Source organism: Burkholderia vietnamiensis LMG 10929 (assembly GCF_000959445.1).
GTDB classification, from domain to species: domain Bacteria; phylum Pseudomonadota; class Gammaproteobacteria; order Burkholderiales; family Burkholderiaceae; genus Burkholderia; species Burkholderia vietnamiensis.
In genome coordinates, this window is the sequence record NZ_CP009630.1 from 400,066 (window position 1) to 628,672 (window position 228,607).

At 68.0% G+C, this 228,607-nt stretch carries 198 protein-coding genes, 1 tRNA gene and 3 pseudogenes (2 of these 202 running past the window's edge); 118 read left to right on the forward strand and 84 right to left on the reverse strand.

Translation table 11 applies throughout. The features are described 5' to 3' along the window. Together AK36_RS02145 and AK36_RS02150 are read left to right on the forward strand one after the other, a co-directional pair. Positions 1-280, forward strand: the 3' portion of a protein-coding gene (locus AK36_RS02145; protein ID WP_006484776.1) for an ABC transporter ATP-binding protein. The gene continues 422 nt to the left of window position 1, outside the view; only the last 280 of its 702 coding nucleotides appear in the window; its start codon lies beyond the left edge, outside the window; its stop codon occupies positions 278-280. A 91-nt stretch (positions 281-371) separates the two neighbouring features. After that, the gene (locus AK36_RS02150) at positions 372-722 is read left to right on the forward strand and encodes a VOC family protein (RefSeq protein ID WP_045577745.1); all 351 of its coding nucleotides are present in this window, start codon (positions 372-374) and stop codon (positions 720-722) included. Between the two features lie 26 nt (positions 723-748). Here the strand turns inward: AK36_RS02150 and AK36_RS02155 are convergent, their stop codons facing one another. The 3 genes from AK36_RS02155 to AK36_RS02165 all read right to left on the reverse strand — a co-directional run bounded on the left by AK36_RS02155 (position 749) and on the right by AK36_RS02165 (position 3,451). Beyond that, a complete protein-coding gene (locus AK36_RS02155) occupies positions 749-1,156 on the reverse strand; it encodes a DUF2000 domain-containing protein (RefSeq protein ID WP_011880720.1) in 408 nt (135 codons plus the stop codon). Positions 1,157-1,200: 44 nt separating this feature from the next. Beyond that, entirely contained in the window at positions 1,201-2,064 is an 864-nt protein-coding gene (locus tag AK36_RS02160) for an AraC family transcriptional regulator (RefSeq protein WP_011880719.1), read from the reverse strand. An 85-nt stretch (positions 2,065-2,149) separates the two neighbouring features. Continuing rightward, positions 2,150-3,451 (reverse strand): aspartate aminotransferase family protein, encoded by a 1,302-nt coding sequence (locus AK36_RS02165; protein WP_045577746.1) that lies wholly within the window; start codon positions 3,449-3,451, stop codon positions 2,150-2,152. A 76-nt stretch (positions 3,452-3,527) separates the two neighbouring features. On the opposite strand from AK36_RS02165, the gene AK36_RS02170 reads away from it, so the two are divergent. Beyond that, a complete protein-coding gene (locus AK36_RS02170) occupies positions 3,528-4,412 on the forward strand; it encodes a LysR family transcriptional regulator (RefSeq protein WP_174479777.1) in 885 nt (294 codons plus the stop codon). A gap of 529 nt (positions 4,413-4,941) precedes the next feature. Beyond that, complete coding sequence (locus tag AK36_RS02175; RefSeq protein ID WP_014723934.1) at positions 4,942-6,231, forward strand: right-handed parallel beta-helix repeat-containing protein; 1,290 nt, start codon at positions 4,942-4,944, stop codon at positions 6,229-6,231. A 260-nt stretch (positions 6,232-6,491) separates the two neighbouring features. Here AK36_RS02175 and AK36_RS02180 read toward each other — a convergent pair whose 3' ends face one another. Beyond that, positions 6,492-7,133: a response regulator gene (locus AK36_RS02180; protein WP_045577748.1), complete on the reverse strand. Its 642-nt coding sequence runs from the start codon at positions 7,131-7,133 to the stop codon at positions 6,492-6,494. Here AK36_RS02180 and AK36_RS30540 point away from each other — a divergent pair. Further along, positions 7,107-7,712, forward strand: a complete 606-nt coding sequence (locus AK36_RS30540; RefSeq protein ID WP_080938589.1) for a flagellar transcriptional regulator FlhD — start codon at positions 7,107-7,109, stop codon at positions 7,710-7,712. The two genes, AK36_RS02180 and AK36_RS30540, sit on opposite strands and share 27 nt — an antisense overlap. 40 nt (positions 7,713-7,752) lie before the next feature. Here the strand turns inward: AK36_RS30540 and AK36_RS02190 are convergent, their stop codons facing one another. Both AK36_RS02190 and AK36_RS02195 read right to left on the reverse strand, forming a co-directional pair. Further along, positions 7,753-9,564 carry an ATP-binding response regulator gene (locus tag AK36_RS02190; protein WP_045577750.1) on the reverse strand — a complete coding sequence of 604 codons (1,812 nt, stop codon included), beginning with the start codon at positions 9,562-9,564 and terminating at the stop codon, positions 7,753-7,755. Between the two features lie 386 nt (positions 9,565-9,950). Next, positions 9,951-10,035 (reverse strand) — tRNA-Leu (locus tag AK36_RS02195). 147 nt (positions 10,036-10,182) lie between these two features. On the opposite strand from AK36_RS02195, the gene AK36_RS02200 reads away from it, so the two are divergent. Next, on the forward strand, positions 10,183-11,508 hold the full coding sequence (locus AK36_RS02200; protein ID WP_045577751.1) for a leucine-rich repeat-containing protein kinase family protein: 1,326 nt from the start codon (positions 10,183-10,185) through the stop codon (positions 11,506-11,508). Positions 11,509-11,546: 38 nt separating this feature from the next. Here the strand turns inward: AK36_RS02200 and AK36_RS02205 are convergent, their stop codons facing one another. The 7 genes from AK36_RS02205 to AK36_RS02230 all read right to left on the reverse strand — a co-directional run bounded on the left by AK36_RS02205 (position 11,547) and on the right by AK36_RS02230 (position 16,323). Next, complete coding sequence (locus tag AK36_RS02205) at positions 11,547-12,176, reverse strand: LysE family translocator (protein WP_045577752.1); 630 nt, start codon at positions 12,174-12,176, stop codon at positions 11,547-11,549. Between the two features lie 86 nt (positions 12,177-12,262). Then, the gene (locus tag AK36_RS33865; RefSeq protein WP_011880711.1) at positions 12,263-12,439 is read right to left on the reverse strand and encodes a hypothetical protein; all 177 of its coding nucleotides are present in this window, start codon (positions 12,437-12,439) and stop codon (positions 12,263-12,265) included. Between the two features lie 30 nt (positions 12,440-12,469). Next, positions 12,470-12,916, reverse strand: a complete 447-nt coding sequence (locus AK36_RS02210) for a copper chaperone PCu(A)C (protein ID WP_045578392.1) — start codon at positions 12,914-12,916, stop codon at positions 12,470-12,472. A gap of 52 nt (positions 12,917-12,968) precedes the next feature. Further along, positions 12,969-13,334, reverse strand: a complete 366-nt coding sequence (gene copC, locus AK36_RS02215; RefSeq protein WP_045578393.1) for a copper homeostasis periplasmic binding protein CopC — start codon at positions 13,332-13,334, stop codon at positions 12,969-12,971. 217 nt (positions 13,335-13,551) lie between these two features. After that, entirely contained in the window at positions 13,552-13,929 is a 378-nt protein-coding gene (locus tag AK36_RS02220; protein ID WP_014723926.1) for a DUF2946 domain-containing protein, read from the reverse strand. 94 nt (positions 13,930-14,023) lie between these two features. Continuing rightward, complete coding sequence (locus AK36_RS02225) at positions 14,024-14,326, reverse strand: 2Fe-2S iron-sulfur cluster-binding protein (RefSeq protein ID WP_034195467.1); 303 nt, start codon at positions 14,324-14,326, stop codon at positions 14,024-14,026. Between the two features lie 98 nt (positions 14,327-14,424). Then, positions 14,425-16,323, reverse strand: a complete 1,899-nt coding sequence (locus AK36_RS02230) for a sigma-54-dependent Fis family transcriptional regulator (RefSeq protein ID WP_045577753.1) — start codon at positions 16,321-16,323, stop codon at positions 14,425-14,427. 308 nt (positions 16,324-16,631) lie between these two features. On the opposite strand from AK36_RS02230, the gene AK36_RS02235 reads away from it, so the two are divergent. Further along, positions 16,632-16,823 (forward strand): DUF2964 family protein, encoded by a 192-nt coding sequence (locus AK36_RS02235; RefSeq protein WP_011880705.1) that lies wholly within the window; start codon positions 16,632-16,634, stop codon positions 16,821-16,823. Positions 16,824-17,065: 242 nt separating this feature from the next. Next, on the forward strand, positions 17,066-17,353 hold the full coding sequence (locus AK36_RS02240; protein ID WP_011880704.1) for a DUF1488 family protein: 288 nt from the start codon (positions 17,066-17,068) through the stop codon (positions 17,351-17,353). Between the two features lie 135 nt (positions 17,354-17,488). Here the strand turns inward: AK36_RS02240 and AK36_RS02245 are convergent, their stop codons facing one another. From AK36_RS02245 to AK36_RS02255, 3 genes are read right to left on the reverse strand one after another with little or no spacing between them, the layout of a single operon-like run. Beyond that, positions 17,489-18,352: an MBL fold metallo-hydrolase gene (locus AK36_RS02245; RefSeq protein ID WP_014723921.1), complete on the reverse strand. Its 864-nt coding sequence runs from the start codon at positions 18,350-18,352 to the stop codon at positions 17,489-17,491. Positions 18,353-18,354: 2 nt separating this feature from the next. Then, positions 18,355-18,681: a hypothetical protein gene (locus AK36_RS02250; RefSeq protein ID WP_045577754.1), complete on the reverse strand. Its 327-nt coding sequence runs from the start codon at positions 18,679-18,681 to the stop codon at positions 18,355-18,357. A gap of 12 nt (positions 18,682-18,693) precedes the next feature. After that, entirely contained in the window at positions 18,694-19,233 is a 540-nt protein-coding gene (locus AK36_RS02255) for a hypothetical protein (RefSeq protein WP_045577755.1), read from the reverse strand. A gap of 191 nt (positions 19,234-19,424) precedes the next feature. Between AK36_RS02255 and AK36_RS02260 the strand changes: the two genes are divergently transcribed. Next, on the forward strand, positions 19,425-20,276 hold the full coding sequence (locus AK36_RS02260) for a LysR substrate-binding domain-containing protein (protein ID WP_014723919.1): 852 nt from the start codon (positions 19,425-19,427) through the stop codon (positions 20,274-20,276). Between the two features lie 91 nt (positions 20,277-20,367). Here AK36_RS02260 and AK36_RS02265 read toward each other — a convergent pair whose 3' ends face one another. Beyond that, positions 20,368-21,669, reverse strand: a complete 1,302-nt coding sequence (locus AK36_RS02265; RefSeq protein WP_011880699.1) for an NCS2 family permease — start codon at positions 21,667-21,669, stop codon at positions 20,368-20,370. 690 nt (positions 21,670-22,359) lie between these two features. On the opposite strand from AK36_RS02265, the gene AK36_RS02270 reads away from it, so the two are divergent. Then, on the forward strand, positions 22,360-22,638 hold the full coding sequence (locus tag AK36_RS02270; RefSeq protein WP_011880698.1) for a hypothetical protein: 279 nt from the start codon (positions 22,360-22,362) through the stop codon (positions 22,636-22,638). A 163-nt stretch (positions 22,639-22,801) separates the two neighbouring features. Here the strand turns inward: AK36_RS02270 and AK36_RS02275 are convergent, their stop codons facing one another. Both AK36_RS02275 and AK36_RS02280 read right to left on the reverse strand, forming a co-directional pair. Continuing rightward, positions 22,802-23,176: a DUF2917 domain-containing protein gene (locus AK36_RS02275; RefSeq protein WP_045578394.1), complete on the reverse strand. Its 375-nt coding sequence runs from the start codon at positions 23,174-23,176 to the stop codon at positions 22,802-22,804. Between the two features lie 250 nt (positions 23,177-23,426). Beyond that, on the reverse strand, positions 23,427-23,714 hold the full coding sequence (locus AK36_RS02280) for a hypothetical protein (protein WP_011880696.1): 288 nt from the start codon (positions 23,712-23,714) through the stop codon (positions 23,427-23,429). Positions 23,715-24,216: 502 nt separating this feature from the next. Here AK36_RS02280 and AK36_RS02285 point away from each other — a divergent pair. After that, positions 24,217-25,494, forward strand: coding sequence for an HAD family hydrolase (locus AK36_RS02285; RefSeq protein WP_045577756.1), 1,278 nt, complete (start codon positions 24,217-24,219; stop codon positions 25,492-25,494). 60 nt (positions 25,495-25,554) lie between these two features. Here AK36_RS02285 and AK36_RS02290 read toward each other — a convergent pair whose 3' ends face one another. From AK36_RS02290 to AK36_RS02300, 3 genes are all read right to left on the reverse strand, one after another. After that, positions 25,555-26,328: a slipin family protein gene (locus AK36_RS02290; RefSeq protein ID WP_011880694.1), complete on the reverse strand. Its 774-nt coding sequence runs from the start codon at positions 26,326-26,328 to the stop codon at positions 25,555-25,557. After that, positions 26,325-27,878: an NfeD family protein gene (locus AK36_RS02295; protein ID WP_045577757.1), complete on the reverse strand. Its 1,554-nt coding sequence runs from the start codon at positions 27,876-27,878 to the stop codon at positions 26,325-26,327. Before AK36_RS02295 ends, AK36_RS02290 begins: the two co-directional genes overlap by 4 nt. Before the next feature lie 111 nt (positions 27,879-27,989). Beyond that, a complete protein-coding gene (locus AK36_RS02300) occupies positions 27,990-29,024 on the reverse strand; it encodes an AraC family transcriptional regulator (RefSeq protein WP_045577758.1) in 1,035 nt (344 codons plus the stop codon). A 137-nt stretch (positions 29,025-29,161) separates the two neighbouring features. Between AK36_RS02300 and AK36_RS02305 the strand changes: the two genes are divergently transcribed. The 7 genes from AK36_RS02305 (at position 29,162) to AK36_RS02335 (ending at position 37,802) form a co-directional block, all read left to right on the forward strand. Further along, complete coding sequence (locus AK36_RS02305) at positions 29,162-30,295, forward strand: acyl-CoA dehydrogenase family protein (RefSeq protein WP_011880691.1); 1,134 nt, start codon at positions 29,162-29,164, stop codon at positions 30,293-30,295. Positions 30,296-30,516: 221 nt separating this feature from the next. After that, the gene (locus AK36_RS02310) at positions 30,517-32,229 is read left to right on the forward strand and encodes an AMP-binding protein (protein ID WP_045577759.1); all 1,713 of its coding nucleotides are present in this window, start codon (positions 30,517-30,519) and stop codon (positions 32,227-32,229) included. Positions 32,230-32,371: 142 nt separating this feature from the next. Beyond that, positions 32,372-33,901, forward strand: coding sequence for a CoA-acylating methylmalonate-semialdehyde dehydrogenase (locus AK36_RS02315; RefSeq protein ID WP_045577760.1), 1,530 nt, complete (start codon positions 32,372-32,374; stop codon positions 33,899-33,901). Between the two features lie 18 nt (positions 33,902-33,919). Continuing rightward, the gene (mmsB, locus tag AK36_RS02320; protein WP_045577761.1) at positions 33,920-34,819 is read left to right on the forward strand and encodes a 3-hydroxyisobutyrate dehydrogenase; all 900 of its coding nucleotides are present in this window, start codon (positions 33,920-33,922) and stop codon (positions 34,817-34,819) included. Further along, a complete protein-coding gene (locus tag AK36_RS02325; protein ID WP_011880687.1) occupies positions 34,819-35,610 on the forward strand; it encodes an enoyl-CoA hydratase in 792 nt (263 codons plus the stop codon). The genes mmsB and AK36_RS02325 overlap by 1 nt, the downstream gene beginning before the upstream one ends. Further along, on the forward strand, positions 35,607-36,746 hold the full coding sequence (locus tag AK36_RS02330) for an enoyl-CoA hydratase/isomerase family protein (protein WP_014723906.1): 1,140 nt from the start codon (positions 35,607-35,609) through the stop codon (positions 36,744-36,746). The genes AK36_RS02325 and AK36_RS02330 overlap by 4 nt, the downstream gene beginning before the upstream one ends. 324 nt (positions 36,747-37,070) lie before the next feature. Next, a complete protein-coding gene (locus tag AK36_RS02335) occupies positions 37,071-37,802 on the forward strand; it encodes a ribonuclease T2 (RefSeq protein ID WP_011880685.1) in 732 nt (243 codons plus the stop codon). A 58-nt stretch (positions 37,803-37,860) separates the two neighbouring features. Here the strand turns inward: AK36_RS02335 and AK36_RS02340 are convergent, their stop codons facing one another. After that, complete coding sequence (locus AK36_RS02340) at positions 37,861-38,496, reverse strand: cysteine hydrolase family protein (RefSeq protein ID WP_045577762.1); 636 nt, start codon at positions 38,494-38,496, stop codon at positions 37,861-37,863. A 357-nt stretch (positions 38,497-38,853) separates the two neighbouring features. Between AK36_RS02340 and AK36_RS02345 the strand changes: the two genes are divergently transcribed. Further along, entirely contained in the window at positions 38,854-39,237 is a 384-nt protein-coding gene (locus AK36_RS02345; protein ID WP_045577763.1) for a hypothetical protein, read from the forward strand. Between the two features lie 231 nt (positions 39,238-39,468). On the opposite strand, the gene AK36_RS02350 is transcribed toward AK36_RS02345, so the two are convergent. The 5 genes from AK36_RS02350 to AK36_RS02370 form a co-directional block, all read right to left on the reverse strand. Beyond that, positions 39,469-40,293, reverse strand: coding sequence for an alpha/beta fold hydrolase (locus AK36_RS02350; protein ID WP_045577764.1), 825 nt, complete (start codon positions 40,291-40,293; stop codon positions 39,469-39,471). 226 nt (positions 40,294-40,519) lie between these two features. Then, positions 40,520-41,881, reverse strand: coding sequence for a D-serine ammonia-lyase (locus tag AK36_RS02355; protein WP_034195454.1), 1,362 nt, complete (start codon positions 41,879-41,881; stop codon positions 40,520-40,522). An 8-nt stretch (positions 41,882-41,889) separates the two neighbouring features. Further along, positions 41,890-43,419 (reverse strand): amidase, encoded by a 1,530-nt coding sequence (locus AK36_RS02360; protein WP_045577765.1) that lies wholly within the window; start codon positions 43,417-43,419, stop codon positions 41,890-41,892. A gap of 88 nt (positions 43,420-43,507) precedes the next feature. After that, a complete protein-coding gene (locus AK36_RS02365) occupies positions 43,508-44,434 on the reverse strand; it encodes a LysR family transcriptional regulator (protein ID WP_224056444.1) in 927 nt (308 codons plus the stop codon). A gap of 61 nt (positions 44,435-44,495) precedes the next feature. Continuing rightward, positions 44,496-45,731, reverse strand: a complete 1,236-nt coding sequence (locus AK36_RS02370; RefSeq protein ID WP_045577767.1) for an MFS transporter — start codon at positions 45,729-45,731, stop codon at positions 44,496-44,498. Positions 45,732-46,167: 436 nt separating this feature from the next. Between AK36_RS02370 and AK36_RS02375 the strand changes: the two genes are divergently transcribed. From AK36_RS02375 to AK36_RS32475, 3 genes are all read left to right on the forward strand, one after another. After that, positions 46,168-48,060, forward strand: coding sequence for an SAM-dependent methyltransferase (locus tag AK36_RS02375; protein WP_045577768.1), 1,893 nt, complete (start codon positions 46,168-46,170; stop codon positions 48,058-48,060). A gap of 150 nt (positions 48,061-48,210) precedes the next feature. Continuing rightward, positions 48,211-48,831, forward strand: a complete 621-nt coding sequence (locus AK36_RS02380) for a LysE family translocator (protein WP_045577769.1) — start codon at positions 48,211-48,213, stop codon at positions 48,829-48,831. Between the two features lie 624 nt (positions 48,832-49,455). Further along, the gene (locus AK36_RS32475; protein WP_126220594.1) at positions 49,456-49,659 is read left to right on the forward strand and encodes a hypothetical protein; all 204 of its coding nucleotides are present in this window, start codon (positions 49,456-49,458) and stop codon (positions 49,657-49,659) included. 422 nt (positions 49,660-50,081) lie between these two features. On the opposite strand, the gene AK36_RS02385 is transcribed toward AK36_RS32475, so the two are convergent. Further along, a complete protein-coding gene (locus tag AK36_RS02385; RefSeq protein WP_011880674.1) occupies positions 50,082-50,996 on the reverse strand; it encodes a glutaminase in 915 nt (304 codons plus the stop codon). A gap of 220 nt (positions 50,997-51,216) precedes the next feature. Here AK36_RS02385 and AK36_RS02390 point away from each other — a divergent pair, with 220 nt between their 5' ends. Then, positions 51,217-51,927: a response regulator gene (locus tag AK36_RS02390; protein WP_011880673.1), complete on the forward strand. Its 711-nt coding sequence runs from the start codon at positions 51,217-51,219 to the stop codon at positions 51,925-51,927. Positions 51,928-51,994: 67 nt separating this feature from the next. Continuing rightward, a complete protein-coding gene (locus AK36_RS02395) occupies positions 51,995-53,125 on the forward strand; it encodes an ATP-binding protein (RefSeq protein WP_045577770.1) in 1,131 nt (376 codons plus the stop codon). Between the two features lie 12 nt (positions 53,126-53,137). Here AK36_RS02395 and AK36_RS02400 read toward each other — a convergent pair whose 3' ends face one another. Continuing rightward, complete coding sequence (locus AK36_RS02400) at positions 53,138-55,591, reverse strand: patatin-like phospholipase family protein (RefSeq protein ID WP_045577771.1); 2,454 nt, start codon at positions 55,589-55,591, stop codon at positions 53,138-53,140. A gap of 271 nt (positions 55,592-55,862) precedes the next feature. Between AK36_RS02400 and mreB the strand changes: the two genes are divergently transcribed. The 3 genes from mreB (at position 55,863) to AK36_RS02415 (ending at position 59,623) form a co-directional block, all read left to right on the forward strand. After that, complete coding sequence (gene mreB / locus AK36_RS02405) at positions 55,863-56,897, forward strand: rod shape-determining protein (protein ID WP_034195446.1); 1,035 nt, start codon at positions 55,863-55,865, stop codon at positions 56,895-56,897. Between the two features lie 147 nt (positions 56,898-57,044). After that, a complete protein-coding gene (locus AK36_RS02410) occupies positions 57,045-59,270 on the forward strand; it encodes an amylo-alpha-1,6-glucosidase (RefSeq protein ID WP_045577772.1) in 2,226 nt (741 codons plus the stop codon). A 98-nt stretch (positions 59,271-59,368) separates the two neighbouring features. After that, positions 59,369-59,623, forward strand: coding sequence for a hypothetical protein (locus AK36_RS02415; protein ID WP_011880668.1), 255 nt, complete (start codon positions 59,369-59,371; stop codon positions 59,621-59,623). Positions 59,624-60,130: 507 nt separating this feature from the next. On the opposite strand, the gene penR is transcribed toward AK36_RS02415, so the two are convergent. Beyond that, positions 60,131-61,021, reverse strand: a complete 891-nt coding sequence (gene penR, locus AK36_RS02420) for a beta-lactamase transcriptional regulator PenR (RefSeq protein WP_011882714.1) — start codon at positions 61,019-61,021, stop codon at positions 60,131-60,133. 116 nt (positions 61,022-61,137) lie between these two features. On the opposite strand from penR, the gene blaPEN-bcc reads away from it, so the two are divergent. Further along, complete coding sequence (gene blaPEN-bcc / locus AK36_RS02425; protein WP_045577773.1) at positions 61,138-62,031, forward strand: PEN family class A beta-lactamase, Bcc-type; 894 nt, start codon at positions 61,138-61,140, stop codon at positions 62,029-62,031. Between the two features lie 473 nt (positions 62,032-62,504). Here blaPEN-bcc and AK36_RS02430 read toward each other — a convergent pair whose 3' ends face one another. From AK36_RS02430 to AK36_RS02440, 3 genes are all read right to left on the reverse strand, one after another. Then, positions 62,505-62,705: a DUF805 domain-containing protein gene (locus tag AK36_RS02430; protein WP_011882712.1), complete on the reverse strand. Its 201-nt coding sequence runs from the start codon at positions 62,703-62,705 to the stop codon at positions 62,505-62,507. A 914-nt stretch (positions 62,706-63,619) separates the two neighbouring features. Beyond that, positions 63,620-64,996, reverse strand: coding sequence for an ATP-binding protein (locus AK36_RS02435; RefSeq protein WP_014725488.1), 1,377 nt, complete (start codon positions 64,994-64,996; stop codon positions 63,620-63,622). Then, entirely contained in the window at positions 64,993-65,655 is a 663-nt protein-coding gene (locus tag AK36_RS02440; RefSeq protein WP_014725487.1) for a response regulator, read from the reverse strand. Before AK36_RS02440 ends, AK36_RS02435 begins: the two co-directional genes overlap by 4 nt. Before the next feature lie 210 nt (positions 65,656-65,865). On the opposite strand from AK36_RS02440, the gene AK36_RS02445 reads away from it, so the two are divergent. The 5 genes from AK36_RS02445 (at position 65,866) to AK36_RS02465 (ending at position 70,303) form a co-directional block, all read left to right on the forward strand. Further along, positions 65,866-66,219, forward strand: a complete 354-nt coding sequence (locus tag AK36_RS02445; RefSeq protein WP_014725486.1) for a YgiW/YdeI family stress tolerance OB fold protein — start codon at positions 65,866-65,868, stop codon at positions 66,217-66,219. Between the two features lie 55 nt (positions 66,220-66,274). After that, positions 66,275-67,135, forward strand: a complete 861-nt coding sequence (locus AK36_RS02450; protein ID WP_014725485.1) for a MurR/RpiR family transcriptional regulator — start codon at positions 66,275-66,277, stop codon at positions 67,133-67,135. 222 nt (positions 67,136-67,357) lie between these two features. Next, positions 67,358-68,218 carry an isocitrate lyase/PEP mutase family protein gene (locus AK36_RS02455; protein ID WP_011882707.1) on the forward strand — a complete coding sequence of 287 codons (861 nt, stop codon included), beginning with the start codon at positions 67,358-67,360 and terminating at the stop codon, positions 68,216-68,218. Positions 68,219-68,554: 336 nt separating this feature from the next. Next, the gene (locus AK36_RS02460) at positions 68,555-68,821 is read left to right on the forward strand and encodes a YodC family protein (protein WP_014725483.1); all 267 of its coding nucleotides are present in this window, start codon (positions 68,555-68,557) and stop codon (positions 68,819-68,821) included. 357 nt (positions 68,822-69,178) lie between these two features. Beyond that, on the forward strand, positions 69,179-70,303 hold the full coding sequence (locus AK36_RS02465) for a cytochrome P450 (protein WP_045577774.1): 1,125 nt from the start codon (positions 69,179-69,181) through the stop codon (positions 70,301-70,303). Positions 70,304-70,312: 9 nt separating this feature from the next. Here the strand turns inward: AK36_RS02465 and AK36_RS02470 are convergent, their stop codons facing one another. Next, positions 70,313-70,639: a superinfection immunity protein gene (locus AK36_RS02470; RefSeq protein ID WP_011882704.1), complete on the reverse strand. Its 327-nt coding sequence runs from the start codon at positions 70,637-70,639 to the stop codon at positions 70,313-70,315. A 101-nt stretch (positions 70,640-70,740) separates the two neighbouring features. After that, positions 70,741-71,160, reverse strand: a complete 420-nt coding sequence (locus AK36_RS02475) for a rhodanese-like domain-containing protein (RefSeq protein WP_041494226.1) — start codon at positions 71,158-71,160, stop codon at positions 70,741-70,743. Between the two features lie 111 nt (positions 71,161-71,271). On the opposite strand from AK36_RS02475, the gene ftrA reads away from it, so the two are divergent. Together ftrA and AK36_RS02485 are read left to right on the forward strand one after the other, a co-directional pair. Continuing rightward, complete coding sequence (gene ftrA / locus AK36_RS02480; RefSeq protein WP_045577775.1) at positions 71,272-72,246, forward strand: transcriptional regulator FtrA; 975 nt, start codon at positions 71,272-71,274, stop codon at positions 72,244-72,246. Between the two features lie 161 nt (positions 72,247-72,407). Then, on the forward strand, positions 72,408-73,142 hold the full coding sequence (locus tag AK36_RS02485; protein ID WP_045577776.1) for a hypothetical protein: 735 nt from the start codon (positions 72,408-72,410) through the stop codon (positions 73,140-73,142). Positions 73,143-73,217: 75 nt separating this feature from the next. Here the strand turns inward: AK36_RS02485 and AK36_RS02490 are convergent, their stop codons facing one another. Together AK36_RS02490 and adiC are read right to left on the reverse strand one after the other, a co-directional pair. Then, entirely contained in the window at positions 73,218-75,557 is a 2,340-nt protein-coding gene (locus AK36_RS02490) for an Orn/Lys/Arg family decarboxylase (RefSeq protein WP_014725479.1), read from the reverse strand. A 3-nt stretch (positions 75,558-75,560) separates the two neighbouring features. After that, positions 75,561-77,087, reverse strand: a complete 1,527-nt coding sequence (adiC, locus tag AK36_RS02495; RefSeq protein WP_034195435.1) for an arginine/agmatine antiporter — start codon at positions 77,085-77,087, stop codon at positions 75,561-75,563. Here adiC and AK36_RS33795 point away from each other — a divergent pair. The 5 genes from AK36_RS33795 to AK36_RS02515 all read left to right on the forward strand — a co-directional run bounded on the left by AK36_RS33795 (position 76,981) and on the right by AK36_RS02515 (position 81,727). Then, positions 76,981-77,229 (forward strand): hypothetical protein, encoded by a 249-nt coding sequence (locus AK36_RS33795; protein WP_162471376.1) that lies wholly within the window; start codon positions 76,981-76,983, stop codon positions 77,227-77,229. The two genes, adiC and AK36_RS33795, sit on opposite strands and share 107 nt — an antisense overlap. 357 nt (positions 77,230-77,586) lie before the next feature. After that, positions 77,587-79,041, forward strand: a complete 1,455-nt coding sequence (locus AK36_RS02500; RefSeq protein WP_045577777.1) for a M20 family metallopeptidase — start codon at positions 77,587-77,589, stop codon at positions 79,039-79,041. Positions 79,042-79,096: 55 nt separating this feature from the next. Next, the gene (locus AK36_RS02505; RefSeq protein ID WP_045577778.1) at positions 79,097-80,206 is read left to right on the forward strand and encodes a malate/lactate/ureidoglycolate dehydrogenase; all 1,110 of its coding nucleotides are present in this window, start codon (positions 79,097-79,099) and stop codon (positions 80,204-80,206) included. Between the two features lie 79 nt (positions 80,207-80,285). Further along, entirely contained in the window at positions 80,286-80,765 is a 480-nt protein-coding gene (locus tag AK36_RS02510) for a TfoX/Sxy family protein (RefSeq protein WP_224383326.1), read from the forward strand. 383 nt (positions 80,766-81,148) lie between these two features. Beyond that, positions 81,149-81,727, forward strand: coding sequence for an NnrU family protein (locus tag AK36_RS02515; protein WP_045577779.1), 579 nt, complete (start codon positions 81,149-81,151; stop codon positions 81,725-81,727). Between the two features lie 206 nt (positions 81,728-81,933). Here AK36_RS02515 and AK36_RS02520 read toward each other — a convergent pair whose 3' ends face one another. From AK36_RS02520 to AK36_RS02530, 3 genes are all read right to left on the reverse strand, one after another. Further along, positions 81,934-82,671: a sulfite exporter TauE/SafE family protein gene (locus AK36_RS02520; RefSeq protein ID WP_011882694.1), complete on the reverse strand. Its 738-nt coding sequence runs from the start codon at positions 82,669-82,671 to the stop codon at positions 81,934-81,936. A 249-nt stretch (positions 82,672-82,920) separates the two neighbouring features. Beyond that, positions 82,921-83,496 (reverse strand): DUF488 domain-containing protein, encoded by a 576-nt coding sequence (locus tag AK36_RS02525; RefSeq protein ID WP_045577780.1) that lies wholly within the window; start codon positions 83,494-83,496, stop codon positions 82,921-82,923. After that, positions 83,493-83,720: a hypervirulence associated TUDOR domain-containing protein gene (locus AK36_RS02530; protein ID WP_045577781.1), complete on the reverse strand. Its 228-nt coding sequence runs from the start codon at positions 83,718-83,720 to the stop codon at positions 83,493-83,495. Before AK36_RS02530 ends, AK36_RS02525 begins: the two co-directional genes overlap by 4 nt. A gap of 239 nt (positions 83,721-83,959) precedes the next feature. Here AK36_RS02530 and AK36_RS32485 point away from each other — a divergent pair, with 239 nt between their 5' ends. Next, positions 83,960-84,139 (forward strand): hypothetical protein, encoded by a 180-nt coding sequence (locus AK36_RS32485; protein WP_144410610.1) that lies wholly within the window; start codon positions 83,960-83,962, stop codon positions 84,137-84,139. Between the two features lie 481 nt (positions 84,140-84,620). Here AK36_RS32485 and AK36_RS02535 read toward each other — a convergent pair whose 3' ends face one another. Next, positions 84,621-85,430 carry an alpha/beta fold hydrolase gene (locus AK36_RS02535; protein WP_045577782.1) on the reverse strand — a complete coding sequence of 270 codons (810 nt, stop codon included), beginning with the start codon at positions 85,428-85,430 and terminating at the stop codon, positions 84,621-84,623. Between the two features lie 106 nt (positions 85,431-85,536). On the opposite strand from AK36_RS02535, the gene AK36_RS02540 reads away from it, so the two are divergent. The 12 genes and pseudogenes from AK36_RS02540 to AK36_RS02590 all read left to right on the forward strand — a co-directional run bounded on the left by AK36_RS02540 (position 85,537) and on the right by AK36_RS02590 (position 99,938). Then, entirely contained in the window at positions 85,537-86,088 is a 552-nt protein-coding gene (locus tag AK36_RS02540; protein WP_014725454.1) for a MarR family winged helix-turn-helix transcriptional regulator, read from the forward strand. 78 nt (positions 86,089-86,166) lie between these two features. Next, positions 86,167-87,123 (forward strand): LysR family transcriptional regulator, encoded by a 957-nt coding sequence (locus AK36_RS02545; RefSeq protein ID WP_011882673.1) that lies wholly within the window; start codon positions 86,167-86,169, stop codon positions 87,121-87,123. Between the two features lie 272 nt (positions 87,124-87,395). Then, positions 87,396-88,256: a TauD/TfdA family dioxygenase gene (locus tag AK36_RS02550; RefSeq protein ID WP_224383327.1), complete on the forward strand. Its 861-nt coding sequence runs from the start codon at positions 87,396-87,398 to the stop codon at positions 88,254-88,256. Next, a complete protein-coding gene (locus AK36_RS02555) occupies positions 88,253-89,728 on the forward strand; it encodes an AMP-binding protein (RefSeq protein WP_045577783.1) in 1,476 nt (491 codons plus the stop codon). The genes AK36_RS02550 and AK36_RS02555 overlap by 4 nt, the downstream gene beginning before the upstream one ends. Before the next feature lie 14 nt (positions 89,729-89,742). Beyond that, positions 89,743-90,369, forward strand: a complete 627-nt coding sequence (locus AK36_RS02560; protein WP_034194523.1) for a thermostable hemolysin — start codon at positions 89,743-89,745, stop codon at positions 90,367-90,369. A 57-nt stretch (positions 90,370-90,426) separates the two neighbouring features. Continuing rightward, complete coding sequence (locus AK36_RS02565; RefSeq protein ID WP_034194524.1) at positions 90,427-91,617, forward strand: multidrug effflux MFS transporter; 1,191 nt, start codon at positions 90,427-90,429, stop codon at positions 91,615-91,617. Next, on the forward strand, positions 91,614-92,048 hold the full coding sequence (locus tag AK36_RS02570) for a hypothetical protein (protein WP_045577784.1): 435 nt from the start codon (positions 91,614-91,616) through the stop codon (positions 92,046-92,048). The genes AK36_RS02565 and AK36_RS02570 overlap by 4 nt, the downstream gene beginning before the upstream one ends. Positions 92,049-92,206: 158 nt before the next feature. Continuing rightward, a complete protein-coding gene (locus tag AK36_RS02575) occupies positions 92,207-93,310 on the forward strand; it encodes an efflux RND transporter periplasmic adaptor subunit (RefSeq protein ID WP_080938591.1) in 1,104 nt (367 codons plus the stop codon). Beyond that, on the forward strand, positions 93,307-96,393 hold the full coding sequence (locus tag AK36_RS02580; protein ID WP_045577786.1) for an efflux RND transporter permease subunit: 3,087 nt from the start codon (positions 93,307-93,309) through the stop codon (positions 96,391-96,393). Before AK36_RS02575 ends, AK36_RS02580 begins: the two co-directional genes overlap by 4 nt. A 47-nt stretch (positions 96,394-96,440) precedes the next feature. Beyond that, the gene (locus AK36_RS02585) at positions 96,441-97,913 is read left to right on the forward strand and encodes an efflux transporter outer membrane subunit (RefSeq protein ID WP_045578395.1); all 1,473 of its coding nucleotides are present in this window, start codon (positions 96,441-96,443) and stop codon (positions 97,911-97,913) included. Between the two features lie 242 nt (positions 97,914-98,155). Next, positions 98,156-98,266: pseudogene (locus AK36_RS33650) on the forward strand (antitoxin Xre/MbcA/ParS toxin-binding domain-containing protein); the annotation flags it as partial. A gap of 511 nt (positions 98,267-98,777) precedes the next feature. Beyond that, positions 98,778-99,938 carry a GGDEF domain-containing protein gene (locus AK36_RS02590; RefSeq protein WP_045577787.1) on the forward strand — a complete coding sequence of 387 codons (1,161 nt, stop codon included), beginning with the start codon at positions 98,778-98,780 and terminating at the stop codon, positions 99,936-99,938. A 25-nt stretch (positions 99,939-99,963) separates the two neighbouring features. Here the strand turns inward: AK36_RS02590 and AK36_RS02595 are convergent, their stop codons facing one another. Beyond that, the gene (locus AK36_RS02595; RefSeq protein ID WP_224383328.1) at positions 99,964-100,842 is read right to left on the reverse strand and encodes a LysR family transcriptional regulator; all 879 of its coding nucleotides are present in this window, start codon (positions 100,840-100,842) and stop codon (positions 99,964-99,966) included. 198 nt (positions 100,843-101,040) lie between these two features. On the opposite strand from AK36_RS02595, the gene AK36_RS02600 reads away from it, so the two are divergent. The 6 genes from AK36_RS02600 (at position 101,041) to AK36_RS02620 (ending at position 108,073) form a co-directional block, all read left to right on the forward strand. Further along, entirely contained in the window at positions 101,041-102,213 is a 1,173-nt protein-coding gene (locus AK36_RS02600; RefSeq protein WP_045577788.1) for a CaiB/BaiF CoA transferase family protein, read from the forward strand. Further along, complete coding sequence (locus tag AK36_RS02605) at positions 102,210-103,049, forward strand: HTD2 family dehydratase (protein ID WP_045577789.1); 840 nt, start codon at positions 102,210-102,212, stop codon at positions 103,047-103,049. The genes AK36_RS02600 and AK36_RS02605 overlap by 4 nt, the downstream gene beginning before the upstream one ends. Before the next feature lie 48 nt (positions 103,050-103,097). Continuing rightward, a complete protein-coding gene (locus tag AK36_RS02610) occupies positions 103,098-104,447 on the forward strand; it encodes an MFS transporter (protein WP_045577790.1) in 1,350 nt (449 codons plus the stop codon). Between the two features lie 87 nt (positions 104,448-104,534). Next, positions 104,535-105,352 (forward strand): IS5-like element IS402 family transposase gene (locus AK36_RS30550; RefSeq protein WP_085954470.1). Its coding sequence is split into 2 segments (ribosomal slippage): positions 104,535-104,883 and positions 104,883-105,352, totalling 819 coding nucleotides; the frame shifts between segments, so codons are not numbered across the junction. Between the two features lie 101 nt (positions 105,353-105,453). Further along, positions 105,454-106,314: an HpcH/HpaI aldolase/citrate lyase family protein gene (locus AK36_RS02615; protein WP_045577791.1), complete on the forward strand. Its 861-nt coding sequence runs from the start codon at positions 105,454-105,456 to the stop codon at positions 106,312-106,314. 331 nt (positions 106,315-106,645) lie between these two features. Beyond that, positions 106,646-108,073: an MFS transporter gene (locus tag AK36_RS02620; RefSeq protein ID WP_034194530.1), complete on the forward strand. Its 1,428-nt coding sequence runs from the start codon at positions 106,646-106,648 to the stop codon at positions 108,071-108,073. Positions 108,074-108,187: 114 nt separating this feature from the next. Here the strand turns inward: AK36_RS02620 and AK36_RS02625 are convergent, their stop codons facing one another. Next, positions 108,188-109,588 carry an LLM class flavin-dependent oxidoreductase gene (locus tag AK36_RS02625; protein ID WP_045577792.1) on the reverse strand — a complete coding sequence of 467 codons (1,401 nt, stop codon included), beginning with the start codon at positions 109,586-109,588 and terminating at the stop codon, positions 108,188-108,190. Next, on the reverse strand, positions 109,585-110,844 hold the full coding sequence (locus AK36_RS02630; protein WP_045577793.1) for an acyl-CoA dehydrogenase family protein: 1,260 nt from the start codon (positions 110,842-110,844) through the stop codon (positions 109,585-109,587). The genes AK36_RS02625 and AK36_RS02630 overlap by 4 nt, the downstream gene beginning before the upstream one ends. A 287-nt stretch (positions 110,845-111,131) precedes the next feature. Here AK36_RS02630 and AK36_RS02635 point away from each other — a divergent pair. After that, positions 111,132-112,370 (forward strand): annotated as a pseudogene (locus tag AK36_RS02635) (SfnB family sulfur acquisition oxidoreductase). Between the two features lie 279 nt (positions 112,371-112,649). On the opposite strand, the gene AK36_RS02640 reads toward AK36_RS02635, so the two are convergent. Next, entirely contained in the window at positions 112,650-113,462 is an 813-nt protein-coding gene (locus AK36_RS02640; protein WP_034194532.1) for a DNA-binding transcriptional regulator, read from the reverse strand. A gap of 164 nt (positions 113,463-113,626) precedes the next feature. On the opposite strand from AK36_RS02640, the gene AK36_RS02645 reads away from it, so the two are divergent. Genes AK36_RS02645 through AK36_RS02675 form a run of 7 tightly spaced genes read left to right on the forward strand, consistent with a single transcriptional unit; the run spans position 113,627 to position 121,418 of the window. Next, positions 113,627-115,474 (forward strand): bifunctional 3-(3-hydroxy-phenyl)propionate/3-hydroxycinnamic acid hydroxylase, encoded by a 1,848-nt coding sequence (locus tag AK36_RS02645; RefSeq protein ID WP_045577794.1) that lies wholly within the window; start codon positions 113,627-113,629, stop codon positions 115,472-115,474. Between the two features lies 1 nt (position 115,475). Further along, on the forward strand, positions 115,476-116,429 hold the full coding sequence (locus tag AK36_RS02650) for a 3-carboxyethylcatechol 2,3-dioxygenase (RefSeq protein ID WP_014725436.1): 954 nt from the start codon (positions 115,476-115,478) through the stop codon (positions 116,427-116,429). A gap of 4 nt (positions 116,430-116,433) precedes the next feature. Continuing rightward, positions 116,434-117,222 carry a 2-keto-4-pentenoate hydratase gene (gene mhpD / locus AK36_RS02655; protein ID WP_014725435.1) on the forward strand — a complete coding sequence of 263 codons (789 nt, stop codon included), beginning with the start codon at positions 116,434-116,436 and terminating at the stop codon, positions 117,220-117,222. Between the two features lie 17 nt (positions 117,223-117,239). After that, positions 117,240-118,187 (forward strand): acetaldehyde dehydrogenase (acetylating), encoded by a 948-nt coding sequence (locus AK36_RS02660; protein WP_045577795.1) that lies wholly within the window; start codon positions 117,240-117,242, stop codon positions 118,185-118,187. Between the two features lie 15 nt (positions 118,188-118,202). Continuing rightward, complete coding sequence (gene dmpG, locus AK36_RS02665) at positions 118,203-119,225, forward strand: 4-hydroxy-2-oxovalerate aldolase (protein WP_319000444.1); 1,023 nt, start codon at positions 118,203-118,205, stop codon at positions 119,223-119,225. A 58-nt stretch (positions 119,226-119,283) separates the two neighbouring features. Next, positions 119,284-120,537 (forward strand): 3-(3-hydroxy-phenyl)propionate transporter MhpT, encoded by a 1,254-nt coding sequence (gene mhpT, locus AK36_RS02670; protein WP_011882648.1) that lies wholly within the window; start codon positions 119,284-119,286, stop codon positions 120,535-120,537. Between the two features lie 14 nt (positions 120,538-120,551). Then, complete coding sequence (locus AK36_RS02675) at positions 120,552-121,418, forward strand: alpha/beta fold hydrolase (protein WP_011882647.1); 867 nt, start codon at positions 120,552-120,554, stop codon at positions 121,416-121,418. A 352-nt stretch (positions 121,419-121,770) separates the two neighbouring features. Here the strand turns inward: AK36_RS02675 and AK36_RS02680 are convergent, their stop codons facing one another. After that, positions 121,771-122,757, reverse strand: coding sequence for a response regulator (locus AK36_RS02680; RefSeq protein WP_045577796.1), 987 nt, complete (start codon positions 122,755-122,757; stop codon positions 121,771-121,773). Between the two features lie 224 nt (positions 122,758-122,981). Between AK36_RS02680 and AK36_RS02685 the strand changes: the two genes are divergently transcribed. After that, on the forward strand, positions 122,982-123,479 hold the full coding sequence (locus tag AK36_RS02685) for an acyl-CoA thioesterase (RefSeq protein ID WP_011882645.1): 498 nt from the start codon (positions 122,982-122,984) through the stop codon (positions 123,477-123,479). Between the two features lie 58 nt (positions 123,480-123,537). Here AK36_RS02685 and AK36_RS02690 read toward each other — a convergent pair whose 3' ends face one another. Continuing rightward, positions 123,538-124,941, reverse strand: coding sequence for a sensor histidine kinase (locus tag AK36_RS02690; RefSeq protein ID WP_045577797.1), 1,404 nt, complete (start codon positions 124,939-124,941; stop codon positions 123,538-123,540). Between the two features lie 1,330 nt (positions 124,942-126,271). Between AK36_RS02690 and AK36_RS02695 the strand changes: the two genes are divergently transcribed. The 3 genes from AK36_RS02695 to AK36_RS02705 all read left to right on the forward strand — a co-directional run bounded on the left by AK36_RS02695 (position 126,272) and on the right by AK36_RS02705 (position 129,623). Next, positions 126,272-127,561, forward strand: a complete 1,290-nt coding sequence (locus AK36_RS02695; RefSeq protein ID WP_045577798.1) for an NAD(P)/FAD-dependent oxidoreductase — start codon at positions 126,272-126,274, stop codon at positions 127,559-127,561. 16 nt (positions 127,562-127,577) lie between these two features. Continuing rightward, positions 127,578-128,135 carry a helix-turn-helix domain-containing protein gene (locus AK36_RS02700; protein ID WP_034194540.1) on the forward strand — a complete coding sequence of 186 codons (558 nt, stop codon included), beginning with the start codon at positions 127,578-127,580 and terminating at the stop codon, positions 128,133-128,135. A 141-nt stretch (positions 128,136-128,276) separates the two neighbouring features. Next, positions 128,277-129,623, forward strand: coding sequence for a glutamine synthetase family protein (locus AK36_RS02705; RefSeq protein ID WP_011882641.1), 1,347 nt, complete (start codon positions 128,277-128,279; stop codon positions 129,621-129,623). Between the two features lie 65 nt (positions 129,624-129,688). On the opposite strand, the gene AK36_RS02710 is transcribed toward AK36_RS02705, so the two are convergent. Both AK36_RS02710 and AK36_RS02715 read right to left on the reverse strand, forming a co-directional pair. Beyond that, positions 129,689-130,078 carry a lysozyme inhibitor LprI family protein gene (locus tag AK36_RS02710; RefSeq protein WP_014725429.1) on the reverse strand — a complete coding sequence of 130 codons (390 nt, stop codon included), beginning with the start codon at positions 130,076-130,078 and terminating at the stop codon, positions 129,689-129,691. A gap of 49 nt (positions 130,079-130,127) precedes the next feature. Next, positions 130,128-130,889 carry an N-acetylmuramoyl-L-alanine amidase family protein gene (locus AK36_RS02715; RefSeq protein ID WP_043292301.1) on the reverse strand — a complete coding sequence of 254 codons (762 nt, stop codon included), beginning with the start codon at positions 130,887-130,889 and terminating at the stop codon, positions 130,128-130,130. A 330-nt stretch (positions 130,890-131,219) separates the two neighbouring features. Here AK36_RS02715 and AK36_RS02720 point away from each other — a divergent pair, with 330 nt between their 5' ends. Both AK36_RS02720 and AK36_RS02725 read left to right on the forward strand, forming a co-directional pair. Beyond that, complete coding sequence (locus tag AK36_RS02720; protein WP_011882638.1) at positions 131,220-132,260, forward strand: bifunctional nicotinamide-nucleotide adenylyltransferase/Nudix hydroxylase; 1,041 nt, start codon at positions 131,220-131,222, stop codon at positions 132,258-132,260. 74 nt (positions 132,261-132,334) lie between these two features. Continuing rightward, the gene (locus AK36_RS02725; protein WP_045577799.1) at positions 132,335-133,768 is read left to right on the forward strand and encodes a nicotinate phosphoribosyltransferase; all 1,434 of its coding nucleotides are present in this window, start codon (positions 132,335-132,337) and stop codon (positions 133,766-133,768) included. Between the two features lie 55 nt (positions 133,769-133,823). Here AK36_RS02725 and AK36_RS02730 read toward each other — a convergent pair whose 3' ends face one another. Next, on the reverse strand, positions 133,824-135,290 hold the full coding sequence (locus AK36_RS02730) for an aminotransferase-like domain-containing protein (RefSeq protein WP_045577800.1): 1,467 nt from the start codon (positions 135,288-135,290) through the stop codon (positions 133,824-133,826). Positions 135,291-135,415: 125 nt separating this feature from the next. Here AK36_RS02730 and AK36_RS02735 point away from each other — a divergent pair, with 125 nt between their 5' ends. Next, positions 135,416-136,303 carry a DMT family transporter gene (locus AK36_RS02735; RefSeq protein WP_034194546.1) on the forward strand — a complete coding sequence of 296 codons (888 nt, stop codon included), beginning with the start codon at positions 135,416-135,418 and terminating at the stop codon, positions 136,301-136,303. Positions 136,304-136,464: 161 nt separating this feature from the next. On the opposite strand, the gene lysA is transcribed toward AK36_RS02735, so the two are convergent. Next, positions 136,465-137,703 (reverse strand): diaminopimelate decarboxylase, encoded by a 1,239-nt coding sequence (gene lysA / locus AK36_RS02740; RefSeq protein WP_045577801.1) that lies wholly within the window; start codon positions 137,701-137,703, stop codon positions 136,465-136,467. Between the two features lie 111 nt (positions 137,704-137,814). Here lysA and AK36_RS02745 point away from each other — a divergent pair, with 111 nt between their 5' ends. Both AK36_RS02745 and AK36_RS02750 read left to right on the forward strand, forming a co-directional pair. Then, positions 137,815-138,729 (forward strand): LysR family transcriptional regulator, encoded by a 915-nt coding sequence (locus AK36_RS02745; protein WP_045577802.1) that lies wholly within the window; start codon positions 137,815-137,817, stop codon positions 138,727-138,729. A 68-nt stretch (positions 138,730-138,797) separates the two neighbouring features. Beyond that, positions 138,798-139,382 carry a GNAT family N-acetyltransferase gene (locus AK36_RS02750; protein WP_045577803.1) on the forward strand — a complete coding sequence of 195 codons (585 nt, stop codon included), beginning with the start codon at positions 138,798-138,800 and terminating at the stop codon, positions 139,380-139,382. Positions 139,383-139,498: 116 nt separating this feature from the next. Here AK36_RS02750 and AK36_RS02755 read toward each other — a convergent pair whose 3' ends face one another. Together AK36_RS02755 and AK36_RS02760 are read right to left on the reverse strand one after the other, a co-directional pair. Beyond that, entirely contained in the window at positions 139,499-140,071 is a 573-nt protein-coding gene (locus AK36_RS02755) for a DUF4142 domain-containing protein (protein WP_045577804.1), read from the reverse strand. Positions 140,072-140,443: 372 nt separating this feature from the next. Next, complete coding sequence (locus AK36_RS02760) at positions 140,444-141,067, reverse strand: HAD hydrolase-like protein (protein WP_034194550.1); 624 nt, start codon at positions 141,065-141,067, stop codon at positions 140,444-140,446. Positions 141,068-141,259: 192 nt separating this feature from the next. Between AK36_RS02760 and AK36_RS02765 the strand changes: the two genes are divergently transcribed. Together AK36_RS02765 and AK36_RS02770 are read left to right on the forward strand one after the other, a co-directional pair. Further along, entirely contained in the window at positions 141,260-141,703 is a 444-nt protein-coding gene (locus AK36_RS02765; protein WP_011882629.1) for a GNAT family N-acetyltransferase, read from the forward strand. A gap of 75 nt (positions 141,704-141,778) precedes the next feature. Next, a complete protein-coding gene (locus AK36_RS02770) occupies positions 141,779-141,997 on the forward strand; it encodes a DUF1653 domain-containing protein (RefSeq protein ID WP_009687837.1) in 219 nt (72 codons plus the stop codon). 32 nt (positions 141,998-142,029) lie between these two features. On the opposite strand, the gene atpC is transcribed toward AK36_RS02770, so the two are convergent. Both atpC and atpG read right to left on the reverse strand, forming a co-directional pair. Further along, positions 142,030-142,485: an ATP synthase F1 subunit epsilon gene (gene atpC, locus AK36_RS02775; protein ID WP_045577805.1), complete on the reverse strand. Its 456-nt coding sequence runs from the start codon at positions 142,483-142,485 to the stop codon at positions 142,030-142,032. A 19-nt stretch (positions 142,486-142,504) separates the two neighbouring features. After that, on the reverse strand, positions 142,505-143,374 hold the full coding sequence (gene atpG / locus AK36_RS02780) for an ATP synthase F1 subunit gamma (RefSeq protein ID WP_034194551.1): 870 nt from the start codon (positions 143,372-143,374) through the stop codon (positions 142,505-142,507). A 67-nt stretch (positions 143,375-143,441) separates the two neighbouring features. On the opposite strand from atpG, the gene AK36_RS02785 reads away from it, so the two are divergent. The 3 genes from AK36_RS02785 to AK36_RS02795 are packed head-to-tail and all read left to right on the forward strand — an operon-like array spanning position 143,442 to position 146,916. Further along, positions 143,442-144,578, forward strand: coding sequence for a phosphate acetyltransferase (locus AK36_RS02785; protein WP_080938641.1), 1,137 nt, complete (start codon positions 143,442-143,444; stop codon positions 144,576-144,578). An 11-nt stretch (positions 144,579-144,589) separates the two neighbouring features. Next, complete coding sequence (locus tag AK36_RS02790; protein ID WP_045578396.1) at positions 144,590-145,810, forward strand: acetate/propionate family kinase; 1,221 nt, start codon at positions 144,590-144,592, stop codon at positions 145,808-145,810. Further along, complete coding sequence (locus AK36_RS02795; protein ID WP_045577807.1) at positions 145,807-146,916, forward strand: alpha/beta fold hydrolase; 1,110 nt, start codon at positions 145,807-145,809, stop codon at positions 146,914-146,916. The genes AK36_RS02790 and AK36_RS02795 overlap by 4 nt, the downstream gene beginning before the upstream one ends. Positions 146,917-146,956: 40 nt before the next feature. Here AK36_RS02795 and AK36_RS02800 read toward each other — a convergent pair whose 3' ends face one another. Together AK36_RS02800 and AK36_RS02805 are read right to left on the reverse strand one after the other, a co-directional pair. Then, positions 146,957-148,168, reverse strand: a complete 1,212-nt coding sequence (locus AK36_RS02800; protein ID WP_011882623.1) for a winged helix-turn-helix domain-containing protein — start codon at positions 148,166-148,168, stop codon at positions 146,957-146,959. A gap of 334 nt (positions 148,169-148,502) precedes the next feature. Beyond that, complete coding sequence (locus AK36_RS02805; protein WP_014725415.1) at positions 148,503-149,891, reverse strand: MFS transporter; 1,389 nt, start codon at positions 149,889-149,891, stop codon at positions 148,503-148,505. 308 nt (positions 149,892-150,199) lie between these two features. On the opposite strand from AK36_RS02805, the gene treA reads away from it, so the two are divergent. Next, positions 150,200-151,915, forward strand: a complete 1,716-nt coding sequence (gene treA, locus AK36_RS02810) for an alpha,alpha-trehalase TreA (RefSeq protein WP_045577808.1) — start codon at positions 150,200-150,202, stop codon at positions 151,913-151,915. A gap of 771 nt (positions 151,916-152,686) precedes the next feature. On the opposite strand, the gene AK36_RS02815 is transcribed toward treA, so the two are convergent. From AK36_RS02815 to AK36_RS02830, 4 genes are all read right to left on the reverse strand, one after another. Continuing rightward, on the reverse strand, positions 152,687-152,953 hold the full coding sequence (locus tag AK36_RS02815) for a hypothetical protein (protein WP_144410611.1): 267 nt from the start codon (positions 152,951-152,953) through the stop codon (positions 152,687-152,689). A gap of 94 nt (positions 152,954-153,047) precedes the next feature. Continuing rightward, positions 153,048-153,380 carry a barstar family protein gene (locus tag AK36_RS02820; RefSeq protein WP_045577810.1) on the reverse strand — a complete coding sequence of 111 codons (333 nt, stop codon included), beginning with the start codon at positions 153,378-153,380 and terminating at the stop codon, positions 153,048-153,050. A gap of 305 nt (positions 153,381-153,685) precedes the next feature. After that, positions 153,686-155,167 carry a carbohydrate porin gene (locus AK36_RS02825; protein WP_045577811.1) on the reverse strand — a complete coding sequence of 494 codons (1,482 nt, stop codon included), beginning with the start codon at positions 155,165-155,167 and terminating at the stop codon, positions 153,686-153,688. Between the two features lie 90 nt (positions 155,168-155,257). After that, the gene (locus tag AK36_RS02830; protein ID WP_014725412.1) at positions 155,258-155,488 is read right to left on the reverse strand and encodes a hypothetical protein; all 231 of its coding nucleotides are present in this window, start codon (positions 155,486-155,488) and stop codon (positions 155,258-155,260) included. A gap of 1,115 nt (positions 155,489-156,603) precedes the next feature. On the opposite strand from AK36_RS02830, the gene AK36_RS33875 reads away from it, so the two are divergent. Next, positions 156,604-156,741 (forward strand): hypothetical protein, encoded by a 138-nt coding sequence (locus AK36_RS33875; RefSeq protein WP_014725409.1) that lies wholly within the window; start codon positions 156,604-156,606, stop codon positions 156,739-156,741. 103 nt (positions 156,742-156,844) lie between these two features. Next, on the forward strand, positions 156,845-158,491 hold the full coding sequence (locus AK36_RS02835; protein ID WP_011882616.1) for an Nramp family divalent metal transporter: 1,647 nt from the start codon (positions 156,845-156,847) through the stop codon (positions 158,489-158,491). Between the two features lie 107 nt (positions 158,492-158,598). Here AK36_RS02835 and AK36_RS02840 read toward each other — a convergent pair whose 3' ends face one another. Continuing rightward, positions 158,599-159,507 carry a helix-turn-helix transcriptional regulator gene (locus AK36_RS02840; RefSeq protein ID WP_045578397.1) on the reverse strand — a complete coding sequence of 303 codons (909 nt, stop codon included), beginning with the start codon at positions 159,505-159,507 and terminating at the stop codon, positions 158,599-158,601. A gap of 279 nt (positions 159,508-159,786) precedes the next feature. On the opposite strand from AK36_RS02840, the gene AK36_RS02845 reads away from it, so the two are divergent. The 15 genes from AK36_RS02845 to asnB all read left to right on the forward strand — a co-directional run bounded on the left by AK36_RS02845 (position 159,787) and on the right by asnB (position 176,297). Continuing rightward, positions 159,787-160,620: a helix-turn-helix transcriptional regulator gene (locus tag AK36_RS02845; protein WP_011882614.1), complete on the forward strand. Its 834-nt coding sequence runs from the start codon at positions 159,787-159,789 to the stop codon at positions 160,618-160,620. 261 nt (positions 160,621-160,881) lie between these two features. Continuing rightward, on the forward strand, positions 160,882-163,083 hold the full coding sequence (gene sctV, locus AK36_RS02850; protein WP_045578398.1) for a type III secretion system export apparatus subunit SctV: 2,202 nt from the start codon (positions 160,882-160,884) through the stop codon (positions 163,081-163,083). Then, positions 163,080-163,358, forward strand: coding sequence for a type III secretion system export apparatus subunit SctS (gene sctS, locus AK36_RS02855; RefSeq protein ID WP_034194311.1), 279 nt, complete (start codon positions 163,080-163,082; stop codon positions 163,356-163,358). Before sctV ends, sctS begins: the two co-directional genes overlap by 4 nt. Continuing rightward, the gene (gene sctC, locus AK36_RS02860; protein WP_045577812.1) at positions 163,358-165,406 is read left to right on the forward strand and encodes a type III secretion system outer membrane ring subunit SctC; all 2,049 of its coding nucleotides are present in this window, start codon (positions 163,358-163,360) and stop codon (positions 165,404-165,406) included. Before sctS ends, sctC begins: the two co-directional genes overlap by 1 nt. After that, positions 165,387-166,811 carry a type III secretion system inner membrane ring subunit SctD gene (gene sctD, locus AK36_RS02865; RefSeq protein WP_045578399.1) on the forward strand — a complete coding sequence of 475 codons (1,425 nt, stop codon included), beginning with the start codon at positions 165,387-165,389 and terminating at the stop codon, positions 166,809-166,811. Before sctC ends, sctD begins: the two co-directional genes overlap by 20 nt. A 139-nt stretch (positions 166,812-166,950) precedes the next feature. Next, the gene (locus AK36_RS02870; protein ID WP_011882609.1) at positions 166,951-167,160 is read left to right on the forward strand and encodes a hypothetical protein; all 210 of its coding nucleotides are present in this window, start codon (positions 166,951-166,953) and stop codon (positions 167,158-167,160) included. A gap of 124 nt (positions 167,161-167,284) precedes the next feature. Then, a complete protein-coding gene (locus tag AK36_RS02875) occupies positions 167,285-167,770 on the forward strand; it encodes a hypothetical protein (protein ID WP_011882608.1) in 486 nt (161 codons plus the stop codon). 52 nt (positions 167,771-167,822) lie between these two features. After that, positions 167,823-168,716, forward strand: a complete 894-nt coding sequence (gene sctJ, locus AK36_RS02880; RefSeq protein ID WP_014725404.1) for a type III secretion system inner membrane ring lipoprotein SctJ — start codon at positions 167,823-167,825, stop codon at positions 168,714-168,716. After that, complete coding sequence (locus tag AK36_RS02885) at positions 168,713-169,453, forward strand: SctK family type III secretion system sorting platform protein (RefSeq protein WP_011882606.1); 741 nt, start codon at positions 168,713-168,715, stop codon at positions 169,451-169,453. Before sctJ ends, AK36_RS02885 begins: the two co-directional genes overlap by 4 nt. Further along, positions 169,435-170,052: a type III secretion system stator protein SctL gene (gene sctL / locus AK36_RS02890; RefSeq protein ID WP_034194308.1), complete on the forward strand. Its 618-nt coding sequence runs from the start codon at positions 169,435-169,437 to the stop codon at positions 170,050-170,052. Before AK36_RS02885 ends, sctL begins: the two co-directional genes overlap by 19 nt. Beyond that, positions 170,049-171,440: a FliI/YscN family ATPase gene (locus AK36_RS02895; RefSeq protein ID WP_045577813.1), complete on the forward strand. Its 1,392-nt coding sequence runs from the start codon at positions 170,049-170,051 to the stop codon at positions 171,438-171,440. Before sctL ends, AK36_RS02895 begins: the two co-directional genes overlap by 4 nt. Next, positions 171,433-172,206, forward strand: coding sequence for a hypothetical protein (locus AK36_RS02900; protein ID WP_014725400.1), 774 nt, complete (start codon positions 171,433-171,435; stop codon positions 172,204-172,206). Before AK36_RS02895 ends, AK36_RS02900 begins: the two co-directional genes overlap by 8 nt. Then, complete coding sequence (sctT, locus tag AK36_RS02905) at positions 172,200-173,009, forward strand: type III secretion system export apparatus subunit SctT (RefSeq protein WP_045577814.1); 810 nt, start codon at positions 172,200-172,202, stop codon at positions 173,007-173,009. The genes AK36_RS02900 and sctT overlap by 7 nt, the downstream gene beginning before the upstream one ends. Positions 173,010-173,034: 25 nt before the next feature. Continuing rightward, complete coding sequence (locus AK36_RS02910; protein WP_011882601.1) at positions 173,035-174,063, forward strand: EscU/YscU/HrcU family type III secretion system export apparatus switch protein; 1,029 nt, start codon at positions 173,035-173,037, stop codon at positions 174,061-174,063. Positions 174,064-174,329: 266 nt separating this feature from the next. Then, positions 174,330-176,297, forward strand: a complete 1,968-nt coding sequence (gene asnB, locus AK36_RS02915; RefSeq protein ID WP_034194304.1) for an asparagine synthase (glutamine-hydrolyzing) — start codon at positions 174,330-174,332, stop codon at positions 176,295-176,297. 96 nt (positions 176,298-176,393) lie between these two features. Here asnB and AK36_RS02920 read toward each other — a convergent pair whose 3' ends face one another. The 7 genes from AK36_RS02920 to AK36_RS02950 all read right to left on the reverse strand — a co-directional run bounded on the left by AK36_RS02920 (position 176,394) and on the right by AK36_RS02950 (position 196,655). Further along, positions 176,394-189,875: an LWXIA domain-containing protein gene (locus tag AK36_RS02920; protein ID WP_045577815.1), complete on the reverse strand. Its 13,482-nt coding sequence runs from the start codon at positions 189,873-189,875 to the stop codon at positions 176,394-176,396. A 249-nt stretch (positions 189,876-190,124) separates the two neighbouring features. Continuing rightward, positions 190,125-190,916: a lytic transglycosylase domain-containing protein gene (locus tag AK36_RS02925; protein ID WP_045577816.1), complete on the reverse strand. Its 792-nt coding sequence runs from the start codon at positions 190,914-190,916 to the stop codon at positions 190,125-190,127. Further along, positions 190,913-191,587 carry a type III secretion system export apparatus subunit SctR gene (sctR, locus tag AK36_RS02930; protein ID WP_011882597.1) on the reverse strand — a complete coding sequence of 225 codons (675 nt, stop codon included), beginning with the start codon at positions 191,585-191,587 and terminating at the stop codon, positions 190,913-190,915. Before sctR ends, AK36_RS02925 begins: the two co-directional genes overlap by 4 nt. A gap of 3 nt (positions 191,588-191,590) precedes the next feature. Further along, entirely contained in the window at positions 191,591-192,769 is a 1,179-nt protein-coding gene (gene sctQ / locus AK36_RS02935; RefSeq protein ID WP_045577817.1) for a type III secretion system cytoplasmic ring protein SctQ, read from the reverse strand. Positions 192,770-193,227: 458 nt separating this feature from the next. Further along, complete coding sequence (locus tag AK36_RS02940; RefSeq protein WP_045577818.1) at positions 193,228-193,626, reverse strand: winged helix-turn-helix domain-containing protein; 399 nt, start codon at positions 193,624-193,626, stop codon at positions 193,228-193,230. Between the two features lie 354 nt (positions 193,627-193,980). Further along, positions 193,981-196,191: a xanthine dehydrogenase family protein molybdopterin-binding subunit gene (locus tag AK36_RS02945; RefSeq protein WP_014725393.1), complete on the reverse strand. Its 2,211-nt coding sequence runs from the start codon at positions 196,189-196,191 to the stop codon at positions 193,981-193,983. A gap of 2 nt (positions 196,192-196,193) precedes the next feature. Then, positions 196,194-196,655 (reverse strand): (2Fe-2S)-binding protein, encoded by a 462-nt coding sequence (locus AK36_RS02950; RefSeq protein WP_011882593.1) that lies wholly within the window; start codon positions 196,653-196,655, stop codon positions 196,194-196,196. 179 nt (positions 196,656-196,834) lie between these two features. Between AK36_RS02950 and AK36_RS02955 the strand changes: the two genes are divergently transcribed. Next, the gene (locus tag AK36_RS02955; protein ID WP_034194301.1) at positions 196,835-197,761 is read left to right on the forward strand and encodes an AraC family transcriptional regulator; all 927 of its coding nucleotides are present in this window, start codon (positions 196,835-196,837) and stop codon (positions 197,759-197,761) included. Positions 197,762-198,022: 261 nt separating this feature from the next. Here the strand turns inward: AK36_RS02955 and AK36_RS32495 are convergent, their stop codons facing one another. Further along, a complete protein-coding gene (locus tag AK36_RS32495) occupies positions 198,023-198,274 on the reverse strand; it encodes a hypothetical protein (protein ID WP_144410612.1) in 252 nt (83 codons plus the stop codon). Positions 198,275-199,076: 802 nt separating this feature from the next. Continuing rightward, positions 199,077-199,277, reverse strand: coding sequence for a hypothetical protein (locus tag AK36_RS32500; protein WP_131754227.1), 201 nt, complete (start codon positions 199,275-199,277; stop codon positions 199,077-199,079). A gap of 428 nt (positions 199,278-199,705) precedes the next feature. Between AK36_RS32500 and AK36_RS02960 the strand changes: the two genes are divergently transcribed. The 6 genes from AK36_RS02960 to AK36_RS02985 all read left to right on the forward strand — a co-directional run bounded on the left by AK36_RS02960 (position 199,706) and on the right by AK36_RS02985 (position 205,194). After that, entirely contained in the window at positions 199,706-200,032 is a 327-nt protein-coding gene (locus tag AK36_RS02960; protein WP_011882588.1) for a hypothetical protein, read from the forward strand. 111 nt (positions 200,033-200,143) lie between these two features. Further along, positions 200,144-200,734 (forward strand): hypothetical protein, encoded by a 591-nt coding sequence (locus AK36_RS02965; protein ID WP_011882587.1) that lies wholly within the window; start codon positions 200,144-200,146, stop codon positions 200,732-200,734. A gap of 74 nt (positions 200,735-200,808) precedes the next feature. Beyond that, on the forward strand, positions 200,809-201,090 hold the full coding sequence (locus AK36_RS02970; RefSeq protein ID WP_011882586.1) for a hypothetical protein: 282 nt from the start codon (positions 200,809-200,811) through the stop codon (positions 201,088-201,090). 44 nt (positions 201,091-201,134) lie between these two features. Beyond that, entirely contained in the window at positions 201,135-202,937 is a 1,803-nt protein-coding gene (locus AK36_RS02975) for a hypothetical protein (protein ID WP_045577819.1), read from the forward strand. Positions 202,938-203,088: 151 nt separating this feature from the next. Beyond that, positions 203,089-203,673, forward strand: coding sequence for a hypothetical protein (locus tag AK36_RS02980; RefSeq protein WP_011882584.1), 585 nt, complete (start codon positions 203,089-203,091; stop codon positions 203,671-203,673). A gap of 144 nt (positions 203,674-203,817) precedes the next feature. Further along, on the forward strand, positions 203,818-205,194 hold the full coding sequence (locus AK36_RS02985) for a sigma-54 dependent transcriptional regulator (protein ID WP_224383361.1): 1,377 nt from the start codon (positions 203,818-203,820) through the stop codon (positions 205,192-205,194). 102 nt (positions 205,195-205,296) lie between these two features. On the opposite strand, the gene AK36_RS02990 is transcribed toward AK36_RS02985, so the two are convergent. Then, positions 205,297-205,788 (reverse strand): hypothetical protein, encoded by a 492-nt coding sequence (locus AK36_RS02990; protein ID WP_011882582.1) that lies wholly within the window; start codon positions 205,786-205,788, stop codon positions 205,297-205,299. 356 nt (positions 205,789-206,144) lie between these two features. Between AK36_RS02990 and AK36_RS02995 the strand changes: the two genes are divergently transcribed. After that, entirely contained in the window at positions 206,145-206,846 is a 702-nt protein-coding gene (locus AK36_RS02995; RefSeq protein ID WP_034194297.1) for a LuxR C-terminal-related transcriptional regulator, read from the forward strand. 404 nt (positions 206,847-207,250) lie between these two features. Here the strand turns inward: AK36_RS02995 and AK36_RS03000 are convergent, their stop codons facing one another. After that, a complete protein-coding gene (locus AK36_RS03000; protein WP_011882580.1) occupies positions 207,251-208,804 on the reverse strand; it encodes a methyl-accepting chemotaxis protein in 1,554 nt (517 codons plus the stop codon). A 258-nt stretch (positions 208,805-209,062) separates the two neighbouring features. On the opposite strand from AK36_RS03000, the gene panE reads away from it, so the two are divergent. Further along, positions 209,063-210,001, forward strand: coding sequence for a 2-dehydropantoate 2-reductase (gene panE / locus AK36_RS03005; RefSeq protein WP_045577820.1), 939 nt, complete (start codon positions 209,063-209,065; stop codon positions 209,999-210,001). Between the two features lie 46 nt (positions 210,002-210,047). On the opposite strand, the gene AK36_RS33880 is transcribed toward panE, so the two are convergent. The 3 genes from AK36_RS33880 to AK36_RS03015 all read right to left on the reverse strand — a co-directional run bounded on the left by AK36_RS33880 (position 210,048) and on the right by AK36_RS03015 (position 212,619). Next, the gene (locus AK36_RS33880; protein ID WP_165487640.1) at positions 210,048-210,191 is read right to left on the reverse strand and encodes a hypothetical protein; all 144 of its coding nucleotides are present in this window, start codon (positions 210,189-210,191) and stop codon (positions 210,048-210,050) included. Between the two features lie 168 nt (positions 210,192-210,359). Next, positions 210,360-210,944 carry a nucleotidyltransferase family protein gene (locus tag AK36_RS03010; RefSeq protein WP_045577821.1) on the reverse strand — a complete coding sequence of 195 codons (585 nt, stop codon included), beginning with the start codon at positions 210,942-210,944 and terminating at the stop codon, positions 210,360-210,362. Between the two features lie 379 nt (positions 210,945-211,323). Then, a complete protein-coding gene (locus tag AK36_RS03015; protein WP_034194295.1) occupies positions 211,324-212,619 on the reverse strand; it encodes an aspartate carbamoyltransferase in 1,296 nt (431 codons plus the stop codon). Positions 212,620-212,832: 213 nt separating this feature from the next. On the opposite strand from AK36_RS03015, the gene AK36_RS03020 reads away from it, so the two are divergent. Continuing rightward, a complete protein-coding gene (locus AK36_RS03020; RefSeq protein ID WP_009688930.1) occupies positions 212,833-212,967 on the forward strand; it encodes an entericidin A/B family lipoprotein in 135 nt (44 codons plus the stop codon). A gap of 110 nt (positions 212,968-213,077) precedes the next feature. Here the strand turns inward: AK36_RS03020 and AK36_RS03025 are convergent, their stop codons facing one another. The 3 genes from AK36_RS03025 to AK36_RS03035 all read right to left on the reverse strand — a co-directional run bounded on the left by AK36_RS03025 (position 213,078) and on the right by AK36_RS03035 (position 215,896). Beyond that, entirely contained in the window at positions 213,078-213,626 is a 549-nt protein-coding gene (locus AK36_RS03025) for a hypothetical protein (protein WP_045577822.1), read from the reverse strand. Positions 213,627-213,773: 147 nt separating this feature from the next. Then, positions 213,774-214,715, reverse strand: a complete 942-nt coding sequence (locus AK36_RS03030) for a DMT family transporter (RefSeq protein ID WP_045578400.1) — start codon at positions 214,713-214,715, stop codon at positions 213,774-213,776. A 386-nt stretch (positions 214,716-215,101) separates the two neighbouring features. Beyond that, positions 215,102-215,896 carry an AraC family transcriptional regulator gene (locus AK36_RS03035; RefSeq protein ID WP_045577823.1) on the reverse strand — a complete coding sequence of 265 codons (795 nt, stop codon included), beginning with the start codon at positions 215,894-215,896 and terminating at the stop codon, positions 215,102-215,104. 132 nt (positions 215,897-216,028) lie between these two features. On the opposite strand from AK36_RS03035, the pseudogene AK36_RS03040 reads away from it, so the two are divergent. After that, positions 216,029-216,438, forward strand: a pseudogene (locus AK36_RS03040) (MoaF N-terminal domain-containing protein); the annotation flags it as partial. A gap of 76 nt (positions 216,439-216,514) precedes the next feature. On the opposite strand, the gene AK36_RS03045 reads toward AK36_RS03040, so the two are convergent. Further along, positions 216,515-217,192, reverse strand: a complete 678-nt coding sequence (locus AK36_RS03045; protein ID WP_045577824.1) for a dihydrodipicolinate reductase C-terminal domain-containing protein — start codon at positions 217,190-217,192, stop codon at positions 216,515-216,517. Between the two features lie 330 nt (positions 217,193-217,522). Between AK36_RS03045 and AK36_RS03050 the strand changes: the two genes are divergently transcribed. Both AK36_RS03050 and AK36_RS03055 read left to right on the forward strand, forming a co-directional pair. Further along, on the forward strand, positions 217,523-218,236 hold the full coding sequence (locus AK36_RS03050) for an SDR family NAD(P)-dependent oxidoreductase (RefSeq protein ID WP_045577825.1): 714 nt from the start codon (positions 217,523-217,525) through the stop codon (positions 218,234-218,236). A 180-nt stretch (positions 218,237-218,416) separates the two neighbouring features. Then, complete coding sequence (locus AK36_RS03055; RefSeq protein ID WP_043292283.1) at positions 218,417-218,614, forward strand: oxidoreductase-like domain-containing protein; 198 nt, start codon at positions 218,417-218,419, stop codon at positions 218,612-218,614. A 73-nt stretch (positions 218,615-218,687) separates the two neighbouring features. Here the strand turns inward: AK36_RS03055 and AK36_RS03060 are convergent, their stop codons facing one another. After that, complete coding sequence (locus AK36_RS03060) at positions 218,688-220,154, reverse strand: MFS transporter (RefSeq protein WP_045577826.1); 1,467 nt, start codon at positions 220,152-220,154, stop codon at positions 218,688-218,690. A 158-nt stretch (positions 220,155-220,312) separates the two neighbouring features. Between AK36_RS03060 and AK36_RS03065 the strand changes: the two genes are divergently transcribed. Further along, entirely contained in the window at positions 220,313-221,185 is an 873-nt protein-coding gene (locus tag AK36_RS03065; RefSeq protein WP_011882568.1) for a LysR family transcriptional regulator, read from the forward strand. Positions 221,186-221,435: 250 nt separating this feature from the next. Here the strand turns inward: AK36_RS03065 and AK36_RS03070 are convergent, their stop codons facing one another. Further along, complete coding sequence (locus AK36_RS03070) at positions 221,436-222,335, reverse strand: LysR family transcriptional regulator (RefSeq protein ID WP_045577827.1); 900 nt, start codon at positions 222,333-222,335, stop codon at positions 221,436-221,438. A 98-nt stretch (positions 222,336-222,433) separates the two neighbouring features. Between AK36_RS03070 and AK36_RS03075 the strand changes: the two genes are divergently transcribed. The 5 genes from AK36_RS03075 (at position 222,434) to AK36_RS03100 (ending at position 228,553) form a co-directional block, all read left to right on the forward strand. Further along, positions 222,434-223,414, forward strand: coding sequence for an NAD-dependent epimerase/dehydratase family protein (locus tag AK36_RS03075; RefSeq protein WP_045577828.1), 981 nt, complete (start codon positions 222,434-222,436; stop codon positions 223,412-223,414). Between the two features lie 778 nt (positions 223,415-224,192). Continuing rightward, entirely contained in the window at positions 224,193-225,071 is an 879-nt protein-coding gene (gene ypfJ / locus AK36_RS03080; protein ID WP_034194287.1) for a KPN_02809 family neutral zinc metallopeptidase, read from the forward strand. A 481-nt stretch (positions 225,072-225,552) separates the two neighbouring features. Continuing rightward, a complete protein-coding gene (locus AK36_RS03090; protein ID WP_045577830.1) occupies positions 225,553-226,791 on the forward strand; it encodes an ABC transporter substrate-binding protein in 1,239 nt (412 codons plus the stop codon). Beyond that, positions 226,788-227,696, forward strand: coding sequence for a carbohydrate ABC transporter permease (locus AK36_RS03095; protein WP_080938594.1), 909 nt, complete (start codon positions 226,788-226,790; stop codon positions 227,694-227,696). The genes AK36_RS03090 and AK36_RS03095 overlap by 4 nt, the downstream gene beginning before the upstream one ends. Next, positions 227,666-228,553 (forward strand): carbohydrate ABC transporter permease, encoded by an 888-nt coding sequence (locus AK36_RS03100; protein ID WP_045577831.1) that lies wholly within the window; start codon positions 227,666-227,668, stop codon positions 228,551-228,553. Before AK36_RS03095 ends, AK36_RS03100 begins: the two co-directional genes overlap by 31 nt. 9 nt (positions 228,554-228,562) lie before the next feature. Here AK36_RS03100 and AK36_RS03105 read toward each other — a convergent pair whose 3' ends face one another. Next, on the reverse strand, positions 228,563-228,607 hold the end of the coding sequence (locus AK36_RS03105) for a LacI family DNA-binding transcriptional regulator (protein WP_014725361.1). Its footprint extends 978 nt past the window's final position; the window shows 45 of its 1,023 coding nt (coding positions 979-1,023); its start codon lies beyond the right edge, outside the window; the stop codon is at positions 228,563-228,565.

A 228,607-nucleotide genomic window follows, 5' to 3' on the forward strand; every position in this document is an offset into this window, starting at 1 on the left:
GCTCGCGATCGGCCGCGCGCTGATGAGCAAGCCGCGCCTGCTGCTGCTCGACGAGCCGACGCTCGGCCTCGCGCCGCTCGTGATCGCGCAGATCTTCGACATCATCCGGACGATCCGCGACGAAGGCGTCACGGTGTTCCTGGTCGAGCAGAACGCCAACAAGGCGCTCGGCGTGGCCGATCGCGGCTACGTGCTGGAGACGGGGCGCGTCGTGCTGGCCGACACCGGCGCGAACCTGCTCGCGAACGACCGGATCAAGCAGGCGTATCTCGGCGGCTGAGTGCACCGCGCGCCGCCGGCCTGCAACGGGCCGGCGGCTTGCGACGCTCGGTGCCGCTGCCGCGCGTTCGCATGTACGGAGGAGGCAACCGATGAAGGTCAAACGCATCGTCGCGAACGTCGACACGCAGTCGGTCGACGACGCCAAGCGCTTCTATCAGCAGATCTTCGGTCTGGACCTGCTGATGGATCTCGGCTGGATCGCCACCTACGGCAGCGCCGAGCGGATGCGCGTGCAGATCAGCTTCACATCGCAGGGCGGGTCCGGCACGCCGACGCCCGATCTGTCGATCGAAGTCGACGACCTCGACGAGGCGCTCGCGCGCATTCAGGCGGCCGGCATTGCGGTCGAATACGGGCCGGCCGACGAGCCGTGGGGTGTGCGGCGCTTCTTCGTGCGCGATCCGTTCGGCAAGCTCGTGAACGTGCTCGTGCATCGCTGACCGGCTCGCGCGCCGCACGGACACCTTCATGCGTGCAGCGAGAGCCCCTTCACGGCCTTGTCGACGGCCTTCTTCGGCCCGTGCAGCGCGAGACCGACCAGATCCAGATTGGCGGCATCCTCGGCGCGAAACGCGTCGCGGTTGGCCGCGTCGTGCCCGGTCGAGAACATCGCGCGCACGTACGGCACGATCCTCAGCTCGCGCGACAGCGCCTGCCGATGCGCGGCTTGCAGCCCGTTCAGATCGGCCGCGAACACCAGCATCGGCTGGCCGAGCATGCGGCCGTAGCGATTGCCGGCCGCATCCTCGTATGGCTCGCCGAGCGCATCGGGTGCACCGGCCGCGACACCCGTCGCGAGAAACGCGACCACGTTGAGTTTCTGCCACGCCGCGAGATCGTCGCGCACGATCAATGCCACCTTCGTATCGAACATGAGTGCTCCTGGTTGAAGCGCTCATGATCGGACGCCGCGCGCGTTCAGTCTGGAACGTTTGTGCAGATCCGCCGATACGCGGCCGGCGTCATCCGGTACGCGCGGCGGAACCAGCGGCCGAGGTGGCTCTGGTCGGCGAAACCGACGTCCGCGGCGGCCTGCGCGGGCGTGCGGCCGGCCGCGAGCAGCCGCCGCGCGGCGCGCAGCCGCAGGCGCACCAGATACGCGTGCGGCGACGTGCCGTAGGCCCGCTGGAACAGCCGCGTGAGCCGGAAGCGATCGACGCCAGCGAGTTCGGCGAGTTCGTCGAGCCCCGGGTTGCCGTCCATTCGCATGTGCAGCAGCTCGCGCACGCGCGCGATCGCGGGCGGCACGTCGCGGCCGCCGACGCCGGTCGGCGACGACGCGCGCAGCTGGCCGCCGAGCCGCGTGAGCAGACGGTCGAGCGTCTGGTCGCGCGCGAGCTTGCCTTCGTTGCCGTGCAGCGCGACGAAGGCGTCGCGGATCGCCTCGACGAGCGCGCGATCGTCGACCAGCGTATGGCCGAACGCGGCTTCGACGCCGCTCAGGCCTGGAAGATCGATGCGGCGCGCCGCACGCTCGACCCATGCCTGCGGCAGGTACAGCATCGAATACGTGAAGCCGCCGGCTTCCGGCGCATGGCCGTCGTGCGTCGCACCGGGCTCGATCAGGATCGCGCGGCCCGGCACGCTGGTATGCAGCGACCGATGACACTGGAACCGCTGCACGCCCTGTTCGGTGAAGCCGATCAGCATGTCGTCGTGATCGTGCGGGTCGTATGCGTGGCCGCTGAAATGCGCGCGCAGGCTTTCGATCCCCGTTTCAGGATCGCGGCGCGCGACGAGCCAGTGCTCGTGCGTGCCGCCGTCATCCGCTGCGCGTCCCATCGCTCGCCTCGCTGCCCGTCGTTGCCCGGCGGATAGTGTACGCAGATCGCGGAGGGTCCGTGCGCCGCCGGCGCGCGTGACGGCGTTACAGCGCGCGCGCGATCGCCTGTTCGAGCAGCGACAGCCCGAGATCGATTTCGGCTTCGCTGACCGTCAACGGCGGCGCGATCCGGAACACGCCGCCCATCCCCGGCAGCTGCACGATGTTCATGCTGAGCCCGAGCTTCATGCATTCGCGCGTGATCTTCGCGCCGAGGCCATCGGCCGGCTCCTTCGTGCGGCGATCCTTGACGATCTCGACGCCGAGCAGCAACCCGCGTCCGCGCACGTCGCCGATGCATTCGAAGCGCTCCATCAGGTCGAGCAGCCCGCGCCGCAGCCGCTCGCCCATCAGGTTCGCGCGTTGCACGAGGCCGTCGCGCTGCACCACGTCGAGCACGCGCAGGCCGACCGCGGCCGGCAGCGGGTCCGACACGTGGGTCGTGTAGAACAGGTAGCCGAGCGCGTGCGCGCGCTCCTCGATCTGCGCGGACGTCACGACGGCCGCGAGCGGCAGCCCGGCGCCGAGCGTCTTCGACAGCGTCAGGATGTCGGGCGTCACGCCGTCGCGCTGGCACGCGAACATCGTGCCGGTGCGGCCCACGCCCGTCTGCGCTTCGTCGAGGATCAGCAGCATCCCGCGCTCGTCGCACTTGCGCTTGAGCGCCGCCATGTAGCCGTCCGGCAGCTCGATGATGCCGCCCGAGCTGAGGATCGGCTCCGCGATGAACGCGGCGAGATTGCCGCTGGACTGGCGATCGATCAGATCGAACGCGTAGTCGAGCTCGGCAAGGTAGTCGTACGCGCCGTTGCGCTCGAAGCGCGGCCGGTACGCGAACGGCGCCGGAATCGCGAACGAGCCCACGGCCGCCGGGCCGACGCCCTTGCGGCCCGCGCTGTAGGTGGCGGACGCCGCCGCGCCCGTCATCCCGTGCCACGACTGCGCGAAGCCGACGATCTCGTACTTGCCGGTGACGAGCTTCGCCATCCGGATCGCCGCTTCGTTCGATTCCGCGCCGGTGCTCAGCAGCAGCGCGCGATCGAGGCCGGGCGGCGTGAGGTCGGCGAGGCGCGTCGCGAGCTCGACGACCGGCCGCGACAGCATCCCGCTGAACAGGTGATCGAGCTTGCCGGCGTATTCGGCGATGACCGCGACGATGTCCGGATGGCAGTGCCCGAGCACCGCGCTCATCTGGCCCGACGTGAAGTCGAGGATCGCGCGGCCGTCCGCGTCGTAGACGAAGCTGCCCTGCGCACGCTCGACGATGAGCGGCTCGAACGTGCCGCCGTAGCGGATCAGGTGATGCGTCGCGTTGTGCCAGAACGTTGCGTCGTCGTTTGCGGACATCGTTTTCTCCAGGCGAGGGGCAGGGAACGCTTGCAGTCTAGGCGCCGCTCTGTTTTGATGGAAACGAATAGTTCTTATGCAAGGTAGAAAAGGAGCTAATACCTTGGCACGTTCGCTCGACATCGATCTGCTGCGCTCGTTCGTCGTGATTGCCGAAGTGCGCTCGCTCAGCCGGGCGGCGGCGCGGGTCGGCCGCACGCAGTCCGCGCTCAGCCAGCAGATGCGGCGGCTCGAGGAGAGCGTCGACCAGCCGCTGTTCCAGCGCACCGGGCGCGGCGTGGTGCTCACGCATCCCGGCGAGCGGCTGCTGCTGCATGCGCAGCGCATCCTGCGGCAGCACGACGAGGCGCTGGCCGATCTGTGCGGCACGGGGCTGTCGGGCACGATCCGCTTCGGGTGCCCGGACGATTACGCGCAGGTGTGGCTGCCGTCGCTGCTGCGGCAGTTCTCGAGCCATCATCCGCACGCGATCGTCGAGGTCGTGTGCGGGCCGACGCCGCGGCTGCTCGAACAGCTTGACAAGCGCGCCGTCGATCTCGCGATGATCTCGGTGCCCGACGAGGCGGCAACCGACGATTTCATCCGCCGCGAGCAGCTGGTGTGGATCGGCTATCCGGGGCTCGATACCGCGCAGTTCGAGCGGCTGCCGCTCGCGCTTTCCGATCCCGACACGCTCGATCACATCGCGGCGTGCGATGCGCTGGCGCGCGCCGGGCGCGACTATCGCGTCGCCTATGCGAGCAGCAGCCTCGCGGGGCTGATCGCGCTGGTGCGCTCCGGGCAGGCGATCGCGGTGATGACGCAAACGGCGGTGCCCGCGGACCTCGCGATCCTCGCCGCCGAACGCGGGCTGCCGCCGCTGCCGGCGGTGGGCATCACGCTGCGCTTCGACCGGAAGCGGCCGTCGCATCTGACGGCGGTGTTCGCCGAGCACATACGCTCGGTGTTGCCGCTGTTGTGACTCGCGGCGGCTGAGGTGGCGCATGCCGTTACGGTGCGTCGCAGCGCAACTCCCGTCAGAACCGATGATGCGCGTGCCCGCAGTGCGGCTTTCTGCATCGCGGGTCGTCACTCCGGTCGCATGCAGGCGCGCTGCTGCCCCGCGACCGTCTTACGACGTCGCGCGCCTTCTGTCGCATTTACACGCGTCGATCGCGAAATAGACTTCGAATCGAGCGACCCGATGCGCGGGTCGACAGGGCCGCCCACCATCCCGCGTCGCTCACGCAACGGCCTTCGCACGTCGTTCGACGGTAGCTGGCTACCGGGGACCGTCGACCATCGGGCCGCGTTCGGGGGAGCGCGCCTGTTTCGGTGGAAGCGCGGGTGACGACGTCAAGCGATGCGCCACTCAACTGTTTTCGCACGAACCCGTTCCGTCCCGCTGGCCGACCTCGGTCGCGCCGGCTCGCCGTCGACCGCCGACCTCATCGGGCCGGATGCCGCCGCATCGGATGCCGCTGCGGGCGGATGGGCAACGAGGGGTCAGCATGAACAGGTCACTTCGGATCGTCAGTGCCGCGCTCGCCGCGCTGGCATGCAGCGCCGGCCATGCGCCGGTTCCGGTCCACGCGGCGACGCTCACGTATACCGCGCCGTCGCACGCGTTCCACCCATCCCGCGCATCGCGCGTGCGACCGGCCGCATCGGCTACGCTGCCGCCCGTGATCGTCAAGCCGGCCGTCGACGGCAGCGACCAGGCCGACGCGCTGCAGACGGCGCTCAATGCATTGCAGGCCGGGCAAACGCTGATACTTTCGCCGGGACGCTATACGGTCAGCCGGTCGCTGTCGGTTGCGATGTCGGGTGTCGTCGTGTCGGGCTACGGCGCGACGCTCGCGGCGACGAATCCGGCCGACCAGACGATCGTGATGAGCGGCGCCGATTCGACGCTGGTCGGCGTCACGCTGATCGGCGCCGGCACGACGCGCCTCGCGACACCGGCGTCGACCAAGGTCGAAGTGACCGGCACCGGCGTTCAGGTGCTCGGCGTGACGGTGCAGGGCGGCGCGAGCGCGGGCATCTTCGTGTTCGGCGGCCGCAACGTCGCGATCGTCGGCAATACGGTGCGCGCGACGCTTGCCGACGGCATCCACATGACCGACGGCGCAGCCAACGTGCTGGTGCAGGGCAACACGGTGACGGGCACCGGCGACGACCTGATCGCCGTCGTCAGCTATCTGTCCGACGGCCGCGTGAGCAACAACGTGCTGATCGACCACAACACCGTATCGGGAAACTACTGGGGGCGCGGAATCGCCGTCGTCGGCGGCCAGGCGGTGACGATCTCGAACAATACGGTCGACGGCGTGCAGAAGGCGGCCGGCATTCTGGTCGCGCAGGAGGACAGCTGGCGCACCTACGGCGTCTCGAACGTCGTCGTCGACAACAACGTCGTGTCGAACGTCCAGAACGCGAACGTCGACAACGGACTGTTGCCGACGCAACAGGGCGCACTCGAGCTCGATACGTGGTCGGGCACGGTGTCGTACGTCGTCGTCACGCGCAATCGCGTGACCGGGTCCGGCTATACCGGGTTCCGCGCGCTGGGGAACGTGTGCGCGTTCGAGGCGGCAAACAATGCGTTCGCGTCGATCGCGCAAGCGCCGGTGTCGTTGCTGTCGCGCGGCTGCCCGGCCAGCCGGATCGTCGTGGCCGGCAACACGCTCGACGGCGTTGCGCTGGTCGCGCCGGTCGGCGCATCGCCGTCGGGAACGATTCAGGCGACCGGCGCGGCGACGGCGACGATGCCGCAGGTGCGTACCAATCTGATGCGGTAGCCGCGTGGCGCAACGCCGTCACGCGGCGCCGCACGGACCGCAGGTTTCGGCATACGCGTGCATCATCGTCGCGACGTGCGGCCGAATCGCGTCGGTGCCGAATGTTGGCCTCGGCGCGCGCCGACAAGCACATCGCGCGTCGGGCCATCCGGCGCGGGCGTGCCGGCAAATCCGGCCGCCGCATCGGGGCGTACATGCTGCGATCGGTGCGATCGGATCTCGCAGCGCTTGTCGCGCGTGCGCGAGCTGCCCATCCCGGCTCACAGCAGCCCGGCCTTGCGCGCGGCCGCTGCCGCCTGGGTACGGTTCAGCACATTGAGCGCCTTGAAGATCGCCGTGACGTGCGCCTTGACCGTCTTCTCGGACAGATTGAGGCGATCCGCGATCACCTTGTTGGGCACGCCTTCTGCAACGTATCGCAGCACCTCGATCTGGCGCTTCGTGAGCGGCCCGGCGCTGCGCGTCGCCGGCGCAGGACGCGGGCTGCCCGGTGCGGCCGACGACGAATCGTCGAGCATCAGCGGCGGCACGTAGCGCTCGCCGTCGAGCACCATCCTGATCGCCGACAGCACCGTATGCGGCCCCGCCGATTTCGGCACGTAGCCGAGCGCGCCGCGCGCGAAGGCGGCCCGCACGTCGGCCGCATCCTCGGACGTGGACAGCACGATGATCTGCAGTTGCGGGCACTTGCCGGCAAACGCGGAGATCGCATCGAGGCCGTTCATTCCCGGCAGCTTCAGGTCGAGCACGATCGCGTCGAAATCGGCGGATTGATCGAGCATCCGCATCGCATCGTCGGCGTTGCCGGCTTGCGCGACCGTTACGTCTTCGCCGTTTTGACGCAGCAATGCGGCTACGCCGTCGCGCAGAATCGGATGATCGTCGACGATGAGAATCTTCATGAGAATCCGCGATGCCGAAGGGAGGAAAAGCTGCCGGTTGAACGAGGCCCGAGGTTGCGTGCAAGGCCCGGATGGCTGGTCGTGGTCGCGTTCCGCCGTGCGATCTTACAGGCAATCGTGCGCGTGCAACGCGCCTGTTTCGGCGACGTCGATCGTTGCGGCGACATCGTATTTACATTGCCGCATGAATCGCCGCGACTGACTCGCGCCGGTAACCAATCCCCGGCGATCGTCGCTGCGTGGTGGCGTCCCCGTGCAGGCCAAATTCGATGCGCCGACAACCAAACAGAATCGCGGCAATGGCCGGATCGCCGGATGGGCGGACCGCCGGATCGCGCGGATTCGAACTGCAATTTGGCGCGGATGCCGAGGATTCGTAATTCGGGTGACGCAGTGTGGGAGGCGAACGTGTCGTACTTGTGGTTGTCGCTGCAACGACTGCGGGCGGATTGCGCGACCGCGATGTTCCGGCTCGGCGTGACGGGCGACCCGGCCGATGCGAACGCATCGCTGTCGATGACGCTGAGGATCGAGAGGAGCGAACTCGCGTCGTTCGATCGATCTGCGTGCCGCGCCTGAGTGTGCCCGGCGTCATCGATGCGACGGCGCGCGGTTCGGCTCACTCCGGTTCGCCGCTCCGCGCGCGCACGCCGGCCGCGATCAGGTTGCCGATCGCCGCGCGCAGCTTGTCGTTCGGGATCGGCTTGTGCAGCAGCAGGCAATGGCTCGCATGGGCTTCGGCAAGGCGGTCGGCGGCCGTGTCGCCGCTGATCAGCAGCGCGGGGATGTCGTCGTTGTATTCGCTGCGCAGCCGCTCGATCACCGTCAGCCCGTTTTCGGCGCCGCGCAGGCGGAAGTCGCAGACGAGCAGGTCGGGGCGGCGCGCGCATGCCGACAAGCGTTCGATCGCAGCGTCGCCGCTGTCCGAGACGATCGTTTCATAGCCCCACAGTTCGAGCAGTCTGGCCATGCCGTCGCGGATCGCGAGCTCGTCGTCCACGACGACGACGAGCCCCGAGTGATGCGACACGTCGTCGGCGGGTTCGGCCGATGCGTCGGCTTGCGCCGCAGCGTGATCGCAGCGGCTCACCCACACTTCGAAGCACGATCCGCGGCCGGGCGCCGAGCGCACCTTCAGCTCGCATTCGAGCAGGTCGGCCAGCCGTCGCACGATCGCGAGCCCTAGTCCGAGGCCGTTTGCGCGGTCGCGTTCCGGGTTGCCGACCTGGTAATACTCCTGGAACACCAGCTCGAGCTGGTCGGCAGCGATCCCGCGTCCGGTGTCCCATACCTGGATCGCGACGCGTGCGCCGCGTCGTCGGCAGCCGACCACGATCCGGCCGGCATCCGTGTAGCGCACCGCGTTGGACACGAGGTTGCGCACGATGCGCTCGAGCAGCACCGGATCGGTATCGACGATCGCGCGGCACGGGACGCGCGTCAGCGTCAGGTTTTTCGCCGCCGCGTCGAGCAAGTGATCGGTGCATGCGTGTTCGAGCACCGCGTCGACGTGCACCGGCCTGCGATGCACGTCCACCACGCCGGCATCGAGCCGCGACACGTCGAGCAGCGCGCCGAACAGCGAGTCGAGCGCATCGGTCGAACGCTCGATCTGCACGAGTATCTGCGCCCGCTCCGTGTCGGTCTTCGCGCCGCGCAACGCACCGACCAGCAGGCTCAGCGCGTGGGACGGCTGACGAAGATCGTGGCTCGCGGCGGCGAGAAAGCGCGATTTGGCCAGATTCGCGTCTTCGGCGATCTGCTTCTGGCGCAGCAGGTCGTCCGCGAGCCGCTTCGCGGTCCGGTTGCGCGCGCGCAGATCGCGGGCGAGCTGTTCCGCGCGAAAGCGCAGGCGAATGTTCTGCGCCGCGCTTCGGTTGGCGAGCAGGCCGAGATAGGCGATCACGCAGACGAACAGGAACATCATCGGCGCCGTCGCCTGCTGCACGCGATTGTCGGACAGCGCGGCGGCGACGACGTACGGGACGGTGGCCGGCAACAGGAACGCGAGGAACGCCGGAAGATACGTGCCGAAGACCGGCACGGCGCCGGCCACTACCCCGAGCGTGGCGGTGACCGCGAGGCTCTCGACCTCGAACCCGCGTCCCTTCGCCAGTTCGATCGACGACCACCCCCAGCCGATCCCGGCCGCCGTGCTGCAGGCGACGAATCCTGCCGCCCAGCGCGATCTGCGCGTGTCGCGGTTGGCCGAGCGGTGGTAGCGCCACGCGAGGCACGCGTGCGCCGTCGAGCACGCGACGATGTACGACAGCCACGCGGCGCCGGCCAGCGGATCGACGCGCCCGAGGCGCTCCAGCGAAACGACGAGTGTCGCGGCCAGCAGCGTTCCGCCGCACACGCTCAGGGTCACGATGCCGTAGACGAGCTTCAGTTGTTCGGCGGCGATCGGGCTTTCCGGATGCATCGTCATCCAACGGGCTCCCCGAGGTACGAACGCAATTGCAGCAGGCGGCGCACGTCGGTCCTGCTGGGCCGGCATGTCGACGCTGGGTTGGTCGATCGTCGGCAAGGATCGCGCCGATGGACGGTCAAGTATCGCCATGTCGGATCATGGCGTCCATCGGTCGATCGTGCGTTTTGCGGCGCCGAGCGGAACGGCGTGGGGAGGGGAGCATCGCTCGCCGGGGAGCCGAGCGGGATCGGCCAACGATGTCGTGGCACGCGCACGCGCGCCGCCGTCGATTGCTGCGGCCGGGCGATCCGCCGTGTTCCGCGCGCCCAATAAAAAAACCGCGAAGCGTTGCGCTGTCGCGGTTTCTTTTCTATGCCCGAAACACGGTCGATGAAAACCGTATCTGGTGCCGACGGCGAGACTCGAACTCGCACAGCTTTCGCCACTACCCCCTCAAGATAGCGTGTCTACCAATTTCACCACGTCGGCACTTCGGTACTGCAAGGGGCGCAATTCTAGCGTCACATTGCGCGTTTGTGAAGGGGGTATGCCGCGATTGCGCTGGCGGCGTGCGCGATCCCGGTAAAATCCGTCGGTCCGCCCGGCCCAACATCGCATCCGTACCCGCTTCTTCCCGTGACGACCACCCTCGAACAACTTCAATCCGGCCAGTTGTCCGGCGCCCGAGAACTCAAGCTCGCGTGCGGGCTGACCGAATTCCCGCGCGAGATCTTCGACCTCGCGGACACGCTCGAAGTGCTCGATCTGTCCGGCAATGCGTTGTCCACGCTGCCGGATGACCTCGCGCGGCTGCACCGGCTGCGCATCCTGTTCGCGTCCGGCAACCGCTTCACCGAATTTCCCGCAGCGCTCGGCGCGTGCCCGCAGCTCGACATGATCGGCTTCAAGGCGAACCGGATCCGCACGGTGCCGCGCGGCGCGCTGCCGCGTGCGCTGCGCTGGCTGATCCTGACCGACAACGAGATCGACGCGCTGCCGGCCGACATCGGCGACTGTTCACGCCTGCAGAAGCTGATGCTCGCCGGCAACCGGCTGCGCGCGCTGCCGGCCGAATTGGCGGCGTGCCGTGCGCTCGAGCTGGTGCGTCTGTCCGCGAACCGGCTCGACGCGCTGCCGGACTGGCTGTTGCGCCTGCCGCGCCTTTCCTGGCTCGCGGCCGCCGGCAATCCGCTTGGCGCGGGCCCGGAGGCCGCCGCGTCTGCCGAGCCCGGCGTGGCCGAGATCGATTGGGCGTCGCTCGCATGCGAACACCGGCTCGGCGAAGGCGCGTCGGGCGTGATCTACCGCGCGCAGTGGCGTGCGGAGGGCCGCGCGACGCGCGCGGTCGCGGTGAAGCTGTTCAAGGGCGCAGTGACGAGCGACGGGCTGCCCGACTGCGAAATGGCCGCGTGCCTGCACGCGGGCCGCCATCCGAACATGATTCCGGTGATCGGCAAGCTGCGCGGTCATCCGGACGGCGCGCACGGCCTCGTGATGGAGCTGGTCGATCCGGCGCTGACGAATCTCGCCGGGCCGCCGAGCTTCGCATCGTGTACGCGCGACGTCTATGCGGCCGATGCGCGCTTCGCGCCGGCCGACGCAGCGCGGCTCGCACACGGCATCGCGTCGGTCGCCGCGCATCTGCATGCGCGCGGCATCATGCACGGCGACCTGTACGCGCACAACATCCTGCACGACGGGGCAGGCGGCGCGCTGCTCGGCGATTTCGGCGCGGCGTCGCTCTACGACGTGAACGACCGCGTGCGCGCGGCGCGGTTCGAGCGGCTGGAAGTCCGCGCGTTCGGTTACTTGCTGCGCGAGTTGCTGGAGCGATGCGAGCCGCGTGCCTGGGCTGCTGCGCAAGCCCTCGACGCGCTGGCCGCTGCGTGCGTGAACGACGAGGTCGACGCGCGGCCGTCGTTCGAGCAGATCGTCGCCGCGCTGGCTGCAACGATGGACTGACGGTTTCGTGCGCGCGGTGCCCGCGCGGGCGTTCGCGCTCAAGCTTGCCGCGCCGTCAGCAGCTTGATCCCGAGCCCGACGAACAGCAGCCCGCTCGCGCGCTTGGCCGCGCGCAGCCACGGGCTGACGCCGAAGCCGCGATGAAGCCGGCGCACGCCGAACGAATAGAGGCTGTGCACGACGATGACGGTGCATGCGATCGTCGCGTACATCGCGACGAACTGCATCGCGAGCGGCTGATCGTGCGAGATGAACTGCGGCATGAACGCGGACAGGAAGATCATCGTCTTCGGATTGCTGCCCGACACGAACAGCGCTTCACGGAACAGCTTGCTGCGATCCGGTTCGACGCTTGCCGCGCCGCTGTCCGGCGCGCGCCGGTGGCGATCGCCGCGCAGTTGCCGGATGCCGATGAAGATCAGGTACGCGGCGCCGACGACTTTCATCGCGACGAACAGCGGCGGCATCGCGGCCAGCACCGCGCCGACGCCGAGCGCGACCAGCACGACCACCGCGCCCTGCGCGACGAGGTTGCCGGCGATCGTGGCTGCCGTGCCGTGCGAGCCGTAGCGCACCGTATTGCGGATCACCAGCAGCACGTTGGGGCCGGGCGACAGCGTGGTCGCGAGATAGGCGGCGGCAAACAACATCCAGGTCTGAACGGACATGCGGCGCTCCGGAAGGCGGGGTCTGCGGTCGGGGTGAATCGCTGCATGATGCCACGGCTGCGCGCGGCTCACCCCGGCGCATCGCGTCAACGCGTGTCGCGCACGCAGGATGCGACGATCGACGCAGGCGAATCGATCGCGGCCGGCCGCGTGATCCACGCGACCCACGCCGCCCATAAACCGCAGACGATCAGCACGGCGAGATTCAGCGGCGTCCGGTAGCGGACGATCCGGTCGGCGAGCGTCGGGCGTTGGTGGCTCATGTTGGTCTCCTTCGGGCGGGAAATAGGGCGTTACTGGCCGGTGTACGACGGCGCCTTCGCGTCGCAGGTCACGGACACCGTCGAGCCGTCGGCGAAGTGCAGCGCGAGCGGCACCTTCGCACCGGGCGCGACCGGCTTGCGCGCGTCCTCGAGCATCACGTGATAGCTCTTCGGCTTGAACGTGACCGTGCCGTGCGCGGGCACCTCGACCGCGTCGACGTGGACCATCTTCGCGGTGCTGCCGGCCGTCAGCGTTTCGTGGATCATCGCCATCCCGTATGCGGGCGTGTCGATGCCGGTGAGCGTGGCCGGCTTGTCGCCGTCGTTCTTCAGCGTGAAGTAGCCGGACGACGGGACCGTCGCCGGCATCGTGCGGATCCAGCAGCCATCGGCCTGGACGGCCGACGCGGCGAAGGTGGCGGGCGCCTGCAGCGCGAGCAGGGCGAACAGCAGGCTGGCGGGAATCGAGCGTTTCATCGAGTGCATTCCTTGTCGGGTATCGGAAGTTGCCGTGCGGGCATCGTCGGCGTCACTTCACCGTGAACGTGTAGCGGCCCTGCGTGCGATGGCCGTCGCTTGCCACCGCGACCCACGCGACCGTGTACGTGCCGGCCGCGAGGCTTGCGAGGGCGACGTGCATGCGTTTGCGGTTGCCGGCGTCGACCGCCGATTTCCCGTCGGCGACCGACTGGCCGTGGCTGTCGGTGACCACGATCGAGCTGAATGCGGGTTCGAGCGTTTCGCTGAAGTCGATCGCGACCTCGTGCGGCGCGCTCGCCAGCGTGGCATCGGCGGCGGGGTCGAGGGTTTTCGGGTGTGCGTGCGCATGAGCAGCCTGCGCGATGACGAAGCCGGCGATGACGAGTGCGCCGCGAACGAACGAAGTGATTTTCATGTTGGTTGATCCGATCGGAGATGACGAGGAGAACGATGCGTTCGACGCGTCGCCGCGCGCGTTCGCACGCGCGCATGCCGCAAGCGGGCGTGCGCGCACGGTGCGATGCCGCGGGCAGGCAATACGGTCGAACAGGAACGTTTTGGCGCCGCGCGCGACGAGGCGCGCGCAGGCGGACGGCGCGATGCGCCAACGCATCACGCGCGGTGACGGTGCTTCAGGCGGCGGACGGTGGCGCGCGCGGTTGTGCGACGGTGAGCGGCAGCGCGCGCGGCAGGCTCTCGAAGCGGGTCGCTTCGCGGTGCTGCAGCGGCGCACGATTGGCCGCGAACGTCAGTTCGGGCGCGGGCAGGGCCGGCGTATGCGCGAGCAGGCTGCAATAGCCGCATGCCTGCAGATGGGCCTGCAGGCTCTTCGACGACGCAGCGTCGCCGTGGTCGGCATCGCTCGGCCCGGCCGTGCAGTAACCGGCGAGCAGCGCGTCGACGCGGTGTTGCGTCGTCAGCGCCTGTGAGATCGTCGGCGCGAGCGTCGTCATCAGGATGGCGAGCATCCCGATCAGACTGACGATCTTGCGGAGACGACGACTCAGCATGCGATGCGCGGCGGCATATGGAGGAAGGCGATGCTGCGGATTATGCCACGCAGCCGCCGCGGCGGCGGGCGCGGCACACGGCCGCGCGCCGCGCTCATTCGATCATTTGGGCGTCGGGCACGTCGAGCACGAGGTCCGACGTCGCGACGGCCACGCACGGCAGCGTATAGCCTTCGGCCTTCTCGTCGCGGCTCAGCCCTGGCCACTCGATCGTGTAGCGCACGCTGCCGCTGACGATCCGGCACAGGCAAGTGCGGCACGTGCCGTTGCGGCACGAGCGCGGCAGGCTGACGTGCGCGAACGCGGCGGCTTCGAGCAGCGTCAGCGAGTCGGGCGCGTCGAACGTCGCGCCGAGCGGCTCGACGCGCACGAGAGGGGGACGTTCCGGATCGGTCATGGTGAAGGCGGGCGGCAGGCGGCGGCAATGCGATGCGAGCGCCCAAGCATACCCGAAGCCGCGCGCGGCCGGCGCCGTGCAGGCCGCCGGCCGCGATCTCAGTGCCGGCGCAGATAGCGGTAGACGGTATTGCGCGCGAGCCCGAGCTCGCGCGCGGCAGCCGACACGTTGCCGCCGTGCCGCGCGAGCACCGCATCGATCACCGCGGCCTGGTGGCTCTGCAACGTCGTTGCCGCGCGCGTGCCGGCCGGCGCGGGCGAGCTCGCCGGCGCGTCTTCGCAGTCGAGCCAGAAATCGTCGGGCAGGTGCGCGAGCGTGATTTCGGCTTCGTCTTCGGCGAGCATGCCGGCCGTGCGCAGCACGTTGGTCATCTGCCGCAGGTTGCCGGGCCAGCGGTGGCGCAGGAATGCGTCGAGGACGTCGGCGGCGACGCGCGTCGGCATCGGCTCGCTGTGCGCGAGCCGCGCGAGGATGCGCTCCACCAGCACCGGCAGGTCGGTGCGCGCGGCGAGCGGCGGCAGCGTGACGGCGAGCCCGTTGATCCGGTAGAACAGGTCTTCGCGGAACGTGCGCTCGGCGATCATCGCGCGCAGGTCGCGGTGGGTCGCGCACACCACGCGCACGTCGACCGGCACCGCGCGTGCGCCGCCGAGCGGCATCACCGCGCGTTCCTGCAGCACGCGCATCAGCCGCACTTGCTGCGCGAGCGGCATGTCGCCGATTTCGTCGAGAAACAGCGTGCCGCCGTCGGCCTGCGCGATCTTGCCGGGGCTGCCGCGCTTGCGCGCGCCGGTGAACGCGCCGTCCTCGTAGCCGAACAGCTCGGCCTCGATCAGCGAATCGGGCAGCGCGGCGCAGTTGACGGCGACGAACGGGCCGTCGGCGCGCGGCGACGCCTGGTGCAGCGCGCGGGCGAGCCATTCCTTGCCGGTGCCCGTCTGGCCGAGGATCAGCAGCGGCAGGTCGCGGCCGCGGATCTTCGCGACCCGGTCGAGCACGGCAGCCATCCGTGCATCGCCGGTGTCGAGCGTCGCGAACGTGATCGCCTCGGGGTCGACCGCGCGCGGGCGCGCGGCGACGGGCGCCGGTGCGGGCGGCGTGACGGCGACGGTCGTCTTGCGCGCCTCGGCGAATTCGCAGCGCGCGAGCACGCGCACGCCGGTCGACAGCGTCAACTGGAACGGCGCGCCCGGTGCACGGGCCGCCTGCTGCGCGAGCTGATTGAACTGCATGCCGAACAGCGCGTCGCAGCCGCGATGCTGCAGTGCATCGAACGTCGCGCCGAGCTGAAACTGCGCGCTGCGGTTCGCGGCGATCAGTCCGCCGTCGCGGTCGAACGCGACGAGCCCGGCGAACAGCGAGTCGACGCAATCCTCGTGGGCGTGGAAGCGCAGCCGCAGCGCTTCGGCGCAGCGGTTCGCGAACAGATGGTTCTCGATCAGCTGCGCGGACATTCGCACGAGCGCGAGCGTGTGCGGGCTGAAGCCGCGCGGATCGCCGCTCACGTCCAGCGTGCCGAGCGTGCGGCCGAACGGATCGATGATCGGTGCGCACGAGCAGGTGAGGATGTGATTCGCGCGCAGGAAGTGTTCGTCGCCGTGCACGGCGACGGCCTGGCCCGACGCGAGCGCGGTGCCGATCGCGTTGGTGCCGCGCGTGCCTTCGGCCCACGACACGCCGGTGCACAGCGCGACGCGGTTCGCCTTCTCGATGAAGTCCGCGTCGCCGATGCTGTGCAGGATCACGCCGTCGGCATCGGTGAGGAGCACGAGGCTTTGCGTGTCGGCGATCTGCGCGTGCAGGTTCTCCATTACCGGGCGCGCGTGGGCGAACAGCGCATGGTTCGTGTCGAGGAGTTCGCGCAGCGCGAGCCGCGACAGCGGCGAGAAATCGGGGCGCTCGTCCGCGCGCAGGCCGAGCGCCGTCGAGCGGGCGTGCGCCTGTGCGAGCAGGTCGTTGCGGCCCGCGGCGGCGGGCAGCACGAAAGGTTGAGGCATGTGTCGTCTCCTGTCGGCCGCGGGCGGCGCCGAAGCGCGTGCCGGGGCACCGTGCGTCGCGGTCGGCCCGCCGTGACGCGTTGCGCGGCGCCATCCGGGCTGCGCTTGGCGGGCTGCGCCCGCGCGTCCCGGCGGCCGCGATCGATATCGCCTCATCATACAAGCGCCGCGCGCGTTGTGCGCGCCGCGTATAAACCCGTCTTGCTTTCACGCGGCCGCCTGCAATGATGGAAGTGGAGCACGCACGCGCCGTGTTCCGCATTGCAACATGCATGCGACGTGACATGCATCCGTTCGGGAGACCCATCATGGTTCGGACGGAACTCAGAGTCGTGCTGGCGGCCATCGCCACTTTCATCATGCTCGGCGGCATCGGCGTCGCGATCCACGGTTTGCTGTTCGACGCGATCGACGCCGTCCGGTACGGGGCGGCCGCAATCGCGGTGGGCGCGACGACCGCCGCGATCGCGCTCAACATCTGGCCCACCGATCCTCACTGACGCCGCGCGGCGCACGCCGCTGCAGGGCGCGCTGGTCGGACGAAAATGCGCGTCGGAACGACGCACGCCCAAAATTTGCCTCCTGCGCGAAACCGTCTAAAGTGGAATGCAACCGGCATGCATCGTCCGCGCGACAAGCCCGTGGGCGACGCCCCTGCCGGCGAGCCCGCGTCCATTTTCGTCCGGCCGGTGGCGGACGACGGACGCGGTCACGTGTTGACTACCGGACGAAGGGCGGCGCCATGCAGATCCATTTCACGAACGAGAAGCCCGAATATTCGGGGCGCGACCTGATGCTCGGATTCACGGCGCTCGTGAATGGCGAGCGCGTCAAATGCCAGATCACGGCCGAAGCGCTGGAAGACCATTTCGGCGCCGCGTCGCCGCGCTTCGAGGACATGGTCGGCGCGTACGACCAGCATCGCGAGCGCATCGAGGCGGCCGCACGGCGGCTCTTGTCCGAAACGCGCGCGCAATGCGTGACGCTGCGCAGCGGCTACGTGCGCTTCTACGAGGCGAACTGGCGCTGAGCCGCACGCTCGGGTAGTGACGCAGCGGGCGCCGAATTCCGGCGCCCGTGTCGTATCGGCGCGGCGCGCATGCGGCGCCGCGCGTCGCATTGCGCCCGGTTCGCGCCGCCCGAACCCGTCAGGATTCCATCGCGTTCAATCCGTCGCGACCAGCGCATACGCGCCGTCGGTCGCGCCGTGCGCGCGGGCGATGCGAGCGAAGCCCGTATCGGCGAGGTGCATGCCCGCGATCATCAGGTTCTCCCCAGCGGCGTGCGCGAGCGTGGCCGCGCGCGTCGCGCATGCCAGCGACGCATCGTGGTCGAACGCGATCGACACGTCGGGGTGCGCGACCTGAACCGGCGCGAAATGCACGAGATCGCCCCAGATCAGCAGGCGCTCGCCGCGCGATTCGACGCGATAGCCGGTATGGCCGGGCGTGTGGCCCGGCAGCGGCACCGCCGCGATGCCGGGCAGCACGTTGCCGCCTGCGATGGTGCGCAGCTGCGCGCGACAGGCGTCGAACGCGCGCCGTGCCAGCTCGAAATTCCCGCGTGCGCGCTCGCTGGCGCGTTCGTATGCGTCGTGATCCAGCCAGAACGCCCGTTCCCGTTCGTGAATCAGCACCTCGGCGCGCGGGAAGGCCGGCTGTCCGCGCGCATCGAGCAGGCCGCCGATATGGTCGGGATGCGCGTGCGTCAGCAGGATCGTGTCGATGTCGCGCGCATCGATCCCGGCTTGCGACAGCGCCGCCGGCAGCAGGCCGCCCCAGTTGCGGAAGCCGCCGGCGCCGGCGTCGACCAGCACGGTCCGGCCGCCGCCGCGGATCACATAGCAGTTGATGTTGACGTCGGACGGCGCCGGCACGCCGGCCCGCTGCATGATGCCCGCGGCCGCGTCGACGTCGATGTTCGACAGCAGATCGAGGCCGGCGCTCAGCGTGCCGTCGCTGAGCGCAATGACGGAGAAATCGCCGATCTGACGGCACGGGAACGGCGGGCGCGCAATGGACGGGTTCATGGTCAGTTCCGGGCGTGAAGGTGGGCGCTGTCGTGGCCGAAGCAGCGGATGCGCGCGACCAAGCCGGTGTGGCGGAGAATTTCGCGGTCGAGCGAAGCCATGAATCGATCGATCAATTCGGCGGTGCGCAGTCGGCCGAGGCGAAAGCGGATCTCCGCGCTGACCGGGTGTCCGCAGCCGTGCCGCACTGGCACGAACGCGACGTGGACGGTGCCGGGCGCGGCATTCAGCACGTCGGTGCAGAGCGTGTCGCATGCCGACGACAGCGCGGCGAGGGACGTCTGCGCCGGCATGCCGGCCTCGGCGATGAAAATCGTGACGCTGGGCATGGCCGGCTCCCGTCAGCGTGCGGCGGCCGTGGCCGGCGTGCCGACGAGCTGCTCGCCGATCGGCGCATAGAGCCGGATCGCCGCGCCGGCTGCGTGCGACGCGAGCCGTGCTCCGTCGCGATCGAGCACGGCCAGCCAGCGGTGGGCCGGCCGACGATCCAGCGCGACCGCATGCAGCGCGGCGGCGGCGATGCCGGCCAGGGCGAACGGCGCGGCGTCGTCGCTCACGGCCAGCCATTGGCCGTCGGCGACGGCCGGCGCGGGCGCGGCGCTGTCGTACACGTTGCGGCGCCACTCGACGATGTGCGGCTGCCAGCGTGCGAAATTGCCGCCGCCCTTCGCGCGATACTCGGCCGACGTCAGCACGTCCGGCGCGTCGATCGTATGCAGCGCCAGATAGACGGGGCCGTCGCCGCCGAGCGCGCGAAAGCGTTGCGACGTGCGAAAGCCCGACACGGAGATCAGCGCGGGCAGTTTGACGCGGCTGTAGAAGTCGTTCCACTCGGCTTCGACGGCCGGCTCGGCGATGCTGCATTCAACGGCATAGATCATGACTTCTCCACGGGGGGCGAGCGGCCGTCGGCATCGGCGGGCTGGCTCGTTGATTGAGTTTTTGTCATGATAGTGAGCCGCAGAACCGCGGAAAAACGATGATTCGTCATCGTTCAGTGACATTCGATCAAGCTGTGGCCCAACCCGGGGGAAACGTGACGCGACGCAGGATTCCGAGCAACTCGGCCTTGATGGCATTCGAGGCCGCCGCGCGGCACGGCAGCTTCGCGCGGGCCGCCGACGAGCTCGCGCTGACCGAAGGCGCGATCAGCCGCCAGATCGGCCGGCTCGAGGCGTTCCTGGGCGTGGCGCTGTTCGAGCGTGTCGGCAACCGCGTGCGGGTCGTGCCGAACGGGGCGCGTTACGCGGCGCAGGTGCGCGAAGTACTGGACCGGCTCGAGCGCGACAGCCAGTACCTGATGGGGCAGGCGGGCGACGGCGGCAGCATCGACATCGCGGTGACGCCGACGTTCGCGACGCGCTGGCTGATTCCGCGGCTCGGCGGCTTCCAGGCGGAGCATCCGAACATCACCGTGCATCTGGCCGATCGGGCCGAGCCGTTCGTGCTCGCCGGCAGCGGCTTCGATGCCGCGATTCATTTCGAGCACCCGGCGTGGGCCGGCATGCATACGTACCGCTTGTGCGAGGAGGTGCTGGTGCCGGTCTGCCGCCCGTCGCTGCTCGCGGGCGGGCACCCGGACGCGCTGCTCGGCACGCTGCCGCGCCTGCACAAGCGGCAGACGCCCGATGCGTGGTCGGCCTACGTGCAGGAGACGGGATTGCCGGTCGACAACCCGGCTGCCGGCGCGCGGCACGATCTTTATTCGATGCTGATCGCCGCGGCGCTGGCCGGGCTTGGCGTCGCGCTGGTGCCGCGGCTCTACGTGGAAGCCGAGATCGCGCAGGGTTTGCTCGCGGCGCCCTGGCCGGACGGCCGCGGCGTGGTCAAGCGCTTCTGTCTCGTGGTGCCCGAAGCGCTCGAATTGGGCGACGGCCCGCTGCGTACTTTCGCGCGCTGGGTGCTTCGGCAGGCAGGCGCGTGATGCGGCGGCGCGTGCGCCGCATGCGCGCCCCAACGAAAACGCCACCCGAAGGTGGCGTTGCGTCATCGTGGGTCGCGCCGCGGCGCGTGCGTCACTCGCCGCCGAGGTAGAAGTAGCGGAACAGGAACACGGCCGCGATGATCCAGACGATCGGCTTGACCGTGCGGGCCTGGCCGGTCAGCAGCTTCAGGCCGCCGTATGCGATGAAGCCGAACGCGACGCCGTTCGCGATCGAATACGTGAACGGCATCAGCAGCGCGGTGAGCGCGGCCGGCACGGCTTCGGTCGCGTCGTCCCACGGGACGTCGACCATCTCGCGCAGCATCAGGCACGACACGTACAGCAGCGCGGGCGCCGTCGCGTAGCCTGGCACGACGCCCGCGAGCGGCGCGATGAACAGGCAGGCGAGGAACAGCACGGCGACGGTGATCGCCGTCACGCCCGTGCGGCCGCCGGCCTGCACGCCCGAGGCGCTCTCGATGTACGCGGTGGTCGACGACGTGCCGAGCACCGAGCCCGCGACGATCGCGGTGCTGTCGGCGAGCAGCGCCTTGTTCAGGCGGTCCATCTTGCCTTCGACGAGCAGGCCGGCGCGGTTCGCGACGCCCATCAGCGTGCCGGTCGCATCGAACAGCTCGACGAGGAAGAACACGAGGATCACGTTGATGATTCCGGTCGACAGCGCGGCGCCGATGTCGAGCTTGAACAGCGTCGCGTCGATCGACGGCGGGGCGGAGAACACGCCATGGAACTGGTTGTCGCCGAAGAAGAACGACAGGACCGTGACGCCGATGATGCCGATCAGGATCGCGCCGCGCACGCGCAGATAGTCGAGCGTGACGATCGTGAAGAAGCCGACGATCGCGAGGATCGTGTCGTGTTTGTGCAGGTCGCCGAGCGTGACGAGGGTCGCGGGACTGCCGACGATCACGCCGGACGTCTTCAGCGAGATGATGCCGAGGAACAGGCCGATGCCGGCGGTGATCGAGATGCGCAGCGATTTCGGAATGCCGTTGACGATCGCCTCGCGCACGCGCAACAGCGTGACGAGCAGGAACAGGCAGCCGGAGATGAACACCGCGCCGAGCGCGGCCTGCCACGTGAAGCCCATGCCCTTGACGACGGTGTAGGCGAAATACGCGTTCAGGCCCATGCCGGGCGCGCACGCGATCGGATAGTTCGCGTACAGGCCCATGATGATCGACGCGAGCGCCGCGACGAGGCAGGTCGCCACGAACACCGATTCCTTCGGCATGCCGGCGTCGCCGAGAATCGCAGGGTTGACGAAGATGATGTAGGCCATCGTCAGGAACGTGGTGACGCCCGCGAGTATTTCGGTGCGGAAGTCGGTGCCGGCTTCAGCGAAGCCGAAATACCGCTTGATGGATTCCATGAAGGCGTTTCTCCGGTCGGGTTGTCGTGTTGCTTGTTGTTCGTGCCGAATTGTTGTAAGCCAGCGCGAGGCCGGCGTACTGTAACCAGCCACTATTGCGACGCTATCGGCGGATTGTAATAGCGTGGATAGCTCGGACGATATAGTCGCGGGGCGCGATCGCGCGCGTTCGCGCGGACGGCCGCAGATGCACGTTGCAGATGCACGTCGCGCGACGGCGGCGCGCATTTTACCGGTTCGGGCGAAGCGGCCGGGCGCAAACGATGGAAACGATTCGGTGGCGGGTACGACGGCGACGGCACGACGCCGTGCGGTAGAGAGGGTTCGCCTGCAAGGGCGCGCCCGCCCGAACGGGCGGGCAGCTGCGCGCGCCGGCCGTTCGGCAGGCCGGGCGGCGGCGGACATCGGGCTATGCTGCTCCGAAGCCGGCGCGTGCGCAACTGCGATTTCGCGCCGCTCGCGCGACTGTGGTTTCTGTGTAAAAGATCGCAAGACGCCATCGCGTTAACCGGCAAGTCTTTCTACGATAGATGAACCGTGCACGCACGCCGGCCGATCGCTGCCGACGCGGGGGAGTCGCAGTCCGTGCAGGCCAGGCGGCGAAGTGCGGTGACGGTCGTTGCGCGTTCGGGCACGCGCGACCGGTTGCGATAGCCCGATGCGGGTTCGTCCGTCATCACGGAGGTCAGCATGTTGAACTGGATCAGCCGTTGGGCGATGCGGCACGCCCCCACGCCGGAAAAAACCGCTGCGTCGATGCTCGTCACGGCGCGCATGGAACTGTTCACGGCCGAACAGCGCGTCATCGATGCGAAATTACAAGCGGATTACTGGCGCACGCGTGTGTCGTTCCTCGAGGAGGTGCAAAAGCAGGGCATCGATCCGTGGGTGACCTCGCAGGCGGCGCAACGTCCGGACGTCGACACCACACCCCGCGGTACGGGCCCGCGTCTCGCCGCCAGCACCTGACGCATGCATTGCATGTGAAAGCTGCGCAGGGCGCGCGATCGCGCGCGGCACGCAGCGGCGTGCCGCGCCACTCGAAGCGCACCCGCGGCCGATTGCGCCGCGGGTGCGTTCGTTTTCCGACGCGGTCGTTCGCTGCGTCAACGCGTTGCCCGGCAGCGCAGCGTCAGTCCCGCCTTCTCCCTCTTGCGGCGAGCCAGCCGCGCACCCGCGCGAGCGTGCGTCCGAGGCGGTCGCCGCGCCGCACGTATGCGGTCGTGATCGATGCTTCGGCGGGGCGGCCGTCGTAGGTGCCGAGCCAGATGCGATCGCCGCGCGCGATGCGCAGCACGTCGCCCGGCTGCACCCAGTAGTCGTCGACGCTCGGCGGGCGCGTGATCCACAGCGCGGCGCCGTGCGCGCGGATTTCCGCATCGCTCGGCGCGCGCCACGTCAGTGTCGTGTGCGGTGCAACCGCGAAGCGGATCACGACGGTCGGTAACGCGATCGCGCCGGCGCGGCGCGAGTCGGGACGGTCGAACAACGGGCTTGCCTGGTCCATCGTCTGCTCCATTCGTTGGGCCGGACGAATGAAGCGCACCAGAACAAAAAGGCCTCATCCGTTTCCGGTGAGGCCTCGTGTGACATGCGTACTGCTCGGATGCTAACGCACAAGCGCCTCCCGTGATCCATTCTTTCGAATGTTCACCGAGCAATGAATCGCGATGGCGATGAGCTTGAACGTAGGCATGCGAACGAGTGTGTCGATGTCGTACGGCGTTGTCAACGACTATTTGGGCGTCGCGCGGCGCTCACGCGTCGCGCTGCGCGAGGCCGTTCACGAGCAGTTCGGACAGCAGGCCCGTCATCCCGTTCGGATGGGTGGCCGCACGCGCCTTCAGCTGTTCGACGAGTTCGGCGTTGAGCTTGCACGCGAACGGCACGAGGCCCTGTTCCTGGTCGAGCTTGCGCTGTGCGCGGCGATCGAGCTTCGCCGCTTCGTCGGCGCCCTTGCCGAAGCGCGCGGAGCCGGACTGCTTCATCGCTTGCGTGAGCTTCAGCGCCTTGTTCTTTTCGAGATCGGTTTTCTTCATGGCCATCGCGGCACCTCCGGGAAATGAAGCCGCGATTGTACGCATTTCGGCGCACGCACCGCCGGAACCGTCGAGTTGCAGGGCGTGGCGCGGCGCGGGCGTCGTCCTTCGTCGCGCTCCGGTTGCCGTTCTGCGCGGCGGGCCGGCGCGTCATGTCATATATGAAGCGCCGGTTCGAGCCTTCGCAACGCGGTGTGTATGTAACCGGCCTTGAAGTCACGCAGCGCTGCGCCGCTCGGGTTCGAGAACGGCGGCCGGCAACCGCGGTAGGGACGGGAGGCACCAGGACGCGGCGCAGCGCCCCACGCGAGGTCCGCGCACGCGTCCGGATGTCGCGCCGGATCAATTCGCCGTCGCGTCGTGGCGCGACGCTGTCAAATTGCCGAAATAATTTCGTCACATCATTCGCCCCCATTCGACGCCTTTGCGGCCTCGAATGGGGGCGATGTGTCGCGCGTCGCGCGGGGCAGCGGCCGAAGCCGATTCGGCATTTCAACGGAGAGATACCATGCAACGCCGCAAGTTCATCAACACCCTTGCCGCGGCGACCGCTGCGACGCCGCTGATGCTCAAGGCCGGCATGGCCGGCGCGAAGAGCGCGACCGCGCCGGACGCGCTGGACCCCGGCCGCTGGTCGCCGTTCAACGCCGCGCGCCTGCAGACGGTGCTCGACCGGCATGGCGTCGCGAGCGCGGGCTACGACGCCAGGCGCCGCCCGTATGCGGTGTTCGACTGGGACAACACGTGCATCATGAACGACTGCGAAGAAGCGTTGCTGATGTACCAGATCAACCATCTGCAATACAAGCTGACGCCCGACGAGTTCGTCGGCGTGATGTGGAAGGACGTGCCGAAGGGCGCGTTCATGAAGGACTACACGACCGTCGACGGCAAGCCGGTGACGATGGAGGATCTCGCCGCCGACGTCGAGTCCGACTACCGCTGGCTCCATGCGAACTACCAGGGCTTCGGCGGCGACAAGAGCCTCGACGAGATTCGCGAGACCGACCAGTTCAAGGACTTCCGCGCGAAGCTGTACTTCATGTACGACGCGATCTGCGACACGCATCCGCTCGAAGTCGGCTACAAGTGGATCATCTACTTCTACAAGAACATGACGACTGCCGAGCTGCAGGCGATGGCGCAAGCGTCGAACAACTACGGCATCGGCGACGCGCTGCGCAAGGTCCGCTACGAAAGCCCGAAGGCGCTGCCGGGCAAGGCGGGCGTGGTGGCCGACACGCATTTCCACGGCATCCGCATTCACGAGGAGATCCGCTCGGTGATGCATACGCTGCGCGCGAACGGCATCGACGTGTACGTGAGCACCGCGTCGCTCGACGACGTCGTGCGCGTGTTCGCCGGCAACCCGAACTACGGCTACGGCGTGGCGCCCGAGAACGTGATCGGCCTGCGGCTCGACATGCAGGACGGCAAGTACACGAGCACCTATCCGGCCGGCTGGCATTTCAACTGGGGGCCCGGCAAGACGGTGGGGATCCGCAACGTCCTCGCGTCGAAGAAGGGCTACGGCCCGCTGCTGGTGTTCGGCGACAGCGACGGCGACGCGTGGATGCTGCGCGATTTCAAGGACACCGCAGCCGGCGTGATCGTCAACCGGATGAAGAAGGGCGAGATCGGCGCGGACAGCAAGCTCGCGTCCGAACAGATCGGCAACCCGGACGCGCGCTTCCTGCTGCAGGGCCGCGACGAGCACACCGGGCTGATGATTCCCGACGAGAAGTCGATCAAGTACGGCAAGACCGAGCGCAAGCTGCTGGCCTGACGCGCACCGGACGCGGGCGCCGCCGCACCCATCGGCGCCGGCGCCCGGCATATCCGAGCCTCAACGCTCGGGCGGTGCGCCCAGCCGGTCCAGCAACGCCCCGAGCAGATCGATCGGCAGCGGAAACACGATCGTCGAATTCTTGTCCGCCGCGATGGTCGTCAGGGTCTGCAGGTAGCGCAGCTGCATCGCCTGCGGCTGCTGCGCGAGCCGCTGCGCGGCCTGCAACAGCTTCTCCGACGCCTGCAATTCGCCTTCCGCATGGATCACCTTCGCGCGCCGCTCGCGCTCGGCCTCGGCCTGCCGCGCGATCGCGCGGATCATCGTCTCGTTCAGGTCCACGTGCTTGATCTCGACCGTCGACACCTTGATGCCCCACGCGTCGGTCTGCGCGTCGAGCGTCTTCTGGATGTCGGCGTTCAACTGCTCGCGCTCGGCGAGCAGCGCGTCGAGTTCGTGCTTGCCGAGCACCGCGCGCAGCGTCGTCTGCGCGAGCTGGCTCGTCGCCTCGAAGAAGCGCGCGACCTGGATCACGGCCTTTTCCGGATCGACGACGCGGAAATACACGACCGCATTGACCTTCACCGACACGTTGTCGCGCGTGATCACGTCTTGCGCGGGCACGTCGAACACGACGGTGCGCAGGTCGATCCGCACGACCTGCTGGACGATCGGGATGATCAGCACGAGGCCCGGCCCCTTGACCTTCCAGAAGCGGCCGAGCATGAACACGACGCCGCGCTCGTACTCGCGGAAGACGCGGATCGACGAGGCGACGAGCACCACGACGAAGACGATCAGGACGCTGCCGAAGCCGAACGTATAGCCGATCATGACGGGGCTCCCCGCTGTGGTGGTTCGTGTGCCGGCACGTCGTAGAGCGGCGTGACGGTGAGCGTCAGTCCGTGGCGGCCGGTGACGCGTACGCGACAGCCGGCCGCCAGCGGCGTGCTGCTCGCGACGCGCCAGCGCTCGCCGTGCACGCGCGCCCAGCCCGCCGCCGACGGCGCGGGGCCGGCGGCGCCGTGCGGCTGGTCCGGACGCAGGCCGTCGTCGAGCACTTCGCCGACGCTGCCCAGCATCGCCTCGGCGCCCGTCACGACCGGCCGCCGCCGCGCGCGCAGCGCGACGCTCGACACGCCGGCCACCAGCAGCGCGCCGGCGGCCGCGAGGCCCGCGATCAGCGGCCACGGAATGCCGTAGCCCGGCACGTCGGTGTCGATCAGCATCAGCGCGCCGATCGTGAACGCGACGATCCCGCCGAAACCGAGCACGCCGAACGTCGGCAGGAAGGCCTCGGCGACGAGGCAGCCGAGCCCGAGCAGCACGAGCCCGAGGCCCGCATAGCTGACCGGCAGCAACTGCATCGCGAACAGACCGATCAGCAGGCAGATGGTGCCGGCCACGCCCGGCAGCACGAAGCCCGGATTCGCGAATTCGAAGAACAGCCCGTAGATGCCGATCGTCAGCAGGATCAGCGCGACGTTCGGATCGGCGACGATCGACAGGAAGCGGCTGCGCCAGTCGGGCGCGAGCACGACGAGCGGCGCGTGCGCGGTCGCGAGCCGCAGCGTGCCGGCGCTCGTCGTCACGGTGCGGCCGTCGAGCCGGCGCGCGAGATCGGCCGGGTCCTGCGCGATCAGATCGACGACGTGCTGCGCGCGCGCGTCGTTCGCGGACAGGCTCACGGCCTCGCGCACCGCGCGCTCGGCCCAGTCGGCATTGCGCTCGCGCAGCTGCGCGAGGCCGCGGATGTACGCGGCGGCGTCCTGCGTCGCCTTGCGGATTTCGGTCGATTGCGTGTCGTTCGGCAATTCGGCCGACGTCGCCGACGTGCCGGATGCGCCCGAGGCCGCGGCAGGCGACGATCGCGGCGTACCCGGCGCGCCGCCGCCGATCCCGAACTGCACCGGCGACGCCGCGCCGAGATTGGTGCCGGGCGCCATCGCGGCGACGTGGCTCGCGTAGACGATATAGGTGCCGGCGCTCGCGGCCCGTGCGCCGCCCGGCGCGACGAAGGCCGCCACGGGCACCGGCGAGCCGACGATTGCCTTGATGATCTGGCGCATCGACGTGTCGAGCCCGCCGGGCGTATCGAGCTGCAGGATCGCGAGCGGCGCATGCACGCTTGCCGCACGGTCGAGCGACCGGACGATGAAGTCGGCACTGGCCGGCCCGATCGCGCCGTTGACCGGAATCACGACGACCGGCGCCGCGGCGGCGGGCGCGTCGGCCGGCGCGGCGGCGCCTGGAGCGGCCACCGCCGCGCACACGACCAGCAGCGCGGCGAACAGCGCGGCGCGCGCGACCCGCGCGGACAGCGGGTGACGGGAACGGGCGCCGCGCGCGGCGGGCGCCGGCGGCGCGTGACGATGAATGCGCATCGGGGCGTCCGGGCTGCGCGCGGCCGCGCGCCGTCCGGCTCGCGGAAATGGGCGTTGGCCCGATGCTTGAAGATTAGGCGCTTTCGGCGGAAAGCGCGAAGGCGGCGGCGTTCAGCGCGCGCCGCCCGCGCGCGCAAGCGCCTCTTCGCGGTACTCGGCCGGGCTGCGCCCGCTCCATTTGCGAAACGCGCGGTAGAACGCGCTCGGTTCCGCGAACCCGGTGGCCGCCGCGACGTCGGCGATCGTGCGCGACGGATCGGCCAGCGCCTCGAACGCGAGATCGCGTCGCAGCGTGTCCTTGATCGACTGGTAGGCCTGGCCTTCCTGGTGCAGCTTGCGCCTGAGCGTCGCCTCGGCCACGTGCAGCCGCGCGGCCATCCCGTCCGCGCCCGGCCACGACGCGGGCGGCATCCCGCGCAGCACGGCGCGCACGCGCTGCGCGAGCGCGTTCGGATTGCGGTACTTGACGATGAAGCTGGCCGGCGCGTTGCGCAGGAAGGTTTTCAGCGTCTTCGCGTTCTGCACGACGGGCAGCGTCGCGAATTCCGGATCGAAATCGACATACGAATCGGGCTGGTTGAACCGCATGTCGTCGCACAGCATCGACGGATATTCGTGATCGGCGGGCGGCGTGTCGCAGCGAAAGCTCGCGTGCAGCACCGGGATGCGCCGCCCGATCAGCCAGCAGGTCAGCCCGTACACGATGATGAAATAGGTCGCGTACGTGAACATCGCCGGCGCAGCGCCGTTGTTGCGGTGCACGAAGCGCAGCCGCACACGCTGCGGATTGGCGTCGAGCTCCGCGTGGAGATCGTCGAGCACGCAGTGCATGAAGTTCACCGCGCGCGCCATTGCGCGCAGCCCGTCCTGCGCGGACAGCGCGGCCTGGCTCATCGCGATGAAGCTGCCACTGCGCATCGGATGGCGGTCCTGCCCGAAAAACTCGTCGTCGAGCGCGCGCGCGATCGCATTCCACAGCGCGCCGTATTGCTGCGCGCTCACGCGCGCGCGCGGCTGCGCGAGCAGCGCGGGCGCGATGCCGGCCTGCGCGAGCAGCGGCTCCGCCGCGACGCCGCGGCGGGCGGCCAGCGCGACGCTGTACGCGACCAGGCTGATCGCGATGGTTCCCTTTTCGTCCTGCTTCATCCGTATCGCCGGTATGGCAAAAACGCTCAGTGTAAATGAGCGGCGCGAGCATCGAACACCGGCGCGCGCTTGCCTACACTTGTTGCATCTAAACGAAACGACGGCCGTCACAGGCGGCCGCAGGAGACGGCAGGACCATGGACGAGCTTTACACCGAAGATCAGCGGATGATCCGCGACGCCGCGCGCGCCTTTGCCACCGAGGTGCTGGCGCCGAACGCCGCGCAGTGGGACCACGACGCGCGCTTGCCCGACACCGTCGTCGCGCAGCTCGGCGAACTCGGCCTGCTCGGCATGATCGTGCCGCAGGAGCTGGGCGGCGCCTATACCGACTACGTCGCGTACGCGCTCGCCATGGAGGAGATCGCGGCCGGCGACGCCGCCTGCGCGACGATGATGAGCGTGCACAACTCGGTCGGCTGCGGGCCGATCCTCGGCTTCGGCACGCCGGCGCAGAAGGATCGCTGGCTCGCCGAGATGGCGGCCGGCCGCGTGATCGGCGCGTTCTGCCTGACCGAGCCGCACGCCGGCTCCGAGGCGCACAACCTGCGCACCCGCGCGGAGCTGCACGACGGCCAATGGGTGCTCAACGGCGCGAAGCAGTTCGTGACCAACGGCCAGCGCGCCGGCGTCGCGATCGTTTTTGCCATGACCGATCCCGATGCCGGCAAGCGCGGCATCTCGGCGTTCCTGGTGCCGACCGACACGCCGGGTTTCATCGTGGGCAAGCCCGAAAAGAAAATGGGCATTCGCGCGTCCGATACGTGCCCGATCACGCTCGAGAACTGCACGCTTCCCGCCGACGCGCTGCTCGGCAATCGCGGCGAAGGGCTGAAGATCGCGCTGTCGAATCTGGAAGGCGGACGCATCGGCATCGCCGCGCAGGCGCTCGGCATCGCGCGCGCCGCATTCGACAAGGCGCGCCGCTATGCGGGCGAGCGCGTGCAGTTCGGCAAGCCGATCGCCGAGCACCAGGCGATCCAGCAGAAGCTCGCCGACATGGCCACCCAGATCAACGCGGCGCGCCTGCTCGTCCATCACGCGGCGAAGCTGCGCACGGCCGGGCTGCCGTGCCTGTCGGAGGCGTCGCAGGCGAAGCTGTTCGCATCCGAGATGGCCGAGCGCGTGTGCTCGGACGCGATCCAGATCCACGGCGGCTACGGCTACCTCGCCGACTACGAGGTCGAGCGCCACTATCGCGACGCGCGCATCACGCAGATCTACGAAGGCACCAGCGAAGTGCAGCGGATGGTGATCGCGCGGCAGCTGTGAGCGGCCGCGCGCGCAATGGAGCAACGGGCAATCAGGCAGGGCACGCAGCGACGCGGTGAAGGTGGTGAAGGCGGTGAACGCGGCACGCAACGACGTGACCGTGCGCCGCGACGATGGGGGACCGGCGCATGCGCCGGTCGTCCGCAGTATGGATGGAGACAATTCGGGCACGGAGCGCGAGCAAGGTGCGATGCACCGACGCTCGCGGACGGGAGAACACGATGACGGTACAGGCATTCCTGGACGCACGCGACTTTCTGCTGCGCCATCGCACCGACTACGAAACCGCGTACCGCGATTTCGAATGGCCGGTGCTCGATGCGTTCAACTGGGCGCTCGATTATTTCGACCCGATGGCGCGCGGCAACGACGCGCCCGCGCTGTGGATCGTCGATGCGGCGACCGGGACGGGCGACCCGTATTCGTTCGCGCAGATGTCCGAGCGCTCGTCGCGGATCGCGAACTGGCTGCGCGGCATCGGCGTCGTGCGCGGCGACCGGATCCTGCTGATGCTGCCGAACCGCGTCGAGCTGTGGGACGCGATGCTCGCCGCGATGAAGCTCGGCGCGGTCGTGCTGCCCGCGACCACGCAGCTGTCGGCCGACGACGTGCGCGATCGCGTGCAGATCGGCGGCGCGACCTATGCGATCGTCGACGAGCACGAAACCGCGAAGTTCGAACAGGCGGGCCTCGGGCTGAAGCGGAAGATCGTGGCCGGCGCGCCGCGCGACGGCTGGCTCGCGATGAACGACGGCTACGCGGCGAGCGCGGCGTTCGAGCCCGACGCCGTCACGCGGTCGAACGAAGCGATGTTGCTGTACTTCACGTCGGGCACGACGTCGAAGCCGAAGCTCGTCGAGCATACGCACCGCACGTACCCGGTCGGGCACCTGTCGACGATGTACTGGATCGGGCTGCAACCGGGCGACATCCATTGGAACATCAGCTCGCCGGGCTGGGCGAAGCACGCGTGGAGCTGCTTCTTCGCGCCGTGGAATGCGCAGGCGTGCGTGTTCGTCTTCAACTACGCGCGCTTCGAGCCGAAGGCGGTGCTCGATGCGCTCGTCAAATACCGCGTGACGACGCTGTGCGCGCCGCCGACCGTGTGGCGCATGCTCGTGCAGCAGCCGCTCGCGACGTTCGACGTGCAACTGCGCGAGATCGTCGGCGCGGGCGAGCCGCTCAATCCGGAGATCATCGAGCGCGTGAAGAAGGCGTGGGGCATCACGATTCGCGACGGCTACGGCCAGACCGAAACCACCTGCCTGATCGGCAACACGCCGGGGCAGCCGGTCGTCGCGGGCTCGATGGGCCGGCCGCTGCCCGGCTACCGGATCGCGCTGCTGGACCCGGACGGCGCGCCCGTCGGCGAAGGCGAGGTCGCCTTGCCGCTCGGCGGCGGCACCGGCGCGATGCGCCCGGTCGGGCTGATGAACGGCTACGCGAACAACCCGGATGCGACCGCGTACGCGATGCGCGACGGCCACTACCGCACGTCCGACATCGCGATGCGCGGCGACGACGGCTACTACGTGTACGTCGGCCGCGCGGACGACGTGTTCAAGTCGTCCGACTACCGGCTCAGCCCGTTCGAGCTCGAAAGCGTGCTGATCGAGCACCCGGCGATCGCGGAAGCGGCCGTGGTGCCGAGCCCGGACCCGGTGCGGCTGTCGGTGCCGAAGACCTTCATCACGTTGCGCGACGGCTTCGAGGAAAGCCCGGCGCTCGCGCTGGAGATCTTCCGCTTTTCGCGCGAGAAGCTCGCGCCGTACAAGCGCATTCGCCGACTGCAGTTCGCCGAGCTGCCCAAGACCATCTCGGGAAAGATCCGTCGCGTCGAGCTGCGCCGCCGCGAGATCGAGCGCGGCGACGATGCGACCGCACGCATGCCCGGCGAGTACTGGGAAGAAGATTTCGCCGCCGAACTGAAGTGACCGCCGGCGGGCCGGGCGCGCCGCTTGCGGCGATCATGCGCGGCCCGTCGACGCGGCAGAAGATGATCTAACCGATCGAACCGACTGACCCGGCCGCCCGGCGCGAGCGCGCGACGCGGCCCACTGCAAGGAGAGCACACCGATGAACGCGAATGCGACGCCCCAGCCGGGGCAAGACGTGCCGACGGTCAAGCTGCTGATCGACGGCGCCTTCGTCGAGTCCGCCACGAGCGAGTGGCGCGACATCGTCAATCCGGCCACGCAACAGGTGCTCGCGCGCGTGCCGTTCGCGACCGCGGCGGAAGTCGACGCGGCCGTGCAGGCCGCGCACGCCGCCTATGCGACCTGGAAGAACACGCCGATCTCCGCGCGCATGCGGATCATGCTGAAGTTCCAGGCGCTCGTGCGCGCGAACCAGCAGCGCATCGCGAAGACGCTGACCGCCGAGCAGGGCAAGACGCTGCCCGACGCGCAAGGCGACATCTTCCGCGGCCTCGAAGTGGTCGAGCATGCCTGCTCGATCGGCACGCTGCAGCTCGGCGAATTCGCCGAGAACGTCGCCGGCGGCGTCGATACCTATACGCTGCGTCAGCCGATCGGCGTCTGCGCCGGCATCACGCCGTTCAACTTCCCGGCGATGATCCCGTTGTGGATGTTCCCGATGGCGATCGTGTGCGGCAACACGTTCGTGCTGAAGCCGTCCGAGCAGGACCCGCTGTCGACGATGGAACTGGTCGAGCTGGCGATCGAGGCCGGCGTGCCGCAGGGCGTGCTGAACGTCGTGCACGGCGGCAAGGAAGTCGTCGACGCGATCTGCACGCATCCGCTCGTGAAGGCGATTTCGTTCGTCGGCTCGACGGCCGTCGGCACGCACGTCTACAACCTCGGCAGCCAGCACGGCAAGCGCGTGCAGTCGATGATGGGCGCAAAGAACCACGCGATCCTGCTGCCCGACGCGAACCGCGAGCAGGCGATCAACGCGCTGGTCGGCGCGGGCTTCGGCGCGGCCGGCCAGCGCTGCATGGCGACTTCCGTCGCGGTGCTCGTCGGCAGCGCGCGCGAGTGGCTGCCCGACATCGTCGCGAAGGCGAAGGCGCTGAAGGTCAACGCGGGCTCGGAAGCGGGCACCGACGTCGGCCCGGTGGTGTCGCGCGGCGCGAAGGCGCGCATCCTGTCGCTGATCGATGCGGGCGTCAAGGAGGGCGCGAAGCTCGAACTCGACGGCCGCGACGTGAAGGTGCCCGGCTTCGAGGACGGCAACTTCATCGGTCCGACCATCTTCTCCGCCGTGACGACCGACATGACGATCTACACGCACGAGATCTTCGGGCCGGTGCTCGTCGTGATGGAAGTCGACACGCTCGACGAAGCCATCGCGCTCGTCAACGCGAACCCGATGGGTAACGGCGTGGGCCTCTTCACGCAGAGCGGCGCGGCCGCGCGCAAGTTCCAGAGCGAGATCGACGTCGGCCAGGTCGGCATCAACATTCCGATCCCGGTGCCCGTGCCGTTCTTCAGCTTCACCGGCTCGCGCGGCTCGAAGCTCGGCGATCTCGGCCCGTACGGCAAGCAGGTCGTGCAGTTCTACACGCAGACCAAGACGGTCACCGCGCGCTGGTTCGACGACGATACGACGGCCGGCCCGGTCAACACGACGATCCGGCTGCACTGAGCCGGGGAGGACACCAACATGAAGATCGGATTCATCGGCCTCGGCCACATGGGTGCGCCGATGGCGCTGAACCTGCTGAAGGCCGGCCACGAAGTGCATGCGTTCGACCTGAGCGCCGATGCATTGCGCGCGCTGCAGGACGCCGGCGCGCAGGTGGCCGCGTCGCCGCGCGATGCGGCGGCCGGCGCGGCGTTCGTGATCACGATGCTGCCGGCCGCGCCGCACGTGCGCTCGGTGCTCGCCGGCGAGAACGGCGTGCTGGCCGGCCTGGGCGCCGGCGCGACCGTGATCGATTCGAGCACGATCGACCCGGCGAGCGCGCAGGCGTTCGGCGCGCTCGTGCGCGAGCACGGCGGCGCGTTCGTCGATGCGCCGGTGTCGGGCGGCACCGGCGGCGCGGCCGCCGGCACGCTGACCTTCATGGTCGGCGGCAGCGACGCCGATTTCGAGCGCGTGAAGCCCGTGCTCGCCGCGATGGGCAAGAACATCGTCCACTGCGGCGCGACCGGGATGGGGCAGGTCGCGAAGGTCTGCAACAACCTCGTGCTCGGCATCTCGATGGCGGCCGTGTCGGAGGCGATGTCGCTCGGCGTCGCGCTCGGCATCGATCCGAAGGTGCTGGCCGGCATCGTCAACACGTCGACGGGCCGCTGCTGGAGCTCGGACACCTACAACCCGTATCCGGGCGTGATCGACACCGCGCCTTCGTCGCGCGGCTACAGCGGCGGCTTCGGCACCGATCTGATGCTGAAGGATCTCGGCCTCGCGAACGATGCCGCGCGGCAGGCGCGCCAGCCCGTCTATCTCGGCGCGCTCGCGCAGCAGCTGTACCAGACGATGAGCAGCCGCGGCGACGGCCAACTCGATTTCTCGGCGGTGATCCGCCTGTACCAACCGGCTGGCAAGAAGGACGCGTGATGATCGAACTGGACTACGTCGACGACGGCGCGATCGCGTGCGCGACGCTCAAGCGTCCGCCCGCGAACGCCTTTACGGCCGACGGACTGCGGCAGCTGCAGGACACCGTCGCCGAACTGAACGCGAACCCGCGCGTGCGCGCGCTGGTGATCACCGGCGACGGCCCGAAGTTCTTCAGCGCCGGCGCCGATCTGAACACGTTCGCCGACGGCGACGCCGCGGTCGCGCGCGCGATGGCCGCGCGCTTCGGCGCGGCGTTCGAGGCGCTGCACGACGCACGCGTCGTGACGATCGCGGCGATCAACGGCTATGCGATGGGCGGCGGCCTCGAATGCGCGCTCGCGTGCGACATGCGCATCGCGGAGACGCATGCACAGATGGCGCTGCCCGAGGCGTCCGTCGGCCTGCTGCCGTGCGGGCTCGGCACGCAGACGCTGCCCTGGCTCGTCGGCGAAGGCTGGGCGAAGAAGATCATCCTGGCCGGCGCGCGCGTCGATGCGGCCACCGCGCTGCGCATCGGGCTGGTCGAAGACGTCGTCGAAAGCGGCGCGGCGCGCGACGCGGCGCTGGCGCTCGCGCGCAACGTCGTGCGGCAGAGTCCGCATGCGCTCGCGTACAGCAAGGAGCTGATCGGCCTCGCACGCCGCGGCGTGCCGCGCAGTGCGGCGCTCGCGGTCGAACGCGAACGCTTCGTCGACCTGTTCGATACCGCCGATCCGCGCGAGGGCGTGGCCGCGTTTCTCGGCAAGCGCGCGCCGCAATGGCATACCGATGGAGATACGCAACGATGAGCACGCCGATGACGACCGATGACCGCTTCGCGCAACCCGCGCCCGAGGTGCTGTTCCGCGTGGTGAACCGCGTGGCGTTGATCACGCTGAACCGGCCGGCCGCGCTCAATGCGTTGTCGTATTCGATGATCGGCGAGCTGGCCGCGCTGCTCGAGCGCTGCCGCGGCGACGACCAGATCGTCGCGGTGGTGCTGCGCGGCGCCGGCGAGAAGGGCTTCTGCGCGGGCGGCGACGTGCGCGCGCTGCACCGGATGGTCGCGCAGCGCGAAACCTGGCTGCCGTTCTTCGTCGACGAGTACCGGCTCGACTACGCCATTCACACGTTTCCGAAGCCGGTGGTCGCGTTGATGGACGGCGTGACGATGGGCGGCGGCATGGGCCTCGCGCAGGGCGCGGCGCTGCGCGTCGCGACCGAGCGCAGCAAGATCGCGATGCCCGAGACGCGCATCGGGCTCGTGCCCGACGTCGGCGCGACGCATTTCCTGGCGCGCATGCCGGTCGAGCTCGAGCTGTACGTCGGGTTGACCGGCGCGGTGTTGTCCGGCGCCGATGCGCTGATCGCGAAGCTCGCGGATCTGTGCGTGCCGTCGTCGTGGCTCGATACGTTCGAGACGCGCATCGAAAGCGTCAAATGGGACGGCGACGTGCTGGCGGCGCTGCGCAAGGTGTTCGAGCCGCCGTGCAACGTCGTGCCGCATGCGGCGCTCGACACGCAGATGGGCTGGATCGTGCGTCACTTCGACAAGCGTTCGACCGTCGAGCGGATCGTCGCGACGTTGAAGCAGGAGTTCGCGCGCGACGAGCTCGCACGCGAGCATCGGCAGTGGCTGCAGACGACGCTCGACGCGCTCGCCGGCCATTCGCCGACGATGCTGTGCGTGACGCGCGAAGCGTTGTTGCGCGGGCGGCAGATGACGCTGGCCGAGTCGTTCCGGATGGAGCTCGGCATCGTCGCGCGTGCGATCGAGGAGGGCGACTTCCGCGAAGGCGTGCGCGCGCACCTGATCGACAAGGACCGCAAGCCGCGCTGGGCGCCGGCGTCGCTGGTCGAACTGCGCGCCGAGCGCGTGCGGCATTTCCTGACGTCGCCGTGGAAACTGTTCGCGCATCCGCTCGTCGATCTCGGCGGGGTGTGAACAAGGCGGGGTGATCGGCGCGGCGTGTCGGGCGCGGTTGCGCTCACGTGTGCGTGCGCCGTGTTCAACCGGCTTTTTCGGGGTTCCGGGCGTCCGATCATCGGCGGCACCGCCTGAACGAGCGCGTCGATGATGGTGCGATCGCGCATTCAGAATGGACGCGCGCGTCCGGTAGCGGCGTCCCCCCATGGCGAATCCACGGCCGCCGCTCCGTTTCGTCATCCGTTCATATTCGTGCAACGTGGCTGCGGCAACAATCGCGGGCAGACATTCGACAACCTTGCGGCGCCGCGCGCGACCGCAAGCCTTTTCCGAGGACATGCCATGTTGAACACACTCGCCCGCACCGTGGCGGCGCTCGCCGTCGCATCCGCGTCGCTGCATGCCGTCGCGCAGACCAGCTACGACTACCTGTTGCTCGCCGCATCGTGGGAGCCCGGCTTCTGCGCGTCGCACGACACGCCGGAGTGTACGAACCTGGCCGGCACGTACGCGGCGACGAGCCTGTCGCTGCATGGCCTGTGGCCGAACAACTACGACGGCAACCAGCCGTTCTACTGCGGCGTGCCGCAGAGCGACGTCGACCTCGACAACGCGCACCAGTGGTGCAGCATGGATGCGTATCCGATCAGCACCACGACGCGCAACACGCTGTCGACGTACATGCCGGGCGTCGCGTCGTGCCTCGACAAGCACGAATGGTTCAAGCACGGCACCTGCTCGAATTCGGCATCGGCGGACGCCTACTGGAATCAGGCGACCGGCATGGTGAGCCGGCTCGGCAACACGTCGTTCAACGCGTTCCTGCAGGCGAACGCGGGCAAGACCGTGACGCGCAACCAGCTGCTGTCCGCGTTCGAAGGCGCGTTCGGCAGCAACACGCGCAGCGCGGTGTCGTTGAAGTGCACGAAGACCAACGGCGTCAGCTATTTCACCGAAGCATGGATCGCGGTGAAGACGAGCGCGACCACGCAGTTCCCGAGCGCGGCGTCGCTCGTGACCGACGGCAATACGCAGGGGACCTGTCCGACCTCGGGCGTGTATATCGCGAAGTGAGGCGCGACGTCGCGCGTGCCGCGCCGGCCGCGCTCGTTGTGGTCGGCGCGGCACGCATTCACGCGAGCAGGCGCAGCGCCTGTTCGAGCGACAACACCGTCGTGCGCGTCTCGAACGCGGTCGCGAACAGATGCTCGTGCACGATCGGGTCCGGGTCGTAACAGCAGTCCTTCACCGTGTACAGACGGAAATCCGCATCGCTTGCGTGCGCAACCGACGACAGCACGACGCCGGTCGACGCGATCCCGACCAGGATCAGCGTGTCGATGCCTCGCGCGGCGAGCCGTGCCTGCAGATCGGTGCCGAAGAACACGCTCGCGCGATGTGCGGCGATCAGCGGCTCGCCGTCGAGCCGGCCGAGTTCGGGGCACGGGCCGTCGTCGACGAACCGGCCGAGCTGCTTGATCCCTTGGCCGTTCTTGTTGCGCGGGCTGACTTCGGGGTAGCCGGGACTGAAGCGGAGATTCGCGAAGCAGACGTGCACGCCGCCCGCGCGCGCCGCGTCGCAGAGCCGGCGTGTGTTCGCGAGCAGCGTGGGCGCCGCCGACGGAAACAGCCCGAGAATGTCGGTCTGGTAGTGCATGACGATCAGTGCGGTTTGCGCGGGCACGAGCGGCGGAAGCGGCGCGTGTGCGCGTGCATCCGGGCCTGTCGGGTCGTTTGGGGCGTGATCTGAAGCGTGTTCCGGTTGCATGGCTGATGCTCTCCCGTGGGTCACTTCGATGGTCACTTCGGTGGGTTCAAACAATCGGCTGGGGCGGATACGGCGGCAACGGTTCGGGCGCGCGCGTGTTTCAGGTCGGGCAATGTAAGCCGGTGGGGTGGTACACGTGCCGACCATGCGGGCGTGCGCCGCGTTGCCTTCTGCCAGCGGCTGCGGCCATTATCGGCTATTCGCGAGCGGCGTTCGTGTCGGCGCTCAGGTTCGTGGAGTGCGGCAAAATATGCGTTTTGTCGCGCAGGCGGCCGCGATGGGCGGCACACCGGAGCGCGCGCGTCCCCAGGCGTGCGCCCCGTGCGATGATGCGCGACGATCAACACGAGAGATGGCATGACGACTACCTTCGACGAGGCGACAACGGCGGCGATCGCCGCGTTTGCCGAACTGGATTTCTATACGGCTGTGCAAGCGATGCGCGCCGAGGCCGATTACGACCGCGAGCTGGATCAGTGGATCTCGCGCTATATCGACGACCACGGCGGCGGCATCGACGATGCCGAATACGACGCGTTGCATGCGCGGGCGCAGGCGACGCCCGAATACGCGCAGTTCGTCGATGCGGTACGCCGGGAGATTTGCGAATACTTCGACGTGACCGACGAGCAGCTCGACTGGATCGTCGTATTGCGCAACGACGACAGCGACGAGCTTTGGGCCGAAGTCAACCGGCGGCGCAGCGCGCTGGGAACGGGGGAGGTGCGGGGAGATTTGTGAGCGCGGTTCGGTGGTTGGCTTTGAGGTCTGACGCCGGAGGTGTACGTTGCACGGGAATGCTTCGATCGCCGCAATGGTACGAAGGTCCCGCACGACTGCCGCCGTTGGTTCCGGTTGCGAGACCAGCCGCTTTCCGCTGCCCGTTTTCCGCGTCGGCATGGTGCATCGCGATGGCGCTCGGCAAGGGCTTGCGGCCCTTGCCTGAGCCATGTCGAAGCGGCGGCAGCAGTCCTACGACGATCGGGCAAAGTCCAATATGTCCTGATTGAGGCGATCCTTGTGCGTGTAGTACAACGCATGATAGGCGCCCTCGTAGACAACCAGTCTCGCACCGGGAATCAGCTCGGCAGACACCTTGCCCGAAAGGTCGATTGGCACAACGGGGTCGGCGCCGCCGTGGATGACCAGCGTGGGGATATCGAATTTTTTCAGGTCGGGACGCAAATCGGTTTCGGAAAACGATGCAATGCAGTCATGGGTTGCCTTGATGCTCGCCGTGATTGCCATATTGAATGTCCAGTCGAGCATCGCCTGCGTGACCACCGACGCGTCATGATCGGCTCCCGTAAAGGCGCGACCGAAATTGACCAGAAAATCGGCGCGATCATGGAGTACGCCGGCACGCAACCCGTCGAAAATGTCGCGGGGAACGCCCGCCGGGTTATCGGCCCCTGCCATGAGTAACGGGGTCGTCGCGCTGAGAAGAACGACCTTGGCGACACGCTTCGATCCGCGCGTACCGATGTATCGTGCAACTTCTCCGCCGCCCATCGAGTAGCCGACCAAAATGGCGTCGGTGAGGTCCAGCTGCTGAATCAACTCGTCCAGGTCGCTCGTGAGGCTGTCGTAGTCGTAGCCCGACCACGGCTGGCTCGACCGTCCAAAGCCGCGGCGATCATACGCTATGACGCGGAAGCCGTTGCTGGCGAGGAAGTGCGCCTGGTATTCCCACATGTCGGCGCTGACCAGCCACCCGCCAACCAGCACGATCGGCTGCCCGGTTCCCCAGTCGTTGTAATAGATTTCAGTACCGTCAGGCGTCGTAATCCGGCTCATTTTGCTCGCTCCTTCAGATGGGAATTGCCTTTCGCTTCATGGGCCGGCTTTCCGCGCATCGATATGAAGAGCGTCGCGCGACGCTTCCGGCTGCTGTGCAGCAATGATAGGTTGGGCAGCAGAGCAGCAATCTGAAATGTTCTGAACGACGCTAGCGCAAGCGCTGAAAAAACAGCACGGGGCCACCGGCCGGGCGCCCGATCCAGTTATAGCCTCGAAGCCGCAATCAAGACCCCGCCAGTGCCTGCCGCCCGGCCTGCAGATATGCGTTCATCTCAGCTTGCGGCACCATACCGCCGCCCGTTGCCCAGATCACATGCGTCGCGTCCCGCATGACGGAGTCGTCCAGCTGCATGCGGGCACGGTAACCTTGCCGTTCCGTCGACACGCGCGCGAAACCCGGCGCGCCGGCCAGCGCCGACGGCTCCAGCCGGATGTCGCTCGTCTGCGCCATCAGCGCGAGCATTGCATATAGCTCGCGATCCTCGACGGTGAAATAGCCATCGATCATCCGTTGCATCGCACGACCGACGAATCCGGAAGGGCGTCCGACCGCGAGGCCGTCGGCGGCCGTCACGTTGTCGATACCGAAATCCTGCACCGCAAGCTGCTCGTGCAAGCCGGTCAGCACGCCCATCAACATGCACGGCGAATGGGTCGGCTCCGCGAAAACACAGTGCACCGCATCGCCGAAGGCGAGCTTCAAGCCGAACGCGACACCGCCCGGGCCGCCGCCTACGCCGCAAGGCAGATACACGAAGAGCGGATGCGTCGCATCGACACGCACGTTCGACGCTTCGAGCTGACGCTTCAGGCGCTCACCCGCGACCGCATAGCCGAGGAACAGCGTCGTCGAATTTTCGTCGTCGACGAAGTGGCACATCGGATCGTTAGCCGCAAGACGCCGGCCGTTCTCGATCGCTTCGCCGTAATCGCCCGCATACTCCACGACCGTCACGCCATGCGCGCGCAGGCGGTCCTTCTTCCATTGGCGCGCATCGGTGGACATATGCACGGTCGCCGCAAAGCCGAGCGTCGCGCTCGCGATGCCGATCGACATGCCGAGATTGCCGGTCGACCCGACCGCGATGCGGTGCTCGCGAAACAGCGCGCGACATGCGTCGCCGGCGAGGACGCGGTAATCGTCGCCGTCGTTGAGCAAGCCGTGGCGCAGCGCAAGCTGCTCGGCGTAGAAGAGCACTTCATAGATGCCGCCACGCGCCTTGATCGAGCCGGAGATCGGCAGATGGCTGTCCTGCTTGAGCAGCAGGCGCCGCGGCGTTTCCACGCCGTAACGTTCGCTCAATGCCTGCGCGAACGCAGGCACGTCGGTGAGCGGCGATTCGATAATGCCGCCCGTGTCGCGCACATCGGCGAACAGGTCGGCCAGCAGCGGCGCGAAGCGTTGCAGGCGCGCGCTCGCATCGGCGATATGCGAGGCGTCCAGCGCAATGTCATCGAGCGCTTCGGTCAGCGGCGCGACGGCGGGGTTGAACCACTCGACCGGCTCGAGCGCCATCAATGGGCGCAGAAGCGGGTAGTCGCGAAGCCAGGATTCGAGTGGCTTGCCGTAGATGGAATCGGTCATGGGCAAAATCAGACTGCCGAAGCGCAAGCGTGGGAGGACGACGCGGCGTCCAGCACCGGCGGATGCGTGACGATGGAACGGAGATCGACATCCGATGCGCGCAATTTCGCGACATCGGGAATCGGGCGGCGCATTTCGTCCGACGACTCGAAGAGTGTTTCGAATGCGCGTGCCGCGTCGAGCAGCGCAAGATCGCCGCGAAATGCACCGATCATCTGCAAGCCGAACGGCATGCCGCGATGATCGACGCCGCACGGCAGCGACACGGCCGGATTCGTCGTCAGCGTGACGACATAGGTCAGCGACAGCCAGCGATAGTAGTTTTCCAGTGCGATGCCGTTCACCGATTTCAGATACGGCTGCGTCCAACGGAACGGCGAAACAGGCGTCGTGGGCGACAGGATCACGTCGTAGCGATCGAACAGCGTCTGGAAGCGGCGGAACAGCCGCGTCTGGTCGGCATGCGCGCGCACGCAATCGGCAAGACCGAGGTTGATGCCCATTTCGTAGTTGGCGCGCGGATTCGGCCCGAGCAGATCGGGATTCGTCTCGTAGGCTTTTTGCAGACCCGCGACGAAGGCTTCCGCGCGCAGCACGTCGAAGCATTGATGCGCGCCCGAGAAATCGACGTCGATCGGCTCGCAGACGGCCACTTCGCCGCGCAGCAGCGCGATCCTGCGGCGAAACACGGCGCGGATATCGTCATCGACAGCGCAGACGCCGAAATCTTCCGTGTAGCCCACACGCAGCGTCGCGAGATCCGTGTGCGCGCGGCGTTCCATCGTCGCGTCGAGCGCGCACGGATAACCGAGCGGATCGCTGCCGGATTGCCCGACCGTCGCGGCGAGTTGGAGCCACGTGTCCTCGACGGTGCGACCCATCGGCCCCACCACGGCATTTGGCGTCCAGCCGAGCGGCTTGCGATCGCTGGGCACGAGCCCCGGCGAGGTGCGCAAACCGACCACGCCGCATTTGGCCGCTGGAATCCGTAGCGAGCCGCCCGTGTCCGAACCGGACGCGAGTGGCACCATATCGAGCGCAAGCGCCGCTGCCGAGCCGCCCGACGAACCGCCCGCATTCAGACGCGGATCGAATGGATTGCCCGTCGCGCCCCACACCGGATTGAAGCTGTTCGCACCCGCGCCCATTTCGGGCACGTTGGTCTTGCCGACCACGATCGCGCCTGCCGCGCGCAACCGGCGCACCAGCGTGTTGTCCTGTGCGGGAATGTTTGCGCGGTACAACGGCGAACCGTAGGTGGTCAGAAGGCCTTCGGTTTCTTCGAGATCCTTGATGCCGACAGGCAAGCCGTGCAGTACGCCGACGGCATTGCCGCGTGCGAGCGCGGCGTCGGCGGCGCGCGCTTCGCGGCGTGCGCGTTCGAAACTCGTCGCCGTGATCGCGTTGACATACGGATTGAGCGTTTCGATGCGCGCGATGCAGGCATCGAGCAGTTCAACAGCGGAGATTTCCCGCGCCAGCAACAGCGCGCGCAACGCGACGGCGCTATGGCGGGTGAGTTCGTGGCGGTCGCTCATCGGGCGGTCCTTTAAACGGTCATGCAACAGAGCGCCAATGTAGACGACGAGAAAGGCAGCGACCAGTGATGAATATCGAAACGTGGATTCACTTTTGCTCAACGCGTGCGGCAGGTGCGAGCTCGCGGCTCAAGTGTTCGATAAACGCGTCCAGAAGCGGCGGCAACGCACGCCGCGCGAGCGTCTGGATTTCGATGGCGCGTTCGCTCGTCGTGAGTTCCGGCACGTGCAACGCGACCAGCTCGCCCGATGCCAGACGCGGCCGCACAAACAGTTCTCCGCTGAACGTGACGGCGTCGCTGGCGATGGTGAAGCCGAGCAGCGTTTCGAGCGTTGCGCTGCTCAGCACGCTCTTGCATGCGACGCCTTCGCGGCTGCAATAGATATCGATCAGCTTGTGCAGCGTCGAATGCACGCCCGGCAACGCGAGCGGATAAGCGAGCAGTCGACGGAACGAAACCTGCGGCTCCTGCGCGAGCGGATGCGATGCCGCGACGATCGCGTGAATCGGCGAAGGCATGGAGAACGCGGTGTGGATGTCTTTTTCCGGTCCGAAACTGAACGTCAGACCGACATCGCATTCGGCTTCGCGCACGCGCTGCGTGACGCCTGCGGCCGTGTCGACCACGACCTCGAACGACGCCGGGGCGACGGTTCGGCGGAACACCGCCATCGCGCGCGGCACGAACGTGGCCGAGAATCCTTCCGTGCAGGCGATGCGGATCGTGCGTTCGGCTTCACCGCGCAGTGCGTCGATTTCCAGAGAAATCTGCTCCGCGTCGAGCTGCGAACGGCGCGCATACGCGGCGAGCATTTCGCCTGCCTTGCTCGGCACCATGCCGCGCGATCGCCGCACGAACAGCGGCGTGCCGAGCTCGCTTTCGAGCCGCGCGATTTGCCTGCTCACGGCGGAAGGCACGACGTTCAAACGACTGGCGGCGTCGGCAACGGAGCCGGTGTTGACCACTTCGAGGAAGTAGCGGACGGCGGCTTCCTGAAGAATGCGGGCGCTCATGATGGCTCGATGTGATGACACGTGATGCTTCATCATAGCGCCTGTCGCCGCCGTCGAGCGATCAGGCTTCTTTCGTCGCGCCCACGTGCGGAGTGGCTTCGGGCACCAGACGAATCGACAGACTCGTGACGAGCGCGAACGCCGTTGCCACGATCAGAAAGCCGAACACGGCGTCGTAGTTGCCCGTCGCCGACACCAGCAGGCCGATGATTGCGGGCGCAACGAACCCCGCTACCTGACCGCCGAAGTTGACCATTCCCGCGCCCGTGCCGATGAGATTGGTCGGCAGGAATTTGGCCGGCAACGCGAACACGCCTGCGAACACGAACGATTTGAAGAAGTAGACGATCGACTGATACGCGATCACGCCCGTCACCGTTTGCGCCGTGTACATCTGGTAGAGGAAGAACCCCGAGATCGCGCAGCACGCGGCCATCAGCCACTTCTCGCGACCATCGAACCAGCGCGTGAGAATCCAGCCGCCGAGTGCGGTCGAGATGCTCGCCGCGACGAACGGCAACGGTGTAAGCATGCCGACGGCCTTCAGATCGAGGTGGCGTTCGGTCAGCAGATACGCGGGCATCCACGCGTCGAGCCCCTTGTTGACGATGCCCATGCCGAACCACGTCAACAGGATCTTCCACATCAGCGGCATCTTGAGCAGCGCGCGCGTCGCGTCGCCGTCGATGCGCGCGGCGCGGCCATTTGAATCGCGCTTCTGATGCGTATCCTTCACGGCGAACAGATAAAACAGCGCGAACACGAGGCCGGCGCAGCCCGCAACGAAAAATGCATGGCGCCAGCCGAGCAGCAGAATCAGCGGTGCGATCGCGAGCGGCGCGATGAAACTGCCGACGTAGTTCGACGACATTAGCAGCGCGGACATCTTCGGACGATCCGCTCGCGCCACCGATTCGGTGACGCCCTTGACGGCCGCGCCGGGATAACCGCCTTCGCCCAGACCGAAGATGAAACGGATCGCGATCAACGAGGCGAGCGACCACGCGAGGCCGGTCATCAGCGTGAACAGCGACCAGAATGCCACCGAGACGACGATGACCTTCTTGCTGCCCCAGCGGTCGGCGATCCAGCCGCCGGGAATCTGCATGGCGGCATAGCTGATATAGAACGTGCTCATGACGACGCCGAGCGCGGCCGAGCCGACATGAAACTCCTTGCCGATGGCAACGAGCGAGAGCGCGATCGCCGAGCGGTCGATGTATGAGATGCAATAGCCTAGATAGAGCAGCGCGAATACCGCGAAGCTGGCGCGTCTGCTCTTGTTCGGGTCGATCATGCCGGGCACCTGTCGATAGAGAAGAGACCGGGCTCGCGTCGGCCATGCCGAGCGCGCCCGCCTTGACTAGTCGAATCGATCGTAAGCAGCCGCAAATGTGCCGACAAGTGACATATTCCGATGTCTCCGTTCGCGAAAACTCATCCGAGAAGCGCGGCGACGGGGCGGAGTGAATTACTGCCCGCCGTGACCGGTCCCTAGATACGCGCGTGCTTCGCCGTGCTTGCGGTGCGACAGTCTGTATATTGGGCTGCGTTTCGTCACCTTTTCGCCAAGCTCGCGCATCGGCGCGATCCGGCGCCGTCTGTCATGGCACGATGCACGCTGCGCAACGAGGGACCGCTGGGGGCCGGAGCGATGCCCCCAACCCGTCGATTCCCCTTGCACCTGACGCTACGTCAGCTTTTAACGTTGACCCTCGACGATCGAGAAAGCAATGCGACTGAAAATCGGCGAACTCGCGAACAAGGCGGGATTGACTGTCCGTACGCTTCACCACTACGACGCGATCGGGCTGCTGTCGCCGTCGCAGCGTACCGAAGGCGGCGCGCGCCTGTATGGGCAGGATGACCTGATCCGGCTGCATCGCATCGAGGCGCTGAAACGTTTCGGGTATTCGCTGCCGGACATCAAGGCGAGCCTCGAGGGCGACCCGGCTCGCGTTCCGCTGGAACTGCTGCAACGACAGATCGCCGAGTTGAATGCGCAGGCGCTGCGCGCGCAGCGCCTTGGCCGTCGCTTGCAATACATCGTCGACATGGTTTGCGCCGGTAGCGAGATCGCCGCCGCCGATTGGATGAAGGCTCTGGAGCTGATGAACATGTACGAAAAGCATCTCGATGACGAAGAACTCGATGCGTTGCTGGCATCCGGGCCTGAGACGGCGGCGCCGTCGGATCCGGCATGGGCCGCGCTGATAGAGGAGGTCCGCGTTGCCATGCAGAACGCGTTGCCCACCGCGAGCGATGCGGCTCAGGCTTTGGCGTGGCGCTGGATCCGGCTCGTGGTCCGGATGACGCGCAATGACCCGGACCTCGCGACCAAGCTGATGCTGATGCAGCTGCGCGAGCCGCGCGCGCGGCAAATCGTGGGCATTACCGTCGAGATGCTGGAATGGATCGACGAAGCCTTCATGCACGCGCGCTGCGCGCTGCTCGCGAAGTATCTCAGTCCGGCGCAGGCCGACGGGGTGCGCCGTCGTCAGTTCGCGAGCGCGAAGCATCGCGCATGGCCGGCGCTGGTGGTCGAGCTGAGGGCGAACATGGCAGCCGGTGTCGACCCCGGCGCCGCGCCGGTGCAGGCGATCGTCGGGCGCTGGCAGCAACTGTTCCGCGACAGCTTTTGCGGAGACGACGCGGTGCTGGAGGCACGTGTGCGCGATGCGTTGATGCGCGAGCCCGATCTGCAACTGGGCGTGGGCCTCGACGATTCGCTGCTCGCGTATCTGAACGCCGCGCATCTCGCCGGCCGCGACATGTCGCCAGTCGACGGCGGCCCGAAGCCGAGCGCGTTGATGGTCGCGACGCAGCGCGCCGCACATCAACTGCTCGATCGGCCGCTGGTGCTCGACGATCCCGTTGCGCTGCCGATCCTCGGTGCCGCCGAAGCACAGGCGCTGCGTGACAATCTCGACCGATTCCGCGAGCCGCCGTCGGTCGGCATGCGCAGCTCGGTCATCGTGCGCAGCCGGCTGGCCGAAGACGTGTGGCGCGAGGCCGTCGAACGCGGCATTCGTCAGTACGTGATTCTCGGGGCGGGGCTCGATACCAGCGCGTTTCGGCATCCCGATATGCCCGGGCGAATCTTCGAGGTCGATTTGCCGGCAACGCAGGCGTGGAAGCAGGCTCGCTTGCGTGAGGCAGGCATCGCGGTGCCGTCGTCGCTGCATTTCGTGCCGGTCGACTTCGAAAGCGTCGGGCTGGCGGAGGGATTGGCGCGGGCGGGTTTCGACGCCGATGCGCCGGCCGTTTTCAGCTGGCTCGGCGTGACGATGTATCTCGACGAGGAGGCGGTCATCGACACGTTGCGCTTCATCGCCGGTTGCGCGAAAGGCAGCGCCGTGCTGTTCGAGTACGTGACGCCGCTTTCGGGCTTGCCGACGATCATGCGTATCGCGATGGAGCAGTTTACGGCGCGGCTCGCCGAGCGCGGCGAACCGTGGAAGACCTTTTTCGAACCGGCCGTCATTGCCGAGAAGTTGAGTGCGTTGGGGTTCAGCCAGGTCAATGCGTGGACGCCGGAGGAGTTGAACCAGCGCTATCTGGCGAACCGCGACGACGGATTGCTCATCGGGGTGACGCCTGCGCGGTTGATTCTTGCGACGGTTTGAGAACGGTTCGTGCGTGGGGAGTTCGATACCGATAAGCGTCAAGACGAAGCATGCATTTGAATGCGACGGCTATTGAGCCGGTTTAGCCCATTTTGGCCGTGCTAGAGTGAGTCCGCCCATCATGGTCTTCTCAAAGGCTATAGCGCTTATATGACCTACATTGCTCAACTTGTCGCCGTCGGCGGCGTAATGCTTCTGGCCTGCGTCAGCCCCGGTCCCGACCTCATCGCCGTCACGTCGCATGCACTTGCCAAACGACGGGCCGGTCTTTATGCCACTGCCGGCATTTCGACTTCACATGCGTTATGGGCGGCGCTGGCAATCTTCGGCCTTGGGCTCATCCTCGCAAAGCTCGCATGGCTGTATGAAGTCATTCGGATCGCCGGCGCGGTTTATCTCGTCTATCTCGGCGGAAAGACGCTCGCCGGGTTGAGAAAACCGATGCAGCAAACCGAGGTAGATGCGCAGTCCGCCAAGAGCGACGGGCAGGCATATCGACGAGGTCTGTTGGTCGGACTTACCAACCCGAAAGCGGCGGCGTTTTTCGGCAGCCTTTTCATCACGGTCCTGCCGGCGCATGCCCCGCTGTGGGTGCACGGCGCGACCTTGATCATCGTTACGGCAGTCTCGCTGACGTGGTTCAGCGCGATGGCGATTCTGTTTTCCACCGAGCGCGTGCAAGTGGGTTACGCGCGCATACGCAAGCCGATCGATGCCGTGATGGGGACTATCTTGCTCGGTCTGGGTGCGAAGCTCGCGCTGGATCGATAGCCCGGTTATCGGGCATCGCGGTTGCCGGCAACTGCATAATTCGTCGCCGACGAGCCTCTCGCAAATTGCGTGAGAGACCGTTTTTACGTGATTGCCAGCCTGATCGAAGACAAATGCTTCGGGTAGTGGTGACGGTATTGCGGGCGATGGTCGGGCTCGCCGCTCAAAAATCGACCGCCCCGAGTACATAGTCAGCCATTCGAGCGCGAGCGTGCCGGCACTCCGGCAATATGAACCGACCATGTCATCCGGGCGCCGATCAACCGGGTGAGTGCCGCGCGGCCTTCGACGACCGGATTCGGCGGCGGAAACGGACGTCTGTGCGTATCACAGGCGGTTGCCGGGCATGAAGCGACGCTCGCTCGATTGTGACATATGGCTGAAGCTCGACACGTTTCAGCCATTTACCCCATTTGGTATCGTCTATCGGCCGTCGCCGTCAGGCTGAATCACTCTGGCTAGCCACGTAAGGTCTGTTGCACCGAGCCCAAGCCCCGGTCGATGCCGGTGCTCGGGGAAAATGCTCACAACTTTCTAAAGATTTTTGATCTGCAGGCCGTTAATCACGTCGGGGCCATTTGAGTAGTAAAGGCACTCGTGGATCAATAACGCAAGGAGAAAAAATTGAGCATTCCGCAAGTCGATTACAGCGATGATATGGATATGAAGAAGACGGCAAAGCAGGTTGCCGGAGTGGCAGCGGGGGCGGCCGCAGTTGCTCTCCTGCCAGTCGAGGCACCTGTTGTAGCCGTAGCGGCAGTCACTGTCGGCGCCGGTATTGTTGCGGCTAAAGCAGTTGGCGCTCTGTGGAGTTGGATTGCCGACTAACAAAGAGCTTGCGTAATCCTTCGATGACGCACGCTCGGAAACGATCCGCTGCTTGACGAGGGGGTCGTTTCTTTTCTATTGGGGGGAGGGTTTCGGCGACGACCGCGCCACGGTGTGCAGCATCAACGGAAAGGCTCCGAACTATATAGCGGCAGGATCTGAACCTACGAGCTTTGGGCTACGCGCCCAACGAACTGCCAGACCACGCCATCCATCTATTCGGATCTTACTAATGTCGGTGGCTGCAGCGCAGCAAGTGAATCTTTCGTAATGGCCAAGCTGGGGAACGGCGCCGATGCTGACTGAGCGACTCAAACGGTTCAATCGCTGCCAATGGCCGAATCCACTATTAAGCGCACCGGTGCGCACCGATATTCACCTGCCGCCGTCGCGCCCGCTGAGGCGAGCTTGTCCCCGCCACCTCAAAAAATCGACCGCCCCGAATACGTGGTCAGCCATTCGAGAGCCAGCGTCCCCGCCAACGAATTTCCATTCGCATCGAGCCCCGGCGCCCACACGCAAACGGCCATTTCCCCCGGCAGCACCGCGACGATCCCGCCGCCCACGCCGCTCTTCGCCGGCAGCCCGACCCGATAGACGAAATCCCCCGCCGCGTCATAGGTGCCGCAGGTCAGCATCAGCGCCGACAGCCGCTTGGCCGAGCTCGCATCGACGATCCGCTCGCCGGTGACGGGCGCGACGCCGCCGTTCGCGAGAAACAGCGCGGCCTGCGCGAGTTCGATGCAGTTCATCTCGATCGCGCACTGGCGACAGTACGCGTCGATCACCGTGTCCGGCGGCATCTGCATGTTGCCGAAGCTCGCCATGAAATGCGCCATCGCACGGTTGCGCTCCGCGTGCTGAAGCTCGGAAAGCGCGACGCGCGAATCGTAATCCACGTCGGTCGCGCCGATCAGCCGCCGCACGAATTCGACGAGCGCCGTCTCGGCCTTCACGAAACGGCGGCACAGCACGTCGGTGACGACCAGCGCGCCGGCGTTGATGAACGGATTGCGCGGCTTGCCGCGCTCGCTTTCGAGCTGCACCAGCGAGTTGAACGCGGTGCCCGACGGCTCGCGGCCCACCCGCTCCCACAGCGCGTCGCCGAGCAGCTGGAACGCCAGCGTGCACGCGAACAGCTTCGAGATGCTCTGGATCGAGAAGCGCTCCCGCGCGTCGCCGACCGTGTAAACGTTGCCGTCGAGCGTCACGACGGCCATCCCGAACTTGTCGGCCGGCACTTTCGCCAGCTCGGGAATGTAGTCGGCCACGCGGCCCTGGCCGATCCAGGGGGCGAGTTCGGTGTGGATGCGTTCGAGAATCGGCTGGTAGTTCATCACGTGGAGCAGGGCGGGCGCACGGCCCGAATTCCGGGGAGCCCGTATGGAACAGTTTTGCCGCCGATTCGTCAAGCGCGACCGCCATGGCGCCCTTATTTTCAAGATGCCTCAACGTGCGACCGGCGGGCGCAGTATCATGCGGTACGTTTCGGCCGCCGGCCGGTATCCGCGCAAGCCGGTGCCGGTACGGTCCTCCCGTATGTTCCGACCGTTGACCATGTCCTTTCGCATCCTGCTCGTCGAAGACGACACCCGCCTGTCCACGCTGATCGCCGGCTACCTGCGCAAGAACGACTATGAAGTCGACACGGTGCTGCACGGCGACGCCGCCGTGCCGGCGATCCTGTCGACGCGCCCCGATCTCGTCATCCTCGACGTGAACCTGCCGGGCAAGGACGGCTTCGAGATTTGCCGCGAAGCGCGCAAGCAGTACGACGGCGTGATCATCATGGTGACGGCGCGCGACGAGCCGTTCGACGAACTGCTCGGCCTCGAATTCGGCGCCGACGACTACGTGCACAAGCCGGTCGAGCCGCGCATCCTGCTCGCCCGCATCAAGGCACAGCTGCGCCGTGTCCCGGCGCGCTCGATCGAAGGCGCGGCGGCGCAGCCGGAGCGCTACACGTTCGGGCAGTTCTCGATCGATCGCACCGACCGCTCGGTCGTGCTGCCGGGCGGCGGCTCGCCCGACCTGACGTCGGCCGAGTTCGACCTGCTGTGGGTGCTGGTGTGCCGGGCCGGGGAAGTCGTCAGCCGCGACGACCTGATGCTGCAGCTGCGCGGCGTCGAATTCGACGGCCTCGATCGCACGATCGACGGCCGCATCTCGAAGCTGCGCCGCAAGCTGCACGACGACGCGGGCAACCCGCAGCGGATCAAGACGATCCGCAGCAAGGGTTACCAGTTCAGCAAGCATGCGTGGGACTGATGGCGCGCCGCCGCCGCTGCGCCGTCGGCCGCCGCATCCGCGCAGCGCACGATAGCCGGAAGCCGCGATGATCCGACGCAACTCCTCGCATCCCGACGCAGCGCCGCTGTCGCCGCTGCGCTACGCCAAATGGCGCTGGCTGCATTTCCGCCGCGCATGGACGGACACGCGCGCCGACCGCATTCCGAGCTGGTCGCGGCTCTACGTGCGCACCTACCTGCATCTGCTCGGCCTCGTGTTGCTGACCGCGCTCGTGCCGGGGCTCGCGCTGTGCTTCGTGCTGTCGCCGCAGGTCGTATGGCATGCGTTCGACGCGTTGCCGGGCGACATCTGGATCGTGCTCGCGTTCATGCTCGCCGCGCCCGCGCTTGCCGCCTACCGCTGGATGCGGCCGGTCTGGTCGGATCTCGTGATGGTGCGCGAGCGCGCGATCGACTTCACCGGCGGACGCTTCAACACGCGCGCGCGCGAATCGCACAGCGTGATCATCGGCCCGCTCGCGCGCACGCTGAATGCGCTGGCGATGCGCATGGAGCGGCTGATCGCCGCGCAGCGCGACCTGACGAACGGCATCTCCCACGAGTTGCGCACGCCGCTCGCGCGCGTGCGCTTCGCGCTCGAGATGCTGCGCGAGCCGGGCTCCGCCGCCGAATACTACGGCGCGCTCGACAGCATCGCGCAGGACGTGACCGAACTCGAAGAGCTGATCGACATGAGCCTCACCTATGCACGGCTCGAATACAGCTCGCTGCAGTCGAACCTCGAGCTGACCGCGCCCGTCGCGTGGTTCGAGCATCAGATCAGCGACGCGCAGCTGCTGTATCCGGAGCGCGCCATCGAGTCGCGCATCGCGATCGCGTCCGATCTGCGCGTGAAGATGGACCGGCGGCTGATGTCGTATGCGATGCGCAACCTGCTGCGCAACGCGAGCAAGTACGCGAACGCGCGGATCGTCGTCGGCATCGCGCTCGAGCACGGCAACATCGCGATCTTCGTCGAGGACGACGGCCCCGGCGTGCCGGAGAACGACCGCGAACGGATCTTCGACGCGTTCGTGCGCCTCGACCGCCGCACCGGCGGCTACGGGCTCGGGCTCGCGATCACGCGCCAGGTGCTGCACGCGCACAACGGCCGGATCGCCGTCGTCGATCCGGTCGTGCTCGGCGGCGCGCGGTTCGAGATCAGCTGGCCGATCTGAGCGCCTTCGCCTTCAATACGTGCGGCCGAGCTGCAGGTAGATGTTGCGCCGCCCGCCCGGCGCGAGCGCGACGCCCATGTACAGCGGCCCGAACGCGGTCGTCAGGCTCGTGAAGAACGTATAGCTCTGCTTGAGCGTGCTGCCGCCCACTTTCACGCCGCTGGTCCACACGTTGCCGAGTTCGGCGCTCGCGCCCACCGACAGCGCCTTGATGGGCGACGCGTTGAACGTCATCAGCTGGTTCATGTACGTCACGTTGCCGTACGCGAGCTCGTTGCCGGTGAGCTGGTCGGCCGCATACGCGGCCAGATGCTGGAAGCCGCCGAGCGTGAAGTTGAACGCGTTGATCAGGTTGGTGCCGCCGATGCTCTTGCCGCCCTCGAGCGTGGCGCTGACGCTGTGCCGGCCGTACTGCTGCGCGATCATCGCCTTGCCGTAGAGCTCGGTGTAAGGCTTGTTCGACGTATCTGCGAGATCCTCCGCCGACTGGCTGTTGTGCGACCACAGCGAGCGTTCGATGCGCAACTCGGTGTAGTAGCCGCGGCGCGGGAACATCGGGTCGTCGAGCTGATCGATGACGAGGCGCGCGCGCGCCGTCAGCGCCTGCGACGTGAAGCTCGGCCACATCAGCGTCGAGCCGTTCTCCTCGAACGGGAGCGGCAGGTTGTAGTTCGGCGAGCCGTGCCCGGTCGCGTAGCCGATGCCCATCCGGAAGTCGCCGAGCCGCGCGATCGGCAGCCCGAAGTCGAGCCCGGCGCGCGCCGTCTGCATCAGATACTGGTTCAGCTTGACCTCGCCGGTGTTGTCGTACACGTTCACGTAGCGGCGCTGATATTCCGCGTACGGCGAGATGTAGAAGCCATAGGCGGCCGGCAACGGTTGGCGCAGCTCAACGCGCGCGGACTGCAGGTCGCTGCCGATCGTCGCATCCGCACGGAATTCGAGGCCCGATTCGGTGAGCCACGGCCGCCGGTAGCCGACGTGCAGGCGGAAGCCGCCTTCGTCGGTCGAGCTGCTCGACATCCCGACGCCGAACAGCAGGAAATTCGGCCCCCAGTATTTCTCGCGCGCATCGATCTCGAGCACGTTGTCGTCGCCGTGGCTCACGATCTGCTGCGTCACGCTTTCGAAATTGCCGTCGGTCGTGAGCCGCAGCAGGTCCTGGCTGACGGTCGCCGGATCGTAGATGTCGCCCGGCTTCACGTGCAGCGCATCGCTGACGACGCGTTTCGGCACGCCGCCGGTCGTCTTGATCTCGATGCGCGTGATGCGGATCGGCGGCGGCAGCGGCTGCGCATGCGCGGACCGGTACGCCGCGTACTGCTCGGGCGTGAGCGCGAGGTGCCTGAGGCGCGGCAGCGCGGCCGTCGCTGCAGCCGCGCCCGCGGCGATCGCCTGCTTCGCGTTCTGAAAGTCGGTGAACGCCAGCGAGCCGAGGTCAGGCGTGAGCAGCACGTCCTGCGCGGCGAGCTGCTTGCGCTGCGACGTCACGTTCTGGCGAATCAGGATGCCGACCATCTGCTGCATCACGTCGGCCGGCGACGCGAGCGCGTCGAGCGGGCGCAGCTGCGAGCCGATGTCGACGGCGATCACGACCTTCGCGCCCATCTGCCGCGCGGTGTCGACCGGCAGGTTGCTGACGAGCCCGCCGTCGACCAGCGCGCGCCCGTTGATCTCGGCCGGCGCGAACAGGCCGGGCATCGCCATGCTCGCGCGGATCGCGAGCGGCAGCGAGCCGCGGTCCAGCACGACCATCTGGCCCGTCTGCAGATCGGTCGCGACCGCGCGGTACGGGATCGGCAACCGGTCGAACGGCTGGTTGGTCGGCACGGCGGCGGTCCAGTCGGCGAGCAGCGCCTGCAGCCGGTTGCCCTGCACGAGGCCGACCGGCGCCTTCACGCCTTTCTTGCCGAACCCGAGCGTCAGGCTGTTGATGTACAGGCGCTCGTCCTCGCGGCTGCTTTGCGGCAGGTCGGCGCGGTCGGTCACGTCGAACGCGATGTCGGTCAGGTTCACTTCGGACAGGCGCTTGCGCATTTCATCGGCGGCCATCCCGCTCGCATACAGGCCGCCGACCACGGCGCCCATGCTGGTGGCCGCGATGCAGTCGATCGGGATACGGTTGTCTTCCAGCACCTTCAGCACGCCGAGGTGCGCGTAGCCGCGCGCGCCGCCGCCCGACAGCACGAGGCCGACCGGTGGGCGGCCGGCCGGACCGCCGTCGGCGGTGCAGCTCGGTGTGGGGGCGGGTGCCGCGGCGGCGGCCACGGCTGCAGGCGCTATCGTCGCGGATGCCACGGCCGCGGCCGAAGCGGCGCCGGCCGTGCCGGCGCCTGCCTGGGCGGCGCGCGTTGCGGGGTCGGCGGCCGGCACGGGCTGCGCGGCGGCGGCGCAGCACCAGAGCGCAACGAGCGTTGCGCCGAGCCGGCGCGCCGCGAGCCAGCGAAGGGAGGCAGGCGCTGTCATGTTGGAATACCTGGCGTGATCGGGCGTCGGAAGCCTGCCGGGGGCAGGCAAGACCGAGAGATTACCGTGTTTTACAAGCGCAGCGCGAGCGCTCGGCGCGTAGTCGTGCGGCGGCCGGCCCGGGTTTTCGGTCATTTCGTCGCAAAAAAATCATTAGAATTGCCTAAAGTATCGGAACGATTTGCCGCTAAGTCCGTGATGGGACCGCAAATGCGTGCCGCATCGATGCGGGCCGGCCGTTCCGGCCGGTTTGTTCATGAAAAGGGTTGATATGTCGACACCGCTGTTCGGAAAGTTGTTTGCGCAACCCGTTGCGATCGACCCTGGAACGGCGAGTACGCGGATTTATACGCACGAGCGCGGCGTGGTCCTGAACCAGCCGTCGGTCGTCTGCTTCCGCAAGGCCGGCATGTCCGATGCGCGTCCGACCCTCGAAGCGGTCGGCGAGCGGGCGAAGGCGCTGCTCGGGCGCGAACCGGGGCATCTGCAGGCCGTGCGGCCGATGCGGCACGGCGTGATCGCCGATGCGCACGCCGCCGAACAGATGATCCGCCGCTTCATCGACATGTCGCACACGCGTTCGCGCTTTCGCCGGCGCGTCGAGGTCACGCTGTGCGTGCCGTCGGACGCCACGGCGGTCGAGCGTCGCGCGGTGCGCGAAGCCGCGTTCGCGGCCGGCGTATCGGACGTGGCGCTGATCGAGGAAGCGCTCGCGGCCGGGCTCGGCGCGGGCCTGCCGGTCACCGAGCCGGTCGGCTCGATGGTCGTCGACATCGGCGCCGGGACGACCGAAGTCGCGGTGATCGCGCTCGGCGGCATCGTGTATCGCGAGGCGATCCGCGTCGGCGGCAACCAGTTCGACGCCGCGATCATCAACTACGTGCGCAACGTGTACGGCGTGCTGCTGGGCGAACAGACGGCCGAGCGCGTCAAGCAGACGATCGGCTCGGCCACCAGCGCCGTGCCGCGCACGTCGACGCGCGCGATCGGACGCGGCATCGGCGATGGGCTGCCGCGCTCGATCGAGCTGTCCAATCACGACGTGGCCGACGCGCTCGCCGCGCCGCTCAAGCAGGTGATCGGCGCGGTGAAATCGGTGCTGGAAAACGCGCCGGCCGAACTGGTGACCGACATCGCGCATCGCGGCGTGGTGCTGACGGGCGGCGGCGCGCTGCTCGCGGATCTCGAACGCCTGCTGCGCGACGAGACGGGGCTGGTCGCCCGCGTCGCCGACGAGCCCGCGACCTGTGCCGTGCGCGGCGCGGGCGAGGCGATGGGGCGGCTCGCGATGTGCCCGGTGGACTGACGCCGGGCGGGCCACGCCAGCCACTCGCGCCCACGCGCCCACGCAGCGCCTCTGCCACACACGCGCTGCGCACATCCATCGTTCTGGCCTATCCTGTGCGAAACACGCGACGCGCGCCGCGCGTTGCGTTTCGACACAGGAGCATCGATGCCGAATCACGCCGAAGCCACCACGACGCAGGCGCCGCAAGTCGCGCCGGTTTCTCCCGCCCGGGCGTCGGGTCCCGCGTTCATCGCGCCCGAAGCCGACCCGCAGGCGCTCGCACGCAACAATCAGTACGTCCTCAAATCCGGTGACGCGTTCGTCGTCAGCGATGCGCTCGGCGACATCGGCGGCCGCGACGACGGTCTGTTCGTCGACGACATGCGCGTGCTGTCCGCATGGCGTCTGACCTTCGGCGGTCGCGCGCCGTCCTTGCTGTCGGGCGCGACGAGCGCCGACAACGCGTCGTTCACCGCGCATCTGACGAACCGTCCGCTGCCGCCGCTCGGCGGCCACGAGACGCCCGAAGGCGTGATCCACATCGAACGCACGCGCGTGCTCGCGGGCGACGTGCTGTACGAAGCGCTGACGCTCACCAACTACGGCGCGAGCGAGGCCGAGGTGCCGCTGTCGCTGTCGTTCGCGGCCGATTTCAAGGACATGTTCGAAGTGCGCGGCACGCAGCGCCCGAAGCGCGGCACGGTCGCCGCGCCGCGCGTCGCCAACGGCGCGGTGCGGCTGCGCTACGACGGCCTCGACGGCGTCGAGCGCAACGTCACCGTGCATTTCTCGCCGGCGCCCGACGCGCTGTCGGTCGATCGTGCCGACTACACGCTGACGATCGCCGCCCAGGCGTGCCTGTCGATCTATCTGACCGTCGACGCGACGCTCGGCCCCGCGCACGACGGCGAAGGCCCCGGCTGCGGGCGCGTCGCGCTGCGCACCGCGCTCGTCGGCGTGCACCGCGAGATGCGTTCGCGACGCGAATCGATGGCGCGCGTGAACACCGGCAACCCGCTGTTCGACGCGTGGCTCGACCGCTCGCTCGCGGATCTCGGCCTGCTCACGACACAGCTCGACACCGGGCCGTACCCGTATGCGGGCATTCCGTGGTTCTCGACGCCGTTCGGCCGCGACGCGGTCATCACGTCGTTGCAGATGCTGTGGCTGCAGCCGTCGCTCGCGCGCGGCGTGCTGCGCTTTCTCGCGGAGCATCAGGCGCGCGAGACGTCGGCGTTTCGCGACGCGGAGCCGGGCAAGATCATGCACGAGTTCCGCCGCAGCGAGATGGCGGCCACCGGCGAGGTGCCGTTCGCGCTGTACTACGGCGGCGTCGACACGACTCCGCTGTTCATCGTGCTCGCGGGCGCCTACGTCGAACATACCGGCGACGATGCGCTGATCGACGAGCTGTGGCCCGCGCTCGAGCGCGCCGCGCAGTGGGTGATCGACAAGTGCGACCGCAATCCCTACGGCTTGCTCGATTATCAGCGCACGTCGGAGCGCGGCCTCGCGAACCAGGGCTGGAAGGACAGCCACGACTCGGTGTTCCACGCGGACGGCCGCTTCCCGGACGGGCCGATCGCGCTCGTCGAAGTGCAGGCGTATGCGTGCGCGGCGCTCGACGCGATGGCGACGTGTTCGCATCGGCGCGGTCATGCGGCCGATGCGGCGCGCTACGCGTTGCGCGCGAAAACGCTGCGCGAGCAGGTCGAAGCGCTGTTCTGGATGCCGGACGGCGACTTCTACGGGATCGCGCTCGACGGGCACGGCGAGCTGTGTCGCGTGCTGGCGTCGAACGCCGGCCATCTGCTCGCATTCGGCTTGCCCGATGCCGAACGCGGGGCGGCGGTGGCCGGCGTGCTCGGCTCGACGCTGTTCCAGACCGGCTGGGGCATCCGCACGCTCGCGGCCGGGCAGCCGCGCTTCAATCCGATGGCCTATCACAACGGCTCTGTGTGGCCGCACGACAATGCGCTGATCGCACGCGGGCTCGCGCGCTATGGCGACAAGACGGCCGCAGTGAGCCTGCTGCGTGCGTTGTTCGAAGCAGCGGTCAGCTTCGAGATGCGGCTGCCCGAGCTGTTCTGCGGCTTCCCGCGCCGGCGCGGCGAGCCGCCGACGGCCTATCCGGTCGCGTGTCTGCCGCAGGCGTGGGCGGCGGGCGCGCCGTTCATGATGCTGCAGGCGTGCCTCGGCGTGAGCGTCGACGCGTCGCGTCTCGAGGTGCGCGTCGAGCGCCCGGCGCTGCCGGAAGGGGTGGACTGGCTGCGCATCGACGAACTGCGCGTCGGCGACGAGACGGTCTCGCTGATGTTCCGCCGCGTCGACGGGCAGGTGGTCGCGGCGGCCGAGCGGTCCGGGCGCGTGAAGGTGGTCGCGGTGCTGTAGCGGCCGGGCGGCGCGTCGTTGAGCCAGGTCGTGCCACATACGCGCGCCGCGGCATAGAATCCCGACATGACCCTTTAACTATGGCGGAGGCATCCAAGATGACCACGGACAACCGGCCCGACGATCGGGACGAGCACAAGCTAGAAAATCTCGAAGCAGCAGTCGACCATCTGCACAAGTCGATCGAATCGCAGAGCATTGCGGCGGGCGCGGCGAAAGGCATTCTGTTCAGCCTGATCGAGACGCTCGGTGCGCTGATCGGCGACCCCGATCTGCCCGAACATGCGCGCTCGGGCTACGAGGCGCTGCGCGACAAGGCGAGCGAGCTGCGCAGCGGTCTCGACCGGCATTGACGCGGACGGTGCCGGCGCGTGCGTTGCTGCCCGCGCCGGCGCTGCCCGATCCAGCGCCGTGCATACAAATTCCCGTGCGCTCAATGAGTTAGCGGCGCGGTGCGCAGGATATCCACACGCTTGCCAACAAAATCTGTGGAGAACCGGCTCACGATCGGACACTTGTCGGACGGTCGTGAAACGGGCACCGCACAGGTGACGCACAGGTGCCAATCGATGTCGCATCGTTGACCTGCGGCGCGCGATCTACCAAATCCCCTTTTGCATCAGTGGCTTGCGCGGCACTTTGGCGGAATATCCACAGGTTTGCCAACAAAATCTGTGGATAAGTGTCACGCGATAGATTCCTCATAGTTCGGAATCGGCCGCGTTCGCCTCGATCCTGTGGCGGCCAATGCGCGATGCGCACGTGGCACCTGGAATTCGTGCCCGATCAACGGGTTACGCGCCGGGTACCCAGGATATCCACATCCTTGCCAACATTTTCTGTGGACAAACACGCGTGCCTCATTCGTGCGGCGGGGCGTCGGCCGCTTCCGCGACGATCCAGTCGCGAAACAACTGCATCGCGGGCGTCAGCGGCTTCGACTTCAGCGACGTGAGCCAATAGGCGCCGCCGCGCACGTCGATGTCGAGTGGCCGCGCCAGCATGCCGAGCTGCAACTCGCGCGCGAACATGCAAGCCGGCGCGAGCGCGATGCCCGCGCCCTGCATCGCGGCCTCGACCATCAGTCGCGATGAATCGAATACCGGCCCGTTGACCGTCCACGGCTCGACCTGCGCGGCGTCGAACCAGCCCAGCCATTCGTCGGTGCGGTACGAGCGCAGCAGCGTTTCGTTCGTGAGATCGGCCGGCCGCGACAAACGCCGCGCGATGTCCGGCGCGCACAGCGCGCTGAGCGGCGCGTCGAGCAGACGCTCGTTGCGCGTCGCGGGCCAGTTGCCTTCGCCGAAGCGGATCGCGAAATCGAGGCCTTCGCCGGCGAGATCGACGACGTTGTTGTTGGTGCGCAGTCGCAGCTCGACGAACGGGTGCGTCTCGCCGAACCGCTTCAGGCGTGGCATTAGCCAGCCTATGGCAAAGGTGCCGACGGCACCGAGCGTCAGCACCTCGTGGAAGCGCCCGCCGTCGAACTGATTGAGCACGGTTTCGATCCGGCTGAAGGCGTCGCTGAGCACCGGCAGCAGCGCGCGCCCTTCGTCGGTGAGGCCCAGGCCGCGCGGCAGGCGCGTGAACAGCGCACAGCCGAGCCGCTCCTCCAGCGAACGCACCTGCTGGCTCACGGCTGCCTGCGTGACGCTCAGCTCGAGGCCGGCGCGCGTGAAATTCAGGTGGCGCGCGGACGATTCGAAGGCGCGCAACGCGTTCAACGGGAGACGAGGACGGAGCTTTGTCATAAGAAATTCTTTTGTCAGCGCCCAATTATCATTGCTTGTCGGACAAACGTAAAGTCACGATAGTGCTGTCTCGCCGGCCGGCCGTTCTGCATCCATTCCACCACGAGAGACATGACATGACCTACTCATCGCAACGTCGAACCTTGTTGCTGGCCGCGGCATCGGCGCCGCTCGTCGTGACCGTCGGCGCGTGCGCGGCGCCGTCGGCCGCCGCACCCGACATCGCGTCCGCCGCGACGTTCGCCGCGCTCGAGCGGGCGGCGGGCGGCCGCCTCGGCGTATGCGCGATCGATACCGCGAGCGGCCGGCGCGCGCAGCATCGCGCTGACGAGCGCTTTCCGTTCTGCAGTACGTTCAAGGCGATGCTCGGCGCGGCGGTGCTCGCGCGGAGCGTCGAGCATCCCGGTTTGCTGCAGCAGCGCGTGACGTATGCGCAGGCCGATCTCGTCAACTCCTCGCCCGTGTCGGGCCGGCATGTCGACACCGGGATGACGGTGGCGCAGCTGTGCGAGGCGGCGATCCAGTACAGCGACAACACGGCCGCGAACCTGGCGATGAAGCTGATCGGCGGCCCGGCGGCCGTGACCGCGTATGCACGCTCGATCGGCGACGACACGTTCCGTCTCGATCGCTGGGAAACCGCGCTGAATACGGCGCTGCCGGGCGACCTGCGCGACACGACGACGCCCGCGGCGATGGCCGCGAGCATCCGCGCGCTCACGCTCGGCGACGCGTTGCCGCCCGCGCAGCGTGCGCAACTGGTGGCATGGATGCGCGGCAACAAGGTCGGCGACAAGCGGATTCGCGCGGGCGTGCCGGCCGGTTCGCAGGTCGCCGACAAGACCGGCACCGGCGACTACGGAACGACGAACGACGCGGGCGTCGTGTGGTTGCCGTCGCGCGCGCCGATCGTGCTGACCGTGTACTACACGCAGGCACGCGCCGATGCGAAGGCGAAGGAGAACGTGATCGCCGCGGCGGCGCGGATCGCGGTCGCGACATTCGCGTGACGGGCGGGGGGGCGGCGATCGAGGCAGGCGCTGCCGCAGTCGTGACCGCGGCAGCCAAACGTTGTGCGATCAACGACTTACGTCGCGCATGCTCAGGATATCCACATCCTTGCCAACAAAATATGTGGAAAAGCCGGCCGGCCGCCGCGCTTGCCGCAACGCGGCCGCGGCGGCGGCGGGCGCTGCCCGATTCGAAGCGATGGGAACAAAGTCTTTCGGATCAAGCGCTTGGTTGCGGTGTGCGCAGGCTATCCACATGCTTGCCAACACAATCTGTGGACAAGCGGGAGGCGGCGTTGCGCGCCGCGTGCCGCATTTGGAGCACCGCGCAGAAAGTCTTTCGGATCAAGCGCTTGGTGCCGGTATGCGCACGCTGTCCACATGCTTGCCAACATAATCTGTGGACAAGCGGGCGGGCCGGCTCATCCGATGCGCAGGCCGGTTCGCAAGCCCGTTATCAGCGTGAGCAGGCCCTAGCGTTGCCGATCGTCGGTGGCGGGCCAGCGTGCGAACGCGAAGACCCACAACATGATGAAGTTCAGCACCGGCACGAACATCGTCAGGATCCACCAGCCCGAGTGGCCCGTGCGCCGCACGATGCGCACGTACGGATAGACGACGATCGCGACGAGCACGAGCGCGACCAGCATTTGCCCTGCGTTGAAATGTTCCATGGCCTTCCTCGGAGTGATGTGTCGTTGTCGAATGCGGGCGGAGCGGCCGGCCCGTGGCGCCGACGCGTGACGTGCGCGGCGTCGTGTGATCGTGACGCGTCGCGTGCGCGGCCGTCAAGGGACGCACGGGGGTCGCCGGTGCGGCGCGACGGCCGTGCCGAAACGTTGACATGGCGCGCGAATCGCAGGCCGATCAATGGCTTAGCGAACGCTTGCGCAGGATATCCACAAGCTTGCCAACACAATCTGTGTGTAAGTGCCGCGATGCGCACGTCGTGCAGCGCGGGTCTGGCCGCGTGGCATCGTGATGCGAACTGCGGCGAAGCCGTGCATAACGCGGCCCGGCTGGCGCAGCGTCTGCATCACACGTGCCAAAGTCTGTCGGATCAAGGGCTTAGCGTCGCGGTGCGCAGGATATCCACAAGCTTGCCAACATTTTCTGTGGAGAAGTGCATGTGGCGATCGTGTGGCGCGGTGTCCCGCTGCGCGGCGGTTCACGGCGTGCCAAAAATGCCCGTCGGCGCGACTTTCCGGAACGACGGCAGCTGTTGTTTCGCGATGGCGGCTGATCGAAACGTCACGGTCGACCATTCGATCGCATCGTTGAAATACGTCGGACTGCTGGCGAGTGCGCGACGAAGCTGGGTCGGCAGTGAACTGCCGCTTCAATGAATTCGGTGTCGCCGAGCCGCACGGTTCGCGATGTCGAGGCTACCAGCGGTGTCCGCGGCGACGTCGCTTTGCTGCGTATCACATGCGATAGCCATGCGCGACGGCGCGTTTGCTGCGCACACCGATCAAATCTTTTCGGATCAATGGCTTGCTGTCGTTGGCGGCTGGTTGTCCACAAGCTTGCCAACACAATCTGTGGACAAGCCGCGCGACCGGCCCGCGTCAGGACTCGTCTGGCCTCGTCATGCCGCGGCCGGGAAGCGCACCGTCACCGTCAGCCCGCGTCCGCCCTCGGTCGTGCCGAGCGAGACGGTCGCGCGATGCTGTTCGGCGATCCGTTTGACGATCGACAGCCCGAGTCCGCTGCCGGACGACGTGACGGCCTGCGCGCCCGCGCCGCGATAGAAGCGTTCCCACACGTCGTTGCGTTCCGCCTCGGGGATGCCGGGGCCGTTGTCGGCGACTTCGAGCACGGGCGTCGCGCCTTCGACGCGTGCCGACACGTCGACGCGCGCACCTTCGCCCGCATAGCGGATCGCGTTGTCGACCAGGTTGTTCAGCAGCACGCGCAGCGTGTCGGGATTGCCGGCGGCCATCACCGGCGACGACACGATCGCGCCGAGGTCGATGCGATGCGCATCGGCGACCCGCGCGCGCTCCGCGACGACCGAGCGGCACAGTGCCGCGAGATCGACGCGCGCGGCGGCCGCTGCGGCCGCCGGCGCATCGGGCTCGAGGCGCGCGAGCGTCAGCAACTGCTCGGCGAGATGGCCGAGACGCGTCGTGCCCGCATGGATCTGCGCGAGGATCTGCTCGCGTTCGTCGGCCGTCGACGCGCGCCGCAACAATTCCGACTGTATCGACAATCCCATGATCGGCGTGCGCAGCTCGTGCGCGGCGTCGGCGATGAAGTGCCGCTGCAGTGTGAAGGCGCGCTCGAGCCGCGCGAGCAGGTCGTTGATCGCTTCGGCGAGCGGGCGAACCTCGTTCGGCATCGACGCGACGTCGACCGGTTCGAGGTTGTTGGCATTCCTGCGCTTCAGCCCGGACGCGATCGTGCGCAGCGGTCGCAGCCCCGCGCCGATGCCGAACCACAGCCCGATCGCGAGCACCGGCAGCATCGAGAACACCGGCCACAGCAGATGCACGGCGATGCCCGCGATCGCTTCCCAGCGCGCGTGGCGCGCCTGTGCGAGCCGGATCGTGGTGCCGGCGCGTTCGGTCACGTAGGTGCGCCACGGCTGGCCGTCGACGTCGACGCTCGCGATGCCCGACCGCGTCGGCGGCGGCAGCGCCGATTCGCGATCGGTCGAATAGACGAGCGTGCCGTCGCGCCATACCTGCAGCAGTACGGCGTCGGGATCGTCGCGCTTGAAGCCGTGCTTGTCGCTGCCGCGATCGCGGAACGACAGCTCGCCGTTCGGGCCGACCACGATCTGCTTCGACATGCTGCGCATCTGATCGTCGAGCAGGTCGTCGAGTTCGCGCAGCGCGCCCCAGTAGGTGCCCGCGCTCGCGACCAGCCCGATCGCGCAGGCGGCGGGCAGCAGCCACATCAGCAGGCGCCGCCGCAGCGACGCGCTGCGCCAGCGCGCGATCGCCTGTTGCAGGCCGCTCATGCGCTGTCACCGATCCGGTAGCCGACGCCGCGCACCGTGCGGATCATGTCATGACCGAGCTTCTTGCGCAGGTTGTGGATGTGAACCTGCACCGCGTTGCTCTCGATCTCTTCGCCCCAGCTGTACAGCCGTTCCTCGAACTGTTCGCGCGAGATCACCGCGCCGGGGTCGCGCATCAGTTCGTGCAGCAGCACGAACTCCTTCGGCGACAGCGTAACTTCGTCGTCGTTGAGCCACACCAGATGCTTGATCGGATCGAGCCGCAGCGGGCCGATCGCGAGCGTCGTCTGCGCGCGCCCGGCGTGACGCCGCGTGACCGCGCGAATGCGCGCGAGCAGCTCCTCGAGCACGAACGGCTTGACGAGGTAGTCGTCGGCGCCGCTGTCGAGGCCGGCGATGCGGTCCGGCACGCCGTCGCGCGCGGTGATGATGATCGCGGGCAGCGTTTCGTCGCGGCGGCGCAGTGCCGCGAGCACCGACAGACCGTCGCGGTTCGGCAGCCCGAGGTCGAGCAGCAGCAGCCCGTAGCCGGTCGAGCGCAGCGCGAGCGACGCGGCGTCGCCGTCCTTCACCCAGTCGACCGCGAAGCCTTCCTGTCTGAGGCCCTGTTCGAGCCCGCTGCCGATCAGCGGATCGTCCTCGACGAGCAGTACGCGCATGGATTGGTATCTCTTCAGCAGGGCGCGATGCGCCCGGGGTGTCCATGATAAGCGCCCGTATCTTAGGTCGTGCTTAAGTGCCGGCGCCCGGCGCCACGACCGCGTCGCGCGGTTCGCGCCTTCAGGTGCGCTTAATCTTACGCTTCGTAAGCTCTGGCCGTCGCGCTCGATCCGGGCGCGGCGCACCATCGAAGAAGAGGAAACGACATCATGAAGAAACGGTTCAGCATCCTGGCCGTCGCGCTCGCCACGCTGTCGGCGGGCGCGCACGCGCAATACACGGGGCCGTCGGCGGCCGCCGCCACGACCGTGAAGGACCTGCTCGCCACCGGCAAGGACGACCAGCCGGTGCAGTTGCACGGACGGATCGTCCGGCACGTCGGCGGCGACGACTACGAGTTCGCCGATGCGACCGGCACGATCCGCGTCGAAATCGACCGGAAGCTGTGGGCGGCGGGGCAGCCCGTCAGCGAGCAGAGCGACGTGAAGCTGACCGGCGAGTTCGAGCGCAAGTGGTCCGGCAGCGTGAAGGTCGACGTCGATCGCGTGGACGTGCTGCGCTGAACGGTGCGCGCGGGGCCGGTGATACCATGGGCGACCGGTTCCCGTTCTCACCAAGATGGCTGCCAATTTCGATGAACTCGCGTCCCGGATTCGGGCGCAATTTTCCGAACTGAGCCCGCAATTCCAGGCGGGTGCTGCATTTCTGCTCGATCATCCCGACGAGGTCGCCACGTCGTCGATGCGCAAGGTCGCGCAGCACGCGCAGGTTCAGCCCGCGTCGCTCGTGCGCCTCGCGCAGCAATTCGGTTTTCCCGGCTGGAACGAGCTGCGCGATCTGTGCGTCGCGCGCGTGCGCACGCGCCCCGAGCCGCTCACGCAGCGCGCGCGCTCGCTCGTGCGGCCCGACGCGAAGGCGTCGCTCGCGCACGACCTGCTCGCGGCCCAGCAGCACAATCTGTCGGTGACCGCCGCACAGAACGAGCACGCGCTCGCCGACGCCGCGAAGCTGATCCGCAAGGCAGCGCACGTGCACGTCGCGGGCTTCCGGTCGTGCTATCCGGTGGCGTTCGGTTTCGTGTACGGCTACCGGCTGTTCCGGCCGACCGTGTCGCTGCTCAACGGCGTCGCCGGTTCGCTCGAGATGGAGCTGCGCACGATCGCGAAACACAGCGTGACCGTGATCATCAGCTTCGCGCCGTATTCGGCCGAAGCGACGCGCGTGGCGCAGGCCGCGAAAGCGCAGGGCAGCAAGATCGTCGCGATCACCGACAGCGCGGTCGCGCCGATCGCGCTGCATGCCGATGCGCAACTGATCTTCACGCACGACAGCCCGTCGTTCTTTCCGTCGCTCGTGGCCGCGCATGCGATGGCCGAAGCGCTGGTCGCGCAGCTGCTCGCGCTGGAAGGCAGCGGTGCGGTCGCGGCGCTCGAGCGCACCGAAGCCGAGTTGCATGCGAAGGGCGCGTACGTCGTGTAGCCGCGCGCGCGGCTGCGGGACGCTTGCGCCGCCGACGGCCTGACACGGGTCCAACACGGATCTAACACGGCGGCAGACGGCCCGGCGCTCGCACGCGCATGGTCGCGATCAAACGGCGCGGCTCCCGTGCCGGTCTCGCCCGCATCGATATTTCAGCGCACGCCGAACCGTGCCCGCGCCGTGCGCGCGTATGCTGGCGTCTCCCGTTCCGAGGAGACGACGATGTCCGATTCCGTTCTGCAATTGCGCCACGCGCAAGCGTTTCGTGCGCTGCATACGCGCCCCGGCGCGTTCATCATCCCGAACCCGTGGGATGCCGGCTCCGCGCGGCTGCTCGCGATGGCCGGCTTCGACGCGCTCGCCACCACCAGCGCCGGTTTCGCCTATTCGCGCGGCCGGCCGGACAACGCGATCGGCCGTGACGAAATGCTCGCGCACATCGCGGAGATCGTCGCCGCAGGCGGTCTGCCGGTCAGCGCCGATCTCGAGAACGGCTTCGGCGATGCGCCCGACACGGTGGCCGACACGATCCGGCTGGCGGCCGCGGCCGGCGCGGTGGGCGGCTCGATCGAGGATGCGACCGGACGCGCCGACGCGCCGATCTATCCGCACGACCTCGCGGTCGAGCGCATCGCGGCGGCCGTTGCCGCGGCGCGCGAGCTGCCGTTTCCGTTCATGCTGACCGCGCGTTGCGAGAACTATCTGCACGGACGCCGCGATCTCGCCGACACGATCGCGCGGTTGACCGCCTATCGCGATGCGGGCGCCGACGTGATCTATGCGCCGGGCCTGACCGATCGCGACGACATCGCGGCCGTCACCCGCGCCGTCGGCGCGCCGGTCAATGTCGTGATGGGGCTGCGGGGCGGCGTGCTGAGCATGGATGAACTCGCCGCGCTCGGCGTGAAGCGCGTGAGCGTCGGCGGCGCGCTCGCGCGGACCGCGCTGGGCGCATTCCTGCGGGCGGCGACGGAAATGGCGCGCGACGGCACGTTTACCTTCGCGCAAGAGGCGGTGCCGGGCAGCGATCTCGATCGCTGGTTCGCCGCGCGGGACAATTCGCCGGTCCGTTTCGCAGAATGATCGTGGCTAAATCGGGGTAACGTTTTCCAGATGGATACCGGTTGACCGTTATCAAACGAAGCCGCAGTCGATTTAATCTTCGGTGACTGCGGCAATTACATCGTTTACTCTGCGAATTCCGGCCGATTGGCGGGAGTCGGCGCGCAAGCCGCGCCGGCATTGGCGCCAATCATGCGCCCGGCGTACCCGATTTACGTATTGTCCCGATTTTAAGACCGGTATTTTTTCGGTTTTCGGGAGTTGCCGGTTATTTTTCGGATTGTTAATCTGCGGCATATCCGAATGATCGGCCGGCGGGGCGCCGGAAATAATGAATATATAAAAATCGAGAGAGCGATGACAATCCGAGAAAATCACCGCAGCCGCTTTCGCGTCGGCGATGTCGTGACGCTGAAAACCGGCGGCCCGCGCATGACCGTGACTTACGCGGGCCCCGTCGTGTTCGACGACGCCGACTGGCTGATCTGCCAGTGGTTCGACGACGGCGGCCACTTCCGGCAGGAAATGTTTCACCACGAGATGGTCGCGCCGGAGCCGCGCGCGATTTCGGCGGGCCGCGCGCGCGTGCGCATGCAAACGTTTCGCTTTCGTTCGGCGGCCTGACGCAGGAGCGGGGCGCCGGTTCGGTGCGGCCGCTGCGCCTATTGTGCTGGCGGGTTCACAGCGGCATTGCGTCATTGCGGTCGTCGCGGCGATCCCGCTCACCGCGGCCACTGCGGCCACTGCGGTCACGCGCCCACGCAACCACGCCACCACGCCACCGCGCCACCGCGGCCCGAAGCCCCCGCACACCCGCACACCCGCACACCCGCACACCCGCACACCCGCACACCCGCACACCCGCACACCCGCACACCCGCACACCCGCACACCCGCACACCCGCACACCCGCACACCCGCACATCGACATTTCACGTCGACCCGAAACATGCTGCCGGCCTGCGCGCCGATACTGCACGCATGAACCCGACCGATCCGATTGCCGCGGTTACGCACCGCGATCCCTATCCCTACTACGCGACGCTCGTCGACGGGCCGCCGCTCGCGTTCGACGCGACGCTCGGCCTGTGGGTCGCGAGCCGCGCGGCCAGCGTGGCGGCGGTGCTCGGCCATCCGACCTGCCGCGTCAGGCCGCTCGATGCGCCGGTGCCGCCCGCGTTGCGCGGCACCACCGCCGGCGCGCTGTTCGGCGACCTGATCCGCATGAACGACGGCGCGTTGCGCGAGCGGACCGCGTCGCTCGCCGGCCGCCGCCTGCGCGCGCCGCTCGACGCTGAGGCATTGAACGCATGGTGCCTGACGGTGCCCGTCTGCGCGGTCGCCGATCTGCTCGGCTTCGATGAAGCACAGCTCGACGACATCGCTGCGCTCGTCGTCGCGTTCGTCGCCGCGCTGTCGCCGCTGTCGGACGACGCGACGCTGGCGCGTGCAAGCGATGCTGCGCGGCGCTTGCTCGAACGGATGACGGAGCGGGTCGCACGCACGCGCGCCCGGGACGGGTCGCTCGTCGCGGCGGTTCAGGATGCGGCGCGCGCCGCGGGCTGGCAGGCCGGCGGCGCGCTGGTCACGAATCTGGTCGGATTGCTGTCGCAGACATGCGAGGCGAGCGCCGCGTGGCTCGGCAATGCGCTGATCGCTTGGGAAGAGTCGGCGCGCGCGAGCGCGGACGGCGGGCGGGCGATTCCGGATGCCGCTGCGCTCGACGCATTCGTCGCGGAAGTGGGGCGCTTCGATTCGCCGGTGCAGAACACACGCCGCTTCGTCGCGTCGCATACGACGATCGAAGGCGTGAGCGTCGATGCCGGCGCGGCGATCCTCGTCGTGCTCGCCGCGGCGAACCGCGATCCGGCCGTGCATCGCGAGCCGCATCGCCTGCTGCCCGGCCGCGCGCCTGCGCCGACTTTCGGCTTCGGTAAGGGGCCGCATGGCTGCCCGGGCGAGCGCATCGCGCGGGCGGTGACGACGGGGGCGTTCGACGTGTGGTTACATGCGAGCAGCGGCGAGCTGCCCAGCGGGCTCGTGTGGGACTACCGCGCGTCGACCAACATCAGGATGCCGAACTTCGGCATCGCGAGCCAGGCGTGAACAGGCGGTTCAGCGGCAGCCCTGCTTTTCGGCCCATTGCTCCTGGGCGGCGATACGGCGCTGCACGCGCTCGACGAGGCCGGTCGAGAAGGTCCGCATGCTGATGCCGCGGCGCTTCGCGAGGATCGTTTGCGCGACGTCGGCCCGCGGGTTCGGCTGGCACGCCCAGTAGAGCGTCATCAGCCAGCCGATGCCGGTCCATCCGAACAGTGCGTTGAACATCGCGATCGTCAGCTTGTCGTGCCGCCCGCGCCGGTCGGCGATGACGGCCGGCAGGAAATAGAGCGCGATCGCTGCGATCGAACCGGCTACCTGAATCAGGACTGCGTGTGGCATGTTGCTACTCCGTCCAGACTGCAATGAGACCGATTGTCGCGCTTTTTCCGTTCGTGTGCAGGCCTTCCTTCGGCAATTGATTGTTGCGTTTTTAGCGACGATCAGTGCATGGCACCGGTTTCCATTTGCGCATCGTTGCTCAGCGCGAAACCCTCGTCGCGCCAGCCGGCGATCCCGCCGATCATCAGCTTCACCGGGCGGCCGAGCCGCGCGAGCCGGATCGCCGCGCGCGCGGCGCCGTTGCAGTGCGGGCCCGCGCAGTAGACGACGAACAGCGTGTCGGCCGGATGGTCGCCGAGCTTGCCCGCGACGATCTTGCGGTGCGGCAGGTTGCGCGCGCCCGGCACGTGGCCGGCCGCGAATTGTTCGGGACCGCGAACGTCGAGCAGCACGAAATCGGCTGCGCCGGACGTGAGCGCGTCGTGCACGTCCCAGCAATCGGTTTCGAACCGCAGCGACGCTTCGAAATGCGTGGCGGCGCTTGCGCTGTCGGCGGCCGGGACGTCGGTGACATATGACATGAAATGCGCTCCTGAGCAGGCGGCGCGGAATGCGCCGCAACGAGGCCAGTATCGCGTGCGCGCCGGTTTTCCGGCAGTGGCGCGATCGACAAGTTCCGGTAACATCGCGCCATGCACAATCATCTCGTCGTCGCGCTTGCCTACGATCGGCTCTGCACTTTCGAATTCGGCTGCGTGGTCGAATTGTTCGCACTCGAACGGCCGGAACTCGGCGTCGACTGGTATCGCTTCGCGGTCTGTGCGAGCGAGCCCGGGCCGGTGCGCGCCGCGGGCGGCATCACGGTCGCCGCGCCGTACCGGCTCGCGATGCTCGATCGTGCGGACACCATCGTGATTCCCGGCTGGCGCGACCCGGACGAACGGCCGCCCGAACCGCTGCTGAAGAAACTGCGCGCCGCGCATCGCCGCGGCGCGCGGCTCTGTTCGATCTGTTCGGGCGTGTTCGTGCTGGCGGCGGCCGGCGTGCTCGACGGGCTTACCGTGACGACCCACTGGCGTTACGCGGAGCGCCTGCAGGCGCGCTATCCGGCGCTGCGCGTGAACCCCGACGCGCTGTACGTCGATGCCGGGCAGATCGTCACGTCGGCCGGTTCGGCGGCCGGCCTCGACATGCTGCTGCATCTGGTGCGCCGCGATCACGGCGGCGCGATCGCGAACCGCGTCGCGCAGCGGCTCGTGCTGCCGCCGCATCGCGACGGCGGGCAGGCGCAGTTCGTGCCGCGCCCCGTCGCGCCTGGCGGCAGCGACCGGCTCGCGAAGCTGATCGACTGGATGCGCGCGCATGCGGCCGAGCCGCACACGCTCGCGTCGCTGGCCGCGCATGCCGCGATGAGCCCGCGCACGCTGCAGCGGCAGTTCGCCGACGCGACCGGGATGTCGCCACTCGCGTGGCTGATCCGCGAGCGCGTGAACGTCGCGAAGGATATGCTCGAAGCGCAGCCGTCCCTGTCGCTGGCGCAGGTTGCCGCGCGTGCGGGCTTCGGCTCGGAGGAATCGTTGCGCCGGCATTTCCGGCGCGTCGCGGCGATGAGCCCGGCCGCTTACCGGCGCGGCATGGATCGCGGCGTGCGGCCGCCGCGCGCGTGACGCGTCGCGGCGCTCCTGGACGGCTGCACGCGGCGGTCGCCTTTTCGCTTTTCCCGTTGCCCGTTTCCGCCACCGCGTCGCACGCGTAAGATGGCGGTCGCCGTGCGGCGGCCGTGGATGCGGCGCCGCCATTCCTTCACCATAACGACAAGGACAACGACATGGGTCTGCTGGGAAAGCTGTTCGGGAAGAAACCGCGCGACGAGGCCGCGTCGCTCACGCCGCCCGCATCGTCTACGCAACGCACGCAGCCGTCGGACGCCGACGCGGACGAACAGCGCGGCCCCGACATCGCCCCCGAACTGGCCGCGGCGCTGGCGGCATATCAGGCCGGCCGGCACGAAGCGGCGATCGCGGCTGCCGCGCCGCATGCGCAACGGCTGGCCGACGCGGCGCGTCTGTGCGCGCTGTCGTATTCGGCGCTGCAGCGCTACGCGGAGGCATTCCCTTACTGGCTCGAATTGTTCGGCCATGAGCCGAGTGCGCACAACGCGGTGCAGCTCGCGACGACGTCGGTGATGTGCGACGAAGTGGAGCGCGGCGAGGCGTGGATGCAGAAGGCGGCCGAGATCAATCACGAGACGCACGAACAGTCCGACGTCGCCGCGCGCACGAACTTCATTTCGGCATTGATGCAAAGCGGTCATGCGCGCGAGGCGCTGCCGCATCTCGGGTGGCTGCGCGACGTGTACGGCCATGTGCGCATCACCGATTCGACGTTCCTCTACATGCGCGGGATTCCGTTCTTCGGCGCGTTCCTCGAGAACAGCCTCGAGATCCTGAAGGCCACGCAGCCGGCCGACGCGATCGCGCAGTGGTATGGAGAACTCAGCGGCAAGCTCGACGACGAAGGCGAAGCGCAGCTTGCCGCGTGGGTCGCCAAGTTGCCCGCGTAGCGGGCCGGCACCCCCGGCCCCGGCCGGGGCCGTTAGCGACCGGCCGTGACGCCGGTCGCTGCTCACCGCCTTCGCTCAGCGCGCGGCGCTATCGCGGCCCGCCTGCCTGATGCACGCGATGCGGTACACGCCGTCGTCCACTTCGACGCCGTGCGTATCGTGCGTGAAGCCCGGGAAGCGCCGGTCGAACTGTTCGAGCGCTTTCAGGTAACCGAGCAGCGGACCGTCGGCCGGCCCTGCGTTCTCGCCCGGCATCAGCAGCGGAATGCCGGGCGGATAGGGCACGACGCCGGTCGCGACGGTGCGGCCGGCCATCTCCGACAGCTCGAGCATCTCGATGTCGTTGTGAACCAGATGCTCGTACGCCTCGGCCGGGCTGTAGTCCGGCTGCGGCAGCGTCGAGAAGCCGCGCGACATCATCTCGGTCGTCTTCAGGTCGCTCATCGCGGCGAACATCAGATCGCACAGCTCGCGCAGCCCCAGCTTGCCGTAACGCTCCGGATAGCGCGCGACGAGCTCCGGCAGCGCTTGCTCGAGCGGCGCGTTCGCATCGTAGTCGCGCTTGAAGTCGAGCAGCGTGTTGACGAGCGTGCCCCACTTGCCCTTCGTCACGCCGAGCGAGAACAGGAACAGGATCGTGAAGTCGGTCGTCTTCTCGACGACGATCCCTTGCCGGTCAAGATAGGCCGTCACCACCGACGCGGGAATGCCGACCGGCATCAGCCCGCCGTGCGGCGCGACGCCCGGCGTGACGATCGACACCTTGATCGGGTCGAGCATGCAGTAGTCGTCCTCGATCGCGCCGAAGCCGTGCCACGTGTCGCCCGGATGCAGCACCCAGCACGACGGATCGGTCGCGAGCAGCGTCTCGTCCGCTTCGTGGAACGGCACGCGTCGCCCGGTCTTGCGGTCGACGACCGTGTCCGGCTGCCAGCCGTCGAAGAACCAGTCGTCGTTCTCGTCGTATTCCGCATGCAGGCGCGCCAGCATCCGGCGAAACGACACGGCCTCGCGGATCGCGTCGGTCGTCAGCGCTTCGCCGCCGGGGCCGTCCATCATCGCCGCGCTCACGTCGTTCGACGCGATGATCGCGTAGTTCGGCGACGTCGACGCGTGCATCATGTACGCCTCGTTGAAGCGCGCGTGCTCGATCGGATTGCGGCCGTCGCGGATATGGATGAACGACGCCTGCGACAGCGCCGCGAGCAGCTTGTGCGTCGATTGCGTCGCGAACACCGTCGGCTTGCTCGCGTCGTGCTGCGCCGGATCGCCGTGCATCGCATAACGATCGCGGTAGATCGGGTTGAAGCGCGCATAGCCGTACCAGGCTTCGTCGAAATGCAGGCGGTCGACGCTCTGGCCGAGCAGCTCCTCGACGCGCGCGACGTTGTAGCACAGCCCGTCGTAGGTCGAGTTGGTGATCAGCGCGTGCACGGGCGTCGGGCTGATGCCGTCGCGGCCGCGCACCAGCGGGTTCGCGTCGATCGCGAGCCGCACGGCCGCGGCCGTGAGCCGCTCGGGCATGATCGGGCCGATGATGCCGTAGTGGTTGCGCGACGGGATCAGGTAGGTCGGAATCGCGCCGGACATCGTCATCGCGTGCTCGGCCGATTTGTGGCAGTTGCGGTCGCACAGCGCGACCTGATTGCGCGTGACGCTCGCCATCAGGATCACGCGGTTCGACATCGACGAGCCGTTCGTCACGTGATACGTGCGATGCGCGCCGAACACGCGCGCCGCATAGCGCTCGCTGTCGCCGATCGGACCGGAGTGGTCGAGCAGCGAGCCGAGTTCGCCGACCGAGATCGACAGGTCCGAACGAAACAGCGCTTCGCCGAAGAATTCGAAGTAGGCGCGCCCGACCGGCGACTTCAGGAACGCGGTGCCGCCCGTATGGCCCGGCGTGTGCCACGAGTATTCGTACACGCGCGAGAACTGCGCGAGCGCGCGGAACATCGGCGGCAGCACCGTCTCGCGGTAGCGTTCGATCGCGGCGACGATCCGCCCGCCGATGAACGCGGTGGTGTCCTCGAGCATCCAGATGAAGTCGTCGGCCTTGCGCATCGCGTCGACCGGAATCGCGGCCGCGCTCGCGCGGCTCGCGAGCAGGAACACCGGCACCGTCGCATTGCGCGCGCGCATCGCGTCGAGCACGGCCTGCGCGGGCGCGTGGGCCGGATCGTTGCCGAGCTCCCAGTTGAGCAGCAGGCACTGGATCGCCGGATCGGCGACGACCACCGCGCACGCGTCGTCGGCGGAGGTCGCGATCACGACGTCGACGAGCCGCGTGCGCAATTCTTCGGCGAGCGCGGTGGCGGCGCGGCCGGTCGCGGTTCGCTCGTCGATGTCGTGCTGCACGAGCAGCGCCTTCATCCCGAGGCGGCGCAATGCCGGTTGGGTCAAGGAAGCGGTCATCTGTTATTCCCCCGTGTGCTGGGTTGCCGCGACGCCCGCGGCCGGCGAGCGTGCGTGAAGGATATCGGCCTCGTGCTGGCCGACGGAGATCCAGAACGTCGCGGCGAGCGCGACGATGGTGACGCCGAGCGCGAAGTAGCGCACCCAGCGCGGCGAACGGCCGCCCGGATGGACGTGGGTTTCCTCGATTTCGCGCTGGCGGTTGATCGACAGTTCGTAGAACACGATCGTCGCGATCACGAAGATCAGCGACCAGCGCGTCTGCTGGCCGTCGGAGCCGACCATCGCCCACAGCGAGTAGACCGCGCCGATCAGGCCGACGATCGTGTAGAACGTGAACTGGTGCGGCGGCATCTTGCCGTAGCCGAGCACCTTGATCGCGATGCACGAGTAGATGTACGGCAGCAGCGTCATGATCACCGCGATCGACGCGATCTTGCCGAACTGCTGGCTTGCGCTCGGCGACATCGTCGCGAGCACCTGCACGGTCATGATCACGGCGACGATCGCGAGCCCGGCCGACGGCACGTTCTTCGAGTTCACGCGTGCGAACACGCTGGCGAACAGGCCGTCGTCGGCCGCGGCCTTCGCGGTCTGTCCGACCAGCAGCGTCCAGCCCGCGAGCGAGCCGAGGCAGCCGAGCGCCGCGCACAGCGCGACCGCGTTCGCGGCGGTGTCGCCGAGCGCGAGGCGCGCGGCGTCGGCGAACGGCGCGCTCGAGGCGAGCAGCGCCTTGTTCGGAATCATCCCCATGATGACGGTCGAGCTGAGCACGTAGCAGACGGCCGCGAGCACCACGCCGCCGACGGTCGCGATCGGCACGTTGCGCGACGGATTCTCGACCACGCCGGCCGACACCGACGCGCTCTCGACGCCGATGAACGCCCACAGCGTGAAGTTCAGCGTCGCGCCGATCGCGCCGATGCTGCTCGTGCCCGACACGTTCCAGCCCGCGAGATAGACGTCCTTGCTGAACCAGAACCAGCCGAACAGGGCCATCCCGAGGATCGGCACCAGCGCGACGACGGTCGTGACCGACTGCACGCGGCCGACCACGTTCGGCCCGAGGATGTTCGCGTAGGTGAACAGCCAGATCACGAAGATCTGCGCGAGCGCGAACACCAGCGGGTCCTTCATCACCGGGAAGAAGTGCGTGAGGTAGCCGAGTCCCGCGACCGCGAGGCCGACGTTGCCGAGCACGTTCGCGAGCCAGTAGATCAGGTTGGTCTGATAGCCCATGTACGGGCCGAACGATTTTCTGGCGTACGCGTAGGGGCCGCCAGCGGCCGGGTCGATCGCCGCGAGCTTCGCGAACACCAGCGCGAGCGAGACGGCGCCGACGACGGTGATCAACCAGCCGAAGATCGCGATGCCGCCGGTGGCGGCGAGGTTCGCGGGCAGCATGAAGACGCCGGAACCCATCATGTTGCCCGCCACCATCAGCGTGGCGGGAACGACGCCGATCTTCGGCGCGTCGGACGCTGCCGACGCAGCGGTGGAACGGGAGGAGGACGAGCTGGCATCGGACATGCGAGGCTCCTTGAACGGACGTGATGCGGTTGAGGTGGCGCGGCCGGCGCCGGTGGACGATTCCGAAATGGATCGCCGTTTTATTAACGTCGCCATGTTATCGCTTTGGCCCGTTCTGGTAATGGTAAACGCCGGAATTTAATGACTTTAATATTGATTCATGTCATTGAAAGTAGGCGGGCGGCGACGCGCCGTTTCGGTATGTCGGGCGCTCGGCCTTTACTGATAAGGGCTTCGCCGATTTTCTCGGTCATTCGCTGGATGCGCGGAACAACCGGCGCCCGGTAAATATCCTTGACGAAATGGCTAAATCAATTCGCGGCCTAAATAATCCGGCGGCTCGTAATCGTTTTGGTTGATGGGGCGCGTTCTGCCGAACGGTATCGCTCGCCGGCCGTGGCGGAAAGGGCACTGAAAGCCAGCGCGCCGTGAATGCACCCGGGCGGCGGGCCGTCGGCGTATCATCCGAATCTTCGTCAGCCCGATCCCGGCACCCACCATGACCTCCGTCGACACTACCCCCGTCCTCGACCATGACAAGCTCGTCGCCTTCGTCGAGCGCAAGTGGAACGATGAAATTCTCCACGCCCTGACCGACTACATCGCGATCCCCGCGAAGAGCCCCGCGTTTGACCCGGACTGGGCGAAACGCGGCTATCTGGAGCGCGTCGTGACCGATGCCGCGCAGTGGGCCGAACGCCAGCCGGTGAAAGGGCTGAAGCTCGAGATCGTTCGGCTGCCGGGCCGCACGCCCGTGATCTTCTTCGAAACGCCGGCGACGCGCGCGGGCAGCACCGACACGATCCTGCTGTACGGCCACCTCGACAAGCAGCCCGAATTCGACGGCTGGCGCGCCGACCTCGGCCCGTGGACGCCGAAGTTCGAGAACGGCAAGCTGTACGGCCGCGGCGGCGCGGACGACGGCTATGCGATCTACGCGAGCCTCGCGGCGCTCGGCGCGCTCGACGAGCAGGGCGTCGAACGGCCGCGCTGTGTCGGCCTGATCGAGACGTGCGAGGAGTCGGGCAGCTACGATCTGCTGCCGTACGTCGACGCGCTGCGCGACCGGCTCGGCCAGGTATCGCTCGTCGTGTGCCTCGATTCCGGCGCAGGCAACTACGACCAGATGTGGCTCACGACGTCGTTGCGCGGGCTGGTGTCCGGCGATCTGCAGGTCGAGGTGCTCGACGAAGGCATTCATTCGGGCGTGTTCGGCGGCATCGCGCCGTCGAGCTTCCGCGTGATGCGGCAGCTGTTCGAGCGCCTCGAGGACGCCGGCAGCGGCAACCTGCTGCCGCGCGTGTTCCATTGCGAGATTCCCGACAGCCGCGTGCGCGAAGCCGATGCGGCCGCGGCCATCCTCGGCGATGCGGTATGGAAGGGCCTGCCGTGGGCCTGCGGCGCGGACGGCAAACCGGTGCTGCCGACCACGACCGACCCGCGCGAGGCGCTGCTGAATTCGACGTGGCGGCCGTCGCTGTCGGTGACCGGCGCGTCCGGGTTGCCGGCGCTCGCCGATGCGGGCAACGTGCTGCGGCCGCGCACCGCGTTCAAGCTGTCGCTGCGCCTGCCGCCGCTCGTCGACGCCGCGCAGGCCGTGCAGCAGTTGAAGGAACTGCTCGAACTCGATCCGCCGTACAACGCGCGCGTCACGTTCAAGCCGGATGCGGGCGCCGCGACCGGCTGGAGCGCGCCCGATCTCGCGCTGTGGCTCGCGTCGTCGCTCGATGCCGCGTCGCACCGCCACTTCGGCGCAGCGTGCGGGTACATGGGCCTCGGCGGCACGATCCCGCTGATGAACGTGTTGCAGGCCGGCTTCCCGTCGGCGCAGTTCATGGTGTGCGGCGTGCTGGGGCCGAAGTCGAACGCGCACGGGCCGAACGAGTTCCTGCACGTGCCGTATGCGAAGAAGCTGACCGCGGCGGTCGCGGACGTGATCGCTTCCGCTCGCTGAGCGCGATGGCCGGCCGATCGGGCCGGCGTCGGTCTGAACCCCTGGAGTCCTGCCGATGACTATGCCGCCGATACCCGATACCGATGCGTTGTGCATGCGCGCCGAACCGCTGCACGACTTCGTCGCCGCGCTGTGGGAACGGGCCGGCAGCAGCGCGCGCGAGGCGCGGCTGGTTGCCGAGCACCTGGTCGGCGCGAACCTCGCCGGTCACGATTCGCACGGCATCGGGATGATCCCGAACTACGTCGCATCCTGCCGCGAAGGGCAGTTGCAGTTGAACCGGCATGCGGCGATCGTGCGCGACGGCGGCGCGGTGCTGACGATCGACGGCGGCCGCGGCTTCGGGCAGGTGATCGCGTTCGAGGCAATGGTCGAGGGCATCGAGCGCGCGCGGCGCATGGGCATCTGCGCGATCGGATTGCGCGACGTGCATCATCTCGGCCGCATCGGCCACTGGGCCGAGCAATGCGCGCGATCGGGGCTCGCTTCGTTCCATTTCGTCAACGTGCCGGGCGATCTGCTGGTCGCGCCGCTTCACGGCGCCGATCCCCGGTTCGGCACCAATCCGTTCTGCGCCGCGTATCCGCGCGCCGGGCGCGCGCCGCTGCTGCTCGATTTCGCGACCAGCGCGGTCGCGTACGGCAAGACGCGCGTCGCGTACCACCAGCGCAAGCGCGTGCCGGCGGGCGCGCTGATCGACCATCGCGGGCGGCCGACCGACGATCCGGCCGTCATGCACGAGCAACCGTTCGGCGCGCTGCTGCCGTTCGGGCTGCACAAGGGTTATGCGCTCGCCGCGATGTGCGAGGTGTTCGGCGGCGCACTCGTCGGCGGGCATACGACCTACGACGGCACGTTGCAGAAGACCAGCGCGATCGTCAACGGCATGCTGTCGGTGTTGATCGATCCGAACGCGTTCGATGCGGCCGATGCGCAGCGCGAGGCCGATGCGTTCGTCGCGTGGGCGAAGGCGTCGCCGCGTTCCGGCGACGCGCCGGTGCAGATGCCCGGCGAGCCGGAGGAGGCGAGCCGCGCCGAGCGGCTCGCGCACGGCATCCCGGTCGATCGGCCGACGTGGCGTCAGATCGGCGACAGCGCGGCGGCGCTCGGCTTCGACGCCGCCGAATTCGACGCATGGACGCAACGCTGCGTCGGCGCCGCGTGATGCACCGGCAAGAAGGAGCGTGCCGATGAGCTGGCAGGCAGACAAGGCGCACGGCGACGAGATCGCGTATCGGCTCGCGATGCTCGGCAACGTCGTGGTGACGCGATTCTTCGGCGGCGCGGCGATGCGGCTCGACGGCGTGATGTTCGGCTTCCTCGCGCGCGGGTCGCTGTTCTTGCGCGTCGACGACTTGAATCGTCCGGCGTTCGTCGCGGCGGGGATGGGGCCGTTTTCGTATACGGGGCGCACGCGTACCGTCGCGCTCGAAGGCTATTACGAAACGCCCGCCGACGTGCTCGAGGATGCGGGCGCGCTGTTCGACTGGTGTCGCGGCGCGTATCGGGCGGCGTTGCTTGCGGGGGCGCCCAAGCGCAAAGCGAAGGCGAGGCGGAAGCCGGTGGACGAGGGTGAGGCGGAGTCGCGGTCGATGCGTGGGCGCAGTGTCAAGCCGTCCGCGAAACCTGACGCGAAGCGGGCGACGGAATCGGCTTCGAAGCGTGCGTCGAAAGCGGAAACGAAATCCGGAGCGAAACCGGCGTCGAAGCGTAAGCAGGCGTAGCGTCGGTCGGCGTGACGGCAACTGCGGATTGTTCAGTGTTCGGGGCTTGTCGATACTGGACCCGCGGCGGTCGATGTTCGCTGCGCTCGGCGCTCGGCACGCGACGCTCAGGACTCTTACTCGATGCTCAGTGCCCTGCGCCGTCCGCACGCATACGCCCTGACGATTCGCGCGCCGCACGTTGCTCGCATCCGCTAGACGAAACTTCAAGCATGCCGCGCGCTGTTTCTCCGCGCTTCACAACGGCGGTCGCGGCGTTTATGATCGGCGCGAGCCGCACGCGACATCTGAGCGGCCCGCACCGCGACACCCGCCCCGCGAACGGCGCATCGAACGCCGCGCTGAATGCATTCCCCACTCATCGTTGCAGATGGAGACAACCGATGCTCGTGCTGATTCTCGGTTTGGCGATCTTCCTCGGCGTACATTCGATCCGCATCGTGGCCAGCCGCTGGCGCGCCGCGACGATCGCGCGCGTCGGTGAGCGCGGCTGGAAGGCCGGCTATTCGGTTGCGTCGCTGATCGGCTTGGTGTTGATCGTGCGCGGCTACGGGATCGCCCGCGACAGCGCGACGCTGCTGTGGGTCTCGCCGGTCGGCGTGCGCCATCTGACGGGCATGTTGACTGCGATCGCGTTCGTGCTGATCGCCGCGTCGTACGTGCCGCGCAACCGGATCAAGACGTTCGCCGGACATCCGATGGTCGCCGGCGTGATGGTGTGGGCCGTCGCGCATCTGCTCGTCAACGGCACGTTGCGGGCGGCCGTGTTGTTCGGCGCATTCTTCGTGTGGTCGCTCATCCTGTTCATCGTGTCGCGCACGCGCGATCGGCGCGACCGCGTCCGTTATCCGGCGGGCCGTCTGTCGGGCGATGTGTCGGCGATCGCGGCCGGCGTCGTCGCGTGGGCGGTGTTTGCGCTGTTCCTGCACGGCCCGTTGATCGGCGTGCGGCCGTTCGGTTGAACGCTCCGCGTACGCAGGCTCGGCGACCGCGTCACGCCGATCGGCCGCGGCCCGGCGCGCGAGCGGCAGGCATCGCCCGGCCTACCGGCCGACGCATTCAACATCGGTGGCGGCATTGACCGACGGCGGGCACGATCGCGCGGCGGCTGGCGAGTTCGCCCGCGCATCGACGCGGGCGCATGGCGACGACGCTCGCGGCACGCGCGTCAGAGCGGCCTGACGAACAGCCCGACCGTCAGTGCCGCGCCGATACAGACGATGGCGATCCGCAGCACGCGCTCGTTCACGCGATGCAGCGCCCATGCGCCGAGTAGGCCGCCGACGATCGCGCCGCTGCCGAGCGCAAGCGCCGCGCCCCAGTGCAATTGCGGCGAGGTGACGAACAGCAGGACCGCCGACGCGTTCATCACGCCCGCGAGCGCGTTCTTGGTCGACATCGCGTGACGCGGCGACAGGCCGGCCATCGTGAGCGCGGCCATCATCAGGAAGCCGATACCGCCGCCGAAATAGCCGCCGTAGATCGCGATCAGGAACTGCGAGATCCCGGCCGCCATCGGGCCGAGATGCTGCGCGGCCTCGGTCGGCTTGCGGAAGAAGCTGCCCCATGCGAACACGACGGTTGCGAACAGCACGAGCCACGGCACCAGCTGCGAGAAGATCGACGACGGCGTTTTGAGCAGCAGCAGCCCGCCGAGCGCGCCGCCGATCACGCTGATCACAAACAGCGCGCGAAACGACAGCGTGCCTGCGCCGCGGACCATCTTGCGGCTTGCCCAGCCGGTCGTGACCTGGCCGGGAAACAGCGCGACCGTCGACGTGATGTTGGCCGCGAGCGGCGACATCCCCGATACGATCAGCGCCGGTAGCGTGACGAACGAACCGCCGCCCGCGAGGGCGTTCTGGAGACCGGCCCACAGGCCGGCGAGGATGATGAGGACGAGCATCGGTGCGCAGGAAGGGTAGCGTGGCAGGGCGCGCCGGCGGCGAGCGCGAGCGCGAAGGTGGCCCGATGGTAATGCAGGATCGCGTCCGCGCAAAGGCGGTGCGTGCGCTCCGTTTCAGACGCGCACGGGCGGCCGCCGTGCGGCGGCGCATCGGCCGGCTGCGTCAACCGATCGTGTCAACCCGTCGCATCAACCAACCGCATCAACCAACCGCATCAACCAGCCGGCGCGGGCAGCGCCGACGCCCGGTCATTCGTTCGATTGCGGCGCGGCATCTTCCTGCGTATCGCCGTCGGCGTCCGGATAGACGACCGCACCGTCGTCGCGGACCGTCGCGCCGGCCGTGATGCGCGCCGGCTCGACACGATTCAGGCCCATGATGTGCAGCACCGTCTCGCCGCGCGCGAGCAGGTAGTCGGACACGATACGCCGGTGACAGCGCCACCAGACGGCCTCCGAACACATGAGCGCGCAGCGCTGCTGCTCCCCGAGCGCGATCAGCCGCGTGAGGCCGGCGCGGAATTCCGGCGACAGCGCGTAGTCGGCATACCGATGGAAGCTGCGGTTCCTCCAGAAGCCGTTGAGTGCGTCGGGCACGTCGCGCGACTTGCCGCGCAGCCCGCCGAGTTCGGCGATGTGCTCGTAGCCGATGTCGGCCGCGGCCAGCGCGTCGGGCAGCGTTGCCTCGTTGAACTGCGGGTTGGTGCGCGAGCGCGTCATCTTGCGGATATCGACGAGCAGCGTGATGTCGACGGTCCGCAGCATCGCGACGAGTTCGTCGAGCGTGCGGTTCGAATGGCCGATCGTGTAGAACGGGAGCGTCACGTGCGCTCCTTGCCGGCGACGCGTTCGAGCACGCGGCCGCGATGCGCGGCGATGTGGTCGGTGCGATCGCTTTTGATTTCGTATCGGGGGGCGTCGGGCGACGCGCGATGACGATGGCCCTTGTAGTCGAAATCCTGCGTGTGCACCGCGATGATCGTGCCGGTCACGTGACCGGCTTCGGAATTCCAGCGGACATGGTCGCCCGGTTCGAACGGCGTCGTCATGCGGGAGCCTCCTCGTGGTGATGCTGTTGCGATACGGCCGCAAGCTGCGGGTGGAGCGAGCCACGCCAGTATGCACATTGCCGCGCTTTCGCGCGTGCGAGGCGCATCGTGTGGGGTCTCGGGCAGGCTCGTCCATGCAATCTGCATGCCCTGTGTCGAGGTCTGAAGTGACATTTTTGCTTCGCGAGCATCGACGACTTTGCTTTGGCCGACGGCTCGACGACGATCAGGCGAAGCAGATGAAAGTCGATCCCGATCCGATCGTCCGGCATATGGCGCAGTCTCCGAACGACCGCCTCGAATCGGCGCGCGGTTCGGCAATGGGGCGCCGACAGGACATCGTGCATCAGCAGAACTCTGGCAGTTTTTGCAGATGCGTTGTCATCTTCCACAAATTCATGCTCGCTGGATGTCGATAAAGTACGCATCACGGAGACGCTTCAAAGCACCGACGTGCCGGGTTCCGTGCTTCGAGCCGGTAGCGAACAAGCGTTGTGCGATGTCGATGGCCGCGATGCGTCATGAACCCATGATGCAGCGCTTCGAGCGCTATTCAGCACCATCGACGGATCGCCGAGAGATCGACCGCTTCCGATGTAGAGCGATGACCTGGTGCAGACGTGAGATGGCGGACTTCTAGGTCGGAGTGCTACGACGATGAATGGCGCTACGGGCGAACACGAACGATTACGACCGTTTGCGTTCGGAGCCGAATCCGGCCGGGCGACGGCGTTGCTGCGCACTTTCCGCCAACAACGACGTTCTCACCATTGCTCGACGTAGACAAACGCGGTCAGCCAGTAGCCGAGGAAGCCGAGCGCGAAGCCGGCTTCGTCGCCTGCGGTGCCGTTGATGACGGCCCACGCACCTCACGCCTCCAGACGAGATTCGTGCGAAACCCTACACAGCATTTGACCCGCCAAGAAAGCGCAATACCGCCCAATTGAACGCCCCGGCGCGGTCGAGATTTGCATGATGTCCGCCTCCGGGAAGCGTTCCGTAGCGGGCACCCGGAATCATGGCAGCGAGCCGTTGCCCTTCGGTCGCCGGAAAAATGCTGCCGTCTTCGCTTTGCAACACGAGCGTTTCGCTGCGTACGAGATTCAGTCGCCTTCTGACGTCGTAGTTCGCGATCCCGATGCAAAGGCGGGCAAGCTGCGCGGAATCGGTGGTTGCCGCGCGCGCATGGCCGATCTGATACGCGATCTCGCCAGCTTCCGATTGAGCGAATTCGGCGCTCACCATCAGCGGCCACATTTCCTCGAACCAGCGGCTTGCGCCATCGTCGCGCGCGAAACCGCATTTCCAGAACTCGAAGCGCCGGACGAAATCGTCGTCGACCAGGTTCGAGAAGCCATTGCAGACGACCAGCTTGCCGACGCGTGCGGGCGCATCGAGCGCGATCGTCAAGGCGATCGCGCTACCAAGCGAGATGCCGACGAGGGCGGCACTTTCGAGGCCAAGGTAATCCAGCAGAAACTGCAGGCTGCCGGCAAGTTCCCTCACGTCAAGCGTGCGATCCGGGTACGACGACGCACCGTGCCCCGGCAGATCCGGCACGATGACGCGATAACCCGCTTGACGCAGAAACGGCATTTGCCGTGCCCATGCGAGACCGCAGCTCCCCAGATCGTGAATCAATATGATCGGTTGGCCGCTGCCGACGTCCGCATAATAAAGATCGTGGTCACTGAATGATAGTTTTGCCATCTGCCTGCTCCACTGCTGTCCCCCGTGTACTTCTGAACTATCTTAATATTGAGATATATTGGCTGCAAGTTGAGCGACCAAGCCCCCATCGAATGCGAGGATATTCATGACGGTTCCGGGTACCGAAGATCACGTTGACCTCGTCGTCGCGCAATGGCGCGACGAGCGGCCTGAACTCGATGTGGCGTCGATGGAGGTGTTCGGGCGTTTGGCGCGACTGGCAAAGCATTGCGAGAAGGCGCGAACCGAAGCGTTGTCGCCATTCGGCTTCAAGGAAGGCGAATTCGACGTTCTGGCCACGCTTCGTCGGGCGGGCGCACCGTACGAACTGTCGCCCACGCAGCTGTACCGCTCGCTGATGATTTCGTCGGGCGCGATCACGAACCGGCTGATGCGACTCGAGCAGGCCGGCCTCGTCGAGCGCATTCCAAATCCGCAGGACGGCAGGGGAATGGCCGTGCGATTGACGCGCGAAGGGCTCGCCCTGATCGACCGGGCGGTGAACGTACACGTGGACACACTGGATCTGTTGCTCGGCGGGCTGGATCGGGACGACCGCACGACACTTGCATCACTGCTGAAGCGTGCGCTTCTCGCGCTGCCGGGCGAAGCGCTTCCGCCCGATTGCGAACGGTGGGCGCGAGGGGAGCAGGCGTGACAGACCGAACCTCGATGGGTTTAAGATAAAGACCGCAACAAATGAGGCCGGCGACAACAATAACGATAAGGAAATATCGTGCTTAACAGTAACGTATTGCGCCAACTCGATCTTCAGGACGTGATGGTATTTCTGTGTCTGTACGAACATAAAAGCGCGCGCCGCACTGCCGAGGTTCTGAGCATCAGCCAGCCGACGGTCAGCTATTGCCTGAAACGCTTGCGCAATTGCTTTCACGACGTACTGTTCGACGTCGATCGCGGCAGCCTCGTCGCGACGGCCAAGGCCGAGGCGATCGAGCCGTATCTGCGAAACGTGATCGACGCGGTGAACCACTGCGCCGACATGGACGACGATCAGGTGACCGCCACGTCACGCCGCGTGATGCGCGTATGCGCGCCGGAGTACTTCGAGCTGCTGCTGTTGCCGGGAGTGCTCGAGTCGTTCATGAAGCGCGGCCGCGAAACCTCGCTGATCGTCGATCGCCTCGGCCGCGAGCTGCCGGTAGAACGGCTGCTGGCCGGCGAACTCGATTTCGCGATCGGCTTCGGCCCCGGCTATCATCGGCTGCATCCCGACCTGCAATGGGAGTCGGTGCTCTCCGACACCTTCGTGTGTCTGACCGCTTCGCGCAAGCTCGCACCGTCGACGCGCGTCTCGCTCGACGAATTCTGCGACATGGAGCACGTGTTCCCCACGCCGTGGGTATCCGAGCGCAACATGATCGACGGCTGGCTCGAAAAGCTCGGCCGCTCGCGCAGTATCGTCGCGCGCGCCAACACGTATCAGGCCTGCCTGAACATCGTCGCGCGGCTGCCGGTCGCGCTGACGCTGCCGCGGCGCCTGATCCAGCACCTGTCGATTCCGGCGAACGTACAGATCTGCGAAGTGCCGCTCGGCTTCCCGACCTTCACGCTGGACGTGATCTGGTCGACGCCGATGGAGAAGAACCCCGACATCCGCACCATGCGCAGCCTCTTCAAGGATCTCGCGAGCGCCAACGCGTTCGAGCCGGGGGAATTGCCTCGCGCCTAGCCGCAATCGGTTCGCGCCGGCCGGCGAGCGGCGCGGTTTATTGCCGGTGGTGAAGCAAAGCCGGGCTTCCTTTCAGGAACCTGAACAAAATTCACATCCACCATTTAATTTTTAAAACGGTGCGCCCCGCCGTGTCGGTAGATTAGTCAGTGTTCGACGAGGCCGTGCTTCGAACACAAAACTAACCACACTGAGAGGCAACCATGATGGATGTTGTTGATGTAGTCGCTGCGAGGGTTCAGCACAAACCGTTACCGCGTTTCGGCTTCGAGTTGATCGAAAGCCTCGAGGCCGGTCAGAAGGCGATCGACCTGGTCGATACCGATCAGTTGTACGAGCAACTCGCCCATTCGGGTGTCGTGATCTTTCGCAATTTCGCCGATACGCTCGACGATTTCAACCGCTTCGTCAGCCTGCATTCGGCGCGCGTCACGTTCGATCCAGCGCGCAAGACCTCGACGGAGAACACCGCCGAAATCGATGCCGGCGAGCTGGAAATGGGCCTGCACCGTGAGAACGGCAACCTGCCGTTCACGCCCGACCTGCAATGGTTCTACTGCCTCGAGCCGGCTCGCGTCGGCTCCGAAACGACGATCTGCGACGGGCAGCGCGTGCTGCAGGAACTGACGCCGGCCGTGCGTCGTCTGTTCGAGCAACGCCAGATCAAGTATTCGCGCCGCATTCCCTGGCCGAACGTGCAGCGCTTCCTGAGCGTCGAACTCCAGCTGCCGGCGCACGAGGTGAACGACTCGCACCTCGAGGTCGTCAACCAGCGCGTTCGCGGCCAGCACTATCGCCGTCTCGACCAGTTTCTCGTGTCGTCCGAGCGTGTGACCGATGCGATCACCGTCAGCTGCTTCTCCGGCCGTCGCGCGTTCTGCAACTCGCTGCTCGGGCCGAGCGTGAACTACGAGCCGCCGCTGATCACGTGGGCCGACGGTACCGACATCGATTTCGAGGTGTGGGACGAAATCAAGGACGTGACCGCCCGCTATACGTACGACCTGTTCTGGAACAAGGGCGACGTCGTCGTGATCGACAACAGCCGCGTGATGCACGGCCGCCGCCGTCTCGCGGACACGGGCCGCCGCATCTTCGGTGCGCAAAGCTATCGCAAGGGAGCCATCGCATGATCAGCGCACTCATCGAACGTCATTTCGCCGAAGCGCCGAACCGCATCGTCGTGCGGGAGATGGACGGCCGCGAATACTCGCTCGATCAACTGCGCGCCGACGTCGCGCGGATCGGCGGCAAGCTGGAGGAGGTGTACGGCGATTGCAGCGGTCTCGTGTTCGGTATTGCCGCGCGCTCGAGCTACACGTGGGTGGCGACGATGCTCGCGATCCTGCGCGTGAAGGCGGTGCTTCTGCCGGTGCCGATCGAGTTTTCCGACGAGCAGATCGGCAGCCTGTTGCACAAGGCCACCGCGATCTTCGCGCAGGATGCGCAAACGGCCGCGCGCATCGGTTCGATCCTGCCCGGCATCTCGTGCATTGACGCCGCGAGCGAGCGCGACGAATGGCCCGCAGCGGGCGCACCCACCGGGGAGCGGATCGAGCCGGGCATCTGCGGGATCATCCATACGTCCGGCACGACGTCGAAGCCGAAGGGCGTGAAGATCCGCGACGAGGCGGTCGGCCTGCTGGTGACGAACGTGCTGAAGCGCGTGCCGGCCGGCCCGCTCGATTACCTGTCGATCGTGCCGATGAGCCTGCTGATCGAACAGGTGCTCGGCGTGTTCCTGCCGGTGCTGTCCGGCGGCTCGCTGACGCTGATGCCCGCGCACTACGCGGAGTATGGCGCACGCAGCGGCAATGCGCGCGAATACCTGGACCTGATCGCCCGCGTCGATCCGAACTTCCTGTACCTGCCGCCGAAGCTGCTCGAGGAGGCCGATGCCTTGCTGGAGTCGACCGGTACGACGCAACTGTTCGGCCGCCGCAATCCGCACATCATCACGGGCGGCGCGAAGATTCCGGCCACCGTGCTCGAATCGTTGGACAAGCGCGGCGTGCAGGTATACGAAGCGTACGGTCTCAGCGAGAACAGCTCGATCATCTCGCTGAACTATCCGGGGCAGCGCCGCATCGGTTCCGCCGGGACGTTCCTCGACGGCATCGAGCCGGTGATCGTCGACGGCGAGCTGCGCGTGCGCACACCGACGCTCTGCGCGGGCTACTACAACTCGGACGATACGTCGTGCGAGCTGACCGACGGCTACCTGCATACCGGCGACCTCGCCGAGATCGTCGATGGCTTCCTGTACATCACCGGCCGCAAGAAGCACGTGATCATCCTGTCGACGGCGCGCAACATCTCGCCGGAGTGGGTCGAGACGGTCTACAAGGAAAGCGCGCTGATCGACGACATCGTGGTGTTCGGCGAAGGGCGCGAAGAGCCGGCGGCGATCGTGCTGTCCACGCACGACGAAGCGGCGGTGCGCGACGAGATGGCGCGGCTCGAACCGCGGCTCGCGGATTTCGCGCGGGTGCGGCGCGTGCGGGTCGTGACAGACATCGAGCGCTTCCGCACGGATTACTACACGGTCACCGGGCGGCCGCGCCGTCAGCTGATCGAGCGTGACCATGCGGCGTCGCTTTACTGACCGGGGAGCCGAACGTGCAGATCGTACGGACCTTTCACCCGGGCCAGGACGCCTATCGCGAGATTCAGCTCGCGGTCTCGCAGCACTACTATCAGGCGCACGGCGCGCGTCCTGAGCCTCGCCCGGACCAGTTCTGGTGTCTGACCGACCGCGAGAGAACCTTGCCCGGATACGCATGCCTGGGGCTCAGCTGGGGCGATAGCGCGCGGCTGTTCTCGGAGCACTACCTCGACGAATCGCTGACGAGCCTGTATGGGCTGTCGCGTGCGGAGCTGATCGAGCTCGGGCAGTTCTCGTCGTTCGGCCCGAAAGGCGCCGGGCGCTACCTGATGGCGAGCGTGTTCCGCACCCTGGCCCAGCACCACTACCGGTACGTGCTGATGACGGCGACGGAGCGCGTGCGTTACATCGTGCAGTCGTTGCAGATCGCCTACGACGATCTCGGCCGCGCGTGCGTGAGCCGGGTGCGTGACCGGCATGTCGACTGGGGCACGTACTACGACAACGCGCCGCGCGTCATCATGGTGAGGATCGACGACATGGCCCGACGCAACGATTTGCCGATGTGGAGCCCGCTCGGCGATCCGCCCTCGGCCCGAATGCCGCCGAGGCAGGTCGAATGCACCGCCAACGGTCACTGATCCCGACAGGCCGCACGCACTCGCGTCGGCCTGTCCCGTCATTTCTGGAACGTCCCCATGTCCAACTCAAACAGATATGAAAACTTCCTCGTGTTCCTGGCGCCGCTGATCAATAGCGTCGGCGGGATCGCGATCGACCTCTATGCGCCCAGCATCCCGGCCATCGGTCGAGAACTCGACGTCATGCCGAGCATGATGCAGAACACGATCACGATCACGCTCGTGTTCTATGCGATCGGCCAGCTCGGGTTCGGCATCCTGGCCGACTGGTGGGGCAGACGCCCGTCGATACTGTTCGGCCTCGTGCTGTTCATCGCCGGCAGCGCGCTGGCGGTCGTCGCGCCTTCGTTCGAGGTGCTGATGGCGGGACGCGCGATTCAGGGCTTCGCGATCGGCTCGTGCCAGGTCGTCGCGCGCGCCGTGCTGGTCGACCGGCTGAAGGGCGACCGCTTCCGCGTCGCGATCGTCTACCTCAGCCTGGCGTTCGGGCTGGGCCCCGTGATCGCGCCGTACGTGGGCGGACACGTGCAGGAGTGGGCCGGCTGGCGCTGGAACTTCGTCGTGTACTGCGGCTACGGGCTCGTCGTGCTGTCGTTCGCGTTCGCGGGCCTGCGCGAGACGCTGCGGCCGGAGTTGCGGCGCACGCCGCGGCAAACCATTGCGGGCTATCGCGAGATCCTGTCTGATCCGCACTTCCAGTCGGCTGTCGCGATGCTCGGGATGAGCTTCTCGGCGTTCCTGATGTGGAACGTGATCGGCCCGTACATCGTGCAAATCCGCCTCGGGCATTCCGCGGCTTATTTCGGTTCGACTGCGCTCGGCGTCGGCCTGTGCTACCTCGGCGGCACGACGCTGAACCGGAGCCTGATCCGGCGCTACAGCGGCGAGCAGCTGATGCGCGTCGGCATCGCGACCTTTGCGCTCGGGGTGGCCTGCGTGGCGTCGAGCGGCGTCGAGCTGAGCCTCGTGACCGCCCTCGGCGGGATCATGCTGATCGCGTTTGCACAGGGCTTCATCTTCTCCAACGCGATGGCGCGCTCGATGGCCCTGTTTCCGGGCCGCGCGGGCGCGGCAGCGAGTCTGCAAGGGTGCCTGATGCTGGCGCTCGGTTCGATCGTGTCGGGGGTCGTCAGCGCATTGCCCATGGAGACGAACGCGACGATTGCCATCATGTTCGCGTGTCTGCTCGGCGTGACCATGATCGGCTTCCGGCAGCTGCATCGCCGCCATCCGCAGGTGGCGCGATGAAGGCCGCCGTCGCGCTCGTGCTGCGGCTCGTACTTGGCGCGTTCTGGATCTGGGCGGGCTTGACGAAGATCGTCGGGCACTTCGATGCAGGCCCCTTTCTGACGGCAGCCGTCTCGCGATCCGCGGTGGCGCCCGAAGCCGTGCGGCTCGCGCTGACCGGCGCGATCGTGCACGTCGCGCTTCCGCACGTCGTCGCGGTGAACCTGATCGTGCCCTGGCTGGAACTGGCGGCAGGATTATCGATCCTGCTCGGCATCGCGATCGCGTGGGGTGTCGCCGGCGCGGCGGCGATGTCGGTGCTGTTCCTGATGTGCGGGGCGGTCGGCACCAATCCATTGCTGCTGTTCGGCGCCGTCCTGTTGGCGATGTCACACCCGTATGCGCGCGCATGGACCCTTCATGCGCCGCGAGCGCCTGCCACGACCATCTGAGCTCGTAGCGGGCGTTGCTTCGCCGCTTGCCGCGTTCGTCGCGGCAAGCGGCTTTTTTCGTGTCGGGCATGCGAAAAATTTAAACAGGGATTCGAAAAGTTGACGTCCGGGCGCGGCGGCTCCACCCAAACTGACGTCATGACTGATTCATTGGGGAGATATCGGTGAGACGCTCTGTGTTCCTTGCCGCAGGCGCGTTGGTCGTCCTGTCCGGCGCATTGTTCCTTTGGCGCACGGAACGTGTATCGGCGGCCGATCGGCCTGCGTCGCCACCGGCGCCGTTGCCGGTCGAAACCATCGTCGTGAAGCCGCAGGCCGATGCGCCGACGCTCGAGGCGGTCGGCTCGCTCGAAGCGGTGCGGCAGGTGACCATCGCGCCGGAAGTCGCCGGCCGCGTCGTCGACATCCGGTTCGTCGCGGGCTCGCGCGTGAGCGCCGGGCAAACGCTCGTGCAACTGTACGACGCACCCGAGCAGGCGAAGCTCGCCGGCTTGCAGGCGAAGGCCGACTACACGCGCCGGCAGTTCGACCGCGCCGTGCAACTCGTGCCGAACGGCGCCGAGCCGAAGGCGACATTCGACGCACGCCGCTACGAGCTCGACGCCGCGCGCGCCGATATCCGCGAGACTCGAGCGGTCATCACGCAAAAGCTGATTCGCGCGCCGTTTTCCGGCGTGATCGGCTTGCGCCGCGTGAACCTCGGGCAGTACCTGAACCCGGGCGACCCGATCGCGACGCTGACCGATCTCGGCGTGTTGTACGCGAACTTCACGGTGCCGCAGAAGGAGTTGAGCCGCGTGTCGCTCGGCCAGACGGTGCGCGTGACGACGGATGCGTATCCGGGGCGGACCTTCGAAGGCCACGTGACGGCGATCGAGCCGCAGGTCGGCGACGAGACCCGCAACATCACCGTGCAGGCCACGGTGACCAATACCGGCCAGTTGCTGCGCCCCGGCATGTATATCGACGCGCATCTGGCGCTGCCGGGCCGCGACGCGGTGATCAGCGTGCCGGATACCGCCGTGCAGACCTCCCAGGCGGGCGACACCGTGGTGGTGGTCGAGCAGCGCGACGGGCGCGGCGTCGGCGTTGCGCGCGTGCGCCAGGTGCGTGCCGGCGCGCGCGAGCGTGGCCGCATCGTCATCGAGGACGGGCTGCGCGCCGGCGACGTGGTCGTGACGACCGGGCAGTTGCGCGTCGCACCGGGCGCGAAGGTGCAGGCGCTCGCCGATGCGGGCACACAACCGGAGACGGTGCGATGAGCCAGACCACGCAAGGCGCGCGTTTCACCGACATCTTCGTGCGGCGGCCGGTGCTGTCGATCGTCTGCAGCCTGCTGATCCTGCTGGTGGGCCTGCGCTCGCTCGGTGCGCTGCCGGTGCGCCAGTATCCGATGCTGGAGAGCGCGACGATCAGCGTCGAGACGGCCTATCCCGGTGCGTCGCAGGCATTGATGCAGGGCTTCGTGACGACGCCGATCGCCCAGTCGATCGCGACCGCGGACGGCATCGAGTATTTGACCTCCACGTCCACGCAGGGCAAGAGCGTCGTGAAGGCGCGGCTGCGCCTGAATGCGAACGCCGATCGCGCGATGACGGAAATCATGGCGAAGGTGCAGGAGGTCAAGTACAAGATGCCCGAAGGCGCGTACGACTCCGTGATCACCAAGCTGACCGACGCGCCCACGGCCGTGATGTATCTGGGCTTTTCGAGCGATACGTTGTCGATCCCCGAGATCACCGACTACGTGGTGCGCGTGGCGCAGCCGCTCGTCACCACGGTGCCGGGCGTCGCGTCCGCCGACATCGTCGGCGGCCAGAATCTCGCGATGCGCGTCTGGCTCGACGCGTCGCGGCTCGCCGCGCACGGGCTGTCGGCCGGCGATGTCGCGGCCGCGCTGAAGGCGAACAACGTGCAGGCTGCGCCGGGCCAGTTGAAGGGCGCGCTGACCGTCGCCGACATTTCCGCGAACACCGATCTGACCGACGTCGGCGCGTTCGGCAACCTCGTCGTGAAATCGGAGGCGAACGGCAGTTTCGTGCGCTTGCGCGACGTCGCGACGATCGAGCTGGGCAGCCAGCAATACAACGCGAGCGCGCTGATGAACGGGCACCGCGCGGTCAACATAGCGATCAACGCGACGCCGTCGGGCAACCCGCTCGACATCGTGCGCGGCGTGCAGGCGTTGCTGCCGACGATGGAGCGCAGCAAGCCGGCCAGCATCAGGATCGGCGATGTGTTCGACGTCGCGCGCTTCGTCAACGCGTCGATCGACGAGGTGCGCGAGACCATCATCGAGGCGATCGCGATCGTCGTGGTCGTGATCTTCCTGTTCCTCGGCTCGTTCCGTGCGGTCGTGATCCCGGTCGTGACGATTCCGCTCGCGCTCGTCGGCTCCGCCGCGCTGATGCTGGCCGCGGGCTTCTCGCTGAATCTGCTCACGTTGCTCGCGATGGTGCTGGCGATCGGGCTCGTCGTGGACGACGCGATCGTCGTCGTCGAGAACATTCACCGGCACATCGAATCCGGCGAGCCGCCCGCGCGCGCGGCGCTGCTCGGCGCGCGCGAGATCGCGTCGCCGGTGATCGTGATGACCATCACGCTTGTTGCGGTGTATGCGCCGATCGGGCTGATGGGCGGGCTGACCGGTTCGTTGTTCCGCGAGTTCGCTTTCACGCTCGCGGGGGCGGTGTGCGTGTCCGCGGTGATCGCGTTGACGCTCTCGCCGATGCTCAGCTCGCTGCTGCTCGACAGCCGGATGTCGGAGGGCCGTGTCGCGCGGGCGATCGAACACACGCTGTCGCGCGTCACGCACGCGTACCGGCGCCTGCTGCATGCGAGCCTCGGCGCGCGGCCGGCGGTGCTGGTGTTCGGAGCGGGCGTCCTGTTGGGCATCGGCCTGCTGTTCAGCGGCGTGAAGCGCGAACTGGCGCCGCAGGAGGACCAGGGCTCGATCATGCTGCAGGTGAAGGCACCGCAGTACGCGAATCTGGACTACCTCGAACGCTACGCGCCGCAGATCGAGAAGGTGTTCCGCTCGCTGCCGGAAGCGGATACCAGCTTCGTGTTGAACGGTGTCGGCGGCGCGAATCTCGGCTTCGCCGGCGTGAACCTCGTCGACTGGTCGAAGCGCACGCGCAGTGCGGCCGACCTGCAGGCGCGGGTGCAGGCGGGCGCGAACGCGATCGCCGGCGACCAGGTGTTCACGTTCCTGCTGCCGTCGCTGCCCGCGTCGAGCGGCGGCCTGCCGATCCAGATGGTGCTGCGCGCGCCGGCCGATTTCAACGGCATCTTCGCGACGATGGACAAATTGAAGGCTGCCGCGTCGAAGAGCGGGCTGTTCGCGGTGGTCGACAGCGATCTGACGTTCGACAGCCGTGCGGTCGGCGTAACGATCGACCGCAACCAGGCGAATGCGCTCGGCGTGACGATGAAGGACATCGCCGATACGCTCGCGGTGCTCGTGGGCGAGAACTACGTGAACCGCTTCGATCACGACGGCCGCTCGTACGACGTGATTCCGCAGGTCGCGCGCGCCGAGCGCCTGTCGTCGGACATGCTGAACCGCTACTACGTGAAGACGCGCGGCGGCAAGATGGTGGCGCTGTCGACCGTCGTGCGCGTGTCGAACGGCAGCCAGGCCAACGCGCTCACGCAGTTCAATCAGATGAACTCGGCGACCCTGTCGGCGGTGGCCGCGCCGGGCGTGACGATGGGGCAAGCGGTCGAGTTTCTGCAGAAACAGCCGCTGCCGGCCGGCTACGAGATCGACTGGCTCGGCGAATCGCGGCAGTACGTGCAGGAAGGCAACCGGCTGACGGTCACGTTCGTATTCGCGCTCGTCGTGATCTTTCTGGTGCTCGCCGCGCAGTTCGAGAGCCTGCGCGATCCACTGGTGATCCTCGTGTCGGTGCCGCTGTCGGTGTGCGGCGCGTTGGTGCCTCTGTACCTCGGCTTCGCGACGCTGAACATCTATACGCAGATCGGGCTCGTGACGCTGATCGGCCTGATTTCCAAGCACGGGATCCTGATGGTGAGCTTCGCGAACGAACTGCAACGCACGCAGCACCTCGACCGCCGCGCGGCGATCGAGCACGCGGCCGCGGTACGGCTGCGGCCGATCCTCATGACGACGGCCGCGATGGTCGCCGGGCTCGTGCCGCTGATTTTCGCACGCGGCGCGGGCGCGGCCAGCCGCTTCGCGATCGGGATCACGGTCTCGACCGGCATGCTGGTCGGTACGCTGTTCACGCTGTTCGTGCTGCCGACCGTGTACACGCTGATCGCGAAGCGCCATCGCGAGGCGGCGAACAGCGAGCGCGCCCGCGTGCTGGAGACCGTATGACGATGCAATCTGCAACGCGTGCCGCGACGGGACGCAACGAGGGCAACATGAATGGATTTCGCATGGCGGCCGCCGCGGCGCTCGCGCTGTTCGCCACCGGCTGCACGATGGCGCCGCATTACACGCGGCCCGACGCGCCCGTCGCGCAGGCGTACCCGGCCGGCGGCGTCTACGCGACACAGCCCGCTGCGGCCGGCACGCGCAGCGCCAACGGCCAGGCGGCGAGCGCCATCGGCTGGCGCGAATTCTTCGCCGATCCGCGCCTGCAGCGGCTGATCGAGATCGCGCTGAACAACAACCGCGACCTGCGCGTCGCGGTGCTGAACATCGAGGCGTCGCGCGCGCAGTACCAGATCACGCGCGCGGGGCTGTTCCCGACCCTCGACGGCACCGGCTCCGGCAACATCCAGCGCTATCCCGCGGGCGTGTCGACGACGCGCCAGCCGCTCATCACGCGCACCTACAGCGTCGGGCTTTCCGCGTCCTGGGAGCTCGACCTGTTCGGCCGCGTGCAGAGCCTGAAGGATCAGGCGCTCGCGCAGTATCTGTCGACCTCGTATGCACGGCAGGCCACCGAGATCTCGCTCGTGTCGCAGGTCGCGGACCAGTATCTGACGTTGCTGTCGACCGAGGACCTGCTGAAGGTCACGGAGAACACGCTGAAGACCGCGCAGGCGTCGTACGACCTGACCAAGCTGCAGTTCGACAATGGTACGGGCTCCGAGCTCGATCTGCGTCAGGCGCAGACGGTCGTCGAGCAGGCGCTCGCGAACCAGCAGGCGCAGGCGCGTGCGCGGGCGCAGGCGGTGAATGCGCTGGTGCTGCTGATCGGCGAGCCGCTGCCTGACGATCTGCCGGCCGGCATGTCGCTCGACGCGCAGAACCTGCTCACCGACGTGCCGGCGGGCCTGCCGTCGGATCTGCTCACGCGTCGTCCCGACGTGATGCAGGCCGAGCAGACGCTGCTGGCCGCGAACGCGAACATCGGCGCGGCGCGCGCGGCGTTCTTCCCGCGCATTTCGCTGACGGCCGCGTTCGGCACGGCGAGCCCGACGCTCGGCGGGCTGTTCAAGGCCGGCACGGCGGCGTGGTCGTTCGCGCCGCAGCTGACGATGCCGATCTTCGAAGGCGGGCAGAACATCGCGAACCTGAACCTCGCGAACGTGCAGAAGCGCATCGAGATCGCGAACTACGAGAAGGCGATCCAGTCGGCGTTCCGCGAGGTGTCGGACGGTCTTGCCGCGTGCGGCACGTACGACTTGCAGATCGCCGCGCTCGAGCGCAACGAGCACGCGCAGCAGCGTCGCTTCGATCTGTCGGACCTGCGTTACAAGAACGGCGTCGACAGCTACCTGTCGGTGCTGACCGCGCAGACGGATCTGTATTCCGCGCAGCAGTCGCTGATCAGCGCGCGCCTCGCGCGCTGGACCAACCTCGTCGATCTGTATCGTGCGCTGGGCGGCGGCTGGATCCAGCACGCCGGCGAGACGCCGCGCGCGCCGGATGCGTCGGCCGATTAGCGCCCGGCGTGGTCATCCGGCTGGAGCGGTAAACGTCGAAACAGGGAGGCCGACCACGCCGGGACCGAAGCGATGTGCGGAGCGGACAGCTGCACCGAGACGATGTTCACGATGGCGAGACTGGATGGCTTCGTGCCAGCCGATCGTCCGCTGCGCCCGATTCCGCCGTCGGCGAATCCGCGTGGCTCCGGTATCAGATTGACTATAATCGCGCATCATTTGATACCTGCCAGGGAGCCGCCATGTCGCTCGTCACCCCTGAAGCCGTGGCTGCGGTCATGGAGTTGCAGCCGGTCCCGCACACGCTGGCGGAATTGGAGGCGCTCGTGCGCGACGGCCTGCCGAAGTCTGCGCCGTCCCTTCCGTCGTCGTCCGGGCAGCGTTCGACGTGCTGGTGAATCCGGCACATCCCGACGCGGCGCGAATCGTCGTGACAGATCCTCGACCCGTGGTGTGGGATGAGCGCCTCTTTGCCATGCCACTGGCCGGGCAGTCATAGAAGTCGATGGTGGTCTGCCGCGGCTTCATACAAATAGCTGGGTCTTTGCAATGCCGCGCTCAGTGACAACCTTATTGCGCGGCGTGCAGCCTCACGACTTCCGCAGGGTTTCGGATGTCTGGTCAACGGCGACGGGCGAGGCGACATCTCTGCATCACCGACGGTGACGGCTTTATTTTGGTCTACGAGCGATGCATGACGTCGCCCGCCTCGGAATCGGGGCTACATGACACCGCGTCCCGTGGCATCCCGCTGCAGACCGCCGCGTCCACGAGATTTTTCAAGAATCCGACGCATTTGCCGTAATCTCGATAGACCCTTAACCTTTTCCTCGTCGTGGCGGGGATACCGCGTTGACGACGGCGATGAAAGTCGATCTGGCTACCCTCTACCTTCTAGTGATCGGCACCTTGTGGGCCAGTTCCGCCATGACATATTGGGAGCACGTATCGCATCCCAAGCGCAGCAACGAACTGCGAATGCTGGCGGCCGGATATGCGACGCTCGGGATCGGTTGCGCCGTGGCCGCGTTCCGGCTTGAACTGCTGGGCGCCGCGGGCGCGGCTGTAAGCAATCTCGTGATTCTGAGCGGCTATCTACTGGTTCTGCGCGCTGTGGCAATGTTCAACGGCCGGCGGTATCTCGCAGGCTCGATCGGCCTGCTGATCTTGATGGGGTTGACCTGGGCGGCGGCCGGCGCGCGCGGGCAGGCCGCCGTATGGCTCTATGCCAGCGCGCTGCCCATCGCGCTCGTCTCCGCGATGACGGCCCTCGAACTGACACGACGCGACGGGATGCCGGCCGTTCAAGCTCGACGCGTCGCTGTGGCGGTGACGGGCATCCATGCACTGTTCTACGCTGCCAGAGCCTTCGTCCTGCCTTGGGTGGTCCCGGTCTTTGGAGCGAGCGCACTGTCGATTTCGAGCAAGATCACGATGTACGAAGGCGTGCTCTATTCGGTCGTTTTGCCGATGACGCTACTTCGGCTCACCCGCGAGGAGGTTCACGGCGAACTCCTGCAAGAGTCCCGTACGGATTACCTGACGCGCCTGGGAAATCGCAGGCTGTTCTTCGAAGAGGGGGAGCGAATCATCAACGATTGCGCGATACGTCGACGCCCGGTCACGCTCCTTGCATTTGATCTCGACCACTTCAAGAAGATCAACGATCGCTATGGGCACAAAACCGGCGACGAGGTGCTGAGATCGTTCGCGGGCGTGGTTCGCGCCAGTACCGACGCGAACACGATTCTGGCGCGCATCGGTGGTGAAGAATTCGCTGCTCTGCTGCCCGATCACGACAGCCATCGCGCGAATGAGATCGGCGAAAGCATTGCGAGCCAGTTTGCCGGGATGGTCCACAGCGCCGACGATCATCGAATTTCCGCAACCGTCAGCATTGGCCTGGCGACGTCGAATTCCGAGGTGCCTTCACTCACCGATCTGCTCGCAGCGGCAGATCAGGCGCTATATCGGGCGAAGTCGCAAGGCGGCAGTCAGCTGATTCATCATGCTGAAGGACGATAGCTCGACCAGGCCACACCATGGCGTATCACTCCGAAGGATGGCACAGCATGCTGATCAGCTTGTCGCGGTACAGGTTCTTCTCCGCCGGATTGCGCTGTACGCAGACGTGGAGATTGCGCTGAGACCAGGGCTCGATTAGCGGGATGACCGCGACCTTGCCTTCGTCGGATGATTCAATCGCCGTCCGCGGAACGATGCCGATTCCGGCTCCCGACGATACGAGCCGAGCGATAGCCCGATAACCGGATACCTGCACGCGAATGTCGAGTCGTCCGTCGAGCGCGGCGGCATGATTCACCAGAAAGGTGTGCAGCGCAGCCCCTGATTGCAGACTGATGAACGGCTGACCCAGGCACGCCGCGAAGCTGACTTCGCTTTGCCTCGCGAGCGCGTGCGTCACGGGCGCGAGCAAGACCAGCTGGTCCTTCTTGTACGGTACGAATCGCAGCGCCGAATGCTCGGATTCCAATGCGACCACACCCACGTCCGCTCGACCGGCCACCACGGCGCCCACGATGTCGTGGCTGAGTCTCTCTTCCAGTGTGATGCGCACGCTCGGGAACGCCGCGAAGAAACGAGCGAGATCGTCCGGCAGATGGGAGCTGATCGCGTTGTTGTTGGCGAATACGGTGACGTGCCCGGTCAGTCCTTCGGCGAAAGGCAAAAGATCCGAGCGCATCTGGTCGAGTTGAGCGAGACAACGCCGTGCGTGCTCCACGAGCACCTGGCCCGCCGCCGTCAGCGCGACGCCTCTCGGATGCCGGCTCAGCAACGTCACGCCTACCGAGCCTTCAAGATTCTTCACGCGAAGGCTCGCGGACGATGGCGCAAGGTGGCAGCGTTCAGCGCCGCGCGAGACGTTGCCCTCTTCGGCGACGGCGACGAACACCTTCAGGTCAGTCAAGTCATAGCTCATCGTGTTCGAATTTCGCGAAGATGATGCCGGCTTTATAGCATAGCAGTACCGGCCGGCATGCACGGGAGCGATTGCTGCATTGCACGATTTCGTGAATCACGAACGATTCCTTCGTGAAATCTCGCTGTAATCGACCGCGGCGTTTTCCGATACTGATAGCCATCATCCCAACTCAGGAAGGCAGTGATGGCCGCATCTGTTGCTGAAACACCGTCGGCGAAGCCGCTCGCCGGCGTAGTCGTCGTCTCCATCGAACAGGCCCTGGCGGCGCCTTTGTGCACCGGTCGCTTGGCGGAAATGGGGGCGCGAGTCATCAAGATCGAGCGCGCGGAAGGCGATTTCGCGCGCGGCTACGACGCGGCCGCGAACGGCCAATCGTCGTATTTCGTGTGGACGAATCGCGGCAAGGAATCGGTCGTGCTGGACTTCAAGGACGCCGATGACGCCGCACTCCTGCATCGGTTGATTGCGCACGCAGACGTCTTCGTTCAGAACCTGGCTCCCGGCGCATTGGATCGAGCTGGATTCGGCAGTGAAAAACTGCGCGAAATGCACACGCGTCTGATCACGTGCGATATCAGCGGCTACGGCACGAACAACGCCGCTAGCAATCTCAAGGCGTACGACCTTCTCGTGCAGTGCGAAAGCGGTCTCGCGGGTATCACGGGCGCACCGGATGCGTGCGGGCGCGTGGGCGTTTCGATTTGCGACATCGGCGCGGGGATGAACGCGACCATTGCAGTGCTGTCGGCGCTCGCGCTTCGCTCGAGCACGGGCAAGGGCTCGGGTGTCTCGGTTTCGTTGTTCGACGGTGCGGCGGACTGGATGACGATTCCCTATGTTCACCAGGTTTACGGAAACGGAGCGCCTACGCGTCAGGGGCTGAAGCATCCTTCGATTGCTCCGTATGGCGCCTTCAAGACCAACGACGGCGACGACATCGTCATCAGCATTCAGAACGAGCGCGAGTGGCGCCAGTTCTGCTCGGCGTTCCTGCAGCAACCGGACGTGGCAGAAGACTCGCGCTTCTCGTCCAACACGAAGCGCGTGCAAAACCGCGAAGCCCTCGATCGGGTGATTGCCGAAGCGTTCGCGAGGCTCGACTCCAGTGAAGCACTGCAACGCCTGGCAGCTTCGAACACCGCCTACGGTCAGGTTCGCTCGGTTGCCCAGATGGCTGAACACCCTGCGCTGCGGACGTGGCCGATGACGGTCGACGGCGAAGAATTGCGCATGATTGCGCCGGCGGTTCGCGCGCCGTGGGACAGCCGGCACTTTGATGCAGCGCCTCGATTGGGTGAACACACGGAGCGCATTCGGGCCGAGTTCGCCACGAAGCAAGTGGGAGAATTCGCATGAGCGGCGTCGATATTGCGCACCTGCGCGAATGGATCGGCAAGAGCGAGTGCAGCCGTGACGTCCTGTCGTCGCGTCACGCGCGGCTGATGGCCGCGACGCTCGGCATTCCGCAGTCCGGCTTCGTCGACGGCGCACGCTTGCCTCCGCTTTGGCATTGGCTCTATTTCCTGAGCGGTGAGGCGCCTTCGGCGCTCGGCCGAGATGGACACCCCGCACGAGGCGGCTTCCTGCCTCCCGTGCCGTTGCCGAACCGCATGTGGGCCGGCGGCAAGCTCGAATTTCATGGCGACCTGCCGCTTGGCGCAGAAGTGGAAAGGCGTTCAAGCATCGCATCGGTCGAACACAAACAAGGACGCAGTGGCGAACTCGTCTTCGTGACCGTCCTGCATGAAGTCGTGCGCGAAGGGGAGGTGCTTGTCACCGAGCACCACGACATTGTCTACAAGGAAGCGTCGAAGGCCGGTGCTACACCTGCGCAAACGAACATGCCGCCACCGCAGCGGACGCGTCGCGTGAAACCCGATTCGACGATGCTGTTCCGCTACTCCGCGCTGACGTTCAACGGCCATCGCATTCATTACGACGCCGACTACTGCCGAGCGGTCGAAGGCTATCCGAATCTCGTGATTCACGGCCCCCTCAACGCAACGCTCCTTGCGAGCTTCGCCGAGGAAGTGAGCGGACGTCGCCTGAAGCAGTTCCATTATCGCGGCGTTCAGCCGTCGCTACTGGGCAACGAATTGGAGCTCAACGCCGCGCCAGACGGCGACCAGCTCGTCGTCTGGGTGAGCTTGCCCGGCGGTGCAGTGTCCATGCGAGCCGAAGCCTCGTTCTGAACGCACACACGCCTGCCTCGACAAAATTTCTCAAGATTGGAGACATAGATGCACCCGAACGCCCGTCATGGTCAGGCCGTTGCCTCGACCCAGTCGAAGGACTCGAAGCGCATTGAGCGCCGCGCCGCAATCGCAAGCGTCATAGGCACCACGATCGAGTGGTACGACTTCTTCATCTACGGCACCGCAGCCGCCCTGATTTTCCCGAGGCTGTTCTTTGCACACGGCAGCTCGGAAGGCCTCATGGAGTCGTTCGCCACGATTTTCGTGGGCTTTCTGTCGCGCCCCTTGGGCGGCGCCATCTTCGGGTACATGGGCGACCGTGTGGGCCGCAAATCGACGCTCGTCGCCACGCTGACCTTGATGGGCGTCGCGACGTTGCTCGTGGGCTTGCTGCCCACCACGCAACAGATCGGACCCGCTGCCGGCTGGCTGCTCGTCGGACTTCGGTTCCTCCAGGGAATCGGCGTAGGCGGCGAGTGGGGCGGCGCCGTGCTCCTCTCGATGGAGAGTCATCAAGGCAAGCGTCGCGGCTTCATGGCGTCGCTGCCGAATGTCGGCGTACCGCTCGGCCTCGTCATCTCGGTGCTGGTCTGGAGCGTCTGCAGCCGCTTGAGCGGCGACTCGCTGATGGACTTCGGCTGGCGAGTTCCCTTCTATGCAAGCGGTGTGCTTCTGGTGTTCGGCCTGCTGATTCGCATGGGCGTGCCGGAGACCAGGGATTTCGTCGAGGCCAACCAGTCGGTCGACCGCACCAGGAGTCCTGTTCGGGAAGCCATTAGAACCGAGTGGAAGGCGATATTGCTGTCGGCACTCGTCCGTCCCGGCGAACAGGCCGCGTTCTACATGCTCACGTCGTTCGCCATGCTGTACGGCTCGAAGAACCTCGGCCTCGGCAAGGGGTTCATCCTGAACGCGGTGTTGATTGCCGCCGTTGTCGCGTGTTTCGCGTTGCCGTACTTTGGGCATCTGGCGGACCGTATCGGCCGTCGCAAGACCTACATGTCGGCAGCCGTCTGCATGATGCTGTTCGCTTTCCCGTACTTCGCGTTGCTCAATACGAAGATTCCGCTCGCCGTCATTGCGGGCACGGTCATCATCATGGTCATTCATGCGGCGCTCTACGGGTCGCAGGCCGCCTTCATCGCCGAGTCGTTTCCTCCCGGCATTCGCTACAGCGGTGCGTCGCTCGGATACCAGGGCGCCTCGATCATTGCCGGCGGCCCCGCGCCGATGATTTCGCTGTGGCTGTTTCAGACGTTCCATTCCGCATACGCCGTTGCCGCTTTTCTCGCGGCCATGTCTCTCGTCAGCGCCTGCGCCGCGTTCTTCCTCGGCCGGCAACGGACGGTCGAACCGAAGGCGGTATCGGAGCGTCTCGTAGAGGCTGCGCACTAAGAGACGGTTTCAAAAAGGCCCCGTGGGGCTGTTAACTTTCGCGGTGAGCTGTTAACCTCAGGCATCGGAACAACCGAGACTGAGGAGATGGCCAAGCCGATCATCGACGATGAATTGTGGACACTGATCGAGCCGTTACTGCCGCCACCCAAGCCGCGGCGCGAGAAGAACCCGGGCCGCCTGCCTGTTTCGAATCGCGCCGCGCTGACCGGCATCCTGTTCGTTCTCAAGACCGGACTACGCTGGCGCGACCTGCCGGCCGAGATGGGATGCGGCTCGGGCGTGACATGTTGGCGCCGGCTGCGCGATTGGCAAGCAGCCGGTGTCTGGGATCGCTTGCACGAGCTACTGCTCGCAAAGCTGCGCGCAGCGGACCAGATCGACTTCTCACGAGCCGCCGTCGATTCATCATCGATTCGCGCCGTTGGGGCAGGCCAAAAACTGGGCCAAACCCCACCGATCGAGCGCGACCCGGTTCCAAGCACCACATCGTCACCGACGCCAACGGTACGCCGCTCGCCGCGATCCTGACCGGCGCGAACGTCAACGACGTCACGCAATTGCTGCCGCTGATCGACGCGATTCCGCCGATCCGCGGATTGCGTGGCCACCCATTGCAGCGGCCGCGTGTGGTCTACGCGGATCGCGGTTACGACTCCGAGCGACATCGGCGCGCGTTGCGCGATCGCGGTATCGAGCCAGTGATCGCCAAGCGCCGTACCGAACATGGCAGCGGCCTTGGCAAATATCGCTGGGTCGTCGAACGCACGCATGCCTGGCTGCATCACTTCCGTCGTCTCCGTATTCGTTTCGAGCGCCGTGCAGACATTCACGGCGCGTTCCTCAAACTCGGTTGCTGCCTGATCTGCTGGAATACCCTTCGGCGGGCCGATCAGTCTTTATGAAACCGTCTCTAAGGAAAGCAGCGGGCGCTCTCGATCGCTTGTCGCGATGCCACTGCGGTCGCGTCTCATCAGGACGCCCGCTCACCTCCAGGACAAATCTTATGTATCCGAGATCCTATTTGTTCGTTCCCGGCAATCGACCGGAACGATTCGACAAGGCGTGCGCTGCGGGCGCAGACGCAGTCATCCTCGACCTTGAAGACGCCGTGCCACCCACCGCAAAAGCGCAGGCTCGGGACGCCGTCGTGTCGTGGCTTGGAAAGGGCGGGCGAGCGTATGTGCGAGCGAACGCGGTCGGTACCGCGTGGTACCGGGACGATATAGCGGCCCTTCGGACCTGCCCGAGCCTGCAGGGCATCGTGGTCCCCAAGGCCGAGCGAGCCGACCTGCTCTCGAACCTCGCGAACGAGATCTCCGATGAAGCGGTGTTGCTGCCGCTCATCGAGACCGCGGTTGCATTTGACGACCTCCGCTCGCTGGCGAAGGCGCCGAAAGTCGCGCGCCTCTTGTTTGGCACCTTGGACTTTCAGGTCGACACCGGGATTCAAGGTGACGGCGATGAACTCGTGTATTTCCGCTCACAACTGACCATCGCGTCACGGATTGCCGGCATCGCGGCCCCGGTGGACGGAGTCACTGCTGCAATCGATGACGCTCAGCGGATCCGCAGCGACACGGTTCGAGCCCGCAATCTCGGTTTCAGGGGCAAGCTGTGCATCCACCCAAAACAGATCGAGCATGTACACGCGGCTCTGCGCCCTTGCCCGGAAGAGCTCGCGTGGGCGCGACGAGTCCTTGCTGCCGTTCAGGAAAGCGACGGCTCGGCCATTAGCGTCGATGGAAAAATGGTGGACGCTCCTGTCATTGCCAAAGCGAACGACATCGTAAGCAGTTCGGCCAGCGCATACGATCTTCTTCCTGAAATGCCTGCGCATTCCCAGGAATTCCACGTTGAACGATAGAAGAGGGGGATCGACGTTTCCCGACGGAGTTGGGCGTTCGATCGGCTAGACCGTCAGGACATCGACGCCGCGCTGACGAAGATCGTCGACAAGCGCTCCTGCCGAGCGCGCCAGCCGGCCAACGTTATGACGCAGCCCGATTAATTTATCGCTTTATATCGCTTGGGATACCGGGATCGGCGGAACAGAATGCCCGCTGCCGGAATGCAATCACGTCAGCCTGTCGACGCGCCCGCGTTCCGTCTAAATCCCGCCGATCGCGAATGCACCAGCCCGGGCTCCGGCTCCACGCCGGCCTCGGCGTGCATTCCGCCAAACCCCAAGGAATGCGATGAGTTCGATCGATCTAAGCCCTGCAACACCGGTTTCCGCTCCCATCCGCTCGGCCAGCGACGTCGCGCGCCTGATCAATACCGTGGACAGTTCGGTCAGCCATGCGCGGATGATCGTGCTGCTGGCGCTCGGCGGCGTGTTTCTCGACGCGTACGACCTCACGACGCTGTCCTACGGCATCGACGACGTCGCGCGCGAATTCGGGCTGACGCCCGCGCTGACCGGGCTCGTCGGTTCGGCGATCATGATCGGCACGATCTTCGGCAGCCTGATCGGCGGCTGGCTGACCGACCGGATCGGCCGCTATCAGGTGTTCATGGCCGACATGCTGTTCTTCGTGGTCGCGGCGATCGCGGCCGGCCTCGCGCCGAACGTCTGGGTGCTGATCGCGGCCCGCTTCGTGATGGGGCTCGGCGTCGGTATCGACCTGCCCGTCGCGATGGCGTTTCTCGCGGAATTCTCGAAGTTCAACGGGCGCGGCAACAAGGCGTCGCGGCTCGCGGCGTGGTGCCCGATGTGGTACGTCGCGTCGTCGGTCTGCTTCCTGCTGATCTTCGGCCTGTATTTCCTGTTGCCGGCCGAGCACGCGGGATGGCTGTGGCGCGCATCGCTGATCTTCGGGGCGGTGCCGGCGCTCGTCATCATCCTGTTCCGCAACCGGTTCATGAACGAATCGCCGCTGTGGGCCGCGAACCAGGGCGACCTGGCCGATGCCGCGCGCATCCTGCGCGAGTCGTACGGCATTCACGCGCATGAGGCCGACGATGCGCGGCGCGAGCCGAGTCCGCCGCCCGTGCGGATCCGCGTGCTGTTCCAGCGCCCGTATCTTGGCCGCACGATCGTCGCCAGCGCGATGAACCTGTGCATTCCGTTCGAGTACACGGCGATCGCGTTCTTCCTGCCGTCGATCCTGTCGCAGTTTCTCGGCGCGGGCGTGTTCGAAACGATCGCGGCGTCGCTTGCGCTGAACGTGCTGTTCGCGTTCACGGGCGGCTTGCTGGGCATGCGCCTCGCGTATCGCTATCCGTCGCGCCATGTCGCGATCGCCGGCTTCGCGCTGCAGACGATCGCGCTGGTCGCGCTGGCGCTCGCCGGGCATCCGCACGGCGCGATCGCGGTGGGCGTCGTGCTGCTGATGCTCGGGACCTGGCTGTTCGCCGAAGGATTCGGCCCCGGTGCGCAGATGATGATCTATCCGACGCTGTCGTATCCGGCCGCGATCCGCGGCACCGGCGTCGGCTTCGGACGCTCGCTGTGCGGCATCGGCCAGGCGCTCGCGCTGTTCGTGCTGCCGATCCTGCAGGCGCGTCTCGGCACCGACATGTTCTGGGTCGTCGCGGTCAGCGCGGTCACGCCGATCGCGTTCCTGCTGATCGTGCGGTACGAACCGACGGCGCACGACATCGACGACGAAAGCGTCGCGTGAACGCGCGGGGCATCGACCGCCCCGAAAAGCGCCAACGGCTTCGTCGAACCGCACGAAGCCGTTGGTATTGCAGCCGGTCGGCCCGCACGCGGGCAGACCGGCCTCGACATCCCGCTACGCGCCGACCGCCTCGCGCTCGGCTTCGCGCTTGACCTGCTCGATATCGCGAAACTGCGCGGCGGGATGCTCGTCGGGCAGCCGCGCCGAGCCGCCGAACAGCTTTTCGCGCAGCGTGCCCGGCGCATACGCGCTCGGATACACGCCGCGGCGCTGCAACTCGGGCACGAGATGGTGCACGACGTCCTCGAAGGTTTCGTGCGCAACCGCATACGCGAGATTGAAGCCGTCGACGTCGGTCGCCGCGACCCATTCCTGCAGGATGTCCGCGACGGTCGCGGCGGAGCCGACGAACACCGGCCCCATTCCGCCGATACCGCCCCACGTGGCCAGCGCCTCGATCGTCCACGCGGTGTCGCCGCCCGCCAGGTGCTCGACGGCCGACACGATGGCATTCGTTTCGACGCGCCGCACGGGATCGGTCGGCGCGTACTGGCCGAAGTCGATGCCGGTCCAGCCCGACATGAACACCAGCGAGCCATCGTACGACACGTAGCGGCGGTACTCGTCGAACTTGGCCTGCGCCTTTTCGTCGGTTTCGTCGACGATCACCGTGACGAGGTTGTAAATCAGCACCTTGGACGGATCGCGGCCTGCCGCGGCGGCCTGCGCACGCACGTCGGCCACGTAGCGTGCGAGCTGCTCGCGGGTCGGCGCGGCGACGAACACGCATTCCGCGTGCTGTGCGGCGAATGCCTTGCCGGGGCCGGACGCGCCGGCCTGGAACAGCACCGGCGTGCGCTGCGGCGACGGTTCGCACAGGTGGTAGCCGGGCACGTCGAAGAAGCGGCCCTTGTGGCCGATCTCGTGCACTTTCTCGGGATGCGTGAACACGCGGCCGTCACGATCGCGCACCACCGCGCCATCCTCCCAGCTGCCCTCGAACAGCTTGTACAGCACCTCGACGTATTCGGCCGCGACCGCGTAGCGGTCGTCGTGCGTGCGCAGGCCCTGGTCGCCGACGTTCTTCGCGCCGCTCTCCAGGTACGACGTGACGATGTTCCACGCGAGCCGGCCCTTCGTGTGATGGTCGGCCGTCGACAGGCGGCGCGCGAACGTGTACGGGTGCTCGAACGTCGTCGACGCGGTGATGCCGATCCCGAGATGCTCGGTCGCCATCGCGATCGGCGCGGCAAGCTGCAGCGGATCGTTGACCGGGATCTGCGCCGCCTGATGCAGCGCGTGATAGTTGCTGCCCTGGTAGACGTCGTAATAGCCGATCACGTCCGCGATGAAGATCGCGTCGAAGATCCCGCGCTCGAGCACGCGGGCGAGGTCGGTCCAGTAGTCGAGGTCCTTGTACTGCCACGAGCGGTCGCGCGGATGCGCCCACAGGCCCGGCGACTGGTGGCCGACGCAGTTCATCTCGAACGCGTTGAAACGGATCGTCTTGCTCATCGTGCGCCTCCCGCTTCCACGCCGGTGCCCGCACCGTTGCCGACGCGCCAGACGAACGGCGGCGTGCGGCCGTTGACGACCCAGTCGCCGACGATCCGCGCCTTGTAGACGAGCGGATTGTGCGACGACACCGTGCGCGCGTTGCGCCAGTGGCGGTCGAGTGCGGTCGTGGTGCGCGTCGCGGACGCGCCGAGCGCGTCGAACAGGCGCGTCGCCGCGCGCAGCACGAGTTCGGACACGACGAGCTGGCTCTGCGCGGATTCGATCTCGGCCGCGACGTTCGCCGCGTGCTCGATCGCTTCGTCGTCGCCGAAGCGCGCTTCATAGGCCTGTTGCAGCGGCTGCGCGGCGCGCAGCGCGAGCGCGTCGGCCGCATACGCCCACGACGCGATCTCGCCGATCACCTGCTGCAGCTGCACGTCGTCGCCCGCGCGCGGTGCGTTGCCGTGGCTGTACACGCGCGTCCGGTTGCGCACGAGCTCGCCGGCGTCGCGTACGATCGCGTGGCCGATGCCGGCCAGCGTCGCGACGTGGAACAACTGGTAGAACGCGGTCTGGTACTTGAAGCGGCGCGCGAAGTCGATTACGTGCTCGGCATCGACGGTCGCATCCTCGAAGCGCGTGGTGCCGCTGCCGGTCGTGGTCTGGCCGAAGCCGTCCCAGTCGTCCTCGCGGATCACGCCGGGCTGCGCGGTCGCGACCGCGACGATCACGTCGCTGCTGTCGTGCGCGCGCTGCGCGAACACGTCGATCCAGTCGGCGAACAGGCTGCCGGTGCTGTAGAACTTCCGGCCGTTCAGCACGAGCCGGCCGTTGCGCTCCGACACCTTCGTTACGGTCTGGCCGAGCGGCACGTCGCCGGCCTCCGACCATGCGTTGCCGACCAGCTGGCCGCTTGCGAAGCGATCGAACCAGGTCGTGCGCTGCGGCCCGGACGGGGCGTTCAGCCAGTCCTCGACGAACGCGAAATGCCCGCGCAATGCCTGCGGCAGATTGGAATCGGCGCCGGCCAGTTCGGTCAGCAGCCGGAACAGCTGCGGCAGCGAGGCGCCGGCGCCGCCGGCGCTGGCCGGCAGCCGCACCGCGCCGAAGCCTGCGGCCTTCAACCAGCCGATCGCCTCGTGCGGCAACTCGCGGCGGCGTTCGCGTTCGGCGGTGCCCGTGGCGATGCGCTCGAAGATCGGCCTGAACCGGCTCGCGAGCGCGTCGTAGTCGGTACCGGTGGATAGGTCGGGGGCAGCGTGCAACGAAGTCATGCGGTGTTCCTCGAAGAGCGGGCCGATTGCGCCGGGAGGCCAGTATAGGAAGCGCGACATGCGCGTTCCAATAACGGATTCGCAGATCGTTATCGTCGCTGCGTATTACCGCAGGTGCACCGCGATGCGGCGACGCCGGCGCGTCGATTGCGGCGCCGAAGCGCGTGTCGCCGGCGCCGATCGGGTCGTTTGTTATCCGGAGGAATATCGTTCCGAGAATCGCTCGTTTTTCCGGCCCGCGCTGCGCTGCTAGATTGAGTGCTTTCGTCATTCGACAGGAGAACCCGATGTCAGACACGAGCGCGACGATTCAGGAGCAGCCAGCCGATGTGCAACCACCCGCGGCCCGCGTGATCGCCGACGATGCGCAGGCGATCGCAGCCGCGCACGCGCTGGCGAAGCGGCTCGCGGAAGATGCCGCCGAGCGTGATCGCACGCGCCGCCTGCCGCGCGACGAAATCGAATGGTTCTCGCAGTCGGGGCTGTGGGCGATCACGGTGCCGAAGGCATACGGCGGCGCAGGCGTGTCGCATGTCACGCTGACCGAGGTCGTCAAGATCGTCGCGGCGGCCGATCCGTCGCTCGGGCAGCTGCCGCAGAATCATTTCGGGCTGGTCGACGTGATCGCGCTCACCGGCACCGACGCGCAGAAGCGCCATTTCTTCGCGGAGATACTGAGCGGCAAGCGCTTCGGCAACGGGTTCTCGGAGAAGGGCACGAAGCACGTGCTCGACCTGAAGACGCGCGTGCGCCGCGACGGAGACGACTATGTCGTCGACGGCACGAAGTTCTACTCGACCGGTGCGCTGTTCGCGCATTACGTACCGGTGCTCGGCCTCGACGACGCACGCCAGGCATGGCTCGCGTACGTGCCGCAACCGACGCCGGGGCTGGCCGTGATCGACGACTAGTCGGGATTCGGGCAACGCACGACCGCGAGCGGCACGGTCGTGCTCGATGCGGTGCGCGTTCCGGCGTCGCACGTGCTGCCCGCGCAGCGCGTGTCGGACGTGCCGACGCTCAACGGCCCGCTGTCGCAGATCATCCAGGCCGCGATCGACGCGGGCATCGCGAAGGCGGCCATCGACGATACGCTGGCGTTCGTGCGGACCCGCACGCGCCCGTGGGTCGACAGCGGCGTCGATCGTGCAGTCGACGATCCGCTGACGATTCGCGAGATCGGCCATCTGCACATCCAGCTGCATGCGGCCGAGGCATTGCTCGAACGCGCGGCACGCACGCTCGACGAGATCACGGCGCGCGGCGACGTGACCGAAGACGACGTCGCGCGCGCATCGGTCGCGGTCGGCGAAGCGAAGGTGCTGACGACCGAGGTGGCGCTGCTCGCGGGCGAGAAGCTGTTCGAACTGGCCGGCACGCAGTCGACGCTCGCCGAGCACAATCTCGACCGGCATTGGCGCAACGCGCGCACGCATACGCTGCACGATCCGGTGCGCTGGAAATATCACCTCGTCGGCAACTACTACCTGAACGGCGTGCGTCCGGCACGCCATGCGTGGAACTGAGCCGCTCGTCGGCCGCCGATCGCAGCCCGATCGATCGTCGCGTTGGCGATTGGCCGCGCGGTACCGTCGAGCTCGAACCCGAGTGCATCGACGACGAGAATCACGGCCGTCGGTTCGGAATACGCGCGCCGATCATGAATGCTTGAGAAGACGAGTAATCTTCTCGCGCAGTTGCATCGTCGCGATGGCCCGCATCGATGAACGTCCGCTGTTGCGTGCGGATTCGCCCCGTCGCGTGCCGACGCGACGGTGAGATAGACATTCGGCCGTTGCGGGATCCTACGTCGATGCGCGGGGACGCGCTTCCGACTCCTGCTTCAATGCTTCGGCAATATCCAGTGCTGCTTTTTGCAGCTCCGGCACATAGCGGCGCACGGCGTCTTCGAGCCGTACCGCGCGTGACAGGAAGATGACGTTGAGACTCGCGATCACGCGTTCGTCCGCGCTGATCGCGACCGCCACCGCACCGATCTTCGCCTGCGCGGTCCAGTCACCGTGGTTCGATCCGAAACCGTCGTCGCGCACACGTCGGATCAGCTTGCGCACGAGCGCATCGTTTCTCGCGAACGCCTGTTGCTCGTCACCGCCCGCACCGGAGCGCAGCAGTTCCAGAATATCCTCGCGCTCCTCGTCGGGGCACATTGCGAAGTAGGCGCGGCCCGCAGCCGTCAGCAACATCGGCAGGCGCCGCCCGACCATCGCGCGATGAAACGACAGCCGGCTGAAGCGATGCGTCGTCTCGCGGATGATCATCGCGTCGCCATCGGGCGTGGTCAGATCGGATGGCCATGCCACGCGCTGCAGCAACTGACCCATGATCGGCGGCGCCACGGTCGCGATGCGCTCGGTATCGGTGAATCCTTCGCTTAACGAACGCACCGCGAGCGTCAGGCGGAAGCTGTCGTCCGATGTGCTGCGGCGCACGAAACCTTCTTCCATCAACGTCTCGAGCAGACGGCGCACCGTGGTGCGATGCAGGCCGGTCAGATCGGCGAGTTGCTGACTCGTTGCATGGCCGTCTTCCATCGCGTTCAGCGCCCGCAGCACCTGCAGGCCGCGCGCCAGGCCGCGCACGTTTGTGTAGGTTGTCATGGAAAAAATCCCATTTAAATCAATCATGTGCATTCTATGCACATTCCTGAGATTTTGTTGAGGGGGTTTTCCGCCATCCCTAAACTGCGTCCATAAGCTGAACGAGCGACAGCCACGCGCTGCGTCGATTCAGCACAACGAACAAGCCCAGTCAGGAGACAAGCATGCGCCCCGCTTTTGAACCGGCGGCCGGCCTCGGCCGCGCTCATCCTCACGAAACGACACCTCGCTCGATCGACGCCGATGTCGCGATCATCGGTGCTGGCCCGGTCGGCCTGATGATCGCGAACATCCTCGGCCTGCAGGGCGTGCGCGTCGTCGTTGTCGAGAAGCTCACGCAGATCATCGACTATCCGCGCGCCATCGGGCTCGACGACGAAGCACTGCGCGTATTCCAGTCGGTCGGCCTCGCAGAGGCGCTGCTGCCGCACACCACGCCGAATCACTGGATGCGCTTCACGCTGAATGGGAAGTGCTTCGCGTCGATCGAGCCGCGCACCGACGAGTTCGGCTGGCCGCGCCGCAACGCCTTCATCCAGCCGCTCGCCGATCAGATCCTGTACCGCGGTCTCGAGCGTTTCGACCATGTGTCGACGCTGCTCGGCCACAACGTCGACCGCTTCGCGCAGGACGAAAGCGGCGTGACCATCGACGCGACCGATGCGCACGGCGTGCGCACGACGATCCGCGCCGCATACATGGTCGGCGCGGACGGCGGCAACAGCTTCGTGCGCCGCACGCTCGACGTGCCGTTCGAAGGGCGCACGAAGCCGAATCAATGGATCGTGATCGACGTGCGCAACGATCCGATCGGCTCCCCGCATGTCTATCTGCATTGCGACGCGCGGCGGCCCTACGTGTCGGCGGCGCTGCCGCACGGCATCCGGCGCTTCGAATTCATGGTGATGCCGGGCGAGACGGAGGAGGAGCTGTCGAAGCCGGAGAACATGGCGGCGCTGGTGCGCGGGGTGGTCGACGATCCTGACAAGGTCGACTACATCCGCCAACGGGTCTATACGCACAACGCGCGGCTCGCGAGCGCGTTCCGCGTGAAGCGCATCCTGCTCGCGGGGGACGCCGCCCACATCATGCCGGTGTGGCAGGGGCAGGGTTACAACAGCGGGATTCGCGATGCGAGCAATCTCGGCTGGAAGCTCGCGATGGTCGTGAAGGGCACGGCGCGCGACGCGCTGCTCGATACCTACACGATGGAGCGGCGCGCCCACGCGCGCTCGATGATCCACCTGTCGGAAGTGGCCGGCGACATCTTCGCGCCGACGAGCTTCGTCGGAACGCGCGTGCGCGACGCGTTCGTGCGCTGCTTCGACGTGCTGCCGTCCCTGAAGCGCTACTTCGTCGAGATGCGTTTCAAGCCGATGCCGCGCTATGAAGACGGCGTCGTGCTGCTGGCACGACGCGCGCGGTCCGAAGGCATGCTCGCGCGGCTGATCGCCAGCCGGGGGCACGGCGCGTTCGGGCGGCTGGTCGGTCTGATGAGCGAGAAGCGCGAATCGTTGCTCGGACGGATCGTGCACGGCCGCGATGCGCAGGCGGGGACGCCCGTGGGCCGCATGTTCATCCAGCCGCGCGTGCGTGTCGCGGATGGCAGCATCGTCCGGCTCGACGATGCGATCGGCAACCGCTTCGCGATCCTGAGCTGGGGCACGGATCCGACCTTCGGCCTGACGCCCGAGGCGCGCCGCATCTGGAGCGCGCTCGGCGGATGCTTCGTGCTCGCGAAGCCCGACCCGCAGCTCGGCTTCCGCGACGACGTACCCGCAGACGTGATCGCGATCGGCGATGTCGACTCGCGCCTGCGCGACTGGTTCGCGCGGGTGCCGGAGTCGGTCGTGCTGTTGCGGCCGGACCGCTTCGTGGCAGGCATGTGCTCGCCGCAATGCGTATCGGAATGCGTGTCGCAGCTCGCCCAACGGCTGTCGCTTTCCGTGGCAACGGGCGCGCAGGCCGACGACGCGACGTTCGCGCCGGCCGCAGGCCTGGTGGGAGCCTGAGATGCCGATCCATCTCGAATGCATGTCGCACACGCCGCTGCACGGCTATTTCGATCCCGCGCCGGCAGTCGTCGCGGAAGTCGAGCACGTGCAGCGCGCGGCGCGCGAGCGGGTCGACGCGTTCGATCCGGAGCTGGTGATCGTGTTCGCGCCGGATCACTACAACGGCTTCTTTTACGACGTGATGCCGCAGTTCTGCATCGGCGCAAGTGCGACGGCCGTCGGCGATTTCGGCAGCGCGGCCGGCCCGTTGCCCGTCGCGCGCGATGCGGCGCTCGCGCTCGCCGATGCGGCGCTCGCGAGCGATATCGACGTCGCCGTGTCGTATCGGATGCAGGTCGATCACGGCTGCGCCCAGGCGCTCGAGGTACTCACGGGCCGCATCGACCGCTTCCCGGTGGTACCCGTCTTCATCAACTCGGTTGCGCCGCCGATGGCGTCGTGCCGCCGCGCGCGCCTGCTCGGCGACGCGATCGGCCGTGCCGTCGCGCGCATGAACCGGCGCGTGTTGGTGATCGGCTCGGGCGGCATCTCGCATGAGCCGCCCGTGCCGGAAATCGCCGGCGCGGACGACGTCGTCGCGGAACGGTTGATCGCGGGCCGCAACCCGTCGCCCGCGTCGCGCGATGCGCGGCAATCCAGCACCGTCGCGGCGGCCAGGGCATTCGCAGCGGGCGACAGCCGCCTGCATCCGCTCAATCCCGCATGGGATCGCAGGTTCCTCGAATTGCTCGAACGCGGTGACCTCACCGCCGCCGATGGCCTCACGAACGAAGCGATCACGCGCGATGCGGGCAAGTCCGCGCACGAGATCCGCACGTGGGTCGCCGCATTCGGCGCGCTTGCGGCGAGCGGCCCGTACACGGCGTCGATCGATTACTACCGCGCGATTCCCGAATGGATCGCGGGTTTCGGCGCGATGCACGCGCGAGAGCGGACCCTTTCCAGGAGATAGAACCATGTCGGATGACAACAGCATTGCTTCGATGGCCGCGCGCCTGCGTGAAGCACAGGCGTCGGGCCGGACGATCGCACCGCTGCGCGATACCTGTCCGGACGGCGACGCGACGCTCGCCTATGCGATCCAGCAGATCAACAACGACTTGCGCAAGACCAGCGGCGAGCGTGTCGTCGGCAGGAAGATCGGCCTGACTTCGCCTGCGGTGCAGAAGCAGCTCGGCGTCGATCAGCCGGACTTCGGTGCGTTGTTCGCGTCGATGGCGTACGGCGACGGCGAGCCGATGCCGCTTGCGTCGTTGATCCAGCCGAAGGTCGAAGCGGAGATCGCGCTCGTGCTCGAACGCGACCTGACCGCAGAAAAACACACGTTCGCGGACCTCATCTCCGCGACCGCGTATGCCGTGGCCGCGATCGAGGTCGTCGACAGTCGCATCCGCGACTGGGACATCCGCTTTTTCGACACCGTCGCGGACAACGCATCGAGCGCGCTGTTCGTGCTCGGCAGCCGGCCGGTCCTGCTGCGCGACATCGATCTGACCGCGTGCGCGATGACGCTCGCGCAGGACGGCGAAGTCCTGTCGCGCGGCAACGGCGCTGCGTGCCTCGGCAATCCGCTGAATGCGGCCGCGTGGCTCGCGGACCGGATGGTCCGACTCGGCACGCCGCTGCGTGCGGGCGACGTCGTGCTGACGGGCGCGCTTGGCCCGATGGTCGCAGTGAAGGCGGCCGGCACCTATGCGGCGCACATCGACGGGCTCGGCAGCGTGCGCGCCACTTTCACCGAATGACGGACGGAGACATTCCCATGGCAACAGACAACACCCGGTGCAAGGCCGCGATCATCGGCTCCGGCAACATCGGCACCGACCTCATGATCAAGATCATGCGCAGCGGCAAGCACCTCGAAATCGCCGCGATGGTCGGCATCGATCCGGCCTCGGACGGCCTCGCGCGCGCCGCGAGGCTCGGCGTGGCGACGACGCATGAAGGCGTGGAAGGGCTCGCGCGCCTGCCCGTGTTCGACGAGATCGACTTCGTGTTCGATGCGACGTCGGCCGGCGCACATGTGAAGAACGACGCGTTCCTGCGCGCGCTCAAGCCCGGCATTCGGATGATCGACCTGACGCCCGCTGCCATCGGCCCGTACTGCGTGCCGGTGGTGAATCTCGACGCGCATCTCGATGCGCCGAACGTGAACATGGTCACCTGCGGCGGGCAGGCGACGATCCCGATGGTCGCCGCGGTGTCGCGCGTCGCAAAGGTGCATTACGCGGAGATCGTCGCGTCGATCAGCAGCAAGTCGGCAGGGCCGGGCACGCGCGCCAACATCGACGAGTTCACGGAGACGACGTCGAAGGCGCTCGAAGCGGTCGGCGGTGCCGGCAAGGGCAAGGCGATCATCGTGCTCAATCCGGCCGAGCCGCCGCTCATGATGCGCGACACGGTGTATCTGCTGTCCGAAGCGGTGGACCGCGCGCTGATCGAAGCGTCGGTCAGCGAGATGGCCGCTGCGGTCCAGGCCTATGTGCCCGGCTATCGGCTGAAACAGTCCGTGCAGTTCGACGACATCCCCGCCGCTGCGCCGTTGCATATCCCCGGACTCGGCCGTTTCAGCGGACTTAAGACTTCGATCTTCGTCGAAGTGGAAGGCGCGGCGCATTATCTGCCGGCCTACGCCGGCAATCTCGACATCATGACGTCCGCCGCGCTGGCAACGGCCGAGCGCATGGCCGCGTCGCTCGTGAACGCCTGACGCAAGGAGCACTCGATCATGGACAAGAAACTCTACATTTCCGATGTGACGCTGCGCGACGGCATGCACGCGATCCGTCATCAGTATTCGAATCAGAACGTGCAGGACATCGCCCGCGCGCTCGACGAGGCGAAGGTCGACAGCATCGAGGTCGCACACGGCGATGGCCTGCAGGGTTCGAGCTTCAACTATGGCTTTGGCGCGCACAGCGATCTGGAATGGATCGAGGCGGTAGCCGAGGTGGTGAAGCACGCGAAAATCGCGACGCTGCTGTTGCCCGGCATCGGCACGATTCATGACCTGAAGGCCGCGTACGACGCGGGTGCGCGTGTCGTCCGTGTCGCAACCCATTGCACGGAAGCGGACATTTCGAAGCAGCACATCGAATACGCACGCAGCCTCGGCATGGATACCGTCGGCTTCCTGATGATGAGTCACATGACGACGCCCGACCATCTCGCGATCGAAGCGAAGAAGATGGAAAGCTATGGCGCGACCTGCGTGTACGTGGTGGATTCCGGCGGCGCGATGAACATGCACGACATCCGCGCGCGCTTCCGGGCGCTCAAGGCAGCGCTTCGCCCGGAGACCCAGACGGGCATGCATGCCCATCACAACCTGAGCCTCGGCGTCGCCAACTCGATCGCCGCGGTCGAGGAAGGTTGCGATCGCATCGATGCGAGCCTGGCTGGCATGGGCGCGGGAGCCGGCAACGCGCCGCTCGAAGTGTTCATCGCGGCGGCCGAGCGCCTTGGCTGGCACCACGGCACCGATCTCTATCGGCTGCTCGACGCGGCTGACGACATCGTGCGCCCGTTGCAGGACCGGCCGGTGCGGGTCGACCGCGAAACGCTCGCGCTCGGCTATGCGGGGGTGTATTCGAGCTTTCTGCGGCATGCCGAAATCGCGGCGAAGAAATACGGCCTGAAAGCCGTCGACATTCTCGTCGAACTGGGCAAGCGACGCATGGTGGGCGGTCAGGAAGACATGATCGTCGACGTCGCGCTCGATCTGAAGAGGCGCGAAGCACGCGCCTGAACCATCCGATATGCCAGGCGCCACGAAGAGCGCTGCATCGTTCAACCTGGAGACAACAATGAACACGTCAACGGCTTCCCCCCCGCGCGTCGGCGGCGGCATCACCATCGGCCTGTGCCTCGCGGTCGCGCTCCTCGAAGGGCTCGATCTGCAATCCACGGGCATCGCTGCGCCGCGCATGGCACGCGAGTTTCATCTCGCGGTGGCGCAACTCGGCTGGGCATTCGGTATCGGCGCGCTCGGCTTGTTGCCGGGCGCGGCGCTTGGCGGCAGGCTCGCCGATCGCATCGGCCGCAAGCGCGTGCTGATGATGTCCGTCGCGCTGTTCGGGATATTTTCGATTGCAACGACCCAGGTGTGGGATCTGCAGAGCCTGCTCGTCGCGCGCTTTCTCACGGGCCTCGGCCTCGGCGCGGCGATGCCGAACCTGATCGCCTTGTGCGCGGAGGCAGCGCCGCCCCGACAGCGCAGCACGGCGGTCGGCGCAATGTACTGCGGCATGCCTTTCGGCGCGGCGCTCGCGGCCGTGATCGGCATCGTCAGCCCGGGCGCCGAGGGCTGGCGGCAGATCTTCTATGTCGGCGGGATCGGGCCGCTGCTGACCTTGCCGCTGCTGGCGCTGTTCTTGAAGGAGTCGACGCAATTCGCCGCGGCGAGCCAGGGTGCGAGCCGCGCGTCGAAGGACGGCATCGTGCGCGCGCTCTTCAGCGACGGGCGCGCGGGGACGACCATCGCCCTGTGGATCAGCTACCTGGGGACGCTGATCGTGCTGTATTTCCTGATGAACTGGCTGCCGTCGATGGTGCTCTCGCGCGGCCTCACGCCGGTCCAGGCGAGCGTCGTGCAGATGATGTTCAACATCGGCGGCGGCATCGGCGCGATCGTGATCGCGGGGCTGTCGGATCGCATCGGCAAGCGGCCGGTCGTGGTCGGCATGTATGCCGGCATCGCGCTTGCGTTGCTGGCGCTCGCCGGTGCGACGGGGAGCGTGTCGATGGCATGGGGCGGCCTGCTGGCCGGCCTGTTTCTCGTCGGCACGCAGTCGGTGCTGTATGCGCTCGCCGGCGCGACGTATCCGACGCGGGTGCGGGGCACGGGCGTCGGCGCAGCGGTGGCCGTCGGCCGCATGGGTTCGATGATCGGCCCGCTGATCGCCGGGCAGCTGCTGGCGTTGGGCCAGAGCGCGTCGCTGCTCGTGATCTCGAGCATTCCGCTCATCGTGATCGCGGCGCTCGGTGCGCTCACCGCAGTCGCGAAATCTCCGCGCGAGTCGGTCAACGGCTCGCACACCCTTGGAACCGAATCGATCTGACGAAGGACATCGACATGACTGACACTGTGATTCATACCGAAAGCGCGACCAGCAAGTACGTGAACGTGGTGGAAGACGGCACGGAACTGCGCGTGCACTACAACGACACGGGCACCGGCAACGAAGCGCTCGTTCTGCTGCACGGCTCGGGGCCGGGCGCGACCGGCTGGGCGAACTTCCATCGCAACGTGGACGCATTCGCGAACGCGGGTTATCGCGTGATCCTCGTCGACTGCCCCGGCTGGGGCAAGAGCGATTCGATCGTCTGTACGGGCTCGCGCTCCGACCTCAACGCGCGCGTGCTGGCGGGCGTGCTGGATACGCTCGGCATCGGGCGCGCGCATCTCGTCGGCAACTCGATGGGCGGGCATAGCGCGGTGGCCTTCGCGCTGTCGTATCCCGAGCGGGTCGGCAAGCTGGTGCTGATGGGCGGCGGCACGGGCGGTCCGAGCCAGTTCGTGCCGATGCCGACCGAAGGCATCAAGCTGCTTCAAGCGCTGTATCGCGACCCGACGCTCGAGAACCTGAAGAAGATGCTCAACGTGTTCGTCTACGATGCGAGCACGATGACGGAAGAGCTGATGCAGACGCGGCTCGAGAACATGCTCGGACGGCGCGATCATCTGGAGAATTTCGTGAAAAGTCTGACGGCCAATCCGAAGCAGTTTCCGGATTACGGTCACCGGCTGAGCGAGATCAAGGCGCCCGCGCTCGTGATTTGGGGCCGCGACGACCGGTTCGTGCCGATGGATGTCGGGCTGCGGCTCGTCTGGAATATGCCGAACGCCGATCTGCACGTGTTCGGGCGCTGCGGGCACTGGGCGCAATGGGAGCACGCGGAGCGCTTCAACCGGATGGTGCTCGAGTTCCTGCGCCGATAACGAAGGGTGGCATCGGTGGCGGCCGGTTGCTCGGCCTAACGACGTAAATCAGTCCAAGAAAATGGCCGCATCCCCGAAATCAACGGCGGCCTTTATGATCCGCCGCCGGCGAAGCTGAACAACCCCTTTGTCCGCCAAGGAATCGCAACGACCCTGTCAAAAGTGTCAGTTTCAATTCCATTAATATTTTGTTTTAATCGTCGTCCCTATTCCGAGGGCCACCAATAAATTGCCGGTGTCGTGAGTAGTCGTTCGTATGAAGATGCGCATTCGGCGCGATTCGATCGATTGCTTCTTCAAAACCGGTGTCTAAAAGTACCAGCCGTGCTTACGCCAGGCTGGCGCGTTGAAACTAAATCGCAAAAGAGTCAGGGCGGTGATCGCTGTTCATCTGCGCCTTGCGCCAGCGTGCGTACGTCGACATGTTCGGCTCGAGTACCGCAGACTCGAGTCGACTCCAGCCGTAGAACGCGCCATCCCATCCGGGAACGGGCAGCGGCTGGATTGACGGAACCCCCATCATGCCCGCGCGGTAGGCCTGAAACGGCCAATACAACGGCATGATGCGACGGGCTTCCATTTCCCGGCGCAGTGAGGAAGTGTCGCCTTCATCGGCCACGATGCCGCACTGGAATGCCCATTCGTCGGCGTCCCACACGAGAAAAACACTCGGCTGACCACCGGCGTCGAACATCAGCACGGCGTTCTGATCGAGACGCCAGTAATATTCCACGATCCGTTCCCGCTCGACGATGGTTTGCATCGCCGCGAGCGCTCTCGCGTCGCAGTACGTGGATCCGACGTCGTTGGCGCTGATCATTCCTCGCTCGGCACAGTGGCGTGCCTTCGCCTCCGTCAGCGCGCGGGTCAGCTTCTCCGTCATGTCCGGCGCGGACTTCTTCACGTACAGGTCGATGACGCCGGCGTTGAACGCCTCAACGGCTTCCCGCTCCGTCGCCACGCCCGTCAGCAAGATCTTCGTACACGGCATGTCGGCCAAGGCCGCGAAAACCTCGACGCCGTTCATTTCGTCCATCTCGTAGTCGGCAACGACGGCGGCCACTTCGTCGAATCGCGTCACGTCGGTCAGCGCATCGAGCCCCAAGGCATTGAAGCTGCGCTTTTCAAAATCGGAAAATTGCGATCCCGATAGCCGCTCGGGCGTGCCGCGACGGTGTTGCGATGTCAGGAAGTTCAATGCTTCGCGCGGTGAGCTGAAAAAGCGGTTCAGAGGCCCGTTCCGATAGGTTCCACGTAGCGCGTCGAGGAAGCCCGGATGATCGTCGACAAATACCGTGGACACGGGATAGAACACCGGCTGCCTGACAAAGCGACGCATAGCTGATCCGAGAAACGTGAATTAAACGAGCGAGCCATCCCGCATCGGGATATGGCGCCGCGCACCAGCGTCAGATTATCGGACATCTCAAAGGCGACCGGCAACTGCAGCCCATTTTGTCCGGGTACGACCAACAAAAATAGGGCAAATCCAAAATGGGACACGCCCTCATGCCGAAGGCGTGCGTTGCTGCCGCTTGCAGTCGTTCTTCTGGAAAAAAATCCATGTTGACGCGAAACGCAATCCCTCAAATCCTGCTCAATAACCCGGAGCTGCTGTCGTCGGAATTAAACACGGCTGCGCCTCACAAGACGTTCCATCACGTGATCGACATTTATCTGAAAGATTCCAATGCATTCATGAACACGTATTTCGCACGCTATTTCGAGTGGCAGGGCGTATGTCGTGAGCGCTGGTTCCACGAGTGCATTCACAACAATCTGCTGGCTTCCGGCGGCACGTTCGTCACGAAACGTGCGCACCAGGAGTACGTCCAGGAGACGTTCCCGTTTCAGCGCGTCGATTGCTACCTCAATACGCTGCAGGTGCGGCAGTGCTCGGCCTATCTGGTGTTCCGCTTCTGCGTCGACGAACGCACGGTTTCGCTGGGATACCAGCAGATCCTCTTCGCGGGAACCGACAAGCGGATCCGCCGCTTCCCGGCCGGCATCATCGAGCGGGTCAAGGAATATGAACTGAACCTGCCGTCGCTCGAAAGCTAAGCTGTGTCGTCCCGCCCGGTGCGTCAGTGCCGGGCGGGCGCCGTATCGGCACGCCGGGTCACCTGCGCGACGCAGGTGACCCGGCCTCAGGCAAGCGAATCGTGAAGGTCGTCATGACGCCCGGCACCGACTCGCACGAAATCTGACCGCCGAACATCTCGCAGACTCGACGGCAATACGCCAGCCCAAGGCCCGCGCCGCGGCCGTGCGACTTCGTGGAATAGAACGGATCGAAGATGTGAGGGAGAACATTGGCGTCGATGCCGGTACCGGTATCTCGAATCTGGAGCACGCAAGATCTGTCGTCTCGCTCGGCGAGGATCTCGATCCTGCCCGTTGTGCCGCCCGTCGTTGCGTGCAGCGCGTTTTTCAGCAGGTTGAACACGACGAAAAGCATCAGCGAATCGGAGCCGAAGTACTGCAGTCGCGGGTCGATCAGCGCGACGTCGACACGCTCGCGTTCCCCGGCGGAAAAAGGATAGCAATCGAGCGCAACGTCGATGCAGCGCCCGATCGAATGAGTCGAGAAGCTTTGGCGATCCACGCTGTCCAGCGTAAACATCGCCAGCGACATTTTGACCATCGCATGCGTGCTGTCGACCTGGTGGCGTATCGCAGCGGGGAGCGCCGGAAGTCGCTCGAGCTGCTCGGTGTCCAAATCGCCATCCACGAGCCGATGCGTTACGGCGAGCTGATATCCACGTAGCAGGGCCGGCAGCGCTCGGTCGATTTCTGCCACATACATGCCGATCGTCGCAAGCGGGGTGGTCACTTCATGCGCTACCGTCGCCGCGACCAGGAACGGCCGCATCAGCCGATAGCGAACGATCGTCACAGCGAGGATGCCGAGGCTGAGCGCGATGAAGACGACGCCCGGCGGATAAAACGGGTAGCCGTAATTCACGGCGTAGTCGATGGCCGCGAGCGAATACAGCCCGAGGCTCAGCAGGCAGAGATCGAGGAGCTTGCGCTCGTCCCGGCCGCGAGCCGCCCGACGGCGCGCGGTGACCAGGAGCCAGCCGCTGCGACCGGCGAGGACGATCGTTTGCACGACGTGCACGGGATGCAGACGCCCGGCGCGGGGATAATCTCCGAAAGCAAATTGACGAACGCCGTCGACGACCTCGTTGCCGGTGAGCAGCAGTACCGCCAGCACCGCGCTGATGGCATATGACGCCAGCAGCAGCGGGCGTTCGTTTCGCCGGGCAACGGTTGCCGTTACAAAGTGATAGAACGTCGTCGGCAGGAACATGATGAACAGATAGCCGACCTTGGCCAGCACGCGGGCAACGTCCGGCTGGCTGGTCTGAAACAGGAAGGCCCACGTCCCCTGCCAGACGAAGGTGGTCATGCACATCAGCACGAAGGGCGTCGATCGTCGGGTCACGCCCTCGGTCAGCCATACATAGACACCAAATCCGAGAAAGAGGGCGGACACAAACGCCGGCAAGATCGAATACATGCAACTCGGTTCCGTTTCACAGGGTTGCCTACAGCGGACTGCTTAGTGCAGGGTTGAAGTTTCGTCGTCGATTCCGATGGCTGACTCGTTCAGCGATCGCATGGTTTGCCAGCTTCGATCGCGCCGCTGCCGGCATTCCGTTGCGGCGCATACGGGCGGATTGCGGCACGGAAGGCCGCGGTACGCCCCAGCCTCGAGAATATCGACGGTATTTTGCCTTGGAGGTCATCAACGATACCAGAGGATGAATCACGGTCGTGACGGTCAGCTTCAGATACTCGAGCGCGAGCATTTCGCTTTGGTTTTCGATTGCGTCATGTTTTTACTTTTCCGTGCGGGCGTTGGCACTTGCCGCCGCTCGTTTAAGAAAAAGCGCCGACGGGCGTGAACCGGTCGGCAGAGGGAGTTCCGGCATCCAAGGGTTGAATTGCATTGTCGAAACCGGGCAAAAGGGGACGCCGTCGTGGATTTACGATCGGCTTCGTTCTTGCCAGTCGATCAATTCGGTCTCCATTGTCGGAAGGTGCTGCGACGGCTTTTCTTGATGAGCAGGGCAGGCACGCCGTCATGTGTACCCCAAGGCGCAAGAGATTGAGTCACGCGGGACATGGCCTCGACGGAGGCACCTTCGCCAATCTCGCATCCCGGTAGTACGGAACCCGCGCCGATCGTTACGTGGCGGCCTAACCGCGCGGAAGCGATGTCGACACCTGGACGTTGTTCGGGCGGTACCAGCCAATGGCGCCTTCGACAGTCTCGAGGAAAGTCATCCGGATCAGTGGGGTGGCTCACAGTTGTAATTCTCTCGACATCGGCAGGAGTTTCTTGGTGTGCGTACAGACGCGATTCGATGGCGGGGATTACTGCCGGTGTCGATAACGCCGGTTGCATCGCATGTCGGTTGCGAAGTGTGCGAGCCTGAGGCGCCGCAAAGTGGTGCATCCACGGCGGCATCATCGGGCGAACTTTCGCGCCGTGCGCGCAAGAGTGGGTGGACTTTAATTGCAGCCAGCGAACGCGGCGTGCCGCGTTGTGCTGATTAAATCAGACGCGCTCCAGTCGAGGCGGTGGTTGCGCGCTGGGAAGCCCTCGCGACGGGCGTTCGGATGTATATCACGGGTCGCCTGGTGCGCACCGCGCGCTGCCAGCCGAATGTCCCTCAATGTTGCCGAATGTCCGATTCGGCCACCAGAGCCCTAAATCGGCGACATTTGGTTCGTCGGACGGTACACGGACCGACTTACCTCCCCACGCTCGCCCCCTTGCCCGCATGAAATCGGCGTGCTAATTTTTCATGAAATTCACCTGCAAAAATTTCACGAAAACCCGCATGTTCGTGCAATCCGACCGTCACGTCGCCAGCTACTACGCCGCTGCCCACCCGGCACCGATCCCGCAGCGTCCTGAACTGGACGAGCGTATCGACGCCGACGTGCTGGTCGTCGGCGCCGGCTTCAGCGGCCTGCATACGGCATTGCGCCTCGCGCTCGCCGGCAGGCGCGTCGTCGTGCTCGAAGCGAGCCGGGTCGGATGGGCCGCGTCGGGGCGCAACGGCGGGCAGGCGCTGCTCGGCTGGTCGTGCGACATGCAGCCACTCGAGGATGCGCTCGGCCGCGATGGTGCGCGCCTGCTCTGGGACAGCATGCGCTGGGCCGCCGCCGAAGTGCGCGAACTGCCGGTGCGGCACGGTTTCGACATCGATTACCGGCCCGGCAGCCTGTGGGCCGCGGTGCGGCCGCGGCGCGTCGCGCTGCTCGCGCAGGCGCGCGACGAGGCCGCCGAGCGCTGGGGCTACGACCGCTTGCGCGTGATCGGCAAGGACGAGATGCCCGCATGGATCGGCAGCGCACGCTATCTCGCGGCGCTGCACGATCCGGAAGCAGGCCATCTGAATCCGCTCAAGCTCGCGCTCGGCCTCGCGCAGACGATCGAACGCGCAGGCGCGCGCATCTACGAGCAGAGCCGCGTGCTCGACTGTCGCGAGACGCCCGATGGCCATATCGCCCGCACCGCGCGCGGCGAAGTGCGCGCCGACGTGCTGGTCCTCGCGTGCAATGCCTATGTCGACCGGCTCGATCCGGCGCTGTCGCGTCGGCTGTTGCCGGTCGGCACGTATCAGGTGGCGACCGCGCCGCTCGCGCCGGCGCTCGCACGCGCGCTGCTGCCGCACGACAGCTGCGTGATCGACAACCAGTTCGTGCCCGACTACTTCCGCCTGAGCCCGGATAACCGTCTGCTGTTCGGCGGCGGCTGCACCTATCTCGGCGGCATTCCCGCGGACATCGCGGCCGCCACGCGCCCGCGTCTCGAGCGCGTGTTCCCGCAGTTGGCGGGCGTGCGGCTCGACTACGCGTGGGGCGGCCATATCGACATCAGCATGCGGCGCACGCCCGACATCGGCCGCCACGGTCAGCGTTTCTGGCTGCAGGGCTTCTCCGGGCACGGCGTGCTGCCGACGCTCGCGGGCGCCCGCGCGGTCGCGGACGCCGTGCTCGGCGACGATCGCCTGCTCGCGCAGTATCAGCGCATCCGCAACCCGCGCTTCCCCGGCGGCGATCGCTTCGCCGCGCCGCTCGAAGCGCTCGGCAAGGCCTGGTACCGTTTGCGCGATACCGTCTGACGCACCGGAACTCACGATGAACGAACAGGAAGAAATAGAAAGTCTGGCGATCCTGATCCGCGACCTGCGCAAGCATCGCAAGGTCACGCTCAACGATCTCGCGGAGCGGATCGGCCGCTCGGTCGGTTTTCTGTCGCAGGTCGAACGTGGGCTGTCGCGTCCGACCGTCGCCGATCTCACCGCGATCGGCGAGGCGCTCGGCGTGCCGACCACGTACTTCTACAGCCTCAGCAAGCCGCGCAGCGTGCCGTGGGTCACGCGGCCCGACGAACGCCGCACCGTGTATTACGCGGCCGGCATCACCGACATCCTCGTCTCGCCGAACATGCGTTCGCGCTTCTCGATTCTCGAAAGCCATCTGGCGCCCGGCGCGAACAGCGGCGAGCGCCCGGTGGACGACAGCGACGAGCAGGGCGGCTTCGTGCTCGAGGGCGAGCTGACGATCTGGCTGGACGGCGACGACACGCCCGTCACGCTCGGCCCGAACGACGCGTTCCAGCTGCCCGCGCACAAGCGGTTCCGCTACGCGAACCTGGGCGACGTGCCGGCGCGCGTGATCTGGGTGTTCACCTGAGCGATTGCATGCGGCCGGCAGGTCCTGCCGCATGGCGGTTGCCCGTTACGCAGTACCGATTGACGGCTGCATGCGACGTGCCGCATGCCGATGAAGCGGTTCGCCGCGCCGCGGCGCCGCATACATGGAAAGGATTGAGACATGGCTGACGTCGTTCCCGCGCTGGTCGATGAAGTCCGCGCATTTCGGCACGCGTATCCCGAGATCCGTTATGTCGACCTGATCTGCCTCGACCTGCCGGGCCATTTCTACGGCAAGCGCTATCCGATCGATGCGCTCGAGAAGGTCGCGACCGGCTCGCTGCTGAAGCTGCCGCAGAACTGCGTGCTGCTCGGCACGCAGGGCGGCCTCTACAAGATCGGCGACTACTGCTTCAACGACGGCGACCCGGACGCGCCGCGCCGGCTGATTCCCGGCACGCTGAAGCCGGTGCGCTGGGAGCGGCAGCCGCTCGCGCAGATGCTGATCAGCTCGGACGGCACCGATGCGCCGATCGAATTCGAGCCGCGCGAGGTGCTCGCGCGCGTGCTGCGACGGTTCGCGGCGCGCGGCATCCGGCCGGTCGTCGCGTTCGAGCTGGAGTTCTATCTGTTCGCGGCGCAGCTCGCCGACGGCATGCCGCAGTATCCGCGCGACCGCCTGAGCGACGACGCCGACGATCAGCCGAACATGCACATCGAGCGTCTGTCGCGTTTCTCCGACGTGCTGCACGAGATGGTGGAAGCGGCGCGCGAGCAGGGCGTCGACGCGACCGTGATCACCGCGGAGCTCGGGCCCGGCCAGTTCGAGATCAATTTCGGCCACAGCGACGACGCGCTGCGTGCGGCCGACTGGTCGGCGCTGTTCTGTCGCAGCACGCGCGGCGTCGCGTTGCGGCACGGCTATCGCGCGAGCTTCATGGGCAAGCCGTACCTGCATGCGCCCGGCAGCGGGATGCACGTGCACGTGAGCCTCTACGACGAAGCTGGCCGCAACGTGCTCGCGGCCGACGATCAGCGGCCGCTGCGGCACGCGGTGGCCGGCTGTCTCGCGCTGCTGCCGCATTGCATGCCGGTGTTCGCACCGAATCACAACGCGTTTCGCCGCTACGGGTCGATGGTGAACGCGGCGAGCCGCGCGAGCTGGGGCTTCGAGGATCGCGACGCGTGCCTGCGGATTCCGGAGTCCGATGCGCGCAATCTGCGCATCGAGCATCGGCTCGCGAGTGCCGACGCGAATCCGTATCTGGTGCTCGCGGCGATTCTCACCGGCATCGAGCACGGGCTCGACGCGCGGCTCGAACCGATCGCGCCGCTCAACGACGATCGCGGCAGCGGCATCGACTTCCCGAAGGAGATGCTGTCGGCGGTCGCCGCGATGCAGGATCATGCGGCCGTGCGCGATGGGCTCGGCAGCGAATTCGTGATGGTGTACTGCGAGAACAAGCGGCAGGAAGAGCTGGATTTTCGCAACGAGATCGGCGCGCGCGAGTATCGCTGGTTTCTGTGAGCGCGGCGCGATGACGGTCCCGCGCCGCGACCGAGGCGTGGCACGGCGCGGAACCGGGGCAACGCTCAGTCGCCGAGCTTGGCCGTGACGCAGCCGGTGCTCGTGCACTCGCGTTCACGTTCGCGCAGGAACGTCAGCCGCGATTGCGTCGCGTCGATCGCGCATTGCAGGTTCACGAGGTAGCCGTCGTCGCGCGTTTCGCTGCAGCGGTCGTCGCGCTGCTTCATCCACGCGAGCTGGCCGGACTTCAGCTTCGCCTGCTGGTCGCCGCTCAACTGCTTGCGCAGGCGGCCGTATTGGTCGTTGAGTTCGCGATCGAGCTGCGAAAACTCGTTGCTGCTGCAATACACCTGGTCGAACGCGCTGCGCGGTTTCCCGCAACCGGCCGCGTGCGCCGCGAACGGCACGGCGAGCGCGAACAGCGCGCAGGATGCGAGCAGATTCTTCTTCTTCATCGTAGTGCTCCTCACTGGGTAAAACCGTTGAAAGCGGGCGGCCGCGTCTTCAGCGGGCCGCCGTACATGCGTCGATGCCGCCGGCGATCGCGGCGCCCAAGCGCTGGATCGTGTCGCGCTGCGCGAGGCGCTTTTCCTCGTCGGGATTGACGATCACGCCGGCTTCGACGAGCACGGCCGGAATCGGCGCGGTGCGCAGCACGACCAGATCGTCGAAGCGGTGGATGCCGAGCTGCGGGTCGATCAGCGGCCGGTTCTCGCCCTTGATCGGCTGCGCGTGATATAGCGATGGCCGTTCGCCGGCGGCGAGCAAGTGCTCGGCGATCGACTTCGCGCAGCGCAGGCTTTCCGCGTAGTGCGGATTGCGCTCGGACACGAACACCGCGAACCCGTGGAATTCGCGCTGCCGCCCCGCGTCGATGAACTGCTGCTGCATCGAATCGTGATGGATCGACACGAACAGGTTCGCATCGGGCGCCTGCGTCGAGCGCTGGTCGAGCGCGATCTCGCGGCCGTCGGCCGACGTGCGCAGCACGCGGTCGCCGTGGGCGATGAGCGTGTCGGCGACGGCGGTGGACAGATCGAGGTTGTAGCGGTATTCGACGCGGCCGCTCGCGCCGGTCGCGCCCGGATGGGCCGGCGTATGGCCGGTGTCGACGACGATGTAGCGGGCGGACGGCGCCGGCGCGTCGGGGCCGGCGGCGCGGGCCGCGCCAGGCACGAGCGGCGCAGCCAGCAGCGGCATGCACGCGAGCAGGCGCGCAACGGCGCGCGTGGACGAACGAAGGCGTCGAACGGTTCGGTTTGTCATTGTTGTCGTCGAGATGGGCATCCGGCGCGTCGCATCCCCGTCGCGCCGACGGCCTGCTCAAGCAGTCGGAATGTGGCGCGATTATAGCGGCTGCGCGCGGCGAGGCAATGACCGAATGCGCGGCGGCGTACGCGTGCTCGGCGCGCCAACGTGGGCGCGGCCGCGGGCCGCGTCAACGGCAAGCGGTGCGGATCGGACGAAGCCTCCCGGCGCGCCGCATCGCGCTCGAGTCGAGCGCGCGCTCGATTGATTTTCGCGGCGAATTCTCCTACGATTGCGTCTATGCCTTGGGGACAGACCCGAAGCGTTTCAATCTCTTGAGGGAGCCTCATGAGTACGCAACAGAACCGGCGCTTCGACGCGCTCGTTTTCATTGGTCGTTTCCAGCCTCCGCATCGTGGTCACCTGAACTTGCTGAAGTCGGCATTGAGCCGCGCCGAGCGCGTATGCGTGCTGATCGGTTCGACCGACAAGCCCCGCACCGTCAAGGATCCGTTCTCGTTCGACGAGCGTCGCCAGATGCTCGCGTCGTTGCTCGACGCGTCCGAACGCGAGCGCGTGACGATCGCTGCCGTGCAGGATTCGACGTACAACGACGGCGACTGGGTGCGCTGGGTGCAGGACGCCGTGGCAAGCGCGCTCGGCGACGTCGCGCAGCGCAAGGTGGGCATCATCGGCCACGAGAAGGACCCGACGTCGTATTACCTGCGGATGTTCCCGCAATGGGAGTTCGTCGACGCCGATGCGTCCGAAGACATTTCCGCGACCGACATCCGCGACCACTATTTCGCGGAACGCACCAACAGCTTCGTGCAATGGGCGGTGCCGGAGCCCGTGTTCGGCTGGCTCGAGCGCTTCCGCACGCAGCCTGAATTCGCGCAGCTGAAGGCCGAGGCCGAATTCATCGCCGCGTATCGCAAGGCGTGGTCGGCCGCACCGTATCCGGTCACGTTCGTGACGGTCGACGCGGTGGTCGTGCACTCGGGCCATATCCTGCTGGTGCGCCGGCGCAGCGAGCCGGGCCGCGGGCTGTGGGCGCTGCCGGGCGGCTTCGTGAACCAGGACGAGCGACTCGACGCGGCGTGCATCCGCGAGCTGCGCGAGGAGACCGGCCTGAAGCTGCCGGAGCCCGTGCTGCGCGGCTCGATCAAGGATCGTCAGGTCTTCGATCATCCGACGCGCTCGCTGCGCGGCCGCACGATCACGCACGCGTGCCTGTTCAATTTTCCGACCGGCGAGCTGCCGCGCGTGAAGGGCAGCGACGACGCCGACAAGGCGCGCTGGGTGCCGCTCAACGAATTCGCGCAGATGCGCAACGTGATGTTCGAGGATCACTTCGACATCGCGTATCACTTCCTGGGGAAGCTGTGATCCGCTGATTCCCCGGATACCGGTCCGCCGCGACAGACGCGGCGGCACTTCAACGGCCTAGAGGAGCTCTAGCCATGCAAGATCGTTCCGGCGGCTTTGCCGCAGTTCTCGCCAATCCGATCCTCAACACGGATTCGTACAAGGCTTCCCACTTCCTGCAATATCCGCCCGACGCGCAGGCGATGTTCTCCTACGTCGAATCGCGCGGCGGCCGCTACGACCGCACGTTGTTCTTCGGCCTGCAGATGCTGCTGAAGGAGTATCTGTGCCGGCCCGTCACGCACGCGATGATCGACGAGGCGCGCGATTTCTTCGCGGTGCACGGGCTGCCGTTCAACGAGGACGGCTGGCGCCATATCGTCGAGCGCTACGACGGCTTCCTGCCGGTGAAGATCCGCGCGGTGCCCGAAGGCTCGATCGTGCCCGTGCACAACGTGCTGATGACCGTCGAATGCGACGATCCGAAGGTGTTCTGGCTCGCGTCGTATCTGGAGACGATGCTGCTGCGCATCTGGTATCCGGTGACGGTCGCGACGCGCAGCTGGCATCTGCGGCAGACGATCCGCCGCTTCCTCGAGAAAACCGACGACGATCTCGCGCAGTTGCCGTTCAAGCTGCACGACTTCGGCGCGCGCGGCGTGTCGAGCGCCGAGTCGGCCGCGCTCGGCGGCGCCGCGCACCTGGTGAGCTTCATGGGCTCGGATACCGTGCTCGGCGTGCTCGCCGCGAACCGCTTCTATCGCGAGCCGATGGCCGCGTACTCGGTGCCGGCGGCCGAGCACAGCACGATCACGTCGTGGGGCCGCGAGCACGAGGCCGATGCGTACCGGAACATGATCGAGCGCTTCGGCCTGCCTGGTGCGATCGTGTCGGTCGTGTCGGATTCCTACGATCTGTTCGCCGCGCTCGACATGTGGGGCGGCCCGCTGCGTCAGGCGGTGCTCGATTCGGGCGCGACGCTCGTCGTGCGGCCCGACTCCGGCGACCCGGTGACGATCGTGCTGCAGACGGTGCGCGCGCTCGACGCGTCGTTCGGCTCGAGCGTGAACGGCAAGGGGCGGCGCGTGCTCGACCACGTGCGCGTGATCCAGGGCGACGGCGTCGACGAGCAGTCGATCGAGGCGATCCTCGCCGCACTCGACGACGCCGGCTACGCGGCCGGCAACGTCGTGTTCGGAATGGGCGGCGCGCTGCTGCAGCGGGTCGATCGCGACACGCAACGCTTCGCGATGAAATGCTCGGCGATCCGGCGCGGCGACGTTTGGCACGACGTCAGCAAGGATCCCGTCACCGATTCGGGCAAGCGCTCGAAGCAGGGGCGGCTCACGTTGCTGCGCAATCGGCACACGGGCGAATACCGGACGGTGGCGCTGCCGGTCGCATGGGACGATCGCGCGCTCGAAGGCGAGTGGGACGATGCGCTCGAGACGGTGTTCGACACCGGGCGGATGCTCGTCGATGCGACGTTCGCCGAGGTGCGGGCGAGGGCGCACGCGGCCGAAGTGTGAAGGTCGGCGTCGGGGCGCTGGTTCGCCCCGACATGCGCCGCGACGCCGGCGAGCGTCATCGTTCGCCGGCCAGCGTGGACCCGCCGTGTTCCGCGCGCCGTGCCGCGTCCATGGCGCGCGCGAGCGCATCGAATACCGCCGGCCCCTTGCAGCGCGACACGTTGAAGCGCATGAACGACGTCGCGCTGCGCGACGCGCTGAACACGTCGCCGGGCGCGAGCACCACGTCATGGTCGAGCGCATGGCGCGCGACGCGCGCCGCATCGAGCCCGTCCGGCAGCGCCGCCCATATGAACAGACCGCCGCGCGGCTCCGTCCAGATCCGGAGCCCCGCGCGTGCGAGCCGCCGGATCGTTTCGCCCATCGCATCGGCCAGCTGCGCGCGCAGGCCGTCGAGATGCCGCCGGTACGTGCCGTCCACCAGCAGCCGATGCACGACGTTCGCGCCGATCTGCGCGTTGCCGAACGACGTCGCGAGCCTCAGGTCGACCAGCGCGTCGATCCATTCGGGGCGCGCGGCGACATAGCCGCAGCGGATCGCGGCCGACAGCGTCTTCGAGAAGCTGCCGATCGACACCACGCGCGACAATCCGTCGAACGCCGCCAATCGCGGTGCGGGCGTGCTCTCGAAGTCCGCGAAGATATCGTCCTCGACGATCAGCAGCCCGTGCTCCGCCGCCAGCGTAAGCAGCCGATGCGCAACGGGCGGCGCGAGCGTTGCGCCAGTCGGGTTGTGCAGCGCGGCGTTGGTGATGTACAGGCGCGGCCGGTGTTCGACGAGCGCCTGTTCGAAGCGCGCGAGATCGGGGCCGTTCGGCGTGTACGGCACGCTGACGATGCGCGCACGATGCGCGCGCAGCAGCGCCTGGAAGTTGAAGTAGCACGGATCGTCGAGCACGACCGTGTCGCCCGGCTCGAGCAGCAGCCGGCACACCAGATCGAGTGCGTGCGTGCCGCCGTCGGTCAGCATGATCTGCGCGGGCTCCGCGTGGATGCCGTGCTGGGCGAGGCGCCACGCAAGCTGCTGACGCAGCGCGGGCAGCCCGAGCGGCGTCGCATAGTCGGTCAGCGCATCGGGTTCGTCGCGCGACACCGCGCGCAGTGCGCGGCGCAGACTCTCGTCCGGCAGCCACGACGACGGCAGCCAGCCGCAGCCGGGCTTCACCGAGCCCGGCGCCGCCTCGAGCGCCTGGCGCGACAACCACAGCGGATCGAGCTCGCGATCGAGCCGCGGGCCGAGCTCCGCGAGCGCGAGCGGCGGCGCATGGCCCGCCACGTAGAAGCCCGAGCCGCGCCGCGCGACGAGCACGCCCTCGCTCGCGAGCCGCTCGTACGCATCGACGACGGTCGATTTCGACACGCCCAGCGCGTCGGCCATCATCCGGATCGACGGCACGCGCGCACCGGGCATCAGCGCGCGGCTCGCGATCCGCGCGCGCAAGGTGTCCATCACGGTTTCCACGCGGGTGCGCGATGGTGCGGGCGCAGTGGGCAACACGGGAATCGGCACGGCACGGCTCATGGCTGAAAAGAACTGTACGGACGGTTGTTCAGTACAGTTTGGCGGAATTGTATTGGGCTGTAGCTTACGCGCTTTTCGCGCGCGGCGGATCATCGGTGATCTCCATTCGACGATCAGGATTTCCCGTGCAAAAGACCACCGACGGATGGCTCAGCGGCCTGCTGGGCGTGATCATCTTCAGCGGCTCGCTGCCCGCGACGCGCGTCGCGGTGCAGGGGCTGGATCCGCTGTTCCTCACGTTCGCGCGCGCGACGATCGCCGGCGTGCTCGGGCTGATCCTGCTCGTCGCGTCGAAGCAGAAGCGGCCGACGCGCGCCGAGACCGCCTCGCTCGCCGTGGTCGCGCTCGGCGTCGTGGTCGGCTTTCCGCTGCTGACGGCGCTGGCGCTCAAGCACGTGACGTCCGCGCACGCGATCGTGTTCGTCGGGCTGCTGCCGCTCGCGACCGCGCTGTTCGGCGTGTGGCGCGGCGGCGAGCGGCCGCGGCTGCCGTTCTGGATCTTCTCGCTGGTCGGCAGCGGCGCGGTGGCCGCGTTCGCGCTGCGCAACGGCGGCAGCGCGTCGGTGGTCGGCGATGCGCTGATGCTCGCGGCGATCGTCGCGTGCGGGCTCGGCTATGCGGAAGGCGCACGCCTGTCGCGTCAGCTCGGCGGCTGGCAGGTGATCTCGTGGGCGCTCGTGTTGTCGCTGCCGGTGATGCTGCCGCTCGCCGCGTTCACGTGGCCCGCGACGTTCGACGGCGTCGACGCCGCCGCGCTGTGGGGGCTCGCGTACGTGTCGCTGTTCAGCATGCTGATCGGCTTCGTGTTCTGGTATCGCGGCCTCGCGCTCGGCGGGATCGCGGGCGTCGGCCAGCTGCAATTGCTGCAGCCGTTCTTCGGCTTCCTGCTCGCCGCCGGGCTGCTGCACGAGACGGTGCCGCCGTCGATGCTCGTCGTGACGGCGGTCGTGGTCGGCTGCGTGGCCGGCGCGAAGTACTTCTCGAAGATGGCGCCGGTGCAGCGCGCGGGCTGACGCGTGACTGCGCGGCGGCGGGTCAGACGACGACGTTCAACGATCGCCGCGAGCGCAATCGCCTGACAACGATACGGCCGCGCATGCCGGTAACGGCATTGCGCGGCCGTTGGCGTTCGGCTCGCCGAACGCGGCGCGGATGCGGGTGCGAGTGGCGCGCGTTACTCGAAGGTCTCGAGCGCGAGCAGTTCGCCGATCGTCTGCCGGCGGCGGATCAGCCGTGGCGTGCCGCGATCGACGAGCACTTCCGGTGCGAGCGGCCGGCTGTTGTAGTTCGACGACATCGACGCGCCGTATGCGCCCGCATCGTGCAGGAACAGCAGATCGCCGATCTGCGGCTGCGGGAGCTTGCGGTGCGTGACCACGCCGCCCGCGTCCTGCGTGAACACGTCGCCGGACTCGCACAACGGGCCGGCGATCGCGATGTCGACGAGCGGGCGGCCGGCCGGCAGCGTGCCGTCCGGCGCGTGCACCGACACCGCGTGGTAGCTGCCGTACATCGACGGACGCATCAGGTCGTTGAAACCCGCGTCGATCAGCACGAAGTCGTGCTGCGGCCGGCGGTTCACGGCCTGCACTTCGGTGACGAGCGTGCCGGCCTCGGCGACGAGGAAGCGGCCCGGTTCGATCTCGATGCGCACCGCGTGGCCGAGATGCCGTTCGATCCGCTTGCGCGCGGCATCCCACTGGTTGAAGTAGTGACCGACGTCGACGCGCGGCTCGCCGCCGCGATACGGAATCGACAACCCGCCGCCCGCCGAAATGGCGTCGATATCGTGGCCGAGCGACGTGACGAGATCGACCATCGCGTCGCACACCTGCGACAGGTGGCCGTAGTCGACGCCCGAACCGATATGCATGTGGATGCCGACCAGTTTCAGCCCGTAGCGGCGCACGATCTCGATCGCGCGCGGCACGTCGTCGATCCAGATGCCGTGCTTGCTCTGCGGGCCGCCGGTGTTGGTCTTGTTGCTGTGGCCGTGGCCGAAGCCCGGGTTCACGCGCAGCCACACGCGATGGCCGGGCGCATGCTCGCCGACGCGCGCGAGCATGTCGAGCGACCCGGCGTTCACCGTCACACCGTGCTTCAGCACGGCCGCGAGCGTCGGACGATCGATCAGGTCGGCGGTGAACACGACGCCTTCCGGCTCGCCGGCCGGGCTGAAGCCGGCCGCGAGGCTGCGCTCGATTTCGCCGAGCGACACGGCGTCGACGCACGCGCCTTCTTCGCGCATCAGCTTCAGGATATGCAGGTTCGAGTTCGCCTTCTGCGCATAGCGGATCACGTCGAACTGGCGCAGTTGAGCGATGCGTTCGCGAATGACGTCGGCGTCGTACACCCACAGCGGGGTGCCGTATTGCTGCGCGAGCGTCGCGAGCTGGCGGGAATCGAGGGACATGGCGGTGGATCGGTCGAATGAACGGATAGCCGCCATGATGCGCCGGATCGTCTATACAGTAAAATGCCTGTTTATCGGTATTCGATTCATTCATGATATAGATGGGTGGCCATGCTGACACACCGGCACATCGAGGTCTTCCGCGCGCTGATGGTCACCGGCAGCACCACGCGCGCGGCCGAAATGCTTTATACGTCGCAGCCGACGATCAGCCGCGAGCTCGCGCGGATGGAGCAGGCGGTCGGCTTCGCGCTGTTCGAGCGCTCGCACGGCCGGCTGCGGCCGACGATGGCCGCGCTCACGCTGTTCGACGACGTGCGGCTCGCGTATGTGGGGCTCGAGCGCGTCGCGGCGACGGCCGCGCGGTTGCGCGAGTTTCGCGACGGCCAGCTGTCGGTGATCGCGCTGCCGGCGTTCGCGCATGCGATTCTGCCGGGCGCGTGCCGGCGTTTTCACGACGCGCATGCGGGCGTCAGCGTGTCGGTCGCGACGCAGGAGTCGCCGGTGCTCGAGGAGTGGCTGACCGCGCAGCGCTACGACCTCGGCTTGACCGAGCACGACGTCGCGCCGGCCGGCACCGTGCTCACGCCGCTGCTCGAGGTCGACGAGGTCTGCGTGCTGCCCGACGGCCATCCGCTGCTCGACAAGCAGGCGATCGATCTCGCGGATCTCGCCGATCGCCCGTTCGTGAGCCTGTCGCTGAACGACCCATACCGGATCCTGATCGACGAGGCATTCGCGCAGCTCGGCGTCGCGCCGCGTTCGGTGGTCGAGACGCCGTCGGCCGTGTCGGTGTGCGCGTTCGTGCGGCAGGGGCTCGGTGCCGCGATCGTCAATCCGCTGACCGCGCTCGATTTCGTCGGGCGCGACCTGCATGTGCGGCCGCTCACGCGTTCGTTTGCGTATCGCGTCAGCGTGATCGTGCCCGAGCATCGGCCGAAGAACCTGCTGGTCGATGCGTTCACCGACGCATTGCGCGACGAAGCGACGGCGATCCGCAGCCGGCTCGCGGCCTTGCCGGGTTAGTGCGCGGGTAGCGCCGGCCGTATGATGGACGTTTCGCTGCATGCAGCCTCGCTTCGACGGAACCCGCGATGACCGACACTTCTTCGTTGCCCGCACAACCGACGCTCACCGGCGAGCACATCGTGCTGCGGCCGCTCGCGGCATCCGACCGGCAGGCGCTGCTCGACGCGGCGGCGGACGGCGAATTGTGGAACTTGAAGGTCACGGTCGTGCCGGACGAACGCACGGTCGACGCGTATCTCGACACCGCGCTGCAAGGCCGCGCGGCCGGCACGGTGATGCCGTTCGCGATCGTCGAGCGGGCATCGGGCCGCGTGATCGGCAGCACGCGCTTCTGGAAGATCGACCGCAACAATCGCAAGCTCGAAATCGGTCATACGTGGCTGAGCGCATCGGCGCAGCGCACGCGCGCGAATACCGAAGCGAAATGGCTGCTGCTCGCCTACGCATTCGACACGCTGCAGTTCACGACCGACGAATTGAACGAGAAGTCACGCGCCGCGATACTGCGGCTCGGCGCGAAGCAGGAAGGGATCGTGCGTCACGAGCGGATCATGCCCGACGGGCGCAAGCGCAACTCGGTGCGCTTCAGCATCATCGACGGCGAGTGGCCGGCCATCCGCGATCGGTTGAAAGCGAAGCTCGCGACCTGACGCTTGCCGTGTAGCGTCCGGTGATGCGCGTCGCGTCGCGTTGCCCGAGGGGAACGGCGGCGCGACGCGCGGGGATTCGGCATGCCGCCGCGCACGGCGCGCGGCGGTGCGTCGCGTTACTGCGCCGACGCGAGGTGATGACGCTGCGCGAGCTTCTGCGCGTCCGCGTAGTGCGCCTGCAGGATCGGCAGCGCCTGACGTGCGACTTCCTTCAGCTTCGCATCGCGGCCCGACGCGATTTCGGCCTGGAATGCCGAGATCGTCTTCTGCTGGCCGGCGAGCGCGACCTGCTCGATGTACGCCTTGTCAAACTCGGCGCCGCGCAGATTCTTGATGCCGTCGAGCACGGCGCGGTCGGGATCGTTGGCCGGCACGTCGACGCCGCGCGGGCTCGCGGCGCGCATCGCCTGGATGATCTTTTCATCGTCGGTCGACACGCGTTGCGCGAACGCCTTCACCTGGCTGTCCGACGTGCGCGAATCGGCGATGCGCGCGGCGTCGTGCTGGGTCGACACGGTCTTCGTGCCGTCGGTGATGAAGGTCTGGTCGGCTTCGTGGATGCGCGCTTGCGTCGTCGCGGCCGGCGCGGACGCCGACGGCTGCGCCGTTTGCGCGGTCGCCGTCACGGCGACGAGAAGCAGGCCAGCGGCAGACAGTGCAACGCGCGTGACTTTGGGAAAGCGGTTCATGGGACCTCCTTTCTATCGGGGCTCTGTTCAATGGACGGATCGCGTGATCCGCTGCTGTTGCGAGAGGCCGGGGCGCGGCCCGGTCCGGGCTCGATCGCCGCTCTGCCGAGGCGGCTGTCGAAGTGTTTCCCGGCCCGACCGATTCTAGGAGAGCGTCTGCGTCGCAGGTGCAACCGCGCTGTGGTTTGTGTAACGGATGGTAAGACGAATGGAAGGGCTCGCGAGCGTGCAGGTAGCGGCTACCTGCGGCGCGCTTTCATGGCGGCAAAATTTGCGTGCCTGACGTGCATCGGCCCGGCCGCGCTCGGCGCGCGTGTCATCGGCGTGTCATCGTCGAATCTGCAACGCGGCGCGTGAACACGCGCCGCGCCGCTATACGCGATCGAGCAATGCGTCGAGGCTCGGCAGCAACGGTGTGTCGCAATGCGGCTGCAATGCGTGCGGCGTCGTATAGCCCCACGCGACGCCTTGAAACGCGATGCGCGCGCGGCGCGCGGCCTCGGCGTCGCGGATCTCGTCGCCGACGTACAGCACGTCGGCCGGTTGCACGCCGGCTTCACGCACCAGCGCACGCAGCCTGCGCGCCTTGCCGAACAGCGGAATGCCGCACGCAAACGTATCGACGCGGCCGCTCGCATGCGGGCCGAGCCGGTCGCGCACGACGTCCTCGCTGTTCGACGTCGCGATCGCGATGCGGATGCCGCGCGCGGCGAGCGCGTCGAACGTGGCGGCGACGCCGGGGAACAGCTCCACCTGCGCGAGGCGCGGGCGCATCAGCCGGCGCACGTCGAGCGTCACGCGCGGCACCTTCCAGACGGGCACCTCGAGGGCGCGGATGATCTCGCGCGCGGACATCCCGCGCAGCGCCGGCCGCAGCTCGGGCGTCGCGTCGCGAAAGCCGTGCAGGCGCGAGGCGTCGGTCAGCGCCGACAGGAAACAGTCGAGGGAATCGGCGAGCGTGCCGTCGAAGTCGAATGCGATGAGTCGATAGGGCATGAAACGGTGCGGGATATTCATCGAGCGGCCGACGATAGCACCGAATCGGAAGCGCTGCTGGGCGGTTTGGCCGTGATGCACGGGCGACGGCGCGCCTCGCGCCGCCGCCCTTCGCTGCGCGGCCGCGCTGCTTGCCGCTCGCGCGGGCGCGCGCTATCGTGGCTGCTCCGCCCGCGATTCCCGGAGACCGACGTGCCCGACACCCCGCCCGCCACGCTGAGAATTTCCACCGACAAGCGCGAACTCGACGTCGACGCGATCTTCGATTTCCTGCATCGCGACGCGTACTGGTCGCAGGGCATTCCGCGCGACGTCGTCGAGCGTGCGATCGAAGCTTCGCTGTGCTTCGGCGCCTACGTCGACGGCCGGCAGGTCGGCTTCGCGCGGCTCGTGACCGATCACGCGACGTTCGCCTACCTGTGCGACGTGTTCGTGCTGCCGCACGCTCGCGGCAACGGCTACGGCCGCGCGTTGATCGACTACGTGTTCGCGCAGCCGATGTTGCAGGGCCTGCGCCGCATCATGCTCGTGACGGCCGACGCGCACGCGCTGTACCGGCCGGTCGGCTTCGAGCCGCCCGCGCATCCCGAGCGCATCATGGAGATCCGCCGCCCGGACGTGTACGCGAAGCGCTGACGCGCGGGGCGAAGCGCATGCGGCCCGAGCGGCGCATACAATACGCGCTTTCGTCTTGCAGAAGGAACGCCCATCATGACCGAACAGGAAGCCGAACAGCTCGCCACCCATCGCCACTACAAGGGCGGCCTCTATCGCTATATCGGCGTCGCGCGCCATTCGGAAACGGAGGAAGCGGTGGTCGTGTACGAGCACCTGTGGCCGCATGCGCGCGGCCTGTGGGTGCGCCCGGAAGCGATGTTCAACGAGAACCTGCCCGACGGTACGCCGCGCTTTCGCAAGCTGCGCGACTGATCGCCCACCGATAAGCCCGGCCGAGCCGCGCGTCAGCCGCGGCGGCGGGCGCCGTGCGATGCGTGGTCGCGCATCGCCATCGCGAAGAACCGCCGGATCTCGTCCATCAGCTCCGCGCGTGCCGACGCGAAGTCGAATGCGCGCCGGTTTTCCTGCGCGTGCACGCGCCGCCACTCGTCGGCCGCGTGGCGCGCTTCGCGCGCGCGCAGCGCATCGAGCTCGGGCGTGCGCAGCGCATGATCGGCGATCAGCGTGACGCCTTCGCGGCTCACTTCGAGCACGCCGCCGGCCACCAGAATGCGGCGCCGCTCGCCGCTCGGCGCATCGACGAGCGTGACGACGCCGGGCCGGATGCGCGTGAGCAGCGGCGCGTGGCGCGGATAGATCCCGAGCTCGCCACTTTCGCCGGGGACGACGACGAAATGCGCGTCGCCCGAATACAGCACGTTCTCGACGCTCAGGATGTCGAGCTTCATCGACGTGTCCATCGTCGCCTCCTTCACTCGTTCAAACGGCCGCCGCGCCCGCGACGATCTCGCACAGCTCGGTGGTGATCTGCGCCTGCCGCGTCTTCTGGTAGAGCCGCCGCAGGTCGCGCAGCACGCGGTCCGCGTTGTCGGTCGCGGTCTGCATCGCGAACATGCGCGCGCATTGCTCGCACGCGTCGTTCTCGACGACGGCCTGGTACAGCATCGATTCGACGTAGCGCAGCAGCAGCGTCTCGACCGCCGGCCGCGGCGCCGGTTCGTACAGATAGTCGGACGACACGCTCTCGCTTGCCGGCGCGGCGTCGTCGGGCGTGGCGAGCGGCAGCAGCATGTCGATGCGCGGCTCGTACGCGAGCGGGCTCGTCAGACGGTTGTAAGCGATGTACACCGCGTCGAGTTCGCCGTCGACGAACGCGGTCAGCGGCACGAGCAGCGCGCCGAGCACGGTGTCGAAATGCGGTTGCGCGGCGAGGCCGCCCGAGCGCGCGACGATGGTCGCGCCGTGACGCATCAGCGGCTGCAGCCCGCGCGCGCCGATCACGCTCAACTCGCACGCGATGCCGTCGTGCTCCCATCGTTCCAGCGCATCCAGGCATTGCACCAGCAGCCGCGCGTTCAGCGGCCCGCACAGCCCGCGGTCGGTGCTGACGACGATCAGCCCGACGCGCCGCACCGTTGCGCGTGGCGTCATCAGCGTCGAGCCGTAATCGGGCCGGTCGCGCAGCACGCGTTCGGCGATCGCGCGCACGCGCTCGGCATACGGCCGGAAGTCGCGGGCGCGCCGCTGCGCGCTCGCCATTTTGGTCCGTGCCATCATCTCCATCGCCTTGGTGATCTGGCGCGTGGACGAGGTGCTGGCGATTTTCGAGCGAATTTCGCGGATGTGCATGGTCGGCAAGGAAGGGGATGCGAGGCAGGACGCGCCGCGTATGCAGGCGGGCTGCCATCGGTGCGTCATGGTGCGATTTCATGCTATCGGGACTTCACCTGAAACGATTGATACGGGTCAAACAATCGTCTGCGGATTCGCACCAGAATCGGTTCACGCGTTCCTTCACGAACCTTCACGAGAGGCAGTCATGTCCGACTCCCGGCAGCATCAGAAATACGACGCGCTGATCGCGCGATGCCGTACGGTGCGGCCGGTGACGGTCGCGGTCGTCCATCCGTGCGACGAAGTGTCGTTGCGTGCGGCCGTCGATGCCGCGCAGGCCCGCATCATCACGCCGGTGCTGGTCGGCCCCGCCGCGCGCATCACGGCGCTGGCCGCGACGATCGGCGTCGACGTGTCGGGCTTTCGGCTCGTCGATGCGCCGCACAGTCACGCAGCGGCCGCGTTGGCCGTCGCGCTCGTGCGCGCGGGCGACGCGCAGGCGCTGATGAAGGGCAGCCTGCACACCGACGAGCTGCTCGAAGAAGTCGTGCGGCCCGATACCGGGCTGCGCACGCAGCGGCGGTTGAGCCACGTGTTCATCATGGACGTGCCGACCTACTACAAGCCGCTGTTCATCACCGATGCGGCCGTCAATATCCGGCCGACGCTCGAGCAGAAGGCCGACATCGCGCAGAACGCGATCGATCTCGCGCATGCGCTCGGCATCGCGCAGCCGAAGGTCGCGATCCTGTCGGCGGTCGAGACGGTCAGTTCGAAGCTGCCGTCGACGGTCGATGCGGCCGCGCTGTGCAAGATGGCCGAGCGCGGCCAGATCACCGGCGCGCTGCTCGACGGGCCGCTCGCGCTCGACAACGCGATCAGCCCGGAAGCCGCACGCCTCAAGCATCTGTCGTCGGCCGTCGCCGGCGACGCCGACATCCTGCTCGCGCCCGATCTCGAAGCCGGCAACATGCTCGCGAAAGAGCTGACGTTCCTCGCCAACGCCGATGCGGCCGGCATCGTGCTCGGCGCGCGCGTGCCGGTGATCCTGACGAGCCGTGCCGACAACGAGCGCACGCGGCTCGCGAGCTGCGCGATCGCGGCGCTCGTCGCGGATGCCGCGCGTGGCGCGGGCGTGCCCGCAGCCGTGGTGTCGCCGGCACCGGCCACGCCGGCCGAGGCGGCGGTGCTGGCGTCGTCGCAAGCCGTATCACGGTGAAGGAGGCGGCGATGCGGCATCCGGTGCTGGTTCTGAACGCAGGCTCGTCGAGCCTGAAATTTTCGGTGTACGACACGCGTGACGACCGGTCGCTCGACGCCGGCGTGCATGGGCAGATCGACAGCCTGCACGTCGCGCCGCGTCTCACCGTGGTCGATGCGCACGGAGTGCTGCTCGCCGATCGCGCGGTCGCACGCCCCGGCCATCATGCGGCGATCGAAGCGCTGCACGCGTGGTTCGCCGATCACGTCGGGCGCGAGGCGGCGTTCGACGGCGTCGGCCACCGCGTCGTGCACGGTGGCCCGTATTTCACCGCGCCGGTGCGGATCGATGCGCGCGTGCTGGAGACGATCGCATCGCTGGCGCCGCTGGCGCCGCTGCACCAGCCGCATCATGTCGATGCGATTCGCGCGGTCGCCGCGTTCGCGCCCGAGCTGCCGCAGGTCGCCTGTTTCGACACCGCGTTCCATGCGACGATGCCCGCGCTCGAGCGGGAATTTGCGCTGCCGCGCACGCTCACCGAACAGGGCATCGTGCGCTACGGCTTTCATGGGCTGTCGTACGAATATGTGTCGGGCGTGCTCGCGGAACTCGATCCCGCGTGGCGGCAGCGCCGCACCATCATCGCGCATCTCGGCAACGGCGCGAGCCTGTGCGCGCTCGAGCAGGGCCGCAGCGTCGCGACGACGATGGGCTTCACCGCCGTCGACGGGCTGCCGATGGGCACGCGCACGGGCAGCCTCGACCCCGGCGTGATCCTGTACTTGCTGCGACACGACGGGCGTTCCGTCGATGACGTCGAGCATCTGATCTATGCGGAATCCGGGCTGCTCGGCGTGTCGGGCGTGTCGAGCGACATGCGCACGCTGCTCGCGAGCGATGCGCCTTCGGCCGCGCATGCGGTCGAGCTGTTCGCGTATCGCGTCGCGCGCGAGATGGCCGCGCTGGCCGGCGTGCTCGGCGGCGTCGATACGCTGGTGTTCACCGCGGGCGTCGGCGAGCATGCGCCGCGCGTGCGCGAGCTGATCTGCGCGCGCGCCGCGTGGCTCGGCATCGCCGTCGACGCAAGCGCGAACGCGGCCGGCCGCGCGGTGATCTCGACCGACGCGTCGCGCGTGACGGTGCGCGTGATGCCGACCGACGAGAATTTGATGATCGCGCGTCACACGCGCCGCGTGCTGGACGGCGCGGTATCTTCTCCTTCGACCTCGAGCGCCTCACTATCCCGATGAAATCCACTCACCGACCCGCGACGGCGTCGCTGCCGATCTTCTGGCCGATGGCGGCCGCCGCCACGCTGTTCGAAGCCGGCTCCGAACTCACTGCCCGCAATCTGCGATTCGTCGCGGAGGAGGAGAAGCTGCACTTCGGCCAACGTCCGGCGCTCGCCACGGAGAACCGGCCGCTGCTCGAGCTGCGCACGATGATCTTTCGCGACTACTCGACGGCGCAGCCGCAAGGGCTGCCGACGATCGTCGATGCGCCGTATGCCGGCCACAGCGCGATGATCGCCGATTACCAGCCGGGGCAGAGCCTGATGCAGACGCTGCGCGAGCACGGCGTCACGCGGCTCTACCTGACCGACTGGCGTTCGGCGACCGAGGACATGAAGGATCTCGAGATCGACCAGTACCTTGCCGAACTGAACGTGTGTATCGACGAGCTGGGCGGGCGCGTGAACCTGGTCGGGCTGTGTCAGGGCGGCTGGATGTCTGCGATGTACGCGGCGCGCTTCCCGCACAAGGTCGCGAGCCTCGTGCTCGCGGGCTCGCCGATCGACACGGACGCGGGCGACGGCCCGATCAAACAGATGGCGCATACCTATCCGCTGTCGTTCTACGAGGAGCTCGTTGCGATGGGCGGCGGCCTGATGCGCGGACGTTTCATGCTGCGCGGCTGGAAGAACATGCATCCCGACCAGCATTATCTGGCCGACCACGTCGATCTCTACGAACATCTCGACGACCCGGATTACCTGCGCAAGCGCGAGATATTCGCGAGCTGGTACGAGAGCCCGATCGACCTGCCGGGCCGCTGGTATCTGCAGGCGATCCAGCAGATCTTCAAGGAAAACCGGCTCGCGCGCGGCACCTTCGTTGCGCTGGGCCGCACGCTCGACCTGAAGGACGTGCGCTGTCCCGCATTCCTGCTCGCCGGCGAAACCGACGACATCACGACGCGCGAGCAGGTGTTCGGCGCGCAGCAGTATCTCGGCACGCCGGCGGAGCAGGTGACGAGCCGGCTCGTGCCGGGCGGCCACATCGGGCTGTTCATGGGATCGCGCACGTTGAAGGACACGTGGCCGGGGATCGCTGCGTGGATCGCGCAGCAGCGTTGATGCAGGCGGTTGGCGCGGCGCGGCCGGCGCGCCCGCCCGCTCATGCGCCGGCCAGTGCCTTCGTCAATTCCGGCGGCGCGTGCGCGACCGTCACCTGCGGCGTGCCATGCCACGCCGCCAGCCGTTGCACGGCCTTCGCGACATCGGCCGCGAGCCCCGTGCCGAATCGCACGCCGGGCTCGACGTGCACGGCCTTCAGTTCGAACGTGCCGAGCGCGCGATGCGCTTTCGCGTCGACGCGTCCGATCAGCCGGCCGCGATGCAGCACCGGCAGGCAGAAGTAGCCGTAGCGCCGCTTGTGCGCAGGCGTATAGCACTCGATCGTGTAGTCGAATCCGAACAGCGTCGACGCACGCCGGCGGTCCCACACCACCGGATCGAACGGCGACAGCAGCGTCGTCACCGTCGAGCGCAGCGTGTCCGCCGCGGCGGCCGGCAGCAATGCGTCGAGCGAGCGATGCACGTAGGCCGGCTCCTTCCAGCTGGCCACTTCGACCGGAATCAGCTCGCCCGCGCCCGCGAGCGCGTCGAGTTCGGCACGATACGAGCGGCGCGGCAGCCGGTAGTAATCGGCGACCCAGTCCGCGCGCACGACGCCGAGCGCGCGGCAGGTGTAGTCGAGCAGCGCCGGCAGCACCGCCTCGCGCGGCGGCAGGTCGCACGCATCGTCCCAGTCGGGCAGCACGCGTTCGCGCACGTCATAGATCCGCTGGAAATTGCGGCGCTCCGATACCATCAGCTCGCCTAATGTGAACAGCACTTCCAGGTGCTTCTTCTCGGGTTTGCGGTCCCACCAGCCGTTGCCTGTTACGCCATCCTCACGGACGAAATCCGCCGATTTCACCGGGCCTTGCGCGCGGATCCGCGCCAGCAGCGAGTCGATCTCCGCGCGATTCTGCGCGTGCCAGTCGGCCGCGTATTTCCATCCCATTCCGCGCGGGTCGAGCATCTTGTAGCGCATCAGCCCGAACTGCTCGACGGGCAGGAAGCACGCTTCGTGCGACCAGTATTCGAACAGGCGCGCTTCGGCGAGATGCTCGTCGAGCCAACGCGGGTCGAAGTTGCCGACGCGGCTGAACAGCACCAGATACGGGCTGCGCGCGACGACGTGAATGGTGTCGATCTGCAATTGCGCCATGCGGCGGATCGCATCGAGGACGTCGGCCTTCGTGGCCTTGCGGCGCGGCGGGGTCAGCAGGCCCTGCGCGGCGAGATGCAATGCGCGGGCGGCGGCGGGCGAGAGCGTGAGCATCGGGACGGCGGCTGAGGTGGCGGTCGGGCATCACTGTAGCGCGAAAGCGGCGCGCGCGTGCACGCCGCGTGTCTGACAATGCTTGACAGATGCGCGGCCCGAGTTTCCTTATAGTGCTGCCATGACGCGATGAAACAGGCGCGCAACGATTCGGCTTCCGACGCACATATGTCAATGGCACGCAGGAAGCAGATCCGGGATTCTCAACCCCCACGAGGAACCCGGAGCCCTGAGCGGACATCCATGCGGCTGTGCACCGGCCCCGTGTGGATGTCCGCTGTTTTTTTCGTGGTCCGTCACGAGCCGAATCCTGTTCTTCAGCCCATCTGGCGCATCATTTCCGCTTGCCGCGCGCGACCTCGTCGCCGGCGCCCGGCGGCAGCCGGCGCGTGATCGGAATCGACGCGAACGAGCACAGCCCGACCACGACGAACGCCGGCCAGAAGTCCGACCACACCATCGTCTGATGCCCCTGCAGCCAGTGCGACAGATGCAGCACGAGGCCGGCGACCGTCACGCCGAGCCCGAGCGACATCTGCTGGACGACGCTGCCGAGGCTCGTCGCGCGCCCTGCATCGGCCTGCGAAATATCGGCGTAGATCATCGAGTTGAGGCTCGTGAACTGCAGCGCGGGAAAGATTCCGCCCACCAGCACGATGGTCCAGATCGCCCAGGTCGGCATGCCCGGATGGAACACGCCGTATGCGGCGATCGCGAGCCCGGCGAACGCGGCGTTGTAGATCAGTACCGTGCGAAAGCCGAAGCGGCGCAGCGTATGGGTGGCCGTCGAGCGGCTCACCGCGCCGCCGAGCGCCGACGCGCAGGTGATCAGCCCGGAGTGGAACGCGCTCATGCCGAGTCCTTCCTGCAGCGCGAGCGGCAGCAGGAACGGCACCGCGCCGAGGCCGATCCGGAACAGCGAGCCGCCTACCACGCTCGCGTGGTAGGTCGGAATCTTCAGGAAGCTCAGATCGAGCACCGGCCGCGTCTTGCGGCGCGCGTACGGCACGTACAGCGCGAGCATCGCCGCGCCGACCGCGCACATCGCGATCGCGTTGCCGCGCGACGTGAGCGCGCCGTCGATCAGCGTCAGCCCCATCAGCAGCAGCGCGGCGCCGCTCGCCGACAACAGGAACCCGAACCAGTCGAGCGGGCCGGGATCGGGCTCGTGCGTATTCGCGATGTGCTTGCTCGCCAGATAGATGCCGTAGATGCCGATCGGTACGTTGATGAAGAAGATCATCCGCCAGTGCAGATAGGTCGTGATGAAGCCGCCGACCAGCGGCCCGAGCGTGGGGCCGAACAGCGCGGGAATCGCGAGGTAGTTCATCGCGCGCACGAGCTCGGCGCGCGGCACCGCGCGGAAGATGATGATGCGGCCGACCGGCACCATCATCGCGCCGCCGACGCCCTGCACGAAGCGCGCGAAGGTCAGCAGGCCGAGCGAGTTGGAGGCCGCGCACAACAGCGAGCCGGCGACGAAAATGCCGATCGCGGTGCGGAATACCGAACGTGCGCTGAAGCGGTCGGCGAGCCATCCGCAGATCGGGATGAAGACGCCGAGGCCGACCACGTAGGCCGTGATCGCGATGTTCAGGGTGACGGGACTGTGCCCGAAGTCTCTCGCCATCGCGGGCAGCGCGGTGACGATGATGTTGGCGTCGACGCTTTCCATGAACAACGCACAGGCAACGATGAGCGGTGCTAGAAAGACGGGCGACATGGGCAGGGCGCGCGGTAAAGGCGCCATTATGCCCACATTGTGGGGATCGCGTCACGCAGCCGTGCGCGTGTTCCGCATGTTGCAATAGTCGTTCCTGTTACGGCGTCGCGAAGCAGAGACGACTGCGCCGGCGCCTCGGCTCCCGGCGACGCGCCCAGCCCGACTTGCGCGCGTCGCGCGTTTCGTGCGACAGTCCACCCACATCAGCGAAACACCACAATGCGCATCGATCGACGGCCATCGAGACGAGCGCCCGCGCGAACGAGACCCCTGCCGATCCACTGGCCACCGAAAGGAGGGGACACGTCATGACATCGCGTCGTGCCGAATCGATCGCATCACATCCCGGTCTGCATCCGTCCACGTCCACGTCCATGCCTGCGCCGCGTCCGCGCTGCGCGGCCGTACTTGCCATCGCTTATCTTGCCGTCGCCGGCTGCGCCGCACAGGCCGACAATGCGAACCACGCGGCGAGCCAGCCCGCGATGCAGACGGCCGCAGCGCCGGCAAGCGCCGCATCGGGCGCGCTGCTGCCGCCGCCGAGCCAGCTGTACGGCGACCTGTTCGTCGCGGTGCAGACCGCGCAGCTCTATCCCGACCAGAAGACGTTCGTCGACGCGACGCCCAATACCGATCCGGCGACGATCGTCCAGTTGTATCAGCAACAGAAATCCCAGCCGGGCTTCTCGCTGAAGGCGTTCGTCGACCAGTACTTCACGGCGCCGCCGCAGGGTGGCGTCACGCCGCCCGCGAACCTGACGCTGCGTCAGCACATCGACTGGCTGTGGCCGCAGCTCACGCGGACCACGACGAGCGTGCCGCCGTACAGTTCGCTGGTTCCGATGCCGAAGCCGTACGTCGTGCCCGGCGGCCGGTTCCGCGAAGGCTACTACTGGGACACCTATTTCACGATGCTCGGGCTGCAGGTGTCGGGGCGCGAGGATCTGGTCGACGACATGCTCGACAACTTCGCGTACCTGATCGACACGGTGGGCCACATCCCGAACGGCAACCGCACGTACTACGCGAGCCGCTCGCAGCCGCCGTTCTTCGCGTACATGGTCACGCTCGCCGCGCGGGCGGAAGGCGACACGGTCTACCAGAAGTATCTGCCGGCGCTGCGCAAGGAGTATGCGTACTGGATGCAGGGCGAAAGCGCGGCGCCGCGCGGCGAGGCCGTGCGCCACGTGGTCGCGATGCCGGACGGCGCGGTGCTCAATCGCTACTGGGATGCGAGCGACACGCCGCGCGACGAGTCGTATCTCGAGGACGTGACGACGGCGAAGGCCGTGCCGAGCCGTCCGGCGAACGACGTGTACCGCGACCTGCGCGCGGGCGCCGAAAGCGGCTGGGACTACAGCTCGCGCTGGTTTGGCGACGGCAGGACGCTCGCGACGATCCGCACGACGTCGATCGTGCCGGTCGACCTGAACAGCCTGATGTTCCATCTCGAGACGACGATCGTGAAGGGCTGCACGGTCGCGCGCGACGTCGGATGCGTGGTCGATTTTTCCGCGCGGGCCGCGCGCCGCGCCGCCGCGATCAACCGCTATCTGTGGAACCGCCACGGCTATTACGGCGATTACGACTGGCAGTTGCGCAAGCCGCGCGACGGCGTGACGGCCGCTGCGCTGTATCCGCTGTTTGCCGGCGTCGCGTGGCCGGAGCGCGCGAAGGCGACCGCGCGCGAGGTACGCAAGACGCTGTTGCAGCCGGGCGGCCTCGCGACGACGACGCAGAACACCGGCCAGCAGTGGGATGCGCCGAATGGCTGGGCGCCGCTGCAATGGATCGCGATCGAAGGGTTGCGGCGCTACGGCGAACCGGCGCTCGCGAAGGACATCGGCACGCGCTTTCTCGCCGACGTGAAGCACGTGTATGCGACCGAAGGCAAGCTCGTCGAGAAGTACGTGGTGGAGGGCGCCGGCGAGGGCGGCGGTGGTGGCGGGGAATATCCGCTGCAGGACGGCTTTGGGTGGACCAACGGCGTCACGCTGAAACTGCTCGGGTTGTATGGGGAGTAGCGGCGGTTGGCGCTGACGTGTGGCGACTAACGTGCGTTGGTCGAGACCTGATCTCCCGGTCAGCGGGAGATCAGGTCGGGGATTGCTTTGGGGTTGCTTCGTCAAGGGGGCGCGATCGACCCGGAGCGGTCAGTAGGATGTCCCCAAAGCGGTCGTTCGGTGGCGGACAATCGTACCACCCTAGGTAATTGACCGCGACGGACCTTGTCGCCAACGTCAAAGTTTTATTAGACGGGGTACGAAAACGTCGAGATCTGAATAAACGGCTCGATTTGCAATCGAAATCCGTAAGGCGGCGTATGTGTCTGGTCGAATCGCCCTTCGAATACTTTGGCGGTACAGAATTCGATATATGTCCGACCGTCGTCTCGCATGACACGTGCACCTGGACAATCCAACAAGTTGAGCCGAACAAGCGGCTCTGCCCCCGCATTGCCAAGCAAAATCTCAACGTCGCAATTGAGCGGCCATATAGTTAGACTCAAGAAAACGGAGGCTCTCGAAACGAGATACCGATAGGAGATCCCATACTCTTCCTCGACTGGAGGGACTTCAAGTGCTTCAAGGAAATCCAACGGTTCCCACGAGAATGTCGGCATAGAGCTTCCTGTTGTATTGCAGCCGGTCGCCTGTGGCGGACTCTGCGCTAGCGCATCCGCTCTTCATTTGAATTTCGCTCACCTTGGTCGATGTCGTCGATCTAGGCTGCAGCGTCGAGCAACCGCTTTTGGCTGCGGATTCAACCTCGGCAACTCGATATCGCCACTCATATCAAAATACTTCGAACGAACACCAGGCGGGCACAAACTGCTCAAAGACAAAAAAGTCATCGATGTATGTCAGCCCAAGCCGTTCCAATGACTTCGTGCACTCATCGCCCGCATCGCCGCCGAAGAACGGGCCAAGCGACAAGAAACTATCGGATTCGTCAAAATATTCCCGAAAATTGAATTCGACCATGACCGACGATATGTCGACATTCTTGGCTGCTAGCGCAGCCCGCCGGACAACGATTCCGAAATCTCTCGAAACTTTCATCGATATTGACCAAAGGCAAGCGGGTACTGATCATTGTCGGCGATCTAGTCCGTATCGTCGAGTGTCTGAAACTGGCCGCAGTGCGCCCTTCGATTCAGTCATAGTACGACAGTGCGACCAAAGCGGCCCCATGCTCGCGCGTACGTCGCCAGTTCACGAAAGCGCACGCGTCTTGCAAAGACTCGAATAGATCTGGACAGCGCCTTCTGAAACTGATGACAGCGCCAAGCTGTATCGCCAACGTCTCTCCCGGCCTAACATGCAAGCTCGTCATCGCGGCCTCGGGATCATCGAGGTAACTCAAACAGTCAATCAACGCGTCCATGTTGTTGCCATAAAACGCGGGAAAACCAAAGATCTGCGAGAAGACCCGATGGAATGAAGGCCAGTCCGTAATTTTAGTCGTGTCTACGAATACGTTCGTCATCGCGCTATTCCGAATTCCATTTTGCGTCTGACCGGTTCCGATAGATGCTCCATCGTCGGATCGTTGACGATTCTTGCACCGAGTACCAGTGACCGTTCCTGGCCGAACCGAGTCAGCCGATCTGGTTCTGTCTATTTGGTCTAGCCGGCCTTAATACAGCTAACGGCAATCGGCTGCGACCGCCGGGGATCAGCTGCCGCAGCAGTAGCCGAAGCCCAATCCCCAAGCCGACTGCCCGTTCGACCACGCACCGCACTGCCGCGCGAGCGACGGTGAGGTGCGGCACCTCCCACCCAACCCGCCCATCAGAACGTAATCGTAGTGCGCACCCCGATCACCGTTTCATCCCCGATGCGCGCGCCGGCCGCGTTCGGGTTCGGGATCCCGCCGCCCGGCCGGAAGAAGTGCTGCAGGTCGGCCTGCAACTGCCACCACGGCGCGACCTGATACTGGTAGGTCGCCTCGATCACCGTTTCCGCGCGGCGCACCGGGTAGCCGGGCGTCTGATACGTGCCGGTGTCGCCGTCGAGCGCGCGCGCATGCGAGCCGATCTTGGTATAGCCGATCGCGATGCCGGCCGTGTCGTCGTCGCGGCCGCGGAACGGCGCCTTGAGCGTGATGCCCGCATTGGCCGCGAAATCGACGATGTTGCGATCGCCCGGCGCGCCCATCACGCGCGCGAACACGCCGACCGAACGCGGGCTGTCCGGCGCCGGCCGCCAGATCATCTGGTCCGCGCCCGCATAGAAGCCGTAGTTGCCGTGATGCGTGGCCGCAATCCCGTTGCTGGCGGGGTTCGCGAGCGACAGCCCGTCGGTGCCGACGCGCGGATCGTTCGCGTGCTGCGTCTGATACCAGAAGCCGATCTTGTAGGTGCCGGGCAGGCCGGCCGGCGGCGGCGCCTTCGGGTCGGACGACGGCGCGTTCAGCGCGTACTGCAGCTCGCCGATCACGAATGCGCCGCTGCGCAGGTTGAAGTTGGTGCCGTGCGCGTTCAGCGTCTGCGCATCGCCGTCGCTGCGGCCGGCCGCGTTGCCGTCGTAGACGCCGATCATTGCCGTCCACGCGTCGGCCGGCTTCACGCGCAAGCGCACGCCGAGCGACGACAGCGGATACGCCGGGCCGCCGGCCGGCAGGTCGGTGGCCGGCAGCACCGGCCAGCCGAACGTCGAGTTGATGAACGTCGCCGCGTACTGGCTGACCATGAACTCCTGGTCGACGCTCTGCTGGCCGATCCGCACGTCCGCCTTGCCGTCGAAAAACGCCTGCTGGTACCACAGCTCCCACAGGCGCGTGGTCGAATTCGCCTCGATGCCGGTCGCCGTCTGCAGCGTCTGCAGATAGCGCGACGTGAGGTTGGTGCCGTGGATCTGCAGCCCCGACACGTTGAACGTGCCGCCCGGCAGCCCGATCGCCTTCTGCGCATCGACGGTGAAGCCGAACTGCGTGAGCCCCTGATAGGCGCCGCCGCGCTGCGTGCCGCCCGCGGCGTTGTACAGGTACTCGCTGGTTTCCTGCAGGTTCAGCGTGACGCCGTGCTCGCCGAGCACGTCGCGCAGGCCGCCGATGTTGCCGAACAGGTTCGACCGTTCCCACAAACCGGTGGGCTCGGCAGCATCGGCGGCCTGGGTGGGGGCAGCGGCGCCGCTCGCGCCGGCAACCGGGTCCGGCGCGGCCGCGGGCGGCAGCGCTTGCGCGAGCGCCGGAGCGGACGCCAGCGACAGCAGCAGCGTGGCGAACGCCGGCAGGCGCGGCTTGCGAGCGACGGGTTTGAGATGGTTCTTCATGTGATTTTCCGTGTGGCGGTCCGATCAGTGAGATTGATGAAGAAAGATTGCAGTGCAGCGCGCGTTGCTAAGCGCGCGTGGCGATGCCCGTTACGGCAGCCAGCCGGCGACGCGCGAAACCTGCGCGAAGCCGACTCGCGATGCGCTCGCGCAGAGCAGCGCGCCGAGCGCGACGGCCGCGGCCATCGCGGCGAGCAGCGCGCAATCGAGCGCGCGCCACGCGGCACGCAGCTGCACGCGTGCGGCGTCGCGCCGGTGGCGGCGTGCGTGCGCAAGCGGGGAGCGCCTGCCGAGCGCACAGCGCGTGCGTCCTGCCTGCAAGCATCGCTCGAGTCTGAGTGAAAACGATTGAACGACCATGACGCTGCCTCCGGCCGCACCGGCGCATGCCGGACGGCGTGACCGAGCGCGGGCGCGGCACGCGGCCTGCGATCGGCGATTGAAACGTAACGGAAGCGTGCGACGGACGTGCCGGCAATGCCGGCCGAAGGAAGCGCGCTAACCCGACTGATGCGAGCTAGCGGCGAAAGACGTGAGCCTGGCTGCTATCTCGCGATGGCTTGGCCGGCCTGAACCGGCCCCGAACTGCAACTGGAGCTAGTGTCCACGGAGGGGACTCCCGTGATGAATTTGGGGCGGATTGTAGTCGCGACTTTTGCTGCGGTGCAAGCAAAAATCGCATGAAAGCTGCGGTCGCGGCGCGCCGATGCGCGGTGACGAGCCCCTGGCGGCGGCGCGACGCAGCGCGTCAAAGCGTGCCCCGGCGGGCGTTGCACCGTTGTTCGCGCGCATCGGCGCAACGCCGCGCCGCGACGCGCTGAAAGGTTGCGCCGCGTGATGTCGAGCGCAAATCTTTCAGCGTCGGCGGCCGCGAAAATTATTTCGGGAAATGGCGTTTCCAGGGGTTGACTTCACTTTCGGGCGATCCATAGAATCCGGCATCTTCACTCTTGGGGCCGCCGCCTTGGACGCCTGCAGTAGTCGATCTTCGAACGAAATTTCCGCCTGAGCGACCGACGTCCGCGCCTCATCGAAGCCGCCGTTTGTCCGTCAGGCAAACGGTGCGCGCAGCAGTTTCCGCAGTAACTCCCTACGTGCACCCTGATTCGCGCCGGTCGGCGTGATGCGTTCGCGCATCCGCATTCCGGTTTCGCCGCCGCTCGTTGCGCGGCCGCGTTCGCGCATGCGTTTCGCCTGCGCCCGAACGACGGTCCGCGCGCCGCGCGGCGGCCAACCGTGTTCTCCGGAACACCGCACAGGAGCCGCCATGAACGACAGTGACAGTTGTCCCTTATGCCCGTTGCACCCACCGACCCAATTGAACCGGGATCGCAGGGACTTTCCGGCCGACTAGCCTGACGCATCGTTCAGCCCCGGACTGGCCCCGCGCCCACCACGCGGCCCGGCATGCATGCCGCCCGCCAAGGAGCCAGATCATGAACTTCGGCCTTCTGCTGTCGAACCTTCCGCACGTCACGGAATCGCGCCGTCACTACGACGCGATGCTGACACTCGACGCCCGCCCGCGGGTGTTCTCGCGCTTCATCTCCCGCTTGAAGTCGCTGTTCCACTGAATCGCAGCACCGAGCAAGCCTCGGCATGCGCGCGGCGGCCGCTCCGCGCGCGTATGCCAAGGCCACGCGCTTGGCCAAACACATCTGCCGTACGGAATTCATCATGTCCACGCCATCGAACGTCTCTCCACCGATCGCCGTCGAACGCAGCGCCGTGCTCGACGAAGCCCACCTGGGCGACATCCGCGGCGCGCTCGGCACGATCGCGCATCACGACACCGCCGCGCGCGGCACCTGGTGGGCGCGGCTGCGCACGCTGCTGGCGATCATCGGGCCCGGTCTGATCGTGATGGTCGGCGACAACGATGCCGGCGCGTTCGGCACCTATACGCAGGCCGGCCAGAACTACGGCACGACGCTGCTGTGGACGCTGCTGCTGCTCGTGCCGGTGCTGTACGTGAACCAGGAAATGGTGCTGCGGCTCGGCGCTGTCACGGGCGTGGGCCATGCACGGCTGATCTTCGAGCGCTTCGGCAAGTTCTGGGGTGCGTTCAGCGTGATCGACCTGTTCCTGCTCAACGCGTTGACGATCGTCACGGAGTTCATCGGCATCACGTTCGTGCTCGCATTCTTCGGGCTCCCGAAGGTGGCTGGCGTGTGCGTCGCGGCCGCGCTGACGATGGCCGCGGTGAGTACCGGAGACTTCCGGCGCTTCGAGCGCTTCGCGATCGTGCTGTGCGTGCTGAGCCTGCTGCTCGTGCCGGTGCTCGTGTCGATCCATCCGCCGGTGTCGCAGATGTCGCGCGACTTCTTCATCCCGAACTGGCCCGCGCACGCGAAGCTGTCGGACGTGATGCTGCTCGTGATCGGCATCGTCGGTACGACGGTCGCGCCGTGGCAGCTGTTCTTCCAGCAGAGCTACGTGATCGACAAGCGCATCACGCCGCGCTTCATGAAGTACGAGAAGATCGATCTGTGGATCGGCATCGCGTTCGTGCTGATCGGCGCGGTCGCGATGATCGGCTTCAGCGCCGCGCTGTTCGGCGGCCATCCGGAAGCCGGCAACTTCACCGATGCGGGCGGCATCATCGCCGGCCTCGAGAAATACGCGGGCCGCACGAGCGCGACGCTGTTCGCGGTCGCGCTGCTCGACGCATGCATCATCGGCGCCGCGGCCGTGTCGCTGTCGACCGCGTACGCGATCGGCGACGTGTTCAAGATCCGCCATTCGCTGCATCGCGGCGTGTCCGATGCGAAGGGCTTCTATCTCGTCTACTTCGGGATCGTCGCGGCCGCGGCCGCGCTGGTGCTGATTCCGGGCAGCCCGCTCGGCCTCTTGACCGAAGCGGTGCAGACGCTCGCCGGCGTGCTGCTGCCGAGCGCCACGGTGTTCCTGCTCGTGCTGTGCAACGATCGCCAGGTGCTCGGGCCGTGGGTCAACTCGACGCGGCTGAACGTGTTCACGGGCGCGGTGATCTGGGTGCTCGTGCTGCTGTCGATCATCCTGACCGCCTCGGTGATGTACCCGGACATCAGCGGCGAAGCGATCGTCGACGTGCTGGTGGGCGGCACCGTGCTCGCGATCGCCGGCTATCTCGCGACGGTGCTGATCCGCCGCAACCGGCGCGTCGTCGAGCCTGGCATCGATCGCTCGCTGCGCGACGCGTGGCGCATGCCGCCGCTCGATTCGCTCACGCCGCAGAAGATGACCGTCGCGACGCGCGTGTGGATGGCCGTGCTGCGCGGCTATCTGGTGGTGGCGGTGGGCTTGGTGATCGTCAAGGTCGTGCAGATGACGTTGCTGAAGTAGCGCGGCGCGCGGTGGTCGCGCTACATGCGAACATGCCGGCCCGCGAGGCCGGCATGTTCGTTTACGCAGTAGCATGAGCGGTTGCTTACGCCGCTGCGTTGCCCGCGTCAGATCAACTCGAGCTTCGACGTGAGGTACGTGAGCTGAATCCGGTTCGCGACGCCGAAGCGCTTGCGCAGCTTGCGCAGGTGATAGTCGACGTTGTGCGCGCTGGTGTCGAGGCGCCGGCCGATCTCCTTGTCCGAGGCGCCTTCCGCGATGCCCAGCAACAGTTCCTGCTCGAACGGCGTGAGCCCGTTGATCGCGCGTTCGCGCGACGTCGCGATCAGCTGCGGCGACGCGAACTTGTGCACCGACAGCCCGATCGACAGCGCCTGCTCGATCGTCGTCGGCGCGATCCATTCGCGGGTGCGGCGCGGCGCGGTGAAGCTCATGAACGCATGCAGCCGGGTGCCGGGCACGGCCATCGAATACATGATGCCGCTGCACATCCCGTCGTCCTGCATCGTCTGCAGGAAACCGTCGAGCGCGGCCGACGTCACGCACGGGCCGCCGTCGCGCTCGCGATGCTCGCGGCGCAGCTGTTGCAGATCCCACACGATCGGCATGTTGCACACACGCGCGCCGAGCGTGCGCGGATCGACGTCGTGATGGCTGTGGCGCACGTAGTCGCCGCGGTAGGTGGCCGGCGTGAACGCCTCGTGCAGATAGAGACTCTCGACGTGCTCGCGCGAGAACTCGAGCGCGAAATACGCGAAGGTCGAGAAGCCGGTCAGGTGCAGCAGGCTCGCGACGATCCGGTTGCGCTCGGCCGTGCTTTGCGCCTGCGCGAGCGTATCGGCGACGCCGAGCTTCGGCGCGTTCGGCTGCGCGACCTCGCCGAGCTTGACGTCGTCGCACCAGACGACCTGCACCGGCCGCTCCCTCGACGCGTTTGCGTTCGCGATCGGACGCTGCGACAAACGGGCCATGCTGCCTGGGGCGACCGCTTCTTCATGCAATGCAATATCGGACATGAGCCATCCCTCGGAATCGACGCGCATCGCCGGGCAGTTGCCGTGTCGTACACGGTGTGAGCGGCGTGCGATCGAGCATCGTTATGATTTGCGCCGATCGTCATCCTGACGAAACGCGGGGGCATTGTACAAAAATGCCTGGGTACGCGTAATATGCCGTAATACTAATCGCCGCGAAAGGTTCATGCTCGCGTGCGCATACAGCCGACCAGAAAATCATAAATAAAAGACCAGATCGTGACGGGGCAGGTTCACATATTGGGAAAGGGTGGGCGCCTCATGACACATGCTGACGACGCACCGCGCGTCGAATGGTTTTCGCAAACGGATATCGCGGCCGCTGCCGCTTATTCGACGGAAATTCACGCCGTCGAGCGCGACGTTTTTACCGGCGCGCGCATTCCATCCGGTAAATCGGACACATCTACGCTCGATTTCGCGCAATGCCATGCGCGCTTGAGACAAATCGGATTCAGCACGCTCGGCTACGGCGCATACGAGATGATCGGGCGGCGCATTCTGTGCGCGCATCTGTTGCGCGATCTTGCGCCGCCGACCTTCATGCAGCCGTATATCGAGGGCATGCTGTACGAGAACGATCCGCGCTTCGCGCAGGTTCGGCAAAGCGGTTTTCCGGTCGCGTGGCGGCTCGACGACATCGAAGGCGTCGCGCACGCGAGCGGCGATCGCAAGGTGCTCGCGCTGGCTGGACACCTGCGTGCGCATGCGATGAACAGCGGCGTGATCTTCAGCCTGTCGGCGCCGCGGCTCGATCTGCGTGTCGCGGTGAACCTGACGTCGGAGAGCCACGGCACGGAATGGATCGACGATCGCGTGATCGGCGGCGCGCTGTCGGTGAGCCTCGCCGTGCATCGCGTCGCGTTGCCGTTCCTCGAGGCGCGCGTCGCGCGCATGCGCGGCTTCGCGCTCGGCGACGAGCAGCAGCAGGTGCTCGAGCGCCTCGTGCACGGGCTGTCCGACCAGGAAATCGCGAGCGCGCTGCGCACCTCGTTGCACAAGGTCGGCCACCACATCCGCTCGCTCGAAAAACTGTTCAACGTGCGCAACCGCGCGCAGCTCGCCTATCTCGCCGGACGTCGTCTGGAGTCCTGAGCCTGAGGTCATGGGAGGCCCGCGCGGCGCCCGCCGCGCGATGGAAGCGGTTCCGGCCGCGCGCCGCGACGGCCGCGCGCCGCGACGGCCGTCATCGGGTTTCGTAGTCCGTTTCGGCGGCTGCCGTAAAACCGCCGGAACGCTACGAGGCGCGCCCGTTTTTGCGCGGTTGCGCGTCGCTACACTCGTCCCATTCAACGGTCCGCACTGCGGGGCATGACGGCCCGCGTCGCGCGACGACAACGACAGGACGACGGCACGATGGCAGAACCCAAGGCGCTTCCCCGCGACTGGCAGCGGATTTTTTCCGCCGGCCGGGGCGTGTCCGGGCAGCGTCTCGGCGCGTCGCCGCGCGCCGATCTGTTTCTCGCCGCGTTCATCGTGTCGGTGGTCGCGCTGTTCATCCTGCCGCTGCCGCAGGCCGCGCTCGACGGGATGATCTCGCTGAACCTCGCCGCCAGCGTCGTGCTGCTGACCGTGTCCACCTATGTGCCGTCCGCCGTCAGTTTTTCGGCGTTTCCGGCGCTGCTGCTGTTCACGACGCTGTTCCGGCTCGCGCTGAACATCGCGTCGTGCAAGCTGATCCTGCTGCATGCGAACGCCGGCCACGTGATCGACGCGTTCGGGCGGCTGGTGGTCGGCAACAACGTCGTGGTCGGCGGCGTGGTGTTCCTCGTGATCGCGGTCGTGCAGTTCATCGTGATCGCGAAGGGCTCCGAACGCGTGGCCGAAGTCGGCGCGCGCTTCTCGCTCGACGCGATGCCGGGCAAGCAGATGAGCATCGACGCCGACCTGCGCGCCGGCATCATCAGCGCCGACGAAGCGCGCGAACGCCGCGAGAAGCTCGAGCAGGAATCGCAGATGCACGGCGCGATGGACGGCGCGATGAAGTTCGTCAAGGGCGACGCGATCGCGGGCCTCGTGATCGCGTTCATCAACATCGTCGCGGGGATCGCTGTCGGCACGCTGATGCACGGAATGGACATCGGCGAGGCGCTGCAACGCTACGCGATCCTGACGGTCGGCGACGGCATGGCGTCGCAGATTCCGTCGCTGCTCGTGTCGATCGCGGCCGGCATCGTGACGACGCGCGTCGCCACGCGCGATGCGCGGCAGCGCCAGCTCGGCGAACAGCTGGGCGAGCAGCTCGGCGCACATCCGCGCGCGCTCCTCATCGCGGCGCTGGTGCTGGCCGGCTTCCTGGTCGTGCCCGGCTTCCCGAAATGGTCGTTCGCGCTCATCGCGCTCGGCCTCGGTGCGTTCGCGGTGGCGCAGCTGAAGCGCAAGACGACGGCGCCGAGCTTCAACCTGATCCACGTCGCCGGCCGCATCGGCGCGGCCGACGACGGGCAGCCGGCGAAGGTGTCGCACGCGGCGGGCATCACGTCGCTGATCGCGGTGTCGCTGTCGGACGATCTGCGCGCGGCGCTGAACCTCGCGCAGCTGCAGACGGCGCTGTCGAGCGCGAAGGCGCGCGTCGACGCGGACATCGGCACGGTGTTTCCGCGCATCACGTTGAACGACGACGAAGGCGCACCGGCGTCGAGCTACCGGATCTACCTGCAGGACGTGCTGGTCGCGCACGGCGCGCTGAAGCCGGGCTGGCTGCTGTGGGATGGCGTGGCACCGCTGCCGGAGCGCGCGGAACGCCAGCCGGCCGAAGCATTCGGCCCGTTCGCGACCGCGCTGTGGATCAAGCCCGACGGCGCGGCGCCGGACGGCAAGTGGCTGACGAGCGAAGCGGCGCTCGCCGCGCACGTCGAGCAGATCGTGCGCCAGCACGCGGACGAACTGCTCGGAATCCAGGAGACGCAGGCGCTCGTGCATCTGGTGCGCCGCGATCATCCGGAGCTGGTCGGCGAGCTGACGCGGCTCGTGCCGCTGCAGCGCATCACCGAGGTGTTGCGCCGGCTGCTCGCCGAACAGGTGCCGATCCGCAACCTGCGCGTGATTTTCGAAAGCCTCATCACGTGGGCGCCGAACGAGCCCGACGACGTGATCGCGCTGGTCGAGCTGGTGCGCGTCGACCTGCGCCGGATGATCACCGACCGTCATGCGGGCGCAACGCGGCAACTGCGCGTCGTGCTGTTCGAGCAGAACCTGCAGGAGCGCATCGAGAACGCGGTGATGCGCACCAAGCAGGGCAATTTCCTCGCGCTGTCGAGCGCGGTCAAGCAGGACATCGGCGAACAGGTGCGCGCGATCGCCAACACCGCACAGGCCGCACCGGCCGCGCACGGCGCCGCCGCCGGCACGCCGAGGCTCGCGGTGATGGTCGCGCTCGGCGCGCGCCGCTACGTGAAGACGATCCTGCAGCCGGTGCTGCCCGATTTGCCCGTGCTGTCGTATCAGGAGATCGAGGAGGACGTGCAGCTGCACACGGTCGGGTGGGTGAAGAACCCGCCCGACGACGGCACGGTCGGCGCGGGCGCCGGCGTGCGCGCACCGGGAGCCGTGCAATGACCAGCTCGACGATTCTCGACCTGACGCGTCAGGCGCTGATGCTGGTGCTGCTGCTGTCGCTGCCGATCGTCGCGATCGCCACCGTCACGGGCCTCGTCGTCGCGATCCTGCAGGCCGTCACGCAGGTGCAGGACGCCAACATCGGCATCGCGGTGCGGCTGATCGCCGTGATGGTCGCGCTGGTGCTGCTGTCCGGCTGGCTCGGCGGCGAAGTGCTGCGCTTCGCGCAGCAGGCGCTGGAACGCATGTTCGTTTCTTCCACAGGAGTGCTTTGATGCGTCGACGCGTCGCCCCGATCCGGATTCAACCGCGCCGCCTGCAACGCGCCGCATTCGCGATGTGCGCGACCGCGCTGCTCGCCGCGGCGCTGTGCATGACGGTCGCGCAACCGGCGCGCGCGGCGGACCTGCGCTGGCGCAACAAGCCGTTCACGATCGTCGCGAACGGCAAGAAGATCGGCGACTTCATCCGCGAGCTCGCGTCGTCGCAGGGCGTGACGGCCGTGGTCGATCCGAAGGTCGACGGCGTGATCAGCGGCCGCTTCTCGGGCACGCCGCAGCAGACGCTCGACACGATCTGCTCGACCTACGGGCTCACGTGGTACTACGACGGCTCGTTCCTGTACGTCGATCCGGCCGACCAGTCGCAGACGCAGATGATCCCGATCCCGCCGAACGCGGCCGGCGAGATCGGCCGCGCGCTGCAGGCGATGCAGATTCCGGACAAGCGCTACACGCTCGTGATCAACGATCGCGCCAACAGCGTCTACGTGGCCGGCCCGCGCCGCTACGTCGAGCTGGTGCGGCAGGCGGTCGGCTCGGTCGGCGATCCGTCGGCGAACGGCGCGCACGCGGACATCCGCGCGTTCCGGCTGAAGTACGGCTGGGCGTCGGACTTCACGATCAACCGCTCGGGCAAGGAGGTGACGGTGCCGGGCGTCGCGTCGATCCTGCGCCGGCTGTTCGGCCGGGACGGCAGCACGAGCGCGCTGCCGTCGAGCACGCCGCTCGGGCAGGCCGCGCGTCAGGTGAAGCTCGGCTCGGGGCTCACGATCGCGGTGCCGCGGCTCGACTTCCCCGATATTTCCGGCGGCCCGCGGCAGGGCGGCTACGGCGGCTACGGCGGCGCGGACAGCGCCGCGGGCGGCATCTCGCCGTTCTCGGCCGGTGGCGGCGGCGATGCGCTGCCGCAGATCGTCGCCGATCCGGCGATCAACGCGGTGATCGTGCGCGACCTGCCGGAGAACATGTACCGCTACCAGTCGCTGATCGACCAGCTCGACGAGCGGCCGCGCATCGTCGAGATCAACGTGACGATCATCGACATCAACGAGGATTCGCTCGACAGCCTCGGGATCGACTGGCGCCTGCACACGACGCATGGCGACGTGCAGATCGGCAACGGCCAGAATCCGCTGAACGGCAACACGCAGTACAACGGCGCGGGCAACCCGCCGCTCACGTTCGGCATCGGCGCGTCGGAAACCGGCCAGACCGGCACCTTCATGCCGACCGGCATCGCGTTGACGGCGTCGATCGGCGGGTCGCTGCGCAACTACCTGCTCACGCGCGTCAACGCGCTCGCGCAGAAGGGGCAGGCGCAGCTGCGCTCGAAGCCGAAGGTGCTCGCGCTCGACAACACCGAGGCGATCCTCGAGAACCTCACGCAGTTCTACGTGCAGGTGCAGGGCTATCAGGATTCGTCGCTGTACAGCGTGACGACGGGGACGAGCATCAAGGTCACGCCGATGATCGTCGACGAGGCGATCCGCCATGCGGCCGCGGTGTCGGGCACGCCGCAGAGCGTGATGATGTCGATCGACATCCAGGACGGCAACATCGTGCCGGGGCAGGCGGTGTCGAACGTGCCGGTGATCCAGCAGCGCAACATCGTCACCAAGACGATGATCGACGAAGGCAAGAGCCTGCTGATCGCCGGCTTCAACGACGACGAGGTGCGGCTCAACAAGAGCGGCGTGCCGTGGCTGTCGGACATTCCGCTGATCGGCAACCTGTTCAAGTACACCGACAAGTCGGGCAACCACATGGAGCGCTTCTACCTGCTGACGCCGCGCGTGGTGACGAACGCGTCGATGTATGCGCCCGACGGCTCGCCGGTGAATCCGGGCGCGGACGCGCCGGCCGACCCGAACGCGATGTCGATGTATCGGCCGCCCGACAACGACGTCGCGGTGCCGCTCACGCCGCGGCCGCTGCCCGGCACCAAATTCGGCCCGCCCGCGCTGCCGCCGCCGCCCGATGCGGCGTCGCAGCCCGTGGCGGCGACTGCAGGAGCGCCTGCCCATGTCGACGACCATCATTGAACCGCACGGCGACGGCCCGTTGCCCGGCGGCGCGGCAGGCGGCGCTGCGGGCGTCGTCGGTGCAGGCGGTGCAGGCGGTGCCGCGGCCGCGCTCGCGTCGCCGTGGAATCTGTGCTTCCTCAGCGGGCCGATGTACGGGCGCACGATGTCGCTCGCGCGCGGCGCGAACTGGGTCGGCACGGCGGCCGATTGCGAGGTGATCCTGCCCGATCGCGAGATCGGCGCGAAGCAGGTGTGCCTGCAGGTCGGCGCGCTCGCGGTGACCGTGCAGAACCACGGTGGCGAAGGCGCGGCGCCGGTGCTGTTCAACGACGCGCCGATCGGCGCGGGACGCCGCTCGATGACGCCGCAGGACGTCGTGACGGTGGGCTCGATCAAGCTCGGCATCGCGCGCCACGCGCAGGCTAGCGTCGCGGTGCCCGACGACGCGGATGCGCCGCACGCCGCGCACGACGCCGCCTGGCTCGCGTGGCTCACGGGCGGGCTGCGCCGGCTCGGCGGCCGACGGCTCGTGATCGTGCTGGCGGCGCTGTGGACCGGCGTGCTGCTCGGCGCGCTCGGCTACGGCTTCGTCGCGTGGTCGGGGCGGCTGCCGTGGCAGCACGAGTCGGTGCTCGCGCGCACGCACCGGTTGCAGCAGCTGCTGCACGCGTATCCGGAGCTGGCCGTCGCGCCGCGCGACGACGGCGTGATCGTGTCGGGCTACGTCGCCGATCCGGCCGCGCGCGAACGCGTCGCGCAAATCGTCGCGGGCGTCGACAACGCGGCGCTCGGCAACATCTACGTGGTCAGCGATCTCGTCGCGACCGCGCAGACTTATTTCAGCGACACGCCGCTGACGGTCGCCTATCTCGGCCGCGGCCGCATCGAGCTGACCGGCGCGGCCCAGCGCGCGCAGATCGAGCCGCGCATCCGCAACTACATGAAGGACGCGCGCCCGGCGCTCGAGGTAGTCGACCACGTGCGCGACGCCGATGCCGGCGCGCCGCGCACGGCGACGACGCTCGGCGGCGTCGCGGGGATTCCGGAGATCACGACCGTGTTCGCTGGCGACGGCGACCAGCGCTACATCGAGACGGTCGACGGCAGCCGCTATTTCGAAGGCGCGCGGTTGAAGGAAGGGCCGACCGTCGTGTCGATCGGCCCCGACGAGGTGGTGTTCGAGCGCAACGGCCAGCGCATCACGATGCCGCTCGGTGGTCCGCAGGCGAGCGCGCCCGAGCGCGTGCCGGCGCCGCCCGTGGCGCCGCTCGCGAGTGGCGCGGCGGCCGGCGTCGCGCAGCCGGTGCCGGGGCCGACGCTGCTGCCGGAAGCGCCAGCGACGCCGCCGACGACGTCCGCCGTCGCCCCGGCCGGCGCAGCAAAGGACGTGGCGAAGGACGCAACGAAGGACGCGGCGCACTAGCGCCGCGACAGGTCATGCGCATCGCGCGAGCGGTGCGCGCATCACGCGACGCGCCGCACGCATGCGGCGCGTCACGTCGCCGGCGCGGCATGGGGCCGCGGCCGGATCGGGAATCGTGGTTCACGTAAAGGAGCGCAGCATGGGTAACTCGACAGGCAGTGTGAGCAATACGGGCGACGTGCAGAAGCAGGCGGACGACCTCACCAAGACGCAGCTGGAACTCACGAAGATCAACTTCCAGGTCCAGCAGTCGACCGCGACGTTCGAAACCAGCAACGCAGTGACCGCGCAGGAAGGGACGGCGAACGCCCAGGTTGCGCAACACCTGAGTTCGGCCGGCCGCGCATGACGGCGGTCGCCGGCCGCGCCGCGCGATGCCACGTGCACGGGCTGCCCGCGACGGGCGCCCGCGCGGACCTGGACGCGCGCCGGCCGGCTCGTTTCCGGCTTTGCCGGTCAAGGAGGACACGATCATGTCGGTAACAGGCGTAGGCGCGGCGCCGCCGGGCGCGGCCGCGCTCGCGGGCGCCGCACAGCAGGCGGGCGCGGCGTCCGATCCGGCGCAGGTGCGCCAGTTCGATGCATTGATGCAGCCGGGGGCAGCGGGCGGGTCGTCGCCGTCGGCAGCGGGCGTCGCGATGTCGCGCGCGCCGGCCGATGCGGCGCCGGCCGTGCAGATGACGCCCGCGACGCCCGCGCAGGCGAACCATGCGTCGCTCGTCGAGCGCTTGCGCACGTACGGCAACGATCTCGACACGCGGTACGCGAACATCGACAAGCATCGCGCCGAGATGCTGACGTCGATGGCGGACAATCGCCGCGACCCGCTGATGACGATGGTGCAGGCGATGGACTTCCAGTGGACGGCGACCACCACGATTTCGGAATACCAGTTGAGCCTGTCGGTCGCGCAGGCGGCGAACGGCTTCACGCACACGGTGCTGAAGACGCAGGAGTGACGACGGCCGGCGCGCGGCCCGACGCGGCCGCGGGCCCTGAAGCGGACAAACGATGACGACGATCGATTCGACGCCGCGCACGCACGCGTGGCGCAGCCGGGCGGCGCGCGCGCTGCTCGCGGGGCTGCTCGCGCTGCTCGCGGGCTGCCAGAAGGAGCTGTACTCGGGCCTGTCCGAGCGCGACGCGAACCAGATGGTCGCCGTGCTCGGCGATGCGGGCATCGGCGCGTCGAAGGACAACGACGCGCGCGACACGTCCGATCGCAACGCGTGGCAGGTGAGCGTCGCCGATGGCGACATGCAGTCGGCGCTGACCGTGCTGCAGGCGAACGGGCTGCCGAAGCCGAGCTACGCGAGCCTCGGCGAGCTGTTCCAGAAGCAGGGGCTGGTGTCGACGCCCGCCGAGGAGCGCGTGCGCTATCTGTACGGCGTGTCGCAGGACCTGTCGCGCACGCTGCAGGACATCGAGGGCGTGGTGGTCGCGCGCGTGCAGGTCGTGATTCCGGAGAACGATCCGCTCGCCGACAAGATCAAGCCGTCGTCGGCCGCCGTGTACATCCGCTACCGGCCCGGCGTCGACCTGCGCGCGATGGCGCCGATGGTGAAGGATCTGGTCGCGCACAGCATCGAGGGGCTGCAGTACGACAACGTGTCGCTGTTCCTGCAGCCGGCCGCCGCGCGCGCGACGCGCGTCGACGGGATCGGCAGCGCGGTGTCGGACCTCCTGCGGCTGCGCTCGCCGCTCGGCTGGCTGGTGTTCGCGCTGATCCTGCTGACCGGCGCGGTGATCGCGCTGTCGGCCGCGCGGCGCGGCATGTTCGGCGCGCGGGTCGCTGCGCTGGTCGGCACGCCGCGCGGCGTCGCGGGCGGCAATGCGGCAGGCGCGGGCGCTGCGCAGACGGGCGGCGGCTTGCGCACGCCCGACGGCGCGCGCGACGGCGCATGAGCGAGGTGCACGCCGCGTCGCCGGGTGCCGCGCCCGACGCCGTGCCGCTGCCGTGGCTGCAGCCGCTCGGCGCGCCGCCTGCCGCGCGGCGCGCGGCGTTTCACGCGCTCGTGTGCGAATTCAATCTGCGCCCGGACCGCTATCTGCACGTGACGCGCGTGCCGGCCGCATGGCCTGCGCGCTACCGTTCGCTCGACGCGTTCGGTCCGGCCGGCCGCAGGCTGCTCGCGCGACATCTGCTCGACGCGCACGGCGTGGCCGGCCGTTACGACTTCGACGTCGCCGATCCGTGTGCGCGGCTCGCGCTGCTGCCGGGCGCGGCGCTCGAGCAGCTCGCGGCGTACGCGGGGCTGCTGCTGCATCGCGGCTGGCTGCGCGACGCGCTGAACGTGCGGCGCATTCGCGCGGAAGTCGCGGCGAAGCTCGGCGGCGACGCGCTGGAGCTGGCGCTCGAGCGCGCGCCGGAGTTCGGCGCGCTCGCCGACACGCTCGAGCCGTGGCGCGCCGATCCGGCCGCGCTGCCGGCGGTGATCCGCGCGCGCGGCGCGCGGCTGCTGGCCGATTTCATCGGCGTGGCCGGCGACGCGGTCGGCGTGCGCGCGCGGCTGAAATTCAACCGTGCGTGCGACGACGAAGCGCCGTACTGGCTCAATCGCGCGCAGCGCGACCAGTTCGGCGAGTTGCTGTTCCTGTTTCTGATTCCCGAGAGGCTTGCGTCATGGGACTGGCTTTTCTGATCACGAGCGACAACCTGCAGCTGCTGTCGGAGCGCAAGGTGCTCAAGGAGCGCGAATACGCGGCGCTGCTCGACGCATCCGCGGTGATCGCGACCGCGCGCGACGAGGCGGCGCGCATCGTCGCCGACGCGCAGCGCGAGTTCGACAGGCGTCAGGCGGCCGGCTACGACGAAGGGATGCGCCGCGCGCAGCGCGAGCATGCGGCGCAGGCCTACACGCAGGCGCTGGCCGCCGCGCGCACGATGGAGTCGATGAAGGACGCGATGGCCGACATCGTCGTGAAGGCCGTGCGCGCGATCGTCGGCGAGATGAGCACGCAGACGCTCTACGAGGCCGCGCTCGCGCGCATCGCGCCGCTCGTGCGCGACGAGGCGTTCCTGATCGTGCGCGTCGCGCCGGGCCGTCAGGACGAGATGCGCGACGCGCTCGACCGTGCGTTCGCCGGCCAGTCGAACCGGCAGCGCATCCGCATCGTCGAGGATGCGCAGCTCGAGCGTCATGCGTGCACGGTCGAGACGCCGTCCGGGCGCATCGACGCGAGCCTGGACCTGCAGATCGACGCGCTGCGCCAGGCGATTCGCCGGGACGTGCCGCGATGAACGCGCCGCTCGACGAACCGCGCCCGTTCGGCGGCGGCGGTAGCGACGACGGCGACGGCGCGCCGTTCGATGGCGGCCGTCTGGTCGGCGATCTCGACGCCGGGCTCGCGTTCTTCTCGCCAGTGTCGGTGCAGGGCCGCGTGAATCACGCGGTCGGGCAGATCCTCAATGCGACCGGCATCCGCGCGCGGCTCGGCGAGATCTGCGAGCTGCGCACGCCGAACCAGCCGACGCTGCTCGCCGAAGTGGTCGGCTTCTCGCGGCAGACCACGCTGCTCACGCCGCTCGGCGACGTGACCGGCCTGTCGCCGGAAACGACGGTCGTGCCGTCCGGCCGCGAGCACGTGTTCGCGGTCGGCGACGCGCTGTTCGGCCGCGTGCTCGACGGGCTCGGGCGGCCGCTCGACGATCTCGGGCCGGTGACGGGCGCCGCCTGGGTGTCGACCCAGCAGGATCCGCCGAACCCGCTCGCGCGCAAGCTGATCGACACGCCGTTTCCGACCGGCGTGCGCGTGATCGACGGGCTGATGACGCTCGGCGTCGGCCAGCGGGTCGGCATCTTCGCGCCGTCCGGCGTCGGCAAGAGCACGCTGCTCGGGATGATCGCGCGCGGCGCGCAGGCCGACGTGAACGTGATCGCGCTGGTCGGCGAGCGCGGCCGCGAAGTGCGCGAGTTCATCGAGCACAGCCTGTCGCCGGAGGTGCGCGCGCGCTCGATCGTCGTCGTGTCGACGTCCGATCGCCCGGCGATGGAGCGCGTGAAATCGGCGCTCGTCGCGACCGCGATCGCCGAGCACTTCCGCGATGCGGGCAAGCGCGTGCTGTTGCTGGTCGATTCGCTGACGCGCTTCGCGCGCGCGCAGCGCGAGGTCGGCCTCGCGAGCGGCGAGCCGCCGACCCGGCGCAGCTTCCCGCCGTCGACGTTCGCGGTGCTGCCGCGGCTGCTGGAGCGCGCGGGGCAGGGCGCGCGCGGCTCGATCACCGCGCTGTACACGGTGCTGGTCGAGGGCGACGAGGAGTCCGACCCGATCGCCGAGGAGGTGCGCTCGATCCTCGACGGCCACATCGTGCTGTCGCGCAAGATCGCGCTCGCGAACCGCTATCCGGCGATCGACGTGCTCGCGAGCCTGTCGCGCGTGATGCCGCTCGTCGCGAGCCGCACGCATCAGCATGCGGCCGCGCGCGTGCGCGAGCTGATCGCGAAGTACCAGGAGATCGAGCTGCTCGTGCAGATCGGTGAGTATCGCGAAGGCAGCGACCGGCTCGGCGATCTCGCGCTGCGCGCGCGCGACGCGATCGGTGCGTTCTGCGCGCAGGCGTCGCACGAGGACGTGCGCTTCGACGCGCTGCTCGCGAAGCTGACGCGGCTCGCGAACGATCATGTCTGAAGCCGACGACCGCATCGTGCTCGCGACGCTCGCGCGGCTCAGGCGCGTGCGCGAGATGCGCAGCCAGATCGCGCGCGTCGCGGCCGCGCGCCAGCAGGGCGTCGCCGCGCAGAGCCGGCGCGCGCTCGACGCCGCGCAGGCGCAGCTCGCGCAGCAGGTCGCCGCGAAGGCGGCGATCCAGGCGCGCCTCGCCGACGACGTGCGCGAGGCGCGCGCGCTGCAGAACGCGGCGGCCGACACGCGCACGTTCGACCGCCATATCGGCGTCGCGAATGCGTCGGTCAGCGAGGCCGCGCACGTGCATCGCGATCACGAGGCGACGCTCGCCGACCTGCAGCGCGCCGCGCGCAAGGCGAAGGCGGCCGAGGACAAGCTCGACAAGGCGGGCGAGAAGGCGCTGCATGCGCGCGCCGCGCGCGTCGAGCGCGAGGCCGACGAAGTCGCCGATGCGCACGCGGTGCGTCGCTTCGCGACGGCCGGCGTGTGGGCCGCGGGCGGCGCGGATGGCCATGCTGCGCGCAGCCAGCCGGAGATGACGGCGGCGTTCGATGCGGAGATGGTCGGGGGCGCGGCGGAGGCGGGGGGGGATGTGGGCGATGTAGCCAATGCAGCCAGCGCAGCCGATGCAGCCAGCACAGACAACGCAGACAATGCAGACAATACGAGCGATGCCGCAGATACGGCAGCTGCCTCCGCCCACCCATCTCCGCACTTCGACGACACAGCGCCCGCACCCGTGCCCGTGCCCACGGAGCGCCGATGCTAGATCAAGCGACGAACTTCAACGACATCGCCGGCACGCTGCGTCCGCTGCTTTACGTAATGCCGCGCCTGTTGCCGATCATGCTGATCGTGCCGGTGTTCAACGAGCAGATCATCACGGGCCTCGTGCGCAACGGGATCGCCGTCGTGATCGCGGCGTTCGTCGCGCCGGCGATCGATCCGGCACAGGTCGCGTCGCTGCCGTTTCTCATGTGGTGCCTGCTCGTCGCGAAGGAGGCGGTGGTCGGCCTGCTGCTCGCGGGCGCGTTCAGCGCGGTGCTGTTCGCGATCCAGGGCGTCGGCTTCCTGATCGACTTCCAGACGGGCAGCGGCAGCGCCGCGTTCTTCGATCCGATGGGCGGCCACGAAGGCGGCCCGACCTCCGGCTTCCTCAACTTCGTCGCGCTCGCGCTGTTCGTCACGGCGGGCGGCCTGCAGGTGCTCGTGCAGCTGTTCGCGCAGTCGTATGCGTGGTGGCCGATCGGCTCGCTCGGCCCCGATCTCCCGTCGATGCTGCAGACCTTCGTCGTGCGGCAGACCGACACGATCTTCGAATGGATGGTGAAGCTCGCCGCGCCGGTGATCATCGTGCTGGTACTGGTCGAGCTCGGCATCGGGCTGGTCGGGCGCGCGGTGCCGCAGCTGAATGTCTTCGTGTTCTCGCAGCCGCTCAAGAGCGCGCTCGCGGTGCTGATGATGGTGCTGTTCCTGCCCGTCGTGTACGCGTCGCTGCATGCGCTGCTGAGCCCCGACAGCGGCTTGATGGCGCTGCTGCGCGCGCTGTTCGCCGCGCACGGCGGCGCGTGACGGCCGGCGCGGCGACGGAGCGACGATGGCCGAAAAGAACCAGCAGCCGACCGCGAAGCGCCTGCGCGAGGCGCGCGAAAAAGGCGACGTGCCGAAGAGCGCGGAGACGGTGTCGTCGGCGTTCTTCGTCGGCGTGTGCGTCGCGCTAGCGGTCGGCCTCGGCACGCTGTTCGCGCGGCTGCAGGCGCTGTTCCGGCTGGTGTTCGACGCGGCCGGCGCGGCCGACCCGGCCGCGCGGCTCGCGGTGCTGGTGGACGGCGCCGCGCGCGACTGGGCGCTGCTGTCCGCGCAGATCGTCGCGGCGGGGCTGCTCGCCGGCCTGCTCGCGGGCTTCGTGCAGGTCGGCGGCGTGATGGCATGGAGCCGCCTCGTGCCGCAGCTGTCGCGGCTCAATCCGGCCGAGGGGCTGAAGAACATGTGGTCGATGCGCAACCTCGTGAACCTCGCGAAGATGCTGCTGAAGACCGTGCTGCTGGTCGCCACGCTCGGCTGGCTGATCGTCGAGTCGCTCGATCCGTCGGTGCAGGCGGGCTTCACGCGGCCGGTGTCGATCCTCGCGCTGATCGTGAAGCTCCTGATGCTGCTGTTCGGCTGGGCCGCGCTGATCTACGTCGTGATGGCGCTGATCGACATCGTGCATCAGCGGCACGAGTTCAACCAGAAGATGAAGATGTCGATCGACGAGGTGCGGCGCGAGCACAAGGAGGACGAAGGCGATCCGCATATCGCGGCGAAGCGCCGGCAGCTCGCGCGCGAAGCGCAGTTCGCGGCGCTGCCGGACCGCATCGGTTACGCGTCGGTGGTCGTCTATTCGCCGCGCGTCGCGGTCGCGCTCTATTACGGCGGGATCGGCTCGTTGCCTTGGGTGCTCGCGCGCGGCGAAGGCGAGGCGGCCGAACGGATCGTGCGGCTCGCGCGTGACGCGCTGCGCCCGACGCTCGCGAACGTCGGGCTCGCGCATGCGCTGTACGAAACCACGCCGGAGAACGGCACGATCCAGCAGCAGCATTTCCGCGAGGTCGCGCAGTTGCTCAAATGGGCGACCGGCGCGTAGTGGATGCGCGGCTCATGCGAACGAATCCATCATCGAATGCAGGGTCGCAGCCCGCGCGCGCAGCGCATGCTGTGCGAATCTCCGCGCCCATTTTCGCGCACGGTGGGGCAGCCGCTTGACGCCGTTTTTTTTCGGTAGCAGCACCGTTTCGCGCGGGAATTATTGCTGATTTATTTCTTCGTAAGATGGCTCGACCGTCAACCGGGCGGCGGGCCGCGAAGTCGCGCCGCCGTTGCCGGATCGGGTCAACAGGGGCAGACAAACCAATGTGCGGAATCGACGGCTTTCTGAATAGCGTCGCCTTCGATGAGGAGACAGCGCGCGGCACGCTTGCGCGCATGACGGCGAGCCTCGCGCATCGCGGGCCGGACGGGCAGGGCATGTGGGTCGATCCGGAGGCCGGCATCGCGCTCGGCCACCGGCGGCTCGCGATCGTCGATCTGTCGGTGCAGGGCCGGCAGCCGATGGCCTCCGCGTGCGGCCGTTACGTCCTCGTCTTCAACGGCGAAATCTACAACCATCGCGAACTGCGCGCGGAACTCGAACGCACGGGGCGCGCCCCCGCGTGGCGCGGCCGCTCGGACAGCGAAGTGCTGGTCGCGGCGATCGCCGCGTGGGGCGTCGACGCGACGCTGCGGCGCGCGACCGGCATGTTCGCATTCGCGCTGTGGAACCGCGCGTCGCGGGTGCTGACCCTCGCGCGCGACCGGATCGGCGAGAAGCCGCTGTACTACGGCCGGATCGGCGACGCGCTGGTGTTCGCGTCCGAGCTCAAGGCGCTGCGTGGCTATCCGGGCTTCGACGGCGCGGTCGATCGAGACGCGCTGTGCCTGTACCTGCGCCAGTCGAGCGTGCCCGCGCCGCATACGATCTATCGCGGCATCAGCAAGCTGCCGCCCGGCACCTTCATCCAGTTCGAGCATGCGCGCGACACGCCGCGCGTGCGCGCGTACTGGACGCTCGAGCAGGCGATCGAAGCCGGCCGCGAGCGGCCGTTCGACGGCAACGCCGACGACGCCGTCGGCCAGCTCGACGCCGTGCTGCGCCAGGCCGTCGCGCGCCAGATGGAGGCCGACGTGCCGCTCGGCGCATTCCTGTCGGGCGGCATCGATTCGTCGGCGATCGTCGCGCTGATGCAGGCGCAGTCGGCCAAGCCGGTCGACACGTTCACGATCGGCTTTCACGAGGCCGGCTACGACGAGGCCGGCTATGCGAAGGCGGTCGCGCGCCACCTCGGCACGCGCCACACCGAGCTCTACGTGACGGCCGACCATGCGCTCGCCGTCGTGCCGAAGCTGCCGTCGATCTACGACGAGCCGTTCTCCGATGCCTCGCAGATCCCGACCTTTCTCGTGTCGGAGCTGACGCGCCGGCACGTCAAGGTGAGCCTGTCCGGCGACGGCGGCGACGAGCTGTTCGGCGGCTATACGCGCTACTTCCTCACGCCGCGCCTGTGGCGCAAGCTGCATCGCGTGCCGGCCGCGGTGCGCGCGCGGATCGCGGCCGCGCTGCACGCGCTGCGGCCCGACCACGCGGACCAGCTCGCGGCCGTCGCGCAGGGCGCCTGGGGCGGCGTGGACGCGCGCGACGGCGCGTCGCGCATCGGCGACCGGCTGCACAAGCTCGGCCACGTGATGACGGCCGAGAGCCGCATCGGGCTGTACCGGCTGCTGATGTCGTCGGTCCATCATCCCGAGCGCCTCGCGCTCGCCGGCCAGGAGCCGCCGACGCCGCTCGACACGGTGTCCGCGTGGCCCGCGCATCTGAGCTTCGCCGAGCAGGCGATGGCGATCGACACGCTCACGTACCTGCCGACCGACATTCTCGCGAAGGTCGACCGCGCGGCGATGGCCGTCGGCCTCGAGACGCGCATGCCGTTCCTCGATCATCACGTCGTCGAATTCGCGTGGCGGCTGCCGGCCGCGGTGCGGCTGCCGCAGGGGCAGCCGAAGGCGCTGCTGCGCCGGCTGCTCGATCAGTACGTGCCGCGCGCGCTGATCGACCGGCCGAAGCAGGGCTTCTGCGCGCCGGTCGATCACTGGCTGCGCGGCGCGTTGCGCGACTGGGCCGAAGCCTTGCTGGAGCCGTCGCGGTTGCGCGCCGAAGGCTTCTTCGACGCGGCGGCGGTCGAGCGGCTGTGGCGCCAGCATCTGACGGGCCGGATGAACTGGCAGCATCAGCTGTGGACGGTGCTGATGTTCCAGGCGTGGCTCGAGGGACAGCGCGCTGCGTGACGGCCGGGTGAAACGCGATGCGCAACACGCGGAGGCCCGCGAACGGCCCCCGTCCTTGCCGGTTCAGGCCGTTCGAGGCTCACACTCCGACGCCGCTCAACCGATGTTCAGCGGCGTACCGACCGACAACTGGTTCGGATCGCCCGCGACCGACGGATTGAGCTGCAGGATTTCGGTCAGTGCGCGCGCGTCCTGCTGGTCGCGCGTCAACCCTTGCTGATCGGCGCGCGACACGTGCGCGGCATCGAGCAGCGACTGCCGATGCCGGTCGGCGATCACCCACAGCGAATCGCCGGCGACGACGATGTACGGCTGCGCGGCGGCCGGCGTCTGCGGCGTCGTCGGTGTCGTGGGCGGCGCCGCGGGCGCGACGTGCGCGTGCGTGCCCGATGGCGGCAGGGGCGGCACGGCCGGCGCGGAAGGCAGACCAGGCGCGGAAGGCGCGCTGCCGTGGTGCGTGGTGCCGTTCGACGGCGGCGTGTTGTTGTTGCCGTTGTTACTGCCATTGCCGCTGCTGCTGCCGCCACTGACCGCCGTATAAACCCAGTTGCCGACGTAGATCCCGATCGGCGCGAGCAGCAGGATCGTCGGCATCTTGCCGGTGACGCGCTTGGTCAGGTTCGGGAAATGCGTGTCGGCGCGGGCGAGCGCGAGCAGCGTGGCCGAGCTGAGCGACGCGATCGCCGTCGGCAGGTTGGTGTGGATCGTCGCGGCCGCGCCCACGAACGGCGCGATATAGCCGCCGGCGATGCTCGCGAGGTCGGACGCGGTGTCGATGAAGCGCACGAAGCGGCTGCGCCGTTCGATGCTCAGGTGGGTGAACGCGCTGGCCTGCACGAGGCCGGTGTAGGTGAGGCCCAGCACCGCGCCGGTGGTGCCCAGCAGCGGCACCAGCGACGGATCCTGCAGCAGCGTATGCAGCGACATCTCGCCGAGGCTCGCATAACCCGCGATCGCGGCCGTGCGGCCCACCTTGCCGAGGAAGCGGCGCGGATTGCCGTGGTGCAACTGCTGGATCGACGTGCCGGCCAGCACGCCCTGCATCTGCTGGATCATGTCGTTCGCGAGCAGCTTCGTGTACTCGACCGTCTTGTCGGCGGACAGCGCGTTGCGGCCGTGCAGTTCGAGCTGCAGGTTGATCTTCGCGCGGCCTTCGCCCGCCAGCCGCACCAGCGACGCGCGACGTTGCGCCTCGTCCATCCGGTGCGCCGACAACTGGTTGTTGAGCCCGTTGATGAAGCGATCGATCACGTGGTTGAACAGCCGCGGATCGCCGCTTTGCAGCGCGCGCAGCGTGTCCTGATGCAGCGCCTGCACGAGCCGGCCGGTCCGCACGCCGACGAAGGTCGCGTTGGCCGCCTGCTTGTAGTCGGTCGGCGTCAGGCCGATATGGTGGACGGCGATGCCGGCGCCGATCCCGACCAGCCCCGACAGCACGTTCTTCCAGCTGAGCACCGACCACGAGCGTTCCATCTGCTGCAGGCGCAGCGCATTGAGCTCCGCGAAGGCGGCGAGCGGATCGCCCGGCTTCACGTAGTCGGCCGCCTGCGCGCTGATCAGGCGGCTCTCGCTGACCGGCAGCGACGCGTCGACCATCAGCGCCGGCCGCCGGACCACTTCGCGCCACGGTTCGAGCCCCGCCGCGACGGTGCTGCCGTCGACCAGCGTCGTATCCTGCTGCGGCGCGCGCAGCCGGGCGCCGACGTCCTTCAGCCAGGCCTCGTTGAACTTGCGCTCGCGGGACTTCTCGGACGGCGCGCGGCTCGGGTCGGCGTGCCATGCGTCGGTCGCGAACTTCGCCGTCGCGTAGCGCGCGCGATGCAGCAGGCGCGTCGTGTTGCCTTCGTACAGGCGCTGGCGCAATTCGGCGATCTGCGCGGGCGTGAGACCCTTTTCGCGGCCGATCCGCTCGATCTCGGCCAGCAGCATCTGGTGCTGGTCGGCCAGCGTGTCGCGGTCGACGCGCTCGAACACGCGCGTCAGCGCGTCCGTGCCGTGCAGCCGCGCGAGCTTGCTGCGCGGTGCGTCGAGGCCGTCGGGCTGCGCGTATTCGTCCACGGCGCGCTCGACGAGCCGCTTCGCCAGCGCGGTCGTCAGCTCCTGGTTCGCGATGAAGTCGGCGCCGTGCGTCGCATACGACAGGCCGACGTGCACCCATTCGAGCGTGGGGCGATCGAGCAGCGAGTCGAGCAGCTCGAGGTGCCCGGCGCCGGGCACCGGCTCCGGCACCGCGTCCCAGCCGTGGAACGTGACCATCACGTGCGGCGCGGGTTCACCTTCGTGCTCGGCGGCCCACGATTCGAGCAGCGCGCCGAGGCGTGCGTGATGGTGATAGCCGTCGTTGGTGCCCGCGAGGTGCCGGTAGTCGGCGGCCGACACGAGCGCGCGCGCGGGCGCCATCTCGAGGCGCAGCAGGAAGCCGGCCTCCGACGCCGCGTCGAGCCAGCGGTGCAGGTTCTCGCGGGTCAGGTCGTCGAGGTGCATGACCTTGCCGTTTTCGCCGGTGATGGTGCCTTCCCAGTAGTCGATCTTCGCCTTGCGCTGGTCGCCGATCGACTTCACGTCGCCGACGAATTCCGGGTCGTGCTTCGCGCCGCGCGTCGCGTTCAGCGTGTGCGGATCGATCGGGATCGTCACGACCGGCATGACGCCGCCGTGGCGACGCGTCTGCGCGACGAATTCGGCCGGATCGTCGGACAGCCGGTACGCACGGCTCATCGGCACGAGGCGGTTGCGCACCGCGTCGCCGGCGCCGAGCACGGCGCGCCGCAGCGCGCGGTCGGTGGCGGCGGCCGTGCTGAGGCCGCGCTGCGCACGCCTGGAGAACGGCACCGGCGCGTAGCGCGCGCCGCCGCCCGACCAGTCGCGCGCCACGTACAACGGCAGGCCGGTGCCGCGCCATGCGGCGGCATCGGCCATCGTCGCGGGCGGCGGCGTCGTGGCCGTCGCGTCGGTCAGCTCGAGCGGCGGCAGGCGCGAATCGCGCTCGTGCTTCGCGAGCGCGTCGATCCGCTCGAGGTGCGCGAACAGGTCGGGCACGTTGCCGTCGCCATACAGGCGCTTCCATTCGACCAGCGTCGTGCTGACGAGCGACGGCTGGTACGGGCGCAGCTTGAGCTCCGGATAGGCCGGCTCGGGCAGCCCCTGGCGCTTCGCGGCCTTGGTCGCGGCCTTGATTTCCTTCTTCAGCGCCTTGCGTGCGCTGCGCGTTTCGCGGGCCGCGTCGCTTGCCCAGTTGCGCAGCGACGCGAAGGTGCTCGGCGACGTGTCCTTCGCGATCCCGTCCAGATACTCGACGCGCCGGTTCAGCGCGGCAAGGCGCGTGCCGCGCGCGTGGTCCGCGAGTTCGGCCGGCGTCAGCTCGGTGAGCAGCAGATGGGTGTCGGCGCCGTAAGGCCCCGCGCCGATCGGCGACGATTCGAGCGGCACGCCGGGCGCGCCCGGATTCTGCCAGTCGTGCCACGTCAGCTTGCCCTTCGCGTCCGGCACCAGCACGCCCTGCGGCGTGTCGAGCCGGTGGGTGAGCGGGTCGCTCGTGTCGTACACGTAGATGTGATGCTTGCCCGCATCGAGCGCGCCGAACTCGGCCGCACTCAGCAGATGCACCGCATTGTGGCCGCTGAAATCCAGCGCCGCGTGCTTGCCCGACGGCAGCAGGTTCCGGTCGAACAGCGGCACGCTCGCCGCCGCCGCCCCGGCAGCAGGCAGCGCGGCGCCCGTGCGGGCGCGGCCGAGCAGCGCCGCGGTGCGGTTGCGCGTCAACAGCGCGACGCGGCGCGGCGCGTTAAGCGTCTTGGTGATGCCGAGCTGGCCGAGGTAGCGCAGCCCGGGCCGCGGCAGCCTGTCCGGCTTGTCGGCCTTCGGCGGCTTCGGCGCATCGAAGCGATTGCCGACCTGTTCGAGCATGGCCGGATCGATGCTGCTGACCACGAACGACACGCCATGCCGGCGCGCCCGCGTGAGCGGCACGCCGTGCGGTTTGCCGTGCGGCCGCACGCGCACCTGCGCGCGGCGCGGATAGGCGTCGCGCAGCGGCCGCTCGCCGATGCGCGTCTGCGCCAGCGGCGCCTTCTCGTGGTAGTTCCACGAACCGCTCGCGGCATCGTAGGTCGCATGGCCGCGCAGCTCGCCCGTCGTGCGGTCGATCGCGTAGATGGTGTCGGTCCGGCCGGCCGCGCCGAGCGCCTTGTGCGCGCTGCGATAGTGCTTCGCATCGGCGAGCGCGCCGATCGCATCGACGTAGCGGCTGCTCACGCGGCCGCGCCGCGTGAATTCGACGACCTTGCCGTCGCCTGCGTACTCGATCTTCGCCATCCCGCCGAGCGCCTGCAGCTGCTTGAGCGACACCGGCGACGCATGGAACGCGAAGCCCGCGCGCGCGGCCGCGGCCGGTGCGGGGTCGGCCGCGTCGTGGGCGGGATCGAGCGCGGCCGTGAGCGATTGCTGCTCGTCGGGCGTGAGCTTGCCGCCGACGAACTTCGGTTGCGCGATGGCGCCGTTCGCATCGATCCGTGCGGTCGCGACCACCTCGGGCACCGCCGCGGGCGTGATCTTGCCGGCGCGCGTGATCAGCAGCACGGTATCGGTGCCGGTCTGGCGCACGAGCGCGCGCAGCGACGCCGCATCGGCGCCGTCGACGCGCTTGAGCGTGCGCATCCCGCGCGCGTCGAGCCACGCGCGCGCACGCGTCATCTCGGCGCTGTCGAGCGCGTTGCGGCCCGACCGGGCGCCGCCGCGCCGCCCGCCGCCGCGTCCCGTGGCCGGGGCCGCCAGCGTCAGCGGCGCCGGCTCGCCCGCGAGCTCGGCGCGCGCCTGCTCGCCGTACAGCGCGCGATAGGTCGGCGTGCCGGGCAGCGACGTGCGGATCTCGCCGAACGCGTCGGCGAGCGCATCGAGCGCGGCCGGCTCGCCGCTGGCAAATGCGTGTTCCGCCGCGCGCGCGAGCGTCGCCGGCAGCTGCACGTGCGCGGCGACGTCGGGGCCGCCCGCCGCGAGGATTTCGGCGCGCACGCGATACGCGTTGAGCTGCGCACGCGCTTCGGCGAGCAGCAGGCTTTTCACGTACGCGTCGGGGCTGCTGCGGTCGAGGCCGAGCGTGTCGGTGGCGAGGTCGACGCTGTGCTGCGCTTCATGCGCGAGCGCGAACACCAGCGTGCCGGCGCGGCGCGTGTTGCCGTCGAGCACGATCCTGCGTCGCGCCGCATCGACATACTGACCGCCGCCGGGCGCGCCGAGGTTCACCTTCCAGCCGTCGGCGCGCGCGAGCCGCAGCTGCGCGCGCAGCGTCGGCGAGCGGCGCGCCAGCGCGTGGGCCTGCATCCTCAGCACGATGCCGCGGAAGGTCATGACGACGTGCGCGATCGCGCCGCGGCGCGGCGCATACGCGCCGGCCTCGTCGAACGCGGGATGCGCGAGCTTGATGCGGCCGTGCCTGAGCCCGGCGTGGATCTTCGCGGCGACTTCGTCGATCCGCGCGAGCACGGTGCCGTGCGGATCGCCGTGCGGCAGCACTTCGCCGGGATCGTGCAGCATCACGTCGCCGTTGCGGCCGAACAGCACCTGGAAGTCGTACAGCAGATGGTGGTCCTGCGTGACGCGACGGATGCGGGCGAGATCCGTCAGGCCGCGGCTCGACACCACGGTCGGCAGGCCGATGTCGAACTCGACGTCGACGCTGCTCAACTGCGCGGACGGCTTCAGCACGACGCCCACGCGGTTCACGACCGAGAACGGCCCGTCGGTGGTGCTGGTCGGCAGCTCGTAGACCTCGCTCAGCGTCTTGAGCCCGCCTTGCTCGAGCTCGACCGCTTCGTACGCATCGGCGAGGCCGTCGATCGAGCCGTCGCGGTAGACGCCGAGCGCCTGGCCGGCGCCGCCGTCGAACACCGTCTTGTACGCGCCCGAGCCGAGCACCGGCCCGAGGTAATCGGCCGGATCGACCGGCCGACCGGGCGCGCCGTCGAGATGGAGCGTGCCGTGCGCGCCGTCGACAGACAGCTCGCCGAGCGACGGCTGGCGATAGCTCGCCGGCACGTAGCGGTTCATTGCCGACAGGTCGGTCGGCATGCCGTCCGCGCCGATCGCGTCGGGATGGACGGTGTAGATCGCGCGCTGCCACAGGTTCGCGAGCTGCGCGGCGCCGCCTTCGTTCGCATGCCGCGCCGCCAGGATCGTCGTGTAGCCGTAATCGGACGGCGGCGCGTTGAGCAGCGTGAACTCGTGCGGACCGACCGGCTGCCCGTCGGGGCCGAGCAGCGTGCCGTCGCGCAGCGTGTCGGCCGGCACGATCGCGATGCGCTGGCCCATGTCGAGCAGCACGCGGCCGTCGCGCAGCAGCGCGAGCGTGTCGACCGGCGGCGCTCCGCTCGCGCCGAACGGCGACGCGTCGCGTTCCGCATGCGCCTGCGACCATGCCGCGCGCTGCGCCTGGATCTCGCGCATCGTCGTCGGCGCGTCGCGCTCGCCATCGCCGTCGTGTGCGGCGCGCGTCTCGGGCGCCGGCATCGCGCGCGCGCGCCGGCCGGGGCCGCGATCGTACGCGTCGCCGTAAAACTCCGTGTAGGTCTTGCCGCGCGCGCCCGACACCGGTGCCTCGGCGAACGCGTCGGCGAGCCGTGCGAGCGCGCCGGCGTCGCCGCGCGCGGCCGGCCATGCGTCGGCTTCCGCCTGCAGCGCGTCGGGCAGCCGCACGTTCGCGGCGATGTCGATGCCGCTCGCCATCCGGATCTCGTAGCGGGCCTCGAATGCGTTGAGCTGCGCGCGCGCCTCGGCTTCGAGGGCGGTGCGCGTGAAGCGGCCGCGGCCGCTGTAGTCGAGGCCGAGCGTGCCCTCGATCGCGTCGACCGCATGCTGCGTTTCGTGCGCGAGCACGTAGGTCATCCAGCCGGGGCCGGCCGCTGCGCCGTCGATCGTCACGCGCCGGTGCTTCGTGTCGATCCGGCTGCCGCCGCCGCGCTTGCCGACGCGCACGCGCCAGCCGTTCGCGTCGAGCATGCGCAGTTGCGCCGCGAGCGTGCCGGAGCGCTGCGCGAGCGCGCTGACCTCGGCCGGCAGCGGCGCGCCGCCCACCCGCATGCGCACGCGCGTGATCACCGACGGCTTCTGCACGAACGCATCGTCGGCCAGCGGCGTCGGGTCGCGGGCCGGATCGAGCGCCGAATCGAGCGCGTCGACGCCGTGCTGCTCGATCCAGCGGTGAATGCCTTTCTCGATCTCAAACAGGCGCGACAGCGACAGCGTGTGCGCCGCGTAGGTGTTCAGGATCGGGCCGGGATCGCAGACCAGAAAATCGCCCGAGCGCGTGAAGATGCCTTGCAGGTCGAAGCCGACCTCGTGTTGCTCGAGCACCTCGCGCGTCTTCAACACGTTCTGGATGGCCGCGCGCGCCACCGCGGGCGGCAGGCGGCCGCTCGCGAATTCGTCGCTGTGGAACACGCCGAGCGGGAGCGACAGCGCGGAGACGCGGTCGCCGAGCGCGCGGAACGGGCCGTCCAGCCGAACGGTGCGGATGCCCCACTGTTCCAGCTGTGCGAGCGCGCGTTGCTCGTCGCGCACGAGCTGCTCGTCGGCGGCGCGCTGCGCTTCGGGCGTCAGCGGTTCCTGCGGTGCGCCGGGCGGCTTCGGGCTGCGGTCGACGGTGGCGAGCGCGGCGTCGTCGCCGAGTGCGAACGCCGTCTTGCGCGCGCCGGCGCCGAGCAGTTCGCCGACGTTGCCGTCGATGTCGATCCGGCTGGCCGGATCGCCGGCCAGATGCACGCCGTCGGCGTCGGCCGCGAGTTCGCCGAGCGCGTGCGGCGCGGCGGGCGCGGGGTCGAAGCGGTGGAACATGCGCGTGTCGTGCACCGTCGCGTCGGCGCCGACCGCATGCTCGGGCGGCGCGTAGACGGCGCGCTGCCACACGTTCGCGAGCCGCGCGGCCGCTTCGTAGCCGCCTTGCCCGGCGGACAGCACGATCGTGTCCGCCTGCCTGAGCGTGGGCCACGGCGCCATCGCGAGCGCGTATTCGTGCGCGCTCACCGGCTTGCCGTCGACGAGCAGCGTGCCGTCGGGCAGCGTGTCCGCATGCAGCACCAGCACGTCGCCGTCGGCGAACGTCGACATGTGGCCGTCGCGGCGCGCCTGCAACGTGGCGGCATCGGGCGCCGGGCGCTCGCCGAACGGCGACTCGAGCACGGCGTGCGCGTAGCTCCACGCGGTGCGCGCGTCGAGCTGCTGCCGGCCGGCCGGCGCGGTGCCGTCCTGGCCGTCGGCGGGCTGCATCCGCGGCGCGGGCATCCGGCGCGGGACGCCGCCGCGGCGCTTCTGGCGCGCCCACACGTCGTCGTAGAACTCGCGGTAGGTCTGCGCGTCGCGAGCGGCCACCGGCGCATCGGCGAAGTTTTCGGCGAGCCGCGCGACCGTGCCCGTGTAATCGCTCGTCGGCCCGTGCCAGTCGACGCCTTCGCGCGCGATCGCATCGGGCAGCTGCGCGTGTTCGGCGATGTCGACGCCGGTCGACAGCGCGATCTCGTAGCGCGCCTCGAACGCGTTGATCTGCGCGCGCGCCTCCGCTTCGAGCGCCTTGCGCGTGAAGCGGCTGCGGCTGCCGTAGTCGAGGTCTAGCGCGCCGGCCATCGCCTCGACCGCCTGGCGTGCCTCGCTCGCGAGTGTGTAGGTGATGCTGCCCGGCTCCTGAAGCGCGCCGTCGATCGTCATCACGCGCTTGCGCACATCGATGTGGCTGCCGCCGCCGCGCTTGCCGACCTTCACGCGCCAGCCGCCGTCGCTCAGCATGCGCAGCTGCGTGACGAGCGTCGCCGACTGCGAGGCGAGCGCCAGCACGGTGTCGGGCACCGGCGCACCGCCGAAACGCATCTGCATCCGCGTGAACCAGCCGGGGCCGGACGCGGCCGCTTCGGGCGGCGCGGCTTCGCTGATCTCCGGATGCGCGGCCACCAGGTCGGCATCGTAGGCGAGGGCGACGTCGTGGTGTGACACGGGCCGCGCGGCGCCGCCGCCTGCGCGCTCGCGCGGCGGCGCGGTCTCGCCGTGTGCCGGCGCACGCTCGGGCGCTGCGCTGCGCTCGGACTTGACCAGCACCAGCACGCGGTTCGGCGCGCTGAAGCGGCCGTCGAGCGCCTTCAGCGGCCGCGGCGTCGCGGCGGGACGCGGCAGCGCCGGCTCGTTCGGCCCGCGCTTGCCGGCGAGCACGATCACCGGCGCGTCGCCTGGCGCGCGGGCGGGCGACGTGTGCGGTGCCGCTTCGGCGTCGCCCGCGAGCGCGACGCCGTCGGGCGCCGGATCGAAACGCAGCGTGCGCGCGTCGGCGCGCAGCTGACCGTCGGCGTCGAGCGCCTCGGGCGTCGCCGCATAGACGGGCTTGTCCCAGCGGTTCGCAAGCTCGGGTGCGAGTTGCGCGTCGTGCTCGCCGGCGATCACGACGATCGGTTCGTCGAGCTTCGGCGTGCGCGCGGCGGCGGGCGACGCGCTATGCGGCGCGTCGCCGTCGCGCACGATGTAGAGCGTGCGGCCGCCGACCGCGAGCGGTTCCGCGCTCGGTCCGCGCGGCACCGAGATGCCGGCCGGATCGGCCGTCGCCGCGCGCGCGGCGGGCTTCGCGCCGGTCAGGTCGACGACCCGGACGTCGATACGCGGGCGTGCCGCGGCAGGCGTCGTGCGCGCGCCCGCGCCGGGCGACGCGTCGGCGTCGAGCGGCCGGTAGCGCAGCGCCTGGGCGTCGGCGCTGCGCCGGTCGAGGTTCGCGTCGGTCGCGCGCTCGGCCGCGGCCTCGTCGCGCTGCGCGTCGACGCGCGCGCGTTCCTGGCTCGTGCGCCGCGTGCTGCGCGCGTCGTTCGCGGCGCTGGCCGTCTCGCCTTGCTCGGCCGCTTGCGCGAGGCTGCGCGGCGCCTGTTCGTCGCGGGCGGCCGCGTATTCGTCGCGCGCCTGCTGCAGCGTGCGGTCGAGCAGTTCGAGCGGTGTTCTCGCCACGACCTTCGGCGTCGTGCTCATGCCGCCGCCGTCGCCGAACGACAGCCGCTCGCCGGTGTCGGTCACCGAGTCGATCCGCGTGCCGTTGGTCCAGCTCTTGTCGGAGGCGGAGACGACCGACAGCTTGCCGTCTTCGCCGAGCACGACGAATTTGCCCGCGGGCAACGCGTTGCGCGACGTGCGGTCGAGCACGCGAATCGGCTGGTCTTCGTAGGTCAGGATCTTGTCGCCGACGCGCAGCGTGCCGTCCGGCGACACGGTGACGGCCTCGCCGTCGAGCGTCACGCGCGTGCGGCCGGCCGCGAGCGACGCGTCGTCGCCCTTGTTGAGGATCCGGCCGATCGTCAGACTGTCCACGCTGACGGTCTTGCCGTCCGCACCGCGGATCGGTATCGGCCTGCCGGTGCCCGTGCGCACCGACGTGACCACGCGCTCCTTGAGGCCGCCCGCGGCCATCAGCGCGACGTTCGTCAGCCCCGACTTGAGCTCCTCGCCGGCGGCCTTCTTGTCGCCGGTGACGAAGTAGTCGTAGCCGGCTTCGCCGAACGCCTCGAAGCCGGCGCCCAGACCGGTCACGACCGCGGTGGCCTTCGTGCCGCCGGCGAGCACCGACGCGACTTTCGGCGTGCGCGTGAGCGCCGTCACGGTGCGCGTGAACAGCTTGGCGCCGGCCAGCTTCGCGGCGCCCGCGGCGCCCATCGGCACGAGATTGATGAAGTCCATCCGCGCACCCGCGTCAGTGAACGGATTGATGCTGCGGCCGTGGTCGGCGCGGTTGGCCAGATCGAGCCCGGCGCTCGTCACCGTCGCGCCGATCGCGGTGTACATCATCCCCGCGCCGAGCAGGTTCAGCGGCACGCCGACGACCGCGCCGACGACGGTGCCGTCGAGCAGCGTGCCGAGGCCTTCGAGCGCCATCCCGCCGACCATCATGCCGATGTTCAGGCCGGTGCTGGTCAGCGTGTTCATGAAGCTGTCGAAGCCGCTCTCGTGGTGCGCGGCCTTCGAGACGAGCTGCAGCGTGCCGTCCGCGTTGTGGCCGGTGGCGATGTCGACGGTGCCGTCCTTCGACAGCTCGTTGTTGTCGATGTAGTCGTTGATGTCGTCGTAGGTGCTTGCCGTCTCGTCGACGTACTGCGTGTCGCCCTTGCCGCTGACCTTGAACAGCGCGCTGGTGGTCATGCCGGCATCCTTCGCCGCATACACCATCGGCAGCACGCTGACCTGCGTCGTCGCGCCGCCGCCGACTTTCAGCAGCTGGTCGCGCACGCTGTCGATCGTCGACAGCTTGTCCTTGTTGGTGAAATGCGTCTGCGTGTCGGTCGCGATGGACGTGTTCGACGACGCGTCGCCGCCGACGTCCGGCGCCATGCCGAGCGCGACGCCGATCAGATTGCGCTGCTGCGTGTCGCTCAGCTTGCCGAAGTCGATGGTCGCGCCTTTGCCGGTGCTCGCGCTCGCCGCGTCGAGCAGCGTGTTCGACAACTCGCTGCGGTGTGCCTCGTAGAAATCGTGCTGCGCGCTCTGGTAGTCCTTGTACGCGTCGGAATTCGGATCGGCATAGCGCAGCCGCTCTTCGAGTCCCGCGTCGAACTGGTCCAGCAGCACCTGCTGGTGGGCCGACTCGCTCAGCAACTGCAGCCGCTGCACGGTGTTGTCGGCGTTCTGCGCATCCTTCTTCGCCTGATCGAGCTGGGTCTGGTTCGGGTTCGGCAGCGGCGGCGTATACGCGGGCAGGATGTCGCCGTCGGCGAGCTGCCGGAAGCGCGTCGGCGCCGGATGCGAGGCCTGCCAGTCGTCGTATTGCTGCTGGATCGTCGCGAGCGTCGCGTGCTTCTGCGCTTGCTGGTTGCGCGCTTCGGTGAGCGCCGCGCCGGTCGCACGCTCGTTGACCAGATTCGACAGCCGGTTGCCGGCGGCGCGGATGGCGCCCGCGGTGACGCGCAGGCGTTTCGCGTCGAGCAGCGTCGGGCCGGACGGCGTGGCCGGGTTCGCCGCCGCATCCGCCGGCGCGAACGACAGCGGGCCGTTCAGCAACGGCGACGTGTTCCACAACGGCTGGCTGCCGTTCGGCGCGCCGTTGGCGTTCGGCGCGCCTGCGGCGTTCGTCTTCGGCAACGGCGACGAAAACAGCGGCGCCGCGTTCGTGGGGGTGCCGTTCGCTGAGGTGCCCGTCGTGTTCCACGGCGGCGGCGCGAACAGCTGAGACGGGTTCGCCGTGTTGAACGGCGAGGGGCGCGCGGGCGGCTTGACGCTCGCCTCGATCTGCGCGGCCTGGTCGTCGTACTGCTGCGCGAGCGAGGCGCCGTACGCGACCACGAACGCGTCGTGCGCGATGCCGGCCTGCTGCTTCGCGAGCTGCAGCTGCTGGTACGGCTCGCTCGGATCGTCGGACAGGCGAGCGAGCTTGCCGTGGTAGTTCGCCTGCAACGTGTCGGCCTGCTGCTGCGCGGCCAGCATCTGCAGATAGCTGCTGCTGGTGCCCGCCGTGACCTGCGCATGAGCGAGCGCCGTCTTGTCCTTGGCGATCGCGTCGGGCACGATCACCGTCGGCCCTTCCTTGCCGTTGTCGGCATCGGACTGCTGCTGCGCCTGGGCGAGCGTCACGTTGTCGTTTGCCGCCGCGAGTGCGGCATTCGCGTAGTTCGCGTCCTTGGCCGCGGCCGTGACGGTCGTCTGCGCCGCATCCGCGGAATCCGGCGCGTCGGGCATCGACACCTGCAGGTCGAGCGGCTGCAACGCATCGTTGAGCCGGCCGACGCCCGCATCGAGCGCCGCCTTGTAGTCGGGATCGGCGAGGTACGACTGGAATTGCGCGTACGCGAGATTGGAGTTCGCGACGTCCGCGAAAAACTTCGCCGAGCCGGCCGACGCATGCGCCTGCGCCTTCTGCCAGTCGTCATAAAGCCGGATCTGCAGCGGGTTCTTGCAGTCGCTCGCCTGCGGCGCCCAGTTCGGATCGTCCGGGTGATCGGGGAATGCCGCGATCAGCGTCTTGAGCTGCTGGTCGGCCGCGTGCTGCGCGTCGCCGGGGTCCGTCACCTTGCCGGAATCGTCGAGCTTCATCCCGGCCGGCATGTCGGCGTTCGCCTGCTCGCCGTACAGGATCATGTAGCCGGCGTCGGTCGTCACGTTCAGCTCGCGCTGCGCGTCGTCGGCGGCCGCGCGCGCCTTCGCATAGTCGGCCTGCGCGCTCTTGCGCTCGGCGGGCGTCGACTCCGGGTCGCGGTTCGCCAGGTGCAGCACGTTCTGCGCGCCTTGCAGCGCCTGCGACGCGTTGTCGTACTTGGTCTGCGCGCCCTGGATCGCCTTCTGCACGGCGGTCGTCTTGTCGTTCTCCACCGTGATGTCGGGCGGCGGCGCCGTGTACTGCGCGGCCATGCTCTGGATCAGCGACGTGGCCGACTGGATTTCCGCGTTGGTCGGCTTGGCCGGGTCGGTGCCCAGCGACGCGGTGACTGGGATCGGCGGCGTCACGGTCGGGTTCGCGGGGCCGGCTGCCGGATCGTCCTGCTTCGGCGGCGGGGGCGGCGGCGCGACGACCGGATTCAGCGTTTCCGACAGGAAGCGCTGCCAGTTGACACCCAGTCCCAGTCCGTCGATCGACAGCATGCTCGTCTCCGTTGAGCCGCGCGATGCGCGGCGCGCACGGCGCGCCACACGCCGCGCCGCGATCGTTCGAGTGTACGGACGCGCATCGCGGCGGGCGCACGGCTGTTTCGTAGCGCGGCGAGGCGCGCGGCGCGACGGCGCCGCACGCGCTACGAGAGCGGCGCGGGCTGCGGCGGTGCGGCGCGGCAGCGTCGTTCGACCCCTGAAAACGGCCCGCATCCGGCGATGCGCCGACGCGCGCTCAGCCCGTCACTGGTCGAGGCACCGCACGCACAGCCGCTTCGCCTGGCTGGCCGGCAAGCCGCGACACATCATCACGACGGGGCGCGCATGGCACGACGGCGCGTCCGCCGCCGCCGCCGAGGGCAGCCGTCGCGCGCGCTCGGGCGGCGTGGTCGCGACCGCGTCCATGCGCCGCTGCCGCGCCGGCGGCGGCACGTCGCGCACGACCGGGATCGGCTCGACGCCGCCCTCGCGCGCATTGCGCTGTGCGCTGGCGACGACGCGGCTCACGTAGCCGCTCGAGAAGCCGGTCGTGAAGTTGCCGCTGTAGTAGCAGGACAGCGCCGCGCGCAACGCGGCCTGCGGCGAGCGGCCGGTGTTCGACGAGCGCGCGAAGCACTCGGTCAGGATCGCGCCGCCCGCGCGCAGGTTGCGGCACGGTTCGAACATCGTCGCGTCGTCGAGCCCGTATTTCGCGAAGTTGCGCTCGTTCACCTGCGCGAGCCCGACGCTGTAGCTGAAGCCGCGCGCGGCCAGCTCGCTCGCGGTCGCGCGCGCCTCGTCGAGCGACGCCGGCTGGCGCGTCAGATGGCCGCCGACCACGCCGATCGCATACGGATTGAAGCCGGATTCGGTCCGCACCAGCGCGGCGAGCGTATCGGGATCGACGTTCGGCGCGCACGCGCGCGCGAGTTGCGTGAAGGCCGCGGCGCTGCCGGCCGCGCGCGCGTCGCGCACGTTCAGGCCCGAGCACGCGAGCATCAGCGCGGCCAGCGCGTACAGGCCCGCGGCGACGCAGCGCAGCGCGCGCGCGTTCATCCCGCCCCCGCCACGCGGTACGACAGCACGAGCCCGTGCACGAGCAGCGACCAGCCGTCGAGCGCGACGAACAGCAGCAGCTTGAACGGCACCGAGATCGTCGTCGGCGAGATCATCTGCATCCCGAGCGCGAGCAGGATGTTCGCGACCAGCAGGTCGACGACGATGAACACGATATAGATCACGAAGCCGATCTGGAACGCCTTGGTCAGCTCGGCGAGCGTGAAGCTCGGCACCAGCACGAGCAGGTCGTCGTCCTTGATGCCGTCGGCGCGGTTCTTCGGCCACACCGACGTCGCGGTGCGCACGAAGAATTCACGGTCGCGCTGGCGCGTGTGCGAGACCAGGAAATCCTTGATCGGCGGCAGCGCGGCGTCGGCGAGCACGCCGATGTCCGCGGTCGACAACTGCCCCGCCGCATCGAAGTGGCGCGCCTGCAGCGCGTCGCGGATCGACATCCCGACCGGCGCCATGATGAACAGCGACAGGATCAGCGCGATGCCGTTCAGCACGAGGTTCGGCGGCACCTGCTGGATGCCGAGCGCGGAGCGCAGCAGGCCGAGCACGACCACGAGCTTCGTGTAGCTCGTCACCATCAGCGCGGCGAACGGCGCGATGCCGAGTGCGGCGATCACCGCGATCAGCGCGACCGGATTCGGCAGATTGCCCATCGCTCAACGCTCGCGCGGGGCCGGCTGCGTCAGCGTGACGACGCGCACGCCGAGCTTCTGGCCGACCGCGATCAGATGCCCGGTGCCGATCAGCATGCCGTTCGCGACCAGATGGATCACGCTCTGGTTGATCCCTTGCTGCAGCTCGATCACCGCGCCCGGCTGCAGCGCGCCCAGTTCGCCGAGCGGGATCGACGTCGGCGGCAGCTCGAAGCGCAGGTCGACCGCGAGGCCGTCGAGCGAGCGCGGTGCGTCGTCCGGCGGCGCATCGTGTGCGGTCGCGGGCGGGGTGTCGGTGCGGGTCGGTTCCAAAGGCATCTCCCTGATTCGTTCGACGGTCAGCCGGGTGCCGGACGGCCGCCCGGTGATCTCCCACGCCGGCGTGGCCGGCACGCGCGCGACGCACAGCAGGTTCTGCTCGTGCGCGCGCCAGCGTTCGATCGCGATGATGTCGCCGCCGACGACGTCGGCCAGCTCGGCCGTCGTCAGTTCGGTGCGGCCGATCTCGAACACGAGCGGCACCGGCAGGCTCGCATAGGCCGCGCGCGGGGCCGGCCGCGCGGGCGCCGGTTGCGCGAAGAACACCGCGAGCGCGTCGGGTGCGTCGAACAGCAGCGCGCCGTGGCAGCGCCACGCGCCGTCGGCGCGGCGCAGCTCGAAGCGCAGCGCGGCCGGTGCGGTGCGCCATGCGGGCACGCTCGCGGGCGGCGGCAGCAATTCGACGCGCTGCCGCGTCGCGGCCTGTAGCACGGCCGCGAGCGGCGCCGCGAGATCGGCCAGCAACGCCGCTCGGATCACGGCCGGCACGGCCGGGTCGGCGGCATCGCCGAGCCATTCGGTTTCGGCGAGCGGGTCGAGCCACAGCGTGCCCGTGGCCGGGCCGACGACGAACCGGTATGCATGGGCATCGGCAACCGGCTCGGCGGCGACGCGCCAGCGCACCTCGTACGCGTGCTCGCCGAGCGTGACCGGCACGGCGGCCGGCGCGCCGTATGCATGCGACAGCCCGCGCGCGGCGGCCGCGGACAGACGCGGCAGATACGGCGACGCGTCGAGCGGGACCGCGACCGCGACCGGCGCGGGCGGCACGGCGGCGGCGGTCTGCGCGGCGGCCGGAGCGGCGGCGGGCGCTTGGTTCGCGGCGTCGCCGGTGTCGGCATTCGTCAAAGGCAGCGCAGGCACGGCGGGATCGGGGCGGATTCGGCGATGGTCGACGGGTTGTGGTGGCCGGCGGCGCGGGGGGCGCGCGGCTGCTGCGTCGATTGTAGGGACGGTGCCGGCCGCGTGCGGCGCCGGAATCCGTAGTCGCGGACGGCGCGCGGCGCGGCTCGTGGTGACGAGCTACGAAGCGTGTCGGGGGTGTGGGGGCGGGTGAGGGGGAAGGTGGCTGGGGCGGCGCAGGGCGGTGTGGCGAGGACGCGGCGCGGTGTCGGGCTCGGCTTGGCGCTTGGGGTGCCGTGGCAGGGCTTGGCTCGACTCGACCGGGCTCGGCTCAGTCCGGCACGACTTGGCACAGCTCGGCTCGATGCGGCTCGACATGGCATGGCTCGGCACGCCTCTGCTCAACGCGCCCGATGTACCGCGCCCCACCCAACCAGAAAACCGGCCGGCGCGCCTCGGGGCGCCGGCGCGGCCGCGGGTCACGCGTAGTCGGCGGTCAGCACCGGCTGCGGCGCGGCGCGCAGGATCGGCGCGGCATCGTGGCGCTCGACGTGCGTCATCGCCGCGCCGAACAGCACGAGCCGATAGCCGACCGCATAGATCGGGATGATCCGCAGGTTCTTGTCGTGATCGAGCTGCAGCTTCGAACGGATCCGCGAGATGTGCGTGTCGAGCGTGCGCGACGACACGCCGAGCTCCCGGCCCCAGACCGCTTCCTGGATCGCTTGCCGCGGAACGATCTTGTTCATGTTGTCGAGCAGGAACTCGACGACGTCGAATTCTCGCGGCGTGACGTCGACGACCTTGTCGTCGATTTCGATCGTCCGGCGCACGAAGTTGATTTTTATGTTGTCGATGTACAGGTATTTGCAATCCATGGTGGCCCTCGCATGTCCGTAAAGGAGTGTTGCGAGTCATGTACTGCAACTTCCGGGCCAGTGATGGAGCCGCCCCAGCCGTGCGGCGGGTCCCGGCGCCCGCAATCGCGCGCCGGTGTTGAATCTAAAAGAATTTTTAACGGCGCCGCAGCGGCGTGCCGCCGCGCCTGCCCGACCGATATTGAAGAATTGTTACGTAGCATCGCGCGGGAACGTTACGGGCGTTACGGGCGTTACGCGCGGCGTTACGGCGCAGTCACGCGCAGCACGATGCGGGCGCGGCGGGGCGCCGCGCCGCACCGACGCACCGGGCAACAACGCGACACCGCACCGCCCGATGCGTCACACGCCCCGTCAAGCCTTCGCGCCGCCGGCCGAATCGAACGGCAGCACGTAGTGCCGCTTGCCGGTCGCCGCGAAGATCGCGTTGGCCACGGCCGGCCCGACCGGCGCGACACCGGGCTCGCCGACGCCGGTCGGCGCTTGCGCGGACGGCACGATGTGCACCTCGACCTTCGGCATCTCGGCCATCCGCAGCACGTGGTAGCCGTCGAAGTTGCGCTGCTCGACGCGGCCGTCCTTCAGCGTGATCGCGCTGTGCAGCGCCGCGCCGAGCCCGAAGCCGATGCCGCCTTCCATCTGCGCGGCGACGATGTCGGGGTTGATCGCGATCCCGCAGTCGACCGCGCACACGATGCGCTCGACCTTCACGTTGCCGTCCGCGTCCACCGACACCTCGGCCACCTGCGCGACATAGCTCTTGAACGCCTCGGCCACCGCGATCCCGCGCCCGCGGCCCTTCGGCAGCGGCTGCGCCGGATCCCAGCCGGCCTTCTGCGCGGCCAGCTCGAGCACGGCGCGCATGCGCGGCTCCTTCGCGAGCAGGTCGCGGCGGAACAGGTACGGGTCCTTGCCGGCCGCGTGCGCGGCTTCGTCGATGAACGCCTCGACCGCATACGCGGTGTGCGAGCTGCCGACCACGCGCCACCACAGCACCGGCAGGCCGACCTTGGTCGTGGTGAGTTCGACCGACACGTTCGGCACCGCGTACGGCAGGTTCGCCGCGCCCTCGACCGACGTCGCGTCGATGCCGTTCTTCACCATGAACGCGGCGAACGGCGTGCCGGCGAGGATCGACTGGCCGACGATGCGGTGCCGCCAGCCGACCAGCCGGCCATCGGCGGTGAGCCCCGCATCGAGCTTGTGGAAGTACATCGGGCGGTAGAAGCCGCCCTGGATGTCGTCCTCGCGCGTCCACTGCAGCTTGACCGGCGTGCCGTCCGCGCCGAGCGCCTTCGCGATCGACACGGCCTCGACCACGTAGTCGGACCACGCGTTCGCGCGCCGGCCGAAGCTGCCGCCCGCATACAGCGTGTGGATGCGCACCTGCTCGGGCTCGAGCCCCGCGACCTTTGCGGCGTTGCCCTGATCGATCGTCTGGAACTGGTCGCCGGCCCAGATCTCGCAGCCGTCGGCCGTCAGCTTGACGACCGCGTCGAGCGGCTCCATCGGCGCGTGCGCGAGATACGGGAATTCGTAGGTCGCGCTGAGCTTGCGCGCGGCGCCGGCGATCGCCGCGTCGGCGTCGCCGTCCTTGCGCGCCGACACGCCCGGTTTCGCGGCGAGCTGGCGGTATTCGCGCATGATCTCGTCGGAGCCGCGCTTTTCGGCGTGCGTTTCGTCCCAGTCGATTTTCAGTGCGTCGCGGCCCTGTTTCGCGGCCCAGAAGCCGGTCGCGACGACGGCGACGCCATTCGGCACCTGCACGACGGCCACGACGCCCGGCACCGCCTTCGCGGCCGTCGCATCGACCGACTTGACGGTCGCGCCGAAGCGCGGCGGCCGCTGCAGCAGCGCGACGCGCATGCCGGGGAAGGTCGTGTCGAGCGTGAATTGCGCGGTGCCGTTCGACTTCGCCGACGCGTCGACGCGCGGGATGCGATGGCCGATCAGCTTGAAATCGGCCGGCTGCTTCAGCGTGACGTGGTCGGGCACCGGCAGTTTCGCCGCATCGGCGACGAGCGTGCCGTAAGCGGCCGTCCTGCCGCTCTTCGCGTGCGTGACCACGCCGCCCGCGGTGCTCAGCTCGCCGGCCGGCACCTGCCAGCGCGCGGCCGCGGCCGACACGAGCATCGCGCGCGCCTTGCCGCCGGCTTCGCGCAGCTGCTGCCACGAGTTCGCCATCGCCGAGCTGCCGCCCGTGCCCTGTATCGTGCCGAACGCGAGGTTCGCGTAGCGCTTCGCGTCGGCCGGCGCGCTTTCGACGCGCACGCTCGACCAGTCGGCGTCGAGCTCCTCCGCGACGATCGTCGCGATGCCCGTGTACGCGCCCTGGCCCATTTCGACGTGCTTGGCAATTACCGTGACCGCGCCGTCGGGCGTGATGCGCAGGAACGCGTTCGGCGCGAAGTCGGCGGCGGGCGGCGTCGCGGCGAGCGCGCGGCGGCCGAGGCCGGCCCATTCGAAGCCGATCGTCAGGCTGACGGCGGCTGCGGCGCCCGCGGTTTTCAGGAAGGTGCGGCGCGACGCGCGCACCGAACCGGCGTTGTCGAGTTCGATCGTCATGGTCACGCTCCCAGCGTCGCGGCCGCGTCGTGGATCGCGGCCCGGATGCGGGCGTAGGTCGCACAGCGGCACAGGTTGCCGTTCATCGCGGCGTCGATGTCCGCGTCGGTCGGCTTCGGGTTCTGTTCGAGCAGTGCGGTCGCGGACATGATCTGGCCGGACTGGCAATAGCCGCACTGCGGCACCTGCAGTTTCACCCAGGCGGCCTGTACGGCCTGCGCGGGCTTGCTCTGCAGGCCTTCGATTGTCGTCACCTGTTTGCCCGCGATGCCGGCCAGCGGCAGCACGCACGAGCGCACGGCCTGGCCTTCGAGATGGATCGTGCATGCGCCGCACTGCGCCATGCCGCAGCCGAACTTCGTGCCGGTCAGCCCCGCATGCTCGCGGATCGCCCAGAGGACGGGCATCGACGGATCGGCGTCGAGCGTGACGCTCTTGCCGTTGAGGACAAACGTGGTGGGCATTTTTTTGTCTCCGTGGGGAAAACCCGGCATGCGCCGGATCAGGTGGGAGTGTGCGCGAACGGCCCGTCGTTACGGCTATCCGATCCTGCAAATTTATTGAACAATCCTGCAAATCCCGGGCACGGCGGCGCGCGTTTCGCTATGCTCGCGCGATCCGCAAAACGACACGAGGAACGGCCATGGACATGACCGATATCGCGGCATCGCGCGAATCCGGGCGGCGCGAGCTGGCGTCGCTGATCGGCCGCTTCGCGCCGGCGGACGGCTCGCACGCGACGGCCGTGCCGGCGCTGATGCTGCACCGCCATACGCGTGCGGTCGATCTCGGCTGCGGCGTGTCGCGCGCCGCGCTCGTGATCGCCGCGCAGGGCGCGAAGCGCGTGGTGGTCGCCGGGCAGGCCTACGAATACGACGCGCAGCACTGCCTGATTACGTCGATCGACTTGCCGATCCTGTCGCGCGTCACGCAGGCGTCGCCCGACGTTCCTTATCTTTGCCTGTCGCTGACGCTCGACCTGCAGCGCATCGTCGAACTCGCTGCCGAGATGCGTCTGCCCGAGCCGGAGGCCGGCCCCGAAGGCGAAGGCATCGCTGTCGCCGAGTTGACGCCGCCGCTGCTCGACGCCGCGCTGCGCCTGTTGCGGCTGCTCGATACGCCGGCCGACATCCCGGTGATCGCGCCGCTGATCGAAAAGGAACTGCTGTACCGGTTGATGACGAGCGGGCAGGGCGCGCGCCTGCGTCACATGGCCGTCGCCGGCAGCCACACGCACCGGATCGCGCGCGCGATCGAATGGATTCGCGCCCACTACGCGGAACCGATGCGTGTCGAGACGCTCGCGCAGGCCGTCAACATGAGCGTGTCGTCGCTTCATCACCACTTCAAACACGTGACCACGCTCAGCCCGCTGCAGTATCAGAAGCAGTTGCGCCTGCACGAGGCGCGCCGGTTGCTGCTGCGCCAGGGCGGCGACGTGGGGTCGGTGGCCGCGACGGTCGGCTACGAGAGCGCGTCGCAGTTCAGCCGCGAATACAGCAGGCTGTTCGGCGCGCCGCCGATGCGCGACGTGGGTCATTTGCGCAGGAAGGAATTGCTCGGTACGTAGTCGGCGCCGTCGTCGGCCGATGTGGTCGATGTGGTCCGACGCGGGCCGGGTGCGCGCGATGGTGCTGCGCGCACGGCCAACCACGCAGCGTTGCAACCGGCATGCCAGCGGCGCGCGCGTCATATGCGGCGCGGTATCGCGTCGTGCCGCGGCGCGGCCGGCGCGCCGCTGTTTCACCCGTGTATCCCGCGCCGCGACGCACGCATTCGGCGCTCGCGGCGTCGCCGCGTATCGACGCGCCGAAAATGCGAGAAACGCCATTCAACGATGATTTTTTTCGCGCCGAAACGACGCTTGCACGCGCAGCTTCGCGCGCGGGAAAGCGGCGTCGACGTCGTTTCCGAGTTGTTTCTCCGGTGTATCGCGCGCCATGCGGAATCGCGTGACGCCCGCATGACGCGCACATCGAAATGCAATGCGCCGGCGTTCATTACCGGACGATGAAATGAATGTGCAACGTAATAAAACGCCCGATGTGCTGGCGGATACGCGCGAATGCCCGGCGTTTTTCATCGAATATGCGGGCCGGTAGAAAGCGGTGCGGCCCGTGCCGGTTTTGCGATTCGTCGCTCTGCGGCATTAACCATCGATGTGCGAGCGAGTCGGGATTTTCACGGATGAATCAATCGTATTTTCGGGTAATCGGTTTGCCGCTGCATGCTTCGTGCAATCGGTCCCGTGCCGTATGCGCGCACGCTTTGCGCGAAGGCGCGCGGCGCGCGAGCGAGCCGTCCGCAACTTGCCGCGCGCCCGCGAAAGCCCGGTGGCAGGCCGTTTTCGGGCGTTGACGTGTCCATTGTCCCGAACCGGCAATGCGAGATTCTCAACTCTGAAACAGACGTTCGGTAGCCCACACATGCGGCGCCGCGCACCGCGTCGCGCGGCCTTCGGCGGGATTGCTTCTCGTCAGTCGATGATCGCCGCCGGCGGCCACCCGTTGCCGCGATACATTCCTGAAACGAAAACCGCATGTTCCCGCGCTGCCCGCGCGCCGTGCCACCCGCAATCGTCGGTGCAATCGTGCGTGGCATGCCGCTTGCGATATTGGCCGCACCGGCGGGCAGTCGACCTGATGCAGTGAAGATTGGGGGGGCGGCAGTCTCGTCAATAAGCAGTCGGGGAACAGCGATGAAGACCACAAGCAACGGCTTGATCTGCGCATTCTTCGCGCAACGATGGGGTAACCGTACGACTCGCGGCGCAGTGCCGGCGTCGCGAGTGCGTCGTTGCCGGCGTTCCGGTATCCGCGCATTGCGCGTGCTGGAGCAGCTGTCGTTTCGCGCCACCACTGATCGACAGCGGCGCTCTCGTTGACTCACTTCACCCTGATGGACCAGCAGTTCGTATCGGGCAGCTCGATGCCGATGCGCGCGTGCACGTCCATCGACATTTCGATCGCATCGCGGCAATAGCGGCGCGACCCGGACTGTACCGAAAACCCGCGAGCCGGATTATCCGCATGATCGGCGACCGGTAACTCACAAACAACGTTGCTGCGTGACGGTCGGGCGCGCATGCACGGTTGCGCATTGTTGTCGCGTTGCCGCGATTACGCGGCGATTTTCAGCGGCAGGGCGTTCGCCTTCGGTAAATCGGGTCGTGCATTTTCGCTCGCCGGCAGTGGCGAGCCGCATGCCGGCGCGCGGCGCCGCCCGATATCGAACGACGCACGACGAACGATACGGAACGATGCATTCGTTTTCCGGGTTCGAGACTCGGTTTATTCCGGTGACTTCACCGGTGCGCAAGCCGGTATTCAAAACAATAAATCGCAGGGCCAATAAAACAGCGAATGGGATTTAGGCAATGAGCCGAATTGCGATCGGAGAAACGCTCGTTGCCGATTGAATGGCGGTCCTTGTGTTCAGGGATTGCTCGACGCAGGCAGGCTGAAGGCGTGCAGCTTCCTGCGCTTGTTCCGTCCACGCCGTTTTGGAGTCGACCATGAAGAAGCTTCTGATTGCAGCAGCAGTGATGGCGGTTTCGGGTGCAGCGTTCGCAGCGAGCGGCACCCAGTCGAGCAGCAGTTCGTCGAGCGGCGGCCAGACGATGGCGGGGGTGACCGGCTTCGGTCACTTCACCGCCACCGATTCGGGTGCGGCACTCGGCGCGGCCGGCGCGATGGCCGGCGGCGGCACCAGCGCGGCGGTGTCGTACACCGATCACACCAACACGTCGACGGTGGGCGGCTTCGGCTTCGGCGGCTCGCAGTCCGGCGGGCTGAGCGGCGCGAACGCAGGCTCCAGCGCCTGGACGTTCCGCCACTACTAAGCCGCCGCGCGCAGCGCTCGTCATCGAATGGTGGCGCGGACGCCGGGAATCGCCCCGCACGGGGCGGCCCGGCGATCCGGCCACCGACCTTCGTCATCGCAAGGAATTGCTATGAAAGCCAACGTCTTTTTAGCGACCGCGCTCGCCGTGCTGTCGTCGGCCGCAGCGGCCGCCGGCACGACGACCTTCAACCAGACTCAGTCCGTGGCGTCGGGCGTCTCGGGTTCGGTGCTGGTCGGCACCGGCAGCTATACGAGCAACACGACTTCGGTCGCAGGCGCGAGCGCCGGAAGCACGGTGACGCCTGCGGGCTCGACCGGCACGGCGTCCGCGTACCACGACTCGACGTCGACGGCCGGCGGGTGGGGCACCAACGGCGGCGCGTTCGCGGCTGGCGGCGGGATCGGCGCCGCGGGCTCGTTCGGCGGCACCGCCAATACGACCGAGAACGCGAATGCGTTGTCGGGCGGCGTGACCGCCACGATCGTGCTCGGCGCGAACCACTACACGGCGAGCGGCGGCAACGACGCCGGCATCGCGAACGCGGGTGCGAGCGGGCTGGCCGGCTTCGGCGGATCGTCGACGATCGCGGGCTCGAACCACTACAACACGTCGACCGTCTGGAGCACCGGGCCGGCCGGATCGCCGTCGGCGTCGGGCGGCAGTCAGGGCAGCTCCGGCGCGACGGCCGGCACGCCCTGATTCGGGTGGAAGGGACCAGTTTCCCGGTGACGCTGGTCTCTGTTGCGCCGTTGTCGTCACCGTAAGGAGCTGGCATGAAGCAGAACCTGATTGCCGCCGTCGTGATGCTCACGTCGCTGACGGCGTATGCCGCCGACCGCGCGACCGACGACGTGCAATCGAACGTACAGACGTCAAGTAACACTGAGCAGACAACCAAACCGTCACCGCAACACACGCTGTCGCCGGGCAATGCCGCCGGCGCGCCCGCGGCCCCGCCATCGCAGGGCATGCCGGGCGGTTCGTGGTCGCAGTTGGGCAGCGGCTGGAAGCAGTTCGGGGAAACAGGCAAAGCGGCAGGAACGCAACGGGATTGATGCGGTTGCCTGGGTAGGCGGTCCAACCTCGTCCGGAGATCGAAATGAACAGCAGCAAGATCAGGGCGGCCAGTGCGGCGATGTTCGCGCTGGCCACGATCGGCGCCCATGCGCAGACCGCCGACTCGACTTCAAGCGCGCAGTCCTCGACGTCGTCGACGGCCATCGGCCAGGGTGGCGGCTCGAGCATGAATACCAACGTGACGAGCTCGCGCGGCGGCAATGCGACGAGCGGCAGCACGAGCGGCGTGCGCGGCAGCGGCAATTCGAGCGTGCAGGTCAACTTGACGCTGCCTTCGTCGACGAGCGGCGGCTCGACCGTGACGCCGCAGAGCGCGAGCTCGCTCGCGGCCGGCGCGCCAGGCTCGAGCCCGTACAACACGCAGGTGGCGGAGAACGTCAACTACTCGGGCACGCAGACGATCAAGACGAACCCGGCGATCCAGGCGCCCGGGCTGACGACCACGTTGTCCGATACCTGCATGGGCTCGGTGAGCGTCGGCGTGTCGTTCCCGGGGTTCGGCGCGACCGGCGGCACGACGCTGGTGGATCAGGCGTGCGTGCGACGGCTCGATGCGCGCGAATTTCGCGCGATGGGCTTGACCGACGTCGCGCTGGCGCTGCTGTGCCAGAGCGACGCGAACCGCCGCGCGGTCGAGGCGACCGGCCATCTGTGCCCGGGCACGACCGCGCCGCTCGCGCGCTCGAACGTCGCGCCTGCCGCCGACGCGACCGTCGCCGACGACTTGAAGTACCGCGATCCGCTCGTGCGCAGCCGGATGGGGCTGCCGCCGCTCGATGCGGCTGGGCCGGCGCCTGTGCAGATGCGGGCGGTGGCGGGGAATGCTGGGCAGGCGGGGGCGTTCGTCGCGGGAGCGCCGATCGGCGCGCCGGCTGCGGCGGCGATGCCGGGTGCGGCGCAGGCGGCTGCGGGGAATGGTGCGCAGGCGGCCGCGGTCGTGCCGGGCGTGGCCGCGGCGTCGGCTGCGATGAGCGCGGTGCCCGCTGCAGCGACCGCTGCCGTGTCGCCGAGTGCCGCGACGGTTGCGGACAACGTGTCACGGCCTGCACCGGCACCGGTCGCAGGGGATAAGGTGCCCGCGCCTGCGTCGGTGATTGCGGAGAAGGTTTCGAAGCCCGCACCGATGGTTGCCCAGGAGGCATCGAAGCCCGCACAAGTGGTTGCGGAAAAGGCACCGGCACCCGTCCCGACGGTTGCGGAAAAGGCACCGGAGCCCGCGTCGACGAGTGCAGACAAGGCATCGACGCCTGCAGCAGCGGTTGCGGACAAGGCATCGGCAGCTGTCCCAACGGTTGCTGAGAAGGCATCAGAGCCTGCGTCGGCGATCGCGGAAAAGGCCTCGACGCCTGCACCAGTGGTTGCAGAGAAGGCGTCGGCACCCGTCCCGACGGTTGCGGAGAAGGCGGCGGAGCCTGCGTCGACGATTGCGGAAAAGACCACCGAACCCGCGGCGACCGCCGCCGACAAGGCCCCGATGGTCGCCGACAAGCCCGCAGACCCCGCACCGTCGCTCGCCGCCAACGCGTCCGCGCGCACGCCGGCCGCGACCGACACCGGCGCACCGGCCATGCCGACGGCCGACGCCAACGCAGTCGACCGCGCGCCGCAAGCGCCGATCGCCTCGGCCATGCCTGCCGCCGAAGCCGCCCAGCCCGTGGCGGCGACGGCCCCGAGCGCTGCCGACGCAACGGCCGTGGTCGAATCCGCAGCCGTGCCGGCCGCGGACGTGCCCGCGACAGCCACGCCGGCGATCGACCAGCACGCCGCCCCGTCGGCGCCGCTCGCGCCCGCGCCGACCGTCGTCTCGACGAGCACGTCGTCGTGACCGGCAGCGCGCTTCGATGCAACCGGTATGCCGCCTGCACGGCAAGCGCCGCAACCGGTTGCGCGATGCGCGCGACAGCTTTGACGGGTGTTGGTTCTACCCCGAGGCCAACACCTCTTTTTGCCTGTCGAGGGGACAGGAGGCGCGGATCATGAGGTTCCTTTCGATCGTTCTGCTGCTGGTCGGCGCACACGCCGCCGCGCAGTCGCTGTTTCAGAATCCGGCGGTGTTCGTGATCCTGAACGAACAGAGCGTCGCGAACGCCGCGAGCATCCAGCAGTCGCTGACGACGCTCGGCCGCCCCGACAACACCGCATGCGTGCCGATGATGATGGTCGGCGATCCGCAGACGATCTACATGGTGCCCGAGGAAGGCCACGCGCCTTCATGGCAATCGCCGGTGTACGGCCGCGCCGCGCCGTTCGTCGCGCAGAGCGGCCCGACGCCGACCGGCAAGACGGTCGGCGCGATGCAGCACGCGGACGACATGCAGACGCAGCCCTGGGCCGACGGCAGCACGGTCACGCAGACGATCGCCGGTGCATCGAGTCTGTCGGCATCGGCGCGCGTCGACGACTGGCAAAGCCACGCGCTGGCCGCGATCGAGACGGCGCGCGCCGGCGACGTGACCGTGGACGGCAAGACCTACCGCCGCTATCGCGACGAACTGGACCGGTCCGCGCGGCCCGTCGTCGAACCGCAGATCTATATGCGGCGTGTCGTGTTCTGCCGATAGCGTCATTTTCCCGATCGGACCGGCAGGCCGCGCGCCATGTCGCGCGCCCCGCGCCGACCGACAACGCCATGCGACGAGGCCATCGTGAATCAATGTTGCCGGATCAGATTGTCGAGCCATCCTGAAACCGAGCGGATCGCGTGCATGCCGCCGCCGGTCGCGGCGTCGCGCCATCATGCCGCGCCGTCGCGCCCGCTCGTCTATGTGTCGCCGTATCCGGACGCCGCGCTCGTCGACTGTCTCGCGTCGCGCGGCTGGGACGTCTCGCGCGCCAAGTCCGTTGCGGACGCACTCAACCTCGTGAAGGCGAACCGCCTGCATGCGGGAATCGTCGACTTCACCGCGTTCAATATGCGTGACGCGGCGCGTGACGCGGCCGCGTTCGAGGCGCTGCTGCGCGACCCGCACGTCGGCTGGGTCGCGCTCGCCGACGACGCGCTGCTGCGCGATGTCGCGCTCGCGCGCCTGATCCGCCAGTGCTGTTTCGGCTTCGCGTCGCGCGCCGCGGGCTGCAAGACGATCGGCTATCTCGCCGGCCATGCGTACGGGATGCTGAAGCTCGCGCACGCCGACCCGGCCGCGCTCGCGATGCCACCCTGCGACACGATGATCGGCGCATGCGACGCGATGCGGCGCCTGTTCTCGACCATCCGCAAGGTGGCGAACACCGACGCTGCGGTGTTCATCGCTGGCGAATCCGGGACGGGCAAGGAGTTGACCGCCCGCGCGATCCACCGGCATTCGTCGCGCGCCGACGCGCCGTTCGTCGCGGTGAACTGCGCGGCCATTCCGCCGACGCTGCTGCAGGCCGAACTGTTCGGCCACGAGCGCGGCGCGTTCACGGGCGCGCACCAGCGCAAGATCGGCCGGATCGAGGCCGCGCACGGCGGCACGCTGTTTCTCGATGAAATCGGCGACATGCCGTTCGAGAGCCAGGCGAGCCTGCTGCGCTTTCTGCAGGAAGGCACGATCGAGCGGCTCGGCGCGCACGCGTCGGTGCCGGTGGACGTGCGGATCGTGTCCGCGACGCACGTCGATCTCGAGGCGGCGATGCGGGCCGGGCGCTTTCGCGCCGATCTGTATTACCGCCTGTGCGTGCTGCGTATCGACGAGCCGCCGCTGCGTGCGCGCGGTCGCGACATCATGCTGCTCGCCGATCACGTGCTGCAGCGCTATCGCGGCGACAGCCCGCACCGGATTCGCGGCTTCATGCCGTGCGCGATCGAGGCGATTCACGACTATGCATGGCCGGGCAACGTGCGCGAGCTGATCAACCGGATCCGCTTCGCGGTCGTGATGACGAACGGCCCGCTGATCTCGGCCGACGATCTCGAGTTGAGCCAGTACCGGTTGCGCCGCCCGCCGACGCTCGTGGAGGCGCGCCGGCAGGCGGAGCGCCGTACGATCGAGGAGATGCTGCTGCGGAACCGTCGCCAGCAGCATGCCGACGTCGCGGCGCAGCTCGGCGTGTCGCGCGCCACGCTGTACCGGCTGATGACCACGCACGGCTTGCATGGCTGACGCGGCGCGTGCGCACGCAGCGGGCGGCGGCCTGCGTCAGGGACCGCGCGGAAAAATTCACTCGTGGGGCCAGCGCAAGCCCTTTATTGGCGTGAACAGGCCCTAAGCCGGGCGCTCGAAATCCGATTCGATCCAGCGTGCGGCGCTGGCCTTGTTGAGCTTGAATCCTGCCGACACCTTCGCGTCGGCCAGCAGTTCGCCGTACGGGTCGAACGCCTTCAGTTCGGCATACGGCTCGAACTCGTCCGGCACGATGTCGAGCGTCACCGACACCTCGATGCCGTCGTCGCGCTGCACGGTCACTTCCTTGTGCAGCATCGCGCGGCGCTGCTGCTCGTGACGCATCAGCACTTCGGTCGCGGTTTTCACTAGCGTGCGGAACGCGTTCGCATCCATCGGCTTCGGGTTCTTCTTGTCGCGGCCCATCGTCCACGGGCCGACAAGTGCGGGCTCGGCCTCGCCGTCCTTGATCATTTCGACGGCCCAGCCGTCGTCGTCCTCGTTCTTGATGATGCGGGCCGTCCAGCCGTTGTCGCGCCAGAGGCCGTCTTCGTGGATGGTGGTGTCGTCGGAGTGCAGATCGGATTCGGTCATGGAAGAAGCAGGGGGCCGGCCGGCTGCGCACGGCCGGGCGTGCGCAGCCGTCGGCCGGTCGTCCGGAATGGCATGCTGGGCCGCAATTTTACCGCGCCGGCAAGCGGCGCGGCCCGCACGGCCCGCAACGTCGGCCGTCCGGACGATGCGCGCGTCCGCGATCGCGTACGACGATCGAAATATCAAACTCGTATTACGTCCCTGGACGCCCATCTATACCGCGTCCGATATCCCGGCCGCACGCCGTTTCATAGAATGACGGTGGGATAAAAATATCCCGCCCGCGGAGTCACCGCCCAACCGGCCGCGTCGCGACGTGTCGCGTCGCGCGGCCACGCGACCTTCAGGAACCACGCATGGGGAAATTCAACATTCGCACCGTTTTCGCGTACGACTGGCCGCTGACGCTGGCCGGCGTCGAGCATATCGCCGGCGACGCGTGCGCGATCGAGCTCGTCGGCGCCTACCGGAGCCCGTCCGACATGGTCGCGGCGCTGGCCGATGTCGACTGCGATATCGCGCTGGTTGACTATTCGATCCGCGGCGGCCCGCCGATGGACTGTCTGGCGCTGCTCGCATGGTTGCGGCGCATGCGCCCGGGCGTCGGGACGGTCGCGCTGGTCGGCAGCGAGAGCCCGGTGATCCTGCGCTCGATCGTCGCGCAGGGCTGTCCGAGTCTCGTCAGCAAGTTCGACGATGTCGGCCACATCGTCACGGCGATCCATTCGACCTACAGCGGCGGACGCTATGTGTCGCCGCTCGTGCGCAGCGCGCTCGATGCGATTGCCGAACAGGACGGGCCGCCCGTCAAGCTGTCGACGCGCGAAATCGAGGTGATCCGCCTGTATCTCGACGGCATGCCGATCAAGACGATCGCGCAGCGGCTGAACAAGGGCAAGCAGACGGTCAGTGCGCAAAAGATCAGCGCGATGAAGAAGCTCGGCGTGAACAACGATGTCGAGCTGATTCAACGGGCGGCCGCACTCGGCTTCGGCGGCGGACAGGCTGCGGGGCGGCTGCGCGGCGCGGGTGCGGTATCGGTGATGCAGCGCGAATGACGATGCCGACACGTATGCGCGATGTCGATGGCGGCAAGGTCGCGTGATGGGGCGGTATGCGATCGGCCGTGAACGCCGATCGGTGGGAAGGGTGAATGAGCGGAGTGGGCCGAATGCGCCGAGCCGGCTAAACGGACGAAGGGAGCTGAATGGCCGCGGCCGATATATCGTCGATCGACGTGCGACCCGCGGCGACGGCCGGGTAATTGCGTAACCGGCCGCGACACGAGACGCCAGTTCGCCGCGCGATCGTCGCCGCGCAAGGGGGCGTTCGCGCCTATGAAGCGCACGTGCGTGTGTCATCGCATCGACACCGCCCGCAACCGAATGTGAGCCCCGGCCAGCCACCCGACGCGAGCGCGCCGGGTGCAGCAGCGCGCCGCAAGCGCGCCGGTATCAGCCCGTCAGGCCGGCAACGAGAACCGCGTGACCGCGTCGCGCAGCGCCTCGGCCTGGTCGCGCAGCGAATGCGCGGCAGCGGCCGCCTGCTCGACGAGCGCCGCGTTCTGCTGCGTGACCTGATCCATCTCGCCCACGGCGCGGTTGACCTGTTCGATCCCGGCGCTCTGCTCGCGCGACGCGTGGCTGATCTCGTCGAGGATTTCGTTGACGCGGCGCACCGACTGCACGATCTCGGTCATCGTTTCGCCGGCGTGCGTGACGAGCGTCGCGCCGTGCTCGACCGTTTCGTTCGACGACACGATCAGCGACTTGATTTCCTTCGCCGCCGTGGCCGAGCGTTGCGCGAGCGAGCGCACCTCGGCCGCGACCACCGCGAAGCCGCGGCCCTGTTCGCCCGCGCGCGCCGCTTCGACGGCCGCGTTCAGCGCGAGGATGTTGGTCTGGAACGCGATCCCGTCGATCACGCCGATGATGTCGCCGATCTTGTGCGAGCGGGCCGTGATCTCGTTCATCGTGCGCACGACGTCGTCGACCACCTCGCTGCCGCGCGTCGCGACCTGCGCGGCCTGGCCTGCCAGCGTTGCGGCCTGCGCCGCGCTGTCCGCGTTCTGTTTCACGTTGGCGGTCATCTCGTCCATGCTCGATGCGGTCTGCACGAGGGCGGCTGCCTGCTCCTCGGTGCGCTGCGACAGGTCGGTGTTGCCCGATGCGATCTCGCTCGCGCCGACGTTGATGTTCTCGGTGCCGGCCCGCACCCGCGACACCATGTCGATCAGGCCGCTCTGCATCGAATGCAGCGCGTGCAGCAGGCTGCCGCGATCGTCCTGCTTCACCGTCACGCGCGTGGTGAGGTCGCCCTGGGCGATGCGCTGCGCGGCGTCGAGCGCAGTCTCGAGTTCGCCGCCGAGGTTCGCACGCACGCTCTTCAGCACCAGCACCATCACGACGGTCGCGGCCGCGCCGAGCACGGCCGTCATCACGAGCCAGCGGCCGACGCTCGCGAGCACCGCCGCATAGACGTCGTCCATGTACATGCCCGTCACCAGATACCAGTCCCACGGCGCGAAGCGCTGCACCGCGCTGGTCTTGGCCTGCGGCTTGTCGGCGCCCGGCTTCGGCCACATGTATTCGACGAAGCCCTTGCCGCCGTCCGCGTTGCCGGCCTTCACGATCTCGATGAACAGATGCTTGCCGTCCGGGTCGGTGAAGTTCGACACGTCCTTGCCGTTGAGCTCCGTCTTGATCGGATGCATGACGATCGCCGGCTTCGAGTCGTTGATCGAGATGTAGCCGTCGGTGCCGTAGCGCATCGCGGCGATCGCTTCGAGCGCCTTCTGTTTCGCGTCGGCTTCGGACAGCGCGTTCTGCTGCGACAGCTTGTAGAAGTGATCGGCGACGTTGGTTGCCTGCGCAACCAGCGTGGACAACTGGTCGCGGCGGTCTGCCGTCATCGACGTGCGCGTCTGCCACGCGCCGATCCCGGCGATCATGAGCAGGCCGAGCCACAGGATGACGATCATCGAAGCGAGTTTCTGGTTCAGGGAAAGGGTGCGCATGGGTATCAGGTCGGTCGGTCAAGCAGGCGCGCCGGGACGGCCTAGCGGTTTACTTCTGGTTTACTTGTTTGTCGGCTCGACGCGACCGTTCCCGTAGGCGGGAAATCCCTTAGATGTCTTGCGAACGTCGCATGCCGGCCTGCGGTCATCCCTGCATATGCATAGGTTGTGTGGCTATACTGTCTGACGATTGCGGCCATGCGCCGGGCCGGCGAGCGGCCCGCGTGGCGGCATTGAACGAGGCGAAAGGAGGCAGCGATGCGGATTCTGGTGGTAGGGGCCGGCGCGGTCGGCGGATATTTCGGCGGACGCCTCGCGGCGGCCGCGCGCGACGTGACGTTCCTGGTGCGCGAAGGTCGCGCGGCGGCGCTCGCGCGCGATGGTCTGATGATTCGCAGCCCGCGCGGCGACCTGACGCTCGCCAATGTGCAGACGTTACGCACCGGCGACGCGGCCGCGCCGTTCGATCTGGTGCTGCTCAGCTGCAAGGCGTACAGCCTCGACGACGCGATCGCGTCGTTCGCGCCGTTCGTCGGGCCGTCGACGTTGATTCTGCCGATGCTCAACGGGATGCGTCATCTCGACGTGCTGCGCGAGCGGTTCGGCGCGGAGCGGGTGCTGGGCGGACTGTGCGTGATCGCGGCGACGCTCGATCGCGAGCAGCGGATCGTACATCTGAACGACACGCACGGCCTGTCGTTCGGCGAACTGGGCGGCGGCGAATCGGCACGCGTGCGCGCGGTGGCCGACGTGCTCGGCGGCGCGGGCTTCGACGCGACGCTCAGCGACGACATCGTCGCGCGGATGTGGGACAAGTGGGTGTTCCTCGCAACCCTGGCCGCAAGCACGTCGTTGTTTCGCGGTTCGGTCGGCGATATTCTCGCCGCGCCGGACGGACGCCGCCTGCTCGAGGCCATGCTCGACGAGTGCAGCGCGATTGCCGCGCACAACGGTTATCGCCCGGAGCCGGCCGCGATCGAGCGGATGCAGCGAATGGTGCTGACGCCGTCGCCGCTGACCGCATCGATGCTGCGCGACGTCGAGAACCGCGCGCGCGTCGAAGCCGATCACGTGCTCGGCGATCTGCTCGCGCGCCGCGACCCGCATGCGGCGGATGCACTGTCGCTGTTGCGCATCGCGTACAACCATCTGAAGACTTACGAGGCGCGCGTCGCGCGGGAAAGCGCGGCCGCTTAATGGCTGTTGCGGGTCACACGATGCGCGATGCGTGCGCAACCGTCGGCTAAACCGGATCCTTGCTCGGCGGCCCGTCCGGTTGTTGCGGATTCTCGTGAGGGTGGCCGGGCGCCGGCGGCGACAACGGGTCGTCTTCCGGATCGCGGTTCGGGTCGGCCGGGGGCTCGGGCATCGGGGTAGTGTGATCCATGGAGAGCTCGCGCAATGCGTGACAGGGGAAGCGGACGGCGCGGTGAGCGCGCCTCGTCTTCGTTATAGGCAATCGGGCACGCGTTTGCAGTGCGATTGCCTGCGATATTCGCTCGGCGGTTGATATCGCACCGAATCTCGGACCTTGCGCTGGCGGCGCGCGTCGACGTCAGCGCAGATCGGCCGGCGTATCGACGTCGCGCACGATGCCCGGATCGTCGACGTCGAGCAGCTGCACCGGCGCGCTGGCGAACAGCGCGCGGGCGCCCGTATCGCCGTCGAGCGCGGCGAGCGCATCGTAATGGTGCAGAGCAAAGCCGACCGGATGACCGCGCACGCCACGATGCATCGGCGCGACGATCGACGCGCGATCGGCATCTAGCGCGCGCGTGACGGCTTCGTAGGTGGATGCGGCGATCCACGGCATGTCGGCGAGCGCGACGAGCCAGCCGGTCGCGTCCGGCGACGCGCGCACGCCGGCTGCGAGGCTCGCGCCCATGCCGCGCATCGCGTCGGGTGCGTAGACGACCTGGCAGCCGGCTTCGTTCAGCAACATCGCGAGTTTTTCGGCGCCGGGACGCACGACGGCGACGACGTCAGCCGTCGCCGCCGCAAGGTGCCGCGCAGCGGCGACCGCGACCGGCGTGCCGTCGGGCAGCCGTGCGAGCAGCTTGCTGTGCAGCCCCGTTGGATCGAAGCGTTGACCAAGACCGCCGGCGAGCAGGACGCCGGTGGCGAGTGACGCATAGGACATCGGCGCGGGGAGAGGAGGGCAGGTGGGCCGATTGTGCGGGAGCGGTCGGCGATCGGCAAGTGCCGATGTTACCGACGCAGGCGGATGGGTGGCGGAAAGAATGTCGGCGAGCGGTTGCGTTCGTGCATGGTCGCGTCGAGCGCAGCGGATTGCACGTGCTGAGCCGTGCATCGCCGCGTAGGCGCGGACGCCGCTCGCGTTACCGATGATCGTGACGATAGTTGTGCGGCTGGCGGCTGGCGGCTGGCGGCTGGCGAGTGCGACCGGCGACCGGCGACCGGCGACCGGCGACATGCGCCGCGACGCGCGTGCTCGCGCTGCCGGCATCGGCGTTCGCGGCCGGATGCGAACGAATCCGGCCGCGCGGCGCCGCTGCGCGTCAATCGATCCCGTGGAACACCGCGTCCTCCGGCCCGAGATACGCAGGCGGGCGCCACGTCGCGTCGCGCATCGAGTGCTGAACCAGATTCTCGACGCCGAGCAGCACCGCGAAGATCGCCATTCGCACGGGGATGCCGTTGTCGGTCTGGCGGAAGATTGCGAGGCGCGGATCGCGGTTCAGGTCGACGGACAGGTCGTTCGCGCCGGGCCGGCTGTCGCGCGGCAGCGGGTGCATGATCAGCGTGTCGGGCTTGCATACGGAGTCGACGAGAGCCTGGTTGATCTGGAATTCCGGCGTGTAGCCTTCGAACGATTCGTCGGTGAAGCGCTCCTTCTGGATCCGCGTCGCGTAGACGACGTCCGCGCCGCGCAGTCCGGCGGCGAGGTCGTTGGTCTGCTCGATCACGTGACCGTTCGTCGTGATCTGATCGATGATGTACGCGGGCATCTCGAGCGTCGGCGGCGACACCAGCGTGAACTTCAGCCCGCGATACAGCGCCAGCAGCTTGACGAGCGAATGGACGGTGCGGCCGTATTTCAGGTCGCCGACGAGCGCGATATGCGCGCCGTCGACGATCTTGCCCAGGCGCGAGAATTCGCGCTGGATCGTGTAAAGGTCGAGCAGCGCCTGGCTCGGGTGCTCGCCGGGGCCGTCGCCGCCGTTGATCACCGGCAGGTTGGTCGCGCGCGCGAATTCGGCCACCGAGCCCTTCTCCGGGTGGCGGATCACGAGGGCGTCGACGTAGCCGGCCATCACGCGGCTCGTGTCGTAGATCGATTCGCCCTTGGCCATCGACGAGAACGTGAAGCCGGTGGTGTCGCACACCGAGCCGCCGAGCCGGCAGAACGCCGCCCCGAACGACACGCGCGTGCGGGTGCTCGCTTCGAAGAACAGGTTGCCGAGCACCGCGCCCTCGAGCACGCGCGAAATCTTGTGGCGGCGCGCGATCGGCTGCATCACGTCGGCGACGCGGAACAGCGCCTCCACCGAGTCGCGCGAGAATTGGTCCACCGAGATCAACTGCGGCTTGCCTTCGAACAGGAACTGCTTCGCGAGGCCTTGCTTGTCTACGCTTTGCGTATAGTCTTCGCCATCCGGGCCCGCCCGCCCGACGATTTCCGAGACGAAGCGCTCGACGATCTCGGGCATGCCGCGCGATTCCTGCGAATCGTCGGGCAGCAGCCACGTATCGAGCGCACGGCGGCTCACGCCGATGCGGCTCGCGAACGCTTCGCGCGTCATGTTGAGGCGGCGCATCGCGTCGCGCAGGAAGGCTTGCTGGGGAACGGTCATCGGCGGCACCCTGGTGGAAAATATACGCGATGCGTATATTAGTTCGGGCGACGGCGAAGTCAAGCAAAATCTGCGCGGCCGCGACGCTGCGTGCACTGGCGCGCGGCGGGCGTCTCCGTATAATCCGTTCAGGCCCCGTGTTCCGCATGCCGCGGGACGCGCCGCCTGACACGATCTGCCCGGTCGGGCTTGTTGACTCGAAGGAGAATGAGAATGACGCGTACGATTGCTGCAATGCTGCTGGTGGTGACCGCCGCGCTCGCCGGTTGCAATACCGTTGCCGGCATGGGGCAGGACATTTCGAAGGGCGGCCAGGCGATCAGCGACACGGCTGAGAAGGCGAAGTAAGCCGAACGGTTCCGGCTTGCGCGGAACACACCGGCCCGTCCCGCCGTCGCGGGGCGGGCCGGTGTTTTTTTGCGGCCCGCGATAGAGGCCGCGTCACGCCGAACGCGGCGTCAGGCGCTTTCGACGAAGGCGTAGCGGCCGTCGATCTTGCGCGGCGAAAACCAGCCGAAGTCGGGGAACATCCGGTTGCGGACGAACCACACGTAGCCGACCAGGATCACGGTGACGGCGAGGCTCGGCAGCGCGGCGGACGGATCGCGACCGAGCGCGGCGATGGTTTTCGGCAGTTGCAGGAGCGACAGAACGATGAACGCGTGATACGCGCCGACGCGGTGAGTCGCGAAGCCCCAGATGAACAGCAGCGACAACGACACGGTCAGCGCGCCGAACAGCAGCGTCGCGCCGATGCCGAGCCCACCGGCGGCGAACACGTAGGCGAGCGCGACGCTGATCAATAGCTGCGCGACGCCCAGCCCGACCAGGATGCGCGTGTGCACGCGGTTTCTCCGACACAGCTCGGGATCGGGGCGCGACGCGATCAGGCGCGCGAGCAACTGTTCCTTGAGACCGTGGCCCGCCAGCTCGGCGAGCACGTCGGCTTTCCTCGCGCCCGAGGACAACAGCGCCGCGATGCGTGTTTTGGCTTCCTTCTTGTTCATGGCGATGCGTATGCGTTCGGTGGTCGAATGGCCAGGCCACGCGAATATTGCATCTTGCGCGACGCGGCGCAACGGTTTTGCCACGCGCCGACACATTCCTACAATCGTTACCGTTGGCCGGTCACGCGGGATGCGCAGCGGACCGGATCACTCGGCGATCTGCGATGCGGAGGCGTCCGCCTGCGCCGCCGGTCGATGCGTCGTCGCATCACGCCGCCGCGTCGCGCCTACGAGCATCGCCGCGACGACGAGCGCAACGCCGAGTAGCTGCGTGCCGCCGAGCGTCTCACCGAACAGCGCCACCGCGAACAGCACGGCCGAGACCGGCGCGACGGCGGTGAACAGCGCCGCTTCGGTGCCGCTCGTGCGCGCCGAACCCGCGTACCAGCACACGTAGCCGAGCACGGTCGGCACCAGCGCGTAATACGCGATCGCGCTGACGGCGCCGAGCGTCCAGCCGCTCGCCAGCGCATGCCATTCGAACGCGGCCGGCACGAGAGCGAGCATGAAGCCGAACCCCGACATCGCGGCTGACAGCGCGAGCGGCGACAGCGGCGTCGACAGCCGCCGGTTCAGCAGGATGAACACGGCTTCGCATGCGACGGCGGCCAGCACCAGCGCGTTGCCGGCGAGCGTGCGCAGCGACGGCATGGCGTGACCCGGCGCGAACGTGACGGTCAGCACGCCGGCGGTGGCGAGCGCGGCCGCGCACCAGTCGCGCGGCGTCTGGCGCTCGCGCAGCACGACGGCCGCGATCAGGGTCGACATCGCCGGCAGCGTGCCGAGCATCACGCCCGCATCGATCGGCGACGACAGTTTCGTGCCGCCGATCAGTAGCACCGTGTAGCCGACGCCGCCGGCCGCCGCCTGGACGACCAGCAGGATCGCGTCGCGTGTCGACACGCGCGGCCATCGTGCGCGCTGAATGCGCATCAGCGCGAGCAGCAATGGCGTTGCGATCAGGAAGCGCAGCGTGGTGGCGGTGAACGGCGGCAGGCCGCCGGCCGCGATGCGGCTCGCGATGACGGTGCTGCCGACGCCCGCCATCGCGGCGGTGAGATAGAGATAGCCGATCAGTCGTGTGTTCATGCGGCGCATCATCGCGGGTGACGATGCGGCCGTCTTGAATGAAATTGCGGGGGGATGGGAGCGGCGAGGGCGGCGGGTGGTGTAGTCGGGCGGGGAGGCGGATGATCGCGTGTCGGCCGTGACTGCGATCGTGACCGTGACTGCGATTGCGATTGCGATTGCGACTGCTGCTGCGATACAACTGGGAATTCGACTTTGGCTTCGACTTTGGCTTCAACTGCGACTGGGACTGCGACTGGGACTGGGGCTTCGACTTCGGCTGCGATTGCTATTTCGGCTACGACAGCGATCGTGAGTACTGCCGCTACCGCCATCGCCATCGCCGCTCGGCGGCGATCATCGCTACCGACGCATCGCCAGCACCGCCCGCGCTATCGCGCGGAGCGTCATCCCGCCTGCAGGAATCGCCCCGGCGTGATCCCGAACTGGCGCGCGAACGCGCGCGTCAGATGACTCTGGTCGGCGAAGCCGGCTTCGGCCGCGGCATCCGCGATCGGCCGGCCGCTCGCAAGCAGCGCACGCGCGAGCCGCGTGCGCGACTGCATCAGATACGCGTGCGGCGTGACGCCCAGCTCGCGCGCGAACCCGCGCAACAACTGGAAGCGGCTCACGCCGCCGAGCCCGGCCAGTTCCGCAAGCGATGCCGGTTCGGCTGGCGCCGCGTCGAGCCGTTCCCGCGCGGCGCGGATCGCCGGCGCGACGCACGCAGCCCGCAGCGTGCGATTCGAATGCCGCGCGAGCAGCGCGGCCACCAGCATCACGAGCGCTTCGTCGCGTGCGAGAGGCGGCGCGTTGCCCGCGACGACCCGCGCATGCAGCCGAGCGAACGCGGCTACGAGCTGCTCGTCGCGCACGGCCGGGTTCGCGAGTTCCACACCGCCGATGCCTTCTTCCGCCGCTATGCCGGCAACCAGTGCGGGCGCGAGGTACAGCATTCGCCAGCGGCGACCGGTACCCGCATCGATCGGCATGCCGTCGTGCATCTCACCGGGATTCACCATGATTGCGTCGCCGGCCAGAGCGTCGACCTGCCCGCGGCCGCTCCACGACCTGTGTGCGCCGCTGACGATCACGCCGACGCCGAATTCGTCGTGTGCGTGCCGCGGAAACGAGCGATCGGAATCAAGGCTGATCGCCTCGATGCCTTCGTCGGTTCGTCGGTAATGCGTGACACGGTGCATGCTCGCTCCTCGCTCCTCGCTCCTCGCTCCGCCGCGACGCGGATCAAATGCACTTTAGCGCGTTCCCGTATCGCGCGCCCCTCATCCGTTCGGCCGATACCGCGCGGCACACGCAACGTGCACCATGTACACATGAGCAGCGTAGACGGCCCGCCGGGCCGGAAGCTGTGCGGGAGAAAGCAATTGCTACGACGGCACCCGGTATTCCTTCAGGTCGGCGCGCTCGCGGACGCCTTCGCGCCACACGCAAACATACTCGCGCCCGTGCGCGCGCTCGTCGGCCAGCCATGGTCCTTGCCGACGCGTGGGACGTGCGGCGCGCCTATTCGTTCGAGGTCGGCGCGCTGCAATGGCGCGACACGGCGAGCGACGCAGGCGGGCGCGCGCCGTGCCGCGTCACGCGGCCGCTCGAGGACCGGTACTTCGTCGACTACGTCGATCCCACCGAGCGCGCGACCTCCGTGAGCGTCGTGATCGACGTTGCGAACGACGTGTGGACATCGGTGACCGGCACACTCCAATCGATGCCGACGCGCCGCGATGGCTGCGATTGCGCGCGATCGATCCGCCGTCGCCGTCGCCTCGGCCGACAGCGCACGGACGCGCCCGCCGCCCCAGCTACAGCCAGCCGTTGTGGATGAACTCGACGACCGAGTACCGGCGCCGCTCGAGCGCGTGCTGCCGCACCGCCTCGACGATTCGCGACACGCCGTCCGCGTAGGGCGACGCGCCGTACACGCGCGATTCGAACTGGAGGCTGCACGCGCCATCGTCGATACGGACCCGATGGAATGCATGGCGGCCGAGCTGATCGTCCGGAATCTGCAGGACATCGCGTTGCGCGTCGGGGTCGCGCACCGAGCGGATATCATGCGCCGGCACGCCGAGCGACCGGGCGATGCCGACCGCGGTGCCGGGCACGGACGTCTTGCTCGCCTGATGCGACTCCGTCACGCTGATCCGGCAGTCGCGAAACAGATGGCCGCTGGTGTCGAGCATGCTCATGAACTTCAGCATCAAGATGTTGGTGTTCGGGCACAGCACGACGGGGAAGTCGTACGATCCGGTTTCGAGCGCGGAGCCGGTGGACAGCTCGACGAGCGGCGAGCCGGTTGCATCGCAGAACGCGATCACGGCGGGCAGCTCGCGGCCCGAGCCCGCATGCACGACGATCGCGCGGGTATCGGGGCGCGCGCGCTGCGGCCACGCGATCACGTCACAGGCGGCGGGATCGAGTCGGTGCGACGCGAGCAGTTCGGCGGCCAGTTTGCCGGTGCCGACGACGAGTACTTGCATGGAATGGGCGCGTGAGGTTGGAGTGGTGCCGTGCGGGCCGGACGCGGCGCTCTCGCGCCCGACGCGGCCGCGGTGCGCCGTGCGGCGCAGCGGCTTCGCGCATTATGCCCGCATGCCGAGCGGCTCGGTGCGTGCGCCGACGTGGCTGCCCGATCGCGCGGAGGTGTCGAGGCCGCCCGGCGGTCCTCAGCTACGCGCATGCGGCCGGGAACGGCGCTACGCTGTCGAAGCGCCGGCCCGCCGGATCGCGCGTAGCGCCTGCATCGATTGCGCACCGCGCATTACTCGACAGGCATCATTCAACTCGCATAGACCAAGGAGAACATATCGATGGAACACGACCTGCAAGGCAAGGCCGTTGCGATCACCGGCGGATTCGGCCATCTGGGCGTCGCCACGGCCGCATGGCTCGGCGGGCGCGGCGCCCGCGTCGCGCTGATCGGCCGAGGCCCGGCGCCCGAGCCACAGGCATTGCCCGACATACCGGCCGACGCGCTGCGCATCGGCGGCATCGATCTCGTCGATCCGCAGGCCGCCGTGCGTGCGCTGGAAACGGTCAATCGCGAATTCGGCAAGGTCGACGCGCTGCTGAACATCGCCGGCGCGTTCGTGTGGCAGACGATCGCCGACGGCGATGCAGCCACCTGGGACCGCATGTACGACCTGAACGTGAAGACCGCGTTGAACGCGTCGAAGGCTGCGCTGCCGTATCTGATCGCGAGCGGCGCCGGCCGCATCGTCAACATCGGCGCGGGCGCCGCGTCGAAGGCCGGCGCCGGAATGGGCGCATACGCGGCCGCGAAGGCCGGCGTCGCGCGGCTCACCGAGGCGCTGGCCGCGGAACTGCTCGATCGCGGCGTCACGGTGAACGCGCTGCTGCCGAGCATCATCGACACGCCGCCGAACCGCGCCGACATGCCGGATGCGGACTTCTCGCGCTGGGTGCGGCCCGAACAGCTCGCGGCGACGATCGGCTTTTTGCTGTCGGACGACGCGCAGGCGATCACCGGCGCATCGATCCCGGTGAGCGGGCGGGTCGCGTAGCGACGCGACACGCGAGCGCATTCGGCTTCGGCATCACGGCAGGCGTAAGCGCACGCGCACGCGCCACCGCGCGCGACGCCTGCCGGCCGATGTGCCGGCGAGACGCTGCATGCATGCGTGAGCCTGCGTGCAGCCGGCCATCGCCTTATACTCCGCGTTCGACATCAACCGACCGAAGCCGTGACGAAGCCTGACGCTGCGGATGCGCCCACCGACGATCCGCGTCCCATCCCGCCCGAACAACCTGAACTGGAAGACTGCTGCAACAGCGGCTGCTCGCCGTGCGTCTTCGACCTGTACGACGAAGCGCTTGCGCGCTATCGCGCCGAGCTCGCCGAATGGGAAGCGCGTCACGCGCCGCCCAAGCCGCAATCGTAAGCGGGCCGCGCGCAAGGGCTCGCTTGTGCACGGCGTTTGTCATGTCGCTGCCGGCGTCGCTGCGTCGCTGACGTCACGCGCGCGCCTGCGTCCGCCGCTGCAGCGGCCCCAATGCTGCCGACAACACGACGCACGCGAGGAACACTGCCGTCAGCGCCCACATCGTCGCGCTGAACGCGTGCACGTAGGCGAGCGGCGCCGGTCGCGCGCCGAGCCGCGCGAAGAACAGGCCACCGAGCGCCGCCGCGCCGACCGCCGCACCGATCTGCAGCATCGCCGTCACCATGCCGGACGCGACGCCGGCGCGCGCGGCGTCGACTTCCGCGAGCACGATCCGCACGACCGAAGGCAGTACGAGGCCTTGCCCGATGCCGATCGCGGCGATCCCCGCATGAAAGCCCGGCCCGGGCGCGTGTTCGCTGGCCAGCGCGGCGGCCGTCGCGACGCCGGCCGCGAGCATCGCGAAGCCCAGCGTGAGTACGCGATGGCCGCCGAACCTGCCGACGAGCCGCGGCATCAGCAACGGGCTTGCCAGGAAGCCGACGCCGAGCGGCAGGATCGCGAGCCCAGACTGCAGCGCCGACCAGTTCAGGCATCCCTGCAGATAAATGCCGTAACTCAGGAAAAACGCGCTGAGCATGTAGAACAGGAACGCGAGCGTGAGGCCGAGCGCGATGTCCGGATTGCGCAGCAGCCGCACGTCGAGCAACGGGTCGCGTCCACCGGCGAGCTGGCGCGTTTCGACCGCGAGCAGCGCGCCGAGCATCGGCACCGCGCCGGCCACGCACGCGACCATCCACAGCGGCCAGCCGGCTTCGCGCCCATGCGTGAGCGGATAGACGAGCATCAGCAGGAACAGCGACAGCAGCGCCGTGCCGGGGACGTCGATGCGCTGGCCGCGCGGCGGCCTGCTTTCGGGAATGAAGCGCCAACTGCCGAGCAGCGCGAGGATCCCGATCGGCACATTGACCAGGAAGATCGCGCGCCAGCCGAGACCGAACGGATGCAGCGCGATCAGCACGCCGCCGCCGAGCTGACCGATCACGGCCGCAAGCCCGAACACGAAACCGTAGAAGCCCATCACGCGCACCTGCTCGTGCGGGCTGAACACGCTGCGGATCGTCGCGAGTACCTGCGGCGCGAGGATCGCCGCGAACAGCCCCTGCAACACGCGACCGCCGACCAGCACCGCGCCGCTGTCGGCCAGCCCGCACAGCGCGGACGCCACGACGAAGCCCGCCATCCCGGTCATGAACATCCGCTTGCGGCCGTACAGGTCGCCGAGGCGCCCGCCCGTGATCTGCACGACCGCGTTCGCGCATGCATACGCCGACACGACGAGTTGCAGCTCGGCCGGCCGCGCGCCGATGCCGTCGCGGATGGCCGGCAGTGCGAGATTGACGATGAAGTAGTCGAGCGGCGGCAGGATGGCGCCGATCAGCAGCACGACGAGAGCCCAGCCGTGATGGCTGCGTGCCGGTGCTGCGGCCGCAGTCCCGGCCGGGGCTGCGGCGCAACGGGCGAGTGTGTTGTCGGTCATGAACGAAAGTCCGAAAGAATGAGGGCCGCGCGGCATGTCGGGTGGTGCCGAAATGGAGCGACGCGGCGGTTGACCGACATTCTGACCATCGTCCATGGTTCGGAAAAGCGTGAATTGGTGGTAGCATCCATCGGGTTATTCGATGGATGGGGTACGTGATGCGAGGTTTCGATCTGGATCAGTTGCGCACGTTCGCGGCGGTCGCGGACGCCGGCAGTCTGAGTGCGGCCGCGCCGTTGCTGCACTTGTCGCAGTCGACGGTCAGCGAGCAGGTGCGCAAGCTCGAATCGCGCGCCGGCATGTCGTTGTTCGTACGCAGCAAGCGCGGCGTCGAGCCGACGCCGGCCGGCGCGCGTCTGCTGCAACATGCGCGGCGCATCGTCGCGTTGAACGAGGCGGCGTTCGACGAGGTGCGCGGTCAGGCGATCAAGGGCGAGTTGCGCGTCGCGATCACCGACTATTACCGCACGCACGAAGTGGCGGGCCTGCTCGCGCGATTGCGCGAATGCTACCCGCAACTGAGGCTGCACGTGAGCGCAATGAAGAGCATGGACATCGAAGCGGCCCATGCGCGCGGGCAGATCGATCTCGGCGTCGTGATGCACCTGTCGCGCGGGCCGTTCCGGCCTGCGTCGGCTGATACGCGCTGGGTGTTGCGGCGCGAGCCGCTGTCGTGGGTCGCGGCGCCGGCGCTGGCCGAACAGCTTCCGCAGCCGCTGCCGCTCGTGCTGCTGCCGGACGACTGCATGATGCATCAGATCGCCGTGCGCTCGCTCGATGAACAGCAGGTGCCGTACGGGCTCGTGCACAGCGCGTCGGGCGTCGCCGGGCTGCAGTCGTTGCTCGCGGCCGGGCTGGGCGTCGGCTGCCTGTGCGCGTCTTCGATCGGCGAAGGCCTCGTGCGGCTCGGGGCGAAATACCGGCTGCCGGCGCTGCCCGACGCGGTCTTTTCTCTGACGCCGCCGATGCCCGGCGAACGCGAGACGGTGACGCAGGCGCGTGAGGTGCTGTCGCGACAACTGCTGATGTGACGTCGGGGCGGGTGAGGGCGTCGCCGCGCTCGACGTGTATCGCGATGTGCTGCTTGCCAAGCTGAAGCGGTCGAAGCAGCCGGAGCGGTCGAAGCGGCCGAAGCAGCCGGAGTAGTCGAAGCGGTGCCAGCGGCCCAATCCCTCGACATCAACACCCGCGCCCCACATCCCAAATAGCCGCTCCGTCGCCCGCCGCACGCATCGCATCGCCCGCCCCAGCCATTCACGCGTACCGCAGCATCGAAGAACCCTACTCGCCGCCCCCCTCGGCATACCCACGCAGCCCGTTTGCGAGCGCGTCGAATACGACGCGACAGCGCGCGCTCGTGCGCAGATCCTCGTGCATGACCACCCAGGTCTCCAACGCGAGCGCGGGCGTATCCGGCAGCACGCGAACGAGCCGCGCATCGCGCCTGGCGAGCGCGCTCTGACAGAAACCGATCCCGTACCCCGCACGGATCATCGCCAGTTGCGCGAGATTGCTGTCGGTGCGCAGCGCGAACGCGTCGCGCTTCCACTGCGGCATCGCGCGGCCGGCCGCGCGAATGAACGGCGTCACCGTATCGAAACCGATCAGCGCGTGACGCGCGAGCTCATCGACCGTCGACGGCGCGCCGTTGCGCGCGAGATAGTCGTCGCGCGCATGCAGCGCGACCTCGATCGCGCCGATGCGCCGCGCGACGAGCGCATCCTGCGCAGGCGGCGCCATGCGCACTGCAATATCGGCTTCGCGGTTCAGCACGTCCTGGATGCGGTCAGTCGAGACCAGTTCGATCACGAGCTCCGGATGGTCGCGGCGCAATTGCGCGAGCATCGGCGGCAGCACTTCGACCGCGATCACGTCGCTCGCCGAAATGCGGACGATCCCGCGCACGCCGGCGCCGTGGCTCGCAGCCGCGCGCTCGAACGCGGCGGCCGCACTGCGCAGCGCCTCCGCGTGACCGCGCAGCGCCACGGCCGCCTCGGTCGGGAGAAGCCCCGACGGCGATCGCGTGAACAAGGTCTGGCCGAATGCGGCCTCGAGCGCCGCGACGTGACGGCCGGCCGTCGGCTGCGTGATGCCGAGCGCGCGCGCGGCGCCCGACAGCGACCCTTCCGTCAGCACGGCGAGAAAGGTGCGGTAGCGTTCCCAGTTCAGATCGGTGGTCATGCATAAATGTATAGCCGGTCGCTCAAGCTCGGCAATTCATTATTAGCTCGCTCCGGCCGAGAATGGCGACCGACAACGGTTCATCACGGAGGGCGGTCATGACGGCAGGCGCAGCGGGGACACAACGGCAGGTACTCGTGCTTGGCGCGAGCGGCGGAATCGGCGGCGAGGTCGCGCGGCAATTGCGCGATGCCGGCTGGCAGGTGCGCGCGTTGAGCCGCAGTCTCGACGCCGCGAGCGTGGAGCGCGACGGCATCGGATGGGTGCGCGGCGACGCGCTCGACCGCGACGCGGTGCTTCGTGCGGCACGCGGCTGCAGCGTGCTCGTACACGCGGTGAACCCGCCCGGTTACCGGAACTGGTCGACGCAGGTGCTGCCGATGCTCGACAACACGATCGCGGCGGCCACGCGCGAGCAGGCGACGATCGTGCTGCCCGGTACGGTCTACAACTTCGGTCCGGACGCGTTTGCGCTGCTGCACGAGGACGCGCCGCAGCGGCCGGTGACGCGCAAGGGCGCGATCCGCGTCGAGATGGAGCGGCGGTTGCAGGCGGCGACGGCGAACCGCGTGCGCACGATCGTCGTGCGGGCCGGCGATTTTTTCGGTCCCCGCGCGGGCAACAACTGGTTCGGGCAGGGCATGGTGAAGGCGGGGCGTCCGGTCACGGCGATCAGCGTCCCGGGGCGGCCGGGCGTCGGCCATCAATGGGCATACCTGCCGGATGTCGCGCGCACGATGGTCGAACTGCTCGAGCGGCGCGACGCGCTGGAGCCGTTCGCGCGTTTCCATCTCGGCGGCCACTGGGACGCGGACGGCATGCAGCTGGCGCAGGCCGTCCGTCGCGTGGCGCAGCGGCACGGGTTGCGGCCGACGATCCGGCAGTTCCCCTGGTGGCTCGTATGGGCCGCGGCGCCATTCGTCACGACGATGTGCGAGATGCTCGAGATGCGGTATCTGTGGCGCGAACCGCTGCGGATGGGGAACGCGCGGCTGACCGCGGTGCTGGGGCGCGAACCACTGACGCCGCTCGACACAGCGGTGGAGACGACGCTGGCGGGGCTCGGCTGCTTGTCGTGAACGGAGGCGGCGGTCGGAGGCCACGCGAGGAAGGCGCCGAATACGGAGAACAGACGAACGTGCGGCACCGAGCGAACCGATCGAGCGAACGGACATAACGAACCCCACGCACCCCGTGAACAGCTGCCACCCCGCGCCGACCGAACGCGCGGCGCGCATCCAGGTGCGGTAGGCGTATTCGAACGCGAGCGTCGACACGTCCACGATCCATGCGCCGCCATCGGCGACGCGCGGCGCACCGGCTACGAACGACGCGGTCGCCCCTCGCGGCGAAGCGGCGAACACGCGCAGCGCCGATGCCGGCACCCGCGCCGGTGACCGCAATCATGCGGGGACGCACATAGCTCATGCGTTGCTCCGCAAAGATGCCTTGCCTCGTCACCGTACGCGGCGCGGTCGTACGCCGGCATCCGCGGAAAGGATGAATGCGATCGCCCGCACGATCCAAGCGGGCTGCCGCTGCCGGCCTGACCGGCGGCCAGACGCGCCATTTTGCAAAGGCTGACGATGTCCTGCACCGAATCGCTCTATCCTCCGTATTTTTGCGACAAGTCGTAAAAGCCCCGGCAAAATAGCGCGAAGGCCGGTGCCAAGGCCAGTGCAGACGCCATCGCCAACACCCGGCGGCGCGCCGCACAGCGCGCAACCGCCGACAGCGCCGCTGCCGCCAACTCACAGCCGATGCGCCTGCATCGCGTGCGCCGAAGCCTCGTGCAACGGCGGCGCACTGCCCGTTGCGCGAACGGCACGGATTCGACAAGACAGGGAGGAGCCAGCAATGAGGCTGGACGACGAAAGAGAAAGCGTGAACGTCGAGGATCGACGCGGCGGCGGCTTCGGCGGCGGGCGCGCGACGATCGGCATCGGCACGATCGTGGTCGCGCTGGCCGTATCGTATTTCTTCGGGATCGATCCGCGCGTCGTGCTGCAAGGCGCGTCGGCGTTGCAGGGCCGCGAGCAGCAGACGCAGCCGGCGCCCACGCAGCATCAGGGCGCGCCGGCGAACGATGCGGGCGCGTTGTTCACGCGCAAGGTGCTCGGAAATATCGAGCGCACGTGGACGGGCGTGTTCAGCACGCAGCTGCACGCGCAATACGAGCCGCCGAAGCTGGTGATGTTCACGAATTCGACGCCGACGGCATGCGGCACCGGCCAGACCGCGATGGGCCCGTTCTATTGTCCGGCCGACCGCAAGGTGTACATCGACCTCGGCTTCTATGACGAATTGCGCAAGCGCTTCGGTGCGGGCGGCGATTTTGCGCAGGCCTACGTGATCGCCCACGAAGTCGGCCATCACGTGCAGAACCTGCTCGGCATTTCGGACAAGGTCGATGCCGCGCGCCGGCGTTCGAGCCAGACGCGCGCGAACGCGCTGTCGGTGCGGATGGAACTGCAGGCCGACTGCTTCGCGGGCGTGTGGGCGAACAACGCGCAGCGCGCGAACCAGCACCTGATGGAGCCCGGCGATTTCGAGCAGGGGCTGAAGGCGGCCGCTGCGATCGGCGACGACCGGCTGCAGCAGCAGAGCCAGGGCTACGTCGTGCCGGAGAGCTTCACGCACGGCACCAGCGAGCAGCGCGTGTACTGGCTGCGGCGCGGGATGGAGTCGGGTCAGGTGAGCGCCTGCGACACCTTCGCCGCGAACCCGAACCGATAATCGCCGACGCCGACGCCGACGCCGACGCCGACGCCGACGCCGACGCCGACGCCGACGCCGACGCCGATGCGGCGCAGCGCGCAGCGCGCAGCGGCACGCGCATCGCCGGGCCACCGGGCTGCCGGTGCCGCAGCTCGTCCGTCACGAATTGCGACACGGCGGCGGCTGGCGCCATCGCGATCCGCAGCCGCCGGCCAATCTCCAATCCCCACTCCTGCTTACCGGTTCGCTGCGGCACACCGGTAGCCCGATTCCGGCAGCGCCGCTCGCAGCGGCCCGAGCCGCGACGTCGAGCGCGCCAACCCCGCCCGCGATCTCTCGCTGGCACACCGTCTCTCGTCCCGCGCCGTCCAGCTGCCATCAATCCGTAACGATCGACGTGAACAATGGCGGTCGCTTCAGATCGCCGGAAGCACAGCCATCGCTGCACACGTGTGCAGCCCGAGGCCGACCTGCCACCACGCCGAACGAGAGAGACCACATGACCCTGCTGAGCCGTCTGCGCGCGCTGTCCGCCGCCGTTACGCTGTCCGTTGCCGCTTCGCATGCCTTCGCGGCGGATCTCGTCATCGCGGGCCGCGACGACATCTACGGCAAGGGGCTCGCCGACGCCGTCGCCGGTTTCAACAAGCTGCATCCGGGCACCGACATCGAGCTGCTCAAGCTGCCGAACGCGAACCTGTACCAGAAGCTGAAGCTGTCGATGCGCGAAGGCACCGGCACGTACGACCTCGTGATGATGGACGACACGTGGGCGCCCGAATTCATCGGCAACGGCTGGTTGAAGCCGCTGCCCGCGGCGCTCGCCGACGCGGACCTCGTGCCGTCCGCGGTCGCGCTCGGCCGGAATGCGTCAGGCGCGCTGTACGCGCTGCCGATCGTCGGCAACGTCGAGATGTTCGCTTACCGCAAGGATCTGCTCGCGAAGTACCGCCTGCAGCCGCCGCGCAACTGGGACGACGTGCTGAAAATCGCACAGACCGTCGGCGCGGCGGACCGCAGCATGTCGGGCGTCGTGTTTCGCGGCACCAAGGGCAATCCGATCGTGACCGGCTTTCTGCCGATCCTGTGGGCGTACGGCGGCGACGTGTTCGATCGCGCCGGCAACGTGACGATCGATTCGCGCGAGGCGCAGGCCGCGCTGAAGACCTTCGTCGCGTTGAAGGCGTACGCGCCGAAGGACGTCGACGTGTACGGCGCCGCCGAAGTGCGCGACGCGCTGCAACGCGGCGCCGCCGCGCAGTCGATCGAAGTGTGGCCGGCGTGGATTCCGGCGCTCGACGATCCGAAGCAGTCGCGCGTGGCCGGGCAGATCGCGCTGCAGCCGCCGCCCGGCCAGACGGCCGGCCCCGCGCCGATGCTCGGCATCTGGCAGATGGGCATTCCGAAGGATGCGCCGCACGCGAAGCTCGCGCAGGACTTCCTCGCGTACCTGAGCTCGCGCGACACGCAGACGCGGCTCGCGGCGCTCGGCATTCCGCCGACGCGCCGCAGCGTGTTCGCCGATCCGGCGCTGGTGCGCCAGTATCGCTGGTATCCCGATCAACTGAAGGCGCTCGAAGCGGGCCGCGCGCGGCCGCGCGTGAAGGACTGGCAACAGGTCGAGAGCATTCTCGGCGATCAACTGCAGCTCGCGCTGACCGGGCAGGCCGCGCCCGAGGCGGCGCTGCGCCAGGCACAGCAGAAGATCGCGCAGGCGATGGCCGCGGCCGGCAAGTGACGGCGCGCGTCCATGCGCGCGGCGGCGTCGCGCGCGTCAAGCCGTTGGTCCGCAGTCTGCCGTTCGTCGCGCTGCTCGGCCCCGCGCTGCTGGTGCTGGCCGCGCTCGCGCTGTACCCGGTCGCGCAGGTGCTGGTCGACTCGTTCTGCCGCGTCGACTATACGGCGGGCCGCCGCGCGTTCGCGGGGCTCGCGAACTATCGCGCGGTGCTCGGCGACGACGCCTTCTCCGCCGGCTTCGGCAATACGCTGCGGTTCACGATCGTCGCGTCGCTCGCCGAAGTGGCGCTCGGCTTCGGCCTCGCGCTGTTGTTCGTGCGCGCTTTCCCCGGGCGGCGCATCGCGCTGCCGCTCGCGATTCTGCCGATGATGCTGTCGACGCTCGTGTGCTCGGCGATCTGGCGCAACTGGCTGAACTTCGACGGCTTCCTCAATGCGCTGCTCGCCGTGTTCGGCATCGAAGGCGTGCGCTGGCTGTCCGATCCGCATCTCGCGCTGTGGTCGCTCGCGCTGGTCGACGTGTGGCAATGGACGCCGATGGCGTTCCTGATCGTGCTGGCCGGGCTGCAATCGATTCCCCACGAGCTCTATGAAGCCGCGCGCACCGACGGCGCGAGCGAATGGCAGTGCCTGCGCGACATCACGCTGCCGCTCGCGGCGCCGCAGATCGGCCTCGCGCTGCTGCTGCGCTCGATCGACACGTTCAAGCTGTTCGACAAGGTCTATGCGCTGACGGGCGGCGGCCCCGGCAACGCGACGCAGACCTTGTCGACCTACATCTACGACACGGGCTTCCGCTTTTTCGACGTCGGAACGGCGAGCGCCGCGTCGGTGCTGATGCTCGCGGCGTCCGCACTGCTGGTCTCGGGATACGTATGGCAAACGGTTCGCAAGCGGCGCGCGTGACGCCGCAACGCGTCGGCAGCGCGCCTGCGCGCGCGGGCGCCGCGCTCGCGCACGCGGCGCCGTGGGCGCTGCGCCTCGTCGCGCTCGCGTTGCTGTTGCTGCCGTGTCTGTGGATGGCCGGCGCCGCGTTCATGCCGACGCTCGAACGCCTCGACCATCCGCTGCGGATCTGGCCGGCCGCGCCGACGCTCGAGCATTTTGCATCGGTATGGTCGAACGGCATCGGCGCGCCGCTCGCCAATTCGCTGCTGGTCGGCTTCGGCACGACGCTGCTCGCGCTGGTGCTCGCGTTTCCGGCCGCGTACGCGCTCGTGCGGCTGCGATTTCCCGCGCGGCTCGACGTGCTGTTCCTGATGCTCGTGCTCGCGTTGAAGCTGATGCCGCCGATCACGATCGCGGTGCCGCTGTTCGCGCTCGCGAAGCGCCTGCATCTGCTCGACTCGACGCCCGGCCTGATGCTCGCGTATCAGCTGTACGCGCTGCCGATGGCGATCTGGATGCTGCTCGCGTTCGTGCGCGACGTGCCGCTCGAATACGAGGAGGCCGCGTGCATCGACGGTGCGGGGCTCGCGCGCCGGCTCGTGCAGATCGTGCTGCCGCTGTGCGCGCCGGGGTTGATCGCGACCGCGATCTTCGTGTTCATCGCCGCATGGAACGAATTCCTGATCGCGCTGCTGTTCGTGTCGACGCCAAGCCGCTTCACGCTGCCGCTCGCGATCGCCGGCTACGTGACCGAGAACGGCATCGACTGGGGCGACCTCATGAGCGCGGGGCTGCTCGCGTCGCTGCCGACGCTCGCCATGGCCGGCTACGTGCAGCGCTACCTGCTGCGCGGCTTCGCGGGCGGGCTGAAGTGACGGCGCGCGTCACGCGCAACTGTGCCGCACCACGTGCGTGACCGGCACGACGCG

What these genes read in the sequence shown, in the direction of transcription:
- AK36_RS02630 (WP_045577793.1), bottom strand. Translation starts at nt 110,844, where the DNA reads ATGACTTCGTTGCACGCTGCCCCCGACCTATCCACCGGTACCGACTAC.
- AK36_RS02285 (WP_045577756.1), top strand. Translation starts at nt 24,217, where the DNA reads ATGCAACGCCGCAAGTTCATCAACACCCTTGCCGCGGCGACCGCTGCG.
- lysA (WP_045577801.1), bottom strand. Translation starts at nt 137,703, where the DNA reads ATGTCCCTCGATTCCCGCCAGCTCGCGACGCTCGCGCAGCAATACGGC.
- AK36_RS02245 (WP_014723921.1), bottom strand. Translation starts at nt 18,352, where the DNA reads ATGAACCCGTCCATTGCGCGCCCGCCGTTCCCGTGCCGTCAGATCGGC.
- AK36_RS32500 (WP_131754227.1), bottom strand. Translation starts at nt 199,277, where the DNA reads ATGCGCGCCCGACCGTCACGCAGCAACGTTGTTTGTGAGTTACCGGTC.
- AK36_RS02925 (WP_045577816.1), bottom strand. Translation starts at nt 190,916, where the DNA reads ATGAACGCGCGCGCGCTGCGCTGCGTCGCCGCGGGCCTGTACGCGCTG.
- copC (WP_045578393.1), bottom strand. Translation starts at nt 13,334, where the DNA reads ATGAAAATCACTTCGTTCGTTCGCGGCGCACTCGTCATCGCCGGCTTC.
- blaPEN-bcc (WP_045577773.1), top strand. Translation starts at nt 61,138, where the DNA reads ATGACCTACTCATCGCAACGTCGAACCTTGTTGCTGGCCGCGGCATCG.
- AK36_RS02435 (WP_014725488.1), bottom strand. Translation starts at nt 64,996, where the DNA reads ATGAGCGGCCTGCAACAGGCGATCGCGCGCTGGCGCAGCGCGTCGCTG.
- panE (WP_045577820.1), top strand. Translation starts at nt 209,063, where the DNA reads ATGCGGATTCTGGTGGTAGGGGCCGGCGCGGTCGGCGGATATTTCGGC.
- AK36_RS33875 (WP_014725409.1), top strand. Translation starts at nt 156,604, where the DNA reads ATGAACTTCGGCCTTCTGCTGTCGAACCTTCCGCACGTCACGGAATCG.
- AK36_RS02515 (WP_045577779.1), top strand. Translation starts at nt 81,149, where the DNA reads ATGCTCGTGCTGATTCTCGGTTTGGCGATCTTCCTCGGCGTACATTCG.
- AK36_RS02400 (WP_045577771.1), bottom strand. Translation starts at nt 55,591, where the DNA reads ATGACAGCGCCTGCCTCCCTTCGCTGGCTCGCGGCGCGCCGGCTCGGC.
- AK36_RS02210 (WP_045578392.1), bottom strand. Translation starts at nt 12,916, where the DNA reads ATGAAACGCTCGATTCCCGCCAGCCTGCTGTTCGCCCTGCTCGCGCTG.
- AK36_RS02300 (WP_045577758.1), bottom strand. Translation starts at nt 29,024, where the DNA reads ATGAAGCAGGACGAAAAGGGAACCATCGCGATCAGCCTGGTCGCGTAC.
- atpG (WP_034194551.1), bottom strand. Translation starts at nt 143,374, where the DNA reads ATGCACATCCGCGAAATTCGCTCGAAAATCGCCAGCACCTCGTCCACG.
- AK36_RS02770 (WP_009687837.1), top strand. Translation starts at nt 141,779, where the DNA reads ATGACCGAACAGGAAGCCGAACAGCTCGCCACCCATCGCCACTACAAG.
- AK36_RS02220 (WP_014723926.1), bottom strand. Translation starts at nt 13,929, where the DNA reads ATGCTGAGTCGTCGTCTCCGCAAGATCGTCAGTCTGATCGGGATGCTC.
- sctL (WP_034194308.1), top strand. Translation starts at nt 169,435, where the DNA reads ATGGGACTGGCTTTTCTGATCACGAGCGACAACCTGCAGCTGCTGTCG.
- AK36_RS02805 (WP_014725415.1), bottom strand. Translation starts at nt 149,891, where the DNA reads ATGTCGCCCGTCTTTCTAGCACCGCTCATCGTTGCCTGTGCGTTGTTC.
- atpC (WP_045577805.1), bottom strand. Translation starts at nt 142,485, where the DNA reads ATGGACACGTCGATGAAGCTCGACATCCTGAGCGTCGAGAACGTGCTG.
- AK36_RS02505 (WP_045577778.1), top strand. Translation starts at nt 79,097, where the DNA reads ATGACTATGCCGCCGATACCCGATACCGATGCGTTGTGCATGCGCGCC.
- AK36_RS02530 (WP_045577781.1), bottom strand. Translation starts at nt 83,720, where the DNA reads ATGACGACGCCGTTCGAACCGGGCGACCATGTCCGCTGGAATTCCGAA.
- AK36_RS02835 (WP_011882616.1), top strand. Translation starts at nt 156,845, where the DNA reads ATGTCCACGCCATCGAACGTCTCTCCACCGATCGCCGTCGAACGCAGC.
- sctC (WP_045577812.1), top strand. Translation starts at nt 163,358, where the DNA reads ATGCGTCGACGCGTCGCCCCGATCCGGATTCAACCGCGCCGCCTGCAA.
- AK36_RS02485 (WP_045577776.1), top strand. Translation starts at nt 72,408, where the DNA reads ATGGGTCTGCTGGGAAAGCTGTTCGGGAAGAAACCGCGCGACGAGGCC.
- AK36_RS32485 (WP_144410610.1), top strand. Translation starts at nt 83,960, where the DNA reads ATGAAAGTCGATCCCGATCCGATCGTCCGGCATATGGCGCAGTCTCCG.
- AK36_RS02395 (WP_045577770.1), top strand. Translation starts at nt 51,995, where the DNA reads ATGATCCGACGCAACTCCTCGCATCCCGACGCAGCGCCGCTGTCGCCG.
- AK36_RS02795 (WP_045577807.1), top strand. Translation starts at nt 145,807, where the DNA reads ATGAAATCCACTCACCGACCCGCGACGGCGTCGCTGCCGATCTTCTGG.
- AK36_RS03015 (WP_034194295.1), bottom strand. Translation starts at nt 212,619, where the DNA reads ATGACCGTTCCCCAGCAAGCCTTCCTGCGCGACGCGATGCGCCGCCTC.
- AK36_RS02305 (WP_011880691.1), top strand. Translation starts at nt 29,162, where the DNA reads ATGGACGAGCTTTACACCGAAGATCAGCGGATGATCCGCGACGCCGCG.
- AK36_RS02225 (WP_034195467.1), bottom strand. Translation starts at nt 14,326, where the DNA reads ATGACCGATCCGGAACGTCCCCCTCTCGTGCGCGTCGAGCCGCTCGGC.
- AK36_RS02610 (WP_045577790.1), top strand. Translation starts at nt 103,098, where the DNA reads ATGCACCCGAACGCCCGTCATGGTCAGGCCGTTGCCTCGACCCAGTCG.
- AK36_RS02985 (WP_224383361.1), top strand. Translation starts at nt 203,818, where the DNA reads ATGCCGCCGCCGGTCGCGGCGTCGCGCCATCATGCCGCGCCGTCGCGC.
- AK36_RS02230 (WP_045577753.1), bottom strand. Translation starts at nt 16,323, where the DNA reads ATGCCTCAACCTTTCGTGCTGCCCGCCGCCGCGGGCCGCAACGACCTG.
- AK36_RS02650 (WP_014725436.1), top strand. Translation starts at nt 115,476, where the DNA reads ATGCCGATCCATCTCGAATGCATGTCGCACACGCCGCTGCACGGCTAT.
- AK36_RS02625 (WP_045577792.1), bottom strand. Translation starts at nt 109,588, where the DNA reads ATGAGCAAGACGATCCGTTTCAACGCGTTCGAGATGAACTGCGTCGGC.
- AK36_RS03050 (WP_045577825.1), top strand. Translation starts at nt 217,523, where the DNA reads ATGGAACACGACCTGCAAGGCAAGGCCGTTGCGATCACCGGCGGATTC.
- AK36_RS02450 (WP_014725485.1), top strand. Translation starts at nt 66,275, where the DNA reads ATGGCTGCCAATTTCGATGAACTCGCGTCCCGGATTCGGGCGCAATTT.
- AK36_RS02885 (WP_011882606.1), top strand. Translation starts at nt 168,713, where the DNA reads ATGAGCGAGGTGCACGCCGCGTCGCCGGGTGCCGCGCCCGACGCCGTG.
- AK36_RS33795 (WP_162471376.1), top strand. Translation starts at nt 76,981, where the DNA reads ATGTTGCCCGCCACCATCAGCGTGGCGGGAACGACGCCGATCTTCGGC.
- AK36_RS02940 (WP_045577818.1), bottom strand. Translation starts at nt 193,626, where the DNA reads ATGGATTGCAAATACCTGTACATCGACAACATAAAAATCAACTTCGTG.
- AK36_RS03065 (WP_011882568.1), top strand. Translation starts at nt 220,313, where the DNA reads ATGCGAGGTTTCGATCTGGATCAGTTGCGCACGTTCGCGGCGGTCGCG.
- AK36_RS03025 (WP_045577822.1), bottom strand. Translation starts at nt 213,626, where the DNA reads ATGAACAAGAAGGAAGCCAAAACACGCATCGCGGCGCTGTTGTCCTCG.
- AK36_RS02355 (WP_034195454.1), bottom strand. Translation starts at nt 41,881, where the DNA reads ATGACCGATTCCATCTACGGCAAGCCACTCGAATCCTGGCTTCGCGAC.
- AK36_RS02745 (WP_045577802.1), top strand. Translation starts at nt 137,815, where the DNA reads ATGCTGACACACCGGCACATCGAGGTCTTCCGCGCGCTGATGGTCACC.
- AK36_RS03070 (WP_045577827.1), bottom strand. Translation starts at nt 222,335, where the DNA reads ATGACCACCGATCTGAACTGGGAACGCTACCGCACCTTTCTCGCCGTG.
- AK36_RS02705 (WP_011882641.1), top strand. Translation starts at nt 128,277, where the DNA reads ATGGCTGACGTCGTTCCCGCGCTGGTCGATGAAGTCCGCGCATTTCGG.
- AK36_RS02995 (WP_034194297.1), top strand. Translation starts at nt 206,145, where the DNA reads ATGGGGAAATTCAACATTCGCACCGTTTTCGCGTACGACTGGCCGCTG.
- AK36_RS02265 (WP_011880699.1), bottom strand. Translation starts at nt 21,669, where the DNA reads ATGGAATCCATCAAGCGGTATTTCGGCTTCGCTGAAGCCGGCACCGAC.
- sctT (WP_045577814.1), top strand. Translation starts at nt 172,200, where the DNA reads ATGCTAGATCAAGCGACGAACTTCAACGACATCGCCGGCACGCTGCGT.
- AK36_RS02815 (WP_144410611.1), bottom strand. Translation starts at nt 152,953, where the DNA reads ATGAAAGTTTCGAGAGATTTCGGAATCGTTGTCCGGCGGGCTGCGCTA.
- sctV (WP_045578398.1), top strand. Translation starts at nt 160,882, where the DNA reads ATGGCAGAACCCAAGGCGCTTCCCCGCGACTGGCAGCGGATTTTTTCC.
- AK36_RS02350 (WP_045577764.1), bottom strand. Translation starts at nt 40,293, where the DNA reads ATGAGCCGGATTACGACGCCTGACGGTACTGAAATCTATTACAACGAC.
- asnB (WP_034194304.1), top strand. Translation starts at nt 174,330, where the DNA reads ATGTGCGGAATCGACGGCTTTCTGAATAGCGTCGCCTTCGATGAGGAG.
- AK36_RS03045 (WP_045577824.1), bottom strand. Translation starts at nt 217,192, where the DNA reads ATGCAAGTACTCGTCGTCGGCACCGGCAAACTGGCCGCCGAACTGCTC.
- AK36_RS02960 (WP_011882588.1), top strand. Translation starts at nt 199,706, where the DNA reads ATGAAGAAGCTTCTGATTGCAGCAGCAGTGATGGCGGTTTCGGGTGCA.
- AK36_RS02750 (WP_045577803.1), top strand. Translation starts at nt 138,798, where the DNA reads ATGACCGACACTTCTTCGTTGCCCGCACAACCGACGCTCACCGGCGAG.
- AK36_RS02715 (WP_043292301.1), bottom strand. Translation starts at nt 130,889, where the DNA reads ATGACAAACCGAACCGTTCGACGCCTTCGTTCGTCCACGCGCGCCGTT.
- AK36_RS02365 (WP_224056444.1), bottom strand. Translation starts at nt 44,434, where the DNA reads ATGAGCGCCCGCATTCTTCAGGAAGCCGCCGTCCGCTACTTCCTCGAA.
- AK36_RS02680 (WP_045577796.1), bottom strand. Translation starts at nt 122,757, where the DNA reads ATGCGTCGCTTTGTCAGGCAGCCGGTGTTCTATCCCGTGTCCACGGTA.
- AK36_RS02260 (WP_014723919.1), top strand. Translation starts at nt 19,425, where the DNA reads ATGGCATTCGAGGCCGCCGCGCGGCACGGCAGCTTCGCGCGGGCCGCC.
- AK36_RS02585 (WP_045578395.1), top strand. Translation starts at nt 96,441, where the DNA reads ATGAATGGATTTCGCATGGCGGCCGCCGCGGCGCTCGCGCTGTTCGCC.
- AK36_RS02235 (WP_011880705.1), top strand. Translation starts at nt 16,632, where the DNA reads ATGGTTCGGACGGAACTCAGAGTCGTGCTGGCGGCCATCGCCACTTTC.
- AK36_RS02675 (WP_011882647.1), top strand. Translation starts at nt 120,552, where the DNA reads ATGACTGACACTGTGATTCATACCGAAAGCGCGACCAGCAAGTACGTG.
- AK36_RS02180 (WP_045577748.1), bottom strand. Translation starts at nt 7,133, where the DNA reads ATGAAGATTCTCATCGTCGACGATCATCCGATTCTGCGCGACGGCGTA.
- AK36_RS02565 (WP_034194524.1), top strand. Translation starts at nt 90,427, where the DNA reads ATGTCCAACTCAAACAGATATGAAAACTTCCTCGTGTTCCTGGCGCCG.
- AK36_RS02580 (WP_045577786.1), top strand. Translation starts at nt 93,307, where the DNA reads ATGAGCCAGACCACGCAAGGCGCGCGTTTCACCGACATCTTCGTGCGG.
- AK36_RS02410 (WP_045577772.1), top strand. Translation starts at nt 57,045, where the DNA reads ATGCCGAATCACGCCGAAGCCACCACGACGCAGGCGCCGCAAGTCGCG.
- AK36_RS32495 (WP_144410612.1), bottom strand. Translation starts at nt 198,274, where the DNA reads ATGAAAAACGCCGGGCATTCGCGCGTATCCGCCAGCACATCGGGCGTT.
- AK36_RS02950 (WP_011882593.1), bottom strand. Translation starts at nt 196,655, where the DNA reads ATGCCCACCACGTTTGTCCTCAACGGCAAGAGCGTCACGCTCGACGCC.
- AK36_RS03020 (WP_009688930.1), top strand. Translation starts at nt 212,833, where the DNA reads ATGACGCGTACGATTGCTGCAATGCTGCTGGTGGTGACCGCCGCGCTC.
- AK36_RS02375 (WP_045577768.1), top strand. Translation starts at nt 46,168, where the DNA reads ATGCGACTGAAAATCGGCGAACTCGCGAACAAGGCGGGATTGACTGTC.
- mhpT (WP_011882648.1), top strand. Translation starts at nt 119,284, where the DNA reads ATGAACACGTCAACGGCTTCCCCCCCGCGCGTCGGCGGCGGCATCACC.
- AK36_RS02465 (WP_045577774.1), top strand. Translation starts at nt 69,179, where the DNA reads ATGAACCCGACCGATCCGATTGCCGCGGTTACGCACCGCGATCCCTAT.
- sctJ (WP_014725404.1), top strand. Translation starts at nt 167,823, where the DNA reads ATGACGACGATCGATTCGACGCCGCGCACGCACGCGTGGCGCAGCCGG.
- AK36_RS02980 (WP_011882584.1), top strand. Translation starts at nt 203,089, where the DNA reads ATGAGGTTCCTTTCGATCGTTCTGCTGCTGGTCGGCGCACACGCCGCC.
- AK36_RS02540 (WP_014725454.1), top strand. Translation starts at nt 85,537, where the DNA reads ATGACGGTTCCGGGTACCGAAGATCACGTTGACCTCGTCGTCGCGCAA.
- ypfJ (WP_034194287.1), top strand. Translation starts at nt 224,193, where the DNA reads ATGAGGCTGGACGACGAAAGAGAAAGCGTGAACGTCGAGGATCGACGC.
- AK36_RS02840 (WP_045578397.1), bottom strand. Translation starts at nt 159,507, where the DNA reads ATGTCCGATATTGCATTGCATGAAGAAGCGGTCGCCCCAGGCAGCATG.
- AK36_RS02730 (WP_045577800.1), bottom strand. Translation starts at nt 135,290, where the DNA reads ATGAGCCGTGCCGTGCCGATTCCCGTGTTGCCCACTGCGCCCGCACCA.
- AK36_RS02975 (WP_045577819.1), top strand. Translation starts at nt 201,135, where the DNA reads ATGAACAGCAGCAAGATCAGGGCGGCCAGTGCGGCGATGTTCGCGCTG.
- AK36_RS02910 (WP_011882601.1), top strand. Translation starts at nt 173,035, where the DNA reads ATGGCCGAAAAGAACCAGCAGCCGACCGCGAAGCGCCTGCGCGAGGCG.
- AK36_RS03090 (WP_045577830.1), top strand. Translation starts at nt 225,553, where the DNA reads ATGACCCTGCTGAGCCGTCTGCGCGCGCTGTCCGCCGCCGTTACGCTG.
- AK36_RS03100 (WP_045577831.1), top strand. Translation starts at nt 227,666, where the DNA reads ATGGCAAACGGTTCGCAAGCGGCGCGCGTGACGCCGCAACGCGTCGGC.
- AK36_RS02790 (WP_045578396.1), top strand. Translation starts at nt 144,590, where the DNA reads ATGCGGCATCCGGTGCTGGTTCTGAACGCAGGCTCGTCGAGCCTGAAA.
- AK36_RS02340 (WP_045577762.1), bottom strand. Translation starts at nt 38,496, where the DNA reads ATGCAACCGGAACACGCTTCAGATCACGCCCCAAACGACCCGACAGGC.
- AK36_RS02990 (WP_011882582.1), bottom strand. Translation starts at nt 205,788, where the DNA reads ATGACCGAATCCGATCTGCACTCCGACGACACCACCATCCACGAAGAC.
- AK36_RS03010 (WP_045577821.1), bottom strand. Translation starts at nt 210,944, where the DNA reads ATGTCCTATGCGTCACTCGCCACCGGCGTCCTGCTCGCCGGCGGTCTT.
- AK36_RS02430 (WP_011882712.1), bottom strand. Translation starts at nt 62,705, where the DNA reads ATGGAACATTTCAACGCAGGGCAAATGCTGGTCGCGCTCGTGCTCGTC.
- AK36_RS03030 (WP_045578400.1), bottom strand. Translation starts at nt 214,715, where the DNA reads ATGAACACACGACTGATCGGCTATCTCTATCTCACCGCCGCGATGGCG.
- AK36_RS02275 (WP_045578394.1), bottom strand. Translation starts at nt 23,176, where the DNA reads ATGGACCAGGCAAGCCCGTTGTTCGACCGTCCCGACTCGCGCCGCGCC.
- mreB (WP_034195446.1), top strand. Translation starts at nt 55,863, where the DNA reads ATGTCGACACCGCTGTTCGGAAAGTTGTTTGCGCAACCCGTTGCGATC.
- AK36_RS02820 (WP_045577810.1), bottom strand. Translation starts at nt 153,380, where the DNA reads ATGACGAACGTATTCGTAGACACGACTAAAATTACGGACTGGCCTTCA.
- sctS (WP_034194311.1), top strand. Translation starts at nt 163,080, where the DNA reads ATGACCAGCTCGACGATTCTCGACCTGACGCGTCAGGCGCTGATGCTG.
- AK36_RS02895 (WP_045577813.1), top strand. Translation starts at nt 170,049, where the DNA reads ATGAACGCGCCGCTCGACGAACCGCGCCCGTTCGGCGGCGGCGGTAGC.
- AK36_RS02175 (WP_014723934.1), top strand. Translation starts at nt 4,942, where the DNA reads ATGAACAGGTCACTTCGGATCGTCAGTGCCGCGCTCGCCGCGCTGGCA.
- AK36_RS02360 (WP_045577765.1), bottom strand. Translation starts at nt 43,419, where the DNA reads ATGAGCGACCGCCACGAACTCACCCGCCATAGCGCCGTCGCGTTGCGC.
- AK36_RS02455 (WP_011882707.1), top strand. Translation starts at nt 67,358, where the DNA reads ATGTCCGATTCCGTTCTGCAATTGCGCCACGCGCAAGCGTTTCGTGCG.
- AK36_RS02900 (WP_014725400.1), top strand. Translation starts at nt 171,433, where the DNA reads ATGTCTGAAGCCGACGACCGCATCGTGCTCGCGACGCTCGCGCGGCTC.
- AK36_RS02415 (WP_011880668.1), top strand. Translation starts at nt 59,369, where the DNA reads ATGACCACGGACAACCGGCCCGACGATCGGGACGAGCACAAGCTAGAA.
- AK36_RS02470 (WP_011882704.1), bottom strand. Translation starts at nt 70,639, where the DNA reads ATGCCACACGCAGTCCTGATTCAGGTAGCCGGTTCGATCGCAGCGATC.
- AK36_RS02710 (WP_014725429.1), bottom strand. Translation starts at nt 130,078, where the DNA reads ATGAAGAAGAAGAATCTGCTCGCATCCTGCGCGCTGTTCGCGCTCGCC.
- AK36_RS03000 (WP_011882580.1), bottom strand. Translation starts at nt 208,804, where the DNA reads ATGCGCACCCTTTCCCTGAACCAGAAACTCGCTTCGATGATCGTCATC.
- adiC (WP_034195435.1), bottom strand. Translation starts at nt 77,087, where the DNA reads ATGTCCGATGCCAGCTCGTCCTCCTCCCGTTCCACCGCTGCGTCGGCA.
- AK36_RS02370 (WP_045577767.1), bottom strand. Translation starts at nt 45,731, where the DNA reads ATGATCGACCCGAACAAGAGCAGACGCGCCAGCTTCGCGGTATTCGCG.
- AK36_RS02535 (WP_045577782.1), bottom strand. Translation starts at nt 85,430, where the DNA reads ATGGCAAAACTATCATTCAGTGACCACGATCTTTATTATGCGGACGTC.
- sctD (WP_045578399.1), top strand. Translation starts at nt 165,387, where the DNA reads ATGTCGACGACCATCATTGAACCGCACGGCGACGGCCCGTTGCCCGGC.
- AK36_RS02290 (WP_011880694.1), bottom strand. Translation starts at nt 26,328, where the DNA reads ATGATCGGCTATACGTTCGGCTTCGGCAGCGTCCTGATCGTCTTCGTC.
- AK36_RS02475 (WP_041494226.1), bottom strand. Translation starts at nt 71,160, where the DNA reads ATGTCATATGTCACCGACGTCCCGGCCGCCGACAGCGCAAGCGCCGCC.
- AK36_RS02345 (WP_045577763.1), top strand. Translation starts at nt 38,854, where the DNA reads ATGACGACTACCTTCGACGAGGCGACAACGGCGGCGATCGCCGCGTTT.
- AK36_RS02295 (WP_045577757.1), bottom strand. Translation starts at nt 27,878, where the DNA reads ATGCGCATTCATCGTCACGCGCCGCCGGCGCCCGCCGCGCGCGGCGCC.
- AK36_RS02490 (WP_014725479.1), bottom strand. Translation starts at nt 75,557, where the DNA reads ATGACCGCTTCCTTGACCCAACCGGCATTGCGCCGCCTCGGGATGAAG.
- AK36_RS02645 (WP_045577794.1), top strand. Translation starts at nt 113,627, where the DNA reads ATGCGCCCCGCTTTTGAACCGGCGGCCGGCCTCGGCCGCGCTCATCCT.
- AK36_RS02330 (WP_014723906.1), top strand. Translation starts at nt 35,607, where the DNA reads ATGAGCACGCCGATGACGACCGATGACCGCTTCGCGCAACCCGCGCCC.
- AK36_RS02205 (WP_045577752.1), bottom strand. Translation starts at nt 12,176, where the DNA reads ATGTCCGTTCAGACCTGGATGTTGTTTGCCGCCGCCTATCTCGCGACC.
- AK36_RS02760 (WP_034194550.1), bottom strand. Translation starts at nt 141,067, where the DNA reads ATGCCCTATCGACTCATCGCATTCGACTTCGACGGCACGCTCGCCGAT.
- AK36_RS02605 (WP_045577789.1), top strand. Translation starts at nt 102,210, where the DNA reads ATGAGCGGCGTCGATATTGCGCACCTGCGCGAATGGATCGGCAAGAGC.
- AK36_RS02270 (WP_011880698.1), top strand. Translation starts at nt 22,360, where the DNA reads ATGTTGAACTGGATCAGCCGTTGGGCGATGCGGCACGCCCCCACGCCG.
- AK36_RS02460 (WP_014725483.1), top strand. Translation starts at nt 68,555, where the DNA reads ATGACAATCCGAGAAAATCACCGCAGCCGCTTTCGCGTCGGCGATGTC.
- AK36_RS02380 (WP_045577769.1), top strand. Translation starts at nt 48,211, where the DNA reads ATGACCTACATTGCTCAACTTGTCGCCGTCGGCGGCGTAATGCTTCTG.
- AK36_RS02875 (WP_011882608.1), top strand. Translation starts at nt 167,285, where the DNA reads ATGTCGGTAACAGGCGTAGGCGCGGCGCCGCCGGGCGCGGCCGCGCTC.
- treA (WP_045577808.1), top strand. Translation starts at nt 150,200, where the DNA reads ATGACATCGCGTCGTGCCGAATCGATCGCATCACATCCCGGTCTGCAT.
- penR (WP_011882714.1), bottom strand. Translation starts at nt 61,021, where the DNA reads ATGACAAAGCTCCGTCCTCGTCTCCCGTTGAACGCGTTGCGCGCCTTC.
- AK36_RS02685 (WP_011882645.1), top strand. Translation starts at nt 122,982, where the DNA reads ATGTTGACGCGAAACGCAATCCCTCAAATCCTGCTCAATAACCCGGAG.
- AK36_RS02240 (WP_011880704.1), top strand. Translation starts at nt 17,066, where the DNA reads ATGCAGATCCATTTCACGAACGAGAAGCCCGAATATTCGGGGCGCGAC.
- AK36_RS02250 (WP_045577754.1), bottom strand. Translation starts at nt 18,681, where the DNA reads ATGCCCAGCGTCACGATTTTCATCGCCGAGGCCGGCATGCCGGCGCAG.
- AK36_RS02615 (WP_045577791.1), top strand. Translation starts at nt 105,454, where the DNA reads ATGTATCCGAGATCCTATTTGTTCGTTCCCGGCAATCGACCGGAACGA.
- AK36_RS02155 (WP_011880720.1), bottom strand. Translation starts at nt 1,156, where the DNA reads ATGTTCGATACGAAGGTGGCATTGATCGTGCGCGACGATCTCGCGGCG.
- AK36_RS02970 (WP_011882586.1), top strand. Translation starts at nt 200,809, where the DNA reads ATGAAGCAGAACCTGATTGCCGCCGTCGTGATGCTCACGTCGCTGACG.
- AK36_RS02280 (WP_011880696.1), bottom strand. Translation starts at nt 23,714, where the DNA reads ATGGCCATGAAGAAAACCGATCTCGAAAAGAACAAGGCGCTGAAGCTC.
- AK36_RS02660 (WP_045577795.1), top strand. Translation starts at nt 117,240, where the DNA reads ATGGCAACAGACAACACCCGGTGCAAGGCCGCGATCATCGGCTCCGGC.
- AK36_RS02690 (WP_045577797.1), bottom strand. Translation starts at nt 124,941, where the DNA reads ATGTATTCGATCTTGCCGGCGTTTGTGTCCGCCCTCTTTCTCGGATTT.
- AK36_RS02520 (WP_011882694.1), bottom strand. Translation starts at nt 82,671, where the DNA reads ATGCTCGTCCTCATCATCCTCGCCGGCCTGTGGGCCGGTCTCCAGAAC.
- AK36_RS02825 (WP_045577811.1), bottom strand. Translation starts at nt 155,167, where the DNA reads ATGAAGAACCATCTCAAACCCGTCGCTCGCAAGCCGCGCCTGCCGGCG.
- AK36_RS02555 (WP_045577783.1), top strand. Translation starts at nt 88,253, where the DNA reads ATGATCAGCGCACTCATCGAACGTCATTTCGCCGAAGCGCCGAACCGC.
- AK36_RS02800 (WP_011882623.1), bottom strand. Translation starts at nt 148,168, where the DNA reads ATGCTCACGCTCTCGCCCGCCGCCGCCCGCGCATTGCATCTCGCCGCG.
- AK36_RS02720 (WP_011882638.1), top strand. Translation starts at nt 131,220, where the DNA reads ATGAGTACGCAACAGAACCGGCGCTTCGACGCGCTCGTTTTCATTGGT.
- AK36_RS33880 (WP_165487640.1), bottom strand. Translation starts at nt 210,191, where the DNA reads ATGGATCACACTACCCCGATGCCCGAGCCCCCGGCCGACCCGAACCGC.
- mhpD (WP_014725435.1), top strand. Translation starts at nt 116,434, where the DNA reads ATGTCGGATGACAACAGCATTGCTTCGATGGCCGCGCGCCTGCGTGAA.
- AK36_RS03060 (WP_045577826.1), bottom strand. Translation starts at nt 220,154, where the DNA reads ATGACCGACAACACACTCGCCCGTTGCGCCGCAGCCCCGGCCGGGACT.
- ftrA (WP_045577775.1), top strand. Translation starts at nt 71,272, where the DNA reads ATGCACAATCATCTCGTCGTCGCGCTTGCCTACGATCGGCTCTGCACT.
- AK36_RS02315 (WP_045577760.1), top strand. Translation starts at nt 32,372, where the DNA reads ATGAACGCGAATGCGACGCCCCAGCCGGGGCAAGACGTGCCGACGGTC.
- AK36_RS03075 (WP_045577828.1), top strand. Translation starts at nt 222,434, where the DNA reads ATGACGGCAGGCGCAGCGGGGACACAACGGCAGGTACTCGTGCTTGGC.
- AK36_RS02390 (WP_011880673.1), top strand. Translation starts at nt 51,217, where the DNA reads ATGTCCTTTCGCATCCTGCTCGTCGAAGACGACACCCGCCTGTCCACG.
- AK36_RS02165 (WP_045577746.1), bottom strand. Translation starts at nt 3,451, where the DNA reads ATGTCCGCAAACGACGACGCAACGTTCTGGCACAACGCGACGCATCAC.
- AK36_RS02150 (WP_045577745.1), top strand. Translation starts at nt 372, where the DNA reads ATGAAGGTCAAACGCATCGTCGCGAACGTCGACACGCAGTCGGTCGAC.
- AK36_RS02755 (WP_045577804.1), bottom strand. Translation starts at nt 140,071, where the DNA reads ATGAACCGCTTTCCCAAAGTCACGCGCGTTGCACTGTCTGCCGCTGGC.
- AK36_RS02445 (WP_014725486.1), top strand. Translation starts at nt 65,866, where the DNA reads ATGAAGAAACGGTTCAGCATCCTGGCCGTCGCGCTCGCCACGCTGTCG.
- AK36_RS02920 (WP_045577815.1), bottom strand. Translation starts at nt 189,875, where the DNA reads ATGCTGTCGATCGACGGACTGGGACTGGGTGTCAACTGGCAGCGCTTC.
- AK36_RS33865 (WP_011880711.1), bottom strand. Translation starts at nt 12,439, where the DNA reads ATGAGCCACCAACGCCCGACGCTCGCCGACCGGATCGTCCGCTACCGG.
- AK36_RS02170 (WP_174479777.1), top strand. Translation starts at nt 3,528, where the DNA reads ATGCAAGGTAGAAAAGGAGCTAATACCTTGGCACGTTCGCTCGACATC.
- AK36_RS02695 (WP_045577798.1), top strand. Translation starts at nt 126,272, where the DNA reads ATGTTCGTGCAATCCGACCGTCACGTCGCCAGCTACTACGCCGCTGCC.
- AK36_RS02845 (WP_011882614.1), top strand. Translation starts at nt 159,787, where the DNA reads ATGACACATGCTGACGACGCACCGCGCGTCGAATGGTTTTCGCAAACG.
- AK36_RS02510 (WP_224383326.1), top strand. Translation starts at nt 80,286, where the DNA reads ATGCTCGGCAACGTCGTGGTGACGCGATTCTTCGGCGGCGCGGCGATG.
- AK36_RS02945 (WP_014725393.1), bottom strand. Translation starts at nt 196,191, where the DNA reads ATGACGATCGAACTCGACAACGCCGGTTCGGTGCGCGCGTCGCGCCGC.
- AK36_RS02640 (WP_034194532.1), bottom strand. Translation starts at nt 113,462, where the DNA reads ATGACAACCTACACAAACGTGCGCGGCCTGGCGCGCGGCCTGCAGGTG.
- AK36_RS02965 (WP_011882587.1), top strand. Translation starts at nt 200,144, where the DNA reads ATGAAAGCCAACGTCTTTTTAGCGACCGCGCTCGCCGTGCTGTCGTCG.
- AK36_RS02955 (WP_034194301.1), top strand. Translation starts at nt 196,835, where the DNA reads ATGGACATGACCGATATCGCGGCATCGCGCGAATCCGGGCGGCGCGAG.
- AK36_RS02310 (WP_045577759.1), top strand. Translation starts at nt 30,517, where the DNA reads ATGACGGTACAGGCATTCCTGGACGCACGCGACTTTCTGCTGCGCCAT.
- AK36_RS02335 (WP_011880685.1), top strand. Translation starts at nt 37,071, where the DNA reads ATGTTGAACACACTCGCCCGCACCGTGGCGGCGCTCGCCGTCGCATCC.
- AK36_RS02385 (WP_011880674.1), bottom strand. Translation starts at nt 50,996, where the DNA reads ATGAACTACCAGCCGATTCTCGAACGCATCCACACCGAACTCGCCCCC.
- sctR (WP_011882597.1), bottom strand. Translation starts at nt 191,587, where the DNA reads ATGGGCAATCTGCCGAATCCGGTCGCGCTGATCGCGGTGATCGCCGCA.
- AK36_RS02785 (WP_080938641.1), top strand. Translation starts at nt 143,442, where the DNA reads ATGGTGCGATTTCATGCTATCGGGACTTCACCTGAAACGATTGATACG.
- AK36_RS30540 (WP_080938589.1), top strand. Translation starts at nt 7,107, where the DNA reads ATGATCGTCGACGATGAGAATCTTCATGAGAATCCGCGATGCCGAAGG.
- AK36_RS02700 (WP_034194540.1), top strand. Translation starts at nt 127,578, where the DNA reads ATGAACGAACAGGAAGAAATAGAAAGTCTGGCGATCCTGATCCGCGAC.
- AK36_RS02620 (WP_034194530.1), top strand. Translation starts at nt 106,646, where the DNA reads ATGAGTTCGATCGATCTAAGCCCTGCAACACCGGTTTCCGCTCCCATC.
- AK36_RS02590 (WP_045577787.1), top strand. Translation starts at nt 98,778, where the DNA reads ATGAAAGTCGATCTGGCTACCCTCTACCTTCTAGTGATCGGCACCTTG.
- AK36_RS02500 (WP_045577777.1), top strand. Translation starts at nt 77,587, where the DNA reads ATGACCTCCGTCGACACTACCCCCGTCCTCGACCATGACAAGCTCGTC.
- AK36_RS02325 (WP_011880687.1), top strand. Translation starts at nt 34,819, where the DNA reads ATGATCGAACTGGACTACGTCGACGACGGCGCGATCGCGTGCGCGACG.
- AK36_RS02600 (WP_045577788.1), top strand. Translation starts at nt 101,041, where the DNA reads ATGGCCGCATCTGTTGCTGAAACACCGTCGGCGAAGCCGCTCGCCGGC.
- AK36_RS02870 (WP_011882609.1), top strand. Translation starts at nt 166,951, where the DNA reads ATGGGTAACTCGACAGGCAGTGTGAGCAATACGGGCGACGTGCAGAAG.
- AK36_RS02160 (WP_011880719.1), bottom strand. Translation starts at nt 2,064, where the DNA reads ATGGGACGCGCAGCGGATGACGGCGGCACGCACGAGCACTGGCTCGTC.
- AK36_RS02440 (WP_014725487.1), bottom strand. Translation starts at nt 65,655, where the DNA reads ATGCGCGTACTGCTCGTCGAGGACGATCCGCTGATCGGCAGCGGGCTC.
- AK36_RS02725 (WP_045577799.1), top strand. Translation starts at nt 132,335, where the DNA reads ATGCAAGATCGTTCCGGCGGCTTTGCCGCAGTTCTCGCCAATCCGATC.
- AK36_RS02570 (WP_045577784.1), top strand. Translation starts at nt 91,614, where the DNA reads ATGAAGGCCGCCGTCGCGCTCGTGCTGCGGCTCGTACTTGGCGCGTTC.
- AK36_RS03035 (WP_045577823.1), bottom strand. Translation starts at nt 215,896, where the DNA reads ATGCACCGTGTCACGCATTACCGACGAACCGACGAAGGCATCGAGGCG.
- AK36_RS02190 (WP_045577750.1), bottom strand. Translation starts at nt 9,564, where the DNA reads ATGACGATGCATCCGGAAAGCCCGATCGCCGCCGAACAACTGAAGCTC.
- mmsB (WP_045577761.1), top strand. Translation starts at nt 33,920, where the DNA reads ATGAAGATCGGATTCATCGGCCTCGGCCACATGGGTGCGCCGATGGCG.
- AK36_RS02255 (WP_045577755.1), bottom strand. Translation starts at nt 19,233, where the DNA reads ATGATCTATGCCGTTGAATGCAGCATCGCCGAGCCGGCCGTCGAAGCC.